The organism is Schaalia canis, assembly GCF_003858455.1.
Taxonomy (GTDB): Bacteria; Actinomycetota; Actinomycetes; order Actinomycetales; family Actinomycetaceae; genus Pauljensenia; species Pauljensenia canis.
On the sequence record NZ_RQZF01000003.1, the window covers coordinates 173,015 to 353,744 of the forward strand.

Here is a 180,730-nt window from a genome sequence, read left to right on the forward strand (position 1 = left end):
CAATGGTGGTGGAGTGTTCATCAAGGACGTTCAGGGCATTACAGTCGCTTTCGTTGGTGCTCTCACTGACGAACTTCCCTCCCTTGTCTCCCCCAGCGCACTTGCGGGGCTGACAATCAGCCCCGCCCTGGCCGCCGCCAACGAAAAAGCCAGCGCATTAAAGGACGGCGACGCCGCTAATGGCGAGGCCGACATCGTCGTAGTCCTCACTCACGAGGACGCCGCCGACCAAGCCACTTTGTTCAACAAGTCCGTTGACGCTGTCTTTGCCGGGCACACCCACGTTGATTTCCTTGAAGTTGTCACCGGTAAAGACGGCAACAAGATTGCCGTCATTCAGGCCGACCACTACGGCTGGAATCTTGGCAAGGCCTCGATCAGTATTGATCCAGTGTCAAAGACAATTACCGCGGTAGTTGCTGAATCTATTGACCTGCAAAAGTCCGATTGTGTGGATGACACCTACGGCGTGCAGGCCATTGTCGACAAGGCTGTTGCTCAGGCGAAAATCGAAGGTGGAAAACCTCTGGCTCGAATCGGCTCGAACTTCTTGCGTGGGACAAATAAGGGCACTGACCCCGGTTCAAACCGTGGCACTGAGTCGACCGCGTCAAATATGCTGGCTGATTCTTTCGCATCATGGCTGACCGACGAGGTTGCCCACTCCGTGAAGACGCGCGTGGGTGTCATGAACCCCGGTGGGGTGCGCGCCGACCTTCTCTACGCCAAGTCTGATGACGAAGCGAGCGACGGTATTGTCACCGTCGGCGAGGCCTACACTGTTCAGCCTTTCGGTAATGAGATGGGCTATGCCCAGCTGACGGGCGCTCAGTTCCGTGAGCTTTTGGGGCAGCAGTTCCAGCCCGGTAAGGATCGTCCGGTTCTTATGCTGGGGCTGTCACAAAATGTTGAGGTGACGCTCAATCAAGCGGCGGTGCGCGCGCTGGCAGCCATTAAAGAATCTGATGATCCTCAGATTCCAGCTTTGCGTGCCGCAGTTGTAGATTCGGTCATGATTGATGGGCAGCCCCTGAGCGATGACGCGCCTCTTCTTGTGGCAAGCAATAGTTTTGTCCTGGAAGGCGGCGACGGCTACCTGGTCTTCAAGGGTGTTCCTTTTGTGAATACGGGCTCCCTTGATCGTGATGTCACTGCACTGTATCTGAATAAGTTTGCTGCTGAGCCTTTGGTGGCGACCACGAAGAAACGCCAGATCGCAGTTGAGGGTGAGGCAACCCGCGTTAATAGCGCCCTCGATAAGCTGACTGCTTCCGTCTACGGTGCAGTTTATAGCAATGATGCAGAAAAGGCTCTGGGAGCAACCACCGTTGATGTGGAACTCCACGGCAAGAAGGTCGCATCAGCAGCGATTGATACGACTCCGGTGGCCTTGCGCCCGGAAACGGGGACGGCATCATTCAGTATTGACGTGCCGCGCAGTGCAGCCTCGCAGGTGTGTCTCAAGGATCCTGCCGCTCGCTGCTATGCGCTTGCCGCAGTGTTGCGCAATGCTGCTGGCGAGGAACTCGCACGCCGCACTTTCGAGGTTCGTGCTCCTGCTGATCCGCCGTCTGTAACGCCACCATCAGTGACACCTCCCCCGCCAACCACCCCGCCGGCGACGACGCCACCGGCAACAAAACCACCGTCAACAACGCCACCCGCTAAGAAGCCTTCCACTGAGGCTCCCGGAAAGAGCGGAAAGATTGCTCGCACGGGTGCTACTGCGTCCTACACGATAGGAGCGTTTGCGCTTTTGGCTATCGTCGGTGGAACACTCATGTTCCTACGTCGGCGTCGCTGACTCACAATAAGTGGGCGGCTGGGATACCCCAGCCGCCCACTTATATGTTCAGGCCGCGACGTTTAGAAGTCGCCGGTCATGGAGCGCACGTCAAGTGCGGCATCCAGGTCAGCTTCAGTGAGTTCGCCGCGCTCCACGTAGCCCAGGTCAATGACGGCCTCGCGGACGGTGAGGTCATGCTTGACGGAGTGCTTGGCAATGGCAGCAGCGGCCTCGTAGCCAATGAGTCGGTTAAGCGGGGTGACGATGGAGGGTGAGGATTCTGCCAGGCGCAGGCAGCGTTCCTCGTTCACAGTGATGCCATCCACGCAGCGCTCAGCAAGAACGCGCGAGACATTACCGACGATGGTGATGGATTGGAGCAGGTTGGAGGCCATGACGGGCAGCATGACCAGCAGGTCGAAGTTGCCCTGTGCGCCAGCGAAGGCAATGGCGGCGTCATTACCGATAACCTGCGCGGCAACCTGAACGGTTGCTTCAGGCAGAACGGGGTTGACCTTGCCGGGCATGATGGACGAGCCCGGCTGCAGGTCAGGCAGATTGATTTCTCCCAGGCCCGTGCGCGGGCCTGACCCCATCCAGCGCAGGTCGTTTGCGATCTTCACAAGGGAAACAGCAACGGTGCGCAGGGCAGCGGACATTTCCACGAGGGAGTCTTGTGCGGCCTGGGCTTCGAAGTGATTGTCGGCTTCACGCAGGGGCAGTCCCGTGTGCTGCGCAATATGTTCAATGACGCGGGCGGAGAAGCCTGCGGGGGTGTTAATACCGGTGCCAACAGCGGTGCCTCCCAAGGGCAGCTCAGCCAGGCGAGGCAGTGCTGCTTCCACGCGCTCAATGCCCTTAGAGATCTGGGTGGCGTAGCCGGAGAATTCTTGCCCGAGGGTGATCGGCGTGGCATCCATCAGGTGGGTGCGTCCAGACTTGACGACGTCTTTAAATTCAACGGCCTTCGCGGCGAGGGAATCGTGCAGGGTGTGCAGGCCGGGCAGGAGAACGTTAACAACAGCTCCGTATGCGGCGATGTGGATAGATGAGGGGAACACGTCATTGGAGGACTGGGAAGCGTTGACGTGATCGTTGGGGTGAATAGGGAGGTCCTCGGTGGAGGCCAGGGTGGCGATGACCTCGTTGGTGTTCATATTGGAAGAGGTACCCGAGCCGGTCTGGAAGACGTCGATGGGGAAGTGTTCGTCGCATTCGCCTGCGATGACGCGGTCAGCGGCGGCGACGATAGCCTTCGCTTGCTGTTCTGTGATAACTCCGAGCTCCTGGTTGGTCAGGGCTGCTGCGCGCTTGATGTGGCCAAGGGCGGCGATGTGGTGACTGTTGAGTCGTTCTCCTGAGATGGGGAAGTTTTCGACAGCGCGTTGGGTTTGCGCTCGGTAGAGCGCGTCAATCGGAACACGAACCTCGCCCATAGTGTCGTGCTCAATACGGTACTCGCCATTACCCTGCTGGGACATAGCCTCTCCTTAGTAATTTTCACAATGAGTGCGTTATCTATTGTCCCCTATTTTTAGCAAAGAAGTAGGACGAAATTCCCCTTTCTATCACCATCCGCATCACGTTTCCGGCTCGGGAATCCGTGGCATCCTCCCCCGCTCTCCTCCACCACCTAAGCCTGATATTCCAACAAAAAGAGGACCACGCGCTGGCCTCGGCAATCCTTCGAAAAGCTCCGGGGGACCCCTGTCCCCTATCCCTCTCATTGCGCCCCCTACCTTTAGAGAGTTGCCAACACATTGTTGCGAAAACTACCGGCGCAAAGGAGCCACTCATGACTGAGTTCTTCTACGAGGACATGCTTCCCCTCGGTGAAGACACCACCCAATACCGTCTACTCACCACCGAAGGTGTCGAAACAGTCGAAGGCCCCGACGGGCGCACATTCCTCAGCGTTGCTCCCGAAACGCTCTCCCTTTTAGCCGAGGCTGCGCTGCACGACATCTCCCACTACCTGCGTACTGCTCACCTTCAGCAGTTGCGCAATATTCTTGACGACGAGGAAGCCTCGGCCAACGACAAGTTCGTGGCCCTGGATCTGCTGAAAAACGCCGTCATCGCTGCAGGTGGTGTACTCCCCATGTGCCAGGACACCGGCACAGCTATTGTCTCCGCCAAGCGCGGCCAGCATGTCCTCACCGAAGGCCCCGACGAAAAGGCCCTGTCACGCGGCATCTACGACGCCTACGTCAACCTCAACCTGCGCTACTCCCAAAACGCTCCCCTGACCATGTGGGACGAGAAGAACACCGGCAATAATCTGCCTGCTCAGATCGAGATTGCCGCCGACACTAAGCCAGGCCACGAGGCTGAATACTCTTTCCTCTTTATGGCCAAGGGCGGCGGCAGCGCCAACAAGTCCTACCTGTACCAGGAAACCAAGGCTCTGCTGAATCCCGAACGCATGATGCAGTTCATTGAGGAGAAGATTCGCTCCCTGGGCACCGCAGCATGCCCGCCCTACCACCTGGCTCTGGTGATCGGTGGTACTTCGGCGGAATATTGCCTCAAGACTGCGAAGTACGCCTCCGCGAAGTACCTTGATGCCCTCCCCACGCACGGAGACATCACCGGCCACGGCTTCCGCGACATTGAGCTGGAAGAAAAGGTCTTGGAGCTCACGCGCCAGATTGGTATTGGCGCCCAGTTCGGTGGCAAGTACTTCTGCCACGATGTGCGTGTTATCCGTCTGCCCCGCCACGGGGCCTCCCTGCCTGTTGCGCTGGCTGTTTCTTGCTCGGCTGACCGCCAGTGCAAGGCGAAGATCACCTCCGAGGGCGTGTTCTTGGAAGCGTTGGACACTGATCCGGGTCGTTTCCTGCCTGACATTACCGACGCTGACCTGGATGCCGAGGCTACCGGCGCCTCCTCAACGGGTAAGGGTGCTGCGGTCACGATCGACCTTAATCGTCCGATGCCGGAGATCCTCGCTGAACTGAGCAAGCACCCGATTAAGACTCGCGTCTCCCTCAATGGCACCATCATTGTGGCTCGCGACATTGCCCACGCCAAGATCAAGGAACGCCTGGACGCTGGCGAGGAGATGCCTCAGTATCTCAAGGATCACCCCGTGTATTACGCTGGCCCGGCCAAGACCCCCGAGGGCATGCCCTCAGGTTCCTTCGGCCCCACCACTGCGGGCCGCATGGATTCCTATGTTGACCAGTTCCAGGCCGCAGGCGGCTCGATGATTATGCTCGCCAAGGGCAATCGCTCCAAGGCCGTCACCGACGCCTGCGAGAAGCACGGTGGCTTCTACCTCGGGTCAATTGGTGGGCCTGCTGCTCGCCTGGCTCAGGACTGCATTAAGAAGGTCGAGCTGGTGGAATACCCCGAGCTGGGCATGGAAGCCATTTGGAAGATCGAGGTCGAGGACTTCCCAGCGTTCATCGTTGTTGACGACAAGGGCAATGACTTCTTTGCTGGCACTCAGGAAGTCACCCTGACGATCGGCAAGCGTCCCGGCCTGTGAGCATAGGCTGTTGAGTGCCCGCGCAGCGGCGCTCATAACAGTGTGAGGGGATGGCCCGTATGGGCCATCCCCTCACACTGTATCTCCCCCGGAATATCAGCAGCTCATATTGCCGTGGGCTACATCTGTCAAGACCTGAATTTACGCATCTGTCTGACGGCGTCGATAGGCTGCTGCAAGCATGGCTGCAGCCAAGATGCCTCCACCCGCAATGAAGAAGGTATCCGCACTGGTTCCCCCCGTGAACGGGAGAGCAGGCGGGGTGATCGCAAAGTTTTGGATTGCCCCGAGATCAATCTGGGTTCCCAGCTCCTGAGCGGAGATATTTCGTCTGATAGGTTCACGTGACCGGCGATAGCCGATGGGGGCTGCGGTTTCCGTCAGCGTGTAAGCTCCTTCATCTCGAACGAGTACCCGGAAGTAACCGCCACGATGGTCTTTGTCAGGCCCAGCGCACTGACTTGGCGCATCGGCGACACAGTCCGCAACGGTCAGCGCGGCGGCATTGCCTCGCTGCAGAGTCCATTCGGAACCCGACAGTGGGGAGGCTTGAGGGGAGGCATCTACCTTGCGCCAAATAATAGGCGTGTCATTAGGCGCGTTAGGGATAGGCGCGGGAAGAGCCACATCGATGATGCCGTCCACCATGTGGGGGAAGTGGTGCGTGCGCCCATCCTTACGGAATCCGGCAGGGGCCGCGAGTTCCTGCACTGTGTAGTCTCCCCATTTCAGCTGGGTGACTTTGAAGAATCCCGGTCGGTTATCTTTATCGAGGCCGCCGCAGGCGCCGCTGATACAGTCTTCAACAGTTACGCCCGAAGGGTGCGAGGGGCCTCTGAGCGTCCATGAGCTTCCACCCAGGTGAGCCCCGGTCGCTTTGTTCGTTTTTTGCCACGCAAGGCTGGCGGGTTTGGTGGTGTTCATAACGCGACACAGGACGCGGTCAGCGCCTGCAACACGTAGACGGTCCGCAGCAACCAACACGCTTTGGAAACGCTGACTTGGAGGCTTGACGCTTCCGGGAGCCTCGGAGCAGACCCATTGACCGGCTTCATAAGCGACGGCTTCTGGGGCATTGCTGTTCTCTGTCAGTGTGTAAAGCGATGCGGAGACGGGGGTCTCTGCCGTTCGACCGTTGCCGGTGACGAAATATCCCGCACCAGTGAACTTCCTGTGCCTGAGCTGAAGCGTCCAGCTGGATGCCGGAAGCGGGTTCGAGGCCCATGGGGCACTGACAGTCTTTTCGAGGGTCACCGTGGGAACGTAGACCCGCAGCTCATAGTCTTCAACTTCACCTGCTGTGGTGACTCCAGTGGGAAGCATTTGGTTATCGTCAGCCACATCAGCAATGCGTAGCCGCATGTAGGTATTTGCTGAGCCTGGCTCACCGGCGACAGATCGCTTCACGTCGCTTGGGACTGTCCAGACGAGCGTAGCCTTCGATCCAGAGCACGTCACGACATTGCTCCGCTCATTGGGGTTGTTGAAGTGGCCATCGCGGTTCCAGTCAATCCAGCCAGCAACCTTCCCTGGCCCTTGACAGGGCACATCCTTTGTCAGGGTTCCCCCAGGGCCAACGAGGATTCCCTCTGTCCGCAGTTCCCCGGCATTGAGCGCATCCTCATCGCTGGGCTGTTGCCCGGATTGATCATCCTGGTCAGCCCCGGCACTGGCAGAGTAACGAGAATCAGCATCAATTAGTTGGCCAAGCCGAGTGGGGCCAGGTATAACCGTTGCTGGCCTTGTCTCCATAAGATTGGCACCCACATGCGCTTCATGGGTTGAGTTATTGGCTGGTTGTCCCGCTGACCATTTGGGTTGGAAAAGGGAACCTGCAATGCCGTAGCTTGATGGCGCATCACCAAAATCAGAAGCGATCACCATGCCAAGGGCAACAGCAGAATATCCACTACCCTGCATGCGAATGGTTGCACCATTAGCGCCTTCCATAAACATCACAGCACCAGGACCGCCAACACCACTTGGTGTGCGGTAGCGGCCTTGGTTTTGGTAGACGCACTCTTTCCCACTCGGAATCAAGCGCAGAAGCTGCGTGCTGTTGATGTCAGCATCTAGGTAACTACCACGGGCGAAGGTCGGACAGCCATCGGATCGGAGGGTGTCCAGGACGCGCCATTTCGTGCCTGGGTTCCAGGCGTACGCTTGAATCCACTCGTCCCTGTCCCCACCGTCGTATGCACTTGAGGCCTCAGCATCTGCAAAAACAAGCCCGTTTAGGGGGATGTTTCTTTTTTGTCCGGAAGGCTCAACAAGCTCTGCCGAACACTGAATATTGAAGCTCACTTCCGAACTAAATCCAGAAGCTGTGTATTTCTGTCCCGCGATCGACCCATTACCGTTATAGGCATAACCATTTGCCAGGCCAATAACCATTTCATTCAAGTTGGTGTAGTGCTCGGGGTACGTCTCCCAAGAAGCCCGCACTTCACCCCCACTACTCCATTGACCGCCCTTGCCACTGTTATAGAGATTATCGAGGACGTCTCCAGCCCATGCTCCTGGAACTGTTGCGACAAGCGGTCCTCTCGCTTGAACGTCCGGCACTCCCGATCGCGCACTGTGGTACGTCAGGTTCGAAAGAGTGCATTGTGTCAGCAAGTAGCCTGATGTACCAAAATCCCGGTAGTTCCTAATCGTTCGCGGTCTACCGTAGTTAAGAACAGGCACATCAGGGCGAGAGGTCCCCGCGAAATCGTCGTTGTAATTTCCCCATTGGAGCCACTGGATCCATTCCTTGTACCTGCCACTACCTCCCTTTGCAAACACTGCGGGCAGAATACTGGGGTCACGAGGCACTGCGGATGTCCCACTTGGCTGGCGAGCACGGAAGAAGCCGGAGTACCCTGCAGGCGATTCTTCAGGCTTTTTCTCGCCTGCTACCTCTGAGCCTTCATCCTTTTGAGGCTCGACTGTTTCAGCAGCAGAGCCTTCCTCGGTGGCTTCGTTTGCGTCGCCAACTGGGGCGCCAGAAACGTCGGGACTGCTCGCTCCCTCATTCTCACCATCTTTACTCCCGGTGCTGACCTCGTCGTGCTGTGACGGGACTTGATGATCGTCCGAGGTCCCTCCAGGTTCCTGGTCGCGGAGGTCATGACCATGAATACCTGGTTCGCGGGCATCGTCCCCCTCAACCGCGGCACGATAGATGTCACTTTGAGCCGACTGAGCCTGATCTGAGTCCCTCTCAAGGGCAATATCAATAGCGAAGGAGCTATTGAGTGCCGCCAGCATGCTGAGGGTGAGAAAAGCCGCAAAGGAGGACCGAAGGATGCTGCGGCGCGGCTGATGAGCGCGCGCACGCAATGAAAGAGCGAGCCTACTGTCTCGCTTTCCGTGCTTCACGAGGCATTCCTTTACTCAACGGCTCACACATGATGGGATGCGCGCCGTGTGACACTGTGCGGGATTAAACCGTATGGGATAAACGGTGTAGGGGATGAGGGGTCCGGCATGAAGAAAAACCGCGGACTGCAGATTTTCATCGCCTTCCCTATTGGCTTAAATCCTACTATTTCTCCCTATTCGAAGGCCAGTTTCATGGAAAACTACACAGAAGAACTTTTTCAAAGCTCACAAAAATAGCTACGGCCTGCACATTTGGCAAAGCCATTTTATTTAGATCTCAACCCATATTAACTTTGCCCGACAGGTCAGTAATCCGACGGCCGATACGGACTTACCACCACATTCACTCGCTGCAAATCCTTCACCTCGGAATACCCCGTCGACGCCATCGTCCGACGCAGCGCCCCTACAAAGTTCAACGAGCCATCCGCGCGATGGGACGGGCCATACAAGATCTCCTCCATCGTCCCCGAAGTCCCCACATACGCCCTCTGACCGCGCGGCATATCAGGATGGGTAGCCTCCGACCCCCAGTGCCAACCGCGCCCCGGCGCTTCCTCAGCCCGAGCCAAAGCAGCACCCAACATGACAGCATCGGCGCCGCAGGCAATCGCACGCGACAGGTCACCCGAACGCCCAATTCCCCCATCAGCAATGACATGCACATAACGTCCGCCAGACTCATCCATATAGTCCCGCCGAGCCGCAGCAACATCGGCCAGGGCCGTCGCCATAGGAGCATGAACACCCAGAGACTGGCGAGTCGAGTGTGCAGCACCACCACCAAAGCCGACCAGCACGCCCGCCGCACCCGTTCGCATCAGATGCAGTGCAGCGGTATCGGTAGAGACGCCACCAACAATGACAGGAACATCAAGCTCATAGATGAAGCGTTTCAGGTTCAAAGGCTCGTGGCGTGAGGACACATGCTCAGCAGACACGGTCGTTCCGCGAATCACAAAGAGATCAACACCGGCCTCCACCACAGCCCGCCAATGCTGCTGCGTGCTCTGCGGTGACAACTTCCCCGCCACCACAACTCCGGCCTCGCGGATCTCACGCAGACGCTCGGTAATCAGCTCATTTTTAATGGGCTCAGAGTAGATCTGTTGGAGTCGCGCAATCGAACGATCCACCGGAAGTGCCGCAATTTCTTCCAAGATCGCCTCAGGGTTCTCATAGCGGGTCCACAGGCCCTCAAGATCAAGCACCCCAATACCGCCAAGGCGACCGAATTGAATGACCGTCTGTGGACTCATCACCGAATCCATAGGGGCGGCCATAATCGGGATATCGACGTGGTAGGCATCAATTTGCCAGCCGACATTGACATCCTTAGGATCACGCGTACGACGCGAAGGAACAAGGGCAATGTCATCGAGGGTGTAGGCGCGCCGTCCGCGTTTGCCGCGGCCAATTTCTACTTCAGTGCTCACATGTCCAATGTTATCCGCAGGCATGCGCGATGCGCGCCCCTGTCTTCTTCATTCCGCACATAAATACGCTAAAGTCGGGGCCGATAGCGCACACTGGGAACAGCACTCGAAACCGCCGGCTCACGAAGGAGAATCTGTCATGACAGCGCCTTGGACCGATGTGCCCTGGTTGGGGTTCGATACGGAAACAACTGGCATCAACCCCAGTTCTGACCGGATTGTGACAGCTGCGCTTGTCTTGCGTTTGGGGGGCGCCACTGCCGCCAGTGAGGATAAGACCCACACATGGCTGGCCGATCCTGGCGTCCCCATCCCCGAGGCTGCAAGTGCCGTGCACGGCATTAGTACCGAGTACGCGCGCGAACATGGCCGCCCCATTAAAGACGTGATTGACGAGGTTGCCGCCACTCTTGTTGCCCACTGGCAGCGCGGTTTTCCTGTGGTGGCCTTTAACGCGCCCTACGATGTGACAATCCTTGATGCTGAACTGGCCCGCCACGGTGTGCCAACCTTGGATGAACGTCTCTCGGGCGCACCTATGCTTGTGGTGGATCCTCTTGTCCTTGACCGGCACTTTGATCGTTTCCGTAAGGGTAAGAAGACCCTCACCACGATGGCTCCCGCCTATGGGATTGAGGCGGACGAGGATGCCCACACCGCTGAAGTGGATGTGGCGATGACCTTGGATGTCTTAGCGGCTATGGCAGCCAAGATCGAGGCACTTGCGGGACTGACTCCCCTGGAAATCCATGAACTTCAAGTGAGCGCCCATGCTGATTGGGCGGAAGACTTTGAAGGGTATCTGCGACGTCAAGGACGCGATGCGCACATCTCCCGCGCCTGGCCGCGTTACTGACATTGCGCGCATGACCGCCTACCGCTTGCGGTGTGCAGCTAGCAGCCCTGTAGCGCCGTAGCGCCTAGCGCCACTGTCATGATCTAGTGAAACTTGTGGCCTCCCCATTTGGGGAGGCCACAAGTCTCTCATCAGAAAGTATCTACTCGCGCGTCAGAAGATCTGTCCAGGTGTAGCGTCCGCCCACCAGGGCAGCAAAGTCATCATTTTGATCGGCAATGGCTGCATCGGTCGCAGGGTTGCCAACAAGGTGGGCAAGCACGTCAGGATGGGCGGTGATAGCGCCAATCCCCGCACGGACCAGTTCCAAAACCTGTTCGGAGTTCTTAAAGGATGCAGCCAGCACGTCAGAATCGAGCTCATGAGTGCGCAACATCTTGTGAATATCAGCAGCCACACGGACACCGTCAATACCGTAGTTGTCCATGCGATTGACGTAGGGAGCAATATATTTAGCACCCGCTTTGGCCGCCATGAAGCCCTGCATGGACGAGTGAATACCCGTGGCAGTCACACGGAATCCAAGATCCGTGACACGAGGGATGGCAGCGTAACCTTCACGCGTCACGGGGATCTTGACGTAGAGGTCATTGCCAAGCTCAGCGCACAGTGCCTTCGCTTCAGCGATCATGTCATCGGTGGTGGTCGAGACAAGCTGGACGTGGAGCTGAGCGCGTGCGGGCAGGAGCTCACGGATCTCACACAGCACATCGACAGGATTCTTTCCGACGCGGGAAAGGATTGTCGGATTGGTGGTAACGCCGTCTGCGGGAAGGTAGGACAGCACATCTGCAATGGCGGCAACATCTGCGTCGTCAATGAGGATCAGCATTGATTTTCCTCTGTTCAGTCTCTGGGGATATGCCACGAGGGCATCTGTAAGAATGCCTTAAGAAGAGTCAGGCATTATTTATCTCTCAAGATACCCTAGGTTTTCGCACCCATCAGGGGCCAGAAGGCCTCTTCGTCGACAGAAAATCTCACGCCCCTCATTGAGCGCCCCGCGTAAGACTTACTCTGGCTCTTCCTCGGTCCTACAGCCCGAGCACGCGGGAGGGCGGAGCCGCATACGCGACCCCGCCCTCGTCAGCCAAGTATGTCAGCCGCGAACTACTTCGAGCCCTGCCCGTGGTAGTTGGGTGCCTCAGTCGTCATCTGAACGTCGTGAGGATGCGATTCACGCAACCCTGCCGAGGTAATACGGACGAAACGCCCGTTGGCTTTAAGCTGCGCAATCGTGGGCGAGCCAAGGTAGAACATGGTCTGGTGCAGGCCTCCCACAAGCTGGTAAACCACCGAGGCGAGCGCACCCGTGAACGGCACCTGACCTTCGATACCTTCAGGGACGATCTTGTCATCAGAGGACACATCAGCCTGGAAGTAGCGGTCCTTAGAGTAGGACTTGCGCCCACGCGAGCTCATTGCGCCCAGAGAGCCCATGCCACGGTAACGCTTGTACTGCTTACCGTTGGTGAACACCAATTCGCCGGGGGATTCCTCGCAACCGGCCAGCAGGGAACCCAGCATGACGGTGTCGGCGCCCGCAACCAGGGCCTTGCCAATATCGCCCGAGTATTGCAGGCCGCCGTCAGCGATCAGTGGGACGCCCGCAGGTTTGCATGCCTTCGCTGCGAGGTGAATAGCGGTCACCTGAGGCACACCCACACCTGCAACCACGCGGGTGGTGCAAATCGAGCCTGGGCCAACGCCAACCTTGACTGCGTCAACGCCGGCGTCGATGAGCGCCTGAGCGCCCTCGGTGGTGGCGACGTTACCGCCGATGACGTCAATACCGTCAAAGCGTGGGTCAGACTTAATGCGCTTGACCATTTCAATTTCGAGGCGAGCCCCGCCGTTGGCGGTATCAACAACGAGGACGTCCACACCGGCCTCGGCCAATGCGACGGCACGCTCCCAGGAATCACCGTAGAAGCCAATGGCCGCGCCAACAATCAGACGCCCGCGGGAATCCTTGGTGGCGTTGGGGTACTGCTCGGTCTTGACGAAATCTTTGACGGTGATAAGGCCCTTGAGATGATTATCCTCATCAACGATGGGAAGCTTTTCTACGCGGTGCTCGGCCAGCAGGGCTTTGGCGTTCTCTCGGGAAATGCCCACATGTCCTGTGACGAGGCGTTCGCGCGGGGTCATGCACTCTGAGACAGTCAGGCGCGCCCAGTCCTGGGGGGGGACGAAACGCAGGTCTCGGTTGGTGATGATGCCCAGCAGGGAGCCATCCTTATCGACGACCGGTAGACCAGAAACACGGTACTGGCCACAGAGGGCGTCAAGCTCTTCAATGGTTGCATCAGGGTTGACAGTGACAGGATCGTCAACCATGCCTGATTCGGAGCGCTTAACCTGGCGGACCTGGTGTGCTTGCTCGTCAATGGAGAGATTGCGGTGCAGGATGCCGATGCCGCCCTGTCGGGCCATAGCGATCGCCATGCGTGCTTCAGTGACAGTGTCCATTGCCGCTGAGATGAGCGGGATCCTTAGGGTGATGTTCTTCGTCAGGCGGGAGCTGGTGTCCACTTCAGAGGGCACCACATCCGTTAATTCAGGAAGAAGCAGGACATCGTCGTAGGTGAGGCCGGTAAGGGCGAAGGGGTCTGTGTCGTCAAAGTGTCCCATGAGCCAATGTTAGGGGCTGGATTGACTCCCAAAGACCTCAGAACCAGAATCTGAGCGTAAGGGTGGCGAGTTTCACCCTGTTTCTTGGGCAGCGCGCAGGGGCGCGAGATAGCCCTCTTCGAGGGAAACGGGCAGGGAGGGGGTCAAGGGAAGACGCGCCAGCATGAGAGCGCTTAAGAGCGCCGCGAGCGCACCCTCGTGACTGTCTGCCTCTTCGCTGACTTCGCTATGCCCACGAGCAGTGGTGTTGCGCCATTGGCCGGGGGATTGCCGAAGATGGGTGTCAGCCCAGGTCATTGCCAGGGCAAAGTCGGCGCTGAGTTGGGCGAGCCACTCGTCCCGGCCCTCGTCATATTCAATGGTCTTTCCCAGAGCTTCGGTGGCGCTGACAGCCTCAACCAGTGGCGAAAGCTGAGCTGCCGAAGGCTGCACGACCTGTTGGATGAGAGGGGTGAAACCGTCTGCGCGCGCTGGCCAGGATGTGGCCATGATCCATCGGTAGATTTGCCATGCGTCGTGAAGCATCCATTCGGGCGCTTCATCACCGTCTTCGATGATGCGTGCGCGCAGGTGGAGGAGGTTTCGTACCCACAGGAAGTAGATGCGCGTGCGCTGCTCAGCGTCCAGCACTGCGCGTGTTGCCCTCGGGTGTGCGTGCGTTGCTGCGTGCCGCTGTTCGCCATGCGCATCGTCTGGGTGTAGCACTGTGGCCCAGATGAGGGAGGTTGGGGGCAGGTTTTGATGGAGGGCGTGGGCGATGAATCGAGCACGATCAGCCCAGATACGTTCGCCGGTGACGTCGGAGGCCAGAAGGAACACTCCGATGGCATAGACATTACTTCCGAGGTCGAAGGGGGCGCTGTGGTGTGCACCTCCTGCGGTCCTTATCAGTCCGTGTCGCGGGTCCCACCAGTGTTTTTCTTTGTCGCGCAGGAGGTGGCGCAGGTCGTCGAGAGCTCCGTCGATTCCTGCTACTGCGGCGTGGGCGAGGGCCTCGGCGATGATGAGGGTCTGCTCGTTGTTGTGGGGTCGGCTGTGCTCGGTGGGCTGGGCGGTGGGCGAGGGAGTGCTCCCAGAGCGAGTTGCGTCATTGGGCTCTCCTTCGGTTGCACCTGAATAGTAGAGGTCGTGCAGCGCAGTGTAGTGCTGGGCGGCACTTGGGCGGGCTTTGGTTGAAGCTGCCTGCGCATCCGCGTGTGAGAGGTAGAGTGCTGCAAGGCTCCAAAGTGTTGTGCGATGGGCGTGGTCAACAAGAAGCTGTGGGGCAGGCGTGTCGTCCAGAGGAGCGGATGCGGTGTCCGCGATGAGCTTGTCGTTCAGAGAGGCGATAAGCAGGCGGATTTCTTCGTCGAATTCCTCGCGCACGACCTGGTGTGACCACGGCGTCTGCATGTTCAGCTCCTTTGCTGGCATGGGGATCTCTCTCGTGAGAGGTTTGTTGGTGGGTTTCCTCGTTGCCGAGGATGGAAGTATTCCCCGCGGAGCGTCTTAGTGGACCAGGTCTGGACAGGGACCTTCTTCGCGCGAGAATGCGAGCATTTCTTCAACGCAGGCGGCCAGGGATCGGACTCGCTGGACGCGTGGATCGAGGATGCGCGGTGAGTCGGTTCCCACAAGAATGATGTTGAGTTCGGGTCGGTCCAGGCTGGTTTCAATGAGGGATTCGCAGTGCGTTCCCCGTCCCATCACGATGACGCTGTGGGGCTTCTTTGAAGCAATGTGGGCGTTGAGGCGTTTGTGCACGTCTTGCCCAGCGTGTTGGCCTGTGTCGAGGATGGAGGTGGGAATCCCGTTCCATTCTAGGGCAACGCCTGTGACATGGGCGGCAAGCATGAGGTCCTGATCTGCAACGATCACGGCTGGCTGGTAGGTCTTCACGTTGGAATCGCATTGGTGCGACAGTTGAGCAAGGACCCGCATAACGGCGACAGTCAGTGTTGCCGAGGGAGCGTAGCCGGGTTTTTGCCCCTGTTCACAGGAGTAAATCCGGTCGAGGGCAGGTTCGAGCAGGTCTGACCATGTGTGCACTAGGCCATTGGTGGCAATGGCAATACCTAGAAGGTTTTCAAGAACATTCAGTTCAGCAGCCGAGGCTCCCCGCAGGATGTCGTCGACGGTTGGGGGCGCAGCGTTGTCGAGTGGCGCCATTCCCTGTGGCGCATTGAGGAGGCGCTTTGCGGCTTCAGAGGCTGCTACGCCAGAGCGGATCATTTCGACCATGCGTTTGAGGAGGGCAACGTCCTCAGGACTGTAACGGCGATGTGTGCCCGAGCGGCGGCTTGTCGGCCCCATTCCGTAGCGTCGTTCCCATGTGCGAAGCGTTGAAGCCGATACGCCAAGTTTAATGGCGACTGCTGCGACACTGAGGGGGGCTTCGACAGAGTCGGCGCTCGTCAGTCTTGTGAGCGTTGCACGAGGCATGTCGAGTCCTCCCTTCGGTGTTTTGCTTGTTCTGGCGCTTGGGGCGCAGGCAATCCAGCAGGTGATTTTTCTTTCCTCTTCGATTGTGACGCTTTTGAAGTCTCTGTGCCACCGGAATGAAGAAGAAATCCGAAACTTGCGCACACATTGTTCATCAGCGAACACCCAGGAAGCAACTTCAGCTCCCAGCATTCTTTCAGGATTGGCGATACTCCTGGGAAATTCCCATAAGTTTTTCTCTGCTACTTGAACAACGCATGCACAACTCTGTAATGTTGCAGGTGTTCAAAACGGGAGGACCCCTCCCCTACCCCGACCGCGAAAGGAAGGGACCCCATGACTGATGTTTCACGCCTGCCCGGCCCAATGATTGACGCTTGGGAATGGCAGTATCAGGGGGCATGCCGCGAGGTCGATACCGAGCAGTTCTTCCACCCCGAAGGTGAGCGAGGCTCCACGCGCCGCCGCCGCGCCGCTGCCGCCAAGGCCATCTGCGCGACCTGCCCTGTTCTTGAGCAGTGCCGCCAGCATGCCCTCTCCACCCAGGAGCCTTACGGAATCTGGGGCGGCATGACCGAAGAGGAACGTCGCGAATACATCCAGGCGCGCCGAATGAAGCGCAGCGCCTGACACACTGAACTTTCCACCGCAAAGCTGCAGCGCTGGGGATTGACACTCATCCTTATGCAGCGACCAAAAGAGCCTCTCCCTTGGAGAGGCTCTTTCTTCTTCCCTCCACCACAGACACCCCGCCTGGAAGGCAACGCGCACCGAGGCCATAAAACCTCGCGCCTTTAAGGGTCTCAATCCTTCATTAATTCAGACGAGATCGAACAACTGAGCACTCTTTGGATGTTCTAAATAATGTCGCAGATTCTTAGACAATAGCGGCACTTATCATCGAAAATCGTTCACACATTTGCAAAATCCGCGTCTTGAATAACTGCCCCACCCAGGAAACAACGGAAGGCTCAGACACTCCGGCGATCTTGATGTCCACAACAAGGAGAGGCCGCCATTCCGATCCATAATTTTCATTATTCAACACTTGGATTTCCGGGGACACGAGCGGAAATCCTACTCCTCCCCTCCCCTTTCCGTGGGTAAATGAAGTGTGTATTCATTCGCAATTCAAACCTCAGAAATGCACTTTCACTGTGGAATATGGTCGAGATAGATCAATAAACAGTCGCGGTCATTTCTGAGGTTTCTCTGAGTACCTAACCGCTTATCTACCCCTGGAGTAAAGATGCTGACACACGGGAAGAATCTCCCGCGAGTACTGCTGGCATTAGTGGCAGTCTTCGCTTTGATCATCACTGGCCTATCACCGTTGTTTACCGGTAACGTCGCCCACGCCGCGGACAACAATCAGCAGGGCGCCAAACCCGGCTTCACTACCTTCACTATTGTCAAGCGCCTCCACGGAGCCACTGACAAGGTATCCCCTGACACCAAGTTCCGTGTTGCCGTGCGTTGGGTCCTTCCTGATCGCATGACCATTGCCGATTACCCCAACTGGACCCCACCGGCCAACCCCACCTTCATGGACCTGGCAGTTAATACTCCCACCCCCTTCCCAACAGGTGGTGCAGCAGCATTCCCCGATGGCACAACGATCATGCTCGAAGAACAGCTTGATGCCACCACCCCAGCACTGCCAAGCGGCCTTGAGTTCGGACAGACGAGCTGGGTCGAAGGTAAGCGCACTACCCACTCTCGCAAGTACGAAACCTTCGTCGGGCCCGAGAACCAAGTCATTGAACTCCACAACACTGTCTCTCCCAAGGCAGTTACTCCCCCTGCTCCCGGCCCCGGCGACGACAATGGATCCGCAGGCACGAAGCCGACTTTCGGCACCTTCAGCATTACAGCGAAGGTTTTTGGCACTGCTGCTAAGAAGATTCCCGCCGATAAGACCTTCCGCATTGCGGCAGAGTGGAAGCTCCCCGAAGGAAAGACTGAAGCTGACTATCCTGGCTGGAAGTCTCCTACCGACGCCAGGTACCTGACAGTTCCGGTCGATGTGAAGACGCCCTTCCCTGTTGGCGGCCCCAATGCTTTCCCCGTGGGCACCACGATCACTTTGACAAACCTCTCATCCAACATCAAGGATCCCACGATTGAAAACGTCCGTTGGGGCGCCTCCACCTGGATGGTTGGCAAGGTCGAACGTCTCGACGAAGTTTCTTTCGTCATCACCAAAGATGAGACCCTCGCTGAGCTCCGCAATGAAGCCATCGACTACTCCACGACCGTCTCTGTGGGCGACTTCGTCTGGTGGGATAAGAATGGCAACGGCCTTCAAGATGACGGTTCAGACTACGGTATTGGAGGTGTCATTCTCTCTCTGAGCGGCCCGAAGGGGCCTCTTGCGATCACTCAGACGAAGGCTGACGGTTCCTACTCCTTCAGCGACCTCCCTGTTTTGAGCGGCACGGAAAAGTACACTGTGAGTGTCATTGCTCCTGCAGGCTTCGAAGCAACGAAGGCCAACCAGGGTGGTGACCGGTCCAAGGATTCCTCGACAGACTCCGTTGACTCAGGCACACTGGTCAACAACGCAGACAACACCCTGGACTTTGGCTTTGTTAAGAAGAGCAAGGCCCCGCAGGTAACGCCCCCGAAGAATGGGGCACCTGACGGTTCTAGCACGCCGGATTCTTCCGTGAAACCGCAGACTCCGCCGAAGGCAAAGCCTCAACCTGCGCCGAACACGCCTCCATCTAAGGATGCACATAAGCAGGCTCCCCAGGACTCTACCTCTAAGGCACCCGCCCAGAAGGCTGGAAGCAAGCTGGCAAAGACCGGCGCTGATTCGCTTGAAATCGCTACCTTCGTGTCACTTGCCTTGATCGCTGGCGGCGCCCTTCTCACAGTCCTGCGTCGACAGGCCTGAGCGCGCAACCTCCTCTCACCTCAAGCAGCGCGCTTCTCGATGCCCCCGATAGCTTCCACAGCTATCGGGGGCATCCCTTTACTCTCTTGGAGTCCTGCCATGTCTGCCAGCGCGCGGAAATACTCTCTGTACTCGGTCGGGACCGCCTTACTGTTACCGAGCTAGAAGCCGCTCCAATGTTTCGGTGTCAACAAAGCTCGTGTGCGTCCCGAGGCTTCCACATGCCCAGGCACCACCCACCGCGCCTGCACGGGCAGCCCCGGCGATATCACCGTGATCTAGGTAATGGCACAGAAAGGCCGCCACAAAACTATCGCCGGCTCCGTTACTATCCACGACCGGACGATCAGGAATGGAGATCGGACTGATTCGCAATGGCTGTTCATCCGAGCGCTGCCACACACGGGCTCCCTCACTCCCCGCCATCACCACCACGAACTGGGCACGACCTCGGACAAAGATGTCTGCGACCACTGCGGACTCGTCCGTCAGCGCCGCGGCGGACACGAAAACGTAGTCGGCACCATAGGCAAAGTCTCTGTGGTAGTCGGCAACACCATCCCAATCATGCAGGTCGGTTGACGTTGATCGACCTGCGGCAATAGCATCCTGCAACGCGTACCTTGCCCAGTTCATGATAGAGACATGCACGTGCCGAGATCTTTTGATGCCCTCGCGCCACAACGACGGGTCGGGAGTGAACTCAAAGGGATGTCGCGGATCGTACAAAGACATGCGCTGTCCTTCCTCGGTCACCAAAATCACCGAACGTCGCGTTCCGCTGATGTGCGTGACGAAGTTCGTCGAGATTCCAGTGGCTAAGTAAACATCCCGGATAAACCGACCTTCATCATCATCTCCGATGACGTCCACCATGGCAGACGAACGGCTAAGTGCGTGGACACCAAGGGCGACACCGTTACCCGTATGCCCCACGACGGTCGCGATGGGTGGAACCATCATGGAATCCACAACAGGGAGGGGTAGGGACTTCACTCGGACGATCTGGTCGACTCCCACACCGCCCACCACAAGAACATCTACCTGCGTCATTTTCTCTCTTTTCTTCCATAAAATCAGATCATGTCGGGGCTTGTCATGCCAATTCGCACTCGATAATTACCTCATGTTGACAAACAATTCTGATGCTGCGCCTGACGTCAGAGGCGTTTTTCCTCCCGAAAGAATTAACGGATCTGCAAAAAGTCACCTATCAACATTGGCTCCATCATAGAGAAAGCCCCCGCTGGATATCGCCCGCTATCAAAACCTGCCCGACAGCTCTTCCCTCCTGCGAGCCACCTTGGAATATCAACCAGACAGGTAACGCACAGTGCCTTCTACTTTTCATTAAAGGACTATGCTCCAACCACTCCTCTACGCCCGTTTTATTCTCCGCGCATCATAGAAGCCCCAACTACCACCTTATCGACACAGCCACAACGCACGCCACTGGAATAAACAACTACACGCCTCTTAGCCACCCTCACCCGACCTCGCCTCATCTGTCCTCGCGCACTCAACCCCACAGCACCACACCTCAGCACTTACACCCCCAGACATCAAGCAGTGCCGCCCTCGTTGAAACGAGGGCGGCACCAGATGTAGGGGATCGCTTCTAGAAGCTCATTGCCAAGGCACGCTCAACGCTCCTGCGAGCTTCGCCATCGAAGTAGTTACCGTGGGTGCGTCGCACCGACTCAAGAGACTGAGAGGCAAGTAAGACGATATCCATCCACTGCATACCCGAGTATTCAATCTCTGCCTCTGCATAGGCCTTTAGCGCTGCATCAGCATCGGTACCAAACTCTCGCAGACCCAGCAGTTTGTCTGCTTTCCGGTCATAGATGAACAAGTAATGCTGAACTGGCTTGAGTTCACTCATCATTGACCTCCTCTGATTCATTCGGCAGCCCTTTCAGCATAGAACGAACTTTCTGAGCGAGGGCAGTAAAGGTGCTCACATCTGCGGCCTTGTGTGCGTCGTCTGGCGTATTTTCCAAGAGTGCACGCAGGCGCAGGAATTCTTGAATGACGCTATCCCCATCTTGCTTGTAGTTCTCTCCAAAGAGAGCACTAAAGGCTTCCGCATCGGATGCCCATTGATGCGTGGTCTGAGTTCTGAGTTGAACCTCGATTAAGAAACCATCCTGTTTGACGATGAGATGAATAGCTCTGTACCCAGATGCGCGCGGCTCCTGAATATAGTAATAACCTTATATTCGCTCCACTCTTTCCTAGCCCAGTCGACCAAAACATAGAGATCTTCAAGATCATCATGAGCAAGAACAACGCGACATCCACCAATGTCACACATTCGCGACAGATCAAGTCCGCTCCCCCATTGAGTGATCTTTTCATAGATGGTGTTTTCTCGTTTGAGGCGCTGTGTCACTTCGGCGTCAATGGAATGAACAGTAACTGCTCTGTCCAGTGCCGCACCGACTGCTTCCATTGGTATCTGAAACTGATGCCGATACTCTCGCAATATTCGGCGGGCTTCGAACGCCTCTTCCTCGGTCGATTCCCCAGCATGGTGACGCCTCAGCGTTGACCCTGCTTTACGCACCGCGCTCTACTGAGCGGTTGAGGAATCATCACACCCTCCTACGTCTACTTCTTGCCTCCTACCTACTTCTCAACTCATTTGCCCTAAAAGCCGACGCATAGGTCGAGACTCTTGTGATAGCTAGACACGGACCCCGTCAATATTCTGCCTCCGCCTCACTCTCCGCCCAGCCCGAGAGCCCATTCAGGTGCCCCATCACTGAACGGCTTGACGTATCCCCCGCCGGAATACCAACAAGGCCGCCCCCGTATGCGGGGGCGGCCTTGTTCAGCGTCTGTCAGCTTTTGATCTTTTCCGATCAGCGCTCAACGATGGCCAGAACGTCACGAGCGGAAAGGATCTGGTATTCCTCGCCCGCGTACTTGACCTCGGTGCCACCGTAGCGGCTGTAGATGACAACGTCACCAACCTTGACGTCCATAGGCACGCGCTGACCATTGTCATCAATGCGGCCGGGGCCCACCGCCAGAACTTCACCTTCCTGAGGCTTTTCCTTGGCGGTATCGGGGATCACCAGGCCAGATGCTGTGGTGCGCTCAGCTTCCACCTGCTTGATGACAATACGGTCTTCGAGAGGCTTAATAGTGATGGACACTTCGCCGCTACCTTTCTTTATTCACACAAAAGTCGTCGGTCCCTGTAGTGCTGCCGTCGCGGGGGTCAGTTCTTCAGGGGAAGGCTGGCCCGCAGGCTCAGCCGATCACATCCAGCTTAGAACCCTATTGGCACTCTGACAACCTGAGTGCCAAAAGCTTGACCTCCCTCAGACATCTCAGACCGCACCCCCAGCAACTACCATGGGAGCGTGCTCTCCCCCATTGCCCTCGTCCTCGATAATCCAGGCGCGCAGCTCCTTGCCGAATGGGACTCCCACCCCGAACGCCACTCAATGAGCGCCTTTGACTTCAACGCCGCACTACGCGCCCAAGGAGCCTCCGCAGAGGTCGCCGCTGCCGTCATGACTCAGTGCGAACTCCGCGACCGCGCTCACGCCAAACTCGGCCCTATCGCGCGCCGCCTCATCTTCACACGTGACGGCATTGAACAAGCCACCCGCCTAAGCGTTGCCATCACACACGCCCAACGCTACGCCGCATCGGGGGCACGCTGTATTGCCGATCTCGGCTGCGGCAATGGCGGCGACTCCCTGGCCTTCCTCCTCGCAGGAATGAATGTTGTGGCCGTCGACATTGACGCGGACGCATCCAGCGCAGCCCGCTGGAACCTACAAGCGACCGCCGCATCCCTCCCCCTTTCTCCCCGCGCCGAAGTCCTCACGGCCGACGTCACCGCTCTCGACGTACCTGGCCTGGCTGCGCGCGGCGTGAATGCCATCTTTGCTGACCCCGCTCGACGCACCGGTGCCGCGAAAGGCTCCGCCCGCATCCTCTCCCCTGAACTCTGGTCCCCCTCGCTCCCCACCGTGATGTCCTGGCGGGACTCCTACGCAAGAATCGGCGTCAAACTTGCCCCCGGAATCGATCACGCAGCCCTTCCCGCCGACTGCCACGCACAGTGGACCAGCGTTGATGGTGATCTTGTCGAAGCCGCCCTCTGGACGCCCGCCCTCGCGCCCGAAGGAAGTGGCCGATCCGCCCTCGTCATGCGCGCAGATGAGAGTCACGTCCTCTCCGACCCGCTGATTGACGAGGCCAACGCCCCCGTCCCCCAAGCGCCCATCGGTGACCTGGGGGAAATGATCGCTGAGCCCGACCCGGCAGTCATCCGTTCAGGCACCGTACGAGTCCTTGCTGAAGAACTCGGCGCGCACTTGATTTCAGACAAGATTGCCTACCTCAGTGGCAATGACCTGCCTGCAACACCCTTTGCAGCGCGTTTTGAAGTCTGTGATGTCGTCGCCTTACGCCCCAAGGCGATCACGGCAGCCCTGCGGGCGATGGATGTGGGACGCGTGGAGGTCAAGAAGCGCGGCGCAGACCTCGATCCTGCCACTTTACGCTCGGCACTGAAACTTTCTGGCTCTCAGGAGGCCACCGTCATTGCCACGCGTATCGCGGGGCGACACCGGGCGATTATTGCTCGGCGCGTGCGCGACTAGACGGTAGAAGTGCCGCAGCCATCCCTCGATAGCTTGTCGCACATCCCGGCATAGCGGAGCCGATTCAGTCCGCGTCGGGAAGCATTGATGTCTGCGTCAACGGCATTCCCGAATCAGGTGAGAAATCCCATTCCGAAGGTTTCACGCCGGCACGCACAAGCTCGGTACCCATAGCAGCAATCTGAGCGCCATTATCGGTGCAAAAACGCAGCGGAGGCATACGCACAGCCAGACCCGCAGCTTCAGCCCGCTGCGCCAGTAAGGCACGCAGGCGAGAATTTGCCGAGAATCCGCCACCAACAACAATAGTGTCACACCCATGGTCAAGGGCTGCGCGCACAGCCTTGGCAGTCAAAGAGTCGTTGATTGCCTCAGAAAAACCTGCGCAGATATTCTCTGGGTGAATGTCTTCCCCACGTTCACGAGTGCCTTCAATGTAGCGGGCCACTGCGGTTTTCAAGCCGGAGAACGAGAAATCGTACTTGTGACGTTCTTTGTCCTTACCAGCGGCCAAGCCTCGGGGGAAACGGATTGCTTCACGGTCCCCCTGCTGGGAGAGGCGGTCAACATGCGGGCCACCCGGGTAGGGCAAGTCAAGGAGGCGTCCAACCTTATCAAAGGCTTCACCGGCAGCATCGTCAAGGGTGCCGCCCAGTTCGCGCACGTCGGTAGCAATGTCATTGACCAGCAGCAGATTGGAGTGTCCGCCAGAAACAACGAGGCCAATGAAGCGTTCTGGTAGGGGACCATCGGCCAGCTTATCGACAGCGAGGTGGCCAATAACGTGATTCACGCCGTAGAGGGGCTTTCCGATGGCGGTAGCCAGAGCTTTAGCTGCGCAAATGCCAACGGTGAGAGACCCGACCAGGCCCGGCCCTGCTGCGACAGCGACGGCATCGACCTCGTCAAAGGTGACGCCCGCTTCATCAAGGGCAGCCTGCAGTGTGGGGAGGAAGGATTCGAGGTGAGCGCGGGAGGCAATTTCGGGGATGATGCCGCCGTAGCGGGCGTATTCATCCATCGAGGTGGCAGTTCGGTCCGCTAGGAGTTCGCACCCGCGTACGAGGGCGACGCCCGTTTCGTCGCAGGTGGATTCAATACCGAGGATCAGGGGTTCTTGGCGTGTTGTCGACTCACTCACCAGGTTATTCTAGCCTTCCTGTAGCGAGGAGCCAGTGGTAGGATCGCTCACTCTTCCGCACTCTCTGTCAGGGGAGCCGCAGGCGAGGTGAGTGAAGCGACAGGCGAGGTTAAGCCATGGGCTGACCGCAGGTTGAACAGTAGCGCGCATCCTCAGAGTCAAGTTCCCCGCAGTTACGGCAGCGGACCTTGATGATTTCCTGGCTGGTGCCCATTCGAGTGAGGGCATCACGCATGAGCGGTGTCTCTTCAAGCTGATCCTGCTTTTGAGCGCCCTCCGCGCGATTCCACGGCTCTGCGTCATCAACTTCTTGTTGAGGCGAGAGGATAATGCCTGATCCTGCTAGTCCCTGGCGACCTACTGACTGAAGAATCCTGCCGAGTCCGACGAGGAAGATACCCGCAAAGGACAGGGGAAAACTGCCAAAGCCTATGCCGCCCAGCAGGTCATTTGCGGCACCGAGGTTCGGGCCCCGGAAAAAGACTGTGCTGAAAGTGAAGAACACCGAAGCAAAGAGAACGACACCGAGAATAACCATAGCGCCGCCGAGGTAGTACACGACCTTACGCCAGGGCTGTACATCGTATTGTTTGGGGGCATTTGCCTCGTAAGGGGATGAGGTTTGGCCGTGTTCCTCGCGCATGTTTTCTCCTCTGTCGCAGGACATCAATCAGTGTAGACAGTCCTATCCAGCGGTGCCGGGCAGGAGCATGCCGCCAGTCTGGCTATAGCCCCACCTCATTAGTGACGTGACACTTGTTGCGCAATGTGACAGCTACAGGTGCTCCGAAAGGTCACAATGCTCCCCCACGCAACTAAACCCACCTCTCCTGCTTAAACCTGTACAGACAAAGGCCCCGAGGAACCTGAGTGGAGAACTGGTTCCTCGGGGCCGATGCTTCAGGCAATCAACCGACTCAGACGCCCTTAAGGGCTGCCATACCAAGCTGGCGGTTGAGGGTGGAGATCACATCAAGCGGGATTTCCTTGGGGCACACGGCTGCACATTCACCGATGTTGGTGCAGGTACCGAAGCCTTCTTCGTCATGCTGGTTGAGCATGTTCACCACGCGACGGTAGTTTTCCGGCTTGCCCTGGGGCAGAAGCTGGAGGTGGGTAACCTTCGCGGAGGTGAAGAGCATGGCCGAAGCATTCGGGCAGGCTGCCACGCAGGCACCACAGCCGATGCAGGCGGCGGCTTCGAAAGCACGATCCGCGTCCTGCTTGGGGATGGGGGTTGCGTGAGCGTCGGGGGCTGCGCCGGTGTTGACCGAGATGTAGCCGCCTGCCTGGATGATGCGGTCTAAGGCGGAGCGGTTGACAACCAGGTCCTTGATGACCGGGAAGGCGGTTGCTCGCCAGGGCTCGATGGTGATGGTGTCGCCATCGTTGAAGGTACGCATGTGGAGCTGGCAGGTCGTAGTGACCTCCGGGCCGTGGGCGATACCGTCAATGACGATGCCACATTGACCGCAGATACCTTCACGGCAGTCTGAGTCGAATGCGATGGGTTCTTCACCGCGAGCAAACAGCTCTTCGTTCAAGACGTCGAGCATCTCAAGGAAGGAAGATTCCTCGGAAATGCCGCGGATCTGGTATTCGTGCATGGCGCCTTCGGCCTCAGGGCCGGACTGACGCCAGATCTTCAGTGTCAGGTTCACTTGTAGCTCCGCTGCTTCAGCTCGATGTTGTTGTAGACGAGATCTTCCTTATGCAGGACGGGGGGCTGGCCTTCGCCGGTCCACTCCCATGCTGCGACGTAGAGGAACTTGTCATCATGACGCAGTGCTTCACCTTCGGGGGTCTGCGATTCGGCGCGGAAGTGGCCGCCGCAGGATTCCTCGCGGTGGAGGGCGTCAATGCACATGAGTTCGCCCAGTTCCATGAAGTCGGCAACGCGGCCGGCCTTCTCGAGGGACTGGTTGAGCTCGCCAATGGACTTGCCGGGAACACGGACGTTCTGCCAGAACTCCTCGCGGAGCTTGCGGATCATGCCGATGGCCTTTGTCAGGCCTTCCTCGGTACGTTCCATGCCGCAGTATTCCCACATGATGTTGCCCAGTTCCTTGTGGAAGGAGTCCACGGAACGGGTGCCGTTGACGGCCATCAAGCGGTCGATACGTGCCTGTGCTTCTTCCAGCGCTGCAACGACGTCAGGGGAGCTTTCATCCAGCTTGGGCAGGTTGAAGGCGTGTGCCAGGTAGTCGTTGATGGTGTTGGGCAGAACGAAGTAGCCATCCGACAGGCCCTGCATGAGTGCGGAGGCGCCCAGGCGGTTTGCACCGTGGTCGGAGAAGTTGGCTTCGCCGGTGACGTAGAGGCCGGGCAGGTTGGACTCAAGGTCGTAGTCAACCCACAGGCCACCCATCGTGTAGTGGACGGCGGGGTAGATACGCATCGGAGTCTCGTAGGGGTTGTCGCCCGTGATGCGCTCGTACATGTCGAAGAGGTTGCCGTACTTTGCGGAAACGGCAGCCATACCCATGCGGTTGATGGCATCGGAGAAGTCGAGGTAGACACCGCGTGCGACGCCGTCAATCTTGGGTCCAACGCCTCGGCCTTCGTCGCACATGTTCTTTGCCTGGCGGGAGGCAATGTCACGGGGGACGAGGTTACCGAAGGCAGGGTAGATGCGCTCCAGGTAGTAGTCGCGATCTTCTTCGGGAATGTCTCGGGGATCCTTTTCGCAGTCTTCTGCCTTCTTGGGTACCCAGATGCGGCCGTCGTTACGGAGCGACTCGGACATGAGGGTGAGCTTAGACTGCTGGTCACCGTGCTGCGGGATGCAGGTGGGGTGAATCTGGGTGAAGCAGGGGTTGCCGAAGTAAGCACCCTTGCGGTGTGCACGCCACACGGCGGTGGCGTTACAGCCCATAGCGTTGGTGGACAAGAAGAAGACGTTGCCGTAGCCGCCCGATGCGAGGACGACGGCGTCAGCGACGAAGGTTTCCAGCTTGCCGGTGGACATGTCGCGGGCGACGATGCCGCGGGCGCGGCCATCAGAAACGATCAATTCGACCATTTCGTGACGGGGGTATTCCTTGACGGTGCCTGCGGCAACCTGGCGTTCCATGGCCTGGTAGGCGCCGATGAGGAGCTGCTGGCCTGTCTGGCCGCGTGCGTAGAAGGTACGGGACACCTGCACGCCGCCGAAGGAGCGGTTGTCGAGCAGGCCGCCGTATTCGCGGGCGAAGGGAACACCCTGGGCGACGCACTGGTCGATGATCGCTGCAGAGACCTCGGCGAGGCGGTAGACGTTGGTTTCACGCGCACGGTAGTCGCCGCCCTTGACGGTGTCGTAGAAGAGGCGGTGCACGGAGTCGTTGTCGTTGCGGTAGTTCTTCGCGGCGTTGATACCACCCTGCGCGGCAATGGAGTGCGCGCGGCGGGCGGAGTCCTGGTAGAAGAACACGTCAACGTTGTAGCCCATTTCGCCCAGCGACGCTGCGGCTGCGCCACCGGCGAGGCCGGAGCCAACGATGATGACGCGCAGCTTACGACGGTTGGCGGGGTTGACGAGGGCTGCGGTGAACTTGCGCTGCTCCCACATCTGGGAGATCGGCTGGCTCAGGTCAGCCTTGGTGTCGGCAATGGCTTCACCTTCGCGGTAGAAGCCTTTAATCAGGTCAGTCATTATTCAGTGCCTTCCTCAGATGGTGATGAATCCGAGCACGATGGCAACCGGCGGGAGCATGAACATCAGGAAGATGATGCCGCCGATGAGGCCCGAAAGAATCTCGAGCGGCTTGCGGGTGCCAGCACGGACCCAGCCCAGAGATTGGAAGGCGGACCAGAAGCCGTGAGCGACGTGCAGGCAGGCTGCGGCGACGAACACCAGGTAGACGAGGACCCAGATGGGGTTCTGGAAGGACAGAACCATGCGCTCGTAGGGGGTGTTGTCGTGAACGAAGCCGGTCTGAACGGTGCCGGTGGTGAAGTGGAGGATGTGGAAGAGGATGAGGCCGAGCAGGACGACTGCGGTGACGCGCATGGTGCGCGCTGCGTAGGCGTCAGCGGCGTTCTTCTTCACCACGTAGCGGGAGCGACGGGCGCGAGCCGAACGATGCCAGGTGATGGCGGCGGCGGCTACGTGGATCACGAGCATCAGCAGCATTGCTGCGCGGAAGACCCAGATGAATGCGCCGTGGGGGAAGATGGGGTACAGCGCCTCGTGATGCAGCCAGTGAGCGTAGCTGTCGTACGCTTCCTGACCGAGGAACATCTTGAGGTTTCCGTAGGAATGGAACAGGAGGAAGAGGACGAAGACGATGCCGGAGACTGCCATGAGTTGCTTGACGAACACACTGGTAGTCCACGCGCGACGCTTCTTCGTTGCGACATTTGTAGTGGCCATGATGGAACAGTAACCGGCAATATCACCGTGGATGTGGGACCGGCGACCTGCCCACCTAGGACCTTTGTGCCGCTACCTTCTTTTTTGGCGGAATCTCGCGGCTTTTCTCCCTCCGACTGCCAGCACACAGCAGGCTCTTGAGTGTCAGAAAAATACCTGCGTAGCTACCACCGGGGGCGTATTTAAACAACAGGGCTTTCTCAAATTACTCAGCACTGTCTTTTCTTAGTGAACACTTGTGTTGTCGGCACGCTCTCGAAGCATTGTGACAGCGTCTTCAAGGGGGTGGCGGAAGTAGTTGCGAATCCGCCCGATGATCTCAAAACCGTACCGCCTGTAGAGCCCTTGTGCCGCCTCGTTAGAGGCTCGCACCTCAAGGAAGATGCGTTCGCTTCCTGCAGCCTCTGCGGCTGAGAGGAGGTCTGCGAGCAGTCGGGCTCCCACGCCTTTGCCTCGCCACTGGGGAAGGACACCAATGGTCATCACGTCGGCGTCAGGGCCAAGGGTGATCCCGGCATAGCCGACGATCTCACCAGAGGCACCATCTGTGTTGGCATAGGCAGCAACATAGTGTCGGCCGGCAGCACGGAGTTCTTCGTCAACCATGCCGGGCGTCCAGGGATCCTCAGGGAAGATAGCCTGCTCCAGAGCACACACAGTCGGCACGTCGGCAGCGGTCATGGGGCGAAGCTCGACGACTAGGCCACCATTAGCGTTTGGCACAGTGCTCACAGGCGTGCGGCGGGTTGTCCGTGAATGTCAGGGCGACGCAGGTAGAGGGGCTCGGTATCGAGTGAGTCCTCTAAGCCGCGAGAAAGACGAGCGGTGACGATGCGTGCAAGGACGGCGGCATCAAGAGGAGCGATGGGGCCTTGCTCAAGTCCGGCGAGGTCGGCTTCCGCGTGAGGCGGTAGCGGAGCGCAGGACACGAGACGCACGGCGTTGCTCTTGACGGAGCGTGCGAGGTCGGCGGCAGATTCAACCTCGGGTCCTTCAAGACGGGTGACGTCGTCGGGCCCTTCTGTGCGGTAGCGCGCCCAGTAGAGTTCTTTGCGTCGCGCGTCGCTGAGTGCGATGACCTCGGTTTCTTGAGAGAGAAGGTCGAGGGCCTGGCGAGCGATGACGTCAAGACTTGATACGCCATAGACGGGGATACTCGCCGCTGCGGCGAAAACTCGCGCTGACACCAGTCCGGCGCGCAGGCCGGTGAAGGGGGCGGGGCCGGTCCCCACGGCGATAGCTGTCAGCCCCGCTTCGGTGAGTGTGGTGGGCAGACCGGCGTCAGCTAACGCTTCACGTACGAGGGGGGTGATGGATTCAGCGTGGTGGCGGCCCGATTCGTTACGGGTGCGTGCCAGCACTTTTCCGTCGCGTACGAGGGCGATAGCAGTTGCCTGCGAGGTGTCGATGCACAGTATGGTCACAGAAGGATTTTACTTCCTGGAAGAAGGAGGGTGCTCTGTCAGGTCAGCCACGGTGCTGTTTCACGAAGGATTGCCTGTGAAACACGCGCTGCGCCTAGGGCGGGCAGATGCCCTCACGTCGACGGCGCATAGCTCCTATCCCCGCCACGGGCGCTGTTATCCCAACAAGACTGGGGTTCTGAGCCCCAGTGTTACTCCAGTCTGAGTCCAGCCTCAGCCACCGCAGCTTCGATCACGCCCTCCCAGCGTTGCCCGTGCGGGTGGAAGGTAATAACGCGACGACCATCATCCATATGCTCAAGGTCAATGACGTCACCATCAGTTTTGACAGCGCCACCGGTTGCCCGGGTGACATCCACCTCCAGGCGCGCCTCCGACATTGCCTCCGTCTTGCCTTCACCCCACTCGACGATGGTCACGCATTCGTCGATCGTCGAGTCAAGATCAAGAGTCTCAAGATCTTCCAAGTCGGTGATGCGGTAAGCATCAGCGTGGATCAAATCAGGGCCACCCACCAGGGAGGGGTGAACGCGGGCAACAATAAATGTTGGTGAGGACACCTGGCCACGGACTTGCATGCCTCGGCCAATCCCCTGCGCGAAGGTCGTTTTTCCTGCGCCAAGCTCCCCGCGGAGCATCAGCAAGTCGCCGGCTTCAAGCAGGCGCCCCAGGGCTTCGCCCAGGGCTTGGGTCTGATCAACAGAGGTGATCTGCACAAACATGAAAGCCTCTTTCAGCAGCTAGAGGGCAGGAACGTTATTCCAGCTCATCGAGGGCACAATGTGGCTGCGCGGCACGCGCTCACCCACACGGCTCACAATCTCGTAGTTAATAGTGTCAGCCGCGAGCGCCCACTCATCTGCGGAGGGGATATTCTCATCGGGCTTTCCGAAAAGAACAACCATATCTCCGACGACGGCTGGCGACTGCTTGGCAGCTTGGGCGCTACTCACCGAAGAGTCAGGGGCCTGGCCCAGATCAATCATGAACTGGTCCATACATACCCGTCCCACAATAGTGGTGCGAATGGGTCTTGAGGCGTTCACGCAGACGGGGGCACGGTTGGAGACGGCGCGAAGGACACCATCGGCGTATCCCAGGGGAACAATACCGATCCAACGGCGCGAGGGGGCGCGCCACGTCCCGCCGTAGGAGACGGGGGCCTCGGCGTCGATGATTTTGACGGATGTCAGTGGCGCCATGAGCGTCATCGCAGGCTGGAGCCCAAGGTCAGCGCTGGTGGCTTCCTCGGGATTGGGGCTCAGCCCATAGATGCCGATGCCGGGGCGCACCATGTCGTAGTGGGTGTCGGGGTGCCAGAGCAGACCGGAGGTAGCGGCGATATGGCGAATCTGCGGGGTGATTCCTACCGCTGTCAGGACGGTCAAACCTGCTTCAAAGTAGCGCAGGTGTGATGCGGTGGATTCGCGCCCTTCAGGGCTGAGGTCGTCCGCGCGGGAGAGATGACTCCAGGCTCCCACGACCGTAATGAGTCCGGCGTCAACGGCCATACGCGCCGCTGATGCAAGCGCAGGCAGGTCGTCAAGGGTGGCACCCGCGCGCGACATACCCGTGTCGATCTTGATGTGGATGCGTGCGCTGATCTCACGTTTGCTCAGGAGGTCGGAGGGAATAACCTCGGGGCTGTGCTGCGCGTTGGGGTGGCGTGGGGGGACGGCGATAGTTTCTTCACCTGGGTAGGTGTCGAGGTGATCGTCGGCGTCTTCGGGAGTGTCGGTTTCTGTTCCGTCCGCGCTGGAGGATGCCTGGTTTTGGGCGGCCTCCCAGCGTTCGCATTCTTCTTCGGCTTCTTCTCGGATTGCGCGGATAGTTGCGCAGATTTGCGCAAGAGTTGCTGTTGAGGACACGGACAGTTCGAGGTCGGCCTCGATAGCCTGGCGCCAGTCGTCTTCTGGGTGGTTAATCCATGTGAAGATCTTGGCGTTGTCACGCGCTATGCCCGCTGAGTCTAGACCTTCACGGAGGGCGATTGCTTCCTGTACTTGGGCGACACCCAGGTAGTCGGCACCCGCGTCAAGGGCGGTGAGGGAGACGGGGAGCAGACCGTGACCGTAGGCGTCGCCTTTCACGATGGCCATTTGCAGGCAGGTGGGGGCAAGCCGACGCAGTGCGCGCAGGTTTTGGGTGATTGCGGCGTGGTTGATGACTGCCCGCCCCGGATAGGTTTGGGCTGGGGAGGGGGGTGTCGTCGTCTGCGTTGTCAGCGTGGTCTCTCCAGTCACGGTCTCCAGTATCCCACCTTAAGGAAGATTCATGTACGAGTATTACTCAACAGTGACTGACTTGGCGAGGTTTCGTGGCTGGTCAACGTCCAGCCCCTTAGCGGAAGCCAGTTCGCAAGCAAAAAGCTGCAGGGGGACGACGGTCAGCAGCGGCGCATAAAGCGTGGGTGCTGCAGGGACCCTGAAAACGATGTCGGCGTACTGGTCGACGGCTGTATCGCCATCCTCTGCCACAACAATGGTGTGAGCACCACGAGCACGAACCTCTTGAATATTCGAGATGACCTTGGCGTGAAGCTCTGGTCGGCGCGGGGTAGGAACGACAATAATGACAGGCTGGCCTTCATCAACGAGGGCGATGGGGCCGTGTTTAAGTTCACCGGCTGCGAATCCTTCAGCGTGGATATAGCAGATTTCTTTGAGCTTCAGGGCGCCTTCCATTGCAACGGGGTAGCCGACGTGGCGGCCAAGGTAGATCACAGAGGTGGTGTCAGCCATAGCGTGCGCTACCTGGCGAATAGACTCTGCCCGCTCAAGCACCTGGGCAATCTTGCCGGGGATTTCACTGAGCTTATCGAGATAGTCGGCGATCTCGTCCGCGTATTTATTGCCGCGCACCTGCGCCAGGTACAGGCCCAAAATGAAGGTGGCGGCCACCTGGGATGTGAAAGCTTTGGTGGAGGCCACGGCAATTTCAGGGCCTGCGTGGGTGAGCAGTACGGCGTCAGACTCGCGGGAAATGGTTGAACCTGGGGTGTTAACGATGGCAACGACCTTCGCGCCCTGTTCGCGAGCGTGACGAATAGCCATGATGGTGTCCATTGTTTCTCCCGACTGGGAGATGGCAACGACCAGGGTTTTTTCGGTGACGACGGGGTCGCGGTAGCGGAACTCGTGGGCGAGCTCAACCTCAACGGGGATACGGCACCAGTGCTCAATGGCGTAGCGGGCCACTTGGCCCGCGTAGGAGGCGGTGCCACAGCCAATCATGATGACCTTGTCAATGCTCCGTAGGACGTGTTCGGGAATACGCACCTCATCAAGGCTCAGCATGCCGTGAGCGTCAAGACGCTGAGCGATAGTGTCGGCTACCCCTTGGGGTTGTTCGTGGATTTCTTTCTCCATGAAGGTCGCCCACCCGTCCTTGGTGGCCCGCTCCGAGGAGTATTCAACGGTGAACCGAGTGGGAGTGACCACGTGGCCGTCCTCGTCAACGACAGTTACGGAGTCAGCGGTGACGGCAACGAATTGGTCCTGGCCGATCTCCAGGGCCTCGCTGGTGTGTTCAACGAAAGCGAGGGCATCCGAGCCGAGGAAGTTTTCGCCCTCCCCCAGGCCAATCACCAGGGGCGAGGAGCGGCGTGCGGCAATGATGACGCCAGGGGCGTCAGCGCTGACAGCCAAAAGAGTAAAGGTGCCGCGCAGGGAACGGGCAATGTGACGCATAGCCGCGAAGAGCTTTTGGGCGTGCTCAAGAGACGCGCCAGAGAGGGAGCCAATCGGCCCGTCCCAGGGGGCGATGGCCTCGTCCTTCACGGCTGCGCCAAGAAGGTGGACAACAACTTCGGTGTCGGTGTCCGACGCGAAAGTGTGGCCCTCGTGGCGCAGCCGGGCACGCAGGGAGTCCGCGTTTTCGATAATGCCATTGTGGACGAGGGCGAGGCGCCCATCCTGGGTGCTGTGAGGGTGGGCGTTGGCGACGGAGGGGCGGCCATGGGTGGCCCAGCGGGTGTGACCGATAGCGGCGAGGGCGGGGCCTGGGTTGTGTTCGTTGATGGCGTCGCGGAGGTTGGCGAGTTTTCCGACCTCGCGGATAACGTCAACACTGTCAGGGCAGGCCAGGGCAATACCCGCTGAGTCGTAGCCGCGATATTCAAGGCGTGAGAGCCCATTGAGGACGACCTCTTGAGGGCGCCCGGAGTTTTCGTGTCCAATATGACCGGCAATTCCACACATGCGGACTATCTCAGCACAGCTAGGCGAGCCCTTCCACCCGACGAAAAGCGCGAAATAGCGCCAATTTGTCAGACAACAGTGTCAAGGGTTTTTGCCACGCCAATCAAAATGGCACCCCCAACGACTCCTACGACGCCAAAAACTGTCCACAGCATTTCTTTGCGCGTGCGGCTCTCCCCCAGCCAGACAATGCCCAAAAAAGTGGTGAGAACAACACCCATCTGTGACAGGGTGAAGCCTGTGGCCACCCCTACCTTGGCACTTGAGGTGAGCATAATGAGCAGCGCCGCACCAAAAATGAAGCCGGGAAGGAACTGACGGACAGTAATGATGCTCCACCGCGTATCAACTGGCCCACCCTGGGGATCAAAACGTGGTGATGTCAGCACAAGAGTGGTCAGGAAATACCCCAAGGCTTGGGGGAATAACGCCGTCACACCATCAATGGAGAACCACCGCAAAAGCAGGACGTACGTAACCAAGCCGATGCTGGAAACAATCAACTGAGGCACCCCCACACCCCAGTCGACCTCGGCCCTCCCTGTACTTTCCGTGCGCGAGCACAGGTAGATTCCTCCCACGATCAGGCCCAAAGCCAGTGTGCCAACCGGCAGAGCACCCGGGCCTCGCCACTCCCCCATGAGCACGACGCCGCCAAGAGCAACACCCAGCAACTGAGCGCCAGTGGAAATCGGCATCGCGCGAGACACCCCCACGCTACGCAGGCTCTTGAGCTGCCATTGGATCCCTGCGCCCAGCAGGAGTCCCGAGAAGAGGGAGATGAGAAAAACCTCAGGCGTCCACGTCACCCCCAGGAAAGGAGTGGCGGCACTGGCAAAAAGAAAACCGCCCGTGAGCTGGCCGGTGGTTTGTTGGCGGTTGTCGCCACCAATCTTCATCACTAAAGGCGAGATAACGCCAAACAGGAGGGATGGGATGCACGCAATAAGCAGATCAAGCACGGCCCCACATTACCGCTTTGGCCTCTGGGCCTGTCCACCTGCTCGCTTTTTGTGCTCCACACTGAGGCTATTTGCACACAGTCGTCCTCAAAATAGGACAAAATGATCGGGTGGATAGCGCAACAAACATCCTTGAAGGCCCGTTGAGCCCCTACATGCGTTTTGAACGCGAGCAATGGGCTCGCCTCGTTGAGAGAACACCGCTTCCTCTCACCCAGGATGATGTCGATCGGATTGCCGCTTTCGGTGACCCCATCGACATGCGTGAGGTAGAGGCCATCTACCGCCCGCTGTCGGCTCTTTTACAGCTTTATGTGGACGGCAGGCGACGCACCACCCGCGAACGTCGGGCCTTCCTTTCCATCCCTGGCGCGCCGGCAGAACCTGACACGCCTTTCATTATTGGTGTTGCCGGGTCGGTTGCAGTGGGAAAGTCAACGGTCGCCCGTCTCCTGCAGCTTCTCCTGTCACGATGGGAAACAACTCCGCGAGTGGATCTGGTGACCACCGACGGGTTCCTCCTTCCCAATGCGGTCTTGGAAGAGCGCGGCATTATGGCCCGCAAGGGTTTCCCTGAGTCCTACGACCGCCAAGCACTCATTGATTTCCTTGCGGCGGTTAAAGGCGGGCAGGAATGCGTGGAAGCCCCCGTCTACTCCCACCTGTTCTATGACATTGTTCCGGGGGAGTCCATTCGGGTGTCTCGTCCTGACATCCTCATCGTTGAGGGGCTCAATGTCTTGCAGCCTCCGCGCGTTCACCCTGGGGCTCCGGGCGTGTCAGTGTCGGATTTCTTCGATTTTTCCATCTACGTTGATGCTGATGAGACCCACATTGAACAGTGGTATGTCAACCGTTTCCTTGCCCTCCGCGATACCGCCTTCAGCCGTGAAGGATCCTTCTTCCGTACCTACGCCTCCCTCAGTGACGAGGAAGCCGAGGCAACCGCCCGAATGATCTGGCACGCCATTAACCTGCCGAACCTGCACGAGAATATCTTGCCGACCAGGCCGCGCGCTTCCATGATCTTCACCAAGGGCGCCGAGCACCGAGTCGAATCGCTCCTCCTGCGAAAAAACTGACGCCAGCGCGCCTCCGCGACAACGGGCCTCCGCACCTCCTCAAGGGATTCTCGCAGCGCGCCCCGACATAAGCGGTGGCCTCGTCACCCGCGTGCCAGGGACGAGGCCACCACCGTGCTTCACACCTCTGGCCTACTTGCGTCGACGCGGCGCCGTGTACAGAGGCATTGTTGGCATCCATTCGCGTTGTCTGCGCGGAGTGGAGACCGCGTGGTCGATCATGGCATTAACGCGCTCGCGGACAAGTTGGCGTTCAGCCGCATCACGCAGGCGTTGTTCCTCGTGGAAGGCTTTGAACATTGACGCACACGAGAGGACCATGACCACCGAGAACGGCAGTGCCGTCATGACGGCCAGGACCTGAAGAGCGGTGAGGCCATCGGTGGCGTGACCTGTCGAGGCCCCCACCCACAGCAACGTCGCAGCAATCGCTCCTTCCATTCCCGCCCAGATGAGGCGCACCGACAGGGGAGGCTGAGATGATCCACCCGATGAGAGCATGCCCAGAACAAAGGAAGCAGAGTCTGCGCTGGTGACAAAGAAAACCACGAGGAGCAGAATGAACAAACCAGATAAGACCGGACCGCCAGGCAGGTGCTCCAGCATGCTGAACAAAGCGGTGGTGCTCCATCCTTCATTGGCCGTCAGATCAACGCCGTTCATCTGATACCACAGGGCGGTGCCGCCCATGACAGAGAACCACAAGAATGTGACGAGGGTGGGAACGGCAAGGACGCCAACAATGAACTCGCGGATAGTGCGGCCTCGGGAAATGCGGGCGATGAAGATGCCAACGAAAGGTGACCAGCTCATCCACCACCCCCAGTAGTACACGGTCCATGAACTCAGCCAGCTTTGGCCTTCTTCACCCAGGAAAGGCATGGTACGGAAGGACAGGGGGATGAACTGCTGAATGTACTGACCGAGGGATTGAACGAACTCTCGGAGAACGAAAAGCGGCTGCCCCAGGAAAAGGACGGCCAGGAGCAGGATAATGCCGAGAATCAGGTTCGAGTTCGACAGGATCTTGATGCCCTTATCCAGTCCCGATGCGACAGAGAGCGCGGCCAGGGAGGTCACGCCGATGACAACAAGGAGCAGGATCATCGGCGTTGAGGTGAGCAGGCCAAGGTATTCCATGCCTGCGGTGAATTGGACGGCACCAAAGCCCAGGGATGCGGCCACACCAAAGAGGGTGCCCAGCACGGCGGCAATGTCAATGAGGTCGCCCACCCAGCCGCGCACGCGATCACCTAAGAGGGGTTCAAGCACCCAGCGTATCGAGACGGAACGGCCCTTGCGGTGGGACATGTAGGCCACGGAAAGGCCAACGACAGTGTAGATTGCCCAGGCCGACAGCCCCCAGTGCAGGAAGGTTGTGTCCATGGCGGCCTGTGCAAGCTGAGCTGGAGAGTCGGCGCTGGTGCCAGGCGGAGGAGAGACGAAGTGGCTCAGTGGCTCGGATACGCCAAAGAAGACCAGGCCAATACCCATGCCTGCTGCGAAGAGCATGGCAAACCATGAGGCACGCGAGTAAGCGGGTTCGTCATCGTCCGCCCCCAGGGTGATATCGCCGTAGCGGGAGGCAGCAATGACAATGACGTAGATGACGAAGCCAACGACAATGAGGGAGTAGTACCAGCCCAGAGAGTGAATGAGGCCCAAACTAATGGCGTTGACAACGTCTTTCATCGCATCCGGGACGAGGATTGCGGGTGCAATGAGCGTCATCGCGATAAGAAGAGCTGGCAGCATAACGCGCCAGGAGACGGTGCCGACCTCGTCGTCGTTTTGGGCAATGGTCGCCATTGCGGCCTCATGTTCGGCAACGAGGGCGGCGTCGGAGTGTGCGGCTTCGAGTTCTGCCACCACGCGGGCAACGTTTGCGGGGTCCTCTGGCAGGGTCAGTTCGGGGCCAATATGAAGGCCGCTTTCTCGGGTGCTGTCTTCACTGAGGGCCGCATCGAGAGTGCGCGCCTTTGATGCCTCGCTAGCGGATGTGGCATCCATGTGGGCCTGTGAGCCGTCTGTGCCGCGGTGTTCGGCTTCGATTTCTTCGCGGGTGGGGACGGTGTCGGCGGAGACAACTTCGATGCGTGTTGGAAAGGTGGCGGCGTCCGAGGCGAGGTCGGGGGTGACGTCGGATCCTGCGGTTGAGTTCGTCGGATCGTTGGGGTCATGGGGTGTATTGCGGTGCTCGCGGGGTAAAGTCACGACTGCCTTTCATTGACATTTCTTTACCTCCACCCTATCGGCATATCACTCAGTCGCAACCCGAGCGTATGCTCATGGGCCCTTAACCGCCTGGGTTAAGGGCCCACAAACATGCTTAAGAAAACGCTATATCGGCAGGTTAGAAGCCCTATTACCCTTTGTCAGGCACAGCGCTACACCACGTCAGGACATTCACACCGCCCAGTCAGGGTGCACTCTCACAGTGCTCTAATCACAGGGCTCTATCACGGCGTTCTCTCACAGGGCCAGCCGGTCGCGTACAACGTAGGACAGGTGAGCAGCAACCTCATCAGCCGTTTCCTGGGTGGCGGCCTCAACCATGACGCGAACCAGGGGTTCAGTGCCGGAGGGACGTAGGAGCACACGGCCTGACTCTCCAAGGCGCGCTTCGGCGGCGCGCACGGCCTCGGCCAAGCCTTCATCCGTTGCACAGCGCGCGCGATCCACACCCGAGACATTCACCAAGGTCTGCGGCAGACGCTTCACGAAGGAGGTCAGATCAGCCAGGTCACGACCACTTTGCTTGACCATGCGGGCAAGCATGAGCGAGGTCAGCACGCCATCACCGGTTGTCGCATGATCGGAGGCGATAATGTGCCCGGACTGTTCACCACCCAGGTTGTAGCCGCCAGAAAGCATCGCCTCAAGAACGTAGCGGTCCCCCACGCCCGTCTGGATGGTGTTAATTCCGGCCTCTTGCATCGCAAGGAGCAAACCCAGGTTCGACATGACGGTGACAACCAGGGTGTTGTCGGCAAGGGTGCCAGCATCACGCATATGAACAGCCAATGCGCCCATAATCTTGTCACCGTCAATAAGGTTGCCATTACGATCGACAGCCAAACAACGGTCAGCATCACCGTCGTAGGCAACACCGAAATCAGCCTCAGAAGCCGCAGTGACAGCCTGGAGTTGTTCAGGATGGGTGGAGCCCGCCTTCGCATTGATATTGCGACCATCAGGGGAGGCATTGATGACAACCACGTCTGCACCGGCTTCACGCAGAGCTTCGGGACCAAGCATAGACGCCCCACCATTAGCGCAATCCACGGCGATGCGCAGACCACGCAGATCACAATTCGTGGCTTTCACCAGGTGATCAATGTAGGACTTTTCTGCCCAATCGTCGTCGTAGCCGACTTCACCAACGTTGGCGCCGATCGGGCGATCCCACTCGGTTCCAATGAGGGCCTGGATCTTATCTTCAACCGAGTCTGCCAGCTTGTAGCCGCCGTGGGCGAAGAACTTGATGCCGTTATCGGGCATGGGGTTATGGGAGGCGGAGATCATGACGCCAAGGTCAATATCGTCGGCGGTGGCGGTAATGTGGGCGACCGTTGGCGTGGATACTACGCCAATGCGGACGACATCCATTCCGGCGGAGGCCAAGCCCGCGGCAAGAGCATGGTCAAGGAACTCGCCAGAGATACGCGTGTCACGTCCAATCACGGCCTTTGGCTTTTGACCGTCTGGGCCGGGGCCACCACCGATCAGGCGGGCTGCGGCTTCACCGAGCTGAAGGGCGAGGGTAGCGGTAATGTCCTTATTTGCCAGACCGCGCACGCCGTCGGTGCCGAAGATGCGTGACATGGGTAGTTCCCCTTTCTGCGCGCCACAAGGTGATGGCGCTGGTGAATGTTCCTGCACACAGCAGTATGTCCACAGTGATTTTACGGCGTGAAGGTGGTGGCGCGCATTCAACGGGCGCATCAAAGCACAACACCCCGCTGGGTTGAACCCAGCGGGGTGTTGTTTCTGTGTTCCGCCACAAGGCGGATGACAGATCAGCGCTTGGAGTATTGAGGCGCCTTGCGTGCCTTCTTGAGGCCTGCCTTCTTACGCTCAATGGCGCGGGCGTCGCGGGTAAGGAAGCCAGCCTTCTTCAGAGCGGGACGGTTTGCCTCACGGTCGATCTCGTTGAGAGCGCGGGCGATGCCCAGGCGGAGGGCGCCAGCCTGGCCGGAGATGCCGCCGCCGTTGATACGAGCGATGACATCGAAACGACCGTCGAGATCAAGCAGAACGAAGGGGGACTTCACCAGCTGCTGGTGCAGCTTGTTGGGGAAGTAGTCCTCCAGGGGGCGGCCGTTGATGGTCCACTGGCCGGAGCCGGGAACCAGACGGACGCGGGCAACAGCCTCCTTGCGGCGGCCGAGGCCGGCGCCGGGGGCGGTGATGGACTGACCGGCGCCAGCGGGAGCTGACTCGGTTTCAGTGGTGTACGAGCTAGGGGTGGTTTCCTCATCCAGCTCGACGAGCTCGGTGGTGTCAGCCACAGTTCTCCTCAGTGCAGTTCGTAGTGCTCAGAAGCGCGACGCGCTCACTGGGCGACCTGGGTGATTTCGAAGGGGACGGGAGCCTGGGCTGCGTGCGGGTGCTCAGCACCTGCGTAGACGTGCAGCTTCTTGAGCTGCTTACGGCCAAGGCTGTTGTGGGGAAGCATGCCGCGAACGGCCTTCTCGATTGCGCGCTCAGGGCGCTCTGCGAGGAGGTCGCGGTAGCTGACGGCGCGCAGACCGCCGGGGCGGCCGGAGTGGCGGTAGGCCATCTTCTGTTCGGCCTTCTTGCCCGACAGAGCAATCTTGTCAGCGTTGATGACGATGACGTAGTCGCCCATATCCATGTGAGGGGCGAACGTCGGCTTGTGCTTCCCACGAAGGAGGGTGGCGACATGAGACGCCAGACGACCCAGGACAACGTCAGTGGCGTCGATGACGTACCACTGCTTGTTAGCGTCCCCAGGCTTGGGTGAATAGGTGCGCACGGGCGTAACCTTCAATTCTTTCTGTCATGGAACGAGCCGGAGCCACTGCAATACGGGGCCGGGCACGCTCACGATGAGATCGGTTAGCGCGAAGCGTCAGCGTTCATGCATTCGGCGAGTGGGAAGGCACCGATAATGCGGCTGACGCACAGCGTTGACAATTCTAGCTGTGCGGCATCTCTCCGGTCAAAGCCCTACCGGGACTGTGGCAGACTCCACCCAACTACCCGCTTTTCTTCCTACCCTGCTCATAAGGCCTCTACCCGTCGCAGCAGTCACCCTGCTTGCCAGCGGCAGGAACCTCGTCACGACGCCGACGTGCCGCTGCCGCCCTCGTCGCCCACTCCCCGGCGGGTGGATAGTCCACACGCTGCAAGGTCAAACCATGAGCGGGGGCAATCGGCGCGGCCTGCTCCCGCGAGCGCGCCGCAAGCAGCTCTGCCATCCACCCCACTGCGCGTCGGCCACTGCCTACCTCAATGGCCGCCCCAACGAGGGAACGCACCATGGAATGACAGAACGCATCTGCCTCCACCTCGGCTTCGATCACTCCCCCATCGGCTCGCGAAAAACGCAAGGTACGCAGAGTACGTATGGTGGTAGCGCCCTGCCGAGGACGGCAGTAGGCAAGGAAGTCATGCTCGCCAAGGAGCGCGACGGCAGCCTCGTTCATGGCGTCAACGTCTAATGCGCCTCCACCCAACCACACGACATCATGCCGACGCAGTGGGCTGCGGGCCGCTTGCCCATCGCTCATTCGGTACACATAGGCTCGGCCGATGGCGCTGAATCGCGCATCAAAATCAGAGGAAACGGGCTGAACTGCGTGGATGAGAACATCGCTTGTTCCGCGGGGGACCCGCTGGCCTCGCTCTTCGCAGTACTGCGCGTAGCGGCGGGCAAGGATGCTATTGATCCTGTGGCTCAGCCTCTCCCCTGCTTGGATTGTGAGGGCGTGAATTGTCTGGGCCTGTGTTGGAAGCTCCCGCGCGGCGAGTGACTCGGCACTGCGCTCTTGAGCTGACGTACTCGAGCGAGCCCGAAGCGCGCTCTCCCAGAGGTTCTGCGGCAGATCAGCGTGGGCAGTTTGTGCGCTGGCGTGCACCCCAGCGTCGGTGCGGCCAGCGACGGTGAGGGTGACGGGCCCGCGAGCGATCATGCTCAGAACTTCGCTGATTTCCCCTTCCACGGTGCGTAAGCCAGGCTGGGTGGCCCATCCGTGAAAAAGGGTCCCGTCATAAGCCAGGTCCAGGCGCAGACGATGAGAAGCTCCCTGTGACAGTTCGGGGGGGTGTGACAGTGCCATGGGTTCATCTTCCGTCTGCTGAGAGTGGGACAGGCACGATTTTAGCGGCGCTCCTCCAACCATTGTGCGGCAAGGACATGAGCGGGCAGACCTTCGTTGACGCTGCGGGCATTGAGGGCAATAAGGTCCTCGCTTGTGAGCTTTGCACTGATGGCATTAAGTGCTTGCACGGCGTCGTCGCTCAGTCTTTCAGAGACAAGGGGGACAACATTGGACGCCAGGAAAAGACCGCGAGGGTCTTCCAAGGTGACGAGGTCGTGCGTGGCGATAGCAGGATCAGCCGTGTAGATATTCGCCAATTGGATGTCACCGTCGCGCAAGGCTTTGACGGTTAATGCCCCGCCACTATCTTCAATGGGAGTGAATCCAATGGTGACGCCGTAGAGGGCTTTGAGACCTGCCGGGCCGTAAGGTCTTTGTTCAGCCTCTGAGTTCGCACCTAAGATCATCGGCTCAGTCACCGAGGAAAGGTCGTCAATGGTGCGCAGGTTCCAGCGTTCGGCGAACTCGCGGGTCACAGTGTAGGAGTCTTGATCGCTAGCTGGCGCGGCGTGGAGGACCCGCAGACCGCCGGGAGCTGCCGCCTGCAATTCCACCTGCACTTGGTCTGCTTGGCGAGCGGGAGTGTCGGGACGCCAATATTGCAAGAGGTTTCCCGAGTATTCCGGGAATACGTCAATAGCCCCTGCTTCAATCTCAGGAAGGTAGACGTCACGCGGGCCGATACGCATGTGACGATCAACCGTGTAGCCTTCGGCTTCAAGTGTTTGCGCGTATATCTCAGCAATGATCTCGTTGGAGTAATAGTCCTGCGATCCAACAACGATTGCCGCATCAGTGTTGCCCTGCTCTGGCGAGTCACCAAAAGGATCGGATGCTGCGCAGCCAGCGGCCAGACAGGTGAGCGCAAGGAGAGCCGGAAGAAGTCGTCGGCCCTGCCAGGCAGTGATTCGGCGTGAGCTCATGGTGTGGCCTTCCCTGTGGATGAATGTGGCCGGGCTTTCCTGGTGGCGTAGCGTTGTGCGGCCCCAAGTAGCACCTCAATGAGGAGGGCAATGAGGGTGACAAGAAGGGCAGCTCCAAGCATCTGCGCGTAGTCGCGGGTTTTCAGACCGATGAAAAGGAAACGCCCAAGGCCAAGGTCTGCGGTGTAAGCCGCAAGCGTGGCAGTGGCAACAATCTGTATAGAGGCTGCTCGTATGCCGCCAACAATAGTGGGCAGAGCAAGAGGGATTTCGACCGAGCGGAGAACCTGTAGAGGACTCATGCCGATAGCGCGTGCCGCCAGTGGAATAGAGGGGTCTATCGCGTGCACACCAGAGTAGGTGGCCGCAAGGAGTGACGGCAGGGCAAGAATAACCAGAGCATAGAGGGGTGCTTGCATACCGATGCCGAACCACAAGCCAAAGAGCGTAAGCAACCCGAGGGTGGGAATTGACCGGGCAGCACCTGTCAGCGCGCCCATAATGCCTGATCCTCGTCGGGCGTGCCCGATAATAAGGCCAAGAGGGATCGCCAGCATTGCAGCGAGCACCAGCGCCAGAAGATAGATCCCGAGATGCTCCCAAATCCGCATGCCAATTCCGCTGGAACCCACCCAGTGTCCGGGAGTGAAAAGCCAGGCAATAGCCTCGTACAGGAGTCTCATCCTCGTCTCCTTACCTGCCTCGCCCACGGGAGTGCCAACCATGCGCACCCTCGAAGCGCGGTGTCGATTATGAGGGCAAGAAGCATGGTGACGATAACGCCGGTCCAGATCTCAACACTGATCCCGCGTTGAAAACCGTCAGTCAGAAGAGTTCCCAAAGTGGGAATGCCAATCAGAGCGCCGATCGGTACCAGGCCAATCGTCGACACCGCGACTACTCGTACCCCGGCGAAAAGCACGGGGCTCGCCAGAGGGAGATCGACCCGCCAAAAAATCGAGCGCGGCGAGTTGCCAATCGCAATGGCAGCTTCGCGAATACGAGGGTCAACGGAGTGGAAGGCGTCAACAGCACTGCGTACCATCAACGCCACGCCGTAGAGGGTCAGAGCAATCATCATTGTCAGCGGAGAGCGCAGCGGCACCCCGAAGATGGCAGGGATGACAATAAGTAACGGCAGCGCGGGAATCGCATAGAGCAAGGTTGCTCCACTCAGAAGCATCCCACCAATTTTGGGGTACTTATAGGCCAGTCGCCCCAAGGGCACCGCAAGAATCGTGGCGGCAATGATTGGCGGCACACTCAACCACAGGTGGTCGATGAGATAGTCAACCACCATCATCCAATTGTGCTGAAGCCAGTTCACGATGTGTGCTGTCCTGCTGTAATCACGCCAAGGGGAGTGCCATTGGGGTCAAGCACAATGTCTTTGCCTTGCATGTGCTCAACACTGAGCTGGCGTCCGCCTTGGCATGCGCCGATGAAGCGCGCGACAAAGTCATTGGCTGGTGCTGAGAGGATTTCAGCAGGGGTTCCAGCTTGGGCAATATGGCCGCCTTCTTGCAAAACCACTACCTCATCTCCAATTCGGAATGCCTCATCCACGTCATGCGTTACGAAGATCAGGGTTTTCCCGATCTCGCTTTGTAAACGAATGAGCTCGTCTTGAAGTTCGCGCCGGACAATCGGATCGACGGCTCCAAAAGGTTCATCCATCAAAAGGATGTTGGGGTTCGTGGCAAGTGCGCGAGCAACTCCCACACGCTGCTGCTGGCCGCCTGAAAGCTCTGCCGGATAACGTTTGGCTAATTGTGGGTCGAGGCCGACGCGCTCCAGGAGCTCGCACGCTTGAGCGCGCGCCTGTTTTTTCGGTACTCCATTCAGTATCGGCACAGTGGCGATATTGTCAGCGACAGTGCGGTGCGGCATGAGTCCACCGGCTTGGAGCACATATCCGATGGAACGGCGGAGCTGAACAGGATCGCGTGTCAGGATATCTTCCCCGTCAATGAGCACTGTGCCCGAGGTGGGGTCAACCATGCGGTTCACCATGCGAAGAAGTGTTGTTTTCCCTGATCCTGATGAACCCAGAAAGGCAACTGAGCGACCACTGCCGATAGTGAAGGAGAAGTCACTCACCGCGACTGTCCCACCGGGAAAGGTTTTGGAGACGGACTTGAACTCAATCATGTAATGACCTTGTCGTGTGGCTACTGACGTGTACTGAACGCTATCAGCTCTGCGATGTTCTGGCAGAGCCAACGGAGGCGTAAGAACGCAGACATAGTGATGGGCGGCGGATCATTCCTGATCCACCGCCCATCACTACTCGTCCATGAAGGTGCTCACAACACAATCGTCAAGACTGCGTGTTGAGGCCTTAGGAATTGCGACGACGAACAATCGTCAGCGAAGCACCGGCTGCGAGGATAAGACCTGCTGCGGCGAGAAGGCCACTCTCAAAGCCGGTCTTTGCCAGGCCACCCTTGGTCGAGGGTTCCTTCTGAGCGGACTTGTTAGCATCCTTTGCCTGAGGCTTGGCAGAAGACTGACCCTTGTCCTTGTCCTGAGGCTGGGGTTGAGGCTGAGGCTTGGGCTTTCCCTGCCCCTTGTCATTACCCTGGTCCTTATCCTTACCCTGGTCGCCGCCCTGGCCCTGATCCTTATCCTTGCCCTGATCCTGGCCCTGGCCCTGATCCTTATCCTTGCCCTGGTCGCCATCCTGCTTGGGAGCGGCGGTGAAGGCCCACTTACCTACAGTGCTGAAGTGTGCGCAGCCGTCGCCAGTGTCCTTCTTGGCGTCCCAGCCTTGGAAGATCCATTCGCCATCGGCAACCTTCACAGTCTTTTCGGCTGGATCGGCAGGGAGAGTAATGGCAGCTTCATTGGCGAACTTCACCTTGTCGGGCGTCTTCGCAGCAACTTCTTTAGGAAGATCCTTGCCTGGAGTTACCGACGCAAAGGAGGGCGACAGCGTGGCATCAGAGTAACGTTCAACTGCTGTTCCAGCGGGTGCGACGAGAGATTCAAAAACGCCAAAGTGCGGTCCACCGTTTTGGTGGTGATTCGGGTTAACTGCAATCTGAGCGTAGGCGCTTGTGGCTCCAAGTGGCAGGGGCTCATCTGAACGGGTGCCAGCAGCAGGAACGGTCAGAGAGCCCTCAGGGAAGACAACCTTTACTGAACGAGCTTTGTCTTTGAAAGCACTAAATGCCGGAGCCTTGAGGTCCTTGTCCTTAAGGCCCAACTGAATCACAACCTTGTTGTCATTCGTTACCACTGCATTGCCGTCAACCGCAAAAAGCTTCGCTGCTTCGGGAGAGGCCGCAGCAAAGGCAAGTTGCAACCTCTCCTGAGACAGTTCTCCGCGGTGGATGGTCACTCCTGCAGGGATGACGGTGTCGAATGAAAACTGAGCGAGCAGTGACTGGTCGTCAACTCCCGGCTTTTGCTTGTTAGCCTCGTAAACCTGCGTCCACTTCTCCCAGAAACTCGCAAGATTCATGTCAAGCGCGAAGGACAATGCCTGCGAATCACGGCCCGGTACACACACGAGTCCCTTGAAGTTAGGACGACTAGGGATATCTTGGCGGGAGACAACATTTCCCCCATCGGCGACACTTGTAGTCAACGAGGAACCATCAGACGCCTGCGCTTGCAAGGGCAGGGCAACGAGAGAAGTAAGAGGAAGAGCCGCAAGAGCTGCGATTGCCACGCCACTCTTGAGGGCGCGAGGCGCATTGAATGTAGAAGTCATTGCCATCTTTCTTTTTGGTCGATTGATGCAGTACCTCAAGGGCATTGCCATCAGCTTAAAGCATATTGTGGGGTTGAGGAAAGGAGTGCAAAGAAGCTCACAAGGATTTCAGACTGCATCTGACATGGGCAAATACATCCTGGTTGAAATGAGTTTTTCGCAATACCCGAAACTTAAGAGCTTTCAGAAAACTCAGAACTTCAGCCTTTCAGACAATTCATCACAGGCAGACAAACCAGACGCCTCAGCGCCGACGCAAACCTCGGTGAGTCACCACGGCGCCGGCACCGATGATAGCCATCAGAGCAGCAACCCCTGAAAGATCCTCAGCACCTGTTGAGGCAAGCCCCTGAGACGATGACGCCTTCGCTTGCGGGGCGACCTGAGCCTCTACCTGCCCAGACTGCCCCTTCGCTGGCGGCACCTGTTCCTTTGCCGGCGGAGTTGGGCACGCAGGCAGTTTGCGGGCACTACTGAGATCATTCGAGGCCACATCCACCTTCCGACGGGCTACCTCGAAGTCCTCACGCAAGGTAGTGCGCAGCGCCTTCTGTGCAGCAACATCAGCCCGAGCGCGATCAACAGAGGGAATCTGCATGCGGAGTCGAGCAATTTTCGCCTCTAGCTCGGCAAAAACCTTCCCCTGCAAAGGCGCGGCGATACCTGCGTCCTTCCCAAGCGTCATGAAAGCAGCAGCGGTAGCCTCAGCTTCAGTGAGTTCCCTAATTCCAGTGCTCAGAGCACGCGACGCTGCTTCTGCCGCTTGCTTACTTCCAGCAAGAACACGTTGTGCCTCAAGCAAACGTGCCTGCGCTTTCTGACGATCGGCAGTCACCGTCGCATGAGCGTCATCACGAGCCTTTCGGGCTGCCACTTCTTCAGCGCTCAGTCGATTGGCTACGCTTTGAGCTTCCTGCTCGTCGCGGCGCGCTCCTGCAAGAGCCTCAGCATCGGTAGCTGCGCTTTGCGCCGCCTGCGTTGCAGCAGCCTGGGCGGTATCAACCTGAGCGGCCTTGCGTACTTGGTCTTCCTGAGCAGCAGTCAGGCTTGTCTTCGCGGTCTCCAGACGCTGGCTTGCCTGATTTTCTGCAGCCCCAAGCTGAGTGTCCAGATCACCGGCGAAGTCAGCACCAAAGCTCTCTTTCAGGGCTTTAGCCGCGTCAAGCTCACGCTGCTTCAGCGCTGCCGCCTCCTGCGCTGCGCGCGCAGCTTCACTATGTTGTGTTTTCTTCGCCTCAAGCTGAGCGAGCACGCTGCTCTTTTGGTCGAAAGCTTCTTGCAGCGGCGCAAGAGTGGGCTGTTCTTGAGCAAGCGCCTGCTGCTCATTCGTCAGGGATTGAGTCAGACCGTCCAGTCGCTGCGAAATTGCTTCAGCTTGCTGAGTGCCAGCCTTTTCCTCCGCAACAAGCGTCTGCTCCTGCCGACGGAACGCGATGAGCTCGTTCGTCAAGGAGTCAAGAGATTCCCGAGTCTCACGCAGATCAACGTCATTTGACTCCCAGCTCAGTTGCTTCCCTGCTAAAGAGTTCTTCTTTCTCTCAATCTCTGCGGCGTTCGCCTCAGCATCCTGCATGAGATCCTGAATCTCTCGCTTGAGCTGTGCAATCTCGGCATCCAACCGCAGCAGAGCCTCCGCATACACTTGCTCAAAACGAGACAGTTCTTCGTGCCTTTGCTCCCCTCCGGCGATCTTGCCTCGAAGCGTCACTAGCTCCTGCGTCTTTTCTGCTGTTGCTTCCTGAACAGAACGCAATTCTGCGGCAGCCGTCTCCCTCTGCTTCTCAAGGTCTGCAATGGTGGCAAGGCGTGCGGTAGCAGCAGCCTTCACCGGATCAAGGGCACGCTTAGCAGCATCTTTTTCTGCAGTGGCCGCCTCAACCTGGCGAGTCACATCCGCAAGTTCTGTCGCCCGCTGCTCGCTTTCCTGACGCGCACGGTCAAAAGCACTCTGCGCGTCCGCGAGCCCACGCTCAATCGCTGCTTTACCACCCGCTTGCTTCAAACGCTCGTTCTTTTCCCGTGCGTCCGTCAGTGCGGCCTCTGCCTCGCGCAGTTCTTGCTGCGCATGACGAACGTGCGCGTCAGCCTCGTCACGGGCAGTCTTTGCCTGAGCAAGGCTGTCTTCTGCTGCTTTCTGAGCCGCTGCGGACCGCTCGACATTCTCTTGAGCGCTGCGAGTGGACTGCTTCTTTTCCTCAAGAGTCGCCCGAGCCTGAGCGGAGTCAGCACTCAGCTTCTTCACTTTCTGCGAGAGTTCGTCGGTGCCAGCGGCATTAGCTGCCTCTTTGGCCTGCAACGCCGTAATCTCAGCATGAATACCCTGCAGGGTCTTCTCATGCGCGGCAAGGCCGTTCTGAGCTGCCTTCAATGCAGCGCGCGCAGCCTCGACCTTCTGTTCAGCGGCCTTCTGCTCGGCTACTGCACCCTTTCGTGCATCCTCAACTGCTCGACGAATACGACCGATGGTCTCCTGACGGGCCGCTTCCAGCGTATCGACGGTCTTTTCTTGACGAGCAAGCTTCTGATCGGCCTCGGCAAGTTTCTGTTCGGCAAGCAAAGAACCCGCTTTTGCCTCGTCAAGAGCGCGGGTCAAACGCTGCTCAATGTCGGCACTGAGGCACACGAGGGACTGCGGCGAGTTCACGGCATGATTATCTGCGGCGTATGCCTGTGGGGAGGCAACAAGGCTGGCTGCCACGAATGCACTGACGATAACAGCAGGAACAGCCTGTGAAGGGCGTCGAGTCATCTCTTCCTCACTCAGTGTTGGGGATCTTGAAAACACTTGTGTTCCCTTTTACGTTATCCCCCCACTCATTCAGTTTCAATTAAGAAACGTCACTCTTTTTCACGGCCTCCAACAGCTCCCCCTCCCACAATGCGCACAATAACGCGCTTTCTCCACCCTGTTGTGTATTAGCGCACGGAGCATCCGTGAGTAACTTCATCAGCCTCGTGCACTAATGTTCCTGAGCGCAAAAGGACTCAGCCGCGCAACACACAACTCATCGCTCCTCAACCTCATGGAAAGCCTTATAGAGGCCAAGGGCCAAAGCAGTCCGATCAGAGGCATCACATTTACGCAGCAACGAAGAGACATGATTCTTCACCGTCCCCTCCGCCAACACCATCCGCTGCGCAATCGCCTGATTAGACAGGCCCTCAGAAACAAGAAAAGCCACCTCACGCTCCGTCGGAGTAAGACGAGACAAAACAGACGAATCACCCTTCTCTGCCTCGTCATCTCCCCTCAACGCAAGGCGAGCAACCTGCGGATCAATAACGAGTCCGCCTTGAGCAACCGCTCGAACCGCCTGAGAAAGCGTGTCAATCGAGGCGTCCTTGAGCAAAAAACCCGCCGCCCCCTGTTCAAGAGCACCACGAATAAGATGCGGCTCATCAAAAGTCGTCAGAACCAAAACCGGAATATGGGGAAACTCCTGAGCGCAGCAGCGCACCAGTTCAATCCCGTCCATCACCGGCATCTTTGCGTCCGACACAATCACATCGACAGGAGTTGACCTCAGCACCGCCAATGCCTCGGCGCCATGCGCAGCCTGGGCGACAACCTCAATGCCAGGAACTGTTCCAAAAAGCATCAAAAGACCACGGCGCAGTAGCTGATGATCGTCAACGAGTAAAACACGGATCGGCTCCGCCTCAGATATCGACTCAGACACCAGTTTCACCCCCGCTGCGAGCGTCGACGCACTGTTCCATGGCCACATGATTCGGAAGCACAACGCTCAGCGCGAAATCATCCCCTTCACGACCTGCTCGAAGCAAACCGCCTAATTCCTCCACCCGTTCCCTCAAGCCTCCAATTCCAAATCCCACCGTGGGCCCGCCAGACTCCCCCACAGGAGCATGGGGAACCTCCTCCCGACATTCAGGAGAAATTCGATTCACCACAAGAAGATTCACCCCACCCTCAACCATTGCCAGAGTGATCGTGACATCACGCGCATGCGAATGGCGTAGGGCATTTGTTAGCCCCTCCTGAACCGCACGGTGGAGAACAACCTCTTCGATCTGCCCCAATGCGGGCCCTCCCAAAAGGTTCTCGACCTCCACCCGCACCCCTGTACCGCGGAAAGAGGCCGCGATAGCCTCCAAAGCAGCCACTCCCCTGCTCTCTGCCCCACCAGTTACGGGACTGAGTGCGCGCACCCAGGTACGCATCTCTCCCACGGCCTCGCGCGTAGCCCGTTGCGCGACAACGATCTCCGCCCAGGCGGCGTCCGCGTCCGTTTCCCTCACGCGAGAAGCAAACTCAAGGCTCATACCAATCTGCGTGAGGCGATGCCCCAATCCATCATGAAGCTCATGGGCGGCGCGAGCACGCTCCTTAGCCAAAACAAGTTCCTTTTCCAAGGCAACCTGTCGTTCTACCTGAGCTAAAGCAGCATCACGTTCGGCAATCATCACCTGTTGATCCGCCACCACTGCCTCGTAGCGTCTCATCAGCAGCCCCAAAGCCGTCCCGACCGTCATGAGGATAAAAACCAGTACCCCGTTGACAAGACCGTCCTCTACCTGCCCGCGACTCATAAGGACAACCATGCCCGTAGTGGCCACCAACGCATTCCCCAGCAAACCCGCCCACACGCCCACATCAATCACCAGCAAAGCCTGCGCGACAAGGAGGAAGGGAACATTAAACCCTAGCTGTCCGATAACAGCGGGCACCAAAAGCAAGAACAACACCACAACTGAGCACACGGCTCTCCCTCGACCAACTGGGAGTCGATGACGCACAACCCACAGCACCCCCACCAGCACGCCTACCGTGGGTAACAGCAGAGCAAGCGGAAGTTCCCGCTGTTCAGCCACCGCCAGAATCGTTGCAGCAAATGCGATGTAGCTGAGAAAGGCGAGCACCTGCAAAACCGCCAGCATGGTCCGCCCGGCATAGTGAGAATCCGCATGTGTCCCCAAAGACCAACTCATTGTGGTGTCCATAGCTGACACCCTAGATGACCTCCGGTAGTCCCGTCCCATGACCGTAGTCATGATTCCTCACCGAAACTCCTGACGCCAGCCACTCTCCACCGGCAGAGACAATCAATAGCGTGAGGGGCTATGAATACTCACATTTCATCCCCAGTTTCGCACTCCTCCGCGCCCCGCAAAGCAACACCCTTCGCATGTCCACGGCTTCCTGAATGGGCGCGGATTCTCCTGACGATGCTTGCAATGCTGGCCGCGTATGTACCGATCATGCTCATCTCGTCCATTCCTGCCTTCAGCGAATGGTTGAAATCCAGCAATTACCTGGTCAACACCGTGGCCAATCTGTGTGTCCAGCTCAGTGTTGGCCTCATGATGCTTCTCCTCGCCACAGTGTTGATCCGCACGCTAGACCGCCGACCAGTAGCTGCCCTGGGCCTGTCGATCAATCTCAGAGCCTTCTTTTCCTTCCTGCTCGGCACCGCGCTTGCCATCGGAATTATCTGGGGATCAGCCTTCGCCCTGTACGCCTTTGATCTCGTCTCTGTTATGCCCCACGCTAGCGCTGCCCCCAGTGACGCGCCCGTCGCCCTCGTCCTGGCGCTGATTCTTGGACGGGCATTCTTCCTCCAAGGTTTTGGCGAGGAAGTGCTTTTCCGCGGATACCTCATGCAGTCCCTGTCAGCGCGTCCGCAGCGAGCACTGTGGATCTCTGTGGGCACGTTTACGATCCTTCATTTGCTCTCTCAAGGTCCACAGCAAAGCCTTCTTGATCGAGTGCTCTACCTGATTTTGCCTCTCGGTTTTGCTGTACTTGCCGGTTATCTGGCGATTCTCCTGCGCTCCACCTGGGCTGCAGTAGGAATCCACGGCGGTATGCACGTTGGGACAATGATGCTCACCTACTGGATGCAGCTCGATACGAATACGATGCTCAGTGTGGTCATCAATGGCCTCATTTTCCTCGCGGCTGGCCTGATTGTCGCACGGTTCATCCCCCGCTCCCGGTGGGACGAGGTTGCCGCCATCGGTCCTTACGCTGCCTAGTCCAGCCATAGGGGGTGGTTTGGCACGACTCCGCCCCCAGCATGCTCACACAAAAGAAAGGGTTGGGGTTCACGATCCTACGATCGTGAACCCCAACCCTTTATCGGATCATGCGCGGCACGTCAGTGCCGGGTCACTCACTTCTCTTCAGCAGCCTCTTCGGTTGCCTCGGCTTCAACGGCAGCTTCTTCAACTGCGGGTTCCTCGGCCTTGACCTCTTCGGCTGCGGCTTCTTCAGCCTTCTTTTCTGCTGCAGCAACGGTGGCTTCAGCTTCAGCCACGACAGCCTTCTTCGCAACGCGTTCCATGACGAACTCAATGCGCATCAGAGGAGCGTTGTCGCCCTTACGGTAGCCAACGCGGGTCAGGCGGGTGTAGCCGCCCTTACGCTCAGCGTCCATCGCAGGGACGATCTCGTCGAAGAGCATGTAAACGGCATCCTTGTTGGTGATGCGCTTAGCAACGGTACGACGAGCGTGCAGGTCGCCGCGCTTGGCCTTGGTGACCAGCTTTTCCACGTAAGGCTGAAGCACCTTGGCCTTGGCCTCGGTCGTGGTGATGGCGCGGTGTTCAATGAGCTGCGTGGCCAGGTTGGCCAGGATCAGCTTCTGGTGTGCCGGGCTGCCGCCCAGGCGAGCACCCTTCTTGGGGGTGGGCATTGGTGTCTCCTACAAAAGTATGAAGTCGAGCGTCTGGCGACGCCCAGGGTCAGAAGGACTGGTCGTCGCTGAACTGGATCGAACCGGAGTCGCCCTCGCCGGGCATGGACGGCATCAGGGAATCCTTGAGGGTCATACCAAGGGCGCCCAGGGCTTCCTTGATTTCCTCAATGGACTTGGTGCCGAAGTTACGGATATCCAGCAGGTCAGCCTCGGAGTGAGCAACGAGCTCGCCGATGTTGAGGATGCCACGACGGCGCAGGGCGTTGTACGAACGCGACTGCAGGTTGAGGCTCTCGATCGGCAGGGCCAGGTCGGCGGCGAGGGTGGCATCCGTGGTGGAGGGGCCAACCTCAATACCTTCAGCTTCCTCGTTGAGTTCACGCATCAAGCCGAAGAGCTCCACAAGGGTCTTACCAGCGGAGGCAAGAGCATCGCGGGGGCTAATGGCCGGCTTGGTCTCCACGTCAATGACGAGGCGATCGAAGTCGGTGCGCTGCTCAACACGGGTGGCCTCGACCTTGTAGGTCACCTTGAGGACCGGCGAGTAGATCGAGTCAATCGGGATACGAGAGATCTCGGCCTGGGGATCCTTGTTCTGAGCGGCAGAGACATAACCGCGGCCACGCTCGACCGTCAGTTCAATCTCCAGCTTGCCCTTCTCATTGAGGGTGGCAAGATGCAGCTCAGGGTTGTGAATCTCCACGCCGGCGGGAGGAGTGATATCTCCAGCCACGACTGTGCCGGGGCCAGCCTTGCGCAGGTACATCACAACAGGCTCGTCATTCTCAGAGGAGAGAACGATCTGCTTGATGTTGAGGATGATTTCGGCAACGTCTTCCTTCACGCCCTCAACGGTGCGGAACTCGTGAGGCACTCCATCAATACGGATGGAGGTCACGGCTGCGCCGGGGATCGAGGACAGCAGGGTACGACGCAGGGAGTTACCCAGCGTGTAGCCGAAGCCTGGCTCGAGGGGTTCGAGGGTGAAACGGGAGCGGAAGTCGCTGACTTTTTCTTCGGTCAGGATGGGTCGCTCTGCAATGAGCACGTCTTGTTCCTTTCTTCCCGGCGACCGCCATATGACGCCGGATGCGGGTCCCGATGAACGGGGAAGGGAGTGTGGAGTGGCCACTTAGCCGAGGGCGTTTGCGCCACTCAGACGTGGGGTTGTCCTCTCACAGGTGTCAAAGGACAGCCCGCTCAGGCTCGGGTCAGACGCGGCGACGCTTGGGAGGACGAGCGCCGTTGTGTGCCTGGGGAGTGACATCCTGGATCGAACCAACCTCAAGGCCAGCAGCCTGGAGGGAACGGATCGCGGTCTCACGGCCGGAGCCGGGACCCTTCACGAAGACGTCAACCTTCTTCATGCCATGCTCTTGTGCGCGACGGGCGGCAGCCTCGGCGGCAAGCTGAGCAGCGAAGGGGGTGGACTTACGCGAGCCCTTGAAGCCAACCTGGCCGGAGGAGGCCCAGGCAATAACGGCGCCAGTGGGATCGGTAATGGAGACGATGGTGTTGTTGAACGTCGACTTAATGTAGGCGTTGCCGTGGGTGACGTTCTTGCTCACCTTGCGACGCGGCTTGCGCGACGCGGAGGAGCGGGTGGACTTAGTAGCCATTGAAAGTTCCTTCGATGTCGATGAGCTACAGGTGTGTGCAGCTCAAGCCGGGTCTATTACTTCTTCTTCTTACCTGCGACGGTACGCTTGGGGCCCTTACGGGTACGAGCGTTCGTCTTGGTGCGCTGGCCGTGCACGGGCAGGCCACGGCGGTGGCGAAGACCCTGGTAGGAACCGATCTCAATCTTGCGGCGAATATCGGCCTGCACCTCACGGCGCAGGTCACCCTCGACCTTGTAGTTGGATTCGATGTAGGTACGCAGCTTGACGAGGTCGTCCTCGGTAGCGTCCTTCACACGCAGGTCGGGGCTCACGCCGGTAGCCTCAAGGGTTTCCTTGGCGCGGGTGCGTCCAACACCGTAGATGTAAGTAAGCGCGATCTCCATACGCTTTTCGCGAGGGAGGTCGACGCCGGCAATACGTGCCATTTTGCTTCTCCAGTGGGTTTTTCGGAGGTCGTCACCACGCCATCCAGACGAATTGTCTGGCCCCGGCCTCCGAACCGGGGGTCGTTGCTCGGCAACGTTTGGTGTGATGCTGACGGGCCTTTGCGGCCCTATGACCGGCTACAGGGTCAGGGTTCAGCCCTGACGCTGCTTGTGTCGGGGGTTGTCGCAGATGACCATGACCTTGGCGTGGCGACGAATCACCTTGCACTTGTCACAGATCGTCTTGACACTCGGCTTGACCTTCATGGTTATACCTCCACGCCATGTCAGCATGGCGCTGTCGTGTCGGCTGGTTTACTTGTAGCGGTAAACGATACGGCCCTTGGACAGGTCGTAGGGGCTCAGTTCCACCACAACGCGATCCTCGGGAAGGATACGAATGTAGTGCTGACGCATCTTGCCCGAAATGTAGCCCAAGACAATGTGACCATTGCTCAGCTCTACGCGGAACATTGCGTTAGGCAGGGCTTCAACAACCGTGCCTTCAATCTCGATGACGCCGTCCTTCTTCGCCATGAACTCCGTCTGTCCTTAGTGTGTCTAGTAGTACCGCGGTTGTACCGCAAGGCGCGGCCCACCCCTCAATCGCATGAAAGTGGGTATGAGTGGACACGCCCGACTATCCACAATAGGCCATACAGGGGTTTTGTGGTAGTCAACGGCACTGTTCACTCCCTCACCTTTTAGAAAACGAGGGAGCAGGTGACGCTACTCCCTCGTTCCACTCGCATGTATGCGCCAAGCCGCGTTAATCAAGAATTACCGGTGTCACTCCGTAGGGAGCCAGACCTGCCACTCCCCCATCAGGTGCAGTGAGGATCGAAATACCATCGTCGAGGATTGCCACCGAGTGCTCCCACTGGGCGGCATCCGAGCCGTCCATGGTGCGCACCGTCCACTGGTCGTCCTCGGTGAACGTGTCGATACCACCGGTGGTCAGCATCGGCTCAACGGCCAGGACCATACCGGGTTTGAGCCTGGCGGTAATACCCCGCACACGGTAGTTGAGCACGTCGGGCGCCTGATGCATGGCCGTGCCGATGCCATGGCCGGTGAACTCCTCAACGATGCCAGCTTCCCAGCCAAGCTCTTCAGCTCGGGAAGCGACGACATCTTCAACGGCATTGCCCACAGCTCCGACCCGTTTGCCCTTGGCCAGGCTGGCCAAAGCTGCCCACATGGCTTCGCGCGTGACAGCTTCAAGCTCTCGGCGGCTTTGCAAAAGGGCTGCGTCGACCTGGCCATCGGCCTGATCGTCACCAATAATCATGGTGAAGGCGGCATCTCCATGCCACTGTTTACCGGCGCGTTCCACGTAGGCTCCGCAGTCAAAGCTGACGATATCCCCCACCTGGAGGACGTAGTCACCGGGAATGCCATGTACGACCACATCGTTAGGTGAGATGCATACCGAAGCCGGGTAGCCGTAGTAGCGGTAGAAGTTTGACTTTGCACCGGCATTACGAATCACTTCATGACAAATGGCGTCAAGCTCACCAGTTGGCACGCCAGGCACGGCAGCCGCGCGCAATGCGGAATGGATACGAGCGACAACGAGACCAGCTTCGCGCATGTAGCGAATCTGGTCTCGTGTCTTCAGTTCAATGCGGCCCACGATGGGTCAGCCCTGTTTGCGCTCGCAGGTCGGCAAGGCGTCCAACACTGCGAAGATGCGTTCGGAGACTTCGTCGATGGTGCCCGAGCCGTCAACGACTTCAAGGAGGTCCTGATCGGCGTAGTACGTTGCCATCGGCATGGTCTGTTCGCGGTAGACCTCAAGGCGGTGACGCATCACCGGTTCAGTGTCATCCGTGCGGTGCTGCTCTTCGGCGCGCTTGAGCATTCGCGTGACGACCTCGTCCTCGTCAACCTCGATCTCAAGAACGAGGTTCAGCGTGATTCCCAGGTCGGCGAGCATGTCACGCAGGACGTGTGCCTGATCCAGGGTACGGGGGTAGCCGTCAAGTAGGAAGCCCTTTTGGGCATCAGGAGCAGCCAGGCGGGCCTTCACCATGGGGTTGGTGACGGAGTCGGGAACGAACTCACCACGGTCAATGTAGAGGGCGGCCTGCTTGCCTAGCTCTGTCCCTTCGGACATGTTGGTCCGAAAGATTGCACCGGTGGAGATCGCCGGAATGCCGAGGCGTTCCGCAATCCGCTTGGCCTGAGTTCCTTTGCCGGCCCCAGGAGGGCCCAGCAAGATGATGGTCGTCATCGCAGGAAACCTTCGTAGTGGTGCTGTTGCAGCTGCGTGTTGATTTCCTTCACGGTCTGCAGGCCGACGCCGACAATAATCAGCAGGGTCGTGCCGCCGAAGGGCATCTGTCCAGCCCCGAGGCCCAGCGGGATGATCAAGAGAGAGGGCAGCAGCGCAATAACCACGAGGTAGATGGCACCGGCGCTCGTAATGCGGTTGACGACGTAGCGCAGGTACTCAGCGGTGGGGCGGCCAGCGCGGTAGCCCGGGATGAAGCCGCCGTAGCGCTTCATATTGTCCGCGACCTCTTCAGGGTTGAAGGTGATCGAGGTGTAGAAGAATGCGAAGAAGAGGATCAGCAGGGCGTAAATGGTGAGGTAGAGCCACGCCGTCGAGGAGAAGTGCGTGCGGATCCACAGCACCCAGTCAGCATCCTGAGCGCCAAACTGTGCCACCAAGGAAGGCATAGCCAGAAGGGAGGATGCGAAGATGACGGGGATAACGCCCGACATGTTTATCTTCAGGGGAATGTAGGTGGAGGAGCCACCGTAGGTGCGGCGCCCGACCATACGCTTTGCGTACTGAACGGGGATGCGACGCTGAGCCTGCTCGATGAAGACAACGGCGATGGTAACGCCGAGGATCATGGCGATGATGGCGGCCACGGCGCTCCAGTTGCCGCCCTGACCGATGGAAAGGAGCTGTGCGGGAAGCTGGGCGGTAATCGAGGTGAAGATCAACAGGGACATGCCGTTGCCGATGCCGCGTTCAGTGATGAGTTCGCCCAGCCACATGATGACCGAGGTACCTGCCGTCATCACGATCACCATGACGAGGAAGCTGGTCACAGAGTCATCAGCAATGATGCTCTGCTGGCATGCGGGGAAGAGCGCGCCTGAGCGTGCGAGCGTGATAGTCGTGGTGGACTGCAGCACGCCAAGGAAGATGGTCAGGTAGCGCGTGTACTGAGTCAGCTTGGCTTGGCCGATCTGGCCTTCCTTGTGGAGGTCATCAAAGCGGGGGACGACCACGCGCAGCAGCTGAATGATGATCGATGCCGTGATGTAAGGCATGATGCCCAGGGCGAAGATCGACAGCTGCAGGAGTGCACCACCGGAGAAGAGGTTAACGAGGTCCAGCAGGGATGCTTGTTCCTGTTGGGCCAAACATGCCTGGACGGCCTTGGTGTCCACACCTGGTGCAGGGATGAAGGTTCCAAGACGGAACAAGGCCATGATCAGCAGGGAAAAGAGCAGCTTCCGACGAAGGTCGGGTGTGCGGAATGCCTGCGCGAACGCACTGAGCAAGGCGTTCCTCCTCCGGTGTTGTGGGGAAAACCCGTTATCTCGGGATTAGGACTGTGGAAAGCGTACCCGAGTGACGGTCAAATATGCGAGTTTCAGTGACATCGCTGATGTCACTCCAAGAAGAATAGTAGGACGTTAGTCCTAATTGAGGTGAAAAGGGGTGGTCCGGTTCTCCACCGGACCACCCCTCTTCATACGTTTCAGCGGGCCGTGAGGCTACCGCCAGCCGCGGTGATCTTGGCTTCGGCGGAGGCCGACCAAGCATCGACAACGAGGTCGAACTTGGCGGTGACATCGCCGGTGCCCAGCACCTTCACAGCATGTCCATCGCGGACTGCGTGACGTGCCACGAGATCTTCCACGGTCACCTTGCCACCTTCGGGGAACAGTTCCTGCAGGCGGTCGAGGTTCACGACCTGGAATTCAACGCGGAAGGGGTTCTTGAAGCCGCGCAGCTTGGGCAGGCGCATGTGGATGGGCATCTGACCACCCTCGAAACCTGCCTTCACCTGGTAGCGAGCCTTCGTGCCCTTGGTACCACGACCAGCGGTCTTACCCTTGGAGCCTTCACCGCGGCCGACGCGAGTCTTAGCGGTCTTGGCGCCCGGGGCGGGACGCAGGTGGTGGAGCTTGACGATGCGAACCTGCTCGGTTGCACCCTCAGTAGCCTTGGAGTTGGCCATAATCAGTCGACCTCCTCAACGGTCACCAGGTGACGCACGGTGCGAACTGCGCCGCGAACAGCGTCAGTATCTTCGCGTACGACACTCTGGCCGATCTTACGCAGACCGAGGGTACGCAGGGTATCCCTCATGTTCTGCTTGGTGCCGATGGTGGACTTGACCTGGGTAATCTTCAGATTTGCCATCACTCGCTCACCCCTGCAGCGGCCTTCTCAGCCTCGGCTTCTTCAGCCTTGGCGCGAGCCTCGGCCTCACCTTCGGCGCGTGCACGCAACATTGCTGCGGGAGCAACACGCTCGAGGGGCAGGCCACGACGGGCTGCAACGGCCTCAGGCTGTTCGAGCTGCTTGAGAGCAGCCACGGTTGCGTGAACGATGTTGATTGCGTTGTCCGAACCAATGGACTTGGTGAGCACGTCGTGCACACCGGCGGCCTCGAGCACGGCGCGAACCGGACCACCGGCGATAACGCCGGTACCGGGAGCTGCCGGGCGGAGGAGCACCTCGCCTGCGGCGTCGCGACCCTGCACGAAGTGGGTGATGGTGCGGCGGATCATGGGGACGCGGAAGAAGTTCTTCTTCGCTTCCTCAACACCCTTGGAAATAGCCTGGGGAACTTCCTTGGCCTTTCCGTAGCCAACGCCCACGGTGCCTTCACCGTCACCAACGACGACCAGGGCGGTGAAGGAGAAACGACGTCCACCCTTCACAACCTTGGAGACGCGGTTGATGGTGACAACGCGTTCGATGTACTGGTTCTTGTCCTCGGCGCGACGATTGTCGCGGCGGTCCTGGCGGCCCTCGCGGCGGCCACGGCGTTCGCCGTCAGCGCGTTCGGTGCCTTCCTGACCGTTCCTGCCTCGCTGCTGTGCAGCCATCAGTTGATCTCTCTTTCCTCAGACGCCATCACAGCTCGAGTCCGCCCTCACGGGCGGCCTCTGCGACAGCCGCCACGCGGCCGTGGTACTTATTGCCACCGCGGTCGAAGACCACGGAGGTGATGCCGGCAGCCTTAGCGCGCTCTGCAACGAGGGCGCCAACCTTGTGTGCCTTCTCGACCTTGGTGCCTTCTGCTGCAAGCAGATCGGCCTCGAGGGTGGAGGCGGACACGAGGGTGTGGCCGACAGTGTCGTCGATGACCTGAGCAACCATGTGACGGTTGGAACGGGTAACGACCAGGCGCGGACGCTCGGCGGTGCCGGAGATCTTCTTGCGAAGGCGCAGGTGACGACGCTTGCGTGCAACAACCTTGCCCTTGCCGGTGATCTTGAAAGCCATCACTTACCAGCCTTTCCGACCTTGCGACGGATGGTCTCGCCCACGTAGTGGATACCCTTGCCCTTGTAGGGTTCGGGCTTCTTGAGCTTACGGATACGAGCTGCGGTTTCACCCACGAGCTGCTTGTCGATGCCAGCCACAGTGAACTTGGTCTGGGATTCGACGGTGAACTCAATGCCCTCGGGAGCGGGGACGAGAATGGTGTGCGAGAAGCCGAGGGAGAACTCAAGGTCCTTGCCCTTTGCAACCACGCGGTAACCGGTACCGGTGATTTCAAGCTGCTTCTTGTAGCCTTCGGTCACACCAATCACCATGTTGGCGATCAGGGTGCGGGTCAGGCCATGCATTGCACGGGAACGGCGCTCATCGTCGGGGCGAGCCACAACGATCTGTCCGTCTTCAATTGCCACGGTGATGGGGTCAACGACAGTGTGGGTGAGGGTGCCCTTGGGGCCCTTCACGGTCACATCTGCGCCGTCGATGTTGACATCGACGCCACCGGGGATGGCAATGGGGTTCTTACCAATACGCGACATTGTCCAGCCTCCTTATCACCAGATGTAGGCGAGGACTTCCCCACCCACACCCTTGTCGGCTGCCTGACGGTCGGTAAGCAGGCCAGAGGACGTGGACAGGATAGCCACGCCGAGGCCGCCGCGGACCTTGGGCAGGTTGGTGGACTTGGCGTATACGCGAAGACCGGGCTTCGACACGCGCTGGACACCCTCAATGGCGCGCTCACGACGGGAGCCGTACTTGAGGTTGAGCGTGAGGGTCTGGCCCACACGGGCGTCCTCAACGTCGATGGAGGAGATGTAGCCCTCTTCGACGAGGATGTTCGCGATGGCGGCCTTGAGCTTCGAGTAGGGCATTGAGACCGACTCGTGGTACGCCTGGTTCGCATTGCGCAGACGCGTCAGCATGTCTGCAATGGGATCAGTCATAGTCATGGGGGAAATTTCCCCTTCCTCGTCGCGGTTTCTCCGGCGTACCGGGACCTACGACGTCAGTGTTTACCAGCTGCTCTTGGTCACGCCCGGGAGCTCACCACGGAGGGCGAGTTCGCGCAGGCAGACGCGGCACAGTCCGAACTTACGGTACACCGAACGCGGACGACCGCAACGGTTGCATCGAGTGTAGGCGCGCACACCGAACTTGGGGGTGCGGGCAGCCTTGATCTTAAGGGACGTCTTGGCCATGGATCAGTCCTCCTTGAAGGGGAAGCCGAGGTGACGCAGAAGGGCGCGGCCCTCTTCGTCGGTGGAGGCCGAGGTGACGACCGTGATATCCATGCCGCGCACTCGGTCAATCGAGTCCTGGTCGATCTCGTGGAACATGGACTGTTCCGTCAGACCGAAGGTGTAGTTGCCATGACCGTCGAACTGCTTGGCCGAGAGGCCACGGAAGTCGCGGATACGAGGCAGTGCGGTGGAGAGAAGACGATCGAGGAACTCCCACATGCGGTCACCACGCAGGGTGACGTGCGCGCCAATGGCCTGGCCTTCACGCAGCTTGAACTGTGCGATGGACTTGCGAGCCTTGGTGACGTAGGGCTTCTGACCGGTGATAGCGGTGAGGTCGCGGATTGCGCCCTCAAGTGCCTTCGAATCGCGAGCGGCCTCGCCGACACCCATGTTGACGACGATCTTGGTCAGACCGCCAACTTCCATGATGTTTGCGTGCTCGAACTCCTTGCGAAGGGCATCGCGGATCTCGGAGTTGTACTTTTCCTTCAAACGCGGGGCCATCTCAGATCTCCTTGCCCTGCTCGATGCCACGCTTGGCGCCACCGCGGGTCACGCGAACGCGGACGGTGCGGGTGCGGCCGTCACGCTCAACGGTGTCCTCACGGAAGCCAACGCGGACGCGCTGCTTGGTGTCGGGGTCAACGAGGGCAACCTTGGACAGCGAGATGGGGGCTTCCACAGTCTCGATGCCGCCGGCGCTGTTGGGGCCCTGACGGACGTGGCGGGTCTTGAGGTTTACGCCCTCAACGAGGACCTTTTCCTCTGCGGGGAAAACCTTGATAACGCGACCCTGCTTGCCCTTATCGCCGGGCTTGAGGGGCTCAAGGCCTTCTGCTTCGCGGCGAGCGTTACGCTCGGCGAGCTTCTGCTCGTCAGCGGTGCGGCCGCGCACAACCTCTACGAGGTCACCCTTACGGATCTTCGCTGCCATCAGATCACCTCCGGAGCGAGAGAGACGATACGCATGAACTTCTTATCGCGCAGCTCGCGGCCAACGGGGCCGAAGATGCGGGTGCCTCGAGGTTCGCCATCATTCTTGAGGATGACAGCTGCGTTCTCGTCGAAACGGATGTAGGAACCGTCGGGACGGCGGGTTTCCTTGCGCGTACGCACGACAACCGCCTTAACGACGTCTCCCTTCTTGACGTTGCCGCCGGGGATGGCGTCCTTCACGGTAGCGACAATAGTGTCGCCAATACCCGCGTAGCGCCGACCCGAGCCGCCGAGAACACGGATGGTCAAGATCTCCTTGGCACCGGTGTTGTCGGCGACCTTCAGTCGCGACTCCTGCTGGATCATTTTTCAGTGACTCCTGTCGTCGAGCCGGTTCTCTGCGGGCGGAATACCGCCCACGAGCCTAGCCGAACATGTACGGACAACACGCAACGCTTGTTGCGCATCTTGTTCTCTCATCAAGCAGACTCAAGCACACCATCAGGATGCTAGGTCTCTGCATGACAAAAGCCGAGCCTCCGCCACTTGGGCTGGTGAGTTACTCCAATACCAAGCGTAAGCGTGAGACTGCAACTTACTTATCCTACGCTATTGGCCGAGTTTCGCGAAAGTAGCCGTGAATCGGATGCGCTGTGCGCTTGCTCACCGGCTTGCCTCACCCCCATCCCCCACCTGTTCCTCCTGTCTGCACCCCGCCCCCTGTTCTCCGCCTCCCCTGCCCACCGCACCCCGTTCTCCGCCTCCCTACCGCCCCCTGTTCTCCGCCTCCCCACCGCACCCTGTTCTCCGCCTCCCCACCGCACCCTGTTCTCCGCCTCCCCTGCCCACCGCACCCCGTTCTCCGCCTCCCTACCGCACCACCCGCTACCCGCCCTCGCCAAATATGCCCCGCGTTGACAAAACTGCCCCGCACACGGCGCAGTATTAGCAACGAGACGCAAAATTAGCTGCACGAGGGCGGGCTGGGAGAACCGTGCGTCAGCAGGTAAGCAGGTAAGCAAGCGGCCAGGCAGGTCGGGAACAGGCAGGCAGCTGGGCGGGGTACAGATAAGCAAGCGGGCAACAGTCAGCTGGGCAACAAGTGGACAAGTGGGCGGGGGTACAGATAAGCAAGCGGGCAACACCCAGGCGGGCGACAGGTAGGCAGGTCGGGAACAGGCAGGCAGCTGGGCGGGGGTACAGATAAGCAAGCAGGCAACAGTCAGCTGGGCAACAAGTGGACAAGTGGGGAACAGGCAGGCAGCTGGGCGGGGGTACAGATAAGCAGAGCCTTCAGGCAAGGTAGAGGCAAGGACGGCACTCCCCAATGAGCGCAAATATGCCCCGCGTTGACAAAACAGCCCCGCACACGGCGCAGGATTAACAACAAGACACAGATTTAAAGAAAGAAGTTTTCCACAGCTCCCAGACAGCATCCCCCTTATCCACATCTCCACCCTTACGCCGCCTTCTAGGAGTGTTCGACGTTGCACAGTGGATGCCACACAAGGATCCACAAAATAGAGAAGGGGAAGACATGACCCAGGCCATCACACAGACACCCGCCTCAACAAAAGGTGCCGACTCAGATTCCCTTCATGGGCCGTTACTCGATCTTGTTCAGCAGCTGATTATCACCGAGCGTGAGAACTACTCCACCGTCAGAAAAGATTTAGAAACCGACCAGTGTCACCGCATCGCGAAAGGCTTCTATCTTCCGAAAAGCAGCCTGCCAGAGGATCTACCCCCGTGGGAGCTCCGGCGGCGGATCGCGCTGATACGGCATTATGTCCACAACGCACGCATGTCACGTCTGCTGATGTTTAGCCATCAATCGGCCCTACTCATTCGGGAACTGCCGCTTTTGAACTGGCCTCTTCATATTCATGAGCGCTTAACTGGCAACAGTCCCAGTTTCCGAAGGCCCTATCCTGCATTGCGTTCCTCCGGGCGAATCCTTGCAGGCGCTGCACGCACGATCATCCATGCGGATCAGATCTTTGGAGATCCCCCTGAAGTCATTGCAGGAATGCCCGTGGCAACCCTGCGAGAAACAGCTCGTGACATTCTGACCTTTAGCCCTCCTGTAGAAGCAATCTGCGAGGTGAGTATCTTGATTCGCCATGCAGTTCACTACGACCGGCGTGATCTTCATGAAAGCCAAAAGCGCCTCAAGATGCTTCTACAAAACTGGCGTGATGCAATAGAGGGCCTACCAAATGAACGTGGCAAAAAACGGGCATTGAAACTACTGGAACTATGCGACGCAAAGTGTGAATCCATCGCTGAGACAAAGTTCCTCTGGTTCCTCCATACGTTCAAAGCGAGAACGTGGACCACACAGGAGGAGTTCTCCACGCCTGCAGGTTTGTATGTTGCCGATTTTTGTTTCCCCTCAGTCGGAGTATTGGTGGAAATAGAAGGCGTTGCCAAGCTCGGGAATGGCGCGACAACGGTGAAGCAAAATCTCAATGCTCTTCTTCTTCGCGATAACGCATTGACCGCTCAAGGCTGGAAGGTTATCCACTTGCCGGCAAGCCTCGTTCTTTCAACTCCCGTTGACCTTCTCGCTCATATACGGCAGGTAGCTCCCGAGATCCTATCGCCCGCACCGCCCCGACGCTGGCTCCTGGCCGGCTATCACTAAAGTCCAGATATCACTGAATCCACTACGCGCATTCCACATGAGTGACGTTGGAAAAGTCCCACGCAGGGCATCAACCCAGACAGGGTACCCCGCCTTCGCCCACCCCCGCCCGCACCACCCGCTACCCGCCCTCGCCAAATATGCCCCGCGTTGACAAAACAGCCCCGCACGCGACGCAGTATTAGCAACGAGACGCAAAATTAGCTGCATGAGCGGGCGACAGGTAGGCAAGGAAAAAGGTGTGGCCCCTCTCCCAAGAGAGGGGCCACACCTATCAGTCTGGAAGTCAGAGACTCTCGATCACTTAGCGCGTTCGATAATCTCCACCACGCGCCAACGCTTGGTAGCGGAAAGCGGGCGGGTTTCCATGATCAGGACGAGGTCGCCAACGTGGCATTCATTTGCCTCGTCGTGAACCTTGACCTTCTTGGACTTGCGCATGACCTTGCCGTAGAGGGCGTGCTTCACGCGGTCCTCAATCTCGACGACAACGGTCTTGTCCATCTTGTCGCTCACAACGTAGCCACGACGGACCTTGCGGTCGTTGCGTGCATTGGTGGTCTCAGACACTCGACTCACTCCTTGGTGCTAGGGGCGGTACGGAAGCCAAGCTCCCTCTCGCGCGCAACGGTGTAGATACGGGCAATATCGCGGCGCACGGTCTTCATGCGGCCGTGATCTTCAAGCGAGCCGACGGCCTGCGAGAAACGCAGGTTGAACAGCTCAGCCTTAGCCTTCTCGAGCTCCTTGGACAGCTGAGCGTTGTCCATAGCATCGAGATCGGCAGTGGTCAGACCCTTCTTAGCCATCAGATGTCACCACCCTCGCGGACCACGAAACGGGTCTTCATCGGAAGCTTGTGCATAGCACGGCGCATAGCCTCGCGAGCGAGGGGTTCGGGCACGCCGGCCAGCTCGAACATGATACGACCAGGCTTGACGGGAGCAACCCACCATTCCACAGCACCCTTACCGGAACCCATACGGGTTTCAGCCGGCTTCTTGGTCAGGGGGCGGTCAGGGAAGATGTTGATCCACACCTTACCGCCACGCTTGACGTGACGGGTCATGGCGATACGAGCAGCTTCAATCTGACGGTTGGTGATGTAAGCGGGCTCGAGAGCCTGGATGCCGTACTGGCCGAATGCCAGTTCGGTTCCGCCGGAGGCCACACCGGTACGGTGCGGACGGTGCTGGCGGCGCCACTTAGTACGACGAGGAATGAGCATCGGGCTCAGGCCTCCGTTCCGGTTTCAGCAGCCGCGGGAGCCTGAGTGGCCTGCGACTGGGAGTTGTCCTGCTGAGAGGGGCGGCCGCCACCACGACGGGGGTTGCGACGCTCACCACGGCGACCGCCGCGGTTGTTCTGCTCAGCCTGCTGACGGGCGAACTCACGTTCGGTGATGTCACCCTTGTAGATCCACACCTTGACGCCGATGCGACCAAAGGTGGTACGAGCCTCGTGGAAGCCGTAGTCGATGTTCGCGCGGAGGGTGTGCAGGGGCACGCGGCCTTCGCGGTAGAACTCGGAACGGCTCATTTCGGCGCCACCAAGGCGGCCGGAGACCTGCACACGGATACCCTTAGCGCCTGCGCGCTGCGCGGACTGAATGCCCTTACGCATTGCGCGACGGAAGGAAACGCGTGCAGCGAGCTGCTCGGCAATACCCTGAGCGACGAGCTGGGCTTCCAGGTCGGGGTTCTTGACCTCGAGGATGTTCAGCTGAACCTGCTTGCCGGTGAGCTTTTCGAGGCTCTGGCGAAGGCGGTCAGCTTCTGCACCGCGGCGACCGATCACGATGCCGGGGCGAGCGGTGTGGAGATCAACGCGCACACGGTCACGAGTACGCTCGATATCGACCTTGGCGATACCGGCGCGCTCGAGGGTTTCGGTAAGCGTCTTGCGGATGGCGACGTCCTCGGCGACGTAGTCAGCGTAACGCTGACCCTTCGCGCTGGAGTCGGAGAACCAGCGAGACCGGTGATCGGTGGTGATTCCCAGGCGGAACCCGGTGGGGTTTACCTTCTGACCCATTACCGGTCTCCCTTCTTCTTATCGTCCTTGGTGCCGACCACAACGGTGATGTGGCTGGTGCGCTTGAGAATGCGTCCTGCGCGGCCCTGGGCACGCGGGCGGAAACGCTTCATCGTGGGGCCTTCGTCAACGAAGGTTTCCAGAACCAGAAGGTCTGCTTCGTTGAAGGTCTCGCCAGCGAGCTCTGCCTTGACCTTTGCGTTGGCCACAGCGCTGAGCAGCACCTTGCGGACGTCGGTTGCAACTGCCTGCGGTGCGAACCGCAGAATGTCGGCGGCCTCCAGAGCGGCCTTGTTGCGAATCTCGTTCACAACGCGGCGAGCCTTCTGGGGCGTGACGCGGACATAACGCGCCTGCGCCTTGGCTTCCATGAAATCCTGCCTCTACTTCTCTGAGGGCCGGCTCAGCGCCGACGTCCCTTACGATCGTCCTTGTCGTGGCTGCGGAAAGTACGCGTAGGAGCGAACTCGCCGAGCTTGTGGCCCACCATCGACTCGGTGACGAAAACGGGCACATGCTTGCGGCCGTCGTGAACGGCGAAGGTCAGACCCAGGAAGTCCGGGGTGATGACCGAGCGACGCGACCAGGTCTTAATAACGCTCTTCGAGCCGGTCTCGTTCGCGGCGTCAACCTTCTTCAGGAGGTGAGCGTCGACGAAGGGACCCTTCTTCAAACTACGTGGCATTTTTCAGCTCCCTTATCAGCGCTTCTTGCCGGTGCGGCGACGGCGCACGATCATGCGATCGCTGGGCTTGTTCGGACGGCGGGTACGACCCTCGGGCTTGCCCCAGGGGCTGACGGGGTGACGGCCACCGGAGGTACGGCCTTCACCACCACCGTGGGGGTGATCCACGGGGTTCATGACAACACCGCGAACGTGGGGGCGCTTGCCCTTCCAGCGGGAGCGGCCAGCCTTGCCCCAGTTGATGTTGGAGTGCTCGGCGTTGCCGACCTCACCAACGGTGGCGCGGCAGGTGATTTCCACGTTGCGGATTTCGCCGGAGGGCATACGCAGCTGGGCGAAGCGGCCTTCCTTTGCGACGAGCTGCACCGAGGAGCCTGCGGAGCGGGCGATCTTGGCACCGCCGCCGGGCTGCAGTTCAACGGCGTGAATCACAGTACCGAGGGGGATGTTGCGCAGGGGCAGGTTGTTGCCGGGCTTGATGTCGGCGTTAGGACCGGCCTCGACGATGTCGCCCTGGTTGAGCTTGGCGGGAGCCAGGATGTAGCGCTTTTCGCCATCTGCGTAGTGCAGGAGGGCGATGCGAGCGGTGCGGTTGGGGTCGTACTCGATGTGAGCGACCTTTGCCGGCACGCCGTCCTTGTCGTGGCGACGGAAGTCGACCAGGCGGTAGGCGCGCTTGTGGCCACCACCGCGGTGACGGCTGGTGACGCGACCGTTGGAGTTACGACCACCGGTCTTGTGCAGGGGGCGCACGAGCGACTTCTCGGGCTCCGAACGAGTGATCTCGGCGAAGTCGGAGACGCTAGCGCCGCGACGACCCGGGGTCGTCGGCTTGTACTTGCGGATTCCCATAATGTTCCTCTACTCTCCAGCGCCGATTCAGGCCAGCTCGCCGAAGACGTCGATGGTGCCTTCACGCAGGGTGACGATGGCGCGCTTAACGTCCTTACGCTTACCGGTGCCGGTGCGGGTGCGGTAGGTCTTGCCCTTGCGGTTCTGGGTAGCGATGGAACCGACCTTGACACCGAAGATGGCCTCGATGGCGATCTTGATTTCGGTCTTGTTCGCGCGGGGGTCGACCTCGAAGGTGAACTTGCCCTGGTCCATGAGGACGGAGGACTTTTCGGTGACGACCGGCTTCAGGATGATGTCGCGGGGGTTCTTGCCCGCTTCAATCGTGCTCACTTGGTCTCCTCCTTGGTTCCGAGGAAGGTAGCGAGGGCATCCTGAGTGAAGACCAGATCGTCGGCGTCGAGGACGTCGTAGGTGTTGAGCTGGTCGACCCAGAGGACATGCGCCTCGGGGGCGTTGCGCAGGCTCAGCGCGGTCAGGTCGTCGTTGCGCTCCAGGACCACGAGGGCGCTGCGGTCAGCCACGAGGGCGCGCAGGGAGGCAAGTGCTGCCTTGGTGGAGGGCTTTTCGCCTTCAACGAGGGCGGTGACGACGTGGATGCGGCCAGCGCGTGCACGGTCGGACAGAGCGGAGAGCAGTGCGCCACGAATCATCTTCTTGGGGGTGCGCTGCGAGTAGTCGCGAGGCTGAGGGCCGTGCACCGTGCCACCGCCAGTGAACTGGGGTGCGCGGATGGAGCCCTGACGGGCGTTGCCCGTGCCCTTCTGGCGGTAAGGCTTCTTACCGCCGCCGGCGACCATGCCGCGGGTCTTGGTGGCGTGGGTGCCCTGACGGGCAGCGGCCAGCTGAGCCACGACGACCTGGTGCATCAGGGGGATGTTGGTGGGAACGTCGAAAACCTCGGCGGGAAGTTCGACCGAGTCGACCTTCTTGCCCTTGAGGTCAAGGACGTCAACGGTACGGACGTCAGACATGATCACGCACCCTTCACAGCGGTACGAACCAGGACCACGCCGTTCTTGGGGCCGGGAATGGCGCCGCTGATGAGCAGCAGACCCTTCTCGACGTCAACAGCCTGAATGGTCAGGTTCTGGACGGTACGACGCACGCCGCCCATGCGGCCGGCCATGCGCTGGCCCTTGAAGATGCGTCCGGGGGTGGCGCAGGCACCGATGGAGCCGGGCTTGCGGTGGTTGCGGTGTGCACCGTGGGAGGCGGAAACGCCGGCGAAGCCGTGGCGCTTCATCACACCTGCGAAGCCCTTGCCCTTGGTGTTGCCGGAGACGTCAACGTGCTCGCCAGCTTCGAAGAGGTCGGCTGCGAGTTCCTGGCCGAGCTCGTAGGAGTCGGCGGAGGAGGTGCGAACCTCGGTGAGGTGACGGCGGGGGGCGACGCCTGCCTTTTCAAAGTGGGCGGCGAGGGGCTTGGTGACCTTGCGCTCGTGGATGTCGCCGAAACCGATCTGAACGGCGGTGTAGCCGTCAACCTCTTCGGTGCGGAGCTGGGTCACAACGTTGGTGTCCACCTGCACAACGGTCAGGGGCACGAGGCGCCCTTCGGCATCCCATACCTGGGTCATGCCGAGCTTACGGCCGAGCAGCGCCTTAACGGGCGTGCCAGCCAGCTGCTTGGTCTTAGTTGTCATTGCAGATGTCCTCAGAGCTTGATCTCGATGTTGACGTCCGCGGGCAGGTCGAGACGCATGAGCGAATCGACAGCCTTGGGCGTCGGGTCGATGATGTCGATGAGACGCTTGTGTGTGCGCATCTCGAAGTGTTCGCGGCTGTCCTTGTACTTGTGGGGCGACCGAATGACGACAAACACATTCTTTTCGGTCGGCAGCGGCACCGGGCCCACGACGGTGGCACCGGCACGCTGCACGGTGTCCACAATCTTGCGCGCGGAGCTGTCGATGACCTCGTGGTCATAGGACTTAAGCCGGATGCGGATCTTCTGTCCCGCCATGCCGTCATACCTCTTCTCGTACAGCTTCGACCGGTCCCCGCATTCGGGCGTGTCGCAACGCGCTAACAACACTCTGCAATCACACTCTTGTGCGGTCCTCCCATCCTGAGAGAGGTGGACCGTTGTCTTGTCCAAAGAACCAGGGCAAATTTGCCCGGCCCAGAAAGATTCTGGATAAGCCCCTTCTGGGGCAACTGTCCTAGTCTGTCAGATAGGCACTTGCCAAAGCAAGTCGCTTTGACTTTTCATCGTGTGAGTCCACCGACATTAAAGATGCAGGCCTGATAACTGGACAGGTCAACGGTAGCGGCCAGCATCGTGCGACGGCAACATTAGCTTCGCCACAGTGCCTCTCCCCCATCGCCGAGGCGCGTTACGCAGCGCAGAATGCAGAGTGCGACCTGCGTCATGGGCTCAACGAGGCTCGTCGCACACTCAGAGCGCTCAAAGTGGAGCCTAGGTGAAATGCCACCTAAGCAAGATGCCGCGCGCAGAATGTGAAGTGCCCAAAGTGCAGTGTGTAGAGTGCGGCGCGCCTGCTCTTAATGTGCAGGCTTGTGCCTTCGAGGCCGTTTCTTTGCTGCGCGTTTCTTTGCACGACGGGGTAGACCCGCCCACCAGATGTACACGCCGATGAGGCCGATTCCGGCCGGAATCCAGATGGCCCACCAGGGGAAGAATGGGAGTTCAGGCTCCTTACCCACCTGCTCAACCTCCTCAACTGGCGTGGGTAGGACCCGTTCACCAGTTACGAGGATGCGGTGGGTGTTAATGCCCAGGGGCGTACAAGTGACAAGGGTCGCAAGGTCGCGTCCAGCCTCAACGCGCAACGCCTCAGTTTCCGTGGGCTCAACGACCTTCTTGTCGAAAATCTTATAGGTGTAGACCTCGTTGAACACCTCAACGCTGAAGGTGTCCCCGACGTCAACCTCGTCAAGGTCGGTGAACATTTTGGCGTTTGCGAGGCCGCGGTGGGCGGTGATGACGGAGCGCGTTGACTCGCCGCCAACGGGAAGGGAGGTTCCCTGCAAATGTCCTGCACCCGCAAGGAGCGTCTCATCCGAGGTGCCGTGGTAGATGGGCAGATCAACGTAGATCTTGGGGATACGAATGCGCCCCATGAGTCCGCTGTCATTGGCGCGAAGCATGTGCGCATAGTCGAGGGAATCGTCTTCTAGCTCGCCGTCGCCTGTTGGCACATTCGTATTGGCTTCCAGGATTGCGCCCGAGGAGAGCGCTCGGTTGTATTCGGCTGCTTTGAGGAGCTGCTCATGTGCGGCTGGGCGCACCGTTTCGACCTGGGTGACGTAGGAGGAGATGATCTGAGATTGGTTGTACTGCGACAGCCAGTTTGCAACCGTTGGGTAGGAGACAACCAGCAGGCCCACCAACGCCAAGGTGGCTGGAAAAAGCGAGAAGGGGTCAAAACGCCATGCGCCCGGCTCTGCCTGCTGGCGTCGATGACGCGCAATGTGGTGGCCTTTCACCGTGTAATTCACATTCAACCCCTTGAACGATCAGGTGGTGGCGGACGCGGGCGATAGGTCACTCGCGTCCGCCACCCCGTGCGGACACCTTTTGGGTGCTCGTTAGATTTCGCCCTCGGCCATTTGTTGGCGGCGGCGTACCAGAACCGCGCCCACGGATGCGAGGATCAGTCCAGTTCCGACGACGCTGGCGATCAGCGTACCCGAGGCACCCGTGAGGGGCAGTTCGGGGACGGTGACGCGCTGGTTCTGGATCTCTCCGATATTGCCAGTGGCGGTAGTTCCCGGCTTAACCCCTACCGGGAAGTAGGCCTCCTCATCTGCGGGAAGGATGTAACCCAACGGGGCGACAACTTCTTTGAGGACGTAGCACCTGTGGGGGTCGCCGATCTGTGGGTCATTTTGTTCGCTGCTGACAGCGGACGCGACCCAAAGGCCCGGGACTTCGACGATGCCCCGCTCATTGGAAGTGAAGCGTGTCTTGCCATTGACCTTGATGGGATCGCCTGTGGGGTTCGGCGGGCAGAATTCGCCGTTGCTGTCAGACAAGTAGATTTCAAATTCTGCGCCTTGAAGCGGGATGCCTGGCGTATCGTCGCTGATCTTGGTGAATTGCACTCGACCCCAGACGGTGACCACCTTGTTGGTGGGAATAATGTCGGGCTCGTTACTCTTCTTGGTGGGAGCCTGGCCTGCTTGTCTGGGCGGGTTGTAGGGGCGCGCGGTCTGCTGCGTGTAGGGAGGCTGCGTACCCTTGGTGGTGTCCACGATGAGGTAGCCGGTGTTGGGCAGTTTGCCGTCGGTAGGCAGGGTGGTGACGTTGGCGGCGATGGTGACGACAACGTATTTACCGGCGTTGTCGCGCAGGTAGCTCAGGCCTTTGGTATTACGAGCGGTTCCCTCAAGGAAGGAAACACTCAGCCAGTGGCGGGTGGCGCTGTTATTGTCGGCCTCGTAGTAGGTGGAGGGAATATCGCTGCCTGCGTCAGTTTCGGAGTTTGCGAGGCGGACGGCCGTCACTTGGCCGCGCGTGTAGCCGGCAACGAGGGAGTCGCCAATGATGAAGTAGCGGAAGAACTCATCGGTTTGGGGGTTGGCCCCGGTGTTCTTTGCCAGGTTGGGGATTTTCACGCGAATGTCGAAGGAGACTTGACGTTGGTCCTCGTGTTCGCCAATGCCCATGCCGGTGACCTTGACGGACTTGACGGGAGTGTTAATAACGGTGTTCTTTGGGAAGGCGTGAATGTCGTAAACCCAGGATCCTGGGGTGGCACCTGGCTGAGGCAGGGTGACGATGAAGGGGGCAGCCTTCTTTTTCACGGTATCTGGAGCATTGGTCTCACAGATGAGGTAGGCGCCAACAGCCATACGAGTAAGCATGGTTGCACCATTGGGCCCCGTTTCGGGGAAGGTCTTAGGCGTGCCGAAGGTCAGAGTAGCAATAGAGGGCCTGTTGCCGTCACAGGCGTTTGTTGGCACCTGGAAGTTATGGAGCTTTTGCCAGCCTGCACTGGTTGTAAGGTTGACATTGCTGATGGGGTAGGCAGTGAAGGTGACGTTTGCAACGCCTGCTCCACCGATTGAGTTGGCGTTTGCGCCGTTGATCTGACCGGGAGCATTTTGAGTGCCGGATTCATGTTTGTGCAGAGTGATAGAACCGGTGCGATCGGTTTTGATATTGCCGAGGTCGCCTTCGGCGGCGTGCGCGCTGACGCCTGATACTACCGAGGTACCAATAAGAACGATGGCCGCGCCTAGTGCAACCATTCGCTGCCTCATGTGCAGCCACTTATTCATGGACTTTGCCTTCTTGAGCTGCCCGCTGTTGGCACGGTGTGACGCGATGGGCACAGTGTGGCGCTAACGGCACGGTGTTGCGCTGCGGGCTTAGTGTGATGGGGAAAGGATGACGGAGTCGAGAGATACCGCAGGATGCCTGCGGGCACTCCAAAGTTTCTTGAGTGAATGAGCAGGGTGCTCTGGGAGTCGCGTGGAGTCCCAGAGCACCCTTGCCGATTCAGCGTGTCGTCACAGGTGTGTGATGACACGACGTGTTCGTTCAGGCCTCAATGGCCTCGCGGCGGCGGCGTACGAGCACTGCACCCACAGCCAGGAGCAGCAGCGAGGTGCCAACAACCGTTGCGATCACGGTGCCAGAAGCACCGGTAATGGGCAGTTCGGGAACAGACACGGGGGTGTTGGGGAACTTCACGGTCACCTTTTTCATCAGGCCCGGCTCAACCTTGACGGCGACCTGGGCGGCAGTGTCCTTGGGCAGGATGTAACCGAGGGGTGCCTGGATTTCCTTGAGGATGTAGCAGCGGTACGCTTCCGTGGGAACGGGCTCCTCCGTTCCGGTGGCCTTACCGGATGAAACGTAGAGGCCAGCGACGGTGACGATGCCCTGATTATCAGAGGTGAACTGAGACTCGCCGTTAACGGTGATCTTCTCGCTCTTCGTCGTGGAAATCGCGTTCGAACTGCAGGTATCGTCCTGAGTCTGGGCGTGGTAGACCTCAAAGATTGCACCCTCAAGGCCGGTTTCCTGACCATCCGTTGAATGCTTCTTCAGCTTTGCCTCACCCCAGGTGGTAACCACCTTGTTGGACGGGGGGATCGGAATTTCGCGATCGGGAGTGTTCGTGGGAGGGTTGCCCGGATCGGTAGGAGGGTTGTAGGGCGGGGTGTCGGGATTGTCGGGAGGGGTCGGCTTGCCTGTAATGATGGTGTCCATAATGACGTAACCGGTGTTGGGCAGCACACCACCTGTCCCAAGTCCATCGACCTTGGCGGTCAGGGTGACGATGACGTACTTGTTCGGGTTCTCACGAAGGAATGTGAGGCCATCCTTGTTGAAGGTCACAGAGAGCCAGTGCTTCGTATTATTCGTAGGCGTGGTGGAATCAACCTTGTCGTACTTGTTCGTGTCGATAGGGCTGGGGCTTCCACCCTGTGCATCATCGGAGAGCTGCACACTCGTGATCTTGCCGTTGCTGTAGCCGGAACCAAGGGAGTCACCGATGACGAAGTACTTGAAGTACTCATCCTTAGCCGAGGGTCCGTTGTCTCCCTTAGAAAGCTGGGGAACCTTGGCAGTAATGGTGAAGGTCACCTGATCGTCGGTTTGGATACCGTACTTTTCAACAGGACGGACATCCTTCACTGCCGGGTGAAGCACAGTGTTCTTCGGGTAGGCGTGAACGTTGTAGACCCAGCCCTTGATGTTGTCAAAGGTCGGAACCGAGACAACGAAGGGAGCAGCAGGCTTCACCACCGTTGAGGGACGGTCAGTTTCACAGATCAGGTACGCACCAATGGCGAGTCCATCAACCTTGGTATCACCAGAAGCATCCGTTTTCGAAGGGAATTTCACGCCATCTTCAAGAGCGTGTCCGCCGATCGTCTTTGAGGTCTTTGCCGTATCGCAGCTATCAGCGGCGACCTTCAGTTTGCTCAACTTCTCCCAGTCGAGAGGCTTGGTGAGATCAAGACCGCTGATCTTGTAGTAGGTAAACTCAACATCCTTGACCGGGCGACCTGCTTCAGTCTTCTCAAAGACGGAACCAACGGTGCCGCCTTGCGAGCCGGATTCACGCTTGTGAAGGGTGATAGAGCCCGTCTGGGCCTTATTGATATTTCCGTACTCGGGACGGTGCTCTTGAGCATTGGCTACGCCCGCTGCGGTAATGACGCCAGTCAGTGCCAGCGCTGCAGCAATACCGGTAGCCATGATGCGGTGCCCCAGTGATTGGGGATGTGCACTCATGATTTTCCTTTCGCAACGTCACCTCGGGTTTTCGGGGTGACAGACATGTGTTGTGGGATGATGCCCCGCCCCTACAGAGCGGGAAGAATGTGTTGTTGCAGGGGTGTCCTCTTCTTGCTACGCATTCGAGAACGGTCCTTCAATGAGAAGGGAAAGGAATTACATTCGATTTTAACCCCTCTCTATCTTTTCCCCATAAAGGGATTGTGTAGCAAGACTGTTATTTCCTGCGGGATGCAACCGACGCATAGCGGCCGCACCAAAGGCAAGAGTCAGAATGCATGCGCCAGCCATGAGGAAACTGTCGGCTCCCATACCACCGGTGAGTGGCAGCAGGGGCAGGGTGACGGTCTCATTCGTGATTCGACCAAAGTTTGCCTGCAGGGCGTTTTCTCCAATTGTTTGCGTCCGCACTGCGGTGTCACGCCGATAACCCGGTGGGGCGGCAGTCTCTTCAAGACTAAGGTTTTGCCACTTCAATCCTTCCAGGCGGAATCGGCCCGGCTGCGGATCACGATCGCCACCGTTTTGGCACGCACCCGCCTTGACACAGTCCTGCACGGCAATGACACCCTGCTGGCCTGTCGTGACCGACCATTCAGAGCCAGACAAATACGTTCCCGAGGCGTCGGTCTTCTCCCATACGACAGAGCCCGGCAATTGCTTATTGGTGACAACGCATGTGAGTTTTTCACCCGGCTGCAGAGCACGCACATTCAGACCGCTACCTGTTCCTGTGACAGGTTGACGCTTGTTGCTCGTGCATCGAATGGAGGCCGAATAGCTGGCAGGCCTGGCGGCCTCGGTAATACGGACGTCCTGCCGCGTGGCCGAATTCGGGAAGCTCACTGTCCAAAGCTCTGGCACCGTACCGGACGCGTTTGACACCTGGTGCTTGCCGAACCACGGATCGTTGCGGTCTTTCAAGGGGGATAAGGTGCCGTGCAGATTGCTCTCCAGGTCAACGGCCAGAGTCCACCCTGAGGCGTCGGCCACCTTCGCACCAGCAGGATCGCGAACCTCTTTTTTCACTTCAATCTGCGCAACAAGCTTCTTATTGTCAATCCTCCCGAAGGAGAGCTGTTGCTTATCCGCCGTCAGTGTTTGAGTGAAAGTTTGTGTTGTCCCCTCGTAGCCCGTTGGCGGGGTAGTCTCTCCTAGCGTGTATTGACCGAGATAGAGGCCGTCGACCTTGAAGTATCCAGCGCGAGGGTCAATGTCGTTATCCCCTGCACGGCACTGACTGGCATTTGCTGCCACGCAATCTCGCACGGTTTGAGAACGCCCCGGGGCAAGCGGGCCGTCGAGAGTCCAGACTGAGCCCCCCAGGCGCACGTTCCGATCGTCGGCGTCCCCCTTTTCCCACACGAGGCTTCCATTTGCCGGAGTATTAGTGAAAGTACAGATCACCTCAGCACTGGCAGTGTTCGGGATAGTGACACTGCCGCTTCGGCCTTCACCTGCGGCGATTGGGCCGGATTTGTCCTCACATCGCCACGTTGAGCGATATGCGCTGGCGGCGGAGGGGCTATTGCCTGCCATATTCTCGCTAAAGGTATAGCGCGTACCGGTGCGGACTGGGAAGACACCGATCGTTTCTGCCTGCAACCCGTCACGGTTACCACTCGTCGTCACCGACGGAATCATCGTTTGAGTTCCACCTGCACCGTTCTTCATCAGATTCAAGACAAATTGATCGTTCGGTGCTCGCCGAGACTCGACATTCTTCCGCAGACGGATTGTTGCCGGGGAAGCACAAGAGGCAAGGTCACGGCTCTCACTCAAACCACTCTTGAAGACACCGAGATTCTCATAGTCAATGGGATCATGCCGGTTAACTGTTGTTGTATCTCCGAGGTAGAGGCGCCCGTATGCGTCAAAAGCAATTCCATTGACGCTGCCCTCCGTCCTGATAGGGGCGGTTGATGAAGCGGGTATATTGCCGCCATTAGCTCCCGCAAGTGCGTCTGCCGTGATTGAGTGAATACTCGTTTCTTTGTCGGATGAGCCATAGAAGCTACTACCACTACGCACAACGAAGAGGTTACCCTCCTCATCGAAAGCCATATCACCATTGGCTGCACTGTTATAGGGTTCCCCTGCTGCAAGCTGCCTACCAGTATTGAAAGAACCTAAGTCCCGCGTAGTACGGCTACGAGGATCAAAACGATAGAGACGGAATCGAAGTTGTCGAACAGTGTTGACATCCCCCGGCGCATCGTAAGTACCGAAGTAGAACATTCCTGTGCTGAGCTGTACTGCACCTGCAATATAGGGAACATTGAGGCCACTTTGCGTACGCGAGGTTTGCCGGACCCAACGGTTAGCACCACGGTCGTATTTATAGATGGTATAGTCCCACTGGCCAAGTTGAGCATAGGGGTTATAAAAGTATTCGTAATGGCGAATTGCGTAGATATCTTCAGCGTTCGCCCCAATACCAAGGGCATTCACACTAGTTCGAAGATCACCTTCTTGCGGGTACGGGTAATCAGTTCTTGAGCGCCAATCCTCGGAAGGAACTTGTGCAAACTCGCGGGTTCTGCCTGAGGAAAGTATTTCAACGAGAGCGCCATCCTGACGGATGGAGAATACCGAGCCGTTAAGACAACTCGATGCAGTAAGCGCTGCCGCCCGGCGGAATCGCCCTCTGGGTTTTGGCGCAGGCGCCTCGGATTGAGGGGTGTTCACCGATTCGGCGGGAGCAGATTTCTCAGCGCTCCCATTATCTACTTGAGTGCCATCACCAACGGCTGCCTCTTCCTTGAGAGTCACTTCAGGAGTCGAGGGGGCTTTCTGTGCTGTTAATGCGTCGTTTTCCTCTTCCAAAACACTAGAGGTTGACGACTGCGCCGCATCTACGTCACTCTGCCCCGATTCCGCCGCCTGGACCGAATCGGCGTAGGTCGGGACAGATACCACAAACAAGATGCTCGCAACAAAGGCAAGAACGCTGAACAGGACGACGGTGAGGGGCAGCAACCCCCCATTCCGAGCATTCATATGTCCCGCATTGCGGAGCATTTCGCGCATCTTGGTATCCCTCATTCAGCCTACAAATGACATTGTTCGGAGCGTCTGCCATTAATGGATCAGCACCAAATGCGGGTCACACTTGGGCAAACCTCGATACATCTATGTAGCCACAATTTGGGCACAATATAAAGCTAAATCGTGTAGATGAATACCACAGGCATAAAATTATTCTTTAAACACCTTTATTAACCCAGCATTTTCCCAGGTACGTCACCGTATTTTCACAGTTTCAGTAACGACTTACACCGCTTGTGGCAAAGTAGACACCAAGGCATCTTATGTCCCAGGTCACCCCACAATAAGAAAACTTTATGTTTTCCTAATTGACATACCTGGCCCTTACCCCTCCCTCGGCAGGAGACGTCAACGGCAGCAACAAAGGGTACACACCCCTAAGGATTCACATCGCAGGCATCCCCACGCGCTTCAAACGCAATGAGGCACTACCTTCTCACGAGACAGCTCCTTGGCCTCATAACGCGATACGACCATTACTTCGCGACACAAGCCAGCATCTCGCGGAATCACCCCCATTGGCACGGCTCCTTCGCCACCTTGAGTATGCAGGCAGCAGAATATATAAAGGCCCGCCGTGGATGTTATATCCACGGCGGGCCCTCAAGGGGCGAACCCCTCAGATCTGTTCCCTCACAACAGCTCTATGCTGCAGAGGGAGAGAATCACTTGGTGATCTCGGTGACGCGGCCGGAACCAACGGTGCGGCCACCCTCACGGATAGCGAAGCCGAGGCCGGGCTCCATAGCGATGGGCTGGATGAGCTCAACCGAGATCTCGGTGGTGTCACCGGGCATGACCATGTCGGTGCCCTCGGGGAGGGTGATGATACCGGTCACGTCAGTGGTACGGAAGTAGAACTGAGGACGGTAGTTGGTGAAGAAGGGGTTGTGGCGGCCGCCCTCTTCCTTCTTCAGGATGTACACCTGGCCGGTGAAGTTGGTGTGGGGGGTGATGGAGCCGGGAACGGCCACAACCTGACCACGCTCAACTTCGTCACGCTTGGTGCCGCGCAGGAGCAGACCACAGTTCTCGCCTGCCCATGCCTCGTCCATCTGCTTGTGGAACATCTCGATACCGGTAACGGTGGTCTTCTGAGGTTCGCGGATGCCGAGGATTTCAACTTCGGAGTTGATCGGCAGCTTGCCACGCTCAACACGACCGGTCACAACGGTGCCGCGGCCGGTGATGGTGAAGACGTCCTCAATGGGCATGAGGAAGGGCTTGTCCATGTCACGCTCGGGGGTGGGGACGTAGGAGTCCACAGCCTCCATGAGCTCAGCAACCTTGGCTGCCCACTCGGGATCGCCTTCAAGAGCCTTGAGAGCGGAAACCTGAACGATGGGAGCGTTGTCGCCATCGAAGCCCTGGGAGTTGAGCAGGTCGCGGCACTCTTCTTCAACGAGCTCGAGCATGTCGGGATCGTCAACAGCGTCGGACTTGTTCAGTGCAACGAGGATGGTGGGAACGCCAACCTGACGAGCAAGCAGAACGTGCTCGCGGGTCTGGGCCATGGGGCCGTCGGTGGCGGCAACCACGAGGATAGCGCCGTCCATCTGGGCAGCACCGGTGATCATGTTCTTGACGTAGTCGGCGTGGCCGGGGGCGTCAACGTGAGCGTAGTGACGATCTTCAGTCTGGTACTCAACGTGGGAAACGTTGATGGTGATACCACGGTCGCGCTCTTCAGGAGCGTTGTCGACCTGATCGAACGGGGTGAACTCGTTCAGATCCGGGTACTTGTCATGCAGCACCTTGGTGATAGCTGCGGTCAGGGTGGTCTTGCCGTGGTCAACGTGACCGATGGTACCGATGTTGACGTGCGGCTTGGTGCGCTCGAACTTGGCCTTTGCCACTTGGTGTCCTCCTGGACTCGGGTAGATCTTTCAAGCCTATGGCTAGGTGTACTTTAACACCTACAGGGCGTGAGATCCTACAGGGATTTTTAGTTGGTGTGGGGTGCCACATTTTGGCCCGCCCGAGACAACCTCGAAAGATCGCTGAACGGGCCAAAACGTCACTCCCCTGTGGGACTCACTCGCCCCGAGACTTTCCGATGATCTCCTCGGCAACATTCCGGGGGACCTCGGCGTAGCTATCGAACTGCATCGAGTACACGGCGCGGCCCTGCGTCTTGGAACGCAGGTCGCCCACGTAGCCGAACATTTCCGACAGCGGGACGTGTGCGCGAACAACGCGCACACCGTGCTGCTCATCCATGGACTGGATGGCACCACGACGAGAGTTGAGGTCGCCGATGACGTCGCCCATGTACTCTTCGGGCGTACGAACCTCGACGTCCATGATCGGCTCAAGCAGCACAGCAGAAGCCTTCTTAGCGGCTTCCTTCATTGCCATGGTGCCGGCGATCTTGAAGGCCATTTCGGAGGAGTCAACGTCGTGGTAGGCACCGTCAAGCAGGATGGCCTTCACGCCAACCATCGGGTAGCCAGCCAGAACGCCGGTCTCCATTGCGGCCTGGATGCCATGGTCAACCGAAGGAATGTACTCACGAGGCACGCGACCACCGGTCACGCGATCTTCGAATTCGTAATCCTTCTCCGCGTCGGCTTCGATCGGCTCAAGAGCAATGATGACGCGGGCGAACTGACCCGAACCACCGGTCTGCTTCTTGTGCGTGTATTCGTGCTTCTCAACGGCCTTGCGGATGGTTTCGCGATAAGCAACCTGGGGCTTGCCAACGTTTGCCTCAACCTTGAACTCACGACGCATACGGTCGACGAGGATGTCGAGGTGAAGCTCGCCCATACCACCGATAACGGTCTGGCCGGTCTCGGGGTCGAGCTCAACCGAGAAGGTCGGGTCTTCTTCAGCAAGCTTCTGAATAGCGGTGCCCAGCTTCTCCTGGTCGGCCTTCGACTTGGGCTCGATGGCGACGTGGATAACGGGCTTGGGGAAGGTCATGGACTCGAGAACGATCTGTTTGTCCATGGCGCACAGGGTGTCACCGGTGGTGGTGTCCTTCAGGCCGATCACAGCGTAGATGTGACCTGCGTGTGCGACGTCAACCGGGTTTTCCTTGTTGGAGTGCATCTGGAAGATCTTGCCGATGCGTTCCTTCTTACCCTTGGTGGAGTTAGCCACCTGAGCGCCAGCTTCGACCTTGCCCGAGTAAACGCGGATGAAGGTGAGCTTGCCGTAGAAGGGGTGCGCTGCAACCTTGAATGCAAGAGCGGAGAAAGGCTCATCCTCGGAGGCCTTACGGACCTCGGTGTTGCCTTCTTCCTCGTTGCCGGGCTTGAATCCTTCAACGGCAGGGATGTCGAGGGGCGAGGGCAGGAAGTCAACGACGGCGTCGAGCACGGGCTGCACGCCCATGTTCTTCAGAGCGGTGCCGCAGTATACGGGGAATGCGCGACCGGAAATGGTCAGAGCGCGCACGCCAGCCTTGATCTGCTCAACGGTGAGTTCACCGTTCTCCAGGTATGCCTCGGTGAGTTCGTCGGAGCCCTCAGCGGCGGCTTCCATGAGCATGTCGCGGTACTCTTCGGCCTTTTCCTGGAGTTCTTCCGGGATGGGGCCGCGAACAATGAGTGAACCCATGGTGGGCTGACCCTTGTCGTCCTTAGCGGGGTAGCGCACGGATTCCATGGTCACGAGGTCAATGGAGCCCTCGTACTCGTTCTCAGCACCGATAGGCAGGTGCATGACGATGGGGGTAGCGTGGAGGCGATCCTTGATGGTCTGCACTGAGAAGTAGAAGTCGGCGCCCATCTTGTCCATCTTGTTGATGAAGCAGATACGGGGAACCTCGTACTTGTCGGCCTGACGCCACACGGTTTCGGACTGAGGCTCAACGCCTTCCTTACCGTCGAACACGGCAACGGCACCGTCGAGGACGCGCAGGGAGCGCTCAACCTCAACGGTGAAGTCAACGTGGCCGGGGGTGTCGATAACGTTGATCTGGTTGCCATTCCAGAAGGAGGTCACAGCTGCGGACGTGATGGTGATACCACGTTCCTTTTCCTGTTCCATCCAGTCGGTGGTCGAAGCGCCGTCGTGGGTTTCGCCCAGCTTGTAGTTGATGCCCGTGTAGAACAGGATGCGTTCAGTCACGGTGGTCTTGCCAGCATCGATGTGTGCCATGATGCCGATGTTGCGGACCTTATTGAGGTCGGTCAGCACGTCAAGTGCCACTGAAATGTCCTTCGCTCGAAGTTTCGTGAGTGGCTGGTGGGTGAACGACGAGAGCCCGGGGGCCCTCGTCGTTCAAGGAAATCACCAGCGGTAGTGAGCGAACGCGCGGTTCGACTCGGCCATCTTGTGCATGTCCTCGCGGCGCTTCACAGCGGCACCAAGACCGTTGGAAGCGTCGAGGATTTCGTTCGCCAGACGCTCGGTCATGGTCTTCTCGCGACGCTGGCGCGAGAAGTCAACGAGCCAACGCAGGGCGAGGGTGGTCGCGCGGGAGGCGCGGACCTCAACCGGCACCTGGTAGGTGGCGCCACCAACGCGGCGGGAACGCACCTCAAGGGCGGGACGGATGTTGTCCAGAGCGCGCTTGAGCACGGTTACGGGATCCTGGTCAGTGCGCTCACGCACGGATTCCAGAGCCGAGTACACAATGCGTTCAGCAACAGTCTTCTTACCGTCGAGGAGCACGCGGTTCACGAGCTGGGTGACGACCTTGGAACCGTATACGGGATCGTCAACGAGGGGACGCTTAGGAGCGGGGCCCTTACGAGGCATTACTTCTTCTCCTTCTTAGCGCCGTAACGGGAACGAGCCTGCTGACGGCCGCGGACACCCTGGGTGTCGAGCGAGCCGCGGATGATGCGGTAACGCACACCGGGGAGGTCCTTCACACGACCGCCACGGACGAGCACGATCGAGTGCTCCTGCAGGTTGTGGCCTTCACCGGGGATGTAAGCGGTGACTTCGATGCCAGAGGAGAGGCGAACACGAGCGACCTTACGGAGGGCCGAGTTCGGCTTCTTAGGGGTGGTGGTGTACACGCGGGTGCACACGCCGCGACGCTGGGGAGAGCCCTTCAGCGCAGGGGTCTTGACCTTGCTGCGCTTGGAGCTGCGTCCCTTGCGAACGAGCTGCTGAATAGTAGGCACTGGTACTCCAGTCTTTTCCGTTGGTGGTCTTCTTCGGCCTGAGCATGAAAAAAGACCCTGATGTCAGTCAGCCAGGGTCTGTCGTTTTCCCCTTTTTTGACGCACGGGTGTCCGTCAGGGGCCGACGCGCCATGATAACCACACTGGAAAAGAGCCATGCGGGTCAGAGAATGACGCCCGGAGCTCCAACGGAGGGAGCCCGCAGTCAGCACCACCACACGAAAGCGAGTGGTGCGACTAAAGAGGAATCCGGGCAGAGCCCTAGATACCGCGTAACAGTCTACGTGGAGCGCAGAAGGCTCGTCAATGCAAAGGCTTGCTTACAGGGCGTATCCTCCGCCACACTTGCTCATGTCCGACGCTCCCCCGTCCGCACCTCTCCTTCCTCATTCCCTCACTTCCCCGTCGAAACCTTACTTTGCGCACGAAAATGGAGGTCCGGGACTTATAGTTTCGTGCACAACACGAGATTTCGACGAGGGTGGTGGGCGGCACGAGCACTCACAGCACGCCGACCTCGCAAAGCACCTCCCCTAGCGTCGCCCAGCACGGGCAAGTGCCGAACGAATACGACCTTCCAGCGCCTGAGATACTGCAAGCTCTCCCCAGGCAACTCGCACAACGATCCACCCGGCTCGCTCGATCGCCTCACGGCGATACTCCAACGCCTCGCGTGCCTCGTGTACCTCCTGCAGCGTCACGCCAAACTTTGCGCGCCCATCAGGCTCGACGGCAACCTGGAACTCCGGGAAGGCGAAGTCAAGGAAGTACCGAGCTCCCGCGACGCGCATCTCATACTGCGTGACATACTCGTCCAGCCCTGCCGTGCACAGCAGCCATGCCATGCGAGCTTCAAAAACCGAATCCATTGGATGCGCCATGTGTCGACTCGCTGTGAAGTAACGGGCGCGACCCCGCGCACGGCGGGGCAGTTCCCAGCACTCCTCCAGGCAGACCTCCTGCAGCTGGGCCAAACGGGAACGCGTTGCCTCAAGATCCCAACGGTCCGTTCTCACCACTGCCTGCGTAGCCATCATGAACGCGACGAATCCGCACTCGTCAGGCAAGAGCCGCACGCTTTGCACTCCCGCAGTCAGAGGGTCGACACACGGGACACCTGCTTGCAGCTGCGTCGTTTGACGAGCACGCCCAAGGATCGTCAGCTTGAGGGGCACCGCGGGGATGTGGTTGCTGCGCGGTGTCGTTACATGAGTAAAGAGGTCCTTGTTGTAGGGATTGGCGTGATCGACCTGCAGGTATATCGGCAGCCGCTCTGCCTGCCAGTGGTCGATGCCATGCGTGAGGAGCGCTGTCGGCCCCGCGATAAGGCTTCCGTCGTGCCGCTCTTGAACAGCCACTGCTCTGGCAAGTTGCACGATCTGGCGCTCTTGATAGACGTTCTCAGCGGCAGCGAAGGCCCGGGTGTGCAACGCGTAGCCGCGCATGATGCGCACCACCTGGCCTTGCGAGGGTTCGGCCTGCAAGGCCGAGCGTCGGCGACGCCCGGTGCGCACGAGATTTCTTACAACAACCTCCATCAGATCGGTGTGTTTCATGGCCGTCCTCTTTGATTGCCTGCCTTTCTACTCTTTCTATTTGAGCGAGCAGAGCGCCTTCATCAAAGCGATGCGACAGATCTGTGGATAACTCTTCTTCCCCCCGTCGAAACCTTACTTTGTGCACGAAATTATAGGTTCCGGACCCCCCATTTCGTACACAAAGTAAGGTTTCGACGAAAAACAGTGGTGGGCGGTGCGCCATGCGCACCGCCCACCACTGCAGATCAATCAGCCTCAGCCACGGAAAGGCATTCCGAAGTCAATGCTGCCCAGGGCATTGAGGAAGTCCTCGGACACCTCGCCGTCCTGGAAGTCCATCTCTGAGTAGTTGGAGTTCGCCATCGCCTCGGCGGTGGGCTCCACCAGCACGCGGTTGTAGCGTGCCAGACCCGTACCAGCCGGGATGAGCTTACCGAGGATGACGTTCTCCTTCAGGCCAAGCAGCGAGTCTGACTTGCCGTTCATCGCAGCCTCGGTGAGGACCTTCGTGGTCTCCTGGAAGGATGCGGCAGACAGCCACGAGTCGGTAGCCAGCGAGGCCTTGGTGATACCCATGAGCATCTGACGTGCCGAAGCGGGCTGGCCACCCTCGGCAGCCACCTTACGGTTCTGCGTCAGGTAGGCCATGCGGTCAACCAGCTCACCAGGCATGAAGTTGGTGTCGCCGGGCTCAAGGATGGTGACCTTGCGCAGCATCTGGCGAACGATCACTTCGATGTGCTTGGAGTGGATACCCACGCCCTGATCGCGGTAGACCTTCTGCACCTCGTCCACAAGCTGCTTCTGAGCCACATTGCGGCCCATGATGCGCAGAACTTCCTTGGGATCGAGCTGGCCTTCGGTCAGCGGAGTGCCAGCCTCAATGTGCTCGCCCTCAGAAACCAGCAGCTTCTGGCGGCGCGAGACCTCAATGACCAGATCTTCCTTCGCATCATCACGGGTAATCACCACGCGACGGATTGCAGGATCATCATCGTCAATGTGGACGCGGCCGGCGGCCTCGTTCATCTTCGCCTCAGCCTTAGGTGTACGGGCTTCGAAGAGCTCTTGCACACGAGGCAGACCCTGGGTGATGTCAGCAGCCGAAGCAGCACCACCGGTGTGGAAGGTACGCATCGTCAGCTGCGTGCCAGGCTCACCAATGGACTGAGCAGCAATAATGCCAACAGCCTCACCGATATCAACCTGCTTACCGGTAGCCAGAGAGCGGCCGTAGCAGGTGGCACAGGTACCAACCTGAGATTCACAGGTCAGGACCGAACGGCAGTGAACCTCAGCAACGCCTGCAGCCACAAGCTCAGCCAGAAGCTGATCGCCCAGGTCAGTGCCTGCGGTGGCAACAACGGTGCCATCCTCAGCCACAGCATCACGCGACAGAGTACGAGCGTAAGCCGTGGTTTCGTTGGTCTCCAACGCCATCCAGGTGCCGTCCTCGGTCTTTTCAGCAATCTGAATCTTCAGCCCACCGCGGGTACCACAGTCGGCCTCGCGGACAATGACATCCTGCGACACGTCAACCAGACGACGGGTCAGATAACCCGACTCTGCCGTACGCAAAGCGGTATCAGCCAGACCCTTACGGGCGCCGTGGGTTGCGATGAAGTACTCCAGAACCGTCAGGCCTTCACGGTAGTTGGCCTTAATCGGGCGCTCAATGAGCTTCTGCTTCGGGTCAGACACCAGGCCACGCATACCAGCAAGCTGCTGGACCTGCGACCAGTTACCACGAGCACCGGAGGACACCATGCGGAACACGGTGTTGCGCTCATCGAAGTTCGCCTTCATATCGGCTGCAACCTCTTCGGTGCACTTCAGCCACAGGTCAACGAGCTCGTCGTAGCGAGACTGCTCGACGATCAGACCCATGTCGAACTGCTCCTGAATCTCGGCAGCGCGAGCCTCGTAACGAGCCAGAATCTCTTCCTTGCGGGGAGAGGCCTGAATGTCAGAGAAGGCAATGGTGATACCAGACCAGGTCGACCAGTGGAAACCGGCAGACTTCAGAGCATCAAGGCAATCCGCAGCCAAAACATTCGGGTAACGCTCAGTCAGGTTATTGACGATCGTCCCCAACTGCTTCTTGCCGACAACCTCATTGACGTAGGGGTAGTCGATCGGCAGAGTCTCGTTGAAGATGGTGCGGCCCAGCGAGGTAACCAGGGTGATCGGATCACCCTCAGTCCACCCCTCGGGAGCTTCCCAGCCTTCAGGAGCAACAATGTCAGTGAAGCGGATGCGAGCCTTCGCATTCAGGTGCAGATCACCATTATCGAAAGCCATGCGAGCCTCAGCAGCGGAGGTGAAGGAAGGAATCACCTCGTTGCCCTCAGCGTCAACCTCAACCTCAACCATCGGATCAGGCTCAGAGGTCAGGTGGAACAGACCAATGATCATGTCCTGCGAGGGCATTGCCACGGGGCGGCCATCGGAAGGCTTGAGAATGTTGTTGGTCGAAAGCATGAGGATACGAGCCTCAGCCTGCGCCTCAGCACCCAGGGGCAGGTGAACTGCCATCTGGTCGCCGTCGAAGTCAGCGTTGAAAGCAGCACAGGCCAGCGGGTGAAGCTGGATGGCCTTACCTTCAATAAGCTGAGGCTCGAAGGCCTGGATGCCCAAACGGTGCAGCGTAGGTGCGCGGTTGAGCAACACCGGGTGCTCACGAATGACATCGTCGAGGACGTCCCACACCTCAGGACGCTGGCGCTCAACCTTACGCTTAGCAGCCTTGACGTTCTGGGCGAAGTTCTTCTCAACGAGGCGCTTCATCACGAAAGGCTTGAAGAGCTCCAGAGCCATCTGCTTAGGCAGACCACACTGGTGGAGCTTGAGCTGCGGGCCAACAACGATAACCGAACGGCCCGAGTAGTCAACGCGCTTACCCAGCAGGTTCTGACGGAAACGACCCTGCTTACCCTTGAGCATGTCCGAAATGGACTTCAGGGGACGGTTACCGGGACCCGCAACAGGGCGACCACGGCGTCCATTATCGAAGAGGGCGTCCACAGACTCCTGGAGCATACGCTTTTCGTTGTTGACGATGATCTCAGGAGCACCCAGCTCAAGCAGGCGCTTGAGGCGGGTGTTGCGGTTGATGACACGACGGTACAGGTCGTTGAGGTCGGAGGTCGCAAAGCGGCCACCATCAAGCTGCACCATGGGGCGCAGATCCGGCGGGATCACCGGAATGGTGGTCAGAACCATCGACTCAGGGGCGTTACCCGTCGCAACGAACGCGTTAATGACCTTGAGGCGCTTGATAGCGCGGGTCTTACGCGGGCCCGTTTCAGAGGCGATCACACGGCGGAGGTTTTCCACCTCGCCTTCAATGTCGAAGTTCTGCAGGCGCTTCTGAATGGCGGCAGCGCCCATGTCACCCTTGAAGTAGGTGCCGTAGCGCAGCATCATCGAACGGTAGAGGCGCTCATCACCTTCAAGGTCACCAACCTTAAGGTCCTTGAAACGCTCCCACACAGCCTCCAGATGCTCCATGTCAGCTTCGAAACGGCGACGAATCTGAGCCATTTCACGCTCAGCAGTCTTACGTTCCTTCTCGCGCTCAGCAGGCTTAGCACCCTCAGCCTCAAGCTGGGCCACGGTCGCCTCGGCACGCTCAGCGCGCGCATTCAGAGCAGTATTCATCTGGTTCTCAAGGTGGCCCTTTTCCACCTCAAGCTCACCACGCAGATCGGCAAGGTCCTCATCACGGCCCTTTTCATCCACCTCAGTGATCATGTAGGCAGCGAAGTAAATGACCTTTTCCAGGTCCTTCGGAGCCAGGTTCAGAACGTAGCCCAGACGGGAGGGCACGCCCTTGAAGTACCAGATGTGGGTGACGGGGGCAGCCAGGTCAATGTGACCCATGCGCTCACGGCGGACCTTCGAGCGGGTCACCTCCACGCCACACTTTTCACAGACGATGCCCTTGTAACGGACACGCTTGTACTTACCGCAAGCACACTCCCAGTCGCGGGTGGGACCGAAAATCTGCTCGCCGAAAAGGCCGTCACGCTCAGGCTTGAGCGTACGGTAGTTAATGGTTTCAGGCTTCTTGACTTCACCATGAGACCAGCCTGCGATGTCCTCAGAGGTCGCAAGGGTGATCCGGAGGGAGTCGAACGTCTTGGCGTCCAGCAAAGTCTTTGCTCCTTATCAGATCGTGTCGATGGTCGCCGCAGCGTTCGGGCGGGCGTCCAAAGAGACGCCCAGATCCTCGCGCGCATTGAAGTCGTCGTCTTCATCCTTGAGGTCGATCGTGTTACCCGCAGCGTCAAGAGCTTCGACGTTCAGGCACAGCGAACGCATTTCCTGGATGAGGACTCGGAAGGACTCAGGAATACCGGGCTCGGGAATGTCCTCGCCCTTAACGATGGCCTCGTAGACCTTGACACGACCGGTGGTGTCATCGGACTTGATGGTCAGCAGCTCCTGAAGGGCGTAGGCAGCGCCATAAGCCTCCAGGGCCCACACTTCCATTTCACCGAAACGCTGGCCACCGAACTGGGCCTTACCACCCAGAGGCTGCTGCGTAATCATGGAGTAAGGGCCAGTGGAGCGTGCGTGAATCTTGTCGTCAACAAGGTGGTGCAGCTTAAGCATGTAGGCGTAGCCCACAGCAATGGGGTACGGGAAAGGCTCACCGGAGCGGCCATCAAAGAGCATGGCCTTACCCTCGTCATTGGTGAGGTACTCACCGTCACGGCTGGGGTTAACCGAACGCAGCAGACCTGCAAGCTCGTCAGCCTCAAGACCGTCAAAGACGGGGGTAGCAACCAGAGAACGAGGCTCTGCCTTCACGCCGTTTTCAGGCAGGAAGCGAGTCCACTCTTCACCGGCTTCAACGGCTGCGGTGGCATCCCAACCCTGGCTGGCCAGCCAGCCCAGGTGGTACTCAAGCACCTGGCCGACGTTCATACGGCCGGGAACACCCAGGGGGTTGAGGATAATGTCAACCGGGGTGCCATCAGCGAGGAAGGGCATGTCTTCCACGGGCAGGATCTTAGAAACAACACCCTTGTTACCGTGGCGACCAGCCATCTTGTCACCGATGGTGATCTTGCGGCGCTGAGCCACGTACACGCGCACGGTCTGGCGCACGCCGGGGGTGAGGTCGTCCTCGTCATCGTTGAACTCGCGCACACCGATGACGATGCCCTCTTGACCGTGAGGGACACGCAGGGAGGTGTCACGCACCTCGCGTGCCTTCTCACCGAAGATGGCGCGCAGCAGGCGCTCTTCAGAGGTGAGTTCGGTTTCGCCCTTGGGGGTGACCTTACCGACGAGGATGTCGCCGGCGGTGACCTCAGCGCCAATACGGATAATGCCGCGCTCGTCCAGGTCAGCAAGAGATTCTTCCGAGACATTGGGAATGTCGCGGGTGATCTCTTCTTCACCGAGCTTGGTTTCGCGGGCGTCAACCTCGTATTCCTCGATGTGGATGGAGGTCAGAATGTCCTCTTCCACAACGCGGCGAGACAGGATGATGGCGTCCTCGAAGTTCAGACCTTCCCAGGACATGTAGGCCACGAGGAGGTTCTTACCCAGAGCCACTTCACCGTTGTCGGTAGCTGGGCCGTCAGCGAGGACGTCGCCTGCTTCCACGCGGTCGCCCTCGTCAACGATGACACGCTGGTTGGTGCAGTTACCGGGGTTGGAGCGCTCGAACTTCTCCAGGCGGTAGGAGTCGCGCCCGCCCTCGTCGGTGGTAACAACAATGAGGTCAGCGGAAACCTCGGTGACCACACCGGAACGCGAAGCGAGAACCATTTCACCGGAGTCGGTAGCGGCGCGGCGTTCCATACCGGTACCAACGAGGGGGGCCTCGGTGGTGAGCAGCGGCACGGCCTGACGCTGCATGTTCGCGCCCATGAGGGCTCGGTTAGCGTCGTCATGCTCAAGGAAGGGGATGAACGCGGTTGCAACGGACACCATCTGACGTGCAGAGACGTCCATGTAGTCCACGCGGTCGCGCGCAATCAGCGAGGGGTCTTCACCAGCCACACGGCACAGAACGAACTCTTCAGCGAAGGAACCATCAGGGTTCACAGGCGAAGAAGCCTGAGCGATGTAGTGAGTGAACTCGTCGTCAGCGGTCAGGTAAGCAACCTCGTTGGTCACCTTGCCGTCGCGCACCACACGGTAGGGGGTCTCGATGAAACCGAAGGGGTTGATGCGCGCGAAGGTTGCGAGCGAACCAATCAGACCAATGTTGGGGCCTTCAGGGGTTTCAATCGGGCACATACGGCCGTAGTGCGAGGGGTGAACGTCACGCACTTCCATGCCAGCGCGGTCACGAGACAGACCACCGGGGCCCAGAGCCGAGAGACGACGCTTATGCGTCAGGCCAGCCAGGGGGTTGTTCTGGTCCATGAACTGCGACAACTGCGAAGTTCCGAAGAACTCCTTGATTGCGGCCACAACGGGACGGATGTTGATCAGCGACTGGGGCGTGATGGCGTCAGCGTCCTGAGTGGTCATACGCTCACGGACGGTACGTTCCATACGCGACAGACCGGTACGAACCTGAGCCTGGATCAGTTCACCAACAGCGCGGATACGGCGGTTGCCGAAGTGGTCAATATCGTCGGTTTCGACGCGGACCTGCACGGGCTCTCCATTGCGGACGCCAGCGAAGGTCTTGTCACCCTTATGCAGTGCCAGCAGGTACTTGATGGTGGCAACGATATCTTCCAGGGACAGGACCGAGGCCTTGGGGTCGGCTTCAATACCCAGCTTCTTGTTGATCTTGTAGCGGCCAACCTTTGCCAGGTCGTAGCGCTTGGAATCAAAGTAGAAGTTGTTGAGCAGCACCTGGGCGGCTTCAACGTTGGCGGGTTCGCCCGGACGCAGCTTGCGGTACACATCCTGCAGAGCAGCTTCCTGGGTGTCGACGGTGTCCTTCTCCAGGGTTTCCAGCAGGACGGGGTAGTCCGCGAACTCGGCGCGGATTTCGCCCTCGGTCATGCCGATTGCCTTAAGGAAGTGTGTCACCGACTGCTTACGCTTACGGTCAATACGCACACCCACCGAGTCGCGCTTGTCAATCTCGAACTCAAGCCAAGCGCCGCGGCTGGGAATAATACGGGCACCGAAGGTGTCCTTATCCGAGGTGCGGTCCGAGGTGCGTTCGAAGTAGACGCCGGGGGAACGGACGAGCTGGGACACAACCACACGCTCGGTGCCGTTAATGATGAAGGTGCCGCGAGGGGTCATCAGGGGGAAGTCACCCATGAAGACGGTCTGCGACTTAATTTCGCCGGTGTCGTAGTTCATGAACTCGGCGGTGACGTACATCGGGGCCGAATAGGTGTAGTCCTTCACCTTCGCTTCGTCCACCGTGTACTTTGGCTTTTCAAGGCGGTAGTCACGGAACGACAGTTCCATGGTCTCTGCGAGGTCCTTAATCGGGGAGATCTCAGCAAAGATTTCTTCCAGGCCCGAAGTGTCGGGCACGTCAACGCGACCGTCAGCCTTTGCGGCTTCAACTCGCGCCTTCCACGCGTCGTTACCCAGCAGCCAATCGAAGCTTTCCATCTGCAGGCCCAGCAGGTTCGGTGCCTGCAATGGCTCGGAGAGCTTAGCGAAAGAAATGCGGGTGTTGGACTGGTTGGCAGTAGTACTGGCAGCCAAAAGGGGTCCTTCCCTGCGAAAACTTTTCAGCGCGGACACGCCTACGGCCCCTAACTGACGAGTACCTATATTTGCTCGGCGCTGTTTACGGCAAAATGGGTACAGGTCACCTCGGGCACACTGAGGCGCAACTATTCATCATAGGCAAGCCGGCGCACGGAAAGTAGGCCCACCCCCCGGGTGTGTGCAGATTCACTTGCTGAAGGCGATGGGCGCCCACGCATTGCTAAATATGCGTCTTGTTGTCAAAACTGCCCCGCACGCGGCGCAGGATTAACAACACGGCGCAAGATTAGCGTGGATTAGCTCGGATTCGGGCCGCACGCCATGCCCCACACCCCTGGGATATCGATATAAAAGCGTGAGGCCCGCGCGTTTTCACGCGCGGGCCTCACAGAGCACTCAGTGCTCACGAAAGACTCAGTGATGGTGAAATCACTTGAGGGTGACGGAGCCGCCAGCCTCTTCGATCTCAGCCTTAGCCTTCTCGGCGTCTTCCTTCTTGGCGTTCTCGAAGATGGTGGAGGGAGCGCCGTCGACGAGGTCCTTAGCTTCCTTCAGGCCCAGGCCGGTCAGGTTCTTGACGACCTTGACAACAGCGATCTTCTTGTCGCCAGCGGACTCGAGGACAACCTCGAACTCGGACTTCTCTTCTTCAGCAGCAGCATCGCCAGCGGCGGGAGCAGCAGCAACAGCCACAGCAGCGGGAGCAGCGGCGGTCACGTCGAAGACCTCTTCGAACTGCTTAACGAACTCGGAGAGCTCGATGAGGGTCATTTCCTTGAAAGCTTCGATGAGCTCTTCAGCGGAGAGCTTAGCCATGGTTGGCATCCTTTCCTATTTGGCCTGCTACGCGAGCAGATTGGTTTGAGTTCCGTCAGGCCGAAACCTGACCGGGCCTGTCGCGTCAGGCCGCCTGCTCCTGCTTGTCGCGCAGAGCATCGATGGTGCGCACCGTCTTGGACGGAAGCGCGTTGAAAACGTACGCCGCCTGTGCGACCTTGGCCTTGAGAGCGCCTGCGGCCTTGGCCAGCAGGACCTCGCGAGACTCGAGATCGGCAAGCTTCTTGACACCCTCAGCGGACAGCTGAACGCCGTCCATAGCGCCGGACTTCAGCACCAGCGCAGGGTTTTCCTTGGCAAAATCACGCAGCGCCTTGGCAGCCTCAACGGGCTCGCCGGAGACGAAAGCAATAGCGGTAGGACCGGTGAGGTCCTCAGCGAGGAAGTCGAGACCGACCTCCTTGGCCGCCAGTGCAGCAAGCGTGTTCTTCACCACGGCGTAGTTCGCGTTGTCGCCCAGGCTGCGACGCAGCTGCTTAAGCTGCTTAACAGTCAGGCCGCGGTACTCAGTGAGCAGCACTGCGTCGGCTGCGCGGAAACGCTCCACGAGCTCGGCGACAGCAGCCACCTTGTCAGACCTCGCCATGGTCCTCCTTCCAATGTGTGTGCCGCCGGAAAGTAAACAAAAAGCCCAGCACGCAGGCTCGTGCTGGGCTCGTCAAGAATCCCGCTATCTTCGGATCATTCTCCATCAGATAGTCACTCACCTGCGTCGGTTGCTTTCGCTCTTCGATCCACGCGAGTGGATGCCGACGGTCTCTGGCTCGATAAGGCTAACAGGCATTCGACACTCAACTCAAGCAGGGATCATGTGGATCACACCACGCATACACGCTTTAGCACCCGGATCCTCTCAAGCCGGGTGCATACTGAACGCATGAGCGCACAAGCCCCCTCAACACGTAGCAGTCGGATTCGTTCCCTCGTCTTGGCTTTGCTGATTCTTGCGCTTGCCTTCCTGCTGATTGTTGGCGGCGCCTTTGCCTACCTCCGCCATTCAATCGACTCGCAGATTCGCCACATTTCTATCGAGACAACCCCCGACCAGCTTCCACAATCAGCGCTCGCACACTCCCCGACCGCCGTCCATGACACCCTCAACTTCCTCATCCTTGGCTCTGACTCGCGATCTTCTGGCGGTAATCCAAGCGACTGGCATGCAGGCGCCCAACGCTCCGACGTCATGATGGTTCTCCAACTCAGCGCCAATCGCTCACGCCTCTCTGTAATGTCGCTACCGCGCGACCTGTGGGTCCCTATTCCTGGGCACGGCGAAGGAAAGATCAATTCCGCATACTCTCTTGGCGGGCCTGAACTGACAATCAGCACCGTCGAAGGCCTGCTTGGCTCTCCGATTCATCATTTCGCCGTGGTGGACTTTGAGAGTTTCGCCCAAATGACCGATCAAATCGGCGGCGTGACGGTTAACACCACCTCTGGTCCGCAGCATTTAAACGGCACCCAAGCCCTGGCTTTCGTCCGCGAACGCTATTCCCTTCCCAACGGTGACCTTGATCGAGTCCGCCGTCAACAGGCCTGGATTCAAGCCCTCCTGAACGGCATCTTCGAACAAAAAACCCTTCAAGATCCCGTAGCGCTCCACGCCATGCTGCACACCCTCCTCTCTCACTCCGCCGTTGATGAAGGACTGACATTTGATTCGCTCACTGCTCTGGCTTTGGAATCTCGCACCCTCCAGCGCGGAGGTATCGTCTTTTTCACCGCGCCCGTGAACCCGCCATCGACCTCGTCAGACGGGCAATCAATTCTCACCCTCAAAAGCGAGGCGATGGACCAACTGCGCCAAGCGTGGGCCCAAGACCGCGTCAAAGAGTTCGTTGCCTCCTCCAAGGACGTTCGCACACTGGGTTCCGATCCTATTTACTGACCCTACGATTACTGACCCTACGCACCTTCACTGCACACACGACAGCACAGCGCAACGCATATAAGTGCAGGTCAGAGGCATATTGTGCTGGACATGTTCCCAATTGGACGCCCCACTCTATCCTTCGCCAAGCGTGTAGGCATACTGATACGCATGACATCTTCTGCACGAAATGCTGTACTCGCCGTTGGTGTCCTGCTACTGGGCCTTGTCCTCATCACCTACGGCACCTTCGCCTACCTGCGCCACTCGGTTGATGCACGAATCCACCACCTGTCCGTCAAGGTTGATGACCCGCCCCTGCGAGCTAGCCCCGCCCCGCAAAATAGCATGCTTGAGCGGGCGCGCAACGCCCTCCCCCTCAACTTCCTTATCCTCGGTTCCGACTCTCACTTTCACGGCAGCGACCCGCGCGACTGGCATGAGGGTGCCCAACGCTCCGACGTCATCATGCTGCTTCAACTCAATGGTGATCGCAGTGGCGCATCGGTGTTGTCCCTCCCCGGCGACCTGCTAGTTTCTGTGCCCGGCGAGGGCGACAGCCCCTTGAACGCCGTCTATCCCCGTGGCGGTGCCGACCTTCTGATCCAGACGGTTCGCCATCTGATGAATATTCCTATCCACCATTTTGCGGTGATTGATTTTGAAAGCCTGTCAGAGGTTACCGATGTGATCGGCGGCGTCGATATTTCTACGTCGGCCGGCGAGCGCCACTTCGACGGGGCGCAGGCTATGCGATTTGTGCGCGAGCACCCTGACTCAGCGCAGGCAGAAATTGCAAGCGTGTGCCGTCAACAGGTGTGGATACGCTCCATCCTTGGAAACATTATGGAGCGGAATCTTCTTGCCGACCCTCATCAGCTTGGCCAGATCGTTGAGGCTTTCTTAGCTCATTCCGCTTTTGATCAGGGACTTACTTTCGATTCTCTTCTTGCCCTCGCTTTGGAATCCCACCAGTTGCGCAGCAGGCATATCGCCTTCTTAACCGCGCCGATCGACGGCCCTTCTGTGGGACCTCACGGGGAGCCAGTGCTTTTACCTCACGCGAAAGCTCTGGCTGGGCTTGCTCAAGCGTGGTCGCAAGACCGCGTTGAGGAATACGTTGCGTCTTCAGGTGATATCCAGTTGCTTGACGCGGTTCCCGTGCGTTAGTTCCTGGGCAATAGTTCCTCTGCAATAGTTCTGGCGCGCTGCTTCCCGCCTCATGGTTCCTACGCAGTGGTTCGTGCAAAAGCGCGTCGCACGGCCTGCCGAAAAGCCGCGTCATCGCGACTTTTTCAAGGCTTTACGCGCCTCCTTCTGACGGCGGCCTTTCGCGATGGGGCGCCCAGCCCACCATACATACAGCGCAATGACGCACAGGCTGAGGAGGAAGAATACCGCCCACCAGGGGAAGAAGGGGACGTCTGGTGAGCTACCTTGCTGCTCGATATCTTCTGTCGGCGTGGGCAGCACTCGTTCGCCGGTGACAAGAATACGGTGGCTGTTGATCCCCAGGGGCGTACAGGTGATGAGGGTGGCGAGGTCTTTGCCTTCTTGGAAGCGGATGGCTTCTGTGGCCTCCGGCTCGATGACTTCGGTGGAGATGATTTTGTAGGTGAGGACTTCGCCGAACACTTCAAGGACGAAGGTGTCGCCTTCTCCGACCTTGTCCAGGTTCGTGAACATTTCGGCTTCTGCCAGGCCGCGGTGGGCGGTGATGACGGTTCGGGTGCCGATGCCCCCGACGGGCAGTGAGGTGCCTTTAAGGTGGCCGGCGCCGTTGAGCAGGGTTTGTTCTGAGGTGCCGTGGTAGATCGGCAGGTCGAGGTGGATTTTTGGGATGCGGATACGTGCCATGAGGCCCGTTGCTGAGGCGCGGAGTTGATGGTCGTAGTCGAGTAGGTCGTTGACCGATGTGCCGGTACCGCGTGGTTTGTTCGCGTTTGCGTCGAGGACGGCTCCGGCGTTGAGGGCTTCGTTATAGAGGCGGGCTTGGCGTATTTGCTCGGTTGCTTCTGGTTCGGCGTTGTTCACCTGCTCGTCGTAGACGGCGATGATCTGCGACTGGTTGTATTGCGTGACCCAGGCTGCAGCATCGGGGTATAGGAACATGGCAGAACCAACGATCGCCATGAGTGCGGGAATAAGAGAAAGGCGGTTAAGACGCCACTTGGGGCCGCGATGTTGGGGGCCAGGAAGGACGAGGCGTGAGCGCATTCTTCCTCTTTCCGTGAAGTGCCGTCCACGGACGGCGGAGTTGAAAGGGTGGAGCCGCATTGTATGCGGCTCCACCCTTCAGGTTAAGCGGTGCTGACTGTGCGCGGCGGGAATTGCGCTTTGGTGGGATTTACCAATCCGGGGCAAGGCTAGCGCCCGCTGCACAAGTAGCTCATGGTGTGGCTACCCTGCGCAGTCTGCGATGTAGTCAGCATGCAGTCAGCAATGCTGATTCTCAGGCTTCAGCGTTGCGCTTGCGGATCACCATGACAACACCCATGGAGCCCAGAACCAGGGCCAGGCCACCGACCATGAGCAGCACGCGGCCGGAAGCACCGGTCAGCGGCAGGGCAGGAACGGAAACCTTGGTGTTTGCCATGGTGAGGTCGAAATCGGTCGACACACCGGCCTTCACGATAATTGCAAAGGTACGCTTCTCGAGAGAAGGAAGGACGAAACCAACAGGGGCAGTCTTCTCGCGCAGGACATAGCAGCGCTCCGTCTTAGGTGCACCATTGTTGGACTTATCGATAAACAGACCCGGAACAGTTACTTCGCCGTTCTGACCGGTCGTGACTTCAGTAATCGCGGTTCCGGTGGTGGCGGTGTTCTTTTCTTGGGCGACGGCAGCAGCCTTGCACGCATCATCGTTCTCAGGCTTGAGGACTTCGAATACCGCACCCTGCAAGCCAGTCGCCTGAGATGCCGCATCGTACTTCCGAATCTTGACGTCACCCCAGGTGGTCTTCGCGACATTGGAGGGCTTCGGAGTCGGATCGTTTGGAACCTTGGGGGTCGGAGAACCGCCAGGATTCGGAGTGACCGGGGTATCGGGATCATCGCCGGGCTCCGTGGGCGAGGTCTGAACAGCCACAAAAGCGGTGTTGGAAATCAGACCTTCGGTATTTTGAACCTTGTCGCCGGCAGGCACATTAGCTACTTTGGCACTCAGGGTGACGACAATGTTTTCGTTCTTCTTGCCTTCAAGCTTGAGAAGACCAGCTTTGGTGAAGTTGACGGCGCGGAAGTTTTTCTGAGTTTCGTCAACCTTGTAATCGGCATTCAAACCGAAAGCTTCACCACCGACCTGCACGCTCTTTACTGTGACCTCAGTCAGGCTTGCTGAGTGTTGGTCAATCACCGAGTAGTAGGAGAAGTGTTCGTCGAGCAGGCTGGGCACCTTCGAGGTAATCGTGTAGGTGACGGCTTCGGAAGTACCGATCAGCCACTTGTCGTCGGCGACGCTCACAGCCTTCTTAGGAGCTTCGGTGACAGTGTTCTTGGGGTAAGCGTGGACGTCGTAGATCCAGCCGGTGTTCTCTCCGTCGCCATTCTTCTGCGGGCGGGGGAGGGTAACGACGAATGGTGCGGAACGCTTCACAACCGTGACAGCATTGCCAGCAACGTTGGTTGCGGTCTCACCTTCGCCGAGCTTCTTTTCGCAGACAAGGTAGGCGCCGACGGGAAGGTTCTCGAAGGTAGCAACACCTCCACCTGCGGTCTTGCGCTCCTGGGAAGCCTCGCCGACCTTGGCAGAGAGATTGTTACCCAGCTGAGCAAAGACTGCGTCACCATTGTCGTTACATGACGTAGCAGGAATATTCGTCAATGCATTGATCGCGGTCCAGCCCTCGTTTGTCTTGAGGTCCACAGCAATAGGGTGCACCTTGAATGTCACACCGTTAACGCCCTGACCTTGCGCGTCTGGTTTTGCGGCAGTTACCGAGTCGGGATTTTGGAGAGAACCGGACTCGAACTTATGAATGGTGAGCTTACCTTCAGTGCCAGTGATATTGCCGTAGGTGATTGGCGAATCTTCGGCATGGGCAGCGCCTGCGATCAGACCGGACGCGGCCAAAGCTACGGCGGCGGCAGCACTCACGGTGCGCTTCATTGAGAAGCCTCCGCTTTTGCTCATGGTGTTCTCCTTATGTTCGGGAGGGCTAGATCCCTCTCGTTGTGTTGATGGAATAGATGGGTTTGGTGCAGGGAGCACCAAAAGTCAGGTATGCGCGTGATTTATCAGGGCGCGCGGGTTTTGTCTGTCCGTGCCGATCAGCCTCGCCTTCTGGTGCGGTGAATCACCACTACCCCACTGACGCAGGCGATCAGAACTGAGGCTGCGCCAACATAGGTGTACATGTCGGCCGCCGTCCCGCCGGTAAGGGGAATCACAATCGGCTCTCGCGGGTAATTAACGATCGAAGCGATCGTTGCTGCCGGGGCAAGCTCTGCCTGAACTGTTGGGTTAGCGTTGATCGCATAACCGGCTGGGGCTCGCGTCTCTGTGATGCTGTGCGTACCCCATCGCAGTTCAATGATATGGAACTTCCCCTTTGCCGGATCCTTATCGATATAGGGTCCGCTTGCCCGCGTACAGGCTCGGGAGTCGCAGTCGCGGATAATCGTGTCAGCAGGCACCTGGGGGCCGCTCAACTGCCACTCCGATCCGCCCAAGAAGTTTCCCTGCGAATCGACCTTCGACCAGCGAAGCTCGGCATACACTGGGCGGAAGGCCACCCGACAGGAAATACGGTCTGCGCGCGGAACAGATAGCGCACCAGGTCCTGCGGTAACCCTTGCCGCGAAGGGACGATTGCCTGGGCGAACAGTCCCCGGAGTCTCCGTGCACACCCAGCCCGGTGGATTGGCGAAGAGATAGCCTCGTGTCCAACCACCTGGGCCAGAACCAGCCGTTTTCAGCGCAAAGTTTCCCGAAGCGATCGACGTCCGGGGAATCCTTCCCTGTGCCTGCATGAAATACCCAGTCTGTGTCGAGGTACCTTGCTGGGCACTCACTCGCCAGTTTTCCGGCGGAAGAGGCGTGTCGGTCCAGCCTTCAGAGTTGTCAACCTCAAGCTGTACTTCCAACGTGGGAACGTAGATCTGTACCTCGTAATCTTCCACCTCACCGCTGCTCGTAATCTGCGTGGCCGACAAAGGCGAAACCGGGCCGAAGGAGGTATCAGCAGGGTTGGCAATACGAATACGCATGTAGGAACGTTGAGCGCTGCCAGCCTCGCCCCGCACAGCGCGCACGGCGTTAGCAGGGACTGTCCACGTCAGCATAGCCGCTGAACCTTGGCAGTCAACCTCGTTACTTTTTTCCCCCTCGTCAAAGGTGCCATTCACGTTCCAGTCAATCCAGCCGGCAATCGTTCCCGGTCCGGTGCAGGCTACCTGGCGGGAAACTATCGCCCCCACGGCGGTGTCAAAGGTGAGATCTGCGTTATTAGTGATGCCGTCGTCGTCATCACGATCAGCGTTCGGAGTATGAAGATCTACAACCTCATGGGTGACGAGTGCCCCGAGGCGAGTCGCCGGAGGCTCCATTGTGGTCAATGGAATACCGCGGGTCAGGTTCGTGGTAGATGCCGTCAAAGGCGAAGTCCACCTTGGGTGGAAGAAAGCGCCAGCAGCACCGTAGCTCAGGGGCGCATCAGACAGGTCTGACAAAGTAATGAGGCCTAATGCAACGGCTTGAACGCCGTTACCCTGCAGGCGAACAGTGGCGTTTGAGGTTCCTTGAGCGAACAGGACAGCACCAGGCGTTCCAGAACCGCTGGCGCACTCGTTGCCATTCGGGACGATCCTGATTGTGGACTGTCCTGCAGGAGCACCCGCCTGGGTGACGGCAAAAACCGCGTCAGCCGTCGCATTAACCGATCGGGAAGGTTGACGTTGGGGGTAAGTCGGAGGGCATCGTTGCTCGTCGGCGAAACGATCCAGCAGGTGCCACTTTGTTGAGCTTGGGGTGGTCGCTTCCACCCATTCGTCCGAACCTGAACTATAGCCGGCAGATTCAGCATCAGCGACAACCAGACCATCAATAGGAACTGGCTGCGGTGAGGAGAATTCCCCGTCACTGTCCTTCTGCCATAGCGCAGCGGAACATTCGACATTAAAACGAGGGGTTGCGCCATAACCAGGCTTGCCATGGTTGATACCCGGCTGGCCATTGCCCAAACCAATCACCATGCGATTTTGAGTGCCCTGACCACCAATGTTGTACATGTTGTCAAGGCTGTCTCCTTGCCAATTACCCGGCACGGTGGCGGCAACAGGACCGGCCTTATAGCTAGGCCCCTGCCGCAAAGAACGATGATCCAGATTCGTTAATTGGCAGGAGGTAATCAATCGAGCCGAGGTGCCAATATTCCTCACATACGAGCGAACTGCCGAGTGAGGATAGCGGGAATCATTTCCCATGACATCAAATACGACACCATCAGAGCGGGGAACATCCGGGCGGGTAACTCCGCTATGGCTGGACGATTTCAATGTCGCATTCGCGTAAAAGTTAGGGTCAGACCACTGCATCCACTGGATAACGTCTTTAAAACGTCCGCTACCACCAGTCGCAAAAACAGGCGCACTCAGATTCGGATTATTAATATCCGTTGACAAGGCCGCACTGCTACGAGCTGCTCGCCTGAAACCCGAGAAGCCACTGCGCTGCGGCGCTGGAGCGCTCTGAGCAGCATCTGCCGCGCGCTCGCCAGATTGAGTCAGCTCATCAGCATCGTCTGAGGAGTCTCTCTCTGAGTCACTCTGCTGAGCATCAGCCCCAGCAGCCGAATTATCCGCCCCATTTTCCTCTTCACCTGCGGCTTCGGTGCTGTCTACATTGGTGGAAGCATTCTGATCTTCAGCATCACTCTGGAGCGAGTCTGACTCTGGCGCATCAACGTCATTAGCGGGGGAAATCTCGCCATTGCTCTCCGCAGCAATGGCAGCCCCTTGATCGGGAGAGCGAACAATAACAGGAGCAGAAATACCCTGGACGTGCAATCCAGGCAAGGCGAACAGGGTCGCACTTGCCATCAGAGCTAAAAGGAGCGTCCGAGGACGTCCAGGGAGCCGATTCACAGTTTCCTCGTAGATGAACTCTTGTTGCACATACTCTCGTGCAACCACTTCACTAATGTTGACCAGATATCAAGCATTCTATGTGTCGTTTAGTAAGCGAAACAAGAGGAGGAATATCACGTTTCAGCGCGCTCTATTCGCTTTTCGATAAGGACTTTCACCACTAATAGCAAGTGCCGCCCGCATTCAAAGATGCAGGCGGCACTTAGATCGCTGAAAAGAAAACTCAGGCAGCGTCCTCAGAGGTGAGGTTGCGAGTCTTCGTCACATCGACAGGGATGCCAGGGCCCATGGTGGTAGCCACGGTGCCCTTGATGATGTAGCGGCCCTTAGCGGCGGTCGGCTTCAGACGCAGAACCTCTTCGAGAACTGCAGCGTAGTTCTCAGTGAGCTGCTCGGCGGTGAAGGAAGCCTTACCAACGATGAAGGCCAGGTTCGCGTGCTTGTCAACACGGAACTCAATACGACCACCCTTGATCTCACGAACAGCCTTAGCGGTGTCCATGGTCACGGTACCGGTCTTGGGGTTCGGCATCAGACCACGAGGACCAAGGACGCGGCCCAGGCGGCCAACCTTGCCCATCAGGTCAGGGGTAGCAACGGCAACATCGAAGTCGGTGTAGCCAGCGGCCACCTTCTCGATCAGTTCGTCGCCGCCGACCTCGTCAGCACCAGCGTCGAGGGCTTCCTGCGCGCGCTCGCCAACGGCAAAGACCAAGACCCGAGCGGTCTTGCCGGTGCCGTGCGGCAGGGTAACGGTGCCACGAACCATCTGATCAGCCTTACGAGGGTCAACGCCCAGACGGAAGGTGACCTCAACGGTCGAGTCGAACTTGGTAACGGTGGTTTCCTTGGCCAGACGCATGGCGGCCAGGGGAGCGTAAATCTCGCCGGCGTGGATCTTCTCCGCGGCGGCGCGGTAGCTCTTAGAGCGCTTAGGCATTCTGCTTATCTCCTTGCAGTCGTGGTAATCGGGGCAGCGCATGCCCTACCACTTGGGGGTTGATGACGTCGAGAATCAGTCTTCGACGGTGATGCCCATGGAACGGGCGGTGCCGGCGATGATCTTCTCAGCGGCATCGAGGTCGTTGGCGTTGAGGTCAACCATCTTGGCTTCAGCGATCTCACGAGCCTGAGCGCGGGTGATCGAACCAACCTTGACGGTGTTGGGGGTTGCCGAAGCCTTCTGCAAGCCAGCAGCCTTCTTGATCATCTCAGCAGCCGGAGGCGTCTTGAGAACGAAGGTGAAGGAGCGGTCTTCGTAAACGGTGATCTCAACGGGGATGATGGAGCCACGCTGGGCTTCAGTCGCAGCGTTGTAGGCCTTGGTGAACTCAACAATGTTCACGCCATGCTGACCAAGTGCGGGACCAACGGGCGGAGCAGGAGTTGCTGCGCCTGCAGGGATCTGCAGCTTAATCAGGCCGGTGACCTTCTTCTTAGGTGCCATGTGATTCGGGTCTTTCTTCTACTTCCATGCCACGGCGGATACCGCAGCACACTATGCATAGCCAGCCACCCGCACCGCCCTCGTCAAACACGAAAGGAGCGCAAGGCACACTGGTGCCATACACAAATGGTCATCTTACCGCGCACCCCGCACTCTCCCCAAGTCCGGGTGCGCGACATCACGTTCCACACAGACAACTAAACACTCAGCCACACAAACAGCCCCGGAAGGCATCCAACGATGCACCCCTATGATCTCTTTTGCTCTTTATGATCTCTTCTTATTTTCCGCTTCTTCCCTTTCCTCGCCTCTGCCACTCCGGCTGACTTGTGTGACAGTTGTTGCACGGTGACGCAGTTGCGACTCTGCGTGACGGCTATACCTGTCACGCAATGCAACACATGCACCACAGCCGCACATCACCACCCCACCATCACTGACGCAACCCGCCAAACACAGCTCTGCCCCCGGATGCGTACGCATCCGGGGGCAGAGCATCAAGCAACGCTTACATTCGCAGCCCAGCCAAGCAGGCCAGAGTACCGGCAGCGCCTCGAACTAGAGACTCACTTCTCCAGCTTCTCCACCTGATCGAAGGAAAGCTCCAGCGGAGTCTCACGCTCGAAGATGGTGACAAGCACCTTGAGCTTCTGAGTCTCAGGCATGATCTCAGAAATAACTGCCGACATTGCCTCGAAGGGGCCATCAATAACAGTGACGACCTCGCCCACCTCGAAGTTAACCTCAATCTCCTGCACAGGAGCGGGGCCGGTCTTCGCCTCAACCGCAGCTTCCTCCATGACATTGGGGGTCAGCAGCATAACGACCTCGTCAATGGTCAGCGGCACAGGATTGTGCTGATCGCCCACGAAGCCCGTCACAGCCGGGGTGTCCTTGACAACACGGTAGGCCTCTTCAGTGAACTCCATGCAGACAATGACATAGCCTGGAATACGCACGCGGCGCACGCGCTTCTTCTGCGACCCACGGAAATCCATCACGTACTCGTCCGGCACCTCAACACGGTAGATCTGCTCTTCCATGTTCTGGGTCTGAATACGCTGCTCCAGGTTGGCCTTCACCTTACGCTCGTGGCCCGAGTAGGTGTGCAGCACATACCACTCACCCGGCTGCAGCATGAGGTCCATGCGGAGCTTCTCCACCGGATCCATCACAGCCTCTTCAAGGACGACAGTCTCTTCAGCGCCTGCGTCAGCCGCTTCATCCGCCGCAGCTTCGGGAGCAGCGTCTTCGATGATGTCAGCCTCGGTAGCGTCAGCCTCGACAACGTCAACGGTCTCTTCAACGGCTTCTTCAGCCAGGAACTCTTCGCTCACAGTAATCCTCCTGCTCAGGCTCGCTCGTGAGATTGCGAGCAAGGGCGAGGTGGGCCAGCGCCCTTCCCCATCCCTCACCCTCTTTTCAGAGGGCAGAAAATTGTGGAAAAAAATCCGCCTACAGTGTCCTGTAGGCGGTGTCTTTTTGGCGTTTAGCCGAAGACCAATGCATTCAGTTTACCGAATGCGAAGTCAAGAAGTCCCGTGTAGGCCATGATGACCGCCACAAAAACGATGACAACCCCGAAATACGTCCAGGTTTCCTTCGCTGTGGGGTAGGTGACCTTCTTCAACTCAGAGACGATCTGAGTAATGAAAAGCCAGATACGACGGAAGAAATTGGGGGTTTCCTCAACGGGATGTTCAGCCTCGGCGCGAGTGCGGGTCGGAGCAGCCTTCGTGCGATCCTTGCGCACGGATGCATCACCTGCATGTGCCTCAGTCATGACATTCCTCCGTGTCGTCGTGTCAGTGTCGTCATGAGCGTCTCTGCTAAAACACTCGCTAGATATGACTAGCAGGGCAGGCGGGACTCGAACCCACAACCGCCGGTTTTGGAGACCGGTGCGCTACCAATTGCGCCACTGCCCTACGCTCGATCAAGAAGATTCTTGAACCAGCTCGATAGAGTCTAGGGGAATCGGCGCCCGAATGTCCAACTGGCAACGCTGAAGGGAGCTACATCACTCACCGCGCACAACCCAACACACGCGTGTAGCACCCCAACACCTCGGCAAGGAACTCTCGCAATACGGGCCATAGTTCCCCTCCGCTACCAGCCCATGCGACCATAGAAGTGTGACCACTACACCACGTTCTCGCGTTTCCGCACGCTTCGCTGCAATCACCCCTTCCGCTACCCTGGCCGTCGACGCAAAAGCCAAGGCACTCAAGGCCGCCGGCCGTCCCGTCATTGGCTTTGGCGCAGGTGAACCCGACTTCGCTACCCCCGATCACATCGTTGAGGCCGCCGTGGCCGCCGCCAAAGACCCGGCCATGCACCGCTACACGCCCGCCTCAGGCCTGCCCTCCCTACGCGAGGCCATCGCCGCAAAAACCCTGCGCGACTCAGGCTACGAGATTGACCCCACCCAGGTGCTCGTCACCAACGGCGGCAAGCAAGCCGTCTTCCAAGCCTTCGCAGCACTGCTTGACCCAGGCGACGAAGTCCTCCTCCCTACCCCCTACTGGACCACCTACCCCGAGGCCATCGCCCTGGCTGGCGGCGTCACCGTGCCCGTCTTTGCCGGTGCCGACGCCGACTACAAAGTAACCGTCGAACAGCTCGAAGAAGCGCGCACCGACCGCACTAAGGTCCTCCTGCACTGCTCGCCCTCCAACCCCACCGGCGCCGTCTACACGCCCGACGAGGTTGTCGCTATCGGCAAATGGGCACTAGAACACGGCATCTGGGTCATCACCGACGAAATCTACGAGCACCTGCTGTACGAGGACGCCCAACCCGCCCACATTGTGCGCCTCGTCCCCGAGCTTGCCAACCAAACCATCGTCCTCAATGGCGTTGCCAAGACCTACGCCATGACCGGCTGGCGTGTGGGATGGATGATCGGCCCCGGCGACATCATCAAAGCCGCCACCTCATTCCAATCCCACCTGACCTCCAACGTCTCCAACGTCGCACAAAAGGCAGCCCTCGAAGCACTCGTGTCCCCCATGGACGCCGTCGTTGAAATGCGTACAGCCTTCGACCGCCGCCGCCGCACCATGATCGACATGCTGCGCCACATTGACGGCTTCGAGGTTCCCGTCCCCAAGGGCGCGTTCTACGCCTACCCCAGCGTCGAGGCCGTCCTCGGCCGTGAAATCCGCGGAAAGGTCCCCACGACCTCCGCTGAGCTTGCCGACCTCATCCTCGACGAGGTTGAGGTCGCTGTCGTCCCCGGTGAAGCATTCGGCCCCTCCGGCTTCCTGCGCCTGTCTTACGCCCTCTCTGACGAGGACCTCGTCGAAGGCGTCGGCCGCATCCAGGAGCTGCTGAGCTAAACCAGCGAGCACACACTGAGACGATGGGTTCTGTGCCCACCACACGCGCGATGTGGGAAGCACAGAACCCATCGTTTTGTCATAGGTAGAATGACCTCATGGAGATCCGCTGGCGCCCTGCAGACACCGAAAACCCCCTGGGGACGGTCCTCATTTCCCACGGCTACGCCGAACATTCAGGCCGTTTCATGCACCTGGCAGATGCCCTGACTGAAGCCGGTTACGACACCTGCTTCTACGACCACGCCGGACACGGCATCTCCCCCGGTAGGCGCGCTTGCGTGGACGTCGGCAAGCTGATACTCGACCATGTCGAGCACCGCCGCGCCGCCCTCGCCGATGCGCGAACACCAGAACTCTTCCTTTTCGGTCACTCCATGGGCGGCCTCATCACCGCCGCCTCCAGCCTGCTTGACCCCACCCACCTGCGCGGCGTCGTCCTGACCGGCCCGGCCTTCCACCCTCTGCCTCATATGCCGCTCGCTGCAGCTAAAGCCATGCTCCCCGCTGCCCGCCTCGCCCCCTCCACCCCAACCGCACCGCAACGCGAAGGACTTCTCTCCCGCGACCCCGCTGTAGAGGAGGCTTTCCAGGCCGACCCCCTGACCTACAAGGGCTCCGTACCGCTCCTGACCGGCGCAACCATGACCGTCCAGGGCTATCAAACCCTCGACAATGCGGCCATGGCACGCACCCCCATGCTCATCCTGCACGGCAGCGACGACCAACTCACCGACCCTGCAGGCTCCGAACTCTTTGTCACGCGCGCCCGTGAAGCACACCCCAGCCTCGATATTCACCTTCGCGTCATCGACGGCGCCCGCCACGAGGTCCTCAACGAACCCGAAGGCCCCTCGCTCATGCGTGACATCATCTTGTGGCTAGGTGAGCACTGACAGTGACCTCCACACCCGCATCCCCCCAACGCCGAGCACCCGAACACTGGCCCGCCTCCGCCCGCTTTGCGCGCCGCCACGAAGCCCCCACACCGCGAGTCCCCCTGCTCACCACTCCCCCGCCCACGCCCGAAGGCCGCCGCGACCTGCGCACCCTCCCCAAGGCTCACCTGCACCTGCATTTCACTGGTGCTATGCGCCCCCAAACCCTTGTTGAGATGGCGACCGAACAGGGTGTGCGCCTGCCCCCACATCTGCTTGACCTTGACCCGCTGGCCGTTCCCGCCGACGCACGCGGCTGGTTCCGCTTCCAACGCTCCTACGACTCAGCACGCGCCCTCGTCCGATCCGAAGCCACCATGCGCCGCATCGTCCGAGAAGCAGCCGAAGACGAAGCCCTCGAAGGATCCGTCCGCCTAGAAATGCAGGTTGACCCCACCTCCTACGCCCCCTGGGTGGGTGGCATCACCCCCGCCCTGGAAATCGTGCTGGACGAGGCCGCAGCCGCCTCCCGCGATACCGGCGTTGACGTGGCCATCATCGTTGCCGCCTCACGCATCCGACACCCCCTTGACGCCCGCACCCTCGCCCGCCTGGCTGCCCGCTACGCCGGAACCGGCGCCGGTAAAGTCGTCGGCTTCGGCTTATCGAATGACGAGCGCATGGGGGAAACCTCCGCATTCTCAGCGGCTTTCCGTATCGCGCGCCAAGCCGGGCTGGCCTCCCTCCCACACGGTGGAGAACTGCTCGGCCCGCAGTCTGTTCGCGAGGTTGTTGCCGCCCTCGCCCCGAAACGCCTTGGCCACGGAGTGCGCACCACCGAAGACCCCGACCTACTGCGACGCCTCATTGATGAAGGCGTCGCCTTCGAGGTCTGCCCGACCTCCAATGTGCAGCTCGGCGTCTACCACGACCTCGGGCATGTGCCACTACCCACCCTGGTTGAAGCAGGCGCAGAAATTGCCCTGAGTGCCGATGACCCACTGCTCTTCCACTCACGCTTGCTCGCCCAGTACGCGGCAGCACGCGACGTCCACGGCATGAGCGATGCGGCCCTTGCTGACCTGGCCCGCTCCTCAATTCGGGCTTCCCTTGCTGATGAGGCGTCAAAGGCGCGCTGGTGCGCGCGCATTGACCAGTGGCTCGCCAGCGACCCGGCCACCCATCAGGCGACGTAACGCTCCGCCTACCAGCTAATACCCACAGCAACCGGCTCAGGCACCAACGTCACACCGAAAGCCTCACGCACCCCATCACGCACCCTACGCGCTAAAGCAACCACGTCGCTCGCCCTCGCCCCACCACGATTCGTCAACGCCAACACATGACGGGTCGACAAAGATGCAGGCGCGCCCTCCGACACAGCGAAACCCTTCGCAAAACCCGCGTGATCAATCAACCACGCAGCCGAGGTCTTCACACGCCCCTGTCCTGCAGGGAAACGCGGCGCGCCCTCCGGCAAAGCGGCGGCGGCCTCGTCAGACAGAATCGGGTTCGTAAAGAAAGAACCTGCACTCCACGTATCGTGGTCACCCGGATCAAGAACCATACCTTTGCCCCGACGCAGGGACAGAACAGCCTCACGGACTCGGGTGGAGGGGGCAGACTGGCCCACCTCGACCCCCAGGTGGCGGGCAAGTTCACCATAAAGAACAGGGGCAGACATCGACGAACGCGGCAGCGAGAAGGTCACGCTCAACACCACCCAACGGCCGGTCGGGCCATAGGTTCTCCCCGAGGGCTGAGGGGTGGACAGAGACTCTTTCAACACCGAATGGCGGTAGCTCAGATGGAGGTCCTCACGGCTCAAAGTGACGATTTTACGAGCGTCACGATCCCAGGCCCGAACCTCCTTCAAAGTGGCGCTGACGTCTTGACCGTAAGCCCCCACATTCTGCACCGGCGAGGCCCCCACAGTACCCGGAATACCAGAAAGGGCTTCCAGACCAGACAGGCCTTCCTCAAGAGTCCACGCCACGAACATGTCCCAATTCGTGCCCGCACTGGCCTGCACGCTGACGTTCGCGCCATCATCAACGACCGTGATCTCACTGCGAGCGTCCTGCAAAACAAGGCCTTCAAAGCCGTCGTCTGAGGCAAGAATATTTGACCCGCCGCCGATAATCAGCAAAGGCGTGCCATCGGCGTCAGCCTCGCGAATCTGGGCGATGAGCTCGGCCTCAGAACCCGCACGCACAAAGCGATCAATGGGGCCTCCGACGCGGAAGGTCGTCAGGTCCGCAAGGGTATAGCCCCGAAGTACCGTCATTACTCTCGCTCTTTCTGCTCGCGGGTTTTCTCAGCCCGAGGGTTGCGGTCCGGGCCGAGGGGGGGGTGTCGAGTCTGGGGGACATGATCCTGGCTGGGGGTTGCCCCATGTGGATGCTGTCCTTCACACCACAGTGGCGTGAGCCTCGTAGAGGAGGCCTTATGACGGTATCACTAAACAGGGGGAAGAATGCGTACCTCGGCGTAGGTTGCGAAAGACCTCCCGGTGAGGGGTCTAAAGGGTGACAAGCACGAGCAGCACGGACACCGAACAGTCCAGGAAAAAGTTCGCATCTCCAACTGTCGTATACCCCTAAAACCCCTATCACCCGGAAAGAGTCAACATCTCCTTGTGTCCTGTATTTGTCCTGTGGCCCCGGAAAGCGGGGTGGGAGAACAATGCTGAGAGCGGAAGGGAAAAGAAAAATCCCCGGGGAGTGAACTCCTCGGGGTATTTCCTTTACTGCAATCAGCGAGTCTCGCGGTGTGCCGTGGACTTACGGCAGCGCGGGCAGTACTTCTGCAGTTCAAGACGATCCGGCGTGTTACGACGGTTCTTCTTGGTGATGTAGTTACGCTCCTTGCACACTGAGCAGGCCAGCGTGATCTTCGGGCGAACGTCCTGGGACTTGCTTGCCACGGTGGTACCTCACTTATGCTTGGTTGGTCGATGCGCGACCTTGTTTAAGAGACGCTTGGTAGCGGGGGCGGGGCTCGAACCCGCGACCTCACGATTATGAGTCGTGCGCTCTGACCAGCTGAGCTACCCCGCCGCAGCGGCGCGGCTCTTGCCGCGACCAGAGCCCCGAAAGGGAATCGAACCCTTGACCTTCTCCTTACCATGGAGATGCTCTGCCGACTGAGCTATCGGGGCAACGTCGAGAACCTTACATCACTTTCGATCTGCTTTGCAAATCCATTTAAGCGAGAAGAAACTCACGTTTTGATCGAAGTTTTATCTCCGATCAGTGGCGGGAGAGGGATTCGAACCCCCGAAGCATTCCGCGTCTGATTTACAGTCAGATCCCTTTGGCCACTCGGGAATCCCGCCATGCCGCCGTTTGGGCGACGACATGAAACAATAGCAGGGTCGACACGTCCAACGCCAATCCGATAGGACGTGCACTGCAACACATCTTGAGAAAGGGCTGAAAAATGGCCGATTCTTCCTTCGATATCGTCTCTAAGCTCGACCGCCAAGAGGTCGACAACGCCGTCAACCAGGCAGCCAAAGAGGTCGCACAGCGCTACGACTTCCGCAATGTTGATGCAGCGATCCGCCTATCCGGTGACGCCATTGAGATGGAAGCCAACTCCCCCGAACGTGTCATGGCTATCCTTGATGTGCTCGAAACTAAGCTCATCCGCCGTGGCGTATCCCTCAAGGCCCTTGATCTTGAGGGGCGCGAGCCAAAGGCCTCCGGCAAGATCTACAAGCTCGTTGCACCCCTGCGCGAGGGCCTCAGCCAAGAGGTTGCGAAGAAGATCACAAAGCTGATCCGTGATGAGGGTCCTAAGGGCGTGAAGGCTCAGATTCAGGGCGACGAAGTGCGCGTCTCCTCGAAATCCCGTGACGATCTCCAGGCCGTCATTGCCCTGTTGAAAGGTGAAGCCGGGGCCAATATTGACGCTGCTTTGCAGTTCGTGAACTACCGCTGAGGTGATGACAGAGGATAGCCCAGCTCCGCTGAAGACTCTCACTGGAAAAGGGCACCTACCACAGGGATGACAGGGTGCTCACGCATCGCAGCGATTGCCTGTGTGTGCACAGGAAATCTCAATGGATGTCAGGTTCTTGTCTGGCACGGGCATGATTACCCGTACCTACGCAGGTGAGGCGTCGTGATTCCTGCGGGAGTGCAGCCGTCTATCTGATTACCCGCGCCTACTCAGGTGAGGTCCTCACACCTGTGACCTCTGAGCCCCTTATAAGCGTCTTCAACATCGACTGCTCTGCCATCCAGACCCCAGCCAGTAGTGGGTGCCGTCGCAGCTCGGCCATCAGTCCTCAACCGTCCACAGCCCAGGGTGGGCCGCAAACATGCGGCCCACCCTTTCGCTTTCTTCTTCTCTTTGCGCGTCATGTACTGCTTAGCGTTTTGCGTACGTGGTGTGCCGCGTACATGAGGCGCCAACATATACACAAAGCGCTAGAGCGTACACATCGAGGCGGCACACTATCTTCCCTTTTCCACAGTTGAAACGCCTCGGAGAGGTTATCCACACTCGCTTGCGAGCGGATTAGCGCCTTTGGTCAATATCGCGCACCCTCAAGGAAGGAACGCATCAGAAAAGAGGAGCGCAATGGCACAGGCACAGGCACAGGCACACAGCATCCCTCAAAAAGGAACCACCAGACAAGCCAACAATCCCCCGCAAACCGAGCAAACAATCCTCAACATTGCCCATCACATGCTGACAACCGCACATGGCGCCCACACAAAACACCGGAAGGAACTCAGATCTGGGCACTACCTTCCCATCAGGAGAGGTTTCTACCTCAACCGGAACTCTCTTCCAGCGGAGCACAGCCTGTGGCAGCATCAGCGGACGGTTGCTATTGCACGCCATATTGCCCACTATGCAACCCACCGCCACATTGACGCCTTCACTCACCAGTCTGCCCTGCTACTCCGTGGCCTCCCGATCCTGCGCAGACCGGGGACAATCCACGAACGCAGACACGCATCCAGGGGCAGACACCCCATCATTTACCCTCCGGTAAAGCTCGATGGGCAGATGCTTTGTCCGTCCGCTCCCGTCCTCATTCATGCAGGATCATTCCTAGGCGACCACGTGGAGATTCTGGGCGGGCTACCCGTGACAAGCCTGCGCGAAACCGCCAGGGACATTCTTGCCTACAGCACTCCGGTAGAAGCCGTCGCAGAGGTGTCCATGCTGATGCGCCACGCCTGCGGTTATAACCGATGGCGGAAGGAAGAATCCGACACACACGCATCGGCAGTTCGGAGCCTCATAGAAGAAGCAATCGACGAAGTTAGCTCACCGTGGGGAAAACAGCGGGCACATGAACTGCTCTCTCTTTGTGATCCCTCCTGTGAATCCATCGCCGAAAGCTACTTCAACTGGTTCCTTCACGCCTTTAACGCCCGCCCATGGCAGACGCAGGTTGAGATCACGGTCGATGGAGCGCTGTATGTCGCCGATTTCTGTTTCCCTGAGCAAAGGGTTCTTATCGAGGTTGAAGGGTTCAGCAAGCTAGGTGCACAGCAGGACGAGATCGGGAAAAACCTCAGCGCTTTGATGCGGCGCGACAATATCTTGACCTCACAGGGCTGGAACCTTATCCATCTACCCGCACGACAGATGTATGTCGATCCAATGGAACTCCATGTTCATCTTCGTCAAGTGATTGGGGGCGTCTTTACACCGAAGCCGCCTCACCGGTGGCTCCTCGACAGTTAACACCCCGGCACTTCATGTACAGGTTGACGCCCTGCGTACATGGTGTACCGCGCACAAAAGGCGCTAACCCGTACACAAGTCAGACAGACGTCAGTAGCCGGCCATCTTCTCGAGGCGAGCAATGCGATCATCCATTGGTGGGTGTGTGGCGAAGAGATTACGGATCCCTGCCCCACGGAAGGGGTTGGCAATCATCATTGAGGCCACATTCTGATGTGCTGGCGTCGGAGACAGCGGCACATGATCCGTTCCAGCCTCTAGCTTCCGCAAGGCTGAAGCCAGGGCCAAAGGATCCTGCGTCAACGCGGCCCCATCCTCGTCAGCGTCATATTCACGGGTGCGCGAAATCGAAAACTGAATAAGCATCGCCGCAACAGGGGCAAGGAAGGCCATAAGCAGCATCACCAGAGGATTCACGGAGTTCTCATCACGACGGCCACCACCAAAGAACATCAACCCCTGCGCCACCGAGGTAATCAAACCCGCAATTGCCGCCGCAACAGAAGACGTCAAAATGTCGCGGTTATAGACATGCATCAGCTCGTGCCCCAAAACACCACGAAGCTCGCGCTCATTGAGGAGCTGCAAAATACCCTCAGTACAACACACGGCAGCATTTTGCGGATTACGACCCGTAGCAAAAGCATTGGGAGTACGCGTGGGCGCAATCCAAATCGTTGGAGCAGGCTGACCGGCACGCGCCGACAATTCGTTGACAATCCGATGCAGGGCGGGGGCCTCGGCCTCGGACACCTGGTAGGCGTTCATTGAACGCAGGGCCAGCGTCGCTGAGTTCCAATAGGAATAGAAGGTCGTCCCCAGACCAATCAGGGCGAACCCAAAAAGAAAAATCGGACGCCCCGTGGATTGGGCGATAATCCCACCAATTGCCAAGAGAATCAGCCACAGGCCGCCGAAAAGCATCGCGGTCTTTAGGCCGTTGTGATGACCGTGTCCCATCATCATCCTTTCAAGTATTGCTTCAACCGTAGCCGCGTTTTCCTCACCCAGCATGTTGAAAACGCACATTCGGATGCTCTACAGCGCACGGCTGCACTTATTCCCCGCCTCGCTCATGGCAGGCTTGTTACATCTTCCGGGGGTTAGGCGGCGTACTTTAGGCAACGAGGGGAGCAAAACCCCCAAGGTGGGAATAAGAAAGGCAGAAACAAAACGATGGGTGCGACCACTGTCGCACCCACCGCCAGAATCCAGGCAGCCTACTACTGCCACACTCACAGGGCCCAGGCAGCCTACTGCCCGGCAATCACATCAGAAACACTCAGGCGTGACGTGTTGAACCCGGGCCAGTGAAATCATCACCGAAGCGCTCCACAGCTCCCGGAACACCCATTTCACCGGGCTGGCCAATCAGGTCTGCAGTGACTTCTTCACCACGAGAAATCGCAGTCATCGCCTCACGGGAGACAACCTTAATGCGCTCACGCGTGCCGCGATCCCCCGGCAACTCACCATATTCCGCACCCAGAGCCTGCTCGTAAGCATCAAGCAGCTCCCAGCCCTGCCAGGTCGTGTAGGCCACGCCACGCTCTTCCAGCAGCGCCACCATCGCCTCGTGGCCAACCTCGCTGGTAGTCGCAGCAAGGCGGCCGGCCTGAGCGTCCTCCACCAGGTGAGCGATAGTCTGCTGAGCATCAGACTTCGTCGAGCCAATCAGACCGACCGGGCCACGCTTGACCCAGCCGGTGGCGTACACGCCATTAAGGGTCTGCTCAGATCCCACCTCAGCGACCACGCGGCCCTCGATATTAGGAATCACACCGCGGACGGTGTCGAAAGGAATCCCGTCAATCGGTGAGGAGTAGTAGCCAACCGCCCGATACACGGCCTGGACAGGCCAAGTGGTGATCACACCGGTGCCGCGCACATTACCGTCACCCGTCAGCTCGGTGCGTTCCGTGCGCAGAGCCTTCACATGGCCGTTCTCATCGGGCACGATCTCAACCGGGGATTCAAAAAGATGAATGTGAATGCGGCGAGAGGCAGTGCGTTCCTCGGGGTCAATCGAGGCGTAATTCGTCAGGGTTTTGACGACCTGGCGCTGCTGGTTGGAGCTACGCAGAGCCTCCTGCGAGCCCTCGTCAAAGTCGAAATCTTCCTCGCTGACAATGATGTCAACGTCGGGGACGTGGCCCAGTTCGCGCAGTTCCAGGGGAGTGAACTTCACCTGAGCGGGACCGCGACGGCCAAAGACGTGCACATCGGTCACAGGGTTTTCTGCCAGGCCTGCCGCCACATTTTCAGGGATTTCGGTGGTCATCATGTCAGGCAGGTGCTTGGCGAGGACACGCGCAACGTCCAAGGCCACGTTGCCCACGCCGATGACGGCAATTTCCTTGGCATTGAGCGGCCATTCACGAGGGTAGTCAGGGTTCCCGTCGTACCAGGAAACAAAGTCAGCGGCGCCGTAGGATTCAGGCAGGTCAATGCCAGGAATCGGGAGCGGAGCATCACGGTCAGCTCCGGTTGCAAAGATCACGGCGTCGTAGTGCGCCTGCAGGTCTTCAACGGTGACGTCTCGGCCGACCTCAACATTGCCCAGTAGGCGGATGTCGCCGCGCTGGAGGATCTTGTAGAGGGCGACGATGATCTGCTTAATGCGGGGATGATCTGGAGCGACGCCGTAGCGGACGAGGCCGTAAGGGGCGGGGAGGCGTTCGAAGAGATCAATGTTTACTTCGAGGCCTGACTTGGAGAGGATGTCCGATGCATAGATGCCTGCCGGACCTGCACCAATGACGGCCACGTTCAGAGTGCTCACGTCAGCACTCCCCTTTCTTCGCACGAGCGAATAAGTCATTCCGCTAAGCTGCGGGGATTTTTGCATAAGAATACTTCGCTAATTCTAGCGCCGCTATCCCGCGCTGTTACAGTCCCCCGTCATGGTGTGAGCCACCCTCGGCAGACATCACCCAGCCGGGGGTGGAGGCTTCTCTGAAGCCTCCACCCCCGCTCTTCCCTATCAGCGCTTTTCTCTCAGCGCTTTCCTATGAGCGGCTGCGTCTTCTCAGGGCGATCAATCCCCCGCCCACCGCAGTCAGAGCAACCGCGAGCAGCGCACCCGCCTGGCCGCCGCTCATACCTGTGCGGGCAATCGGCGGAGTCGGAGAGGGCTTGTCTGGGGTGTACGTGTTGACGAACTCGATCTGCGCGTTCGCACTCACCTCACCGATCGTGACCGTCACCGGCTGAGGTTCACGCAACGTGTATCCACGCAGGACGGCGCTATCAGCTCGTTCCGTGAGGACACAGCGTGTGCCGATAGGGAGGTTCGTCAACGTCGCTGCTTCGCCATTGCCTTTCAGCGCGATACTGCCTTTCACAGGGGCTTCTACTCCGCTGCAGGTGTAGTCGATGACGAAGGAGTGGCGTGCAAAGGCGTTCTCGGCTGCTCCCTTGACGACCTTACGAACCGATAGATCACCGCGCCTGAGCACATAGGTGTTGTCGGCGTGAACTTCAACCTTTGCCTTGTCGGCAACGTCGAAGGTAGCGACACCCTCGTTGAAGCTCTGCTGGCCGATACGAAGGCGACTGGTCAGTGTCGTTCCATTGACGAGGCTGGGGCGCTCTCGTAGTTCACAACGACCGGCAGGAACGTTCGTCACTGTTTCCTGGCGTCCTGGGGACACCGTAACTTCGCCCTTGAGAAGTTGTCCGGTCAGAGCGGTACACGAATAGTCGAAGGTGAAGGATGAGGGTGCAATGCGGGCGCCGTCACCGGTTACGACTTTTTCGACGCTGAAGCCACCTGTGAGTGCGCGGTAGTGGTTGGTGACTTCTACCGTGTTTGTGCGGCCCTTCTCGATCCGCAGCGCCGTCAGGGGCACGAATTGTGTCTGAACCTCGTAGCCTGCGCGGTTCTTAGTGGCGGCACTTTCTGACACCACACATTCCGTGCCGACTGGCAGGCTGTCATGGACAGTGACGGGCGTGCCATTGCCGGGAACGTTCACGGTGCCGTTAATGGCGTCGGCTCCAGGAACACGACACTCATAAGCGATCTCAAATGTGTCAGCGCTGAATGGGCCGTCTCCTGTCACATGCTTGAGGATGCTAAAAGGTGCTCGTTCGCGAGTGAAGGTGTTGGTAGCGCTGATCGCAATGTCTGTCCCCTTCGTGCTGAGGTCGAAGCTGAGAGGGGCATTGTTTGTGCCAGCAGCTTGCCCATCAATCATCCAGCTGAGGACGTGCCCCACGTGGTCGACTGTCACAGCATTCTCCGTCACTGTGCAACGCCCAAGAGGAAGGTCCTTCACACGAATCGGGGTGCCAGGGGTGACGTTGAGGGTGCCGGTGACGCTATCGAGGCCCTCTGCGAGCGGGTCGCAGGTGTAGGTGAAGGAGTAGCTTTGAGGTGCGAGCACTGCACCATCACCGCTCGTGATCTTACTGAGGGTGAAGTGGGCACGCTCTAGCTCGTAGGCGTTAGTGAAGGTCAGTTCCAGGGGAGCTGTCCCTGCTGCGATGGTGACCTTCTGCGCCAGGGGCTCCACTAAGGCGTATCCGGCAATGCGTGGAACTGCTGCAGTGTTTTCCTTCACCGTACATTCTGATCCGACGGGTAGTTCCGGACTGATCCATACCTCCCCGATCTTCACTGCAGCGTTCATATCATTTCCACCGCAGTTGTAGATGAAGGGGAAGGGTTGGTCCGCCAGCCGCGTGCGCACTTCTGCGGGTGTGGTGGGGTCGAGTTTTTTGATGATGCTGAAGCGCCCCATCATCCGTTGGTAGACATTCGTGAAGGAGGCGAGGTTTTCCTTGCCGGCTTCGAGAGTGAGGGTCTGTTTTTCAGGGACGGTAAAGGTGTAGTCCTTGAGGTGGTTGGGGGCAGGGGCAACTTCTGTGATGACGCATTGGGTGCCGGGGGCGAACTTCTTTCCGACAGGGATGCTCTCATTAGTGGGGGGCACATCAATGGTGCCGCTTTCGCCACCGCATTCGTAGCGGAATGTGTATTTTTGGCTGCCGATCAAGGCGGGGTCAATCCCTTGAATGCCCTTGCGGATAGCGAAGGTCGCTTTCTGTTCGACAGGGTTGGTGACGGCTACTGTTGTGACGGTTTGGTTACGAATAGTAAAGGTGGGGCTGTTTCCTTGAGCTGTTTCTGTTCCCACCACGTAGGAAGGCTGGCCCCATTCAAGGAGGGTCGCACCAACAGAGTGTGGTAGCGCCTGCGTATCTTCCGTGACGGTGATGCGTGTTCCGATGGGGAAGTTCAGCGGATAAGGAACTGCTTTGCCAGTTTCTTCAATGATGAACTCGGCTGGGTTGGAAGTGGGAGGCGCCCAGTTGGGATAGTCCTGGGCGGTTTTACCGTCGGGCAGGGTCCAGTTGATGAGGAAGCGGTATCGCTGCTGCGCTGGAAGAACGCCCGCACCTGACCCGGAGAGGGTTTTCTGGAGGGAGAATCCGCCGAATCCCTGCTCCATCTGCGCGCTCACATCAAGGGTTTCTCGAACGCTTCCTTCCCTGCTACTTTCGGCAGGGTAGTCCGCCAGCGTGACCTTATTGGTGTAGGTCTGCCCCATATGTGTCTGGCCGTTGGGGCTGGCTGGCCGAGTTTGGTAGAAGATGCGGTAGTTTGCTTCACCATTGAGGTGTGTCCCAAAAGGCCCCGCAAGGTGAACGGTGAATTGTTTGGGGTTGTGCGGGTCGGGCGTGACCGAGAGGGAGAAGCCGTCTGTGCTTTTACCTGAGCTGTCGGCAAGGGTGACTTCCGGTTGTGAGGGATCCAGTTTATGCCGATAGAGGTTGAGTTTGACGACGCATTTATCAAGGCATAGGTCGTGCCCTTCGCCAACAATATCGGTAAAGGTCATCGAGGTAATGGGCGTCTGGCCTGTCCATTTTCTCAGGAGGACAGAGGGGTTAAACCAGATCGACCAGTAGATCGTGGATTGCCCAGGATTAATTGTGGATTCGTATTTTGCGAAGCCAGCTTCCCAGTATTTTGGAGCTGGCGGCTCGGTAATAGCCTCTCCTCCTGGGAGGGGGACGCTTTGCACCTCCCCGTTGACGGTAATAGTGGTTTGTGTTTCGGTCGTTGTCTCGGTCGCGATCAGTTCAGCGCGGCCCTTACCGTGGATATTGACGTATCCGCGGATATTGTCACTGAAGGTGCACAGGATGCGTCGAGGTTCGAGGACGCACTCTCCTGCCTGGATACCATTGGCGCCGAGGAGTATGCGAGTTCCTGTTGTCATCCGATTGCGTAGCCCCTTGGGAAGTTCGATGACGAATGATTCTCCGGGCTGAGGGTCTGCTTGCGTGGCATCCCAGGTGAAGTTCATGCCTAAAACATCCCAGCGGTGCACCTGCCCGGGAACGGACTGTTGTTGCCCATCGGTCTTACTGAGCTGGGTGATTCTGACGACGATCTTTGAGTTGATTCGCGGTCCTGGGGAGTCGGCCTGAGCGGTGGAGACATAGGCAAGCACCAGAAGCACACTGGCCAGAGCGAAGGCCAGGAGTGATCGGACTCGTTGCCATATCGGCAGTGGACTGACATTCATGACAAACCTCATCGTCTATTCGAGTAAAACATCCCATTTGTATGACATTGAAACAATGGGGAATCTTGACCAGAATGTCACAGCTTAAACAAGCAATCAAGGCGCATTTCTAATTGAATTAACAGGAAGTATTCAGCCTTCATAAAGGTGAAGGGAAAATTGACCAAACAGTAAGTCACAAAAACCGTCATATAATTCACACCCCCTAAAGGCCATTAAGAAATAAATATTCAGGATGGGGGAATACATCTTCTGAAGTGCAGAAATCTTAATTTTCGATAAAGATCAGCTCATAAGACATCTCACAAGAATCGCCTTTGACTCCTGGGCGCCGAGATAAAATCTTTCCAATCGGTCATTATTGCTCGGGCGACTATGCCCATATTTTGAGATAGCTTGTCTCAAAATATGGGCATAGTCGTCAAGCTCATCCACAGCGGGAGGTAGCACAAAACCTAAGTATCACAACGAAAAACGATGCCCTGTGGAGTTTCAGATGAAAGCGATAGGTGTTAGCAGGTCTAATTCCCGCAAAACCTCCAGCACATACTCATGCCGATTAAAGGTATAGAGATGTACTGACGGAGCCCCACCCTGCAAAATCTCCTGCGCAACAGCCACCGTATACGCCACCCCCAGCTCAGGGGCGTACCCGCCAGCCTTCTCCATCGCCGCAAGCAAATCAGCAGGCGCAGGCCGCCCCGCCAAAGAAGCAACCTTCCGCAACTGCCCCAAAGTCGACACCGGCATCAAACCCGGCAGAATCGGAAGAGTAACACCCGCCTGCTGAGCTTCAGCAACAAAGCCTAAATACTCATCAGCGTGGAAAAACAACTGAGTAATCGCCAGCTGCGCACCCGCCTCCTGCTTAGCAATCAACCAATCAATATCCTCACGGCGAGATCGCGACAGTGGATGCCCATTGGGATAAGCAGCAACAGCAATACGCCCCACACTCGTCAGCGCCGGACGCTCACCGCGAACCTCGTTAATCAACTCAATAAGTTCCACAGACGATAAGGACCCCGCAACAGAGGCGTCTGACTCATCCATCCCACGCGGCGGATCACCTCGTAAAGCCAAAAAATCATGAACACCCGCGTCCATCATCGAATGAATGACCGCTTTAATGGCAGCCCGGTCCTCACGTACCGTCGTCAAATGTGCCATCGGAAGAGCGTCCGTGTAATTGCGCAAATAGCGCAGCAGATCCACCGACCCATCACGATGAGCCCCATTGGCTCCATAGGTCACGGAAATGAAATCAGGACCAGCAGCGGACAGGTGCTGTACGCAATGCCCTAGGGCAAGAGCCGCAGCCCCCGTGCGCGCCGGAAAAACCTCGAAAGAAAAGCGAGGCTTCGTGGGCGCCGAACCCGTCAGCAACAGCGTCATACCCCACCCCCACTGAGAACCTCGGCCGCCATCGCTGTACCTCGCACACGCGCCGCGATCTTCGCAAACGCTACCTCGCGGGCAAAATCCGGCGAACCATGCCGCGGCTTTTGATCAACCAAATACGGCGAGAAGCCGCAATCATCCGTTGACCCCAGAAGCGTCGGCGGGATAAAGCGAGCAGCCCGCACAAGCTGATCGCAGATGTCCTCTGCGGTTTCTAACTTCGGCGTAACCGTGCGCGTCACCCCAAGAAGAATCTGCGGCTGACGAGGCCGACTCACATGGTCCCATTTCGCCAACTGCTCCCCCACAAGCCTGGCCACCCTGTCTGGCTCAGCATCACTTGCCGCCTCCATAAGGAAGTAGCCTGCCTCAATGGCAAAAAGCTCTGGGATAAGGTCGGCGTAGTCGACATCATGTGAATGGTGACTGTCGTGGTCATTACCCGAGCAGGTATGAACCCCCACATTGGCGCGTAGATGCTCGGGAATGCGATCAAGGACTCGGTTGAGCAGCTCAATAAAGCCCTGTAACGACTCCGGCCCCGCCCAGGACAATACTGGCGTTGCATGCCCCGGCTTGGCGACGTTCTTCTTTAAGGCCAGACGCCCCTCCGTGAAATCGATACTCACTCGAGAGGCCCCGGCCGCAAAGCAGCGGGTAATATCTTCTGCGCATCCTTGCACCACGTCATCAAGAAAATCCTGACGGGAATAGTCCCCGATCCCCTCTGGGCCCACCATGAGCGAAAGCATCGATGGAGAGACGACCGCCTGCTTCAGCGGGTGATCGGTGAGTGTGCGGGTGCGTTCCACGTCCTCAGCAGCCCACGAGTGGAAACGGAAGGGTGCTGTGCTCAGGGCAGGAATCACACGATGGTGCCCGTCGGCGTAGACAGCAAAAAGTGGGCCCTCAGTAATGCCCTCGGCACTGAGCGGATAGCTGGAAAAACTCAGGCGATACTGCTCGCCATCATTGACATAAGGAGAGCCCGTAGCCTCAAGTTTGTGGACGGTATCGAGCACAGCGCGAGATTGCTCCCGCTCAACATCCGCGGCGCTTGCCGCGCCAATCTCAGCATCCAGCACCACCTGCTGAAGGCGAGAAGGGCGCGGCAAGGAACCCACGTGTTCGGTCGGAAGAGAAGGCGTGCTCATGCTAATTCCTGACGCACAGCCTGAGCGGCACGCACCATATTCGTCAAGGACGCAACAGTCTCGTCGTAACCACGCGTCTTCAGACCACAGTCAGGGTTAACCCACAGTTGGTCGCCGGGAATATGCGCGCTGGCAATGCGAAGGAGTTCTTCTTGCTCTTCTTGCGAGGGAACACGCGGGGAGTGAATGTCATACACGCCCGGGCCGATCCCTCGGGAGTACTTGTGTGCGCCCAGGGGAACCACCACGTCCATACGCGAACGGGCTGCCTCAATGGAGGTGACATCAGCATCCAGCCCATCAACAGCGTGGATAATCTCGCCAAACTCCGAGTAGCACAGGTGCGTGTGGATCTGCACCTCAGGAGCGGCCCCACCCGTCGCCAAACGGAAAGCACCCACCGACCACTCCAAGTACGCCTGTTGACGGTCAGCATCCAAAGGTAAGAGTTCACGCAATGCAGGCTCATCCACCTGGATAATCTCGATCCCTGCAGACACCAGGTCATCAATCTCATCACGCAGCGCCAAAGCAACCTGGGTGGCAGTGTCAGCCAAGGGCTGATCGTCACGAACGAAAGACCAGGCAAGAATCGTCACAGGGCCAGTCAGCATGCCTTTCACATGACGATCCGTGAGGGACTGAGCGTAGGCTGACCAGCGGACAGTCATCGGAGCCGGACGGCTGATATCACCCCACAGAATCGAGGGACGCGTCGCGCGAGTACCGTAAGACTGCACCCACCCGTTCGTTGTCACCGCACAGCCGTCAAGGAGTTCAGCGAAGTACTGAACCATGTCATTACGTTCGGCCTCACCGTGGACGAGGATGTCTAGGCCGATTTCCTCCTGAAGACGAATGACCGACGCGATCTCCTCACGGAGGAACTGCTCGTAGGCGTCGACGTCGATCTCTCCGCGGCGGAAGGCAGCTCGCGCTCGACGAATTTCGGCTGTTTGCGGGAAAGACCCGATGGTGGTGGTCGCAAGCTCGGGGATATTCAACGCAAGCTGAGCAGCGCGCCTCTCAGTCTCTCCGGCTCGCGTGCGATCCTCCGCAGTGACAGCCGCTGCACGCTGGCGCACATGTTCAACACGGACACCCGGTGCATGCGCACGATCAGCAAGGATCTCGGCGTTCTCTTCGAGTGCCGTCACAATAGTCTCCCTACCGTGAGCGAGCCCTTCGGCCAGCAGGGCAACATGCTCCACCTTCTGATCGGCAAAAGCCAGCCAACGGGCAAGACGAGCGTCAAGTGAGGGCTCATCAGCAACATCGTGTGGAACATGCTGAAGGTTATTCGCCGTAGCAACCGACACTGTGACCCCTGCCTGGCGGATACGCTCAAGAGTGGCCAAAGCCTGGCTGAGGTTCGTTTGCCAGATATTGCGCCCATCAATGACGCCCGCAACAAATGTTGTCCCCTCAAAAGCACGGGCGAAGGAGCCTTCTGCCAGCGCCTGCTCATCCAGACGCCCGCGAACCAAATCCGCCTGAATAGCCTCAACGGGAAGCGCCCCAAGACGAGTCTGAGCGTAGGAAGAATCCCCATAGGGGGCGGTCAGAAGAATAGCCGGACGATCGGCGCGAGCACCCAATTCCGTGTAGGCAGAGGTCACGAAGGCGAGGATTTCCTCTCGTGTATATCCCAAGGAATCCGAAACAAGGGCCGGCTCATCAAACTGCACCCAACGGGCTCCGGCCTCGTGAAGAGCGCGAAGGAGGGCCGCGTACCCTTCAACGACATCATCCAGACGTGAGATTGGTGCAAAGCCTTCTGGCGCCTCATCGGCTGCCTTTGCCAACAAAAGATAGGTGACGGGTCCAACGAGGACGGGACGCGAATCGATGCCCTGCGTGCGAGCCTCCTCAACATAGCCCACCAGGGTGCCAGCATGAGGTTCCACCGGAGTCTGCGGGGAAATCTCCGGCACCGAGTAGTGGTAGTTCGTGTCGAACCATTTGGTCATCTCAAGAGGCTGATGTGTCTCATCGCCTCGGGCGAGCACGAAGTAACGGTCAATGTCACTCCCTTGCACATCTGCGAAGCGCAGCGGCGTCGCCCCCAAAGCCACGGTGGTGTCAAGAACCTGATCGTAGAGGCTGAAAGATTCGGGGATTGCACCATCCTGGCTGCTTAAACCCAGGTCCTTCAGACGTGAACGCACGTCGGCTCGCAGAGCAGCGGCAGTGACAGCGAGTTCAGCCTCGGTAATGGTGCCCTTCCAGTAGGCTTCAACGGCTTTCTTCAACTCTCGGCGTCGACCAATACGCGGATAGCCCAGGATCGTGGCGGGAGCAAGACCCGCAGTGCGATGTTCGGTGTTCGGTGCGCTCATGATGCTCTTTCATTGTGCGGAGTATGGGAGGAGGGCCTCTGTGAGGGCAACACCTCTATGCCTGTTGACAGTTCCGAACGGTAGCAAGGGGGTAAAAGGCCTCTCCCAGGGGCACAACATTTTGGACTTTTGTAACGGGAGGCGTCAGCCCTCTCAAGGCTGCTGCCCGCCCACTAGCAATCTGTACACCTTGGCGCATGATGTACATGGTGCACCACGTACATCATGCATTAACCCGTACATTTCTCTGCTTGGGCACAGATGCTGCACAATGTGGCTGCAGAATGTGGCTGCGCAAAGCAAAAGTCCGCGTGGCAGGAAAACCTGCCACGCGGACCTTGAAAAGCCTCAACGGCTGCACCGTCAACCGGTGCCGGACTCATAATGGCCTACACCATCCGGTCCACCATCAAATGAGCAAAAGACACCAGCGCCGTCTTTGCCTCGCCCTCAGGCAAAGCATCACACTCAGCAATGGCATCAGCGGCCCATTCACGAGCCATCTGACGGGTTTCCTCCACCACATCATGCTCGCGTAAAGCAGCCACAACCTCAGCCAGGGCTTCATCGGACGACAGATCCCCCGCCAGCATCGACAAAATACGAGCACCAGCCGGGTCAATGGTGCCCTCTGCCTGACGGCGGCGCAGCAACAAGACAGGCAGGGTGTCAACGCCCTCACGCAGATCCGTGCCCGGCGTCTTCCCAGAGGTCACTACCTCGGAGGCAAAATCGAGTACGTCGTCAGCGATCTGGAAGGCCACGCCAATCTTTTCACCAAAGCGGGCCACGGTTGCAGCAATCTCCTCACCCGCACCACCGTGGAAAGCCCCAAAGTGGGCGGCCGAGGACAGCAGCGACCCGGTCTTATCAGCGAGAACCTGAATGTAGAACTCCACCGGATCCGCGCCTTCAGTCACGCCGAAGGTCTCATTGAGCTGGCCGATGCACAAGCGCTCAAAGGTATGCGCGTGATAGGCCACAGACTCCGGTCCCAAAGAAGCAACCAGCACTGAAGCGCGGGCGAAGAGGACATCTCCAGCGAGAATCGCCCGATTATTGCCCCACTGATGCTGAGCTGAAGGCACACCACGACGAGTGGGAGCCGAATCCATCACATCATCGTGGTAGAGCGAGGCCAAGTGCGTCAGCTCAATCGCTGTTGCAGCATTTAAGACCTTCTCGCCAAGGGCAAGCTGCGGGGTGCCGAACTGTGCGCACGTCAAGGTCAGCAGAGGGCGAATACGCTTACCCCCCGCGACAGCAAGATGCGAGGTCAGTTCGTCAATGAGATCCCGCGAACCAGAAACAGCCTGGTGAAGGGATTCTTCGACGGCCTCGAGGCCCGGCAGAATGCGGGCCTCGAGGTCAGGAACGTGAAGATCGGGTGTGGAGACGTTCACGGGAGAAGCACGACCACCTGATTGAGTAGGGACAGGACTGGAGCCGGGAAGAGGCCCAGAACGATCGTACCCAATGCGGCGACAATAATCGCAACGGTGCTCAAACCTTCAGAACGAACAATGACTACCTCACCCGTGGGTTCCTCGAAGAAGAGCACCCGTACAACACGGAAGTAGAAGAAGGCCGTCACAGCCGAGCATGCCAGTGCCAGGCCGACAAGGTAGCCCCATCCACCGGCGAAAGCATCGGCAAAAACAACGAACTTTCCAATGAAACCAGCGGTCAGCGGGATGCCTGCGAAGGACAAAAGGAACACGAGGAATGCTCCTGCCACCACCGGATTGGTGCGGCCAAGGCCCGACCAGCGTGTGAAATCTGTGACCTCAGCACCAATAGCACCCTCACTGTCCTGGCGGCGCACAAGCGACACCACACCAAAGGCGCCAACGGTAGCCAAACCGTAGGTCAACAGGTAGAACAGCACGTTGCCCGACGAACCCTGCACCAGCGAGAACACACCCAGCAGGATGAAACCCGCGTGTGCAATCGACGAGTAGGCGAGCATGCGCTTAATGTCGGTCTGCACAAGGCCAGCGAAGGTGCCGACGAGCATCGTCAGAGCGGCAATACCCACCAGGACCCACGACAGTTCCCACTGTAGGGCGCCAGCAACCACCTGGTAGAAGCGCAGCATTGCGGCAAATGCCGCAACCTTCACAGCGGCAGCCATGAAGCCAGTAACAGGGGTTGGAGCGCCGGTGTATACATCAGGTGTCCAGGCGTGGAAGGGGGCTGCACCCACCTTGAACAGCAGGCCGACCATGACCATGAACACGCCGATGAACAGCAGCCAGTCCATATTCACCATGCTCGGAATTGCGGTGGCCACCTGAGTGATGGTGAGTGAACCGGAGAAGCCGTACAGCAGGGCCGAACCCATGAGCATGAAGCCCGAGGCGAAGGCACCCAGCAGGAAGTACTTCAGAGCGGCTTCCTGCGAGAGCTGGCGGCGGCGGCGAGCCGTCGCAGCGAGGATGTATAGCGGCAGGGACATCACTTCAAGCGCCACGAACAGAGCGATGAAGGAGTTCGCTGCGGGGAAGACCATCATGCCGCCCAGGGAGAACAGCACGAGGGAGAAAATCTCGGTCCGCTGGTAGTTCTTCGCGTCAGTAAGTTCTTCTTCGTGTGAGCCTGGACGATCCGAAGGCTGGCCTGCGAAAGCGCCATCCCCGATCTCCGAGCGATCAGCGATCACGAGGACCGCAAAGAAGCCCAGGACGGCAAGAATGAACTGTGCTGCGAGGGTCAGCGGATCTTCGATGTATTCCCCCAGAGACTGCGGTGCTGCAGCCACGGGGATCCACCGCAGGGCGAGGACGCTAGCCGCACCCATAGTGGAGACCAATGCGATGCCGATACCCATGGCGCGACGCAGGCGCACGGGCGCGAGAGCTTCAGCCAAGACAGCGACAACGGCGCCACCCAGGACGATGATGATGGGTAGCAGCGACACCCACGCGATGGTGGGGGCGACAAATTCGTCGACGGGAAGGTTATTCACTTCGCGCTCCCTTCGGTGGCGACGTGGGAGGCAGCCACCAGAGTGGTAGCAGCCTCATCAGCGATAGGGGTCAGCGAGGAAACAAGCGGTGCTGCCCACACGCCCAGGATGACCATTGCGGCAATCAAGGGAGCAACGACAACCTTCTCACGACCGTTGAGGTCTTCAAGTGAAGCGTTCTTCCCTGCCGGGCGACCGGTAAAGACGCGCTGGTAGGGCAGCAGAACGTAGACGGCAGCCACAACGACGCCCAGAACAGCGAACACAGCCAAGCCCGCTGAGGCTGACCATGTGCCCATGAGGACCAGGTATTCGGGGACGAAGCCGGACAGGCCGGGCAGGGCGATTGAGGCCATAGCGGACACGAGCCACAGGCCGGCCAGGATTGGGGTGACGCGCTGCATACCGACGTAGTCGCGCATGTCACGACTGCCACCGCGTTCTGCGAGGAAGCCCGAGATGAGGAACATTGCTGCGATTGAAACGCCGTGAGCGACCATGTACACCATGGCACCGGTCATGGCGATGGACGAGCCGACAAAGATGCCCAAAACCATGAAACCGAAGTGGGATACGGAGGTGTAGGACACCAAGCGCATGATGTCGTTCTGGCCGATAGCAGCGAAGCCGCCCCACAGGATCGACACAACAGCGAGGATGCACAACACCAGGGCTGCTTGAGCCGACGCGACGGGGAAGAGCCGCAGGACCAGGGCGATCATCCCGAAAGTACCGATCTTGTCGAGCACGCCGACAAGCAGTACCGAGGTACCGGGGCGGGCCACGGCGGCAGTGTCAGGCAGCCAGGTGTGGACGGGCACCATCGGGGCTTTGATAGCAAAAGCAATCATGAAGCTGACGAACACACCCATCTGCAGGCCTGCAGGCAGGTTGCCTGAGAGGCTGGAAAGGGTGTCCAAGCGGAAGAAGGTGGCGGAGTGCTCCGGGATTGCTGCCCAGAGAGCAACCATGCCACCGAGCATTGCCAGACCGCCAGCCAACGAGAAGAGCAGGAACTTCATCGCGGCACGACGACGCGCCTCAATATCACCCACACCGTAGCGACCAATCATCAGGTACAGCGGGATGAGCATTGCTTCAAAGGCGAAGTAGAACAGGACAACGTCGAAAGCAGCGAAGATCAGGACCATGAAGGTTTCCAGGAGCAGAATCAACGCCAGGTAGCCGCGAGGGTCCTCATCCGAGTCTGCCCATGCGGCGCCAATGACGATCGGTACCAGGGCCACGGCCAAGAGGACCATCACCAGGCCAAGGGCATTAACGCCCAGCGCCCAGGAGACACCCATTGGAGGAATCCAGGAGTAGGACTCGACCATCTGATAGGTGCCCGACTCTGACCAGTCAAAGGCTGTGGCGGCTGCGAATACAGCCAGGATCAATTCGATGATCGACACACCCAGAGCGATCGGGCGTGCCTGGGGTCGAAGCCCCGGAATAGCCACAACCAGCGCACCCAGCAGTGGCAGCACCACGAGGATGCTCAACCACGGGGTGGTGGCGGGGATGAGAGTGCTGATTTCCATGAGTTCTCCTCCCACGCTCACAGCTGGAAACCGATAATGACGACCAGGGACAGCAGGACGCCGCCCAGGATGTAGGACGCGTAGGTGCGGGCGTTACCGGTTTGCGTGATGCTCACCAGGCGACCCAATCCCTTTGCGGATGCGGCCACTCCATTGACTATGCCGTCCACTGCACGCTTGTCGCCACCGGCGGCCACGGCCACAAGAGCGGTACCGGGGGTGACAACGAGGGTGTCGTTAATGGCGTCTTGGAAGAGGTCGTTGCGGGCGGCGTGCACGAGGGCGTTAGCCGCAGGAACGGAGGTGGGAACCTCGCCCTTGCCGTACTTGGCCCACGCCAGTGCCGCACCGAGAGCCACAAGGATCAGGGAGGCGGCCATAATGACGGGGATCGGCAACACGGGGTGCCCGTGCTCGGTAGCACCGATAGCGGGGGTCAGCCATACGGAGAAGAAGTCTCCGATGGAGAGCAGCCCACCAATGGCAACCGCTCCCACAGCCAGGATGATCATTGGAATGGTCATCAAAGGTCCCGACTCGTGGGGGTGCACGGGCGCGCCTTCAGCTTCAGTGGTCCAGCGGGCGGTGCCGTGGAAGGTCATGAAGAACAGACGCGACATGTAGAAGGCTGTCAGCCCTGCACCAAAGAGTGCGATACCGCCAAAGACCCATCCGGCCCAGGGGGCGGGGTTACCGGCAAAGGTATCCATTGAGAACGCGGCCTCAATGATCTTGTCCTTGGACCAGAAGCCCGAGAACGGGGGCACGCCCAGGATGGCCAGCCAGCCCATCATGAAGGTCAGCCAGGTGACTGTCATGGCGGTGCGTAGAGCGCCGAAGCGTCGCATATTGACCTGATCGCCCATGCCGTGCATGACCGAGCCCGCACCAAGGAACATAAGCGCCTTGAAGAAGCCGTGGGTGAAAAGGTGGAAGATGGCGAACGCCCAGCCGATGGGGCCAAGGCCAGCGCCGAGCATCATGTAGCCGATCTGGCTCATGGTGGAGGCTGCCAGCACCTTCTTCATGTCGTCCTTGGCGGCACCAACGATGGCACCAAAGAGCAGGGTGATAGCACCAATGATGGTAACAACGGTGGCGGCAACGGGGGCAGCCTGGTAGACAGCACCGGAGCGAACCACGAGGTACACGCCAGCGGTCACCATGGTGGCTGCGTGAATGAGGGCTGACACGGGGGTCGGGCCTGCCATTGCGTCGCCCAGCCATGCCTGGAGGGGGAATTGCGCGGACTTACCGCAGGCACCCACCAGCAGGAAGATACCGATCATGGTGGCCTGCGCGACAGGAATCTCAGAGACTCCGTGGGCAACGGCTTCCATATTGACGGTGCCGAAGTTAGCGACCATGGCCATCATGGCCAGGAGCAATCCCATGTCACCAACACGGTTCATAACAAAGGCCTTCTTTGCAGCCTTGGCGTAGTCGGGAACGTCATTCCAGAAGCCAATGAGCAGGTAGGAGGCCAAGCCCACGCCTTCCCAACCGATGAAGAGCACCGCGTAGGAGTCACCCAGAACCAGGGTGAGCATGGCGGCGATGAAGAGGTTGAGATAGGCGAAGAAGCGGCGGCGATCCTTGTCGTGCTCCATGTAGGCCACGGCGTACACGTGGATAAGGGAGCCGACGAGGGTGACCAGCATGACGAAGGTCATCGACAGCGGGTCCACCATAAGGCCAAAGTCCACGGAGAACTCTCCGGCGGGAATCCAGCTAAACAGGGTGGACGCATAGCGGCGGCCTTCAGGCGCAGTGCCCAGCATCTGAATAAGGATGGCAACGCCGACGGCGAAGGAGGACCAGGAGGCGAGGACGCCCATCCAGTGGCCCCACTTATCCGTGTGGCGTCCAGCCAGCAGCAAGAATGCGGCGCTGGCCAGGGGAATTGCGATCATCAGCCACGCAAAGGAGGCTGCGCCGGTGGCAGCTACGGGCTCAGCGATCGTGCCATGCCCATCCATACCCACCAGGGCGGGGAGGAATCCGATGTTCATTGAGTGACCTCCCTCAGTTCTTCAGCAGGTTGACGTCGTCAACGCTCGTGGTGGCGCGCGACTTGAAGATGGACACGATGATGGCCAGACCCACCACAACTTCTGCGGCGGCGACGATCATGACGAAGAAAGCCATGATTTCGCCGGCAACCTCGCCGTGAATACGTGAGAATGTCACGAGGGTGAGGTTGGCCGAGTTGAGCATGAGTTCAACACCCATGAGGGAGATGACCGCCGAGCGGCGCACCATCACAATGACGGCTCCCAGGGTGAAGAGGATGGCGGCAAGCAGCAGGTAGTATGCGAGGCTCACTTCTCTGCCTCCTCGGTAGTGGTGGTGGGCTCTGCAGTCTCATCGGACGAGGCCACCGCTGCGGGTACCTCGGGCGAATGAGGCTGGTTGAGTCCGGTGGGAGCTTCGGGGCCAGGCATGCCCCATGCGCCGGAACGCTCAGCGGTACCGGCGGCACCGGGGCCGAAGGGAGACTGCGAAGCATCCCCCATGCGGGCGAGCAGCAAGGACTGGGCGACCTCGGGTTCAATCATGCCGACGCTGCGCTCAAGGCCACGCACACGCAGCACGCGGGGCACGGACTCTTCAACGGGACCAAGAGTTTCACCCGAAAGAGCCGGGACGTCAACAGCAGTGCTGGTGGCGTACACGCCGGGCGACGGAAGCTGGCCGATGTGACGGCCCGTGGCCTTGTAGGCGCGCATCTTCGCTTCAGCGGTGGAGCGCTGGTCAACCTTGGGGCCAAGCTCATCGGTGTGGGTCAGCAGCATGGCGCCAATCGCAGCGGTGATCAGCAGCGCGGCTGCCAGTTGCATGGAGAACCAGTGCTGGGAGAAGAGCTCCACAGCCAAGGAGGTAATCGGCGCATCCGTGAAGGGATCAACCTCGGGTGCGGGCGTGGCAACCACGGTGGCTTGGGCGATTGCGCTGGCCAGAATGATGACCACGCCGAGGCCAGCCAGGATTGACGAGATCACGCGGGCACGGCCCTGACGGGTGTATTCATCGGAGGCGCCCAGGCCGATCATCATGATGACGAAGAGGAAGAGCATCATGATGGCGCCGGTGTAGACGATCACCTGCACGGTCCCCAGGAAGGGTGCGCCCATGGTGACGTAGAGGACGGCCAGGCCCAGCATGACGCCCACCATGCTGATCGCTGCGTAGGCGGCCTTCTTGAACAGGAGGATGCCGAAGGCGCAGGCGATCATGAACACGGCGACGCAGGCAAAGAGCACTGCCTCTCCTGTGGAGGCCATCGCAGGCCAGTTTCCAAAGAGGTTCACTTCAGTGCCTCCTGCGGGTAGTCAACGACCTTCACGGTCGCAAGGCTTTCGTCCTCGGGACGATGTTCACGCACCCAGTCAACCTGAGCCTGGGTGGCGCCCACAACCGCACCGCGGTAGTAGTCGCCGTCAGATAGGCCCTCGACCATGGGGTGTGGCGGTTGGAGCATACCTTCAGAAAGAGGAACGAGGATGTCGTCCTTTTCGAAGATTTCAGATTCGCGATCAAACTTCGCGATCTCGAAGTCGTGCCCCATCGTCAATGCGCGCGTCGGGCAGGCCTCGATACAGAAGCCGCAGAAGATGCAGCGCAGGTAGTTGATCTGGTAGACCGCGCCGAAACGCTCGCCGGGGCTGAATTGAGCCTCGGGAGTGTTCGATGCAGCCTCAACGAAGATCGCGTCAGCGGGGCACGCCCAGGCACACAGCTCACAGCCAATGCACTTTTCCAGGCCATCCGCGTAGCGGTTGAGCTGGTGGCGTCCGTGGAATCGGGGCTGTAGCACCGCCGGTTCGAAGGGGTAGGACTCGGTTGCTGTGGGCTGGAAGAACTGCGTGATCGTCACACCGTAGCCAGCCAGGGGGGCGAAGAATCGGGCAATCGGCCCCATGGGGTCGTGCTCGTAGAGCATTTCCTTATCGCTCACGATCAGGCCTCCTCAATAACGATCGGTGCGCGGCCCGCACGAGGCGAGGGCGGCAGTGTCTGTCCGGGCAGGGGTGGTACCGGGTAGCCGTCAGCGAAGGCGTCGAAGGGCTTATCGGCGGGAGCCTCGTCCTCTTCTTCCTCGCCACCGTCGGTGAACCACACGACGATGAGGGCGATGACGAAGACACCGACAATGACGGCGGCGATGACCGGCAAGGAGACGTCAACCCAGTTGGTGACGCCACGCAAGATGGCCACCAGAACGATCCACACCAGTGAGATGGGGATGAGGCGTTTCCAGCCCAGGGCCATGAACTGGTCGTAGCGGAAACGCATGAGTGTAGCTCGGGTCCACACCATGAGGAACATGAAGAACCACATCTTGAGGAAGAACCACAGGATGCCCCACCAGCCGCCATCCATGATGCCGAAGTAGCTAAACGGCCACGGTGCGCGCCACCCGCCAAAGAAGAGGGTGGTAGCCACGGCAGAGACGTTGAGCATGTTGACGTACTCGGAAAGGAAGTACCAGGCGAACTTCATGGAGGAGTATTCGGTCATGTGGCCTGCCACGATTTCACCTTCAGCTTCGGGAAGGTCGAAGGGCAGACGGTTCACTTCACCGACTGCAGAAATGCAGTAGACGATGAAGGCCGGCATGAGGGCGAAGGCCCACCACACGTTCTCCTGGGAGGCAACGATCTGCGAGGTCGACATGGAGCCCGCCATGATGAACACGGACACCAGGGCCATACCCATTGACAGTTCGTAAGAAATCACCTGCGCAGAAGAACGGATAGCGCCATACAGAGGCAGGGTCGAACGAGACGACCAGCCACCCAGGACGATGCCGTACAGGCCAAGGGAGGCCATTGCGAGGATGTAGAGAACAGCCACGGGCATGTCAGCCATTTGCAGCGGCGTGGAGTAGCCGAAGATATTGACATTCGGACCCAGCGGCATCACGGCGAAGATGCTGAATGCGCAGAAGGCAGCAATGACAGGAGCCAGCAGGTAAAGGAACTTATCCGAACGACGCGTCCACATGTCTTCCTTGAAGAGCAGCTTCACGGCGTCAGCAATGGCCTGAAGCAAGCCGAAGGGGCCTGCCACATTCGGGCCGGGACGCGACTGCATGCGGCCCAGGCCTCGACGTTCCACCCACAGGGCGATGAGCACGTTGAGGATGAGGAAAACAATGAGGAAGACAGCCTTAATCAGGGTCAGCCACCATGTTTCCTGCGAAAAGTCCGCAACTGCGCTCTGAACTGCCATGGGGAGTTCGAAGGGAAGAGCGTTCATCGGGCCACCTCCGCTGTAGCGGTGAGGGTCACAATGGAGCCAGCAGCTCCCAGTGACGTGTGGACGAAGGAATCCTGCGAACATTCGGGGACCCACACGACGCCGTCAGGCAGGTCAGCCACTTCAACAGGAAGGGTGATAGCACCGCGTTCACTGGTGACAGTAACGCGGGCATCTTCTGCCACGCCCAGGCCCTGCAAGGTTGCAGGCGACACGAAGGCCACCGAACGGCGGGCGGTACCAGCAAGCTGAGGGGCGCCGGCCTGCAAACGACCAGCGTCCAGCATCGGCTTGTGCGTGGTCAGTAGTGCCTGACCGGGAGCGACAGCGGTCGGAGCGGGGGCTTCAACAGCAAGAGGCTCCACGCGGGCACCCGTCCAGGACATGAGGGGGTTGACCTCGTCGTAGACGTCCGTCAGTGTCTCCAGGCCAAGATCCACACCAAACTCACGCGCCAGGCGCACGAGGACGTCGCGGTCGCTCAGGGAGCGGGCGGCGATAGCCTGACCGAAGGGACGCAGGCGGCCTTCCCAGTTAATGAAGGTGCCGTGCTTCTCAACAACCGGAGCGACGGGGAGCACCACGTCGGCCAGTTGAGTGGCCGGAGATTCGCACACCTCAAGGGAAACAACGAAGTCGGCGGCCGTGAGAGCTCCTTCAAGGCTCAACGCAGGATCGTTGAAGCAGAAGTCACGGTCATCAACACCGCCAACAACAACGGCTGTGATCTCACCCTGGGTGGTGCGGTTGACGATCCCAGCAGCGCAAGAACCACGCTGCTCAGGCAGGTTCGCCCACCCCAGCGAAGCGCGGGCGGCCTCGTCCTCCACGGGACGGCCAAAGGGCAGCAGACCCGGCAGCAGGCCAGCCTCAACAGCAGCGCGGTCGCCAGCGCGGCGAGGCACCCACTGCAGGCGAGCGCCCAGACGGTCAGCGCACTCAGCGACGGCAGTCAGCAGGCCAGCCGACCGTGCGGCGCGCTCACCAACGAGGATAATGCCGCCACGCAAAGCCTCAGCAAGTTCAGCGTTGATGCCACCTTCAGCGATAGAGGCGAGCACCTCGACCTCGGTGCCTGGGGCTGCATGGAGCACCTGAGCGCCGAGCTTGCGTGAGCCAGCGGTGGTGAAGGGGGCGACGGTTGCAACCTTCACACTGCCGGCGAGCACGCCCTTACGCAGACGCAGGAAGAGGGAACCGGCCTCGTCCTCGGGCTCAAGAGCAACGAGGAGGACCTGCCCACCCTTTTCCACATCCGTGTAGGTCACGCCCAGGCCCGAACCAGCCACGCGGTTGGACAGGAAGGCGCGTTCCTCACCGGAGAGGGTGCGGGAGCGGAAGTCAATATCGTCCGAACTCAATACAGTACGCGCGAACTTCGACCACGCGTAGGCGTCCTCGAAAGTCAGGCGGCCACCGGGCAGGAAGCCCACGCGGCCCTTGGCGCGAGCAGCCTTCAGGCCCTCAGCAGCCCGGTGCAGAGCGTCCGACCATGAGGTGGGAACCAGCTCGCCGTTCTCACGAACCAGAGGCTGGGTCAGGCGGCCCACATTGTGCCATTCGAAGGCGAAGCGATCCTTGTCGGTGATCCACTCTTCGTTGACCTGCGGGTCATTGCCTGCCATACGACGGACAACCTCGCCACGGCGCACGTCCACGCGAATCGCAGCGCCCGAAGCGTCATGCTCGGTCACCGACGCGGTGGAGACCAAGTCGAAGGGGCGAGCGCGGAAACGGTAGGAGGCGGCGGTGAGGGCACCCACGGGGCAGATCTGGATGATATTGCCCGAGAAGTAGGAAGCGAAGGTGCGGCCCGTCTGATCGCGGTCCGACTCGCGCATGTCACCGGAGTTGGCTGAACCAATAATGCCCGCCTGACCGTAGGGGCCCGAAATGTCAGCCGGGGCAGCGCCGTGAGCACCATCCTGGTGGAAGTCGAGCACCTGAGTGTCAAAGGAGCCAATCTGCTCAGCCATGAAGTAGTGGTGGTCGGTCGGAGCCGAACCGCCGCCACGACCCTGCAGATCAATGAAGGCGTCGCCTGCGATTTCCTTGCCGAAACGCACGCAACGCTGGCAGAGGATGCAGCGGTCGCGGTCCAGCAGAATGTGGCTAGTCAGGCGCAAGGGCTTGGGGTAGGCGCGCTTAGCGTCAGCGAAACGCGAGGTTGCGCGCCCGTCGGTCATTGCCTGGTTCTGCAGGGGACACTCGCCACCCTTATCGCAGATGGGGCAATCGAGGGGGTGGTTAATGAGCAGGAACTCCATGACGCCACGCTGAGCGACGGCGGCAACCTCAGAGGTTTCCTGGGTCTTAATCACCATACCGGGGGTGACGGTCTGCGCACACGAGGGCTGGGGCTTAGGCATGAAGCGCACCTCGCCGGTGTTGCGGTCGGGCATGCCGACCTCAACGAGGCACTGGCGGCAGGCAGCCACGGGTGCCAGCAGCGGGTGGTCACAGAAACGCGGGATGCGAATGCCAGCCTCTTCGGCGGCGCGAATGACGAGCGTGCCAGCGGGGACGCTTAGCTGCACGTCATCAATGGTGACGTCCACCATGGTGGTGGGCTCAGTCATCGTGCTCCTCCTCGTGCGAAAACAGCGGAGCGCTCGTACGGGAAGAGTTCCCGAGCGGGCGTGGTCAGTCCGGCCTCGAATTCCTCACGGAACTTCTTAATGCCGCTCATCACCGGCGTTGCTGCCGCATCGCCGAGTGCGCAGAAGCTGCGGCCGAAGATATTGTGTGCAATCTCGTCAAGCAGGTCGACATCGCCGGGCAGGCCCTTACCGGCCTCCAGACGAAGCATGATCTGCTTGAGCCAGTAGGTACCTTCACGACACGGCGTGCACTTACCGCAGGATTCGTGCTGGTAGAACTCGATCCAGCGGGTAATGACGCGCACCACCGATGTCGTCTCATCAAAGACCTGCAGGGCGCGGGTTGCCAGCATGGAACCAGCGGCACCGACGGCCTCGTAGTCCAGGGGCACGTCGAGGTCTTCTTCGGTGAGCAGTGGCGTGGAGGAGCCACCCGGAGTCCAGAACTTCAGGGTGTGTCCCTCGCGGATACCCCCGGCCATCTCGATGAGTTCACGCATGGTGATGCCAAAGGGGGCCTCGAACTGGCCGGGGTTCGTCACATGGCCAGAGACGGAGAAGATACCGTGGCCGCGGGACTTTTCCGTCCCCATAGCCGTGTACCACTCCACAGAGTTGGCGAAAATACCGGGAACCTGCGCCACTGACTCGACGTTGTTAATGACGGTCGGGCGAGCGTACAGGCCTGCCACTGCGGGGAAGGGAGGCTTGAGGCGGGGGTGACCACGGTAGCCTTCCAGGGAGTCCAGCAGTGCGGTTTCCTCACCACAGATGTAGGCGCCAGCACCAGCGTGTGCGGTGATTTTCAGATCGCCAAGCAGCCCTGCTGCAGTGGCTTCCTCAATGGCGTTCATGAGGCGACGGTAGACGTGGACAACCTCGCCACGCAGGTAGACGAAGGCGTGGGTGCAGTTAATCGCGCGCGAGGTGATCGCCATGCCCTCCACGAGGATGTGGGGGTTGGCCATGATGGTGGGGATGTCCTTGCAGGTGCCCGGCTCGGACTCGTCAGCGTTGACCACGAGGTAACGCGGCATGCCGTCGTCAGGGGGAAGGAAGGACCACTTCAGGCCGGTGGGGAAGCCAGCGCCACCTCGACCGCGCAGACCCGAAGCCTTCACGGCCTCAACAATGTCGGCGGGTTCCATGGTGTTGGCCTTCTTCAGGCCTTCGTATCCACCGCGTGCCAGGTAGGACTCCAGGGTCCAGGAGCGGTCCTCGCCCCAGCCCTTGGAGAGGATGGGAGTGAGGGTGGAAGGTGCAGAGTAGGTGGTCATCAGGCCTGTCCTTCCGTGCTCTCGGAGTTCTCAGAGGCAGTGTCGGCTGCGCCTTCAATGGCGACCGGTGCAGTCCAGCCGTTCTCAGCCGCGATACGCACGCCCAGCAGCGAGGCCTCACCGGCGGAGGGGCCCTCGTGGACGCGTCCGTCAGGGAAGCCCGCCAGAACGTGCTCGATTTCCTTGAAGGTTGCCACCGTGTTGGGACCGCGAGTGGGACGCACAGGGCGGCCAGCCTCAAGATCATCAACGAGGGCGATCGCCGACTCAGGGGTCTGGTTATCGAAGAACTCCCAGTTCACCATGACCACGGGGGCGTAATCACAGGCCGCGTTACATTCAAGGCGCTCAAGGGTGATTTTCCCAGACTCGCTGGTCTCATCAGAACCCACGCCAACGTGTTCAGAGACGGCTTCCCAAATTTCGTCGCCGCCCATAACGGCACACAGGGAGTTCGTGCACACGCCCACCAGGTAGTCGCCGTTGGGGTGACGCTTGTACTGGGTGTAGAAGGTGGCCACAGCGGACACCTCGGGGCGGGTCAGGCCCAGGACATCAGCGCACAGGGCGATGCCGTCGGCTGAGACGTAGCCGTCCTCGGACTGGACGAGGTGGAGCATGGGCAGCAGTGCGCTGCGCTCGTGCCCCGTGGGGTAGCGCCCAATGATCTGGGCGGCTTCGGCGCGAAGGCGCGCCTCGACTTCTTGCGTGTAGCTCATCGGTCGACGCCTCCCAGCACCGGGTCGATGGCGGCCAGAGAGACAACGACGTCGGCCAGCTGGCCGCCCTCGGTCATCATGGCCAGGGACTGAAGGTTCGCGAAGGAAGGATCGCGGAAGTGAGCGCGGTAGGGGCGGGTTCCACCGTCAGAGACAAGGTGGACGCCCATAATGCCCTTGGAGTGCTCAACGGTCTGGTAGACCTGGCCCGCAGGAACGCGGAAGCCCTCGGTGACCAGCTTGAAGTGGTGGATGAGGGATTCCATGGAGCGGCCCATGATCTCAGCAATGTGCTCCAGGGAGTTGCCCTGGCCGTCGTTGCCGACAGACAGGCGTGCAGGCCAAGCAATCTGGGCGTCGCCCACCATCGTCGGTGCGCCCTCGCAGGCCTCCAGGCGGTCAAGGACCTGGTGGAGGATGCGCAGGGACTGGTAGCACTCGTCGAAACGCACGCGGGTACGGGCGAAAGCGTCCGACGCGTCGTGGGTGCACACGTCGAATTCGTAGGTTTCGTATCCGCAGTAGGGCTGCATCTTACGCAGGTCCAAGGGCAGACCGGCAGCGCGGGCGATGGGGCCGGTGGCGCCCAGGGCCATGACGGCCGATAGGGGCATGTAGCCGACTTTGCCGAAACGCTGATGGAAGATGGGGTTGGCCTGCGTGAGATCCTCAAGCTTCCCCACAGCCTTGCGCACCAGGGGCAGCTTTTCGCGCACGTACTCAACGGTGCCTGCGGGCATGTCCTGTGCGACACCGCCGGGGCGGATGTAGGCGTGGTTCATACGCAGGCCGGTAATGCGTTCGAAGATACGCAGGATTTCCTCGCGGCCCTGCAGGCCAATACCGAACATGGTGGTCGCACCGAGTTCGTTACCGCCGGTGCCGATAGCCACCAGGTGGGAGGAAATGCGGTTGAGTTCCATGAGCATCACGCGAATGAGCGTGGCGCGTTCGGGCACGTCGTCGGTGATGCCCAGCAGTCGCTCAACACCCAGGCAGTAGGCCACTTCCTGGAAGAAGGGTGCCACGTAGTCCATGCGGGTGCAGAAAGTGACGCCCTGGGTCCAGGTGCGGTACTCCATGTTCTTTTCGATGCCGGTGTGCAGATAGCCGGTGTCGACACGGGTTTCGCGCACCTTTTCACCATCAAGTTCGAGGATGAGGCGAAGCACGCCGTGAGTGGAGGGGTGCACGGGGCCCATATTGAGCACGATACGTTCGCTGGAGATCTTTTCGATTTCAGCGAGGACGTCTTCCCAGTCACCGCCCTGGGCGAGGACCTCGGGAATCTCGTCAACGTCAATGCCCAGGGACGACTGAGGCGCGTGGATGCGCGTGTTGAAAGTCTGTGCGTCGCTCATCAGTTGTACGACCTCCGCGAGTCGGCGGGCGGAACTGTGGCGCCCTTGTATTCAACGGGGATACCACCCAGGGGGTAGTCCTTACGCTGCGGGTGACCGGTCCAGTCATCAGGCATGGCGGTGCGGGTCAACGCCGGGTGTCCATCAAAGACAATGCCGATGAGGTCCCAGGTTTCACGCTCCTGCCAGTCATTGGCCGGGTAGATATCCACCACCGAGGGAATGTGGGGGTCTGCATCGGGGCAGGTCACTTCCAGTCGCAGCATGCGGTTGTGGGTGACGGACATCAGGGGGTAGATGGCGTGGAGTTCACGGCCAAGGTCTGCCGGGTAGTGGGCACCGTTGGTGCCCAGGCACAGCTCAAAGCGAAGATCCTGGTCGTCACGCAGGTACTGGCAGACGCGGCGGATGTGTTCGCGAGCGATGAAGATGGTGAGCTGATCGCGGTCGATGGTCACCTTTTCGATGACCTCAGCGACGGCCAAACCGTCCTCGGTAATCAATTCTTCGAGGATGTCCACCACGGTGTCATACCAGCCGCCGTAGGGGCGGGCACTTTCGCCGGGGAGGGCAAAGGTTTCAACCATGCCGCCAAAGCCGGTGGTGTCGCCGGCATCCTTGACACCGAAGGAGCCTTGACGGCGGGCGATGGTTTCGGGATGGGCGAATCCGCGGGTGGCCTCGCCGGTGGCGGGCAGGTCGACGGAAGCGACCTCGGGCAGGTTGTCGCTCATGCCAGCAGTCCCTTCATCTGGTGGGTGGGGGTGGCGGCCAGCGCGGCCTGTTCGGCCTTGCGCGCGATCTCGCGGCGGTGCACGCCCAGGGGCTCGTTGGCGATTTGTTCACGCAGGGTCAAAACCGCGTGAATGAGGGCCTCGGGGCGGGGCGGGCAGCCGGGCAGGTACACGTCGACGGGCACGATGTGGTCGACGCCCTGGACGATCGCGTAGTTGTTGAACATGCCGCCCGAGGATGCGCAGGCACCCATGGAGATAACCCACTTGGGTTCGGGCATGGAGTCGTAGACGCGACGCACGATGGGGGCCATCTTGTGCGAGAGTCGGCCCGACACGATCATCAGGTCCGCGTGGCGAGGCGAGGCGCGGAAAACTTCCAGGCCAAAGCGTGCCATGTCGAAACGAGGGGATGCGGTGGCCATCATTTCGATGGCACAGCATGCCAGACCCATGGTGACGGGCCACTGGCTGTGCTTTCGAGCCAGGCCCAGCATCTTTTCGATGCTGGTGAGGGCAACGCCCGCTGGCAGGTGTTCTTCAAGTCCCATTATTTTTCCTCAGTCCTGTCCTCAGTAGTCCAGACCGCCGCGGCGCCACTCGTAGATGTAGGGCACCGTGATCAGGGCAATGAAGGTGAGCATCGCGCCCAAGCCGAATAGGCCGAGCATGTTGAAGCTCACCGCCCACGGGTACATGAAGACCACTTCGATGTCGAAGATGATGAAGGTCATGGCAACGAGGTAGTAGCGCACGGGGAAGCGGCCCTCGTCGGCGTACTGGCCAGAAGGATCAACGCCACATTCGTAGTTGTCGGCCTTGATTTTGCTCTTCTTGGTCGGACCCAGGATCGCCGAAGCGCCCAGGCCACCGAGTGCCAGGACCAGGGCGGCCGCAAACATAATGAGAAGCGGCCAGTAGGGATTCGTCATTGTTCCTCCCAGCGGGATCGGGTCAGGGTCAGTGGAGTATGCGGGGGTGCGGCTCTATGGGGCCGCCGGGGTTGTCGCAGGTGTTGCGAACGGAGTGGGTCCTCCGGTGGTCGCAGTGGAGGCGTGGCGGGCCATTGAAGGCTGTGCCTGTCAGCACTGGCGTGTGCGCGGAGGATGCGCCCAGGCAGCACGTGAGTGGCGGCGTCACCGTTGGAATGTGCTGTTAATGCACGAAAACCCCTGTGAACGCGCGCAGCTTCAGTCAGTTTCTGCACGGATACAGGGGGTGTCATGGGGATATGAGGGTGCGCGGAATCGCATGCGGCGTCGTTGACGTCGACGCGGACGGCTTGCGCGGAGCGCACGAGCCCACCCGTCACTGTTTTCCTCCATGACTGAACGCGCAACCCGTCGGCTGCACGAGTGTTCACAAACAACGCTGATGATGTAGCGAAGTTCCTCATGAAGATTAGCGACATTCCAGCGAGGCGATGACCACGGCAGGTTTTTCCCGCTATTTCGCGCTTTTTTCGCCTGCCACAGGGGTCAAAGAATCAGCATTTGCGAAAGGGAATGCTTATCTTATTCAGGGCCAGGTGAGACAAGTCAGTCGCACACTTATCGACGACAAGGACTTTTGGCCTAAAAATGGCCCCTCCCTGAGGCTTTAGCACTACCAGATCGCAGCAATCCCCTCCGCTCGGCACGAAAAGTAGAGGAACTGGACGCACACAGTGAGACCCGTGCGGGCACTACGCAAAGGCGACAGAACACCTTGCCCTGCCGCCTCACACACGCCTCTATATGAGACTCGCACCTACTTAGCGCTCACGCCTACTTAGCGCTCACGCCAGGGGCTTAATCGCTCGATGCAGTGCCGCAATACCGCCGGTGAGGTTGCGATACTCAACGTCATCCCAACCCGCTTCACGAATAATGCGCCCCAGCGTCTCCTGATCGGGCCATGCCAGGATCGATTCAACCAGGTAGTCGTAGGCGTCTGGGTCAGAGGAAAAGACGCGAGCAATTGCTGGCATCACCGTTTCCATATGCGCACGATAGAGTCCACGGAAAGCAGCATTGGGGGGCGTGGAGAACTCACAGACGACAAGGCGTCCACCAGGCTTGGTCACACGCAGCATCTCTTTGAGAGCAGTGTCCGTTTCGGGAATATTGCGCAAGCCCCAACAGATGGTGACAGCATCGAAGGTGTCATCTTCAAAGTCCAGGGCCATAGCGTTGCCGAGGACAAATTCGATCTCGGGATGACGCTGCCGGCCAACCTCGATCATGCCTTCAGAGATGTCACACCCGATCACCCGCGCCCCTGATTCAGCCAGAATTGCCGAGGATGCCCCGGTCCCGGCAGCCACATCAAGGATCTTTTCACCCACCTGGGGGCCAACGGCATTACGCAGGGCACGCAACCACACCTGATCCATGCCGCCGGTGAGTAGCGCATTACTCAGGTCATAGCGGGCGGCCACGCGATCAAAGAGGCTGGCAATATGCTCAGGCTTTTTATCCAGGTACACATTGGTGGACAAAGGGGCATCAGTCATAGCCACTATCTTTCCATATCTGAGCCACTACCCCTGCCCAGCAAGCTGCCCCTATCAAGCAGCCAAACCTGCGCCCTCATCCAGTCGGGCCAGCACCCCTCCCAGCCGCGCGACTCACCTCGTCCAGCCACGCAACCAGCCGCGCGACCAGGCACGCCACCCCCGCATGACGTGACGTTTGTTGCGCTGTGGAGGACTTGCGACTTTATGGAGCAGGTATAGCTGTCACACAGCACAACAATTGGCATCCTGTGCAACAACTGTCACAAAACCTGCCCGGACACCCTGAACCCTCCCACCCGCCCAGGCTCAACCTCCTCTCGCCTACCTCCTAACGCGGTCAGCGCTTGACAGGCTCACTGGTTCTATGGTTCATTAGTCATGTAACGAACCAAGGAGGTGAGCATGTTCGATAACGACTCCCAACCGATCTACATCCAGATCGCCCACGACCTCGAACACCAAATCCTGACGGGCGCACTCACGGAAGGAGACCAGGTGATGTCAACCACCCAATACTCCACGCTCTACCGCATTAACCCCGCAACCGTCGCCAAAGGCTTCTCACTCCTCATCGACGGCGGCATCCTCGAAAAACGCCGCGGCATCGGCACCTTCGTTGCCCCAGGAGCCCGCGATCGCCTCAACCAACGAGCCCGCGAAGCCTTCGTTGACGATCACCTTGCTCCCCTACTGAACCGCGCAGCCGACATTGGCATGACCCCCGAGGCTCTCATCGACCTCATCAGAACCCACTTCACCGAACTCACAGGGAGGACATCATGACCACGCCCCTTACCGCGAGCGCAACCGGGCTGTCCTACCGTTACGGCAGGAACACCCTTGCCCTCGACAATCTGACGCTATCCTTCCCGGCAGGCCAGATCAGTGGCCTCTTCGGCTCCAACGGCGCAGGCAAAACGACCTTGCTCAGCCTCATGGGCGGCCTGCTTTTCCCCTCTGCTGGCACCATCCACATTGGCGAGGAAACCCGCACGGATTACTTCTCCGGCAACGTGTCCCTGGTAGGGACGGGCGCCGATATGATCCTTAAGGATTTCAGCCTTGACGAGAGCATCAAAACCCACGCTGAGTTCCGCCCCACCTTCGAGCGCGCCCTCTTCGATGAGTTCCTTTCTCCGCTCAATATTGACCTCAGTAAGAAGGTCGATGCCCTCTCACGCGGGCAACGCTCGGCAATCTCGGCCGCGATTGGCCTGGCATCCCGGGCACCCGTGACAATCTTCGACGAGGTCACACTGGGCATGGATGCGCGCACGCGCCAGCGTTTCTACGACATGTTGCTCACCGACCACGAGGCGCACCCGCGCACCGTCGTCCTGTCTACCCATCTGATTGCCGAGGTTGAGCGCCTTATTTCCTCGGCGGTCATTATCGAGTATGGCCGCCTGGTGGCCCAGGGCACTCCCGAGGAAATTACCAGCAGTGTTTTCGCTGTCAGCGGCGAGGCCCGGCAGGTGCAGGCGTTTACTGATTCTCACCCTGAGTACACCCTGCTTGACCGCCGCGACGCTGGCTCTTTCACGCGTTTTCTTCTGCGCGGACAGGCTCCCCGCACCCTTCCCGCTGACATCACCTGCGAGGCGCGCGTAAGTTTTGACGAATGTGTCACGGCCCTTGGCGTGGACACCACCGAAATGGAGGCATGATGAACACCAACGCTCCCATCAAGAAGCCTTTTGCTCTTGTCCCCTCAGCCGTGGGCACAGCCCTGGGGATCTTCCTGGGCATGATGGCCATTGGCGCAGTCTTTGCCTTGGGCACCTACCTGGTGGCCAGTAGGAACGGCACTCCTTTGACCATCAATGACTATCTGGTCGATAGCGTGTGGAAGGCCCTGTTTAGCGGGGCGATTGTGGGCTGGTATGGCTCGCTGACGGTGGCGGGTGCGGTCATGGCGATCTACTCGTGGAGTGTCCTCACCCAATGGCTGCGTGTGAGCGTCAACGCTGGGGATCGACGTTGGGACTTCTATGTCTCCTACTGTGCGGCTATCGCGGCCGCCCTCGGCCTGACCGCATTCCTGGGTGTCCTCCACATGTTGATTACCCCTGCTGGAATGATCGCCACCATCGACGATCGTATGAGCTTTGGCTTCAGGACGGCCTTTTCCCTGGAGGAGACGGCCTTCGATATTCAGATTGGTGCTTCTCACGGGTGGACCTGGGTAGCTGCAGCCGTGCTCTTCATTGCGATCTTCTCATTGCTCAGCGGCGCTTTCGCCACGCTCTACCTGCACAGCGGTCGCACGCTTGACATCGTTCCCCTGGTTGTCCTCCTGATTATCGCGACTGTCGGGCTTGGATTTGTCTTTGAACAAGGCCTGGTGGGCTACCTTGCCACTACGGCGTTGGTCCTGTTCCTGACGGCGGCAACTTGGTGGGGCATGCGCCGCGCACCGCTCATTCCACGATGAGCACATCTGAGCAGCATTTCATGTGACATCACGCGTGGGGCTCCGGTCTGTTGGCCGGGGCCCCAGCGTCTATACGCAAAACGAGGCGGACGCCAGGGCGAGGCATCAGGAAAAGCTGGAAGGACGGCAGGAAAATATCGCAGTCGCGGAAAGCCTCTCTGCATCTGCCGCTCAGAATTTCCGCTCAGACCCACACCCCTAGGTTTTCGGCGGGCGCCACGCCCTCTGGCACTGAGGGAAACTGAGGGCAGAGCATCTTGGCTACGATGGGGGCATGTCCGACCTGTCTGCCACGCTGTTGCCCTCCCCTTCAACCACTCCCGCTGATGCGCAGTTAATTGTCCGTATCGCGAGGATTCCCGTAGAACATCCGGCGCAGACACTCAGCCTCCACGAGTTACTGCCCGCCGACATTGACGGCACGCAAGCATGGTTTGGACACAGCCGCCGCATGGTTGGCTGGGGCGAGGCCGCTCGCATCACCGTGGTCGGCCCTCACGCAATCCGTGATGCTGCCCGCACCTGGGATGACCTGCGAGGCTCAGCCCGTGTGGAGTGCGTGTGCACACCCGCCTGCGCTGATGATGAAATGCCCGCCCTGCCCCTTGCGTTTGGGTCCTTCGGTTTCTCAGCCACCACCCCCGGTTTCCTTATTGTGCCTGACGTGGCTGTCATTGAAATGCCCGCAGGCAACGATGACACCCCTCATTCAACAACCGCACTGTGGGGTACTGACTGGGGTGGGCTCGGCCCTGCCCGTGGCACGCGATACGTCGTCACCACCCAGGTTGCCCGCGGAGAAGCTGGCAGTGTGAAGAGTACTGCCCACGAAAAGGGCGCTGACAGCGCGAGTGCGGCGGCTCAAACCTCGTCCAACGACGCAACGTCCACCGGGCTAGACGCTCCCTCACTCAACGATCCGCTGGCTGTTCTGGACGCGGCGCTCGCCACTCGCACCGCTGTTGCTCCCAACGCCCCCGAGGGCATCACCACAGCGCCGGGACGTATGACACAGGCACAGTGGATGGCCTCCGTCAGTGAGGTGATTGAACTGCTGCGTGCGGGGGCGGCCTCGAAAGTGGTCATGAGCCGTGACATGGTCGTCCAATCCCCCACCCCCATCGATCCGCGTTTCCTCCTGGAACGCCTCACCACGCTCTACCCCACTACCTGGGCGTATGCTGTCGAAGGACTCATTGGTGCCACCCCTGAAATGCTGGCGGCCATGCACGGCGGGCAGGTGAGCTCTCGCGTGCTGGCGGGCACGACCTCGCCAGGAGAGGGCGAGGCCCTGATGTCGTCCATGAAGGATCGCACCGAGCACATGTTTGCCGTGGAATCCGTGGCCCGCGCGCTCGCGCCGATTACTCAGACTCTGGACGTTCCCGAAGTACCGCAAGTCCTTGACCTGCCGAATGTGTCTCACCTGGCCACCGATGTCACCGCGACCCTGGCCAGCGGCAATGTGTTGGACGTGATTGCCGCCCTACATCCCACGGCCGCCGTGTGCGGTACGCCCACCAAACTAGCCTTCGATATTTTGGAGCGTTTCGAGTCCACCGAACGCGGCCGCTACTCCGGGCCCGTGGGCTGGGTTGATGGGGCTGGCGAGGGCGAATTCGGTATCGCCCTGCGCTGCGGGCAACTGTCCGAAGCAGGACGCCGCCTGACCATTCTGGCAGGAGGTGGCATCATGCCCGATTCCATTCCCGAGGCCGAACTGCGTGAAACGCGGGCAAAGATGGCGCCCCTGCTACAGGCGCTGGGGATGAGCATTGCGGGCTGAGGCACTTCTGTGGCGGTTGTGGGCCCTAAATATGCGTCTTGTTGACAGAACTGCGCCGCACACGGGGCAGATTTAACAACAACGCGCAATATTAGGGCTACGGTAGAGTTCTCATTCCCTGCCCCCAGCCAGTAGTGTCGCCAGGTGCACGCCGTCACGGTCAGCCAATTGGCGCGCCTGCGTCCGGCAGGAGAACCCATCAGCCAAGTACACGGCATCAGGATGCTCACGCAGGGCAGGAAGCAGGGAGTTTTCAGCAACGGCAACGGAGAGTTCATAGTGGCCCTGCTCCATCCCGAAGTTTCCAGCCAGACCACAGCAGCCTGACAGCTCCGTCACCTGGGCTCCCAGGGATGCCAAGAGCGCCCGATCTGCCGCCCATCCCATGACTGAGTAGTGGTGGCAGTGCGGCTGGGCGACGACCTCTACGCCCGTCAGGTCGGGCAGGGTGCGTTCTTCGGCGGGGACCTCGGTCAATACTTCGGCCAGGGTCCGTGTCGCGGCCTTCACGGCATGCGCGCGTGGGTCTTCGGGCAGTAGATCAACGAGGTCATCACGCAGAACAGCCGTGCACGACGGTTCCACGCCAACAATGGGAATCCCATTAGCGGCGTAGGGGCCAAGCACGCCAAGCAGATCCTCAAGCTTGTGGCGGGCTGTTTCCAACTGTCCGGTGGTGATCCACGTCAGGCCACAGCAGGCATCGGGTGGGATGAGCACCGTGAAGCCATTGGCTTGTAAAACGCGCACGAGGTTCTTCGCACCCTCGGATTCCAAGGTCTGCGAGAAAGAGTCCGCCCACAGCACGACATAGCGGGGATCGCGAGCATCCGTCGAGGGCGCAGCGCACTCAGTACCCACGCTCTGCGCATGTGAAGCCTGCGCACCGGGGGTCTGCTCGTGCGAGGTGCGCGCATGGGGGGCAGGCGCGGGCGAGTCCTGTAACCCCTGAGATCGAGCCCACGCCGAGAAAGTCCCGTACTGCAAGGGCGCCATTTGGCGGCGCACATCCATCCCGAAAATACGGAAGAACAGGCGGCGGATGGGCTCGATCCCCAGCATGAGATTCCCCAGGGCTGCCACGGCAGGCACGCGAGCACTCAGGCGCCCCCACCTGGGCAGCCACCCCAGCATGTAATGCGAGGCTGGACGCAGTTTGCCTCGGTAGCGCCGGTACAGTACCTCTGAGCGGAACTTCGCCATATCCACGCCCGCCGGACAATCCGATGAGCACGCTTTGCAGGCCAGGCACAGGTCCAGGGCTTCAGCGACCTCTGGCCCTGCAAGCGAGGTAACGAGGCGACCGTTCACGGCCTCCTGGAGGATGCGGGCGCGGCCTCGGGTGACGTCTTTTTCTTCGCCGGTGGCCGCGTAGGACGGGCACATAAAGGTGCCGGGGGTGTTCGCGCGGCACTTGCCCACGCCTGTGCAGCGGTGGACAGCGGTGGTGAAGTCGCCGCCGTCCTCGTGGAAGGCAAAGCCTCGGGTGGCGGGGATGGGGGCGGCCTGGGGGCGGCGGAGATACTGGTCAAGCAGGTCAACGCCAGGCTGAGGGTCTTGCCCTGCCTCAGCATCCTGCCCGGCCTGGCCACTACCTGGTTCCTTCTTGCGTTCTTCTTTCCGCTGGGCGGCGACCTCGGCGCTCATGGGCGCGGTCAGCACGCCAGGGTTCAGCAGATTGCGCGGATCAAACAAGGCTTTGACCTGGGCAAACAGGTCAAGCATGTCGGGTGAGTACATGAAGCGCAGCAATTCAGACCGCGAGCGCCCATCCCCATGCTCGCCCGAGATTGAGCCCCCGTAGCTGGCACAGATCTTCGCTGCTTCCTCCATGAAACGACGCGAGTGGGCGACGCCCTCGTCAGTTTCGAGGGGCATATCCAGGCGCACATGCACGCACCCGTCCCCGAAGTGCCCATACAGTAGGCCATCAATGCCATAGTCGGACATCAGCGCAGTGAAGTCACGCAGATAGCGGCCCAGGTTTTCTGGTGGGACGGCGGCGTCCTCCAGGCCGGGCCAGGCCGGAGCGTTGCCCTCGCCCGTCTCAGGGTTCACAGGCGTGCGCCCACCCAAGCCCGCCCCGTCCGCGCGAATACGCCACAGGGCAGCGGCCTCGTCCCCCGGAGGGTAGACGGCAACGGCGTCAGTGTGAGCATCGGCGGCCAAAGCCTGGGCGCGGGCGAGGGAATCTTCGGGCGAATCTCCGCCCATTTCGACCATCATCCACCCCTGCCCCTCAGGCAGCGGCGGCACGGCACCAGGGCCTTTGTGGCGGCGGACGACCTCGACAAGCTGCGCATCCAGGCCCTCGGCGGCCAGTGGTTTGTGGCGCAGCAGGGTTGGCACATCGTCGGCGGCCTCGATCATGGAGGGGTAGCCCAGGGCGACGAGGACGGGCGCGGTGGGCAGGGGGACGAGACGCACGGTGACGGCCAAGACGGTGACGAGGGTGCCTTCGGTGCCCACCAGCATGGCGGCGAGGTTTCGCTTGCCTTCGGGGGTGAGGTGTTCGAGGGAGAACCCTGATACTTGGCGGCCAAAGCGGCCAAGTTCGGTGCGGATCAGAGCCAGGTTGTCTGAGATGAGGTCAGCTAGGCCGGGCACTTCAGGCAGGGTGGCCTCGTGGGTGAGATTCGCGGTGAAGCGCCTGCCCAGGCCGTCCACGCAGTCCAGGGCGACGACATTATCCGAGGTTCGCCCCCAGGCGGTGGCGTGGGGGCCGCAGGCGTTGTTACCGACCATGCCGCCAATGCTCGCCCGGTTCATGGAGGATGGGTCGGGGCCAAAACGTAGCCCGTAGGGGGCGGCGGCGGCTTGGAGGGTGGCTTGAATGCAGCCTGGTTCGACGAGGGCGGTGCGCGCCTCGGGGTCAATGCTGATGACGCGGTTGAGGTGGCGGGTGAAGTCGATAATGATGCCGGGCCCGCAGGCGTTGCCCGCGCATGAGGTGCCTCCGCCTCTGCTGGTGACGGGGATGTTGTGTGTGCGGCAGGCTGCCAGGATGGCGAGCACGTCCTCGGTGGATTGGGGGAAGCACACGGCGGCGGGGACGACGCGGTAGTTTCCTGCGTCGGTGGAGTAGCGTGCGCGCCCGCCCACACTCAGATCGACGAGGTTCTCGCGGCCGTGCTCTTGGGCGTAGTCGTGGAGTTCGTCGAGGAAAGCAAGAGGAAGTTCGACGCTGTCGGTCACGGCCTCTCCTTTGTGTGGGTGTGGGGTTGGGGTGTGGTGAGAAGCTGCTAGAAGTAGCTAGAAGTAGTAGGGGTAGTCGGACCAGTCGGGTTCGCGGCGTTCAAGGAAGGCATCGCGGCCTTCCTGAGCTTCTGCGGTCATGTAGGCCATGCGGGTGGCCTCGCCCGCGAAGACCTGCTGGCCAGCCAGTCCGTCGTCGGCGAGGTTGAAGGCGAACTTGAGCATGCGGATCGCCTGCGGGGATTTGCGGGCAATGGTGCGTGCCCAGTCCAGGGCGGTGTTTTCTAGTTCGGCGTGGGGGACGGCGCGGTTAACGACGCCCCAGCGTTCAGCGGTGTGCGCGTCGTAGCGTTCAGCGAGGAAGAAGATCTCGCGGGCGCGTTTGTCGCCAATCTGGCGGGCCAATAATGCCGAGCCGTACCCGGCGTCGAAGGAGCCCACATTGGCATCGGTTTGCATAAAGGCTGCGTGTTCAATGGAGGCTACCGACATGTCGGCCACAACATTGAGGCTGTGTCCACCGCCCGCCGCCCAGCCGGGGATAGCAGCAATGACGACCTTGGGCATGGTGCGGATGAGGCGTTGAACCTCCAGGATGTGCAGGCGTCCGGCGCGGGCGGGGTCAACCTGTTCGCGACGCCGCGCGGTGTCGGCGTCAGGGTTGGCGCCTTCAACCTCGTACTGGTAGCCGGCGGAGCCTCGAATACGCTGGTCGCCTCCCGAACAGAAGGAGTAGCCCCCATCCTTGGGCGAGGGGCCGTTTCCGGTGAGGATCACGGCAGCAACGTCACTGGTCATACGCGCATGATCGAGGCAACGGTAGAGCTCATCAACGGTCAAGGGCCGGAAGGCGTTGCGGATGTCGGGGCGGTCAAAGGCGATGCGCACGACGGGCATGTCTGCCCCTGCGGGACGCCCGTCGAGTTCTTCCCCACGAGAGATACCCCGATGGTAGGTGATGTCTGAGAGGCTAAAGCCCTCCACTTCACGCCAGCGCGATGGGTCAAAAGTGTCGGAGACAAAGGGAAGAACGCTCATACCTTCAAGGGTACGCGTTTCAAGCGGGGCAGGGGTCAGAACCCCATGGGGCGAGACCTTGTGTGAGATAGCGGCTCAATTCTACTGGCCTCATTGCTGTCTTTAGCTCCGGTGGTATTAGAGATCCTATGATCTATTGCCAACGCGTGTTGCTTAGTATAAGAAGACTGATTTATAAGCTCTTCTAATTTAAGGCTGTAGATGGGGTGTGAATCCACCGGTTTCGGGGGAGCTACGGGTAATGTGGTTGGCCAGGTTACAAAAGCCGAGTGCCGCGCCGCGTAAGTGTTCGAGTCGAGCGTTGAGTGCTTCAGTGGGACCGCTGCTGGTGTCGGAGTCATAGCAGACCAAGCTGTCAGCGGCGTAGTTCTGCAGCTTGCGCCCTAGCTTGATGACCTCACTCAAGACGGAAGACACTCCGGTGCAGATCATGCTGCTCAGCTCTTGCAACAGGGTTTACCTTTCCTTTATCAGCCTGGCGGCAGGCCGCCACCATCCGTTGGTACACACTACAGGTCACCCCAAGTCCGGGGGAGTACTCAGTAGCTGCGAACAGTGCTTCCAGAGGAGCGCATTGCCCGGGGTGAACATGTTTTTCCCAGTGAGTAGGGTCTTGCGCGCCCTTCTGCAACCGATCGGCAGCACTGCCCCTAGTGTGCGTGTGGTTCTCGCTGGACACGTCGGCGACACCGAACAAGATTCGGACCTGCTTGTCGGACAACATGGAAGGGATCGAGCACGGACCTAGTCTGGGGTAGTTCTGGTGCAGTGGCTGCGCGAACCCGGTAAAGTTGCCCCTCGTGCCCACTCGCCGAGATGGGCAGGCGCTAGGTTCAGCCACTAGGTCCATGTTCCGACGCTAAAGATATCCGTATTCTTGGCTGCGGCAGCGACGCAACCGCACTTCTAGCATTGGGTGGAGCGCCACTCAAAAGGGGTTCGTGAGCCAACCGCCGGTTCACTGCGTCGCGTACTACTGCCAGGCAGTCACACCAGTCATCACGCTTGACCATACGACACTCCAGTACTGCACGCTCATACGTGACACGCTGGCCGTCAACGACAAGACCAAGGGCCTCTAAACAGGCGAAAGTGGGCGGACCGGGCGCGGTGAGGGAAGCCGCAGACATGTTGAGGTCTTTCAGATGGACGGCGTGAAAACTCCCATTATCGATAAGACCCCAACCCTCTACCCCCACACCAACACGTCCCCGGGTCGCACTATCACCACACGCTCAAATGGGGGGGAGCCCGTTTAGGTTTCAATCCGTGAAAGTAAAAGCACTCGCCGCATGTGTCCCATTTGTGTCCCAGGCAATATCAAAGTCTGATGGCGGCGCCAGAATAGAAGTGAGGACGTCGCCTGGAGTCCTCTAGAAAGGAGTACAAAGATGGCTAATTCAGGACCCCTAAGCAAAGCTTGGACTACTGCGAGAATTGTGGGGACAATTGCTACATCTGTAGCAGGACAACCCCAGTCCCCGGTTACTCAAGCAGGCCAGTACCAGCAAAGTAGGATTCCGCAGGTAGCTGCTCAAGTGAACACTGGACGCCGCTCAGCGCCAACTAGCGGCAAAAAGTAAGTGTCGTGTGCTAGCCCGAGCCAATTGGATTTCGGGCTAGCACAACCACTGAATGCGCTAGACTCTGCTTGTGGATCCCTTACCAAAAGACTCTGCGGCTCTTGGTGTGGCGATGCGTCGCCTCCGTGGCGCACGTGGATTGCGGGAACTTGCTGGCAGTGAAGCCTGTAGGACGGTGGGTTTATCAAAGAGTTCTCTTAGTCGTTACGAGAGAGGGCTTCGTCCTCCCCTCCGTTACGCTCAGTTGATCTCCGACTTGTACGGTGGCGATGGCTGGCTTGAACTTGCGATTCGGAGTCTTTGGATGAGCGATTGGGACCCTTGGGCTTCAGAGTTTCCAGAGAGTGCGCACGTGCTAACTTGGCCTGCTTCCTACTCTGGGCGGGTGTGGATTCACATAAGACCCAACCCGAACGCCGTGAATGAATCCCACTCTTTGAGAATCGATTGGGGGCCATGGAGTATTTCGATTAATAAAGTGATCCCCGAGGCAGGAATATTGTTATCTACTGGAAAGGGGAAGGACGTCGAGGTTCCCGTCCCATGTTTAATTGAAGCAAGTTTTCCAATATACGTACTTCACGGTATAGGTTTTCCGAACGATGCGGCTGATATTAGTCGAGAATGGAAGCGCACATAGAGTTCATATTTCACATCCAAAGTAGATATCCTCATTTGAATTCACATCTCATTGAGGAAGCTTCTACAGACGAGTCTACCTATCCTGTTATAAAGACGAAAAAGTCTATCAGTTCATATTGCAGCAAGACCTCAAACAGAAAGGCAATTGTTATGGATATCATGCAGTCGTTCCATGAGTTCGAATCCCAGCTTCATTCATTTGTGCAACAACTAAAGGAGCGGGGCGTTCCCTCTCAGGAGTACAAAGATGATTCAGGCACTTCTATTAATGGATGGAGCGTTGAATATGAGGATTTTCCTTCCTATGAGGATGTAATGCCGGGGCGAAACCCTTACTACATGGGCGGACATTGGGGTCATCGCATCACATTTCTCGGTGAAGATGGACATTTGTGGTGCCACGAATTCCGAGGTTCTGACACCTTTAACTCAGCTCTTAATTGCATTGAGACGAGCACATCTAACATCGTAGAAAAGTGCCCCTTAGGTTCAATGGTCGGTTCAGAAAAACCTTTTAAAAAGATCTTAGAAAAGGTGCAATCAGCTGTTTTGCGAGCAATACTGGAGTAGAATCCCTGCGAGAGGGTATTTGTTATCGGTTAGCAACTCTTCTCATTTGGGGTGTAGTGATGGTGGGTGCCTTGGTGTGCAGGTAGGGGGGTTGGGGTTTTCTCGATGATGGGAGTTGTCGCACCGCCCATCTGAAAGACCTCAACATGTCTGCGGCTTCCTCCACCGCGCCCGATCCGACTACTTTCACATTGAAGGTTGTCCGCAAATTGTGGACATGTCTTGCTTATGCGGCGTGCGGTTATTTGATGATCTGTCCTGGGTTTTGTTCCTAGGCGACGACTCGTAAATTGGGAGTGTTGGCACGGTAGGTGTGTCAGTCGTGGTCATCTGTTTCTTGTGGAGTGCGGTACCCCAATTCGGAATGCAGGCGGGCGATGTTCCAGCAGTGGCCCCAGCACAGAGTAGGCCACTCGACCTCTGCTAATCCTTCCCAGGACTGGGAATAGATCAGTTAACTCTTTTACAGGCCATTGATTGTCTCAGCGAGAGCATTATCGCACGAATGGCGGTGCGGACTCTTTTTGGAGTCTTCCTTGATTCTATGCCGCCAGTGATTGTCGGTATTGCACGGGGCTTTTCCCTCTGAGGTTGAGTTTGATTCTGTGGTCGTTGTAGAAGCGAATGTAGGCATCGATAGCTGTGGCGACCTCTTCTGGGGTATGCCAGCGGCGAGCCAGGATCTGACAGATGAACACCGGCCCCGAAACGATCGCGATACTGGTCCTGACTTGCACAGGTTTAGTGACCCAGAGCTGTAAGGATTTCTTGGGTTTGAGGGCTGAGTGGCGTGGCTGCTTGGAGTGTTTGCCCGTTGGGCAGAGTGATCGTGATGTCTTGATGTCGTTTCAGGGTCTGGACGATGCGTTTGATGCTGTGTCCGGTTGCGGCTTGGAGGTACCTGCTGATAGCTAGGGCTGCGGTGACGACGGTGAGGTGGGCTTGGATGGCGTCTTTGGTGTGGTGGAAGATGGGCCGGGCTTTGAGGTCATGCTTACTCATACGGAAGGACTGCTCGACGTGCCATAGCTCGTGGTAATGCCCAATGATTTCACTGCCAGCGCTGATGTGTGCGGGGATGTTGGTGATATAGCCTTTGAGTCCCACGAGGCGCTGGGCGCGGTCGACCCCAGCCTGGTCAAAGGCTAGGCCTTTCCTCCTTTGGGATACGAAGCGGGGCCTGCGCGCGGGCCTGGCACCTTCAATGGCGTCTATGGCTCGGCGTTGCTGAGCGGTCAGGGTCTTATTGTCGCGCGCAGCGCGTTTAGCCGAATACTGCCACAACGCCCGCCATGATTCTTGCCCCATCTGCGCGCTAGAGACCTGCTCAAGGCTTGACTCGTATGTTTTGCGGTTAGGGTTGGGGATCACCTGGCCAATAATTTGCCCGTCTTGCATGTAGTCCCCATGCTGGTTCCAGTACTGTTCAAGGTCGTGGGGTGCGCGGCTTTGGCGGGCGCCGACAATGAAGAACAGGCCTGCCGCATCCAACGCGCGAAGGTTTCCCACGCTGAGCATGCCTGCGTCTGCTACCACCACGAAATCATGAACACCGTGGCGGTCTTGGAAGCGCTCGATAATGGGGATGAGGGTGTGGGTTTCAGCCTTGTTCCCTTCAAAGGCTTCCACCTCCAGAGGGTTTCCCGCCCGGTCAACGAGTAGGCCAACAATGATTTGGGGGTCAACCCGGCGTTCTTTGGAGTACCCGATACGGCGAAACGCCCCGTTGGCATCCCAGGATTCGTCCTCGCGTTCGGCCTCAAAATACAGGGTCGTCACGTCATAAAGCACAAGGGACAAATCCCCATGAGTGCTGGCGTGAGCAAAGCAGGCCTGAGCAAGCCGGTCCCGATAGGAACGCTGAGCGCAGCGCTTGAGGGAGTTAAACAACCTCCGACAGCTGACATGCTCAACACCGAGGCGCTCAAGCACGCCAATGGTGGCTTCCTTTGAGCATGGTTCAATCAAACGCGCCAGCACCATCTGCTTAAACGCCTCATCCCCCAGCACATCAAAACCAACATCCGCATAGGCCTTGTTCAACACACTCCACAACAGGGCAGAGCGTTTACCTCCCACACGCAAAACGCTCGTGGCATAGCGCCGCTCAGGTTCGAAGTCTAAAACTGTTTGGCCAGGATGGAACTCATCGTGAGCGGCCTGCATCAATGCGGCAAGCTCAACCTCATTGCGAGCAGAGCCCACATGCTTAAGTACGACGTTCTTGCGTCCCTGCTTTTCCACGATCTGCACACCAGTCGGCACCAGAAGCAGTTCTCACACGGGCGAACAAACGGGGCCACACCCCTATTCTAAACACCCCATTAGTGACCAACCCCAACACCATAAACCGTAGAAAATCAACAAAAACAGGCCCCAAGCAAGGAAAAACCGCACCACCTATGCAAGTCAGGTTTGACCTCTTGGGCCAGTGGCCGATCAACATGATGCTCATTCATGGTTGGATCGTGGTAGCAGTGACGCACGCTCTCAGGTGCAATCCCGAGCTTTTTAACATTCAGGCCAATAGGCATGGTCAAGGAGATCGTCTCATCGGCAACCAAACGGATTATTGACCAACCCAACAGCGCACTGCTTAAACTCCCCAGCACGATTGCTTCGCCACGAGAACCATCCCCTTTCAGGTTTGACCCCGGAACAAAACCCAGAACGGTTCACTTGACAGGCCTCTGCAACACGGACATGCTCGCCTACATGGAACGCCAACGCAAGAGGCAACATGAGCTTCTCAATGCGCTGTCACGGGATGCTATCGAGAACGGTCTCTACGACATAGACTCCGCAGCCGCCCTTGAAGCTCTGCAGCAAGTGAGAAAAGGCTGAGCCTCAGGTGCGATACGCCCTAACATCACCCAAGATTCACTTAGAGAGGCCACTTCAACAGGAGGATATGCTGGGAGCATGACTTCTGTGCCAGCCTCTCCTGCCTCAACTCACGCTGCCTCACATAGCACTGCCTCACCGTCGAGCGCCGAGCCTTCAGGCACGCTCTCCGCCGCTGCTCGCCTTGTTGAGCGTCTGGGTGGATTGGCCTACGGTGGCGACTACAACCCCGAGCAGTGGGTGGACGCACGCAACTGGCCCGCCCTCCCGGAATCTTCCTCCGCTTCGGTGAACGAGGTCGACGCCCCTCCCACCAGCACCCCCTCCACCGTTGCCCCCTCCCCTTCCGTCCGCTGGCAAAGCAGCACTTTCGACGAGGATCTTGCCCTCATGACGGAGGCGAAGGTGAACCTCGTCAGCCTGGGTATCTTCTCCTGGGCGCGCCTGGAACCATGCGAAGGCCACTACGACTTTGAGTGGCTGGCCAGCATTATCGACCGCCTCCACGAGCGCGGTATCTTCGTGGACCTGGCCACGGGAACGGCCTCGCCACCGGCCTGGATGGCCCACGAGCATCCCGACATCCTGCCCGTCACCGCCCAGGGCGTGCGCCTGGGCTTTGGCTCACGCCAGCACACCTGCCTGACCTCGCCCTACCTGCGCCAACGCAGCCGCGCGCTCGCGGACGCCCTCGCGAGGCGTTTCGGAGACCATCCGGGCGTGGTGATGTGGCATATCGGCAATGAGTACGGCTGCCACGTTCACGAATGTTTCTGCGACGCCTGCACCAGCGCGTTTCGTTCCTGGCTGGCCGAACGCTACAGCAGCGTTGATGCCCTCAACACCGCATGGGGCACCGCTTTTTGGTCGCAGACCTACACGAGCTTTGACCAGGTCACCCCGCCGCGCGCGATGCCGTCCTTCCACAATCCCAGCCAGATGCTGGACTGGCGGCGTTTCTGCGACGCGCAACTTCGCTCCATGATGGCCGAAGAAGCCGCCGCGATCCGCGCCCATTCGACGCTGCCCATCACGACGAACTTTATGGGCGCTTTCCCCTGGCTCAACTACCGGGCGTGGGCCGAGCACCTGGACATCATCACGAACGACCTTTACCCCGATCCGGCTGACCCGGCCGCCGCGTGGGAGATCGCCTGGAATGGTGACCTCATGCGCGGCCTGGCTCAGGGCGACAATTGGCTGCTGATGGAGCAGGCGCCCTCGGCCGTGCAGTGGCGTCCGCGCAACTCCCCGAAGCGTCCTGGCACCTTCCTCCTGTGGACGCTGTCGTCTATTGCGCGAGGCTCCCAGGGTGCCCTGCAATTCCAGTGGCGTCAGTCGGCGCGTGGCTCAGAGGCTTTCCACTCGGGGATGGTGCCCCACGCTGGGCGCCTGAGCCCCACCTGGCAGGCGGTGGTGGACACCGGTGAAGCCCTGGCGCGCCTGGGTACTGTGTCCGAGCAGCGCGTGTTGGCGCAGGTAGCGATCGTCATTGATTGGGAGTCGGAGTGGGCGCGGCGCGCCTCGATTGGCCCTGCCGCCGAGGATGAGCCCTTCACGCAGGCGCGGGCGTGGCATCGTAGCTTGTGGGAGGCTGGAATCACCGCTGACATTATTGGCGTTGAGGACTCTCTGGATGCCTACTCACTGGTGATCGTTCCCGCATTGTTCGTTGACTATCCCGATTTCACGGCTGCCTGCGAGCGGGCGGTTGCGCGCGGCGCTCAGGTGCTGGTGACGGGCCCCAGCGGCGTTGTTGATTCGACGCTGGGGGCCTCGTTGGGCGGCTACCTGGGGTCGTGGAGGCCCGTGTTGGGCGTGCAGGTGGTTGACCATGCGCCGCTGTCGGGGCCGGTGAATACGGTGAGTGAACGGGACACGTTGACGGCCCGCATCTCGCGCGCGGTCACTACTCCGGCTGCAGAAATGTGGGTGGGGATTGAGCCGCTGTCAGCTCCGCTGTTGCGTGCCCGTGACGGGTTGGGTAAGCCTGTCCCTGATTTACAAGGTGGCCGCTGGGTGGAGGACATCCGCCCCTTCAGCACCGCTGCTACTCACCCCGTTTCGCCCTCCAGCGAAGGTATGTCGCCAGATGCCCCTTTGCCCGCGCATTTTGCACTATGGCCACACACGCAGGGCGACGACAGCGAAGGAGCCGTTGCCGAGGTAGTCGCCGCCTTCGACGGACGAGGTGGCAGCACGGATATGGTGGGCAACGCCGCGATCACTCGCGCTGCGGTCAAGAGTGGGGGCACCGCCTGGTATGTGGCGACCGACTGTGATGCAGTGACTCGCCACGCGCTGCTGACCGTTGTGTGCGCCTATGCGCGCGTCCGCCCTGCGATGACGGGGCTGCCTGACGGGATCGAGGCCGTTCAGCGTGGCAGCGTGAGTTTCATTCTCAACCACTCGGATCGGGCTGGCGAGCTTTCCGGCGTGGTCGGCAGGGATCTTCTGACCGGCGCTGAGTGTACGGGGCATGTGGTGGTGGCTCCACGTTCGGCCGTGGTTGTGGATGCAGCACTATCCTGAGGCCGATGAAGCACGCAAGTGGGCTGATTTGCTGGCCCGACTCACTGTGCTGATTGTCTGGGCTCACTACCTAGGCTGCACATCTGGGCAGCTTTTCTGACCCAGGTCAACACTGACGTCCTTCCTCTAGCACACATGCACCCTGCGGGCGGACAATAGGGATATTACGGTGCCAAAAGCAGCCAGTGGAGGGAGGAACAGCAATGGCAAAGGATGCTACTAGCGTTCCTCCAACGCCGCCTCTGCCTCGTGCAGACGTTCTTGAAGAACTGCGCGCCCACGCCCTCGCTGCCAAAACCCCCGATGAGGCAGCCGAAATTGTTGCCCGCGAAGCGCACCGCAACCAGCTCGACAAGGTTGGCAAAGAGTACATTGACCACCCACGAAGGGTGGCTTACCTTCTGAAGGAGCAGGGCTTCTCCCCAGAGATCGTCGCTGCAGGATGGCTGCACGACACTATTGAGGACACCTGGATGACGACAGACATCCTGGGGGATCTCGGTTTCTCCGAGCATGTTGTCTGCATGGTTGATGCCATGACGAAGCGTGAGGGCGAATCCTCTGAGGACTACATTCAGCGCCTCCTTGAAGCCGATGCCGTATGCGTGAAACGCGCTGACCTGGCTGATAACACCTGCCCGATCCGCCGCGCAGAGTTAGACCGCGTAACGCAGGCGCGCCTCAACAAGAAGTACGCGGATTTTACTGCTGTGCTTGACCGTATGACAGGCCACCTGGGAACCTACGGCGAAGGCGCCTCCCACCACGTTTGCCCCCTTGTTCATGTCCCTGTGTTGCATCGCAATTTCGTTACCGAACTGCGCGCACAACGGGCCGTTGTTTCAGGAGAGAATGAAGTACTGTGAATGCCTTTCTTCTGAGTTCTACCCGCACGGATCTTCGTGGTATCCATGCCGCGCCTCCGGGGGTAACGTCCCTTCCTTCTGATTCAACGCCAATCGGTGAGCGCACCTCAATGCAGCCTCCATCGGCAGGTTCGGGCCTCCAACTCAGTGAAGTGGCGATTTCTTCCTTGCCCGCCGCTGTTCAACGCACGCTTGAGGGTATTGACCGCCTGCTCGTGTATTCAACGCCACTGCGGATGCGTTTTCGCGGGGTGACAGTACGCGACGGCCTGCTTCTCCATGGCCCTCACGGCTGGGCGGAGGCCGCACCTTTTTGGGACTACGGGCCCCACGAGGCTTCAGTATGGCTGCGTTCCGCCCTGCGTTCGGCCCTGCGTCCGGCCCCGCCTGCTTTGCGTGAGCGTATTCCCGTTAATGTCACGATCCCTGTGTGTTCCCCGTCTGTCGCCCGCGAGCGCGTGCTCAATTCTGATGGCTGCTTGACGGCGAAGGTGAAGGTGGCTGACCCGGGCGGGAGCCTCGCTGAGGATTGCGCTCGCGTGGAGGCTACCGCGCAGGCTTTAGCTGAGCTTGCCCGTCCTTTGCAGGATGTGTCGTCAATGGCGGGCCCTGCTGCGCTGCGGGCGATGGCGAATCTTCCGCGTCCGCATCTGCGTGTGGATGTCAATGGCGCGTGGGATGTGGAGCAGGCGCGTCACGCTCTGCTGGAGTTAGATCGGGCGGCTGAGGCTGTGGGGGGCCTTGAGTACGTTGAGCAGCCCTGTGCGACGGTTGATGAGTTGGCGCAGTTGCGACGCACATGCGATATTCCTATTGCTGCCGATGAGTCAATTCGCCGTGCGGAGGATCCTTTGGCGGTGGTGCGCGCTGAGGCCGCTGATATTGCGGTGGTGAAGGTTGCTCCGCTAGGTGGTGTGGAGCGCGCTTTGGCGATTGCGGCGGAAACTGGCTTGGATGTTGTGGTGTCTTCTGCGGTGGATTCTTCGGTGGGCTTGGCTCAGGGCGTGGCTTTGGCTGCTGCTTTGCCTGAGCTGCCCTATGCCTGTGGTTTAGCGACCTCGCAGTTACTGTCGGCGGATGTGTCGGCGTCTCCATTGTTGCCAGTGAATGGCATGTTGGAGTGCCGCTCGGTTGCTCCTGATGAGGAGCTCATTGATCGCGTTCCGGTTGAGGAAGAGTGTTTGACGCGCTGGTTGGCTCGTCTTGAGGCGATGTGTGACGTGATGGGTTCTGCCTGAGTGGCCTCTGTCGCTTCGTGTGCCAAGTGTGGTGGCTCGCGGGGGTATTCTGTGGGCACAGGGGTTGTATTGCCCCGGCTGGAAAGGCAGTGAGCAGAAAGACAGCGGGTGGAAAGGCAGTGTGAGGGTGTCGGTCGCTGAGTCGTCGTCAATATCTGTAGCTCGCACGCTGTTGCGGGCTTTACGCGCGCAGGGCGTGCGGGACGTGGTGTATTGCCCTGGTTCACGTTCGGCACCTTTGGCGTACGCTTTGGCCGAGGCCGAGGCGGCCGGCGAGCTTCGTTGTCATGTTCGTCTTGATGAGCGTGCGGCTGCTTTCGTTGCCGTCGGTTTGTCGAGGGCGGGTGCGCTGGCTGCGTTCAGCGAAAGGGCAGAGTTCACGACAAACACGGTGCCAGGGTCAAGTGCAGCGCCTCGTCCTGTGGCGCTGATGTGTACCTCTGGTGGCGCTGTTGCTGAGTTTCATGCGGGTGTTGCGGAGGCTTCCCATTCCTTTTTGCCGTTGATTGTTGTCAGTGCGGATCGACCCTTTGAAATGCGCGATGTGGGGGCTTCACAGACGACCACTCAGGTGGGGATTTTTAGCGCTCACGTGCGGGCCTCCTGGGATGTTCCTGCTGGCATCGGCGCTGATGATCGTCTTGAGGCGTTGGTCGCCCGGGCTTGTGCGGCTGCTCAGGGCTGCCCATCGGGGCGGCCTGGGCCTGTGCATCTGAATGTGGGTTTCCGTGATCCGCTGGTGCCAGAATCCTTACGCCTGGGATCGACAGAACCTGACGCTTCTCTGCGTCCAAGCACTCCTCCTGCACTTCCTCCTAGTGATCCTGCTTCTCTCGGCGTTCCTCCCGCATTCGCCTCAAGGGCAAACGGGGCGGTTGGCCCGCAGGTTCTCCGCGCCGCTCTCGTTCCCCTGCCATGGGAGCAGGCGGTCAACCCTGACCTGCGGACAGTGATTATTGCCGGCGATGGGGCGGATCGGCGGGCGGCCTCGTGGGCCGAGATTGCGGGCGTGCCCTTGTTGGCTGAACCGTCAAGTAATGTCACGGACTCAGCGGCGTGGGTGCCTCACCAGCAAACGCTGCTGACGGCGCTGGATGCCACGTTGCCAGATGATTCGGGCTCGGCTGAGGCTTCCTCGATTGCCTCAATTGAGCAGCTGGTGGTGACCGGCAGGCCAACGCTGTCTCGGCCTGTGTCGGCTCTGCTTGCTCGCACGGATGTACGGATTATTGTTGTGCATCCCTGGGAGGAATGGCCTGACGTTGCGGGGCAGGCTGATGTGGTCTGCGCTGCTTTGAACGCGCCGCAGGGGCCTCATGCTGACGCGGCATGGTTGCCCTCTTGGCGCGAGGCCTCTGCCCGGGTGGGTCAGCGTCTCGATGAGCGCTCCGCCGCGCAGGAGGCTGCGGCTTTCCCTGATTGCGCTCAGGCTGCTACCACCCCGGCTGCCAACACACAGCGTGGTAGTGCCCAGCGTGATAATGCTCAAGCTGGTAATACTCAGCCTGGTGACGCGGCCTTGTCATTATTGGCAGTAGCTGAGGCTGTCTGGGGCAGTGAAGAGTCCACTTTGCTTCTTGGGGCGTCGAACTCGGTGCGCGCCGTTGATCTTGTGGCACGAGGCCGTGGCCGCACCCGCGTGTGCGCGAACCGGGGACTTGCTGGGATTGATGGCACTATCGCCACCGCTTTAGGCCTGGCCTGGGGGTCAGGGGAGCCGGTGCGGGTGATGCTCGGTGATTTAGCGTTCTTCCATGACGTCTCTGCCCTGTCGATTGCTCCGGGCGAGCCTGTTCCTGATGTGCAGATCATTGTGGTGGACGATCAGGGTGGTGGGATTTTCGCCTCATTGGAACATGGGCGGCCCGAGTATGCGCAGGTGTTTGAACGCTGGTTTGGCACCCCTCAGCAGGTGTCGGTACAAGACCTTGCTCGCGCCTACGGCGCGGCGTACAGGCAGGCGGATAATATGGCGGATTTACGCCGCATGTGCAGGGTTCGCCCCAGTGGGATTGAGGTCGTTCACGTCAGGATTCAGGCTCCGCGCGAAGAGTTGCGGTGGGTGAAAGATTGCCTTGTTCTACCCTGATTTTTCCCCGGAATCTCCCCTACCTTCCCCTATGTCTTTTTGGATACGTTCAGTTTTATATCAGGTGCCGGTGACGGCTCTGACGCACAATGGTTAGCGTTGCGACATAAGAAAGAAGGATTCATGTCCGAGTTACCTTTCAGCGAAAATAACGAAAACCGCACCATCATTCCGCCTGTGCCTGCTCCTCCCACGCCAACGCCTCCCGCCGATGAGGACCCTGCGCGCGCAGCGACGCCTCCCGCATCTGCATCTGAGGGGGCGGCTCGTCAAGTCGCGCCTGAGGCGCAAGCAGAACCCGCGCGCCAGCTAGAGGCTGAGGCACAAGCAGAGCCCGCACACCACGTAAAGCCCGAGGCACCCGCGATGCCCGCAGTGCCCGAAGCTCTTCAAGCGCAGACACGCGAGAATGTTGCCACTGCTTCCCTGACTGAGGCCGCACACAACACGCCGATGGATCCCATCGCCGCGCCCTGGCCGGCGCCCGCACCCGAAAGCCGCTGGACGGGTGAAGAAACCACTACCTCGGACGCTTCAGCCGCTTCATCTGTTGCGCGCTCAACGACGCAGCCTCCTGCAGAGAGTGCTTCCCGAGAGGTTCCTCAGCGGCCTCTCCCTCCAGCATTCCCCAATGCCACGCCCGCTGCCGCTGCAACCGCTGCGCCAGCTTCCTCCAGCGCGCCAGCATCAGCCAGCGTGCCGACGCCAGCCAGCGCGCAAACTTCAGCCAATGCGCCCTCACCCTTTACCGCACCGGCTGTCCCTGCCGCTACTGCGATGACGCCCCCCGCTTCCACGCCCACGCCTGCACCCCCAACTGCACCCCCAGCTCCGGCCTCGTCCTTCGCCCGAAGCGACCAGCCCGCCACGCCCCGGCCGCAAGATAGTCGCCCAACTCCTGCCCCACCTCCTGCTTTCCCCGCTCCCATGCCGCCTCAGCATGGGCACACCTCCAAACGTCAGGGCGTCGGGCTGGGCACCCTTCTTCTCGCCATGCTCCTGACCGCAGCCCTCAGCATGGGCGGCATGTACGGACTGTGGAAGTATTTTGGCCCCCGAAACATGGCAACCGCTCCAGCCTCGTCACAGTCGCCCGCACCGGCCCCCGCAGCCGCCGCGCCTGCAGGCGACTCCATCGACTGGCAAGCCATTGCCGCATCCGTTTCCCCCACCGTCGTCACGATTAACGTTGCCGCGCCCACGGAATCGGGCGTTGGTTCAGGCGTCATCTACGCCGCTGATGGCACTATCGTCACCAACCACCACGTCATCATGCCCGCCGTGAATAATCAGGGCCGCATCCAGGTGACGCTGAAAGATGGGCGTCTCTACCAAGCCACCATTGTCGGTACCGACCCCAGCACCGACCTCGCCGTCATCCGCCTGACAAACCCGCCCGCTGACCTTGCCGTTGCTCAATTTGGGTCCTCTGCGAACCTCACCGTCGGCTCGCATGTCATGGCCATCGGCTCCCCACTGGGCCTGTCGAACACCGTCACCACCGGCATTATTTCCGCCCTGGACCGTCCTGTGGCCGTGCAAGCCAAGTCGCAGCCTCAGTACGATCCGAACGATCCTTTCGGCCAGCTTGACCCCAATGCGAATGCCACTGAATCCGTGGTCACCAACGCTATTCAGGTCGATGCCTCCATTAACCCCGGTAACTCCGGTGGTCCCCTCTTTGATGCGGCCGGTTCAGTGATTGGCATTAATTCCTCTATTGCCTCACTGGCCCAGAACTCATCAGATACGGCCGGCTCCATCGGTCTGGGCTTTGCCATTCCCGTTGACCTGGTGCGTAGTGTCGCTGACCAGCTCATCCAGACTGGCACCGTCGCCCACGCGATCCTTGGCGTCAATATTGCAACCGCCGCCGTTGAATCTGATGGAAACACCTATGTCAGCGCCCGCATTGAAAGCCTCGTTCCCGGTGGCGCCGCCGAGCAGGCCGGCCTGCGTGTGGGGGATGCGATCACTCACGTCAATGGCTCTATGGTGACCTCCGCGCGATCCCTGTCGGGCTTCATCCGCCGCTACAGTGCGGGGGACACGGTCACGATCACCTACATTCGCGACGGGAAGAGCACCGAGGTTGAAGTGACTCTTCAAGCGAAGTAACTCCCGACGGATGCTGGCGCTCCGGCCCGGTCTGCTGGCCAATCGGCCAACAGACCGGGCAGCGCTCTACCGTTTCGCTCTCCTATGGAAAGGCCCCTCATGGACATTCGTGAGCTCACTGCCCGTGATGCCCACCTCGGCTTTACTGCTATGCAGACGCTGCGCCCAGCGTTGACTGCCTCATCCTTTTCCGCACTTGTGGCGGCCCACATGCAGGAGGGTTACCGTCTGCTCGGCGTCTTTGAGGGCGCGTCTGACGAGGCCATCGCCGTGGCGGGCTTCCGAATGGGGCGAAACCTGGCCTGGGGTGAGCACCTCTATATTGACGACCTCTCCACCCTGCCTGAGGCTCGCGGCAAGGGCGCGGCCTCACTACTACTGGACTGGATTGCGGAGGAAGCCCGCCACCTGGGTATCGCTCAGATTCATCTGGATTCTGGTGTGCAGGCGGAACGCCAGGACGCACACCGCCTATATTTCCGGCACGGATATCGGATCAGCTCCTACCATTTCAGCCGCCCTGTGTTGCCAGCGTAAGAACTGGTTGTAGCTTCAAGGCCGGTGCCCCAGGCGTTACGCCTGGGGCACCGGCCTGACCGGGCAGGTTAGGACACTTTGAGGGGCAATATCGGGCAGCCCGCGCAGTGAATCTTCACCTCATCGGAGGTGCCGCCTCCGCATGCGCCAAGACCTGAAGCGCACAGGCTTTCAGCCCGGTCAAGCAGCCCTTGGCGTTTCATCTCGTCGCACATAATCTCCGCATATGCCAGATCAACACCGGCTTGAGCTGCGGCCGCGTTTAAGGTCGCGCCCCTGCGTAGGGCGACATACAGTTTCTGGCGAGCGCCAGGCGGGCGGGCAGGCGCTGTTCCCCTCAACGTAGTGGCGGCAGGAGCCTCGTCCTGCGGCGAGCGCGCCGCGTGGAGGCGGCCCTCAGCGAGCCTCCTCCACGCAGCACGTAACGACGAGCGTGTCACCAGAACAGGCGTCCGATCTGGAAGATCGCCACCGCCAGCACCCATGCGGCCGCCAACTGCACGACCACGGACAAAGCCGTAATGCGCCCACCAATCTGGCGCGCTTGCTCGGCAACGGTGGCCAGGCACGGCGTGTAGGTCAGAACGAACATGAGGAAGGCGAAAGCGGCCAGCGGCGCGGCTTCTCCTGCCGACTTCTCAAAGGATTGGGTCACCAGCTCAGGCAGGGAACCCAAGTCCTCGCCTGCATCCTCAGCGTCGCCGCCGTCCACCTCAGGATCAAGGTTGTAGGACAGGACGATAGAGGAAATCACGGTTTCCTTCGCGACGAAGCCGGTCATGAGTGCACCCGTCATATGCCACTCGCCAAAGCCTGCGGGGGCAAACACGGGCTCAAGGGCCATGGCGGTCGCGCCGTAAAGGGATTCCTCCATGGGGATCTCATCAGCGAAGGAGTGCTTCGAGGTGACGGGAATGGCTGACATGAGCCACACGACGATCGTCATAATGACGATAATCTTGCCCGCCCCCTGAACGAAGGACCATGCGCGCATCCAGGTGTTCTTGAGGATGACGAGGACGCGGGGCACCTGGTAGGGCGGGAGTACCAGCATGAGGGGCGCCTGGGACTCACCCTTCGTGATGAAAGGCTTGAGTACGAGCGCGCCAATCACCACCATGATGATTGAAAGCACATACATGGTAAAGACGACGGTTCCCGCATTGTCGGGGAAGAAAATGCGGGCGATCATCAGGTAGATGCTCAGGCGCGCGGCGCACGAGGTGTAGGGGATAATCAGCGTCGTCACCAGGCGCTGCTTGGCGCTGGGCAGGGTGCGGGTGGCAGCCAAAGAGGGCAGGTTGCAGCCAAAGCCCATAATGAGAGGCATAATGACGCGCCCATCCAGGCCGATGAGTCGCATCACGCGATCCCCTAGGAAGGCAGCGCGTGCCATGTAGCCCGAGTCTTCCAGGATCGCAATCATGAGGAAGATAACGAACATCAGGGGCAGGAAGGAGGCAACGACACCCAGGCCGGCAGCCAGGCCGCCGACAAGGAACTCTTGCAGCCAGCCACCTTCGGCTCCCACGGCGGTCAAGCCCGCAATAATGAGGTTCGCAAGCGAGAATGCGCCCTCATCGGTGGAGGAAAAGAGCCCGTCGAAGAGTTCTTGCAGGGGGCCCACCCATTCTGCGGCGGCCTTAAACAGCAGCCACATCAGGGCAAAGAACACGGGAATACCCACAATCGGGTGAAGCAGTAGGCGGTCGACCTTATCCGAGGTGGAGAGGGTGGCCGCATCGGCACGCGCACCGAAGGCTCCGTCCTCGACAGCCTCGACCCAGTGGAAGATCTCGTCAGCGTCCGCCAGGGAGTCACGACCGCCAGCTTCTTCTGCGGCGAGGGCGGCGGCAGCGGCAGCCGAGGAGTCGGGCACCTCGCTGCAATTCATTGCCTCATGCCCGCAGCCACAGGGGGTGGTGGAGTGAGCGTCCGCCACGGTGAGTGCCGTCATCTCCAGGGGGTCAACCTCGCGATGTCCGCGGGAGGCAGCAGCAAGAGCGGCCGTGTGGTTGTATCCGGGGGAACGCGGGTCGGGCACAATGCCCGTCACGCGAGGGCGAGTGCGCAGGGCTGCGGCGACCATGTCGTCCAGTCCTTCGATGCCCTTCTTTGAGCGCGGGTCAATGGACATGACGGGGATGCCCAGTGTGCGCGAGAGTGCGGATACGTCAACGCGCTTGCCGGTGTCGTGTTCTTGCACGTCATTGAGGGTCACAACAGCGGCGACAGGGCGGCCGGTTCGGGCGACCTGGCCCAGCAGGTACAGGGAGCGGGTAATAGCAGTAGCATCCAGGACCACAAGAACGAGGTCAACGCCTTGGCCTCGCGCGGGGTCGGTGAAGGATCCTGGCGCCCCGGCAAGGGTATCGACAACGACCTGCTCGTCTGGGGAGTTGGCGATCAGAGAGTAGGTGCCGGGCATGTCGAGGATTCGGGCGCCGAGACTTCCCCAGCGGCCTCGCATGACCTCAACGGTGGTGCCGGGCGCGTTGACGACGGCCTGACGAGCACCCGTAATGGCGTTAAAAAGCGTGGATTTACCGACGTTGGGGTTACCAACGATCAGGATGGTGGGTTCAACCTTTTTACCGTCAGCGGTTTCTTCGACGAGGACTGGTCCTTGATTGGGGGTTCCGGGCCCACACTTTGAGCAGCTCATTTCGCCACCTCTACTTGGATTCGGCCAGCGGAGCGGCGGTCAACGGCAACGCGAGTGCCAGCAATATTGATGACGACGCCTCCGAAGGCGGCACGGTTCGTCAAAAAGAACTCGGCGCCGGGGCGTAGACCGAGTTCTTGAAGACGGAGTTGATAGGCGGGATCGACATCAATGGAGGTCAATCTCGCGCGTACATTCACGGGACATTTAGCGAGCAGCATATAAGGGAGTTTAGTAAGCCCTAAGCCCTCAAAGCGGGACCTTCGTAACCACTTTTTGGCGTAATTCCAACGATTCGAGCGGCCGAAATAATCTGACACCCAAAGGCTTGCGTGTCATTTCAGGAAAGAGCGCACTTCTTTCAGCGAACACAAGGCCCTTCGCACCCTGCAATGAGATTCCCCCAAGCAGCACCCCTCTATTTTTCGCACTACCGAATTTTGAGCTTTTCTTGAGGGGCTGCCCCCGTGAGAACTCATCCCCTGTCAGCACCTTCTGTGCAGGCCGACGCCTTCTGTGCGAGTTAGAACCTTTTGTACGCGGTACACCTCGTACAAAAGGTGTTAAGGCGTTCTCATGACGCCAACATGTACAGAACAGCCGTTCCTGCATTCAGAAGAAAAGTTATCCACAGTTTTACCGTTTTCATGAAATTCGGCATTGTCACGCTGTAGCGTGGCAATCATGAAGCGGATGAAGAGCACTTACACAGACAATCTGACACCCTCAAACCGCCTGCCCCGACTCCTGCTCCTGGTGAGTTGTGGCAAGGGTGGGGCATCATCCCTCATACAGCTCCTGCCGAGTCCTGCGAAGGCTTCTTTGCGAACATTCCCCGAAATAATCTTGCCTGTTACCCCGAAGACCAACCCCAACCAGAAGACCCCATTGACGCTCTACCAGCGGGCGAACTCGCCTACCGCGCACTTGCCCTGGCAAAAATTGATGGAGCGGGCCTGCAAGTGCAGCCTCATTCCCGCGCCTACGTCGGCGTGCCCACCCTCGTGCATGCCACCAATCCTCAACGCGACGCAACCGTTGAACTCCTTGGACACCCCGTTCACGTCAGCTTTACAGCGTCTTCCTACTCCTACTCCTTCAATGACGGCAGTGCTCCGCTGGTCACCACTGACCCCTCGGGCCCTTTCCCCATCAGCAGACTGCGGCACATCTACCAGGAGGCTTTCCCCTCCCAAACCATCACGCTTGAAACAATCTGGAGCGCACACATTACCCACCCCACAAACGGTCAGATTATTAGCCTCAACAACGCCTTCACCACCCGGGAAACATCACTCCCCTTCGAAGTACGTAAAGCCAAGGGCTACCTCACCGATACAGCCGAAGAACTCAAAGGCCGCTAAACCACCCATCCTCTCCAGCAATAAGCACCCCAGCATCCAAAGACGCGGGCGTTACACACTTCCACCATGCAAACGCCCGCACGCCCTTGGGCAGATAGCCCACTAGCGTTAGAGGTGTTCACGTCACAACAGCGGGTGGATGACCCGCAAAGGAGCTGTCATGTCCACCGCTAACGCCGAGAACTGGTCCTTCGAAACCAAGCAGATCCACGCAGGCTGGGATCGCGACGCCGCCACTGGCGCCACAGCACTACCGATCCACCAGACTGCTTCCTACGCCTTCGACAGCGCCGAGCAAGCGGCCGCCCGCTTTGCTCTGCAAGAGCTCGGGCCGATCTACACTCGCCTGGGCAACCCCACCCTTGATGCCCTCGAAAACCGCATTAGCGCCCTTGAAGGCGGTGTCGGCGCCCTCGTCGTTTCCTCCGGGCAAGCTGCCATTACCCTGGCAATCCTCACCCTGGCTCAGACCGGCGACAATGTCGTCGCCTCCCCCTCCCTCTACGGCGGTTCTGTTTCCCTACTGAAGTCCACGCTGGGACGCCTGGGCATCGAGACTCGTTTTGTTTCCGACCCGCGCGACATTGATGCGTGGACCTCACTGGCCGATGAGCGCACGGTGGCCTTCTTCGGTGAAACCATTCCGAACCCGCGCGGCGACATTTTGGACATTGAGCCCATTGCCGAGGCCGCCCACGCTATCGGAGTTCCCCTCATCGTTGACAATACTGTGGCAACGCCTTACCTGGTGCGCCCGATCGAATGGGGCGCCGACATTGTCATCCACTCGGCCACAAAGTACCTGGGTGGACATGGCAATTCCATTGCGGGCGTTGTTGTCGACTCCGGCAACTTTGATTGGACCTCCCAGCCTGAGCGTTTCCCGTTGTTCAATCAGCCTGACGCTTCCTACAACGGTATTGTCTTTGGCCGCGATCTGGGGGCCGAGGGCGTCTTTGGTGTCAACCTTGCGTTCATTCTGCGCGCCCGCACGGTGATCCAGCGCGACATGGGCTTTGCACTGTCCCCCTTCAACGCATTCTTGCTGGAGCAGGGCATCCAAACACTCTCACTGCGCGTGCAGCGTCACGCCGACAATGCTCTGGCAGTAGCAAAGTTCCTTGAGGCTCACCCACAGGTTGAGTCCGTCGCCTACGCAGGGCTGGAGTCCTCGCCCCACTACGCTTTTGCCCAGAAGTACGCGCCCCTGGGTGCAGGCGGCCTGCTGTCCTTCGTTATTCAAGGTGGCACAGAGGCTGGTAAGGCCTTCGCAAATGCGTTGGAACTACTGCCTACCGTGGCCAATATTGGTGACACCAAGTCCCTGGTGATCCACCCTGCCTCGACCACGCACTCGCAGTTGTCCGAAGCTGAACTCGTGGCTGCTGGGATTTCGGGCGGCACCGTTCGCCTGTCGATCGGTATCGAGAATATTGCTGACATTCTCGCTGACTTGGAGAAGGGCTTCGTTGCCGCAGCGGCGCTGTAATGCTGAGCGCAGATAATCCTGCGCTGTGAGTGACGGGTAGCAGTTCGCCGCTGCGACGTGCGCATAGGTAGCCCTGTGCCGTGACGCTACCCAAGCTCAACCCATTGTCGGCGGCCAAGCGGCGGCTTGCCCGCCGACAATGGATGAAATAAGCAGCCAGAAGCACTGAGGGATCCGGGAGCGTAATACGCTCCCGGATCCCTCTGCATGTCACAGTATTCTCATCACAACACTGCCCTCAGACCGGTGCCTTGTTGTCATACCGGTGGCGCACACGCCACCTATTTGGCGACACGGCACCGGTTTCGATGGAGGTCTGCCTGAGGGCACGGTGTTGATGGGCGCGCTCCGCTGTGCAGCACACTATCATCCGTGTTTCACGCGTGAAACACGGATAGTGTGCCAGCAGAGCACTCCCCGCCTTCCACCCGGCGACATAAGAAACGCCGACGGTCACAGCAGTAAACAACGTCGGCGGTCACAGCAGTGAACGAGGCAAGCGCCGCCCTGACCAGGATTGTGTATCACGTGCGACTTTTTGTGACGCCTACACCTGTCACTTCACGCAACAAGTGCCACGCAACGCAATATCTTGCACACAGCCGACGAAGAAGCCGATTGCGCGACTCTCAGAGCACGCACAACCAACAGCACTACACACCGCTTTGCAGTTTCACCACCGCGCAACCCCCAGAAATACCAACACCCCTCCCGCTGAAGCGCGCAACCACCCACTCGACCAAGCAACCCACCCTCAACAGCCCAGGCCAGCCTCAACAGCCCAACCCCTAACCCCTACCCCAGCACAAACGCCTGTGGGGAGGCGCGCACTCGGCGCACCTCCCCACAGGCGTATTCAGTTCAGCAGGACCTCAAACCAGCCCCAGCTGTCAGGCTCACTCAGAAACCTTGGCCTCCACTGCCACGCGGCCAGCCTCCAGACGCGCGACGGGCACGCGGAAGGGAGAGCAGGACACGTAGTCCAGGCCGACATTGTGGAAGAAGTGGATGGACAGCGGGTCACCGCCGTGCTCACCACAGACACCGAGCTTGATGTCGCCCTTGGTGGAGCGAGCGCGGCGCACGCCCTCGGCCACAACGGTGCCCACGCCGTGAACGTCGATGGACTCGAAGGGCGAGGTGCCGAAGATGCCGGCCTCGATGTACTGCGGGAAGAAGACGCCTTCAACGTCGTCACGCGAGAAGCCCCACACGGTCTGGGTGAGGTCGTTGGTGCCGAAGGAGAAGAAGTCAGCCTCGTGGGCGAGGTCCTCAGCGGTCATAGCTGCGCGGGGCAGCTCGATCATGGCACCGATGGTGACCTTGGACAGGTCAACGCCCTTATCAGCGGCAACCTCAGCGATGATGGCTTCGCCTTCAGCGCGGATGAGCTGCAGCTCGCGGATGGAGCCAACCAGGGGCACCATGATTTCGGGGCGGGGATCCTTACCCTGGGCGACGAGCTCAGCAGCAGCCTCGCACAGTGCGCGCATCTGCAGAGCGAACAGGCCGGGCAGGTAGATGCCCAGACGCACGCCGCGAAGACCCAGCATGGGGTTCTCTTCGTGGAAGCGACGCACGGTGGCGAGCATTTCCTCATCGGCGGGGTCAGCCCCACCGTTAGCCTTTGCCAGCGCCACCTTGACCTCCAGGGAGGACAGGGAGGGCAGGAACTCGTGCAGCGGCGGGTCGATGAGGCGCACGGTCATGGCCTTGCCGTCCATGACGTCAAGCATCTGCAGGAAGTCTTCCTTCTGCAGCTTCTCGAGGGCGTCGAAGGCTTCCTGACGTTCGGTGGAGCCCTCTTCGGAGAGGATCACGCGCTCAACAAGGGGGCGGCGGTCGCCAAGGAACATGTGCTCGGTGCGGCACAGGCCAATGCCTTCAGCGCCGAAGTCCAGCGCGCGGCGGGAGTCTTCGGGGGTGTCAGCGTTGGCGCGCACGCGCAGGCGGCGCACGGAGTCGGCGTGGGTGAGGAGCTTGTGAACTGCCTCGATGAGTTCGGTGGTGCCTTCGTCGCCTTCAGCGGCGGCCAGGCCAGCCTCCAGGCCACCGGCCAGGTAGGTGGTGACGGGAGAGTCGGTGACGGGAACCTCGCCGAAGAAGACTTCACCGGTCTGTCCGTCGATAGCGATGGTGTCTTCGCCGGTCAGGACGCGATCGCCGATAGTGACGGTGCCGGCCTCGGCGTCGATCTGCAGAGCCTCGGCGCCACAGACGCAGGTCTTGCCCATGCCGCGGGCGACGACGGCTGCGTGGGAGGTCTTGCCACCACGGGCGGTGAGCACGCCTTCAGCGGCCACCATGCCGGGCAGGTCGTCGGGGTTGGTTTCGCGGCGGACGAGGACGCACTTGCGGCCTTCAGCGGCGGCGGCCTCGGCCTGAGCGTTGTCGAAGACGATGACGCCGACGGCTGCGCCGGGGGAAGCTGCCATGCCGCGTGCGACAAGTTCCTTGGATGCGGAGGCGTCGAACTGCGGGAACATGAGCTGGGTGAGCTGGTCGCCGGTCACGCGGTTGAGGGCTTCATCCATGGTGATGAGCTTCTCGTCGACAAGCTGGATGGCGACGCGGAAGGCGGCGGCAGCGGTGCGCTTGCCAACGCGGGTCTGAAGCATCCACAGCTTGCCGCGCTCAACGGTGAACTCAATGTCGCACAGGTCGCGGTAGTGGGTTTCGAGCTTGCGCATGATGCCGCGCAGTTCGTCGTAGGAGTTCTTGTCCAGCTCTTCAAGTGCGGACAGGGGCAGGGTGTTGCGGATACCGGCAACGACGTCCTCGCCCTGAGCGTTTTCGAGGTAGTCGCCGTACACGCCGGAGTGGCCGGTGGAGGGGTCACGGGTGAAGCACACGCCGGTGCCGGAACCATCGCCCATGTTGCCGAACACCATGGTCTGGACGTTGACGGCGGTGCCGAGGTCGTGGGGGATGCGCTCGCGACGGCGGTAGATGTGGGCGCGCTCGGTGTTCCAGGAGCGGAACACGGCTTCGGTGGCCATGTCGAGCTGGGCGCGGGGGTCCTGCGGGAAGTCCATACCCTTTTCGGCCTTGACAATGGCTTTGTAGGTTTCGACGAGGCCGCGCAGGTCCTCAGCGGTGAGGTCGGTGTCGGCGGTGACGCCGCGTTCCTTCTTCAGGGCGTCGAGGGCCTCGGAGAAGAGGTCGCCTTCAATGTCGAGAACGGTCTTGCCGAACATCTGGATGAGGCGGCGGTAGGAGTCCCATGCGAAGCGTTCGTTGCCAGAGGCTTCGGCCAGGCCGAGGACGGACTGGTCGTTCAGGCCGATGTTGAGGACGGTTTCCATCATGCCGGGCATGGAGAACTTGGCGCCGGAGCGGACGGAGACAAGGAGGGGGTTGGTGGCGTCGCCCAGGTGGCGGCCCATCTTGTCCTCAACGTTGCGCAGTGCAGCGGTGACCTCGGTGGCGAGGGTTTCGGGGACGACGCCTTCGCGCAGGTAGGCGCGGCAGGCTTCGGTGGAGATGGTGTAACCGGGAGGCACGGGCAGCCCGAGCTTCGTCATTTCTGCCAGGTTGGCACCCTTACCGCCGAGCAGGTCCTTCTGGGACTTGTCACCCTCGGAGAAGTCGTACACGTACTTGACCATTGAGGCCCTCTTCCTTCAGATTCTCGTTTTCGGCCCTTCCTTGGGCACGTCGGTCCCATCCTAGCAACTGTGGGACCTAGGTCACCACGCCCGCCAGCGTGATCTTCGCCGGGATTTCGGCCTTCAGCGGTACTATCGCAGGGCCGCTCCCCGCCTTCGTCCCACAAACGGACAGGACATGGAACGCTTTTGATAACGACCACACACCCCATTCGCTAAGCGAGGTAGCTCCTACGCTTGGGCCGCCCCACATTCGGGGCAGAAGTTCGGCCGCGCGCCTTCAAAGCGCACGCCGCAGCCGCCGCAGAACGAGGCCACCGCATCCTCCTTCGGGCGGGGCCGACCGCATCTGGGGCAAAATTTCGAGCGGTTGACTGTCGCGCAGCCGGGGCAGTTCCATTCCGCTATAGCGGTGGGGGTGGGAGTTCCTGCAGTCATCTGAGCATGGTTGCAGGCTGACGCCGCTTGGGTGAAGGCGCCACCAGCCTGCATTCCAATGCCGACTCCTAAGAGGGCGCTTCCCGCTCCGGCCTCGTTAGACCCAGCTGCCTCGATGCCGCGGGCGACGCTGCCTTGCACGTAGCCTTCGCGGACCGATGGGTCTTGAAGGACAGCACCTTTGGAGCGCATGTCGATAATCTCGCGGGAGGCGTCGTCGTAGCTCAGAGCGGCAATACCCACCGAGCATACTTCGATGCCTCGACGCTCTCGCCACTCTTGATCGAGTGCTTCGCGCATGTAGCGGGACAGCTCCACGGCCTTCGAGGTGACTTGAGAGATTCGTACTCCGTCAACACTCATTTGGTTGATGGCACTTTGGAGGGCTTCAAGGAATTCCGCCATGTACTGCTCTTGGATGTTGCTGATGTGCACGTGTTGGGCGTTGCGGGCGATTGCCTCACGATAGAACAGGATCGGGTCGGTGATTTTGATGGAGAAGGTGCCGTGGCAACGCAAGAACAGCTCGGCGTTGTAGAAGGCATCGAAGTAGTTAATGGGGTTGGGTGTTCCGAAACGAATGCCCTTAATTTCTTGAAGGTTGACGTAGAATGCCTGCTGTTTACGAGGTGTTACACCGCCGAATTTGAAGCGCTCGAAGGTGTCGCGGACGCTGGCGTCAAGCTGGCCGACCATCAGCGATGGGGAGCTGGATGTATTGACGGTGTAGACGCCAGGTTCAGCAGTCACGTCAACAATTGCACCGGAGTCGACGAGGAGCATCGCCTGGTTGTCGTACACGTGAATGCGTGATCCGGAGGAGATGATGTCTTCGGTGCCCGAGTTGACGCCGTTGGAACGACCTACGCCTGTGAGGAGTGAGCCTTTTGTGAAAACAACGCCCTCGCCCATATTTGTGGCTTCAATGACCTCAAGCCACTGATCTCCCAGACCACCAAGAACTGCCTCTTTCCCTGCGCGCAGAATGTCACTTGCACTAAACGACTGCGGCCTTTGATCCGTGACGCGTTCAAGCCCCATGAGATCTCCTTAGAAAACGGGTTGGCGGAAGGTGGGAGGTGGAGGCACGATTCTTTTCGGACCGACCCCCGTATACACCTACTTTCATAGGATTCTTCCAGATTCATTCGCCAATTGTGTGGGCTTGACATCACTCGTTGGTTTGTCCGCTTTGGGGTGTCAGGACTTCTTTACTGCGCTCGATAGCTTTGAAGTAGCGGACTTTAGCGACCTGGGCATCCCACAAGGCACGCAGTTCTTCCTCACTTGGCGGCTCAACACTAGAGTTTTTGAGGTCGATAC

General features: G+C 59.5%; 151 protein-coding genes and 4 tRNA genes (1 of these 155 only partly in view). 30 read left to right on the plus strand and 125 right to left on the minus strand.

What is annotated here, in order from left to right:
- Positions 1-1,804, plus strand: the 3' portion of a protein-coding gene (locus EII11_RS04720; protein WP_124869340.1) for a bifunctional metallophosphatase/5'-nucleotidase. It extends 479 nt beyond the left edge of the window; the window shows 1,804 of its 2,283 coding nt (coding positions 480-2,283); its start codon lies off the left edge, out of view; its stop codon occupies positions 1,802-1,804.
- A gap of 62 nt (positions 1,805-1,866) precedes the next feature.
- Here EII11_RS04720 and EII11_RS04725 read toward each other — a convergent pair whose 3' ends face one another.
- Positions 1,867-3,267 (minus strand): class II fumarate hydratase, encoded by a 1,401-nt coding sequence (locus tag EII11_RS04725; RefSeq protein ID WP_124869343.1) that lies wholly within the window; start codon positions 3,265-3,267, stop codon positions 1,867-1,869.
- Between the two features lie 314 nt (positions 3,268-3,581).
- Here EII11_RS04725 and EII11_RS04730 point away from each other — a divergent pair, with 314 nt between their 5' ends.
- Positions 3,582-5,279, plus strand: coding sequence for a fumarate hydratase (locus EII11_RS04730; protein WP_124869345.1), 1,698 nt, complete (start codon positions 3,582-3,584; stop codon positions 5,277-5,279).
- 141 nt (positions 5,280-5,420) lie between these two features.
- Here the strand turns inward: EII11_RS04730 and EII11_RS04735 are convergent, their stop codons facing one another.
- Both EII11_RS04735 and EII11_RS04740 read right to left on the minus strand, forming a co-directional pair.
- The gene (locus EII11_RS04735) at positions 5,421-8,642 is read right to left on the minus strand and encodes a CshA/CshB family fibrillar adhesin-related protein (protein ID WP_124869349.1); all 3,222 of its coding nucleotides are present in this window, start codon (positions 8,640-8,642) and stop codon (positions 5,421-5,423) included.
- 308 nt (positions 8,643-8,950) lie between these two features.
- Complete coding sequence (locus tag EII11_RS04740) at positions 8,951-10,081, minus strand: GuaB3 family IMP dehydrogenase-related protein (protein ID WP_124869352.1); 1,131 nt, start codon at positions 10,079-10,081, stop codon at positions 8,951-8,953.
- A 139-nt stretch (positions 10,082-10,220) separates the two neighbouring features.
- Here EII11_RS04740 and EII11_RS04745 point away from each other — a divergent pair, with 139 nt between their 5' ends.
- Positions 10,221-10,937 (plus strand): exonuclease domain-containing protein, encoded by a 717-nt coding sequence (locus EII11_RS04745; protein ID WP_124869355.1) that lies wholly within the window; start codon positions 10,221-10,223, stop codon positions 10,935-10,937.
- Positions 10,938-11,079: 142 nt separating this feature from the next.
- Here EII11_RS04745 and EII11_RS04750 read toward each other — a convergent pair whose 3' ends face one another.
- The 4 genes from EII11_RS04750 to EII11_RS04765 form a co-directional block, all read right to left on the minus strand.
- Complete coding sequence (locus EII11_RS04750) at positions 11,080-11,769, minus strand: transaldolase family protein (protein ID WP_124869359.1); 690 nt, start codon at positions 11,767-11,769, stop codon at positions 11,080-11,082.
- Positions 11,770-12,047: 278 nt separating this feature from the next.
- Positions 12,048-13,571, minus strand: a complete 1,524-nt coding sequence (gene guaB / locus EII11_RS04755; RefSeq protein WP_124869361.1) for an IMP dehydrogenase — start codon at positions 13,569-13,571, stop codon at positions 12,048-12,050.
- A 72-nt stretch (positions 13,572-13,643) separates the two neighbouring features.
- Positions 13,644-14,963, minus strand: a complete 1,320-nt coding sequence (locus tag EII11_RS04760) for an AGE family epimerase/isomerase (RefSeq protein WP_165867067.1) — start codon at positions 14,961-14,963, stop codon at positions 13,644-13,646.
- A 96-nt stretch (positions 14,964-15,059) separates the two neighbouring features.
- A complete protein-coding gene (locus EII11_RS04765; RefSeq protein WP_165867068.1) occupies positions 15,060-15,992 on the minus strand; it encodes a MerR family transcriptional regulator in 933 nt (310 codons plus the stop codon).
- A gap of 336 nt (positions 15,993-16,328) precedes the next feature.
- Here EII11_RS04765 and EII11_RS04770 point away from each other — a divergent pair, with 336 nt between their 5' ends.
- On the plus strand, positions 16,329-16,622 hold the full coding sequence (locus EII11_RS04770; RefSeq protein WP_124869371.1) for a WhiB family transcriptional regulator: 294 nt from the start codon (positions 16,329-16,331) through the stop codon (positions 16,620-16,622).
- Between the two features lie 619 nt (positions 16,623-17,241).
- Complete coding sequence (locus tag EII11_RS04775; protein WP_124869375.1) at positions 17,242-18,891, plus strand: SdrD B-like domain-containing protein; 1,650 nt, start codon at positions 17,242-17,244, stop codon at positions 18,889-18,891.
- 153 nt (positions 18,892-19,044) lie between these two features.
- Here the strand turns inward: EII11_RS04775 and EII11_RS04780 are convergent, their stop codons facing one another.
- The 5 genes from EII11_RS04780 to groES all read right to left on the minus strand — a co-directional run bounded on the left by EII11_RS04780 (position 19,045) and on the right by groES (position 22,055).
- The gene (locus EII11_RS04780; RefSeq protein ID WP_124869378.1) at positions 19,045-19,944 is read right to left on the minus strand and encodes a carbohydrate kinase family protein; all 900 of its coding nucleotides are present in this window, start codon (positions 19,942-19,944) and stop codon (positions 19,045-19,047) included.
- Between the two features lie 565 nt (positions 19,945-20,509).
- On the minus strand, positions 20,510-20,779 hold the full coding sequence (locus EII11_RS04785; RefSeq protein WP_124869381.1) for a hypothetical protein: 270 nt from the start codon (positions 20,777-20,779) through the stop codon (positions 20,510-20,512).
- Entirely contained in the window at positions 20,769-21,095 is a 327-nt protein-coding gene (locus EII11_RS10985; protein ID WP_124869763.1) for a nucleotidyltransferase family protein, read from the minus strand. Before EII11_RS10985 ends, EII11_RS04785 begins: the two co-directional genes overlap by 11 nt.
- Complete coding sequence (locus EII11_RS10750; RefSeq protein ID WP_205649232.1) at positions 21,029-21,346, minus strand: nucleotidyltransferase family protein; 318 nt, start codon at positions 21,344-21,346, stop codon at positions 21,029-21,031. The genes EII11_RS10985 and EII11_RS10750 overlap by 67 nt, the downstream gene beginning before the upstream one ends.
- A gap of 412 nt (positions 21,347-21,758) precedes the next feature.
- Positions 21,759-22,055 (minus strand): co-chaperone GroES, encoded by a 297-nt coding sequence (gene groES, locus EII11_RS04795; protein ID WP_124869384.1) that lies wholly within the window; start codon positions 22,053-22,055, stop codon positions 21,759-21,761.
- Positions 22,056-22,265: 210 nt separating this feature from the next.
- Between groES and EII11_RS04800 the strand changes: the two genes are divergently transcribed.
- Positions 22,266-23,519, plus strand: coding sequence for a class I SAM-dependent methyltransferase (locus EII11_RS04800; protein ID WP_240623064.1), 1,254 nt, complete (start codon positions 22,266-22,268; stop codon positions 23,517-23,519).
- Between the two features lie 64 nt (positions 23,520-23,583).
- Here the strand turns inward: EII11_RS04800 and tsaD are convergent, their stop codons facing one another.
- From tsaD to EII11_RS04860, 11 genes are all read right to left on the minus strand, one after another.
- A complete protein-coding gene (gene tsaD, locus EII11_RS04805) occupies positions 23,584-24,660 on the minus strand; it encodes a tRNA (adenosine(37)-N6)-threonylcarbamoyltransferase complex transferase subunit TsaD (RefSeq protein ID WP_205649233.1) in 1,077 nt (358 codons plus the stop codon).
- A 109-nt stretch (positions 24,661-24,769) separates the two neighbouring features.
- Positions 24,770-25,303 (minus strand): zinc ribbon domain-containing protein, encoded by a 534-nt coding sequence (locus EII11_RS04810; protein WP_124869391.1) that lies wholly within the window; start codon positions 25,301-25,303, stop codon positions 24,770-24,772.
- A gap of 274 nt (positions 25,304-25,577) precedes the next feature.
- On the minus strand, positions 25,578-26,321 hold the full coding sequence (locus tag EII11_RS04815) for a succinate dehydrogenase/fumarate reductase iron-sulfur subunit (RefSeq protein ID WP_124869394.1): 744 nt from the start codon (positions 26,319-26,321) through the stop codon (positions 25,578-25,580).
- Complete coding sequence (locus tag EII11_RS04820) at positions 26,318-28,294, minus strand: fumarate reductase/succinate dehydrogenase flavoprotein subunit (protein ID WP_124869397.1); 1,977 nt, start codon at positions 28,292-28,294, stop codon at positions 26,318-26,320. Before EII11_RS04820 ends, EII11_RS04815 begins: the two co-directional genes overlap by 4 nt.
- 15 nt (positions 28,295-28,309) lie before the next feature.
- Positions 28,310-29,014: a succinate dehydrogenase cytochrome b subunit gene (locus EII11_RS04825; RefSeq protein ID WP_124869401.1), complete on the minus strand. Its 705-nt coding sequence runs from the start codon at positions 29,012-29,014 to the stop codon at positions 28,310-28,312.
- 225 nt (positions 29,015-29,239) lie between these two features.
- Positions 29,240-29,746, minus strand: a complete 507-nt coding sequence (rimI, locus tag EII11_RS04830) for a ribosomal protein S18-alanine N-acetyltransferase (RefSeq protein ID WP_240623065.1) — start codon at positions 29,744-29,746, stop codon at positions 29,240-29,242.
- A complete protein-coding gene (tsaB, locus tag EII11_RS04835; protein ID WP_124869404.1) occupies positions 29,743-30,438 on the minus strand; it encodes a tRNA (adenosine(37)-N6)-threonylcarbamoyltransferase complex dimerization subunit type 1 TsaB in 696 nt (231 codons plus the stop codon). Before tsaB ends, rimI begins: the two co-directional genes overlap by 4 nt.
- 191 nt (positions 30,439-30,629) lie before the next feature.
- Positions 30,630-31,160, minus strand: coding sequence for a tRNA (adenosine(37)-N6)-threonylcarbamoyltransferase complex ATPase subunit type 1 TsaE (tsaE, locus tag EII11_RS04840; RefSeq protein ID WP_124869407.1), 531 nt, complete (start codon positions 31,158-31,160; stop codon positions 30,630-30,632).
- Positions 31,161-31,178: 18 nt separating this feature from the next.
- The gene (alr, locus tag EII11_RS10830; protein ID WP_240623066.1) at positions 31,179-32,681 is read right to left on the minus strand and encodes an alanine racemase; all 1,503 of its coding nucleotides are present in this window, start codon (positions 32,679-32,681) and stop codon (positions 31,179-31,181) included.
- Positions 32,682-32,723: 42 nt separating this feature from the next.
- Complete coding sequence (gene glmS, locus EII11_RS04855) at positions 32,724-34,637, minus strand: glutamine--fructose-6-phosphate transaminase (isomerizing) (RefSeq protein WP_124869411.1); 1,914 nt, start codon at positions 34,635-34,637, stop codon at positions 32,724-32,726.
- Between the two features lie 68 nt (positions 34,638-34,705).
- Positions 34,706-35,599 carry a GRP family sugar transporter gene (locus EII11_RS04860; protein WP_124869414.1) on the minus strand — a complete coding sequence of 298 codons (894 nt, stop codon included), beginning with the start codon at positions 35,597-35,599 and terminating at the stop codon, positions 34,706-34,708.
- A gap of 155 nt (positions 35,600-35,754) precedes the next feature.
- On the opposite strand from EII11_RS04860, the gene coaA reads away from it, so the two are divergent.
- Positions 35,755-36,681: a type I pantothenate kinase gene (gene coaA / locus EII11_RS04865; RefSeq protein ID WP_124869773.1), complete on the plus strand. Its 927-nt coding sequence runs from the start codon at positions 35,755-35,757 to the stop codon at positions 36,679-36,681.
- A 132-nt stretch (positions 36,682-36,813) separates the two neighbouring features.
- On the opposite strand, the gene EII11_RS04870 is transcribed toward coaA, so the two are convergent.
- The 13 genes from EII11_RS04870 to EII11_RS04930 form a co-directional block, all read right to left on the minus strand.
- Positions 36,814-38,895 carry a BCCT family transporter gene (locus tag EII11_RS04870; RefSeq protein WP_205649234.1) on the minus strand — a complete coding sequence of 694 codons (2,082 nt, stop codon included), beginning with the start codon at positions 38,893-38,895 and terminating at the stop codon, positions 36,814-36,816.
- A gap of 258 nt (positions 38,896-39,153) precedes the next feature.
- Entirely contained in the window at positions 39,154-40,506 is a 1,353-nt protein-coding gene (glmM, locus tag EII11_RS04875) for a phosphoglucosamine mutase (RefSeq protein WP_124869417.1), read from the minus strand.
- A 194-nt stretch (positions 40,507-40,700) separates the two neighbouring features.
- Positions 40,701-41,192: a 30S ribosomal protein S9 gene (gene rpsI / locus EII11_RS04880; RefSeq protein WP_124869420.1), complete on the minus strand. Its 492-nt coding sequence runs from the start codon at positions 41,190-41,192 to the stop codon at positions 40,701-40,703.
- A 44-nt stretch (positions 41,193-41,236) separates the two neighbouring features.
- A complete protein-coding gene (gene rplM / locus EII11_RS04885) occupies positions 41,237-41,680 on the minus strand; it encodes a 50S ribosomal protein L13 (protein ID WP_124869423.1) in 444 nt (147 codons plus the stop codon).
- A 259-nt stretch (positions 41,681-41,939) separates the two neighbouring features.
- Positions 41,940-42,986, minus strand: coding sequence for a tRNA pseudouridine synthase A (locus EII11_RS04890; protein ID WP_124869425.1), 1,047 nt, complete (start codon positions 42,984-42,986; stop codon positions 41,940-41,942).
- A gap of 41 nt (positions 42,987-43,027) precedes the next feature.
- Entirely contained in the window at positions 43,028-43,951 is a 924-nt protein-coding gene (locus EII11_RS04895; protein ID WP_124869428.1) for an ABC transporter substrate-binding protein, read from the minus strand.
- Entirely contained in the window at positions 43,948-44,634 is a 687-nt protein-coding gene (locus tag EII11_RS04900; RefSeq protein ID WP_124869430.1) for an ABC transporter permease, read from the minus strand. The genes EII11_RS04895 and EII11_RS04900 overlap by 4 nt, the downstream gene beginning before the upstream one ends.
- Positions 44,631-45,278 (minus strand): ABC transporter permease, encoded by a 648-nt coding sequence (locus tag EII11_RS04905; protein ID WP_205649235.1) that lies wholly within the window; start codon positions 45,276-45,278, stop codon positions 44,631-44,633. The genes EII11_RS04900 and EII11_RS04905 overlap by 4 nt, the downstream gene beginning before the upstream one ends.
- A complete protein-coding gene (locus EII11_RS04910) occupies positions 45,275-46,102 on the minus strand; it encodes an ABC transporter ATP-binding protein (RefSeq protein WP_124869434.1) in 828 nt (275 codons plus the stop codon). The genes EII11_RS04905 and EII11_RS04910 overlap by 4 nt, the downstream gene beginning before the upstream one ends.
- 190 nt (positions 46,103-46,292) lie before the next feature.
- Positions 46,293-47,669, minus strand: a complete 1,377-nt coding sequence (locus EII11_RS04915) for an SHIRT domain-containing protein (protein ID WP_124869437.1) — start codon at positions 47,667-47,669, stop codon at positions 46,293-46,295.
- Positions 47,670-47,913: 244 nt separating this feature from the next.
- Entirely contained in the window at positions 47,914-50,454 is a 2,541-nt protein-coding gene (locus tag EII11_RS04920; protein WP_205649236.1) for a coiled-coil domain-containing protein, read from the minus strand.
- A 220-nt stretch (positions 50,455-50,674) separates the two neighbouring features.
- Positions 50,675-51,349 (minus strand): response regulator transcription factor, encoded by a 675-nt coding sequence (locus tag EII11_RS04925; protein ID WP_240623067.1) that lies wholly within the window; start codon positions 51,347-51,349, stop codon positions 50,675-50,677.
- Complete coding sequence (locus tag EII11_RS04930) at positions 51,342-52,631, minus strand: sensor histidine kinase (RefSeq protein ID WP_165867070.1); 1,290 nt, start codon at positions 52,629-52,631, stop codon at positions 51,342-51,344. The genes EII11_RS04925 and EII11_RS04930 overlap by 8 nt, the downstream gene beginning before the upstream one ends.
- A gap of 120 nt (positions 52,632-52,751) precedes the next feature.
- Between EII11_RS04930 and EII11_RS04935 the strand changes: the two genes are divergently transcribed.
- The gene (locus tag EII11_RS04935; RefSeq protein ID WP_124869449.1) at positions 52,752-53,666 is read left to right on the plus strand and encodes a CPBP family intramembrane glutamic endopeptidase; all 915 of its coding nucleotides are present in this window, start codon (positions 52,752-52,754) and stop codon (positions 53,664-53,666) included.
- A gap of 137 nt (positions 53,667-53,803) precedes the next feature.
- Here EII11_RS04935 and rplQ read toward each other — a convergent pair whose 3' ends face one another.
- From rplQ to rplN, 19 genes are all read right to left on the minus strand, one after another.
- A complete protein-coding gene (gene rplQ, locus EII11_RS04940) occupies positions 53,804-54,325 on the minus strand; it encodes a 50S ribosomal protein L17 (protein ID WP_124869452.1) in 522 nt (173 codons plus the stop codon).
- Positions 54,326-54,374: 49 nt separating this feature from the next.
- The gene (locus tag EII11_RS04945; protein ID WP_124869455.1) at positions 54,375-55,376 is read right to left on the minus strand and encodes a DNA-directed RNA polymerase subunit alpha; all 1,002 of its coding nucleotides are present in this window, start codon (positions 55,374-55,376) and stop codon (positions 54,375-54,377) included.
- A 163-nt stretch (positions 55,377-55,539) separates the two neighbouring features.
- Positions 55,540-55,947, minus strand: coding sequence for a 30S ribosomal protein S11 (rpsK, locus tag EII11_RS04950; protein ID WP_124869458.1), 408 nt, complete (start codon positions 55,945-55,947; stop codon positions 55,540-55,542).
- 56 nt (positions 55,948-56,003) lie between these two features.
- Positions 56,004-56,375, minus strand: a complete 372-nt coding sequence (gene rpsM, locus EII11_RS04955) for a 30S ribosomal protein S13 (protein ID WP_124869461.1) — start codon at positions 56,373-56,375, stop codon at positions 56,004-56,006.
- Positions 56,376-56,528: 153 nt separating this feature from the next.
- Entirely contained in the window at positions 56,529-56,642 is a 114-nt protein-coding gene (gene rpmJ / locus EII11_RS04960) for a 50S ribosomal protein L36 (RefSeq protein WP_124869464.1), read from the minus strand.
- Positions 56,643-56,690: 48 nt separating this feature from the next.
- Positions 56,691-56,912 carry a translation initiation factor IF-1 gene (gene infA, locus EII11_RS04965; protein WP_124869467.1) on the minus strand — a complete coding sequence of 74 codons (222 nt, stop codon included), beginning with the start codon at positions 56,910-56,912 and terminating at the stop codon, positions 56,691-56,693.
- Positions 56,913-57,144: 232 nt separating this feature from the next.
- Positions 57,145-58,011 (minus strand): type I methionyl aminopeptidase, encoded by an 867-nt coding sequence (map, locus tag EII11_RS04970; RefSeq protein ID WP_124869470.1) that lies wholly within the window; start codon positions 58,009-58,011, stop codon positions 57,145-57,147.
- Positions 58,012-58,017: 6 nt separating this feature from the next.
- Entirely contained in the window at positions 58,018-58,611 is a 594-nt protein-coding gene (locus EII11_RS04975; protein ID WP_124869472.1) for an adenylate kinase, read from the minus strand.
- Positions 58,608-59,900: a preprotein translocase subunit SecY gene (secY, locus tag EII11_RS04980; protein WP_124869474.1), complete on the minus strand. Its 1,293-nt coding sequence runs from the start codon at positions 59,898-59,900 to the stop codon at positions 58,608-58,610. The genes EII11_RS04975 and secY overlap by 4 nt, the downstream gene beginning before the upstream one ends.
- A gap of 200 nt (positions 59,901-60,100) precedes the next feature.
- Entirely contained in the window at positions 60,101-60,583 is a 483-nt protein-coding gene (gene rplO / locus EII11_RS04985; RefSeq protein ID WP_124869477.1) for a 50S ribosomal protein L15, read from the minus strand.
- 2 nt (positions 60,584-60,585) lie between these two features.
- Positions 60,586-60,768, minus strand: coding sequence for a 50S ribosomal protein L30 (gene rpmD / locus EII11_RS04990; protein ID WP_124869480.1), 183 nt, complete (start codon positions 60,766-60,768; stop codon positions 60,586-60,588).
- Positions 60,768-61,460, minus strand: coding sequence for a 30S ribosomal protein S5 (rpsE, locus tag EII11_RS04995; RefSeq protein ID WP_124869483.1), 693 nt, complete (start codon positions 61,458-61,460; stop codon positions 60,768-60,770). The genes rpmD and rpsE overlap by 1 nt, the downstream gene beginning before the upstream one ends.
- Positions 61,461-61,488: 28 nt before the next feature.
- Complete coding sequence (rplR, locus tag EII11_RS05000) at positions 61,489-61,860, minus strand: 50S ribosomal protein L18 (protein WP_124869486.1); 372 nt, start codon at positions 61,858-61,860, stop codon at positions 61,489-61,491.
- Complete coding sequence (gene rplF / locus EII11_RS05005) at positions 61,860-62,396, minus strand: 50S ribosomal protein L6 (protein ID WP_124869488.1); 537 nt, start codon at positions 62,394-62,396, stop codon at positions 61,860-61,862. Before rplF ends, rplR begins: the two co-directional genes overlap by 1 nt.
- A gap of 15 nt (positions 62,397-62,411) precedes the next feature.
- On the minus strand, positions 62,412-62,810 hold the full coding sequence (gene rpsH, locus EII11_RS05010; protein WP_124869491.1) for a 30S ribosomal protein S8: 399 nt from the start codon (positions 62,808-62,810) through the stop codon (positions 62,412-62,414).
- Positions 62,811-62,873: 63 nt separating this feature from the next.
- Entirely contained in the window at positions 62,874-63,059 is a 186-nt protein-coding gene (locus EII11_RS05015; protein WP_124869494.1) for a type Z 30S ribosomal protein S14, read from the minus strand.
- 3 nt (positions 63,060-63,062) lie between these two features.
- Positions 63,063-63,608 (minus strand): 50S ribosomal protein L5, encoded by a 546-nt coding sequence (gene rplE, locus EII11_RS05020; RefSeq protein ID WP_124869497.1) that lies wholly within the window; start codon positions 63,606-63,608, stop codon positions 63,063-63,065.
- Between the two features lies 1 nt (position 63,609).
- The gene (gene rplX / locus EII11_RS05025; RefSeq protein WP_124869501.1) at positions 63,610-64,038 is read right to left on the minus strand and encodes a 50S ribosomal protein L24; all 429 of its coding nucleotides are present in this window, start codon (positions 64,036-64,038) and stop codon (positions 63,610-63,612) included.
- Positions 64,038-64,406: a 50S ribosomal protein L14 gene (gene rplN / locus EII11_RS05030; RefSeq protein ID WP_124869504.1), complete on the minus strand. Its 369-nt coding sequence runs from the start codon at positions 64,404-64,406 to the stop codon at positions 64,038-64,040. Before rplN ends, rplX begins: the two co-directional genes overlap by 1 nt.
- Positions 64,407-65,577: 1,171 nt before the next feature.
- On the opposite strand from rplN, the gene EII11_RS05035 reads away from it, so the two are divergent.
- Positions 65,578-66,687: a hypothetical protein gene (locus EII11_RS05035; protein ID WP_124869506.1), complete on the plus strand. Its 1,110-nt coding sequence runs from the start codon at positions 65,578-65,580 to the stop codon at positions 66,685-66,687.
- Between the two features lie 300 nt (positions 66,688-66,987).
- Here EII11_RS05035 and rpsQ read toward each other — a convergent pair whose 3' ends face one another.
- The 24 genes from rpsQ to rplJ all read right to left on the minus strand — a co-directional run bounded on the left by rpsQ (position 66,988) and on the right by rplJ (position 96,225).
- Complete coding sequence (gene rpsQ, locus EII11_RS05040) at positions 66,988-67,257, minus strand: 30S ribosomal protein S17 (RefSeq protein WP_124869509.1); 270 nt, start codon at positions 67,255-67,257, stop codon at positions 66,988-66,990.
- Between the two features lie 5 nt (positions 67,258-67,262).
- Positions 67,263-67,496 carry a 50S ribosomal protein L29 gene (gene rpmC, locus EII11_RS05045; protein WP_124869512.1) on the minus strand — a complete coding sequence of 78 codons (234 nt, stop codon included), beginning with the start codon at positions 67,494-67,496 and terminating at the stop codon, positions 67,263-67,265.
- On the minus strand, positions 67,496-67,915 hold the full coding sequence (gene rplP / locus EII11_RS05050; protein WP_124869515.1) for a 50S ribosomal protein L16: 420 nt from the start codon (positions 67,913-67,915) through the stop codon (positions 67,496-67,498). Before rplP ends, rpmC begins: the two co-directional genes overlap by 1 nt.
- A gap of 5 nt (positions 67,916-67,920) precedes the next feature.
- The gene (rpsC, locus tag EII11_RS05055) at positions 67,921-68,721 is read right to left on the minus strand and encodes a 30S ribosomal protein S3 (protein ID WP_124869519.1); all 801 of its coding nucleotides are present in this window, start codon (positions 68,719-68,721) and stop codon (positions 67,921-67,923) included.
- On the minus strand, positions 68,721-69,092 hold the full coding sequence (gene rplV, locus EII11_RS05060; protein WP_124869522.1) for a 50S ribosomal protein L22: 372 nt from the start codon (positions 69,090-69,092) through the stop codon (positions 68,721-68,723). The genes rpsC and rplV overlap by 1 nt, the downstream gene beginning before the upstream one ends.
- Before the next feature lie 32 nt (positions 69,093-69,124).
- Positions 69,125-69,406 (minus strand): 30S ribosomal protein S19, encoded by a 282-nt coding sequence (rpsS, locus tag EII11_RS05065; protein ID WP_124869526.1) that lies wholly within the window; start codon positions 69,404-69,406, stop codon positions 69,125-69,127.
- Between the two features lie 15 nt (positions 69,407-69,421).
- Positions 69,422-70,258, minus strand: coding sequence for a 50S ribosomal protein L2 (gene rplB, locus EII11_RS05070; protein WP_124869529.1), 837 nt, complete (start codon positions 70,256-70,258; stop codon positions 69,422-69,424).
- Between the two features lie 27 nt (positions 70,259-70,285).
- Entirely contained in the window at positions 70,286-70,591 is a 306-nt protein-coding gene (gene rplW / locus EII11_RS05075; protein ID WP_124869531.1) for a 50S ribosomal protein L23, read from the minus strand.
- Positions 70,588-71,232: a 50S ribosomal protein L4 gene (gene rplD / locus EII11_RS05080; protein WP_124869534.1), complete on the minus strand. Its 645-nt coding sequence runs from the start codon at positions 71,230-71,232 to the stop codon at positions 70,588-70,590. Before rplD ends, rplW begins: the two co-directional genes overlap by 4 nt.
- A 2-nt stretch (positions 71,233-71,234) precedes the next feature.
- Positions 71,235-71,903: a 50S ribosomal protein L3 gene (gene rplC / locus EII11_RS05085; RefSeq protein ID WP_124869537.1), complete on the minus strand. Its 669-nt coding sequence runs from the start codon at positions 71,901-71,903 to the stop codon at positions 71,235-71,237.
- A gap of 11 nt (positions 71,904-71,914) precedes the next feature.
- Entirely contained in the window at positions 71,915-72,223 is a 309-nt protein-coding gene (rpsJ, locus tag EII11_RS05090) for a 30S ribosomal protein S10 (RefSeq protein WP_003790631.1), read from the minus strand.
- Positions 72,224-72,765: 542 nt separating this feature from the next.
- Complete coding sequence (locus EII11_RS05095) at positions 72,766-73,722, minus strand: class C sortase (protein ID WP_205649237.1); 957 nt, start codon at positions 73,720-73,722, stop codon at positions 72,766-72,768.
- Positions 73,723-73,812: 90 nt separating this feature from the next.
- Positions 73,813-75,507 (minus strand): SpaH/EbpB family LPXTG-anchored major pilin, encoded by a 1,695-nt coding sequence (locus EII11_RS05100; protein ID WP_124869541.1) that lies wholly within the window; start codon positions 75,505-75,507, stop codon positions 73,813-73,815.
- A gap of 262 nt (positions 75,508-75,769) precedes the next feature.
- Positions 75,770-77,476 carry a SpaH/EbpB family LPXTG-anchored major pilin gene (locus EII11_RS05105; protein ID WP_124869786.1) on the minus strand — a complete coding sequence of 569 codons (1,707 nt, stop codon included), beginning with the start codon at positions 77,474-77,476 and terminating at the stop codon, positions 75,770-75,772.
- A gap of 171 nt (positions 77,477-77,647) precedes the next feature.
- The gene (locus tag EII11_RS05110; RefSeq protein WP_124869544.1) at positions 77,648-80,509 is read right to left on the minus strand and encodes an MSCRAMM family protein; all 2,862 of its coding nucleotides are present in this window, start codon (positions 80,507-80,509) and stop codon (positions 77,648-77,650) included.
- 683 nt (positions 80,510-81,192) lie between these two features.
- The gene (gene tuf, locus EII11_RS05115) at positions 81,193-82,383 is read right to left on the minus strand and encodes an elongation factor Tu (RefSeq protein ID WP_124869547.1); all 1,191 of its coding nucleotides are present in this window, start codon (positions 82,381-82,383) and stop codon (positions 81,193-81,195) included.
- 178 nt (positions 82,384-82,561) lie between these two features.
- Positions 82,562-84,685: an elongation factor G gene (fusA, locus tag EII11_RS05120; protein WP_124869550.1), complete on the minus strand. Its 2,124-nt coding sequence runs from the start codon at positions 84,683-84,685 to the stop codon at positions 82,562-82,564.
- Positions 84,686-84,766: 81 nt separating this feature from the next.
- The gene (gene rpsG, locus EII11_RS05125) at positions 84,767-85,237 is read right to left on the minus strand and encodes a 30S ribosomal protein S7 (protein ID WP_124869552.1); all 471 of its coding nucleotides are present in this window, start codon (positions 85,235-85,237) and stop codon (positions 84,767-84,769) included.
- Positions 85,237-85,611 carry a 30S ribosomal protein S12 gene (gene rpsL / locus EII11_RS05130; RefSeq protein WP_124869554.1) on the minus strand — a complete coding sequence of 125 codons (375 nt, stop codon included), beginning with the start codon at positions 85,609-85,611 and terminating at the stop codon, positions 85,237-85,239. Before rpsL ends, rpsG begins: the two co-directional genes overlap by 1 nt.
- Positions 85,612-86,144: 533 nt before the next feature.
- Positions 86,145-87,167 (minus strand): hypothetical protein, encoded by a 1,023-nt coding sequence (locus EII11_RS05135; RefSeq protein WP_124869557.1) that lies wholly within the window; start codon positions 87,165-87,167, stop codon positions 86,145-86,147.
- Between the two features lie 237 nt (positions 87,168-87,404).
- Positions 87,405-91,304, minus strand: a complete 3,900-nt coding sequence (locus tag EII11_RS05140) for a DNA-directed RNA polymerase subunit beta' (RefSeq protein WP_124869560.1) — start codon at positions 91,302-91,304, stop codon at positions 87,405-87,407.
- 15 nt (positions 91,305-91,319) lie between these two features.
- The gene (gene rpoB, locus EII11_RS05145; protein ID WP_124869563.1) at positions 91,320-94,796 is read right to left on the minus strand and encodes a DNA-directed RNA polymerase subunit beta; all 3,477 of its coding nucleotides are present in this window, start codon (positions 94,794-94,796) and stop codon (positions 91,320-91,322) included.
- A 435-nt stretch (positions 94,797-95,231) separates the two neighbouring features.
- Entirely contained in the window at positions 95,232-95,618 is a 387-nt protein-coding gene (gene rplL, locus EII11_RS05150; protein WP_124869565.1) for a 50S ribosomal protein L7/L12, read from the minus strand.
- Between the two features lie 85 nt (positions 95,619-95,703).
- On the minus strand, positions 95,704-96,225 hold the full coding sequence (gene rplJ, locus EII11_RS05155) for a 50S ribosomal protein L10 (protein WP_124869568.1): 522 nt from the start codon (positions 96,223-96,225) through the stop codon (positions 95,704-95,706).
- Positions 96,226-96,516: 291 nt separating this feature from the next.
- Here rplJ and EII11_RS05160 point away from each other — a divergent pair, with 291 nt between their 5' ends.
- Both EII11_RS05160 and EII11_RS05165 read left to right on the plus strand, forming a co-directional pair.
- Complete coding sequence (locus tag EII11_RS05160) at positions 96,517-97,527, plus strand: LCP family protein (protein WP_124869571.1); 1,011 nt, start codon at positions 96,517-96,519, stop codon at positions 97,525-97,527.
- A gap of 153 nt (positions 97,528-97,680) precedes the next feature.
- Positions 97,681-98,679, plus strand: a complete 999-nt coding sequence (locus EII11_RS05165) for an LCP family protein (protein ID WP_165867071.1) — start codon at positions 97,681-97,683, stop codon at positions 98,677-98,679.
- A 111-nt stretch (positions 98,680-98,790) separates the two neighbouring features.
- Here the strand turns inward: EII11_RS05165 and EII11_RS05170 are convergent, their stop codons facing one another.
- The 8 genes from EII11_RS05170 to EII11_RS05205 form a co-directional block, all read right to left on the minus strand.
- Positions 98,791-99,726 (minus strand): class C sortase, encoded by a 936-nt coding sequence (locus EII11_RS05170; protein ID WP_124869576.1) that lies wholly within the window; start codon positions 99,724-99,726, stop codon positions 98,791-98,793.
- A gap of 235 nt (positions 99,727-99,961) precedes the next feature.
- A complete protein-coding gene (locus EII11_RS05175) occupies positions 99,962-101,644 on the minus strand; it encodes a SpaH/EbpB family LPXTG-anchored major pilin (RefSeq protein ID WP_124869579.1) in 1,683 nt (560 codons plus the stop codon).
- 137 nt (positions 101,645-101,781) lie between these two features.
- Positions 101,782-104,643, minus strand: coding sequence for a CshA/CshB family fibrillar adhesin-related protein (locus EII11_RS05180; RefSeq protein WP_165867072.1), 2,862 nt, complete (start codon positions 104,641-104,643; stop codon positions 101,782-101,784).
- A gap of 178 nt (positions 104,644-104,821) precedes the next feature.
- Positions 104,822-105,538, minus strand: coding sequence for a 50S ribosomal protein L1 (rplA, locus tag EII11_RS05185; protein WP_124869586.1), 717 nt, complete (start codon positions 105,536-105,538; stop codon positions 104,822-104,824).
- 75 nt (positions 105,539-105,613) lie between these two features.
- Complete coding sequence (gene rplK, locus EII11_RS05190) at positions 105,614-106,045, minus strand: 50S ribosomal protein L11 (RefSeq protein ID WP_124869589.1); 432 nt, start codon at positions 106,043-106,045, stop codon at positions 105,614-105,616.
- 566 nt (positions 106,046-106,611) lie between these two features.
- Complete coding sequence (gene nusG / locus EII11_RS05195) at positions 106,612-107,382, minus strand: transcription termination/antitermination protein NusG (RefSeq protein ID WP_205649238.1); 771 nt, start codon at positions 107,380-107,382, stop codon at positions 106,612-106,614.
- 152 nt (positions 107,383-107,534) lie between these two features.
- A complete protein-coding gene (gene secE / locus EII11_RS05200) occupies positions 107,535-107,828 on the minus strand; it encodes a preprotein translocase subunit SecE (RefSeq protein ID WP_124869592.1) in 294 nt (97 codons plus the stop codon).
- 72 nt (positions 107,829-107,900) lie between these two features.
- Positions 107,901-107,973 (minus strand) — tRNA-Trp (locus EII11_RS05205).
- A gap of 207 nt (positions 107,974-108,180) precedes the next feature.
- Between EII11_RS05205 and EII11_RS05210 the strand changes: the two genes are divergently transcribed.
- The 3 genes from EII11_RS05210 to EII11_RS05220 all read left to right on the plus strand — a co-directional run bounded on the left by EII11_RS05210 (position 108,181) and on the right by EII11_RS05220 (position 111,460).
- Positions 108,181-109,386: a pyridoxal phosphate-dependent aminotransferase gene (locus tag EII11_RS05210; RefSeq protein ID WP_124869595.1), complete on the plus strand. Its 1,206-nt coding sequence runs from the start codon at positions 108,181-108,183 to the stop codon at positions 109,384-109,386.
- A gap of 98 nt (positions 109,387-109,484) precedes the next feature.
- Complete coding sequence (locus EII11_RS05215; RefSeq protein ID WP_124869598.1) at positions 109,485-110,282, plus strand: alpha/beta hydrolase; 798 nt, start codon at positions 109,485-109,487, stop codon at positions 110,280-110,282.
- A 104-nt stretch (positions 110,283-110,386) separates the two neighbouring features.
- Positions 110,387-111,460, plus strand: a complete 1,074-nt coding sequence (locus EII11_RS05220; protein ID WP_240623072.1) for an adenosine deaminase — start codon at positions 110,387-110,389, stop codon at positions 111,458-111,460.
- Positions 111,461-111,468: 8 nt separating this feature from the next.
- On the opposite strand, the gene EII11_RS05225 is transcribed toward EII11_RS05220, so the two are convergent.
- From EII11_RS05225 to EII11_RS05245, 5 genes are all read right to left on the minus strand, one after another.
- Complete coding sequence (locus EII11_RS05225) at positions 111,469-112,551, minus strand: UDP-N-acetylmuramate dehydrogenase (protein ID WP_124869603.1); 1,083 nt, start codon at positions 112,549-112,551, stop codon at positions 111,469-111,471.
- A gap of 468 nt (positions 112,552-113,019) precedes the next feature.
- Positions 113,020-113,190 (minus strand): 50S ribosomal protein L33, encoded by a 171-nt coding sequence (gene rpmG / locus EII11_RS05230; protein ID WP_124869606.1) that lies wholly within the window; start codon positions 113,188-113,190, stop codon positions 113,020-113,022.
- Between the two features lie 56 nt (positions 113,191-113,246).
- Positions 113,247-113,323, minus strand: a tRNA-Met gene (locus EII11_RS05235).
- Positions 113,324-113,351: 28 nt separating this feature from the next.
- Positions 113,352-113,424 (minus strand) — tRNA-Thr (locus EII11_RS05240).
- Between the two features lie 95 nt (positions 113,425-113,519).
- Positions 113,520-113,601, minus strand: a tRNA-Tyr gene (locus tag EII11_RS05245).
- A 104-nt stretch (positions 113,602-113,705) separates the two neighbouring features.
- On the opposite strand from EII11_RS05245, the gene EII11_RS05250 reads away from it, so the two are divergent.
- Together EII11_RS05250 and EII11_RS05255 are read left to right on the plus strand one after the other, a co-directional pair.
- Positions 113,706-114,209 (plus strand): YajQ family cyclic di-GMP-binding protein, encoded by a 504-nt coding sequence (locus EII11_RS05250; protein ID WP_124869609.1) that lies wholly within the window; start codon positions 113,706-113,708, stop codon positions 114,207-114,209.
- Positions 114,210-115,346: 1,137 nt separating this feature from the next.
- Positions 115,347-115,976 (plus strand): PDDEXK family nuclease, encoded by a 630-nt coding sequence (locus EII11_RS05255; RefSeq protein ID WP_124869611.1) that lies wholly within the window; start codon positions 115,347-115,349, stop codon positions 115,974-115,976.
- Between the two features lie 90 nt (positions 115,977-116,066).
- Here the strand turns inward: EII11_RS05255 and htpX are convergent, their stop codons facing one another.
- The 22 genes from htpX to EII11_RS05365 form a co-directional block, all read right to left on the minus strand.
- On the minus strand, positions 116,067-116,939 hold the full coding sequence (htpX, locus tag EII11_RS05260; RefSeq protein WP_124869792.1) for a zinc metalloprotease HtpX: 873 nt from the start codon (positions 116,937-116,939) through the stop codon (positions 116,067-116,069).
- A 319-nt stretch (positions 116,940-117,258) separates the two neighbouring features.
- Positions 117,259-118,758 carry an FAD-dependent oxidoreductase gene (locus EII11_RS05265; RefSeq protein WP_124869613.1) on the minus strand — a complete coding sequence of 500 codons (1,500 nt, stop codon included), beginning with the start codon at positions 118,756-118,758 and terminating at the stop codon, positions 117,259-117,261.
- Between the two features lie 226 nt (positions 118,759-118,984).
- Entirely contained in the window at positions 118,985-122,515 is a 3,531-nt protein-coding gene (locus EII11_RS05270; protein WP_124869616.1) for a DUF5979 domain-containing protein, read from the minus strand.
- Between the two features lie 492 nt (positions 122,516-123,007).
- The gene (locus EII11_RS05275) at positions 123,008-123,910 is read right to left on the minus strand and encodes a methylenetetrahydrofolate reductase (protein ID WP_124869619.1); all 903 of its coding nucleotides are present in this window, start codon (positions 123,908-123,910) and stop codon (positions 123,008-123,010) included.
- The gene (locus tag EII11_RS05280) at positions 123,907-125,070 is read right to left on the minus strand and encodes a uroporphyrinogen decarboxylase/cobalamine-independent methonine synthase family protein (RefSeq protein WP_124869622.1); all 1,164 of its coding nucleotides are present in this window, start codon (positions 125,068-125,070) and stop codon (positions 123,907-123,909) included. Before EII11_RS05280 ends, EII11_RS05275 begins: the two co-directional genes overlap by 4 nt.
- Positions 125,067-127,409 carry a 5-methyltetrahydropteroyltriglutamate--homocysteine S-methyltransferase gene (gene metE / locus EII11_RS05285; RefSeq protein ID WP_124869625.1) on the minus strand — a complete coding sequence of 781 codons (2,343 nt, stop codon included), beginning with the start codon at positions 127,407-127,409 and terminating at the stop codon, positions 125,067-125,069. Before metE ends, EII11_RS05280 begins: the two co-directional genes overlap by 4 nt.
- Before the next feature lie 389 nt (positions 127,410-127,798).
- Positions 127,799-128,812, minus strand: coding sequence for a polyprenyl synthetase family protein (locus EII11_RS05290; RefSeq protein WP_124869628.1), 1,014 nt, complete (start codon positions 128,810-128,812; stop codon positions 127,799-127,801).
- Positions 128,809-130,377: an NADH-quinone oxidoreductase subunit NuoN gene (gene nuoN, locus EII11_RS05295; protein ID WP_124869630.1), complete on the minus strand. Its 1,569-nt coding sequence runs from the start codon at positions 130,375-130,377 to the stop codon at positions 128,809-128,811. Before nuoN ends, EII11_RS05290 begins: the two co-directional genes overlap by 4 nt.
- A complete protein-coding gene (locus EII11_RS05300) occupies positions 130,374-131,921 on the minus strand; it encodes a complex I subunit 4 family protein (RefSeq protein ID WP_124869633.1) in 1,548 nt (515 codons plus the stop codon). Before EII11_RS05300 ends, nuoN begins: the two co-directional genes overlap by 4 nt.
- A 17-nt stretch (positions 131,922-131,938) precedes the next feature.
- Positions 131,939-133,900, minus strand: coding sequence for an NADH-quinone oxidoreductase subunit L (gene nuoL / locus EII11_RS05305; protein ID WP_124869795.1), 1,962 nt, complete (start codon positions 133,898-133,900; stop codon positions 131,939-131,941).
- 46 nt (positions 133,901-133,946) lie between these two features.
- Positions 133,947-134,246: an NADH-quinone oxidoreductase subunit NuoK gene (nuoK, locus tag EII11_RS05310; RefSeq protein WP_124869636.1), complete on the minus strand. Its 300-nt coding sequence runs from the start codon at positions 134,244-134,246 to the stop codon at positions 133,947-133,949.
- Positions 134,243-135,232 carry an NADH-quinone oxidoreductase subunit J gene (locus tag EII11_RS05315; RefSeq protein ID WP_205649239.1) on the minus strand — a complete coding sequence of 330 codons (990 nt, stop codon included), beginning with the start codon at positions 135,230-135,232 and terminating at the stop codon, positions 134,243-134,245. The genes nuoK and EII11_RS05315 overlap by 4 nt, the downstream gene beginning before the upstream one ends.
- Complete coding sequence (gene nuoI, locus EII11_RS05320) at positions 135,229-135,864, minus strand: NADH-quinone oxidoreductase subunit NuoI (RefSeq protein WP_124869801.1); 636 nt, start codon at positions 135,862-135,864, stop codon at positions 135,229-135,231. Before nuoI ends, EII11_RS05315 begins: the two co-directional genes overlap by 4 nt.
- A gap of 17 nt (positions 135,865-135,881) precedes the next feature.
- Positions 135,882-137,183 (minus strand): NADH-quinone oxidoreductase subunit NuoH, encoded by a 1,302-nt coding sequence (gene nuoH, locus EII11_RS05325; RefSeq protein ID WP_124869638.1) that lies wholly within the window; start codon positions 137,181-137,183, stop codon positions 135,882-135,884.
- Complete coding sequence (locus tag EII11_RS05330) at positions 137,180-139,762, minus strand: NADH-quinone oxidoreductase subunit G (protein WP_124869641.1); 2,583 nt, start codon at positions 139,760-139,762, stop codon at positions 137,180-137,182. Before EII11_RS05330 ends, nuoH begins: the two co-directional genes overlap by 4 nt.
- Positions 139,759-141,060, minus strand: coding sequence for an NADH-quinone oxidoreductase subunit NuoF (nuoF, locus tag EII11_RS05335; RefSeq protein WP_124869644.1), 1,302 nt, complete (start codon positions 141,058-141,060; stop codon positions 139,759-139,761). The genes EII11_RS05330 and nuoF overlap by 4 nt, the downstream gene beginning before the upstream one ends.
- Positions 141,060-141,779: an NADH-quinone oxidoreductase subunit NuoE gene (nuoE, locus tag EII11_RS05340; RefSeq protein WP_124869646.1), complete on the minus strand. Its 720-nt coding sequence runs from the start codon at positions 141,777-141,779 to the stop codon at positions 141,060-141,062. The genes nuoF and nuoE overlap by 1 nt, the downstream gene beginning before the upstream one ends.
- Positions 141,776-143,140, minus strand: a complete 1,365-nt coding sequence (locus tag EII11_RS05345) for an NADH-quinone oxidoreductase subunit D (protein ID WP_124869649.1) — start codon at positions 143,138-143,140, stop codon at positions 141,776-141,778. Before EII11_RS05345 ends, nuoE begins: the two co-directional genes overlap by 4 nt.
- Positions 143,140-143,874 carry an NADH-quinone oxidoreductase subunit C gene (locus tag EII11_RS05350; protein ID WP_124869653.1) on the minus strand — a complete coding sequence of 245 codons (735 nt, stop codon included), beginning with the start codon at positions 143,872-143,874 and terminating at the stop codon, positions 143,140-143,142. The genes EII11_RS05345 and EII11_RS05350 overlap by 1 nt, the downstream gene beginning before the upstream one ends.
- A complete protein-coding gene (locus tag EII11_RS05355; protein ID WP_124869655.1) occupies positions 143,871-144,425 on the minus strand; it encodes an NADH-quinone oxidoreductase subunit B in 555 nt (184 codons plus the stop codon). The genes EII11_RS05350 and EII11_RS05355 overlap by 4 nt, the downstream gene beginning before the upstream one ends.
- 21 nt (positions 144,426-144,446) lie before the next feature.
- On the minus strand, positions 144,447-144,806 hold the full coding sequence (ndhC, locus tag EII11_RS05360; protein WP_124869659.1) for an NADH-quinone oxidoreductase subunit A: 360 nt from the start codon (positions 144,804-144,806) through the stop codon (positions 144,447-144,449).
- Between the two features lie 845 nt (positions 144,807-145,651).
- Positions 145,652-146,368: a class I SAM-dependent methyltransferase gene (locus EII11_RS05365; RefSeq protein WP_124869662.1), complete on the minus strand. Its 717-nt coding sequence runs from the start codon at positions 146,366-146,368 to the stop codon at positions 145,652-145,654.
- A 405-nt stretch (positions 146,369-146,773) separates the two neighbouring features.
- Here EII11_RS05365 and EII11_RS05370 point away from each other — a divergent pair, with 405 nt between their 5' ends.
- From EII11_RS05370 to EII11_RS05385, 4 genes are all read left to right on the plus strand, one after another.
- On the plus strand, positions 146,774-147,154 hold the full coding sequence (locus tag EII11_RS05370; protein ID WP_124869665.1) for a GntR family transcriptional regulator: 381 nt from the start codon (positions 146,774-146,776) through the stop codon (positions 147,152-147,154).
- On the plus strand, positions 147,151-148,038 hold the full coding sequence (locus EII11_RS05375; RefSeq protein ID WP_124869668.1) for an ATP-binding cassette domain-containing protein: 888 nt from the start codon (positions 147,151-147,153) through the stop codon (positions 148,036-148,038). The genes EII11_RS05370 and EII11_RS05375 overlap by 4 nt, the downstream gene beginning before the upstream one ends.
- A complete protein-coding gene (locus tag EII11_RS05380) occupies positions 148,035-148,805 on the plus strand; it encodes a hypothetical protein (protein WP_124869670.1) in 771 nt (256 codons plus the stop codon). Before EII11_RS05375 ends, EII11_RS05380 begins: the two co-directional genes overlap by 4 nt.
- Positions 148,806-149,079: 274 nt before the next feature.
- The gene (locus EII11_RS05385; protein ID WP_124869673.1) at positions 149,080-150,591 is read left to right on the plus strand and encodes an isochorismate synthase; all 1,512 of its coding nucleotides are present in this window, start codon (positions 149,080-149,082) and stop codon (positions 150,589-150,591) included.
- A 111-nt stretch (positions 150,592-150,702) separates the two neighbouring features.
- On the opposite strand, the gene EII11_RS05390 is transcribed toward EII11_RS05385, so the two are convergent.
- The 4 genes from EII11_RS05390 to EII11_RS11045 all read right to left on the minus strand — a co-directional run bounded on the left by EII11_RS05390 (position 150,703) and on the right by EII11_RS11045 (position 155,648).
- Entirely contained in the window at positions 150,703-153,693 is a 2,991-nt protein-coding gene (locus EII11_RS05390) for an FAD-binding and (Fe-S)-binding domain-containing protein (protein WP_240623073.1), read from the minus strand.
- A 150-nt stretch (positions 153,694-153,843) separates the two neighbouring features.
- Positions 153,844-154,824, minus strand: a complete 981-nt coding sequence (locus EII11_RS05395) for a 1,4-dihydroxy-2-naphthoyl-CoA synthase (protein WP_124869679.1) — start codon at positions 154,822-154,824, stop codon at positions 153,844-153,846.
- Between the two features lie 189 nt (positions 154,825-155,013).
- Positions 155,014-155,256 (minus strand): transposase, encoded by a 243-nt coding sequence (locus EII11_RS05400; protein WP_124869682.1) that lies wholly within the window; start codon positions 155,254-155,256, stop codon positions 155,014-155,016.
- Positions 155,257-155,474: 218 nt separating this feature from the next.
- The gene (locus EII11_RS11045; protein WP_124869804.1) at positions 155,475-155,648 is read right to left on the minus strand and encodes a transposase; all 174 of its coding nucleotides are present in this window, start codon (positions 155,646-155,648) and stop codon (positions 155,475-155,477) included.
- A gap of 865 nt (positions 155,649-156,513) precedes the next feature.
- Between EII11_RS11045 and EII11_RS10990 the strand changes: the two genes are divergently transcribed.
- Together EII11_RS10990 and EII11_RS05415 are read left to right on the plus strand one after the other, a co-directional pair.
- A complete protein-coding gene (locus EII11_RS10990; protein WP_420820443.1) occupies positions 156,514-157,047 on the plus strand; it encodes a helix-turn-helix domain-containing protein in 534 nt (177 codons plus the stop codon).
- A 152-nt stretch (positions 157,048-157,199) separates the two neighbouring features.
- Positions 157,200-157,619 carry a hypothetical protein gene (locus EII11_RS05415; protein ID WP_124869688.1) on the plus strand — a complete coding sequence of 140 codons (420 nt, stop codon included), beginning with the start codon at positions 157,200-157,202 and terminating at the stop codon, positions 157,617-157,619.
- 542 nt (positions 157,620-158,161) lie between these two features.
- Here EII11_RS05415 and EII11_RS10995 read toward each other — a convergent pair.
- On the minus strand, positions 158,162-158,356 hold the full coding sequence (locus tag EII11_RS10995) for an IS3 family transposase (RefSeq protein ID WP_165867074.1): 195 nt from the start codon (positions 158,354-158,356) through the stop codon (positions 158,162-158,164).
- A 4-nt stretch (positions 158,357-158,360) separates the two neighbouring features.
- Positions 158,361-159,785, minus strand: coding sequence for an IS1634 family transposase (locus EII11_RS05425; RefSeq protein ID WP_476707465.1), 1,425 nt, complete (start codon positions 159,783-159,785; stop codon positions 158,361-158,363).
- 756 nt (positions 159,786-160,541) lie between these two features.
- Here EII11_RS05425 and EII11_RS05430 point away from each other — a divergent pair.
- The 6 genes from EII11_RS05430 to EII11_RS05455 all read left to right on the plus strand — a co-directional run bounded on the left by EII11_RS05430 (position 160,542) and on the right by EII11_RS05455 (position 169,843).
- Complete coding sequence (locus EII11_RS05430; protein ID WP_124869691.1) at positions 160,542-162,995, plus strand: beta-galactosidase; 2,454 nt, start codon at positions 160,542-160,544, stop codon at positions 162,993-162,995.
- Between the two features lie 203 nt (positions 162,996-163,198).
- Positions 163,199-163,861, plus strand: coding sequence for an HD domain-containing protein (locus EII11_RS05435; protein ID WP_124869694.1), 663 nt, complete (start codon positions 163,199-163,201; stop codon positions 163,859-163,861).
- A 110-nt stretch (positions 163,862-163,971) separates the two neighbouring features.
- A complete protein-coding gene (locus tag EII11_RS05440) occupies positions 163,972-165,099 on the plus strand; it encodes an o-succinylbenzoate synthase (RefSeq protein ID WP_124869812.1) in 1,128 nt (375 codons plus the stop codon).
- Positions 165,100-165,226: 127 nt separating this feature from the next.
- Positions 165,227-167,188, plus strand: a complete 1,962-nt coding sequence (gene menD, locus EII11_RS05445) for a 2-succinyl-5-enolpyruvyl-6-hydroxy-3-cyclohexene-1-carboxylate synthase (RefSeq protein ID WP_124869696.1) — start codon at positions 165,227-165,229, stop codon at positions 167,186-167,188.
- Between the two features lie 123 nt (positions 167,189-167,311).
- Entirely contained in the window at positions 167,312-169,306 is a 1,995-nt protein-coding gene (locus EII11_RS05450; protein WP_240623069.1) for a trypsin-like peptidase domain-containing protein, read from the plus strand.
- Positions 169,307-169,405: 99 nt separating this feature from the next.
- Positions 169,406-169,843 (plus strand): GNAT family N-acetyltransferase, encoded by a 438-nt coding sequence (locus tag EII11_RS05455; RefSeq protein ID WP_124869699.1) that lies wholly within the window; start codon positions 169,406-169,408, stop codon positions 169,841-169,843.
- Positions 169,844-169,911: 68 nt separating this feature from the next.
- Here EII11_RS05455 and EII11_RS05460 read toward each other — a convergent pair whose 3' ends face one another.
- From EII11_RS05460 to EII11_RS05470, 3 genes are read right to left on the minus strand one after another with little or no spacing between them, the layout of a single operon-like run.
- A complete protein-coding gene (locus EII11_RS05460) occupies positions 169,912-170,328 on the minus strand; it encodes a hypothetical protein (protein WP_240623070.1) in 417 nt (138 codons plus the stop codon).
- Positions 170,280-172,508 (minus strand): ferrous iron transport protein B, encoded by a 2,229-nt coding sequence (feoB, locus tag EII11_RS05465; RefSeq protein ID WP_124869702.1) that lies wholly within the window; start codon positions 172,506-172,508, stop codon positions 170,280-170,282. Before feoB ends, EII11_RS05460 begins: the two co-directional genes overlap by 49 nt.
- Entirely contained in the window at positions 172,505-172,729 is a 225-nt protein-coding gene (locus tag EII11_RS05470) for a FeoA family protein (protein WP_124869705.1), read from the minus strand. Before EII11_RS05470 ends, feoB begins: the two co-directional genes overlap by 4 nt.
- Before the next feature lie 540 nt (positions 172,730-173,269).
- Here EII11_RS05470 and EII11_RS05475 point away from each other — a divergent pair.
- On the plus strand, positions 173,270-173,872 hold the full coding sequence (locus EII11_RS05475) for a hypothetical protein (RefSeq protein ID WP_124869708.1): 603 nt from the start codon (positions 173,270-173,272) through the stop codon (positions 173,870-173,872).
- Between the two features lie 160 nt (positions 173,873-174,032).
- Positions 174,033-175,361 (plus strand): O-acetylhomoserine aminocarboxypropyltransferase/cysteine synthase family protein, encoded by a 1,329-nt coding sequence (locus EII11_RS05480; RefSeq protein WP_124869710.1) that lies wholly within the window; start codon positions 174,033-174,035, stop codon positions 175,359-175,361.
- Positions 175,362-176,257: 896 nt separating this feature from the next.
- Here EII11_RS05480 and ppdK read toward each other — a convergent pair.
- Both ppdK and EII11_RS05490 read right to left on the minus strand, forming a co-directional pair.
- Positions 176,258-178,969, minus strand: coding sequence for a pyruvate, phosphate dikinase (gene ppdK / locus EII11_RS05485; RefSeq protein WP_124869712.1), 2,712 nt, complete (start codon positions 178,967-178,969; stop codon positions 176,258-176,260).
- A 231-nt stretch (positions 178,970-179,200) separates the two neighbouring features.
- Positions 179,201-180,448: an SPFH domain-containing protein gene (locus tag EII11_RS05490; protein ID WP_124869715.1), complete on the minus strand. Its 1,248-nt coding sequence runs from the start codon at positions 180,446-180,448 to the stop codon at positions 179,201-179,203.
- Positions 180,449-180,730: the final 282 nt, after the last annotated feature.

Coding starts and splice junctions, on each gene's coding strand:
- EII11_RS04785 (WP_124869381.1), bottom strand. CDS start 20,779: ATGATGAGTGAACTCAAGCCAGTTCAGCATTACTTGTTCATCTATGAC.
- EII11_RS05350 (WP_124869653.1), bottom strand. CDS start 143,874: ATGAGCGACAACCTGCCCGAGGTCGCTTCCGTCGACCTGCCCGCCACC.
- EII11_RS04975 (WP_124869472.1), bottom strand. CDS start 58,611: ATGACGACCATCATCTTGCTGGGCCCTCCTGGGGCCGGCAAAGGAACT.
- rpsS (WP_124869526.1), bottom strand. CDS start 69,406: ATGCCACGTAGTTTGAAGAAGGGTCCCTTCGTCGACGCTCACCTCCTG.
- EII11_RS04780 (WP_124869378.1), bottom strand. CDS start 19,944: ATGACGCAGGTAGATGTTCTTGTGGTGGGCGGTGTGGGAGTCGACCAG.
- secE (WP_124869592.1), bottom strand. CDS start 107,828: ATGACTGAGGCACATGCAGGTGATGCATCCGTGCGCAAGGATCGCACG.
- glmM (WP_124869417.1), bottom strand. CDS start 40,506: ATGTCACGCATCTTCGGCACCGACGGCGTGCGCGGTCTGGCAAATAAG.
- EII11_RS05015 (WP_124869494.1), bottom strand. CDS start 63,059: ATGGCCAAGACGTCCCTTAAGATCAAGGCTGCCCGCACCCCCAAGTTC.
- feoB (WP_124869702.1), bottom strand. CDS start 172,508: ATGAGCTGCTCAAAGTGTGGGCCCGGAACCCCCAATCAAGGACCAGTC.
- EII11_RS04900 (WP_124869430.1), bottom strand. CDS start 44,634: ATGAGACTCCTGTACGAGGCTATTGCCTGGCTTTTCACTCCCGGACAC.
- rplO (WP_124869477.1), bottom strand. CDS start 60,583: ATGGCCAACTCCAAGGCTACTGAGGGTGCAACCGAGCAGGTTCGCATC.
- EII11_RS05250 (WP_124869609.1), top strand. CDS start 113,706: ATGGCCGATTCTTCCTTCGATATCGTCTCTAAGCTCGACCGCCAAGAG.
- EII11_RS05100 (WP_124869541.1), bottom strand. CDS start 75,507: ATGAATAAGTGGCTGCACATGAGGCAGCGAATGGTTGCACTAGGCGCG.
- EII11_RS10750 (WP_205649232.1), bottom strand. CDS start 21,346: ATGGAAGCAGTCGGTGCGGCACTGGACAGAGCAGTTACTGTTCATTCC.
- EII11_RS04820 (WP_124869397.1), bottom strand. CDS start 28,294: ATGACTGACCTGATTAAAGGCTTCTACCGCGAAGGTGAAGCCATTGCC.
- rpsK (WP_124869458.1), bottom strand. CDS start 55,947: ATGGCTACTAAGTCCACCCGCTCCTCCGCGTCGCGCAAGCCGCGTCGC.
- nuoE (WP_124869646.1), bottom strand. CDS start 141,779: ATGAGCTACACGCAAGAAGTCGAGGCGCGCCTTCGCGCCGAAGCCGCC.
- EII11_RS04915 (WP_124869437.1), bottom strand. CDS start 47,669: ATGACTTCTACATTCAATGCGCCTCGCGCCCTCAAGAGTGGCGTGGCA.
- EII11_RS05365 (WP_124869662.1), bottom strand. CDS start 146,368: ATGACTGATGCCCCTTTGTCCACCAATGTGTACCTGGATAAAAAGCCT.
- EII11_RS04910 (WP_124869434.1), bottom strand. CDS start 46,102: ATGATTGAGTTCAAGTCCGTCTCCAAAACCTTTCCCGGTGGGACAGTC.
- EII11_RS05375 (WP_124869668.1), top strand. CDS start 147,151: ATGACCACGCCCCTTACCGCGAGCGCAACCGGGCTGTCCTACCGTTAC.
- rplN (WP_124869504.1), bottom strand. CDS start 64,406: ATGATCCAGCAGGAGTCGCGACTGAAGGTCGCCGACAACACCGGTGCC.
- EII11_RS05460 (WP_240623070.1), bottom strand. CDS start 170,328: ATGGGTGCTGGCGGTGGCGATCTTCCAGATCGGACGCCTGTTCTGGTG.
- nuoL (WP_124869795.1), bottom strand. CDS start 133,900: ATGGATGGGCATGGCACGATCGCTGAGCCCGTAGCTGCCACCGGCGCA.
- ndhC (WP_124869659.1), bottom strand. CDS start 144,806: ATGACGAATCCCTACTGGCCGCTTCTCATTATGTTTGCGGCCGCCCTG.
- rplK (WP_124869589.1), bottom strand. CDS start 106,045: ATGGCACCTAAGAAGAAGGTCACCGGCCTGATTAAGCTGCAGATCCCT.
- htpX (WP_124869792.1), bottom strand. CDS start 116,939: ATGATGGGACACGGTCATCACAACGGCCTAAAGACCGCGATGCTTTTC.
- EII11_RS05455 (WP_124869699.1), top strand. CDS start 169,406: ATGGACATTCGTGAGCTCACTGCCCGTGATGCCCACCTCGGCTTTACT.
- rpsC (WP_124869519.1), bottom strand. CDS start 68,721: ATGGGTCAGAAGGTAAACCCCACCGGGTTCCGCCTGGGAATCACCACC.
- EII11_RS05370 (WP_124869665.1), top strand. CDS start 146,774: ATGTTCGATAACGACTCCCAACCGATCTACATCCAGATCGCCCACGAC.
- EII11_RS05270 (WP_124869616.1), bottom strand. CDS start 122,515: ATGAATGTCAGTCCACTGCCGATATGGCAACGAGTCCGATCACTCCTG.
- EII11_RS05160 (WP_124869571.1), top strand. CDS start 96,517: ATGAGCGCACAAGCCCCCTCAACACGTAGCAGTCGGATTCGTTCCCTC.
- rplL (WP_124869565.1), bottom strand. CDS start 95,618: ATGGCTAAGCTCTCCGCTGAAGAGCTCATCGAAGCTTTCAAGGAAATG.
- infA (WP_124869467.1), bottom strand. CDS start 56,912: ATGGCGAAGAAGGACGGCGTCATCGAGATTGAAGGCACGGTTGTTGAA.
- rplR (WP_124869486.1), bottom strand. CDS start 61,860: ATGGCTTTCAAGATCACCGGCAAGGGCAAGGTTGTTGCACGCAAGCGT.
- rpsE (WP_124869483.1), bottom strand. CDS start 61,460: ATGGCTGCACAGCAGCGAGGCAGGAACGGTCAGGAAGGCACCGAACGC.
- EII11_RS05280 (WP_124869622.1), bottom strand. CDS start 125,070: ATGAGCACGCCTTCTCTTCCGACCGAACACGTGGGTTCCTTGCCGCGC.
- EII11_RS05275 (WP_124869619.1), bottom strand. CDS start 123,910: ATGACGCTGTTGCTGACGGGTTCGGCGCCCACGAAGCCTCGCTTTTCT.
- rpmC (WP_124869512.1), bottom strand. CDS start 67,496: ATGGCTAAGAAGGGTCTGACCACTGCCGATCTCGATGCTATGGACAAC.
- guaB (WP_124869361.1), bottom strand. CDS start 13,571: ATGGGACACTTTGACGACACAGACCCCTTCGCCCTTACCGGCCTCACC.
- EII11_RS05440 (WP_124869812.1), top strand. CDS start 163,972: ATGCAGCCTCCATCGGCAGGTTCGGGCCTCCAACTCAGTGAAGTGGCG.
- EII11_RS04745 (WP_124869355.1), top strand. CDS start 10,221: ATGACAGCGCCTTGGACCGATGTGCCCTGGTTGGGGTTCGATACGGAA.
- rplC (WP_124869537.1), bottom strand. CDS start 71,903: ATGACAACTAAGACCAAGCAGCTGGCTGGCACGCCCGTTAAGGCGCTG.
- EII11_RS05110 (WP_124869544.1), bottom strand. CDS start 80,509: ATGCGCGAAATGCTCCGCAATGCGGGACATATGAATGCTCGGAATGGG.
- EII11_RS05385 (WP_124869673.1), top strand. CDS start 149,080: ATGTCCGACCTGTCTGCCACGCTGTTGCCCTCCCCTTCAACCACTCCC.
- rpsM (WP_124869461.1), bottom strand. CDS start 56,375: ATGGCACGTATTGCCGGCGTCGACCTCCCTCGCGAAAAGCGTATGGAG.
- EII11_RS05425 (WP_476707465.1), bottom strand. CDS start 159,785: ATGCAGGCCGCTCACGATGAGTTCCATCCTGGCCAAACAGTTTTAGAC.
- EII11_RS04770 (WP_124869371.1), top strand. CDS start 16,329: ATGACTGATGTTTCACGCCTGCCCGGCCCAATGATTGACGCTTGGGAA.
- EII11_RS05450 (WP_240623069.1), top strand. CDS start 167,312: ATGTCCGAGTTACCTTTCAGCGAAAATAACGAAAACCGCACCATCATT.
- nuoH (WP_124869638.1), bottom strand. CDS start 137,183: ATGAACGCTCTTCCCTTCGAACTCCCCATGGCAGTTCAGAGCGCAGTT.
- rplV (WP_124869522.1), bottom strand. CDS start 69,092: ATGGAAGCCAAGGCGCAGGCGCGTTATGTCCGCGTCACGCCCCAGAAG.
- rplJ (WP_124869568.1), bottom strand. CDS start 96,225: ATGGCGAGGTCTGACAAGGTGGCTGCTGTCGCCGAGCTCGTGGAGCGT.
- EII11_RS05400 (WP_124869682.1), bottom strand. CDS start 155,256: ATGATCTGCACCGGAGTGTCTTCCGTCTTGAGTGAGGTCATCAAGCTA.
- nuoI (WP_124869801.1), bottom strand. CDS start 135,864: ATGCTCTACGAGCACGACCCCATGGGGCCGATTGCCCGATTCTTCGCC.
- EII11_RS04895 (WP_124869428.1), bottom strand. CDS start 43,951: ATGAGCTCACGCCGAATCACTGCCTGGCAGGGCCGACGACTTCTTCCG.
- EII11_RS05430 (WP_124869691.1), top strand. CDS start 160,542: ATGACTTCTGTGCCAGCCTCTCCTGCCTCAACTCACGCTGCCTCACAT.
- rplB (WP_124869529.1), bottom strand. CDS start 70,258: ATGGGAATCCGCAAGTACAAGCCGACGACCCCGGGTCGTCGCGGCGCT.
- rpsJ (WP_003790631.1), bottom strand. CDS start 72,223: ATGGCGGGACAGAAGATCCGCATCCGGCTTAAGTCCTATGACCACGAG.
- EII11_RS05480 (WP_124869710.1), top strand. CDS start 174,033: ATGTCCACCGCTAACGCCGAGAACTGGTCCTTCGAAACCAAGCAGATC.
- EII11_RS05355 (WP_124869655.1), bottom strand. CDS start 144,425: ATGGGACTTGAAGAACACCTGCCAGCGGGCGTTGCCCTCACCAGCATC.
- EII11_RS05345 (WP_124869649.1), bottom strand. CDS start 143,140: ATGAGCGACGCACAGACTTTCAACACGCGCATCCACGCGCCTCAGTCG.
- rplA (WP_124869586.1), bottom strand. CDS start 105,538: ATGCCTAAGCGCTCTAAGAGCTACCGCGCCGCCGCGGAGAAGATCCAC.
- EII11_RS05215 (WP_124869598.1), top strand. CDS start 109,485: ATGGAGATCCGCTGGCGCCCTGCAGACACCGAAAACCCCCTGGGGACG.
- tsaE (WP_124869407.1), bottom strand. CDS start 31,160: ATGTTTGTGCAGATCACCTCTGTTGATCAGACCCAAGCCCTGGGCGAA.
- EII11_RS05395 (WP_124869679.1), bottom strand. CDS start 154,824: ATGAGCGTTCTTCCCTTTGTCTCCGACACTTTTGACCCATCGCGCTGG.
- EII11_RS05300 (WP_124869633.1), bottom strand. CDS start 131,921: ATGGAAATCAGCACTCTCATCCCCGCCACCACCCCGTGGTTGAGCATC.
- EII11_RS05165 (WP_165867071.1), top strand. CDS start 97,681: ATGACATCTTCTGCACGAAATGCTGTACTCGCCGTTGGTGTCCTGCTA.
- EII11_RS05035 (WP_124869506.1), top strand. CDS start 65,578: ATGACCCAGGCCATCACACAGACACCCGCCTCAACAAAAGGTGCCGAC.
- rplP (WP_124869515.1), bottom strand. CDS start 67,915: ATGCTCATTCCTCGTCGTACTAAGTGGCGCCGCCAGCACCGTCCGCAC.
- EII11_RS05225 (WP_124869603.1), bottom strand. CDS start 112,551: ATGACGGTACTTCGGGGCTATACCCTTGCGGACCTGACGACCTTCCGC.
- glmS (WP_124869411.1), bottom strand. CDS start 34,637: ATGTGTGGAATTGCCGGTCATATTGGACACGAAAACTCCGGGCGCCCT.
- rpmD (WP_124869480.1), bottom strand. CDS start 60,768: ATGGCAAATCTGAAGATTACCCAGGTCAAGTCCACCATCGGCACCAAG.
- coaA (WP_124869773.1), top strand. CDS start 35,755: ATGCGTTTTGAACGCGAGCAATGGGCTCGCCTCGTTGAGAGAACACCG.
- EII11_RS04775 (WP_124869375.1), top strand. CDS start 17,242: ATGCTGACACACGGGAAGAATCTCCCGCGAGTACTGCTGGCATTAGTG.
- EII11_RS05415 (WP_124869688.1), top strand. CDS start 157,200: ATGGATATCATGCAGTCGTTCCATGAGTTCGAATCCCAGCTTCATTCA.
- EII11_RS05175 (WP_124869579.1), bottom strand. CDS start 101,644: ATGAGCAAAAGCGGAGGCTTCTCAATGAAGCGCACCGTGAGTGCTGCC.
- rplE (WP_124869497.1), bottom strand. CDS start 63,608: ATGGCCCCGCGTTTGAAGGAAAAGTACAACTCCGAGATCCGCGATGCC.
- rplQ (WP_124869452.1), bottom strand. CDS start 54,325: ATGCCCACCCCCAAGAAGGGTGCTCGCCTGGGCGGCAGCCCGGCACAC.
- rpmJ (WP_124869464.1), bottom strand. CDS start 56,642: ATGAAGGTCAAGCCGAGTGTCAAGACGATCTGTGACAAGTGCAAGGTG.
- EII11_RS04725 (WP_124869343.1), bottom strand. CDS start 3,267: ATGTCCCAGCAGGGTAATGGCGAGTACCGTATTGAGCACGACACTATG.
- EII11_RS05435 (WP_124869694.1), top strand. CDS start 163,199: ATGGCAAAGGATGCTACTAGCGTTCCTCCAACGCCGCCTCTGCCTCGT.
- EII11_RS04890 (WP_124869425.1), bottom strand. CDS start 42,986: ATGGCACTGTCACACCCCCCCGAACTGTCACAGGGAGCTTCTCATCGT.
- EII11_RS04750 (WP_124869359.1), bottom strand. CDS start 11,769: ATGCTGATCCTCATTGACGACGCAGATGTTGCCGCCATTGCAGATGTG.
- EII11_RS05105 (WP_124869786.1), bottom strand. CDS start 77,476: ATGAGTGCACATCCCCAATCACTGGGGCACCGCATCATGGCTACCGGT.
- metE (WP_124869625.1), bottom strand. CDS start 127,409: ATGAGCGCACCGAACACCGAACATCGCACTGCGGGTCTTGCTCCCGCC.
- EII11_RS05330 (WP_124869641.1), bottom strand. CDS start 139,762: ATGACTGAGCCCACCACCATGGTGGACGTCACCATTGATGACGTGCAG.
- rplD (WP_124869534.1), bottom strand. CDS start 71,232: ATGTCTGACGTCCGTACCGTTGACGTCCTTGACCTCAAGGGCAAGAAG.
- rpsH (WP_124869491.1), bottom strand. CDS start 62,810: ATGACTATGACTGATCCCATTGCAGACATGCTGACGCGTCTGCGCAAT.
- EII11_RS05490 (WP_124869715.1), bottom strand. CDS start 180,448: ATGGGGCTTGAACGCGTCACGGATCAAAGGCCGCAGTCGTTTAGTGCA.
- rpsG (WP_124869552.1), bottom strand. CDS start 85,237: ATGCCTCGTAAGGGCCCCGCTCCTAAGCGTCCCCTCGTTGACGATCCC.
- EII11_RS04765 (WP_165867068.1), bottom strand. CDS start 15,992: ATGCCTCGTGCAACGCTCACAAGACTGACGAGCGCCGACTCTGTCGAA.
- EII11_RS05470 (WP_124869705.1), bottom strand. CDS start 172,729: ATGCTGCTCGCTAAATGTCCCGTGAATGTACGCGCGAGATTGACCTCC.
- EII11_RS04730 (WP_124869345.1), top strand. CDS start 3,582: ATGACTGAGTTCTTCTACGAGGACATGCTTCCCCTCGGTGAAGACACC.
- nuoF (WP_124869644.1), bottom strand. CDS start 141,060: ATGACCACCTACTCTGCACCTTCCACCCTCACTCCCATCCTCTCCAAG.
- EII11_RS05170 (WP_124869576.1), bottom strand. CDS start 99,726: ATGCGCTCACGCCTCGTCCTTCCTGGCCCCCAACATCGCGGCCCCAAG.
- rplX (WP_124869501.1), bottom strand. CDS start 64,038: ATGGCAGCGAAGATCCGTAAGGGTGACCTCGTAGAGGTTGTGCGCGGC.
- rplF (WP_124869488.1), bottom strand. CDS start 62,396: ATGTCGCGTATTGGTAAGAACCCCATTGCCATCCCCGGTGGCGTCGAT.
- EII11_RS04930 (WP_165867070.1), bottom strand. CDS start 52,631: ATGGACACCACAATGAGTTGGTCTTTGGGGACACATGCGGATTCTCAC.
- EII11_RS04810 (WP_124869391.1), bottom strand. CDS start 25,303: ATGCGCGAGGAACACGGCCAAACCTCATCCCCTTACGAGGCAAATGCC.
- ppdK (WP_124869712.1), bottom strand. CDS start 178,969: ATGGTCAAGTACGTGTACGACTTCTCCGAGGGTGACAAGTCCCAGAAG.
- EII11_RS05135 (WP_124869557.1), bottom strand. CDS start 87,167: ATGAAACACACCGATCTGATGGAGGTTGTTGTAAGAAATCTCGTGCGC.
- EII11_RS04935 (WP_124869449.1), top strand. CDS start 52,752: ATGAATACTCACATTTCATCCCCAGTTTCGCACTCCTCCGCGCCCCGC.
- EII11_RS05380 (WP_124869670.1), top strand. CDS start 148,035: ATGATGAACACCAACGCTCCCATCAAGAAGCCTTTTGCTCTTGTCCCC.
- EII11_RS04825 (WP_124869401.1), bottom strand. CDS start 29,014: ATGGCCACTACAAATGTCGCAACGAAGAAGCGTCGCGCGTGGACTACC.
- EII11_RS04760 (WP_165867067.1), bottom strand. CDS start 14,963: ATGCAGACGCCGTGGTCACACCAGGTCGTGCGCGAGGAATTCGACGAA.